This is a genomic window from Zongyangia hominis (assembly GCF_014385095.1).
Lineage (GTDB): Bacteria > Bacillota > Clostridia > Oscillospirales > Ruminococcaceae > Zongyangia > Zongyangia hominis.
This window is the reverse complement of sequence record NZ_JACRTC010000005.1, coordinates 56,064-222,074: the sequence shown is the minus strand read 5'-3', so window position 1 is coordinate 222,074 and position 166,011 is coordinate 56,064. Positions and strand designations below refer to the sequence as shown.

Here is a 166,011-nt window from a genome sequence, read left to right as displayed (position 1 = left end):
TTCCAGACAACGTCTACGTCTCTCTGGATGCCGTCTTCCTGCTCCACCGTGACTTTTGCCGGGAGTTTGGCCAGCACTTCGTCCGCCGGTGCACCCACCATCACGTTGATGTCCTCGATCTGAGTAACCACCGTCTTGATGGGGGATTCCGTGGTGACATAGAAGTTCTGTGCACGAACCGTCGCGTTATAACCCATAAATCCGATACGGCCTTCCGTATAGACCTGGGTATCGTTGGTATCCACTACATCTTTGAAGATTTCCTTACCGTCAAAGGTAAAGCTAATCTTGCCATCCTTGACCGTCAGCTCCACCGGATAAGTCTTGCCACGTTCAGGTGTAAATCCAGCATCCGCAAAGGTCTTGACAGCAACATTGCTGGTAGCATCCCCTCTGAACGGGAATTCAAAGATTCTAAACCGCTGTCCATTCGCCTGATCGGATAAGTCAAAGTTGAGTACGTAAGAACCCTCATTCGCATGCTCGTTCTTGGCATGGAAAATCAGTCCAAACGCGTCGCCGGCTTCCAGGGTGATATCGGCATTCAGGGTGAAGTTTTTAGCGGACTCTTTGGCCACAGTGAACATGTCGCCGCCGCCAGTGCCCAGGTAACCCTTTTCGTCGATGCTCCAAGAGCCGCCGACCGTCTCCCAGCCGGTCAAATTGGTGTAAAAGACACTCTCAATGACCTGGAGGATACCCTCAGCAGAAATCTCTGTTCCGGGTACGGTGGCCTTGACATGTACGCCGCCCTTTTTGACACCCCGCAGAGTGATGGTATTGTCTGTCGAAGAGACGATCTCTGCGCTGCCGTCCACATCGGAGACCTTCCACTCCACCTTTTGTGTGGAAGCAACAGGCAGTACTCTGGCACTAATCGTGATGGTATCTCCGACATCTACCTTGGAGCCATCCGCATTGATAGCTACATCGGTCGCCTCAACAGGCACGTCAGAATATTCTCTCCAAATGCTCTTGAGCGGATAAATGGTACCTTTGACATCCGCATCGCCGCCCAGCGTATAAACTTCCGCGCCGGTGCTGGCGAAATCAGGATAAATCAAGGCCGTGCCCACTGTCTCGCCGTAGTTGCCGAAGGCTTCTACAGAGGACCAGTCGACATAAATGTGCATCTGGATTTTGCCGTCCGCCGTCATGGCAGTGCTCTGGCTGTATACGCCGGGGAAGTTGCCGCCAGGAGATTTTCCAGATTTGGTCCGGTCGATATACATCTTGTGGTCATTCAGGTTATAGTAGACCAGGGTTTCCTGATTGGCGCCGGTGCGCAGCTTAAAGCCCACCTGGGTCGCGCCGTCTTTAGGCGTAAACTCTGCCACGATCTCATACTGGTCGCCGCTAAAGCTTGCCAGCGGATTCTCACCGCCCGGCGTTAAGGTGGTGTTGAGCTCGGTGGCCTTGTCGGTCAGCCGCAGGGAATTATACTGCTCAATCGGGTTCTGATAGAGCCGGATTTTGCCGTCCGCGTTTTTCTGCAGGGTCATCTCATGCTGGAGAGTAAACGCGCCATTGTTGGGATCGGTAATATTGGCGATATTGCCCGCATAACCCCAGTTGCTCATCCAGTTAATCATGATCCGACGCCCGTCGGGAGTACCGTTGGTCGTGCCATTTTCGTCCCAGCCGAAATAAGTCTGCGCGGCATAGGAGTCGGGGGCGTAGTTCATCGAGAACTGTTCATTTGTATCGGGAACAAAGTACCACTTTTCGCCGATCTTGTCAAAGTCGCCGACCATATAGTACCGTCCGCCCAGGCTCAGCACCCATTTATAAGTGCCAGTTTTGTCTACTTCAAGGCGATAGAAGTCAGGGCACTCGGTCCAAATGCCATTGACGGATTTACCGTTCAGGTTCTGTGTTTGGTTATAGCCGCTTTCAAAGGTCCAAGTTTTAAGATCTTTGGAGGAGAAGAAGCGAAGCGGACCGCCCGCTACGACCATCATCCACTGGTTACTTTCTTTATGCCAGAAAACCTTCGGGTCGCGGAAAGCACCATCCTTGAGCGGGTCATCCGCGCTGGAAATGACAGGATTGCCTTCATATTTCGTCCATGTACGGCCCTTATCGGTGGAGTACGCGATGCTCTGTTTCTGACCGCCGCCGTCGTGGGTAAAGATAGCGACTAAGCCCTTCTTTTCGGGCGTGTCGGTAAAGAAGCCAGAAGTGTTGTACTCATCCACTACCGCGGAACCGGAGAAGATGGTTCCCAATTCGTCAGGATAGAGTGCGATGGGCAGCTCCGTCCAGTTGATTAAGTCGGTGGAAACCGCGTGGCCCCAGTGCATGCTGGTCCAGGTCTTCTGTTCATTGTACTGATAGAACAGATGCCATTCACCCTCGTAATATACCATGCCGTTGGGGTCGTTGCACCAGCCCGATTCCTGAGAATAATGGAACTGGGGCCGATAGCTCTCCGTGTAAGCAAAGTTGGGGTCCTGCTGCCGTTTGATGCTCACCGTGGTAATAGCCGTGAGTTTGGTGTCCCGATCGGTGGCTTTGACTAAAATGTCATTGTTGCCCACCATTAGACCAACTTCCATATACTGATCCTTGGGCACCGGTGTATCGTTGATAGTCAGATCGAAGTCATCGGTGGTGTTGGCCTTGATCTGCACACTCTCGGTCTCAAAGGGGACCGTTCCGCTATATTTATAGACGGTATCGTCAAAGGTGGGGGTGATTTCCACATCTTTGACATCCAGCCCCGTCAATTTGGGGGTGGGAGCTTCGTAGAACATGACATTATTGAAGGTGGCGTCGGACTGGAAGGTCATAATGCCGATATAACCGCCGGCAAAAGAATTTTCCTGCTGATAACCAACCAGTTTATCGTCCAGATAGAAATTCATCCGGCCGCCTTCCAGATACTCGATGCGAACTTTAAAGTCCTTCTTTTTCAACTCGGTATCGGTGAGCGGGCGGTTGACATTCCAGACTTCACCGCCAGTGTTCTTAAAGAGCTTGGTAATTTTCATCACCTTGTCCACATTGACACAGTACCAAGTCTGTTTGGGTACATCGGGGTTCTTAACACCAAAGGTGAGGCCGGCTGCCTGTCCGCTTTCCAAATGCATATCGGCTTCCAGTACAAATGCCTTGGAAGGCTCCATGTATTTGGAGGAAGTATAGAAGGTATCCCCTTTGGCGGCGTTGTTGCCCCGCATACCGCTTTCGGTAACGGTCCAATCACCAGGGCCGCTTTCACCAGCATTGGTCCAATCGCCCACAATGTTGGTATTGAAATTGGGGTCCCCCGCCTGGGTGTCGTTGGTGGTGGCTGTAAGATTTTTAAACTTTGCGCTGGCATTCCAAGTCATCAGGCCCAACTGGCCAGGATAGTAAGGAATACCCTCTTTGCCCTCTTTCTGGTTAAAGTCGTAAGTAGTCACCTGTTTGCCGCCGACATAAACTGTCAGGAGCTTATTTTCATCCATGGTAAGCCGCACCTTGACAAAATCAGCGGTGACGCTCGTGTCGGCAACCTCAATCCCCTGAAATGCATAATTATTAGGGTATGCGTGATCAGGGTCTTTGTCGATAAACGAGGTCACTTTGACACTTGTGCCGTCTTGTTTGAGTTCCAAACCGTTAAAACGGCCGCCATTGTAGCCAAACACCAGGGTGGCCGCGCCGTCAGCATCAATGAGCTGGACATCCGCGGAATAATCAAAGGTATTGGCCGAAGCATCTGACGGGACAATATTATTGCCGTTATCATTTGCCTTATTCAGGGTGTAGACGCCGTTTAATTCGCTATAATCCCCGTTTCGGAAGGTGACGTCCAGGGTGGTGGGATCTGTTGCAGCGATGGCTGGCAACACGCTACTCAGCGCCACAATCAGCGTTAAGGCAAATACCGCCAACCGCTTGGTGGCCCGTTTTGCCTTACTGCAAAATGTGTTCATTTTTTGTTCCTCCTTCTTTGATCTTCTCTTCTTTACTTACCCCATAAAAAGTAAGTAATTTATCATTATCATAACACCGAGGCACATAGTTTCGCAATAACTTTCCACTAAACTTTTCCTGTTTGTTTACTTCTCACAATAAACCTCCCGCTTGTCTGTCGATTTGTCCGACTTATTTCCTGTTTTTTCTACTCTTTTTTCAAATTTGGACCTTATGTTTTCAGGATTCTTACAAATCATCCGTCTTTGACGGTTCTTTCCCCCGTCAATAGAAGAAAGTTGTCTGTTTCTTTGCCCAAGACTATGCGTACCAAATTGGGAATTTTGCCGCAATAAAAGCCAAAAAAGAAGGCCCCGCGCCATGGCGCGGGGCCAGTAACCTAGTTATTTACTTTTAAGCAATGCAGCGTGATAGTGGAAACTGCACTTCTCTGCCTTGCGGCGAGGAATATGCAGTCCGTGAGGACGAGTGCCGTGGGTTTGGGACCTTACCAACAGGCGGAAAAAATAATCCTTTCCATTGTTTCGAACGTACCTTCCCTACTTCCGATTACAGTCTATAGTTAACATCGCTGCCGTTTTTCTCTCTGTGTTTCACCAAAATTTCTATGCGGCCATAATACTGTGCAGAATCCTGGATTGCCAGATCGTCAAGCAAATATTCCCCATAGGCGTTCCCCGCCACCTCCAGCCCCTGCTCCCGGATATAATCCAACAGCCGTAAATAGATATCCTGCGTGTCTTGCAAATTGCTTTTCCCATAAACGACAACATAGAGCCCGCCCGGTTTCCAGGCGTTCCCCCGCCTGTCCGCCTTAAGATAGTACTGATATTCAGGAGACTCCGTGTAAGTTAAGAGCGAATCCTCTGTAACCATCACGCCCATCGGATACCCCAGGTTGACACCGTGACTGCCAGCATACTCATAAGCGAGGACTTCCGCCTCATCTTCATCTCGTGCAGTAGGAAAAGGCGGGCAGAGGAAAATCCGCTCACGCCTACGCTCCTCTAACAAGATTTCTCCATCACTGTGGCAAAGGGCTTCCCTCGCCATGTCGGCATACAGCTTCATGATGCCGCTGGTTTCTTGCAACTTTTCAATCTCCTTCTGGATGCGGGACTCCTGTTCGGCAAACAGATTCAGCATTTCTTCCGGTGTTCGGCTGGCTGAGTACCGACGGATATCCTCGATTCCTACACCCAACAGCCGTAGACTGCCAACGAGATAGGCCGAACCCAACTGGCGCCGAGTGTAGTAGCGATACCCGTTTTCTCCTCGTATTTCAGGCTTTAAAAGACCAATCCGGTCATAGAATCGGAGATTATCCCGATTGATTCCTGTCAGTCTGGAGAATTCAAGAATGGAAAGCTGTTTTTTCTGACTCATAAATGCCTCACAAAATGTTCACAATTTTTTCGTTGACATTGGAGTGACTTCAAGGATTATGATACCCTTTGTCGAGAGAATATGCAAGACCGGCAAAGGAGGTTTTTATGAAATATTTGAAACAGTTTCTTATGCGACACAAGGGGAAAACGGCACTTGCCATCCTGCTCCTGCTAGGTCAGGTAGTGGGCACTCTGCTCATCCCGGCCCTGGTCGCCGACATTGTGGATCACGGTATCCTTCAGGGCAGCATGAACGACGTCCTCCGGATCGGGATGTGGATGTTGACCGTCACCATTGTATCCACGGGCATTGCGGCCTTTGGGAGCTGGATCACTAGCGACCTCTCCTCCCTCTTCGGGTTTGAGATGCGCTCCCTGCTCTTACAAAAGAGTCAGGCCCTCTCCCTCCAGCAGTTTGAGGCGGTGGGTATCTCCTCTATGATCACCCGCACCACCTCGGACATCATCAATCTCCAGCGGACCATGGGCATGGTGCTCCAGATGGTGGTCCCCGCGCCTATCCTGGTGTTGGTCTCCATCATTATGACTACCATAGTCAGTCCCGTCATGGCATTGATCCAACTGGTATTTATGGCGGTGGTGCTAGTCCTGGCCGCTATAATCCTCAAAAAGTCCAATGCTCTCTCCAGCAGCATCCAGACCAAGCTGGATCGTATCAATCAAGTGGTGCGGGAGACGGTCACCGGGGTGCGGGTCATCCGGGCCTTCGGCAATGAGAAGTATGAGGAGTCGCGGTCGGGTGCGGCCTATAAGGAGTATGCTGACAACATGATCCGCCTCAACCGGCTCTTTGCCGTCATCACCCCTGTGGTATGGCTGTTGATGGGGGCGTTGATGGCGGTTATTCTGGGCGTGGGCGGGGCTCTTTCCCTGGGCGGTGGGATGGCCGTGGGACAAATCACCGCTGTGGCAGAGTACTCCATCCTGACCATGGCCTATCTCATCATGGCGGCCTCGGTGCTCACCACCCTGCCCAAGGCCCGGGCCAGCCTGGAGCGCCTGCGGGTCCTGTTGGACACCAAGCCCACTGTCTCCGACCCAAGCCACACTCCCATGACGCCACTCCCCGCACCCTACGAAACGGTGAAGTTTGACCATGTGAGTTTCGCCTATGAGGGGGCCGAGGAGCCGGTCATCCACGACCTGACTTTCACCCTCCGCTCGGGGCAGACCACCGCCGTCATCGGCAGCACTGGTTCGGGAAAGAGTACACTGGCCGACCTGCTGCTCCGCCTCCACGACATCCAGTCCGGCCATATTCTGCTGAGGGGCGTAGACGTGCGGAATCTCTCCCAGCAGGAATTGCGGGAACAGATTGGCTTCGTACCGCAGAAGGCGTTTTTGTTCAGCGGCACCATCGCGGAAAATCTGCGCATGGGCCGGGCGGACGCCACCGATGGCGAGTTGTGGGAGGCCCTTCGCATCGCTCAAGCCGAAGACTTCGTCAAAAAGCTGCCCAAAGGTCTGGGGTCTCCCGTTGCCCAGGGTGGCACCAACTTCTCCGGCGGACAGCGCCAACGCCTGGCCATCGCCCGAGCGCTGGTGAAAAAGGTTGACGTCTTGATCTTTGACGACAGCTTCTCCGCCCTAGACGTGCGGACGGACGCCGCCCTGCGTAGGGCCCTCACCCAGAGCGTGACGGCGCCCGCCAAACTCATCATCGCCCAGCGGGTGAGCACCATCCTGAACGCCGACCAAATCCTGGTGCTAGACCAGGGGAGACCCGTGGGCAGCGGAACCCACCACGAGTTGCTGGAGACCTGTCCCACTTACCGGGAGATTGCCGAAAGCCAAATGCAGAAAAAGGAGGCTTGACCCATGGCTAAAGATAAGAAAAAGCAAAATATTACGCATGAGGATATTCCCCAAAACACCAAAGCGACGGCCAAGCGGCTATTGAACCGGCTGGGCCGCCAAAAACGGAATTTAATCATCATCGTCGTAGCCACGCTGCTTAGTTCCGCCGCTTTTACCGCTCTGCCCCTGGCCGTGGGTAAGGGCATTGATGCCCTGGTAGCGGCTATCCGCTCCTATGATGGCTCTGTTGGAATTGTGGAGACGGCCCTGCAGGTGCTCTGGTTACCCGTGGTTCTCATCCTGGCCTCGGCGCTGATAAGTGGTCTGCTTGCCTATCTCCAGCAGTACTTAATCGCCAGCGTGGGGGAGGAGTTGACCCTCTCCTTCCGCAGGGATATCAGCGCCAAGCTGCACCGGTTACCGCTGCGCTACTTTGATATCCATAAAACTGGCGAGGTCATGAGCCGGGTTACTAATGACCTGGAGAAGGTGTCCGCCGCAATGCAGGAGGGTCTACCCCAGTTCATTTCTTCGGTATTCACAGTCTTATTTGCTGCAATTACTATGTTGGTGCTGAGTCCAGTCCTCTTTGCCGTAGTTGTAGTCTCTCTGCTCGTCAGCATGGTGGCCACCGGTTTTGTCTCCACATTGGCCCAGCGGGCTTATGGGGAAAACCTGGCGTCCATGGGCGCGCTGACCGGCAAGATTGAGGAGATCTATGCGGGCAACCGGGTGGTGAAAGTGTTCAACCAACAACAGGCGATGCTGGCGGCGGCGGAGGAACTCAACGAGCGGCAATATCGCGCCCAGCGCAATGCCCAGTTCTCCGACTTCACCATCTACCCCACCATCCGGGCGCTGGGGCAATTAGGCTTCATCGCCACCGCTGTCCTTGGAGGTGGTATGGCATTGGGCGGGGCCATTACCCTGGGCACCGTTCAGGCTTTTTTACAGTACGTCAACCAGATTTCTGAGCCGGTCACCGAAACTGCCTATGTTGTCACTTCTCTCCAGGCCGCCATTGCGGGAGCGGAACGGGTCTTCGCCCTGCTGGACGAGGAGGAGGAGCGGCCCGACAAGCGTGGCAACGCAGGGAGCATCTCCCAGGGGCACGTAATGTTCCGAGATGTGCGCTTTGGCTATACTTCCGAAAAAACACTCATTAAGGATCTGAATCTGGAGGTGCACCCCAATGAGATGGTGGCCATCGTGGGCCCCACCGGGGGCGGCAAGACCACGCTGGTGAACCTTCTCATGCGCTTTTACGAGCTCAATGGCGGCTCTATTACCATCGACGGGCAAAACATCACCGACCTGCCCCGGAGTAATATGCGGCGGCACATTGGTATGGTGCTCCAGGACACCTGGCTCTTCGAGGGCACCATCGCAGAAAACATCGCCTATGGCAAACGGGATGCCGCCCGAGAGGAGATCGTGGCTGCCGCTAAGGCCGCCTGCTGCGACCACTTTATCCGCACCCTGCCCCAGGGGTACGACACTGTCCTTTCCGGCGAAGCCGCCGGGGTCTCTCAGGGGCAGATGCAGCTTCTGACCATCGCCCGTGCTATGCTCACCGACCCCGCCATCCTGGTGCTGGACGAGGCTACCTCTAGCGTGGATACCCGTACGGAGGTGGAGATTCAAAAGGCTATGGCCCGGCTAATGAAGGGTAAGACCAGCTTCGTCATCGCTCACCGCCTTTCCACCATTCAAAACGCTGACCTCATTCTGGTGGTCCGGGACGGCGACATCGTGGAGCGGGGCACCCACGCAGAGTTGCTCTCCATGAACGGTTTCTATGCGGATTTGTATAACAGCCAGTTCGAGGCAAGGGTTTCTTAAAAGAAACATACTCGATGAAAATTGAACTTATACTGACACCTACCTATTATAAATCAACGGCGTTGCCACTCGCCGGCCCAGATCGCCATTACCACCGACGAGCCTAGCTATACCCTGGCGAGTGGGCGTGACCTTGTCATGAATTTCTTGACCTGGCGGGGCTTCCAGCAGCCGTTTTCCATACTGCGAAAAGCTAGGACAGTATAAAAGAAGGACACCCATCGGTAAGATGGTGTCCTTCTTTCGCTTTTATTTTTCCCCCGTCATTTATTCGCTGCCTAAAGGGGTTTTACCGTAACTTGTGCGAGAATCTCTCCCACCTTTTCGGTGCTGGGAGGGTTAGTCCCTTCGGTGGTGACCGCAGCGGTGCCACAGGCGGCCGCATATTTGACGGCATCAGCAAAGTCATCGTCCCGGGACACGGCGGCGATGAAGCCGGAGAGGGTCGTATCCCCTGCGCCTACATTGGAACGCACCACGACGTCGGGCACATCCACTTTGACGGCGGTATCCGCGCACACGCCGATGAGCCCGTCTCCTCCCAAGCTGACGATCACATTCTCAATGCCCTTGGCGATGATTTCCCTGGCAATGGCGACAATGTCCGCATAGGAGGAGGCTTTCTTTCCGGTCATGGCCTCCAGTTCCTCTTGGTTGGGCTTGATGGTCCAGGGCCTCAGCTCAACGATCTGCGCGGCGGAAAGAGCGTTACTGTCCAGCGCCACCACAGCGCCGGCATCCCGGACATAGGCCACCATGCGCATAAAGTCCTCTTTGGACATGCCCACCGGCAAACTGCCGGCAAAGACGACGATGGCGCCCTTTAGGCCAAAGGCGTCCAATTTGGCGATTGCTTCATCAAAGTTCTCCTGTGTAAAGCGGGAACCTTGGCGGTTGAGCTTATACAGGTTGCCGTCGTCGGTGATGATGCTCAGATTCTCCCGAATCTTTCCCTCGTTATAGACCACCATACACTGGATATTCTCCTCAGCCAAACGGTCAAAGTACTGCTTGGCGTTGTCCTTGCCGGTGACGAGCAGGGCCGTATTGCCAATGCCCCATTTGGTCAGTGCACGGGATACGTTGGTGCCCTTACCTGCCGCATCAAAGTGCTCGTCATAGGAAAAATTGACCCGTTCCTTGTCCAGCATATCCACATAGACGTTGACGTCGATGGCCGGATTGAGGGTCACTGTCAGAATCTTTTCGGTCTTCATCGTTTTGTCTCCATTCCGCTGGCCACGCCAGCCTAATTTATCGGGTCCGTATTCCCGCTAATTGCCCAGATAATCGTCGTCATCCAGATCGTGATCACATCCGTCGTCGTCCAGGATTTCTCCCACCCGCATCCGGCGCCGGACCTTCATGTCCTCTACCTGCTTGTGGATGAGTTCTTTGACTTCCCGGGGATGCTTGATATTTTTGAGCATCAACTTGGGCATGCTTTTGTCCGATGACTGCACCAGGATGGACCCCACGCCAAAAATGCGCTGGCCCAAGGAGATACGAAGGCTGATGTCCCGCACTCGGTAGAGGATCACTTCCTCCTGATTGGTACTGAGCAGTCCCGTTTCCAAGAAAATTCGGTCCTCACTCATGGCGTATTTGGTAAAGGTGATCGGCATTCCCAGAATGCGTTTGCGATCCTTCCATAGATATTGCAGCTGATCCACGTGCGCTCCCTCCCTGACTTTTCTTGCTTCTATTGTAGCAATTGCCCGAGCCAAATGCAATAAGAAATAGAACCGGAATGCGTTTTCATCTTGTTCCCCGCCGCCTAACCTGTCATAACACGGTGGTCCAATAGGATACAAAACGTATTACGCAGTCGTCTGCGTTTTCTGCTCCGACTACAAAAAAGAGAGATGCGTTTGCATCTCTCTTTTTCTTATCGCATCGAACTGTTATTTCGACAGATTATTTTTTCAGAGCAACGAAGCCAGCTGCCATCGCAACGACTGCGCCTGCTACTGCCAGGCCAACGACATCGTTTGCGCCGGTGGTCGGGTTTTTCTTGGTCTCGGTCTCTGCTTTCGCATCGGTCAGAGGCTCAGCGGAGATCACCAGGGTACCAAGTTTGTTGGTCTTGAAGGAAACGGTCTCTCTGGCTGCATCATAGGTCGCTTTATCGGTGACCAGAACCAGTTTGTCGCCTTCCACTCTGTAAACATAAGCAACGTTGGTCTTATGAGTGGAAGAGTACTCGGTGCACTCCATGTCAACGCCGATTTCGACAGGCAGGTCGTTCTTGTCTTTGAAATCGATGACGCCCAGGACTTTGTCTGCGCCGTATTTCTCAACGATAGCGTCGATCTTCTCAACAGAAGCGCGGAAGTTGAGCGCATTTTTGATGCCGGAACCGACGGTCAGGGTGTAGCCGTCATACGGGAATTTGAAGGTCTCGCCGGATTTGATCGCTTTGAAAGCGTCGGCGGAGACAACATATCTGTAGCCGCCGTTCTCGGCGCCAGTGGTGATAACGTCAGCGTCGTCGATGCGGGCTTTATTGATGTCGTTCTCATCGATCATGTCAGTGTCTTTGACAACCAGACGCAGGTCGCCGGATACCTTGTACTCCACATTGTTGCGATCAAACCATTTGCCTTCGATATGCAAAATGGTGTCATACTCTTTGACAGCGGCGATATCCTTGGTCTTCATCTGGATGACCCAGCCCAGTTGGGGAGCGCCCTCATCGTCAAAAAAGAAAGCGGGCTCATAAACGGTGGTGGAACCCTGTTTCACTTCCGCTTTGGTGATCTCAAAATTGTCGTAATTACCGTGCTCCTCTTCCCCAGGGAGGTAGCAGTCGGGAATGATATAAAACTCACTACCGGCCACATAACAGATGGTTCCGTCTGCCTCATCCAAATAGGCGTCAATCACTGCATTGCCGTTGTTATCGACAATCACACAACCGGAGAGGGGCAGGGTGACATCAATACCAAATGCCACAGAAGCCATGCCAATGCACATGACAACCGCCAGAATAAGCGCTAGTGCTTTTTTCATTTGTTTCTCCTCCTAAAATTCTCTTATCTTTTGGCAAGGATTTCCTTGTCTCTACTTATTATAAGCGTATTTTCCACCATTGGCAATGAGTTTTGATGATATTCTACAGGCAAATGTACATAAAAAAGAGAGATGCGTTTGCATCTCTCTTTTTCTTATCGCATCGAACTGTTATTTCGACAGATTATTTTTTCAGAGCAACGAAGCCAGCTGCCATCGCAACGACTGCGCCTGCTACTGCCAGGCCAACGACATCGTTTGCGCCGGTGGTCGGGTTTTTCTTGGTCTCGGTCTCTGCTTTCGCATCAGTCAGAGGCTCAGCGGAGATCACCAGGGTGCCCAGTTTGTTGGTCTTGAAGGAAACGGTCTCTCTGGCTGCGTCATAGGTCGCTTTGTCGGTGACCAGAACCAGTTTGTCGCCTTCGACTCTGTAAACATAAGCAACGTTGGTCTTATGGGTGTTGGAATACTCGGTGCACTCCATGTCAACGCCGATTTCGACAGGCAGATCGTTCTTGTCTTTGAAATCGATAACGCCCAGGACTTTGTCTTCGCCGTATTTCTCAACGATCGCGTCGATCTTCTCAACGGAAGCGCGGAAGTTCAGAGCATTTTTGATGCCGGAACCAACAGTCAGGGTGTAGCCGTCATACGGGAATTTGAAGGTCTCGCCGGATTTGATCGCTTTGAAAGCGTCAGCGGAGACAACATATCTGCCGTTGGTAGCAACATCAGCGTCGTCGATGCGGGCTTTGTTGATGTCGTTCTCGGTGATCATATCAGTGTCTTTGACAGTCAGAGTCACATCGCCTTTGACAACAGTACCGTCTTCCAGCTTGCCTTCGACATGCAGGATGGTGTCATACTCTTTGACAGCAGCGATATCTTTGGTCTTCATCTGCACGAGCCAGCAACCAGTGACAAAGTTACCCTCATCATCCAGGAAGAAAGCAGGCTCATAAACGGTGGTGGAACCCTGTTTCACTTCCGCTTTGGTGATCTCAAAAGTCATCGCATCGCCATCAGCGATGATATAAGGCGCTACATAGAAAGTTTCACCCGCCACATAAGCATATGCGCCATTGGTGATATCCTGAACGTCATCCTGTGTTCTAAAAGCGACGAATCCATCGATGGATTTTGTTACATTGATACCAAATGCCACAGAAGCCATGCCAATGCACATGACAACCGCCAGAATCAGAGCTAATGCCTTTTTCATTTGTTTCTCCTCCTAAAATTCTCATCTTTACTTTTGGCAAGGATTTCCTTGTCTGATTTTATTATAGCGGGTCTTTTCCCATTTGCCAATAGGTTTTTTCATTTTTCTGTTACTTTTCTGTAATAACTAAAAAAGGCTGTCCCAATTCCAGCACATTGCACAACCAACTTTCTCCGGTGATGCAAAAAAGCAGCCGCTTGCAGCGGCTGCTTCGTTTCGTTTGCTCTTTATGCGCGGCTCCATTTGACGCCTTGGGGGGTATCCTCCAAGACAATGCCCTTGTCTTTGAGCTCATCGCGGATGGCGTCGGCGGTTTTAAAGTCTTTGTTCTTCCTGGCCTGCTGCCGCTTTTCGATGAGGGCCTCGATCTCGCTGTCCAGGTCCTCCTTTTTGCGGTTGTAGACAAGGCCCAGCACCCCGGTCAGTTCGTCGAAGAGGCCGGCCGCATAGCGGATATAGTCCCGGGACTGGGGTTCATTCAGGGCGGTGTTGATGTCCTTGACCAAGTCGAAGACGGCGGCGATGCCGTCGGCGGTGTTGAGGTCGTCGTCCATGGCGGCGACAAACTGGTCCCGGCGAGTCGCCAACGCTGCTTTGCGCTCGGCGTCGCCCTCGCGGGTTTCCTCCGCGGCGTTTTGGAGCATAAAGTCCAGATTGTCCCGGCAGTTATAAAGCCGCTCCAGCGCCGCCTTGCACTGCTCGATAACCTCCACGCTGTAATTGATGGGGCTGCGGTAGTGGGCCTGAAGCATCATGAACTTGATGGGCTCATAGCCGTACTGCTCCGCCACGTCCCGGACGGTGAAGAAATTATTTAAGCTCTTGGACATCTTTTTGTTGTCCACATTGATGTAGCCGTTGTGCATCCAGTACCGGGCGTATTCCTTGCCGGTGCAGCACTCGGCCTGGGCGATCTCGTTTTCATGGTGGGGGAAGATCAGGTCCTGGCCGCCGCAGTGGATGTCGATGGTGTCGCCCAGCAGGTTATTGATCATGGCCGTGCACTCGATGTGCCAGCCGGGACGTCCTTTGCCCCAGGGGGAATCCCAGGCGGGCTCTCCCTCCTTGGCGGCTTTCCAGAGGGCGAAGTCCATGGCATCCTCTTTGACTTCCCCCACGGCGATGCGGGCGCCGGATTCCAAATCCTCCAGCGGCATGTGGGAGAGCTTGCCGTACTCATCGAATTTCTTGGTGCGGAAATAGACGTCGCCGCCCACGGCATAAGCATAGCCCTTATCCACCAGGGTCTTGACGATCTCGATGATCTTCTCCATGTTCTCGGTGGCGCGGGGATGGAAGGTGGCCGGGCGGATGCCTAAGCCCTCGGCGTCGGTCAGGTATTCCTTAATGTAGCGCTCGGCCACCTCTTTAACGGTGATGCCCTCTTCGTTGGCCTTTTTGATGAGCTTGTCGTCCACGTCGGTGAAGTTCTGCACAAAGGTCACGTCATAGCCCCGGTATTCCAGGTAGCGGCGGAGGGTGTCGAAGACGCAGATGGGCCGGGCGTTGCCGATGTGGATGTAATTATACACCGTGGGCCCGCAGGCGTACATCTTCACTTTGCCGGGGGTGAGGGGGACAAATTCTTCCTTGCACTTATGGAGGGTATTGAATACTTTCATGCTCTTTCGTTCCTTTCTATGGGCTTTCTGCCGGTCGTATCGTTCAATGCTCTTTCGCTCTGCCCGGGCGTCGTTCTCCGCCTCTACCTGTTTGAGCCTCATTTCCAGCCGTTCAATGGTCAGCTGGAGCCGGCAGAGCTCCTGGGCCACCGGGTCGGGAATCCGCACCTGGTCGAGCTCTTGGAGGGGGGGCTTGACGCCTTTTCTCCGCACCACCCGGGCGGGCACGCCCACGGCCGTGCAGTTTTCCGGGACCTCTTCCAGCACCACCGCGCCCGCGGCGATCTTGGCGTTGTCCCCGATTTTGAAGGGACCCAGCACCTTGGCGCCGGCTCCCACCATCACGTTTTTTCCCAGCGTCGGATGGCGCTTTCCTTTATCTTTGCCCGTTCCTCCCAGGGTTACACCCTGATAGAGGGCGCAGCCGTCCCCCACCTCCGCCGTCTCGCCGATGACGATGCCGCAGCCGTGGTCGATCATGACCCCCCGGCCGATTTTGGCGCCGGGATGGATTTCAATGCCGGTAAAAAACCGGGACAGCTGGGAATTGAGGCGCGCCAAAAAGTAGAGCTTATGGCGGTAGAAAAAATGGGAGAAACGGTGGGCGATAATGGCGTGGACACCGGAATAAAGCAGCAGGATTTCCAAACTGCTCCGGGAAGCCGGGTCCCGCTGTTTTACCGCGTCGATGTCCGCACGCAGTCTGTCAAAAAGCATTTGCCACGCTCCTTCCCCGCCGCGCCTGCAATTAGGCCGGCATGAAACAAAAAAAGCCTTCGTTTGGGAAATATCCCAAACGAAGGCGGCAGTCTTGTCGCGGTTCCACTTCGATTTCTCACTCAAAGGCCCTTAACGCGGGCAAGACGCATGGGGATACGCAGGCCCAAAAGGCCCTTCCCCCGCATGTGCTGACGGGTGCATTTCGCGCCTCTCGAAAGCGTAAGGACACTCTCAGCGTATCATGTCCTCTCTCTGTCGCTTCGCTCACGGCGTTACTTCTCCCGCTTAAACGCATCGTTCTTTTGTACCATACTCTACCACAATCCTATGCTTTTTGCAAGAGGCTACTTAGCGGAAGCGATGCAGCTGCGGTTTTTCCACAGATAGTTAAAGCCGGACAGGACGGTAAAGACGACCACAATCCACATGGATACGGCGTTGACCGCGCCCACCGGAAAATTCTGAGGAAGAACGCCCGCATAGAGCAGCTCCTGGAGGAGCATGATCAGGCACACGGCGATGATCTGGCAGACGGTTTTAACCTTGCCCCAGATGTCGGCCGCGATGACCGTGCCCTTCCCCGCCGCGATCAGGCGCAGGGAGGTGACTAAAAATTCCCGGGCGATGATGATGAAGACGAGGACCGCCATCACCAGTCCCTTTTCGATGAAGCAGATGAGGGCCGCGTTGACCAGTAGCTTGTCGGCCAGCGGGTCCATAAACTTGCCGAAGTCGGTGACCAGGCCGTGCTTGCGGGCGATCTTCCCGTCGAGCATGTCGGTCAGCGACGCCAAAATAAAGACGATGAGGGCCCACAGGTAGTTGTGGGGAATGGCGTCAAGGAGCAGAAACACCAAGAACACAGGGATCATCAGCACCCGAAGAACGGTCAACTTGTTGGGAAGATTCATTGCTTTCCCACCTTTCTCATCTGCATGTATGACCGGTCAGGTCATAGTTTTCCGCGCTGTCAATGACCACGGAGTAAAATTCCCCCTCTTCGCAGGGGAAGCCGCTCACAAAGTAGATGCGGGAGTCGATGTCCGGAGCGTCCATATAGCTGCGGCCCTCGTAAAGGCCGGACTGCGGGTCATAACCCTCGCAGAGCACCTCCAGGGTGCGGCCGATCTGAGCGGCGTTTTTCTCCTCCATGATGGCGTACTGCCGCTCCATGATGATCTCGGCCCGCCGCCTGCGGACTTCCTCCTCCACCTGGTCTTCCCGTCCGGCGGCGGGGGTCCCCTCCTCCTCGGAGTAGGCAAAGCACCCCAGCCGGTCGAATCGGACATCCTCCACAAAGGCGCACAGCTCCTCGAAATCCGCCTCGCTCTCCCCGGGGAAGCCGGTGATGAAGGTGGTGCGCAGCACCATGTCGGGAATGTTCGCCCGGAGCTTTTCCATGAGGGCCGTCAGGCTCTCCCGGTCCCCCCTGCGGTTCATCTCCTTTAAGACCTTGCCGCTGGCGTGCTGCAAGGGCACGTCGATATATTTGACGATCTTGGGTTCATTGGCAAAGACCTGGATGAGCTCGTCGTTGATTCGGTCCGGATAGCCGTAGAGCACCCGGATCCAGTGCAGCCCCTCGATCTTGCAAAGCTCCTGGAGCAGCCGGGCCAGCATGGGCTGCCCATAGAGGTCCAGACCATAGCGGGTGGTGTCCTGCGCCACCACGTTGAGCTCCTTAACCCCGCTTTGGGCAAGGTTCCGGGCCTCCGCCACCACGTCCTCCATCCTCCGGCTGCGGAAACCGCCCCGGATGAGGGGGATAGCGCAGTAGGTGCACCGGTTGTCGCACCCCTCCGCGATTTTGATGTAGGCGGTGTAGGGCTTGGTAGTCAGTTTCCTGGCCCCTTCCAGCGGCAGCGCCTTTTTGTCCGGGAAGCGGGTTACCCGCTCACCCGACAGCGCCGCGCGGATGGCCGCCACAATGTCGCTGTTGGCGCCAATGCCCAGCACCACATCGGCTTCGGGGATCTCCGCCGCCACCTCGTCCCGGTAACGCTCGGCCAAGCATCCCGTCACCACCACGACCTTGAGCTTTCCCGCGCCCTTTTGCTGGCAAAACTCCAATATATTTTCAATGGACTCCCGTTTGGCGTCCTCAATAAAGCCACATGTATTGACGATGACCACGTCGCACTCCGCCGGGTCGGCGCTGATGACAAAGCCCCCTTGTTCCAAAAGGGAGAGCATGATCTCCGCGTCCACCTGGTTTTTGGTGCAGCCAAGCGACACCATCCCTACCGTCGTGTTATCCATTCTTCACCTTGCCTTTGTTCTTTTCTCCTTGAAGACCGCGATTCGGTCTTCCCCGTCCGCGCTCCATTTCCTGGAAAGCGCGCTTTCGACTTATTGATCCAATCCAATAAAAGGATAGGGTTCGTCAATTCCGTTCCACACGGCGCTGTCTTCCTCATCCTATCGCAAGAAGCGATGCGGTCCGTTCCCGCATTGACCAGCGGTGCTATTTTTCTATCCTATCGCAAGAAGCGATGCGGTCCGTCCCCGCGTTGATGAGCGGCGCTGTCTTCCTCATCCTGTGCGTTAAAAGGACTCTGATTCGTCTTCCTCGTCCGCGTCAAACTCACGCAGGGCCCGCCGGATTTCGTCGTAGGGGTAGCCCATCCGCGCGAGGGCCGCTGTGACCCGGGCGGTTCCGTTTTCCCCCCGCAGCTTCCCCAGGTATTTGGCCTCGATGAGGGAAACGAGCCGTTCCTCCCGGTCGTCCTGCTTGAGCTCGGAGAGCACCTCGTCGATGATGTCGCTTGCGATGCCCCGGATTTTCAGCTCCTGGCGCACCCGCTTTTCGCCGTAGCGCTTGCGCTCAATGAGGTCCCTGGCCCTGCCTCTGGCATAGGCCGCGTCGTCGAGGAGCCCCGCGCCCTCCAGGCGCTCCACCACTTCGCTGACGATGTCCTCATCATAGTTTTTGCGCAGCTTGTCGGAGAGCTCCTTTTTTGAGTGGTCCCGAAAGGAGAGCAGGTAGAGCGCCCGCTCCCTGGCCCGCCGGGTGTCGCACCGGACCCGGATTTCTTCCAGGTCCTCGGGGGTGACCGCCTGGCCCGCCCGCAGACGCAATTCCAAAATGATCTCGATGTCGGCGGTCAGGGCGTATTCGCCCTCCACGAAGATATTGTATTTGCTGCCCTTAAAGGGCTCAATAGCTGTAATGAGCATAGGGTTCTGCTTCCATTTCTATGACGCGCCCGTCTTTTCTATTCGTCGTCCACCTCGATGTCGATGTCCGGCGTCTTCCGCTTGGCGGCGGCCGGAGCCGGAGCAGCGGCGGGGGCGGGTTCCGGTGTCGCGGGAGCGGCCACGGCCGGCTCCACCTTAGCGTCGGACTTTTTGCCCTTGCGCACCGGCGCGCCCAGCTTGTCGGCGTTGGCGCGGATTTCCTTGTCGAGCTCGGCGGCAAAAGCGGGGTTCTCCCTAATATAGGTTTTCACATTGTCCCGGCCCTGGCCCAGACGCTCGCCGTTATAGCTAAACCACGCGCCGCTTTTGTTGATGACGTCCAGCCGCACGGCCAAATCCAGCAGCTCCCCTTCCCGGGAGATGCCCTGGCCGTACATGATGTCAAATTCCGCCTCTTTGAAGGGAGGGGCCACCTTGTTCTTGACCACCTTGCAGCGGGTGCGGTTGCCGATGACCTCGGAACCGGACTTGAGCTGCTCAATGCGGCGCACTTCCAGGCGCACGGAGGAGTAGAACTTGAGCGCCCGGCCGCCGGGGGTGACCTCCGGGTTGCCGTAGACAATGCCCACCTTTTCACGCAATTGGTTAATAAAGATGGCGACGCAGTTGGACTTGGAGATAACGCCGGTCAATTTGCGCAGGGCCTGGGACATCAGTCTCGCCTGAAGTCCCACATGGGCGTCGCCCATCTCGCCGTCGATCTCCGCCCGGGGGACCATGGCGGCCACCGAGTCGAGGACAATGACGTCGATGGCGCCCGAGCGCACCAGCGCTTCGGTGATCTCCAGCGCCTGTTCGCCGGTGTCCGGCTGGGAGACCAGGAGGGCGTCGATGTCCACCCCCAGCGCCGCGGCGTACACCGGGTCCAGGGCGTGCTCGACGTCGATGAAAGCGGCGATGCCGCCCTCTTTCTGCGCCTGGGCCACCACGTGCAGGGCCACCGTGGTTTTACCGGAGCTCTCCGGCCCATAAATCTCCACGATTCTGCCCCGCGGAACGCCGCCGATGCCCAGCGCCACGTCCAGCGCGATGGAGCCGGTGGAGATGGCCTCCACGTTGAGGTGGCTATTCTGTCCCAGGCGCATGACCGCGCCCTTGCCAAACTGCTTTTCGATCTGGCCCAGCGCGGTGTCCAGCGCTTTTTGTTTATCCAGTGCCATAGTTTACCTCCCAGTTTATCTGTCCAACCCGCCTTAAGCGAGCATATGTTCCCGTATTGTCCTATTATACCTTGTTTTGGGTAGGAGCGCAACCGAATTTGACCCATTCCCGCCATCTTTTTGCCCGGCAGATTCTGGGGTCTCCACACACTCTATGGGCCGGATGCGCGCAGGCGGCGGGCGGTGGTTGCGTCCTATTTCTCTCCCCAATGCCCCCAGACGGCCCGGTCGTTGCCGCCGTAGTCCTTGGCTGAGCGCACCCCGGTAAAGCCCGCCGCCCGGAGGATGCCGGCGACTTCTTTTGCCTCGTCGAAACCCACCTCGAAGAGGAGGATCCCGCCCGGCGTGAGCCGCTCCCGCCACCGGGCCGCGATCTCCCGGTAGAAGTAGAGGCCCCGCTCCGGGGCTTCCAGCGCCATCCGGGGCTCATAGCCCACCTCCCGCTGGAGGGAATCCATGGCCTCGGGTCGGATATAGGGGGGATTGGAGACGATGAGGGCAAAGTCCCCCCCGACGATGCCGGTATCCAGGGCGTCGCCCCACACCGGGCGCACCGCACCGCCATGGCGCTCCACATTCCTTTTTAAATAGCCGAAGGCCGCCTCGGAGAGTTCCACCGCCGTGACCCGGCTGTCCGGGCGCTCCTGGGCGATGGCCACGGCGATACACCCGCTGCCGCTGCACAGGTCCAGCACCCGGGGGGCGCTTTTCCCCCGCAGGAGGAAAAGCGCCCGCTCCACCACGACCTCGGTGTCGGGCCGGGGGATGAGCACCCCCTCCCCCACATAAAAGGGAAGGCCGAAAAACTCCCACTCCCCCAGCAGGTATTGGAGGGGATAGCCCCCGGCCCGACGCTCCACGAGTTTCTCCATGACGGCCATCCGCTCCCGGACAGCGGGGTCCCCTTCGTCAAGCGGGGCATCGAGGTCGTGGAGCTGATCACGGGGCACGGAAAAGACCCGTTCAAAAAGCAAAGCAACCGCAAACGCCGGGGCATCCACCCCCGCGTTTTTCAGTTGCTTTTGTAAGTGAGAAAGATAAGCGATTCTCTTCAAAGATAGATCAGCCTTTCCCCGCCGCAAAATTACCAGCGGTCGTCTTCGCTTTCGTCCTTGGGCAGGACCGGCAGGAAGGAGGCCAGCGCCACCTCCACCTGGGAGGCGTCGGGTTCCGCGGTGGTGAGCCGCTGCAGCCACATGCCCGGCGCGGAGATGGCCCGGGTAAAGGGGTTGTCGTGGCGTCCGGCGAATTTGATGATCTCATAGGCGACGCCCACCACGAGAGGCAAAAACGCGAATTTGAGGACCACCCGCAGCACTAAGCTGTCCCAGGTGACCACGGAAAAGACCAGGATGGAGAGGACCAGCACAATGAGCAGGAAGCTGGTGCCGCAGCGGGGGTGAAACCGCTTCTCCTTGAGGATGTTCTCCACCGTCATCTCGTTGCCGTGCTCATAGCAGAAGATGGTCTTGTGCTCGGCGCCGTGGTACTCAAAGACCCGGTGGATATCCTCCATCCGGGAGACTAAGGCCAGATATCCCACAAAAATGGCGATTTTAATGACGCCCTCAATGGCCGACAGTGCGATCTGGGAGCCGATCATCGGGCGCAGGAATTTGGTGAGGAAGGCGGGAATGACCATAAAGAGCAGCAGCGCCAGCGCCACGCCCAGGATGAGCGCCACCACCGAGATGACCCCCATCAGCTTCTCCCCAAAGACCTTGGAAAGCCACTGGTCGAATTTGCTCTCACTTTCGGCTTCGTCAAAACCCGCTTTTTCCGCGGATTTCATCAGTGTCCGATAGCCTTCGATAAGCATCACCACAAAATTGATAACGCCCCGTATAATAGGAACTTTTTTATACCATTTGGCCTTTGGATTATCCCAGGTTTCCACGTCGATTTCCCCGCTTGGCGTGCGCACCGCCATGCAGCTTTGGCTGACTCCCTTCATCATGACGCCCTCGATGAGGGCCTGTCCGCCGATGGAAGTCTTGAAGTTCTTTTTATTATGCAAATGTAACGCTCCTTTTCGCCCCCGGTATCCCCGAGGCGGTACAATTGTATCTGTAAGCCCTCTGAGGGCCATCATGATCAAAATAAGGACAACGGAACGCCGCTTCCCGCATCCGGATACCCTAGCCTAGCTCTTGGCGTTTTCCTCCCCCATCTTGTCGATGGCGGCCTGTACCTTCTTGGTCATCAGCGGCAGGCTGATGGTCACGCAGGTGCCCTCCCCCTCCCGGCTGGTGATGCCCAGGGATCCGCCGTGCATGGAGACAATCTCATCGGCCACCGCCAGCCCGATCCCCGAGCCGCGGCGGGTGGAATTGCCCTTATAAAATTTCTGCTTGATTTTCGGCAGGTCTTCAGCGCTGATGCCACACCCGGTGTCCTGCACCGAGATATGGACGTATTGCTCGAATTCCGTCGCAGCAATTGTAATCTTATCACCGTTGTCCGAATATTTCAACGCATTGTCCACAATGTTTACAAAAACTTGACGAAGGCGGTTTTTGTCCCCATAAATGACCCAAAATTCCTCCGGTTCCTCGTAACTGAGCTCCACGCCCTCCCGTTTGGCCCGCTCGGTAAACATGAGCACCGCGTCAGAAAGCTCCGCCACCAGGTCCAGCCGGTTCATATTGAGCTTCAGGCGGCCCGACTGCATGCGGGAGAAGTCCAATAGCTCCTCCACCATCCCCGAGAGGCGGTCGGTCTCCTTGAGGATAACCCCCATCCCCTTTTGAATGGTCTGCGGGTCCACATTTTCGTCCTTACTTTCGGCCAGCAGCGTCTCGCCCCAGCCCTTGATGGCCGTCAAGGGTGTGCGCAGCTCGTGGGACACCGAGGAGATAAAGTCGTTCTTCATGGTTTCGGCGGCGGAAAGCTCCCCGGCCATGTAGTTGATGACGTCCACCAGCTCCCCGATCTCGTCGTCGTTTTTCTTATGGAGCCGGTAGGCGAAATCTCCGTGGGCGATTTTCCGTGCCGCCTGGCCCACCTCGCCCACCGGGATGACGATGGAGTTGATAAAGTAGGAGCTGGAAAGCACCACAAAGAAGATGATAGCGGCGGCGATGGCCGTCACTAAACAGATGAGCATGACGATCTGCTGGTCCACCTGTTCCAAAGAGACCACAAAGCGCATGGCGGTGAATTCCTGGTTGCTCACCGGGCTCATGACGGTGACCGCCATGACGTTTTCCCCCTCCACCGTGCCCTGGAACTGTCCGATGGCGTTGGAGGAACCCAAGGCCTGCTCATAGTCGGGCATATAGTAGAGGTTATTGGGCTCAAAGCCGGAGGAAGTCAGCGCGATGTCGCCGGCGGCGTTGATGGCCATCAGCTCGATGCGCTCTTTGTCCGCGTAATTTTCCACATAGCTGCGCACCTCGGTGGCAAAATCGGTGGCACTGTCCTGGGCATAGGTTTGGAGCAGGTTGCCCATGGCGGCCGCCCGGGTGCGGAGAATCTGCTCCACGCCGTTATAATAGTAGCCTTTGATGCCCACGGCAAAGACGATCTCGATGGCCAGAAGGATGACGAGGATGACCGCCATGCTGTTAAACAGCCAGCGCTTGGTGATCTTTTTGACTGCCATCTTGCCTGCTCCCTCCCGTCCTCATTTGTCTTCCAGCGGCCCGCATCATCATTGCCCGCAAAAGCGGTCTCTCCCGCTTTTGAAAGGCGTTATCCCCAAACCTGCGGGTCCGCGTTTGTCCCAGCGGCCCCACCTATGAGACTGCTCCACTCTGGAATTTGCCTATCGCTGGGGCCCCGCTTTGGCTTTACAACCATTCCCAGCCTGCGACCCGGGCCGCCCCGGGACCCGGGATGACTGCGCGCCCTAGGGGAAGCTTCGCGTCTTTATCCCGGGCCAAACGCCAAACTACTCCTGCCACTTGTAGCCGAACCCCCACACTGTCACCAGGTGCTTGGGGCTCGACGGCTCGTCTTCAATTTTCATCCGCAGACGGCGGATGTTGACGTCCACGATCTTTATGTCGCCATAGTAGTTTTCCCCCCAAACCTTGGAGAGGATTTCACTGCGGTCCAGCGCCACGTCGGGGTTGCGCATGAACAGCTCCATGATCTGAAACTCCACCTGGGTCAAATCCACATTCTCTTTGTTTTTCTTGAGGGTGCGGCTCTTGAGGTTGAGTTCAAAGTCCCCCGATACGATGAGGGAATCCTCGTCGGTTTTGTTGGCCATGGTCACCCGGCGGTGGATGGCGTCCACCCGGGCCACCAGCTCGGAGGGGCTAAACGGCTTGGTCACATAGTCGTCGGCTCCCAGCATCAGGCCGTTGACCTTGTCCATCTCCTGGGTCTTGGCCGAAAGCATGATGATGCCGATGGTGCTTGAGCGCTTACGGATTTCCTTGCAGACGGTGAAGCCGTCAATGCCCGGCATCATAATATCGAGAAGGGCCACGTCGAACTTGCCGTCGTTTTCGTCAAACACCCGGAGGGCATCCTCCCCGTTGGAGACATCGGTGACATCATAGCCGGAGCGCCGGAGATTGATGACGACAAAATCACGGATGGCGTCCTCATCCTCTACTACTAAAATACGTTTCATTGCTTCTGCCTCCTTAGCATACATCTTATTCCCGCCGCGCTACACTAAGAGCGCAAACAGCTCCCTGGCCTGTTCCAGGGGAATGGCGAGCTGGGGATCGGCGCTCTCCGGAACATACAGGTAGTATTCAAAAATCCCCTTGGTGTCAATTAAGGTGCGCTGGCTGATGGTGTTTTTGTCCTTATATTCGTCCTCCGCATACACATTGATATAGAGCAGCGCGTCACTGTCGTTTTCCAGCGTCTCGTTAAATCGAATGAACTTCCATTCATTGGGGACAAATGTGGTTACCACCGTGACTTTGCCGATCCACTCAGGCGGCATGGTGAACATGTAGCCGTTTTCGTGGTTGACCACCGCCGAAAGCACGGCCACGGGCTTACCATCCTCCCAACGGTTGTAGCTCGTCAGATACAGCGCCTGATCCTCCACCTCGCTGCTGTACCCGGGGAGGGGGGTGTTGACGGGCACCTCGATGCGCCCGTCGTTATCCACATCCCGGCTGGGCAGGTTGGAGGCCCGCTGTGTCTGGGCGAAGACCTCCGTCTTCTCGGTGAGATAGGTGATTTCGCTATTTGTTACCCGGAGGATCTCGGTCCCCATCATGCTTTCCCCCAGGTAGACGTCGGCATAGAGCTCCACCCCGTGTTCCACCGCCGCCTGCTGCACCTTGGAGTAACCCATGATGCCGTCGCGCAGCTGCTGGTCAATGAGGGTGAGCACCTTTCCCTGGCGATATCCCACCAGCCGCACGCTGCTGCGCAGAGTGGAGCTGGAATTTTTGAGCAAAATGATTTCCTGTCTGAGGTCGCCGTTTAAATCCGCCACCACCATCTCGGAGTAGGTATCCATCTCTTCATGCTCGTTCTCGTCAGGGTAGAGGGAAACCAGCTTCTGTTCCTCGTAAGCATAGATACCCACGCCCTTTTCGGAGCGGTTCATTAAATTCCAGCCGATAATCATGTCCTTGTGCTCGGTGCTGGAGATATTTTCAAACATGACCCGGTCCACATCTACGCCGCCGCTACTGTTTGCCTTGTCATAGATGGAGGCCCACTCCCCATTTTGCCGGTCCAGAATGCTGATGCGCACGCTGGGATCCTCTTGCTGTGGGTCATAGAAGGCGATGGCCTCCTCCTCCCCGTCCCCGTCGATGTCGTACATAACAAAGGCGGAACGATACTCGCCCGCCTTGGGATATTTGAGCTTGATGGAGGAGCTGGCCGCGCTGGAAACCAGAGCGTCATAAATTTCCCGTTGTTCCTGGGTGAGCTTGGGCGGGCTGAGGAGGGACTCCACATCGGGCTGAATTTTGTCGCAGGAAGTCAACAGCAACATGACCGCGCACAGAAAGAATCCCAAGATGGCTTTTCTCTTCATGGCGCTCCCCCTTCCTCCCCTTTGTCGAAAAGACACGAAGACAGTTTCATGTTTCTATTTTACCACAACCTGCCAATTTGCGCCACCAGAAAATTCAGGCAAAAGCTTTTCCATTGTGTGAACGTAAGCTGTGCTATCCTCCGCCTCTCAACGCAAGAACAGCCGCCATAAAGGCGGCTGTTCTTTAAATCTGGTTTTGCGGCCGGCTTACCTTTTTATCGCCTTGGCGCGGCGGAGGCGGCCTCGGTCAAAATGGTGCCATAGCGCGACATGGGAGCGGGCACTGCCCGCCTACCACTGATTGCGATGGACGGCGCTTTCGTCGTAACGCTCGGGCGCCGGCTTTTCCTCGTCGGGGAAGCCCACCGCAATGGCGCTGTATACCTTGACGTGCTCCGGTAGATCGAAAAGCTTTCCAAACTCGTCCATCCTCTGCTCGTTGGGCTCGATGCCGCACCAGCAGGTACCCAGCCCCAGGTCGTAGGCCTGCAGCAGGATATTCTGGGTGGCAGCCGCGCAGTCGGCCGTCCACAGGTCGGGGGAAAGGCTGGTATCCCCGCAGACGATGATGGCCATGGGCGCGGTTTTGAGCATGCCCATATAGGGGTGGATCTTCATCATGGTTTGCAGCTTCTGCGGCTCATTTACCACGATGAAGTGCCAGGGTTTGGCCCTCCTCCCTGTAGGTGCATAGAACCCGGCGGTCAGCAGCTCCTTGACCAGATCGTCGGGAACGGGCTTATTCTGATATTGGCGGATACTTCTGCGGTTACGAATGACATCGAGCATTATACTCTCCCCTTTCTTACATTTCGGGCGTCTTTGTTTTCCTTGTAAGTCTATCTTATCGCGGTAAGCACGGGACGTCAAAGGTATTTTTACTCTTCGTGATATGTACTAGATTTTTTGGGCTTTTTTCATCATATACGCTAAAAATCTTTGCCGCTTTTTATTAATTATTGATATACGCACTTTTTTCCTCTATAATTTAGATGAAAAATTGCGGGGGTGTATGGTCCGGCTGCGGCACTTGTTCCCCCTCTTATTTCCGCATGAGACAGGAGGCGGCAGGCATGGAGGAAAAGCTCAAAAAAATCTGTTGTATCGGCGGTATCGACGCCGATATTATTTGCAGCCCCGTGCCCGCCTTTCCGCCCATGGGCAAGGGTATCACCCTGGATTCAATGCGTTTCACCATCGGCGGCTGCGCGGGGAATACGGCCCTGGATCTGGCGCGGCTGGGGGTGGGCTCGATCCTCTTTTGCAAGCTGGGGGAAGACCAAATGGGGCGCTCCGTCCTCAAAGAACTGATGGATGTGGGGGTAGACGTCCGCGGTATCCATCTGGATACGGAGGTGGAAACCGGCGTTTCCATCGTCATGGTGGACCCGGTGAGCGGTGAGCGCACCTTTTTTTACACCCCTTTCTCCTCCACTTACTTTGAAAGCAGGGACATCGACCTAGAAATCGCCGACGAAAGCGATATTGTCTTTGTGGGCGGTGCCTTGCAGCTGGAAAGATTCGACGGCTTCCCCTGTGCCGCTTTTCTGCGGCGGGCGAGGGAGCGCGGGCAGATCACCGCCATGGACACCGGCTGGGACACCACCGGAAGGTGGTTGCCCTCCATCCAAGCCGCTTTGCCCTTTGTGGACTTCTTTATGCCCAGCTTTGACGAGGCGGTGGAACTTGCCGGCGGGGAGCGTGACCCCGAAGCGATGGCCCGTTTTTTCCAGTCCCTGGGGGTGGCAAACGTGGTCATTAAGATGGGAAAGAAAGGCGCTTTTGTCCGGGACGCTTTGGGGAGCATGTTCATCGCCCCCGCTTATTCCGGTGTCAAGGCGGTGGACACCACCGGCGCGGGGGACTCTTTCTGCGCGGGTTTCCTCACCGGTCTGGAACTGGGTTACGATCTCAAAGGCTGCGCGGTGCTCGCCAACGCCGTGGCTAGCTTCTGCGTCCAGGCCCACAGTGCCTACGGCGGCATCCCGCCGCTTTCGGACGTTCTCGCTTTTAAAGAAAGACAGGAGCACGACTATTATATAGAATTACTATAAATCGCTTGCGAGGAGGCTTTGTCCTATGAAAAAGATCGCCTGTATCGGCATGGTGGCCGTGGATATCATCACCAGTCCCGCCCCTGCGCTGCCCCCCATCGGCCAGTGCAAACGGGTGGAAACCACCAAAATGTATGTCGGCGGCAACGCGGCCAACTCCGCGCTGGATTTGGCCAAGTTGGGCGTCCCTGTGCGGCTTTCCTGCCGCATTGGCGGGGACAGCCTCGGCCGTTTTGTCCACAGTGAGTTCGACCGCTACGGCGTCAACACCCAGAGCGTCACCATCGACGAGAACGCGGAAACTTCCACCTCCATCGTCTGTCTGGACCCGGTGGAAAAAAACCGGCGGTGCCTGCTCTCCACCCAGTCCAACGACTTTTTTACCACAGAGGACATCTCCGACGAACTGATCGCCGCCTCGGACATCATCTTCCTCACCGGCGTCTGCCAGCTCAAAGCCTTTGACGGCGATCAACTGGCCCAGTTTGCCAAGCGTGTCCACGACCTGGGCAAATTCGTGGCCATGGACGTGCTCTGGGATCTCGACGATGTGTGGCTTCCCAAGATCCAGGAATCCCTCCCCTATGTGGATCTGTTTATGCCAAGCTTTGACGAGGTGGAAAAGATGATCCACAAAACTGATCCCTATGAGATGATCAAGATGCTGCGCACCCTTGGCCCGCAAAACGTCATCATCAAGCTGGGCCGCCACGGCATCATCGTCATGGAAGGGGACGAGGAGCCCTACCGCATGCCCGCCTGGGATGTCCCGAATATCATCGACACCACCGGGGCCGGAGACGCCTTCTGCGCGGGAACCCTGACGGGGCTTGCCAAGGGCATGAAGCTTTCCGACGCCACCAGCCTGGGACAGGCGGTTTCCGCCTTCTGTATCCAGGATTACGGCACCTACGCCGGCGTACAGTCCCTGGAACAGGTGTTTTACGCCATGAATTCCGGAGACATGCGCCCGTACAGCGCCTATATGGATTAACCCCTACAGCAACACTGAAAAGGAGTCGAATCGAATGAAAAAAATTGCTTGTGTCGGCATGACTGCCATCGACGTCATCACCACCCCGGTTACCGGATTGCCGCCCCTCAACACCGTCTACCACGTGGATAAAATCCGGATGTTCGTCGGTGGATGCGCGGCCAACGCGGCGCTGGACCTGGCTAAATTGGGCCTTCCCGCCCGTCTCTCCTGCCGGCTGGGGGACGACATCTTCGGCCAGTTTGTCATGGGCGAGCTCACAAAGCACGGCGTCAACACCCAAAGCGTCACCCTGGACCCACAAGTGGACAGCGCCGTCACCATCGTCTGTCTCGACCCGGTGGAAAAGGAGCGCCGGTGCCTGACCACCTCCGAATCCAACGACAACTTTGACACCGAAGACATCTCCGACGAGATTCTCGCTGAGAGCGACATCATCTTTATGGCGGGCATGTGCCAGCTCAAAAAATTCGACGGTAAACACTGCGGCGAATTTGTCAAAAAGGCCCACGACCTGGGCAAATTTGTGGCCATGGACGTCATGTGGGACTTTGAGGGCGTCTGGATGCCCAAGGTGGCCGACGCTTTGCCCTACTTGGACCTCTTTATGCCCAGCTACGACGAGGTGGTCCAGATCATCGGGGAGACCGAGCCCGAAAAGATGGTGGAAAAGCTCCACGCGCTGGGGCCCAAAAACGTGGTGGTCAAACTGGGCAAACAGGGCGCCATTGTCAAAGAGGGGGACGATGGCCCCTACTATGTGCCCATCTTCCCCTGTGACCCCGAGGACATCGTGGACGTCATCGGCGCGGGCGACTCCTCCTGCGCGGGGACCCTGGCGGGTCTCGCCACCGGCATGAACCTCCATGACGCCGTGGCCTTCGGCCAGGCGGTGGCCTCCTACTGCATTCGGGCCCAGGGCACCTACAACGGCATCCGGCCCATGGAGGAAATCCTGGACGCCATGAAAAAGGTAAAATAAGCGCCTGGTCTGAAAAAGACGGCGTCCGGCCGTCTCACGGCCTTGCGCCGGCTGCGGCTGTGTGCGCTGGAAAATGCCCGCGTGTAAAAAGGAAGGCCGCGTCGCGCTCTGCGTGCGGCACAATCTGATAGAAAGAAGGTTCTTCCCCATGAAAAAAATTGCCGTCATCGGTCTTGCCTGTGTCGATATTGTGGCTTCCCCCGTCAACGATTATCCCGAGATGGGGTCCATCTTCCCCACCGATTCCATCAAGCAGTTCGTGGGCGGCAACGCCGCCAACAGCTCCATCGACTTCTGCCGCCTGGGCGTGGGAAAGGACATCTCCCTTTGCTGTCATCTGGGGGACGACCCGCTGGGGCATTTTGTCATCCAGGAGCTAAAAAATCACGGCGTGGACACCCAGTACGCCGCCATGGACCCGTCGGTGGACACCACCGTTTCCATCGTCTACATCAACACCCAGGTCAACGACCGCTACGCCGTCCTCTGCCCGAGCTCCGCCTACGCCTTCCGCAGCGCGGACATCCCGGCCCAGATGATCGACGAAAGCGACATCGTCTTTGTCACCGGCCACATGATGCTGGGCAAATTCGACTACGAGTGCAATGAATTCCTCAAAGCGTGCCAGGAAAAGGGCAAGTTCACCGTCCTGGACGTCATGTGGGATTTGCAGGGCAAATGGATGGAGAAGATTGAAAAGGCCCTGCCCTATATCGACCTGTTCATGCCCAGCTACGACGAGTGCCGCTACATGACCGGCACCGAGGACATCCGGGAAATGCTGCGCGTCTTCCGGGAGAAGGGCTCGAAAGACATCGTCATCAAGTGGGGCAAGCGGGGCGTGGTCATCGCCAAATACGGCGAGGAGCCCTACATCATCACCCCCTGTGAAAACGTGGAAGTCTTAGACACCGTAGGCGCGGGCGACGCCTTCTGCACCGGCACCCTGACGGGTCTTGCCATGGGCAAGGACCTGGAAGAGGCCGCCAAACTTGGCAGCGCCGTTTCCGCCTACTGCATCCAAGGCGCCGGCACCTACTCGGGCGTGCGCTCGCTGGAAGAGACGGTGGCCTTCCTCAAGGACCATCCCACCCAGAAGCTGCCGCTCGAATAACATGCCTAACAAAAACAGCAAAAGAGCCGCTCGTAGTGAGCGGCTCTTTTTTTGTTATGGACCTGGCGGCTCCTGATCTGTCTCTTCGTACAGTTTCTCCCTTTTTTGGAGAATAGCCCGGCCGCGAAAATATACGGCAAACATGACCCGCGACGGCAGGGTCAGCACACACAGGAGAAGCCCCACCGCCATATAGCGGTATAAATAGAGCCACAAGGGGTGAAGCAGCAGTGCCTCTGGCAGCATCTCTTTAAAATCCCACCATACAAATGGAGAAAACAGGACGGCCAAAAGCAGGTATCCCATGGGCAGCACAAGCCCAATGCGCCAGCTTTTCCTTTTGGATAAAAATATTTCAATCACGACAAGCCCGAGAAAGAAAAATAACGGTTCGAGAGCGGCCAGCGGCGTCGCGTCCAGTACCACCTCTTTATTTCTTCTCCCCGAAGATTTCCAGCACCTTTTTATAAACAGCTTCTCCCAAACGGCGGTGGCTGTCGGCGTAGAGATGCAGCCCATCCTCCTTGGACGGCTCGCAGTAGAGGGCCGCGTCCAGGAAATGGACGCCGTTTGCTTCGGCGATTTCCCGGTAGTAGGGGGCGAAGAGCTTACTCTTCTCCACCGCTTCCATGCCAAACTCCAATCCCGCATGGGTGCCCGGATGATCGGGCGGGACAAAACCCACGAGGGGCGGCGCGATGAGCAAGATTTGGGGGATGCCGCCGTCCGGCCCGCACTCCGCCTTCTTGACGTGCTTGATCAGGGTTTCCATGCCCTTGGCGATGTCCCAGGCGTTACAGCTAAAACGCCCCTTGGCCGCGTTGGTGCCCAGCATCAAAATCACCAGGTCCAGCGGGTAGTGGCTCGCCAAACAAGGGTCCAGATAGGCAAGGCCGTCCTTGCCCTCCATGACCGGGTCTTCCCACACCGGGGTGCGGCCGTTGTTGCCTTCCTCCACCACGTGGTATTCGGCCCCCAGCAGGTCCCGCAGCACGCCCGGCCAGCGTGTATGAACGTCATAGCGCTGCTTGTCCATGGGACGGTAGCCCCAGGTGTTGGAATCGCCGTAACAAAGGATATCTTTCATAGGATGAACCTCCCCTTTTTTCTTACCTACCACTTTAGCACAGTTTTCCTCCCGGCTCAACGCCCGGCGAAAAAAGGGAAAGAGAAGATGCCTCCCGATTTTTGTACAATGTGATAAAAGTTAACCCTTTTGCTGCAAAAGGTCGTGCTTGATGTCCCACAGCTTTTGGGAGAGATCCACATAGTAGTTGTGAGGATTTTCAAACCGCTTGACCTCGTCCCAGAGCCGCTCCACCTGTTCGGCGCAGTAGGCCCGGATTTCCTCCACGGGCGGGCAGTCATAGACCCGTCTGCCCCCTTGGAAGATGGGGACCAGCAGCTCCTTGGCCGTGAAGTTATGCAGGGTCTTTTTCTTCCAGGTATAGTCCGGGTCAAAGATGGTCAAAGGTTTTGTGTCATCCACCGTTTCGTCGTGGACACAGATGAGGTCGGCCTCGGCCTTCCCCGTCTCCCGGTCAAAGAGACGGTACACCTTTTTGAAGTGGGGGTTGGTGATCTTGGCCGCATTTTCGCTGATCTTGATCTTGGGAATGATGTTCCCGTCCCGATCCTCCACGGCGGAGAGCTTGTAGACACCGCCGAAGACCGGATCGCTCTTGGAGGTGATGAGGCGCTCCCCCACGCCGAAGGAGTCCACCCTGGCCCCTTGGAGGAGGATGTCCCGGATGATGGTCTCGTCTAAGGAGTTGGAGGCCACAATCTTGCAGTCGGTGAGCCCCGCGTCGTCGAGCATCCTGCGCGCCTTTTTGCTCAGATAGGTGATATCCCCCGAGTCGATGCGGATGGCGCACTGGGTGATGCCCTGGGGTAAGAGCACCTCCTTAAAGGCGCGGATGGCGTTGGGAACCCCCGAGGAGAGGACGTTGTAGGTGTCCACCAGCAGCGTGGCGCTGTGGGGATAAATTTCGCAGTAGGTCCGAAAGGCCGTGTACTCGTCGTCGAACATCTGGACCCAGGAGTGGGCCATGGTGCCCCCGGCGGGCACGCCGTACCTTTGGTCGGAGAGGGTGCACGCGCTCCCCGCGCACCCGGCGATATAGGCGGCCCGAGCGCCCTCCACCGCGCCATCGGCCCCCTGGGCCCGGCGGGAGCCGAACTCGCTGACCGCCCGTCCCTGGGCGGCCCGGACAATCCGGTTGGCCTTGGTGGCAATCAGGGACTGGTGGTTGAGGCTGAGTAAAAGGAAGGTCTCCACAAACTGGGCCTCGATGGCCGGGGCCCGCACCGTCAAAATCGGCTCCCGGGGGAAGATGGGCGTCCCCTCGGGCACGGCGTAGATGTCGCCGGTAAAATGGAACGTGCGCAGATAGTCGAGAAATTCCTCGGAAAAGACGCCCTTGGAGCGGAGAAACGCGATGTCCTCCTCGTCGAAATGAAGGTGCTCGATGTAGTCGATGACCTGGGCGAGCCCGGCGGCGATGGCAAAGCCGCCCCCGTCGGGAACCGTGCGGAAAAAGACGTCAAAGTAGCTCACCCGGTCCCCCATCCCCGAAAGCAGGTAGCCGTTTCCCATGGTCAGCTCATAGAAGTCGCAAAGCAGCGTGTAGTTTTGTTCCCTGTTCATTTTGTTTCCTCCTGCCGCCCCAGGACGGTGACCTGGACGCCTTCCAGCACATCCAGGGTCTTTTGATGGAGCTCCCCATTCCCGGAAGCCGTGCAGCGGGCGTCCACCACAATGTCCGCCTCGGGCAGCGCGGCCTTGCACAGGACGGCGTTGGAGAGGACGCAGATGTTGGAGACAAGCCCGCACAGCTCGATCCGGTCGTAGCCTTTTCCCCTGACATATTCCGCCAGTTCGAGGGAGCCGAAAGTCGCCTTATCAAAGGAGCGGTCCCCCGCCTCCCGGCACGCGGCCACCCTTCCAAAAAGCTCCCAGCCGTCGCTTCCTTTAAGACAGTGGGGCACCGGCAGCTTCCTCCCCTCCTGGGTGACGCTGTAATCCTCCCCGTGGGTGTCAAAGGTGAAGATTACGTCCCCGCCCTCTCCCCGGTACTGCTCTATCTTTTCACAGATGGGCCCTTCCAACTTTTCGGCGCCCGAAAAGCCCAGGCTCCCTGTGACAAAGTCGTTTTGATAGTCCACCACAATCAGCGCTTTTTTCATCGTATCCCCTCCCGGTTTCTTTGTCTTGTAGCGCCCTGCCGGGCGCTTTTTCGCGGGGTCTTCCTCCCCTTTGATTATCATCATCATACACTTATTCTGTCCCGAAGACAAGTGAGTTACCACGGGGAAACCTCCTTTTTCCGCGCATCAAAAAAGAAGGGCGGAGCCCCTGGCTCCGCCCTTCTTTTGTCTTAGATATTTTCCATTTTGAGAGAGTCGATGATGTTTTCCTTTTTGACCTTGCGCCCCGAATAGAGCATGGTCATACCCACCACCAGGAAGACGCCCACCACAACGATGAGGACGCTCGACCAGGGGATGATCAAATCCAGGCGGAAGCCGCTGGTCAAAGCGGCGTTCATGGCGAGGATGGCCGCACCGCTGATGGGCAGGCCATAGAGGAGGGCTTTGAGGCCGTAGAAGATGCTCTCAAAGCGGATCATCCTGTTAAAGCCCTTGGGCGTCATGCCCACCGATTGGAGCATGGCGAACTCCCGGCGGCGCAGGGAAATGCTGGTGGAAATGGTGTTAAAGATGTTGGCCACGCAGATGGCCACGATGAGCACCACGAAACCGTAGGCAAACACCGAGATGATGAGCTGGAGGTTCTCGCCCTGCTGGCGCCGCTCAAAGAGGTTTGTGATATTGGCGGCCGTACTCGTCTTCTCCGAAAGCTCCTCCACGTCCTCCTGGAGGCCCATGGGGTCGGAGCTATTCATGAAGGCGATAGTCACCCGGTCCGGCCGAACCGGTTCGGGCACCATATCCCGGACGGCGTCGAAGACAGACTCGGACACGATGACCTGCAAATAGGTGGTCCGGCCGGTATTGTAAGCGCCGATGGGCAGCTGATTGGTCAGTCCCGCGATGGTGATTTCCCCAATCTGCTGCATCTGGGGCTCGACGGATTCTTCCCCCGTCATCTGGCTGTAATCGGCCACATCAAAGCTGAGTCCCAGCGTTTCCCCGGGGTTTGCCACCAGGATGCGTTCCTCCACCTTTTTCCCCTGCTCCTGATCGGTGTACTGAATCGTCCCCACCACGATGGCTGCGGGATGGTTGGGATCGGTCAGTTCCTCCAGGGGGACGCCGCAGTCCTTGGCGTAGGCGGCCAGGCTCGCGTCGTCCAAGGAAATCATGTGGACATCATAGGCGTAGCTCCCGTCATCCTCCGCTTCCATGGTGTTTTTGACATAAGGGGCCGCCTGTTTTTCATCCAGATAAGTCACATAGTCCTGGAGATCCGACTGGGAGTAGGAAGCAATCTTCTCCTGTTTGGAAAGCTGGTCTAAAAACACGGACACGTCGCTCTTGTCCCCGTAGTAGCAGGAGACCTGCATATCGTAGTTAGGGCCGTCCTGGGTGAAGGAGTAGACCTTTTGCAGGATGCCGGTAAAGGTGGCCACCGTCAAAAACAGCACCACGCTGATGATAAGGGAAAAGATGGTGGCCTTGTAGCGGCGGCGGTTGCGCTTGAGGTTTTTCAGTCCCAGTTCCGCCTCAAAGCCAAAGATTTTCCGGGTCACCTTGGAGGTTTTGACATCCTTCCCCCTCACGTCGATATCGTAGGTCTGGCGGATGGCCTCCACCGGGGTGATTTTGGAGGCCCGGCGCGCGGGAATCCAGGTGGAAATGAAGATGGTGATCACCGAGAAGAGGACCGCCGCCAGGATGGACGCCCAAGAGACCCGCACCAGCAGTTTCTGGCTGCCGCTAAAGAGGTTCTGGAGCATGGGATTGATGCAGAAGAAGGTGACCGCCATGCCCGCCAGTCCCGAAAGAATGCCCAGTGGGATACTGATGGCGCCGATAACCGCGCCCTCGAAGAAGACGGAACCCCGCTTCTGCTTCTTGGTGGCGCCCACACTTGCCAGCATCCCTAACTGGCGGGAGCGCTCGGACACCGAGATTGCGAAGGCGTTATAGATGAGGGAGATGGAGCCCACCATGATGATGACGATGACGATGCCCGCCACCGTGTAAAGGCTGTCCTGGATACCGTCGTTGCCGAAGACACCGTAGTAGCCCAACAGTGCGTTGTGAAATTCGGCGTCTAAATCCACCGCCTTACCGATGGCCATCCCTCTGTCGTAGATGGAGCTATCGATCTTTGAAAAGCGCACCGCCGCGTTGAGCGTCTCCCCGGCGGCCAGGGAATCGGGGTTTAAATCGGTGAACGCCAGATAGGCCGCGGAATTCGAATAAATCCAGTCCGGCTCCTTGACCACGCCGACGATGGTGTAGTCTTTGTGGACGCCGATGGGCTCCAAACGCTCCCTCTGGCCGCCTGGGTCGCTGTTTTGATAATAGGGCTCATAGATGCCCGGGTCGTCGTATTCGATGGGGTCTCCGTTCTCGTCGGTCTGGGACGATTGGATGACCCGGCGGGCGAGATCGGCGGAGAGGGTGTTGCCCACCCCGAAGAGAGGGCTTGCCCTTTTTAAGTCCTCGGTGATGACAATTTCATTGTCGTTTTGGGGCATGCGCCCTTCGATCAGCTCAATTTTATAGTTTTCAAAGCCCTGGGCGTTGTAGCTGCGGACCATGAGATAGGGCTTGTGCTGTGGGTCGGGGGAATGGGTGAGAGCCGCCCAGCCGACGTCCTTGGAAAGAAGCAGTTGGTCCTTAGGCTCCAGCTTTTCCTCCATCTTCCCCAGTTCCTCCTGAGGCAGGTCCCGGACCAGCAGATGCCAGTCGCCGTCGGTGGCGATGACCGAGCGCTGCATCAGGTCCATGAAGGAGATGGCGAAGGTGGAAACGGCGGTGATCATGGCCGCCGAAATGATGACGCCGATGATGGTGACCAGCGTCCGCTTGCGGTTGAGGCGCAGGTTGCGCAAAGTCAGCTTATTGACGATATTCATCTGCGAATCACCTCGTCCTTGGCGATTTTTCCATCCTCGATGGAGATAATCCGGTCGGCCTGCAGGGCGATGCGCTCATCGTGGGTGATGATCATCAGGGTCTGGTTGAAGCGCTTATTGAACATCTTGAGCAAGGAGATGATCTCGGCGCTGTTTTTACTGTCCAGGTTGCCGGTGGGCTCGTCGGCCAGGATGATGGCGGGGTTATTGATGAGCGCCCGGCCGATGCTCACCCGCTGCTGCTGGCCGCCGGAAAGCTGGTTGGGCAGGTGCTTGAGCCGCCCCTGGAGACCCAAGGATTGCAGGAGGCTGTGCATATGTTGCTTATCCACCTTCCGCTCATCCAAAAGAAGGGGGAGGGTGATGTTCTCCTCCACGTTGAGCACCGGAATGAGGTTATAAAACTGATAAATGAGGCCGATCTGACGGCGGCGGAACACCGCCAGCCCCGTCTCGTTCATCTGATAGATGTCGGTGCCGTCCACATAGACCTTGCCGCTGGTGGGCCGGTCCACGCCGCCCAGGATGTGCAGGAGGGTGGATTTGCCCGAACCCGAGGGTCCAATGATGGCGACAAACTCCCCCTTTTCCACTGAAAAAGACACATCGTCCAATGCACGCACCGCGGTTTCACCCGTGCCGTAGATTTTGGATAGGTTTTGAATCTTGAGTATTTCCATTCTAAAATTCCTCCTGTGGTGGATGATGAGTCTATCATAAAAGGGGCGGATGACACTCCGGTGACTTTCCCGTGACAATTTTGTCACAAAGAAATAGGAAATAATAGCCTGCGCGCCTTTCGCGCGTCGGGGCGGGGCGCATTACGCGAATGCGCATGAGCGGCTACAGGCTGTTTACGCATTGGCCGCCCCGCTCTCAAATGAGCTCTGCCGGACCGAGGGCTTCTCCGGTCCGGCAGCAGTTAGATCACCTGTTTATACATGCGGATGGTAAAGCAGGTCCCCAGCCCCGGCTGGCTTTTTACCTGCACATTGCCATGCTGGGAGACGAAGATGCTCCTGGCCATGGCGAGTCCGATTCCCACGCTCTCGTCGCTGGCGTTTTTACCCCGGTAAAACCGTTCAAAGATATGGGGCAGATCCTCCTTGTCGATGCCCTCCCCGTCATCCCAGATGCGGATTTGGGTGTAGATGGGGTTTTCCACCGCGTCCACGCCGATGTGGCCGCCGGGTCGGCTGTGCTCCACACAGTTTTTGAAGATGTTGATGAGGGCCTCCGCCGTCCAGTGCAGGTCGCAGACAAGATAAACGTCCTCCGGTACGTTGGTTTTGAGCTCAATTTCCCGCAATTCCACCGGAATACTCATGGTGAAAATCATCCGGTTGATGAGGTCCTTGACCTGGACGTGCTGCTCCTTAAACTCGATGGCGCCCGCGTCGATCTTGGATAGTTTGAGCAGGGAGGTGACCAGCCATTCAATCCGCTCCAGCTGAGTGCGGATATTGTCGGTAAACTCCATCCGCTTTTCCGGTGTCAGGGTCCGCTCGCTGAGCAGGTCGGTCATCACCATCATGGAGGTCAGGGGCGTTTTGAGCTGGTGGGAGATATCCGATAGCGCCTCGGCCAGGTACCGTTTGTCCTTGGTGAGCAGCTGGGTCTTCTCGGTAAGCATCAGCGCCATCTTGTAGATGTCGCTTTTGAGGATGCTCAGTTCCCCCTCGGCGCTGTCCCGAATGTCCAAGGAGTCTTGGCCGGCGCAGATACCTTGGAGATACTCGCTCAGGCGGGAAATTTCCCGGTACCGCCACCGGGTGAAGAGCAGCGCCGTCAGTAAGAGGACCGCCGCCATCCCACCGGCTACGGCGCCGGCGGCGGGACTGATCGTGCACACGATGGCCGTCCCGGCGGTGGCAAGGAACACAAACAGCAGGACAAACCGGCCAATTTCTCGATTTCTCAGCATCACGTCTTTTCCCCCTCCAACTTATAACCCAGGCCCCGGACGGTCTTGATAAGCGCCGGCTCCTGCGGGTTGTCTTCCAGCTTGTCCCGCAGCCGTTTGATGTAGACGGTGAGGGTATTGTCGTTGACAAAGTCCCCGGCCACGTCCCAAATGCCCTCCAACAGCTGCCCCCGGGAGAGCACCTGCCCTTCATTGGCGGCAAAGGTGAGCAGCAGCCGGTATTCCAGCGCGGTGAGTGGGATCTCCCGGTCGTCTTTGTAAACCTTCGCCTCCAAGGTGTTCAACCGGACAGGACCGAAGGCAAACACCGATTTGGCCGACTCCGACTTCCCGTACCGGCGCAGCACCGACTTGATGCGGGACATCAGCTCCCGGATGCGGAAGGGCTTGGTCACATAGTCGTCGGCGCCCATGTCCAGCCCCATGACCACATTGACTTCGTCGTCGCAGGCGGTAAGAAAGACCACCGGAATGTCGCCCTGCTCTTTGACCAGCCGGCACACCTCATAGCCGCTGCCGTCGGGCAACGTCAGATCCAACAGGCACAGATCAAATCGCTCATTTTCTATTTTCTCTTTGGCCGAGCGGACATTGCCGCAGACCACGGTTTCATAGCCTTCCTCCGTCAGCGAATATTCTAAACCGGACGCAATGATCCGGTCGTCTTCCACAAGCAGAATACGCATGGCGTTTGCCTTCCTTCCCCGAAAATACTGTCCTTATTATACTGTATCCCGGCGGTGTTTGCATGACTAATTTGTCATAATCGAGAGAGTTCCCTTCCGTTATCCGGGACGCTTGTGTCTTTTCTCCCCCTCCCTTAGAAAAAAGGGGTGGACAACCATCCCAAAATCTGCTATAATATTTTTTGCATTCGGAGGCATAGCTCAGCTGGTTAGAGTGCTTGCTTCACACGCAAGAAGTCGAGGGTTCGAGTCCCCCTGTCTCCACCAAATAAAAAAACAACCCGTTCAAATGGACGGGTTGTTTTTTTATTTAACGGCGTCTACGAGTGGTCGTATCCTGCATGCCTTCTCTTGGCGCTTTTCCTTGATCGAAAGCTGCGCGCCCGCGGCTGACAAAGTGATCCCATCAGCCGATCGGCAGCGATATGCCGGCGCATCTGTTTTCGCTATCACACACAAAAACAGCCGCTTCGTTTGAAGCGGCTTGTTTGATTTAACCGTGGTATCAATAGGTGTCCGGCGCGCTCTCCTCCTGCTTGACGATCTTGACCACCCGGCTGGTCCCCAGGCGGCTGGCTCCCAACTCGACGAAGTCCTGGGCGTCTTGGAGGCTGGCGATGCCGCCGGCCGCCTTGATCTTCACCTCCGGCCCCACATGAGCCTTAAAGAGAGCCACATCCTCCCGGGTAGCGCCGCCGGTGGAAAATCCGGTGGAGGTCTTGATATAATCGGCCCCCGCAGCGGTGACGATCTCGCACATCTTGATCTTTTCCTCCTCAGTGAGCAGGCAGGTCTCGATGATGACCTTGAGGAGCCTTCCGCCGCAGGCTTCCTTGATGGCCCGGATTTCAGCCAGAACCTCATCATAGCGGCGGTCCCGGAGCATACCGATATTGATGACCATGTCAATCTCATCGGCGCCGTTTTGCACCGCGTCCTTAGTCTCCGCAACCTTGGCGGCTGTCGTCATATAGCCGTTGGGGAACCCAATGACGGTACAGATGGCGAGTTTGCCCGCCACATATTCCTTGGCGTCCTTGACATAACAAGGCGGGATGCAAACGCTTGCCGTGTGATAGCGGATGCCGTCGTCGCACAGCGCGAATATTTCCTGGCGGGTGGCCGTCTGCGAAAGCAGGGTGTGGTCCACCATCGATAAGATTTTTTGAATGTCCATCTTCTATCTCCTTTTCTGTGGGGCTAATGCTCCCGGAACTGATCTCCCCACTGTTCCATGGGGAGAGCGCCTTCTATGTTATTTTATCATGTCAAATCCCCATTGTCGATAAGCGAAACAAGGCTTATCTTGCCGAAACAGTCCCGTTTTGCCGATGTATGTCAGTCAAACAGGCTCATCTGCTTTGCTTCCTGCGCTTTTCTGACATGGGTCATGGATGCTTGCAGATGCTCCCGGGGCAGCGCGGCAAGGAACGGGGAGGGCTCGGAAGAGGTCATTATAATTAACTCCTCCTTGGCCCGGGTGAGGCCCACGTAAAAGAGTCGCCGCTCCTCCGCGGGGTCGGTGGGGTGGCGGGAGGAAACGAGAGGCAGAGAGCCTTTATTCACCCCCCAAAGGAATACCACCGGAAATTCCAGGCCCTTGGCCCCATGGAGGGTCATTAGCCGCACCGCGCCGCTTTGGTAGGATTTTTGCGCCGCCCGTCTGAGATCCCCCTCCGTCCCCAGGGCCAAATTGTCCAAAAACTCCGTCATCTTTTTATCAAAAACCGCCATGTGCGTGAGCTTTTCCAGTGGCGGATGATCGTTGAGACCACAGGCCAAACGGAAATCCTCCAGGAGCTTGTAGGGGCTTTCCTTGGCGCACCGGGGGAAAAATTCCCGGGTGAGAGCCCCCCACTGCCGCAGATGTCCAGCGTTTTCAAAAGCCGCCAGCAGGGCGTCGATGCCTTCCTCCATCCCCTGGCCATGCTCTTTCCACCACGCCCCCGCGCTCTGGGCCAAGTCCGCGGGACAGTTCCAAAGGAGGCTGAGGCTTTGTTGGAGGGAGAGGCCGTCGCCGGGCCGCAAAAGCGCGCGGAAAAACGCCGCCGTCCCCCGCACCTTCTCGTCGGTGAGAAAGTCCTCCCGGCCGTGGACGACATAGGGGATGCTCTCTTGGCGCAGGCACTTTTCCAGGAGCCTCGCCTCGTGGTGGGTGCGGTAGAGCACCGCGATGTCGTCAAAGGAGCGCACCGGCCCGCCCTCTCCCCGCCCGGATGATGCCTGGGCTTCCAGCATGTCCACGCCGCCCACCATCCTCCCGATTTCCTTGGCCACAAAGATGCCCTCGGCTAGGGCGCTCTCCGCCGTGACGAGGCGCACCGGTGCGCCGTCCGTCCGGTGGGGCGTGAGGGGGCGCTCCTTCCCGTCCTCCCCGGCGATGGCCGCCAGGGCGCAGGAGATGATGGGCGGCGTGGAGCGGTAGTTTGTTTTGAGATGGATGGTGCGAAGCCCCGGCATGTCATCCGCCAGCCGCGCAAAGCAGCGGGCGTCCGCCCCCCGGAAGCCGTAGATGGACTGGTCCGGGTCGCCGATGACAAAGAGGCTCTTTCCCCCCGCGTTCCAGGCGCGCACCAGCTCATACTGCAAAGGGCTCACGTCCTGAAATTCATCCACCAGCAGATAGGAAAAGGCCTTCGCCTTCTTTTGGGGGAGCTTCTGTTCCAGCGCTTGGATGAGTAGGTCGTCAAAGTCCAGCGCCCCCGCCTGGGCCGTCAGCTCCCGATAGCGTTCCAGCGCCCCTGCCGGGAGACTGTCCTCCACCCCCGCTTTGCGGCGGGACACCTCCTCAAGGAATTTGCGCGGAGAGAGGCGCAGCCCTTCCTCCCGGAGGACCTGGGCGGCCAGGTCCTCCGCCGCGCTCTCGTCGAGCAGCGCCACGGGCGCGCCGTCCCCGTCAAGCAGGTGCAGACAGAGGGAGTGGAAAGTGCCGATTTGCATGCGGCCCACCTTCCGCTTGTCTCCAAACTGGATTTCCAGCCGTTCGAGCATCTCGGCGGCCGCTTTATTGGTAAAAGTGACGGCGGTGATCTCGGAGGGTTTCACCCCCCGCTCCTGCACGAGGTAAGCGATGCGGGAGACCAGCGTTTTGGTCTTGCCCGTACCAGGCCCCGCGATGACCGCCACTGCGGGGTCGGAGGCTGTCACGGCCGCCAATTGTTCTTCGTTGAGCCCTTCCAGGAGCCCGGCGGGCGGCTGGGAGGTTTCTTCTCCCTTTGTTTTCCCGCTTTTCCCCGCGTCGTTTCGGCCCGCCCGCTTCCGCTTCCCACCCGGGGCCGCCGGGCCGGAAGCGCCGAAGAGGGAGATTTGTCCGCTGTAAATGTCCCGTTCCTCGGGGCTTAACAGGGCGATGGTGCCGTACTCCCCGTCAAAGCCGGGGCTGCGGCTAACTTTGCCCGCCCGAAGACGGCGAATGCCCTCGGCGATGGCCGGTCCCGCCGCCCTCTCGATGTCTGTGACGGAGATCTCCCGCAGGATGGCAAATTCGTTCCCTAAGTCCCGGAGCATGGCTTCATACCGGTCCCGGACCTTGACGCTTGTTGCCGAGAACCCGCAGCAGGCCGCGATGACTTCGGGCAGCGGCACCAGGCTTTCATAGTCCTTGGCGCCTTTGGGCCGGTACCCCGCCTCCCGGTCGGAGAGCTGGTCCACCCGGTGCTGGACCCCCACCGTGATCTTCCTGCCGCACACCGGGCATTTTCCCTCCAGCCGGTCGGTTTCGGCGGGCTCTAAACAGACCCCGCATCCACGGTGGCCGTCGTAGTGATATTTCCCCTCCTCCGGGAAAAACTCGATGGTGCCCGCAAAGCCCTCCCCCGTCTCCACGGCCCTTTTGAGGTCGGGATAGGTGAGGGGGATGTCGAGCAGATTGGCCTCCCTCCCCAGCTTGGCCGGGGAATGGGCGTCGGAGTTGGAGACGAGGGTATAGCCGTCCAGGGCGGAAATCTGCCAGTTCATGGCGGGGTCGGAGGAGAGCCCCGTTTCCAGCGCCCGGATATAGGGCGTCAGGTCCTCGAAACACTCCTCGATGCTGTCAAAGCCGGAGAAGGCCCCAAAGAGGGAAAAGTGGGGCGTCCAGATGTGGGCGGGAATGAAGAGGGCCTCGGGACAGGCTTCCAGCGTAATTTCCAGCAGGTCCCGGCAGTCGAGCCCCAGGATGGGTCGTCCGTCCGAATGGATGTTGCCGATGGCCTCCAGCCGGTGGGAGAGGGCGTCCGCCGCCTCCAGGCTGGGGAGCAATATCAGGCTGTGGACCTTGCGGGTCCGCCCGTTTTTCTTATAGATGGAGCTGATTTCCCCGGTGATGACAAACTGAGGGCCTCCCTTTTCCCCAGCGGGCGCGTCGGGGAGAACCGCTTCCTCCTTGAGCCGGTAGAGCCCCTCCCCGGCGGGGACGAGCTTCTCCCGCAGTTCCTCCCGCCAGGCAGGATGGGTGAAATCCCCTGTACCCAGAAGATCGATGCCCTTGCGCCGGGCCCAAAAATCCAGCTGCTCGGGAACGCAATCCCGGCTGGTGGCCCGGGAGTAGCGGGAATGGATATGCAAATCGGCAATGGTCATAATCTGTCACCTGCTCCCCTCAAGATAGTCCCATTATACCGGTTTCTTTTCCCCTGCGCAATGTACTCCGACCGCTTTCCTCCCCCGTTTTCCCAGGAAAAGCCATAGAGAGCGGGGAAACATTCCCGGCTTTGGGCACGAGTTGGGGCCATAGAATAAGAAAAACATCCGGTGAAACAGCTTTTAGCCATTCATCGGATGTTTAGGTGGCTGCCCGACTAGGATTTGAACCCAGACAAACAGAGTCAGAGTCTGTCGTGCTACCCTTACACAATCGGGCAATATCGCATCAGCAACATTTAATATTATAGAGATTCACATCTCAAATGTCAAGGGGGAAAATAAAAAAATTTTCCTGGTTCTTCCCCTGCATTTACCTGCCCCCCGCCGGCCGGATTTTTTTGTCGAGAGTCCTTGTATTCTCCCTTATTCCTTGCTAAAATAAGAAGAAATGCCGTAAGGGGTCATTTTGTCCACAGGAGGTCATCGAACTTATGTTGTCCAGACATCTTATCGATCTTGACGATCTTTCCCTCAGTGATCTGCACAGTATCCTACAACTTGCTCATGAAATCAGAGAGCGGCCGGGTGATTATTTTGGCGCATGTCAGAATAAGATTCTTGCCACTCTTTTTTATGAGCCTTCCACCCGCACCCAGATGTCTTTTCAAACGGCCATGCTCCGTTTGGGCGGCCAGACCATCGGTTTTGACAATCCCCTCAACTCCTCGGTGGCCAAAGGGGAAAACCTGAAGGACACCATCAAAATCGTCAGCGGCTACGCCGACATCATCGCCGTGCGCAACCCCCAGGAGGGCTTTGCCAAGGCCGCGTCCCTCTATTCCAATTGCCCCATCATTAACGCGGGGGACGGCGGACATCTCCACCCCACCCAGACGCTGACCGACTTGACGACACTGATGGAAGTCAAGGGGGATCTCCACGGGCTGACCATTGGGATGTGCGGGGACCTCAAAAACGGACGAACCGTCCATTCTCTGATCAAAACAATGTGTCATTTCCGATCCAAGTTTGTGCTCATTTCCACGCCGGAACTGACCGTGCCCCAGTACATCAAAGATATTATGGACGCTTCGGGCTGTCCTTATACAGAGCTCACCACATTAGAGGAGGCCATGCCGCTGTTGGACGTGCTCTACATGACCCGCATCCAGCGGGAGAGATTTTCTTCCCCCGAGGAATATGAGCGGCAGAAAAACGTCTATGTCCTGGACAAGCGAAAGATGGCCCTCGGGCGCAAGGAGCTCAAAGTCCTCCATCCCCTGCCCCGGGTGGACGAAATCGAACCGGAGGTGGACGACGACCGCCGGGCCATCTACTTCGACCAGGCCATCTACGGCATGTACGCCCGGATGTCCCTCATCATCCATATGCTTGACGAAAAAAACCACTACCCCGTCCAGTTCGGGAAATCCTATCGGGCCAAATGCCAGAACCCCCGCTGTGTCACCCAGCAGGAGCGCTACCTGCCCAGCACCTTTACAGATTGCGGCGACATGCTCATCTGCGACTACTGCGACGGCCGTACCCTGATCTGACCCGTTACCTTCTCGGGTTTAGGGGTACGAATTGAATAGAAATGGAAAGCGGCCGGTTGACGGTCGCTTTTTTCGTAGAATCCGGGCATTTTTCGGCGGATGAGAAAGTAAACTGCATGAAATATTGCAAAAATGGCGGATGTTGATGTATAATAGATACTGTTGCGATGGTTCTTTACTTACAAGGAGGTTTTCACTGTGAGTGTCATGCATTTTGATAAAGACAATTTTGAAAAGGAAGTCCTGCTCAGCTCCCATCCGGTGATCGTGGACTTTTGGGCGCCCTGGTGCGCGCCCTGCCGGATGCTGGCCCCCATTCTGGAGGAAGCGGCGGCGGAAGCTGGTCCCAACGTCATTGTGGGCAAAGTCAACATCGACGAAGAGATGGATTTGGCCTCCCGCTACTCGGTTATGAGTATCCCCACCATTGTCCTGTTCCGCAGCGGCAAGGAAGCGGCCCGGCTCGTGGGCGTTCAGACCAAAGAGGACATCCTCCACATGCTGGAAGATTAACGGCACCCATGCAAAAGGCTTCACGCATTTTCGCGTGAAGCCTTTTTTCTGTCTATAGGTCTTTTCCCCACCAGTCGGTCTTTAGCCACCGCCTGCGGGACAATATCATTTCGCTTTGATCATACACCCGGAAAATGGCTGCATCATCAGGTCTACGCCGCACTGGATGGGACCCCGCTCCTTGGTGCGGAGGACCTTTTCCATGCTGCCCTTTCCGCCGTACTGAGGCTCCGCCGTGTCGAGGAGCACTTCGTATTCCCCCGGACGCCCCACACCCAGCATATAGTTGTGGGCTGGCCGGTCGGAGAGGTTGAGGACCACGTAAATTTTTTCGTCCAAGGTGCTGCGCTCATAGGCAAAGAGGGCGGGATACCGCTCCCCTTGGTCCACCCAGCGAAACCCCATGGCGTTATAGTCCTCCTGGAAGAGGGTCTTTTCCTCCCGGTACAGGTGCTGCAGACGCCTGAAATAGCGCCAGAACGCGTCATGGGCGGGGTAGGTCAGCAGGTTCCATCCCAGCTCCTGATCCTCGTCCCACTCCTTAAATTCCGCCAGCTCGTTGCCCATGAAGTTGAGCTTTTTCCCTGGGTGGGTCATCATGTAGAGGTAGAGGCACCGCAGCTGATCGAACTTCTGGCCGTAATCGCCGTAGAGCTTGTCGATGATGGTCCGCTTGCCGTGGACCACCTCGTCGTGGGAGAAGGGCAGGATAAAGATGTCCTGATAAAAGTAACTCATGGAGTGGACAAACTTGCCCCGGTGCCGCTCCCTATCCAAGGGCGGCAGGGCGAAGTAATCCAGGGTGTCGTGCATCCAGCCCAGGCTCCATTTGTAGTCAAAGCCCATGCCGCCGTAGACCACCGGCGCCGTCACCTTCAGACACTCGGAGGAGTCCTCGGCGATGAGCATGGCGGTGGGATGGCGCTGGCTGATGGCGAAGTTGCAGCTGCGCAGGAACCAGACCCCCGCCTCGTTGACGCCTCTGCCCGGGTCGCCGTCGTGGTAGAGGAGGTTGGACACCGCGTCGTAGCGCACCCCATCAAAGTGGTAGCGGGAGAGCCAGAAGTCGATGGACGACATGAGAAAGCTGAGGACGTGGGGCTTGGTAAAATCAAAGAGGGCCGTCCCCCACTGGCTGTACCGCCTGTCCTCAAAATCGCTCTCGTAGAGGAAGCCGCCGTCAAACAGGTGCAGGGCGAAAAAGTCCCGCACAAAGTGAAGCGGCACAAAGTCTAAGATGACGCCGATACCCGCCTGGTGGCAGGCGTCGATGAGGCGCATGAGCTGTTCCGGGGTCCCGTAGCGGCTGGTGGGCGCAAAGTAGCCAGTGACCTGATAGCCCCAGGATCCGTCGAAGGGATATTCGGTGAGGGGCATAAGCTCGATGTGGGTGTATCCCATCTCCCGCACATAGGGGATGAGCTCTGCCGCCAGTTCCTCATAGTTTAGGAACCGCCCGTCCTCCAAAGCGTTTTTTTGCTTCCAGGACCCGGCGTGGACTTCGTAGATGTTCAGAGGCGCGTTGTAGTTTTTCTCCCGCTTTTCCATCCACGCCCCGTCGCCCCAGGAAAAGCCCTCCATCCCGCAGACGATGGAGGCCGTATTGGGCCGGCGCTCGCAGGAAAAGGCGAAGGGGTCCGCCCGGTCGTAGACTTCTCCGTCGGCCGTGGTGATGCGGTATTTATAGAGGTCTCCCGCCTTGGCCCCACCGACGAACGCGCTCCAAACGCCGCTCCCTTCCCGTTTCATCCCCCAGCCGTTCCAGTCGTTGAAGGCGCCGATGAGCTCCACCCGGGCCGCGTTTGGCGCGTAGACGGTAAAACGCGCGCCCTCCTGCCCATCCTCCCGGCAGAGATGGGCGCCGAATATTTCATAGCCGGTCTGGGACGCGCCGTGTAAGTAGGTCGACAAGGCGAAAGAATCGAGTGCCATGATGATGCCCCCTTTTATGTCCGCTATTTGAGATTGGCGATGGTGACGCCGCTCTCCCCTTCCCCATAGACCCCCAGACGGAAGTCCTTGACGCTCGGATGCTTTTTGAGATGGGTCTGCACCGCGCTGCGCAACGCCCCCGTCCCCTTGCCGTGGATAATGGTGATGGTGCCCAGATCCGCCATGACGGAGCTGTCAATGAAGAGGTCCAGCTCCATGAGCGCTTCCTCCACCATCATGCCCCGCAGGTCGATCTCCGTTTTGACCGACATATTCATTTTCTTCGTATTGGTCCTCACATTGCGGGTGGAGGAGAAAACGGGCTTCTTGGGCTGGTTTTCGATGAGCCGCAGGTTTTTCAGATGGACTTTGGTCTTGACAATGCCCGCCTGTACCTGGACAAACTCGCCGTCCGGCGGCGCGATGACCGTGCCCCGCTTGTCGATGTCCACAATGAGGACCTCGTCCCCCTGTTTGAGCTTGCGCGGCAGGCGGTAGCCCTCGTTGGACTTTGCCACCACCGGATTGGAGGCGTCCTCCAGCCGTTCCAGCTTGGCCTTGAGCTCGCTTTTGGCACGGGCCGCCATGGCCGCGTAGTTTTCGTTTTCCTTCTGCTTGCGAATTTCTTCAATTTCATCCAAGAGCTTCTGGGAGTCGTATTTGACCTGCTCGACCAGGCGCTTGGCCTGGGAGCGGGCCCGCTCGATCTCTAAATCCTTTTGTTTTTCCAGATTCGCCTTCTCTTTTTCCATGTCCCGCCGGCGCATTTCCAGCTCCATGCGCAGACGTCTGGCCTCGTCCCGCTCCCCTTCCAGCTCCTGGCGGGATTTTTCCAGATCGGACACCACGTCCTCAAACCGGATGTGCTCCCCGCTCATCAGCTCCTTGGCCCGGTCCACGATGTCCTGGCCGAGGCCCAGGCGCTGGGAGATGGCAAAGGCGTTGGAGCGCCCCGGCATGCCAATGAGCAGCCGGTAGGTGGGGCTGAGCGTCGCCACGTCGAACTCACAGCAGGCGTTTTCCACGCCGGGGGTGTTGAGGGCGTACATTTTCAGTTCCGCATAGTGGGTGGTGGCGGCGATTTTACAGCCCCGTTCCCGCAGCCGCTCCAGGATGGCCGCGGCCAACGCCGCGCCCTCCACCGGGTCGGTGCCCGCGCCCAGCTCGTCTAAGAGCACCAGGGTGTTTTCGTCTGCGGTGTCCAGAATCTTCACGATGTTGGTCATGTGGGCGGAGAAGGTGGACAGGCTCTGTTCGATGCTCTGCTCGTCGCCAATGTCCGCCAGCACATGGTCGAAGACGCTGACCTCGCTGCCGTCAAAGGCGGGCAGGAGGAGGCCGCACATGGCCATGGCACAGAAAAGGCCCAGGGTTTTTAAGGACACCGTCTTGCCGCCAGTGTTGGGGCCGGTGATGACCAAGGTGTCAAAGTCCCGGCCCAGGGAAATATCGGTGGGAACCACGTGCTTGGGGTCAATGAGGGGATGGCGGGCCTTGATGAGGTTGACGACCCCGTCATTTCGCACCACCGGGACGCTGGCCTTCATCTTGTAGGCGAGCCGGGCCTTGGCGAAGATGATGTCCAGCTCGATGAGGGCGTCGTAGCTTTCAATGATTTCGTCGGCAAACTCCCCCGCCTGGGCGGAGAGGGCGGCGATAATCCGGTCGATCTCGGTCTGCTCCTTGGCGCGGAGGACCTTGATTTCGTTGTTGGCCTCCACCACGCTCATGGGCTCGATAAAGAGGGTGGCGCCGGAGCCGGAGGTGTCGTGGACCAGGCCCTTGACCTCGTTTCTAAACTCGCTTTTGACCGGCACCACAAACCGGCCGTCCCGGATGGTGACGATCTGCTCCTGCAAAAATTTGGCGTAGGTGGACGAATGGATAATTTTATCCAATACATGCCGGGCGTGGAGCCCCGCGTTCACAATTTTCCTGCGGATGTCCTGTAAATCCCGGCTGGCGGTGTCGGCGAGGGTTTCCTCGCTGAGAATGGCGGAAGTGATGGCGTCCTCCAACTCCCTGTTCTGCACAAGGCAGGAGAAAAGCTGAGAGAGCTCGCTTCCCATATTTTCGCACTGGCGCCGCCACTGGCAAAGCCCTCGGATGGTGCGCAGCACCTCCGCGATATGTAGCAGCTCCCCAAGCCCGATGGAGGCCCCCACCTGGGCGCGGCGCAAAGGGCCCGCCACATTCTGGATGTGCAGGATGGTGGGGGAGCCGTAGCGTGCGGTCAGGCTGTGGGCATCGGAGGTGCGGCGGATGAGCAGCTGTACCCGCTCGAAGTCAAAGGATGGTTCGATGGCAAGGGCCCTCTCCCTGGCGTCGTCGAAGCTCGTCTCCTCGGCCAGCATGGAGAGGACCTTGTCAAGCTCCAGCACTTTGAAATGTCTCGCTAAGTTCATAGATGGTTACTCCTTTATCTGTAAGGGCGCGCCTGCTGGGCGCGCCGGAAACGTTGGTTAAGCATGCAAAGAATGATAAAAGTCCAGGGTGGGAATGCCGGCGTCCACCTGGGACAGGGTATAATTTTCCGCCGCCCGGCCCAGCAAAAACAAGGATTCCTCCGAAAGGCTGAAGGCGAAGAGCTTGGAAAAATCGCTGTAAATGATGTGGCGCATGGCTTGCAGCACCGAGCGGGACAGTTCTAAGAGGGGGCCGGAGGACTTCTCCCGGCAGTTCCCACAGTAAATTTCACCGCTGCGGGCGACAAAAAACATCCGCTCCCCCTCGTAGGTCCCGCAGTTCGCGCAGCCCACGAGATCGGGCATGAAGCCGCACAGCGTCATCAGCCGCAACTCGAAGACGGCCTTGAGTTGGGCCATGGGGAGCTTGTCCTTTTCCAAGAGATGCATACAATTTAAAAACAGCCGCAGCGCTTCCTCTTCCGGCTCCTCCACGGGGAGGACGAGGCCGGAGAGCTGGGCAAAATATGTAGCCAGGGACAGCTTTTCGATGTCCTCCCGGACACCGAAAAAGACCTGGTTTAAGTCGGCGCTGTTGACGCTGTAGCGGTCCCTGTTTTGAAAGAGGACAAAATGGGAGTAGCACAGCAGTTCGGTGGAGGGAAGCAGGGTGCTTTTGAGGCGCCGGGCGCCCTTGGCGTAGGCGTAGATGACCCCCCGCTCCTTGGTCAGGATGGTGAGCAGGCTGTCGTGCTCGTCAATAGATTTTTGTTTGATCACCAGTCCATCGGTCGTAATCAGCATTGGGCCCGTCTTCGCCTCCTAAGGGGTCGTACCCGGCCGCGCCGGTGTCCCTATTGTTAATGAGCTGCCGGTAACGCATATAGTCCGCGACGCTGCCGGTCTGCTCAAAATGCTTCCATGCGTTCATCGCCTTTTGATCCATGGTCAAAACCGCCTTTCCGCCTTACGAAGGATCGAATTTCTTTATTAAAATTCTATCCATGGCGGCGGGCGTTATCAGCGGGAAAGTCGTCCAGTATTGGCAAAACTTTAGCCTTGACAAACGGCGAAAAACGTTTACTGGTAGCCCAGCTCCTTGATGACGCGCTCCTTGTTGCGCCAGTCATCCCGCACCTTGACCCAGCACTGGAGGTTGACCTTGCAGTCAAGAAAGCTCTCGATTTCCGCTCTAGCCTCGGACGCAACGGTTTTGAGCATGGCCCCGTTTTTGCCGATGACCATGCCCTTGTGGCTCTGCTTTTCGCACAGGATGGTGGCATGGATGTCCATCAGTTTTCCGCCCGGGCGCTCCTTCATGGACTCGATGGCCACGGCGGTGCCGTGGGGAATCTCCTCATACATGTGGTTGAGAATCTTTTCCCGGATGATTTCCGCCACGATGACCCGCTCTGGCTGGTCGGTCAGGGCGTCGTCTGGGAAAAAGTGGGGGCCTTCCTCGGCCGCCTCCCTAAGAATTTGGAGCAGCTCGTCCACCCCTTCGCCCGTCTGGGCTGAAAGGGGCAGGATGTGGGCGAAGTCATAGCACTGGGAAAAGGCTTGCATCCGCGCCATGAGCGCGTCCTTTTTGTCCAAAAGGTCGATTTTGTTGAGGACCAATATGGCGGGCAGATGCAAAGCGGCAAAGCTTTCCATCAGCTCCCGCTCGGCCTTATAAATTTCCTTGGCTGTGGCGTCGGCCACCAGCACCGCCAAATCCACGTCGGCCACCGAGTCCTTGACCTGCTCGACCATGTATTCGCTCAGCTTATTTTTGGCCTTGTGGAGCCCCGGGGTGTCGATGAACACCAGCTGTACTTCTCCTTCGGTGAGCACGCCGGTAATCCGGGTGCGGGTGGTCTGGGGCTTGCCCGAAACAATGGCCACCTTCTCCCCCACCAGCGCGTTTAAGAGGGACGATTTGCCCACGTTGGGCTTGCCCACAATGGCGATAAAGCCGGATTTTGTCTTTGTATCCATATTTTATAATTTCCTTTTCTTTATTGAATTCCCCGGGGCTCCCATGGCCCAGACGAGTCCCGCCGTCAGCGTCGCCGCCGGTACTAAGAGCGCCCAGGGATACCGGGCAAAAAAGCCGGCCATCCGACCGAAAGCCGCCAGATTCCAAAACAGGAGGACGCCCACCACCGCCGCAAAGAAGGCGCAGACGAGGACCGCCCCGGCGGCGATGTCCTTGGCGAGCCCGGCCGTAGGGTCCCGGCGGGGACAAAATCCATCGGCAAGGACTTCCACGGCGGTGTTGACCGCCTCGCATCCCATGACCAGGGCGCAGGTGATGAGAAGCAGCCCGTACTCCGCCTTGGAGAAGCGGTAAAACCCGCTCAGGGCGAGGACGTGAAACGCCGCCACCAGATGGATGCGCATATTGCGCTGGGTTTTCACACAGTGACAAAAGCCCCGCAGCGCGGCGGTAAAGCTGCGCCCCAGGGCCGAAAAGCCATATTTACTCATCGACAAACACATAGCTGGCGTCCCGCTGGAGTCCCAGACGGGCCATGACGGTCTCTTCTTTTTCCCGCATATGCACCGCCTGTATGCCGCCGCCCTCGTGGTCGTAGCCCAGCAGGTGGAGCATGGAATGGACGGTGAGGAAGCCCACCTCCCGTTGGAGGGAGTGGCCGTAGAGATTTGCTTGTTCCACCGCTTTTTCCATGGAGATGACCACGTCGCCCAGCTGCTGGGCGCCGGTCTCCTGGTTGATATCGTAGACCCCGTTTTCGCCCAGCGGGAAGCTGAGCACATCGGTGGGTGCATCCTTGTGGCGGTATTCCCGGTTGAGCTGGCGGATCTGCTCGTTATTGACAAAACTTACCGACACCTCCGCAATGCCCTCGAACTTTTCGAGCACCAAAACCGCATTGCAGCAGCGCCGGATCAGAAGCCGCATTCCCGTGGGAATTTTGACCTCCTTTTGTTTATTCGAGATCATTACCTTTAAACTTTCCATGTCCTTTCCCCCGTTTCTACTTCCGGCGTTTTCCGTCTTCGTAGTATTTTTCATAGGCCTTGATGATCTCCTGGACGAGGCGGTGTCTCACCACGTCCTTTTCACTGAAATAGACAATGCCGATATCCTCCACCCGTTTGAGGACCCGGGAAGCCTCCACCAAGCCGGATTTCCGCTCGTCGGGCAGGTCGATCTGGGTGATGTCGCCGGTGATAACCGCCTTGGAGTTAAATCCCAAACGGGTCAAAAACATTTTCATCTGCTCCGGGGTAGTATTCTGGGCTTCATCCAGGATGATGAAGCTGTCGTCCAGCGTCCGCCCCCGCATGTAGGCAAGCGGCGCCACCTCGATGTTGCCCCGCTCCAGGTATTTCTGGTAATTGTCCGGCCCCAGCATGTCAAAGAGGGCATCGTAGAGGGGTCTCAGATAGGGGTCCACCTTGTTTTGCAGGTCGCCGGGCAGAAAGCCCAGCTTCTCCCCCGCCTCCACCGCCGGACGGGTCAGGATGATGCGGTTGATGTCCCCCTTGCGGAAGGCTCTGACCGCCATGGCCACCGCTAGATAGGTCTTGCCGGTGCCCGCCGGTCCAATGCCGAGGACGATGGTATTATTCTGGATGGCGTCCACATAGCGCTTTTGGCCCAGGGTTTTCGGGCGCAGGGGCTTCCCCTTGGCGGTGATGCAGATGCAGTCCCCCGCCAGCGACGCCAGCTTTTCCTCGGTACCCTCGGCCACCATGGTGATGACATAGCGGACATTCTGATCGGTGAGGACTTCCCCCTTTTCCAACACGGATAAGAGTCCTTCCACGGCCCGGCGCGCTTTGTCCACCTGTTCCTCGTCGCCGGAAATTTTGACCTCCGTGCCCCGGCACAGAATGGTGACGCCGTATTCCTTTTCCAAGATTTTTATATTTTCATCAAAGTTTCCGAAGAGAGCCACCGCGTGCTCCATCCGTTCCACATCGACAATTCTTTCGATCATTCATTCACCTTTTCCCGGTCCCTTTTTTCTTCCGCCAATGCCCAAGAGGACGCCCTTTCCCGCGGATTGGGACGATATTTTCACAATTCTGGAGCAATTGCTCAGTATGTACAGTTTATTATAACAAATACTATTGAATTTTACTAGTGGCTAACGAAAATTTACTGCAAATTTTCCCCCTCCTTCGCCCGATCCGTGAGAATTTTCTCGGTGACGCCGATGTCCTTTTCCACCACGAAGCGGGCCGTCAGGATGTAGTATTCGCCGTCTATCTCCCCCGAGAGGGTCCGGTCCTTCTTTTCGCAGTCGCCGACGCCCTTTTCCTCCAGTTCCTCAAGCCTCGCGAGCGCCTGGGCTTTGGCCTGGGACTGGGAGAGGGTCACCTCCTCATAAGAAAAATCCTGGTAGACCCTTTGGCCGTGGTGGATGGGCAGGGCGAAGCCAAAGAGGGAAAGCTGCCGCTCCTCGATCCGCACCTGGGCGTTCTCTCCTGGGGAGGAACCGAGGGAGAGGGGAATTTCCACCGGGCCCACCCGCAGGAAGCCCCGCTCCTTTTTTTCATTGGAGAGGACCTTCTGGCGCTGCTTGAGGGGCACCCGGATGGTCATGGTCTCGTCGTAGAGGGCGATGACCTTGCCCCAGGCGTGCTTGACGATATTCTTGCCGCTTTTGGACTCGATGATGCCACTGATGAGCAGCTCCCCCTTTTGGACCGCGTCCCCCTTCTCGACCATGGCCTTGCCGTCGTGGGCCTCCACCCGCACGATCATTCCCTCATGACCAGCCACCACGTTGCACGGGTCATCCAGCGGCAGCATCTCCGGCGGTTTGACCCGCTCCTCAATCTCGATGTTGGCCGTGCTGCCCTGGATATTGATGGCGATCCAGGAGAGGGTATCCAGCTTGATCATCACCCGGTTTTCGATCTCCCGGGCGTCCACGCTGCCCCGGAACACCCCTTCCTTGAGTCCGTATTCCTGCACCGCGTCCAGGATGGTCTGGGGGTCCACCGTCTCACAGCCGTTGACGTTGATCTGCCAGATGAACTGGGAAAGGACGAACAGGGCGACAAAGAAGGCCACCACGCCCAGCAGCAGTCCCACCCGTTTGCGATACTTTTTCCCCACGAAAGGCAGGCCCGCCACGCCGGTGTGGCGCACTCTGACCCCGGTCTTTCGGGTGAAAAGGCGAAAACGCTTATAGTCGCGCAGCAGCACGCAGCCGGTGACTCGATTTTCCTCCCGGTGCAGCTCCCAGATATTGACGCCGCCCCGCATGGCCAGATTGAGAAAGCGCTCGATAAAATCACCGGTGACCGTGAAGCGGACATAGCCGCAAAACCACCGGAATAGTCTGATGATAAACATGGTGTTCTCCTTTGCCTCGACTTTTTGCCCGTTGGGTGCCGTTTGGAGGGGAACTGAGTAGTACCAGGGGATGCTGTCCTTTGTGGCGGGGAGATTCGGCCTCCCTCCCCGCCGGAGAAAAGTTGGCAGATTTTCCCTTCCAGCCCTCTCCGGGCGGTACGTCGGGATGCCCCGTCCCGGAGACATTCGTTTGGCCCCGTCGGGATACCCCTTTCCCTCGCCACCGACCGGCCCTTCTAGACCTTGATGCGCCGTCCGTCGGGTCCAGCTCCTCCGGACGCTAGAAACGGCCCTTGCGTCCCGGGCGCTAGGTCAAAAACTCCATGGACATGATGTAACCCTCCACCACCACGCTCTCGGCCGCCATGCAGCGAAGCTGAAGGTTGCGCCCGCAAAAGCGCAGCATCATCCGGCCTAGGCTCAGACGGATGACGTTTTCGTCGTATTCCAATATGCCCTGGCACCCCTCCACCACCGCCTCCCGATTGCCGGAAAGCTCGATCTGGGGCAGGGCGCTGAAGGCGTCCTCGGGCACGCCGATGACCTTCGCCACCTTGGTTGTCACCTTGGGCTTAATTTCCTTCTCCGGCGGCAGGGGCCTGCGATTGCGCTGCTTTTCCCTTCTCAACATAACCACACCGTATCCTTTCAAAGCGCCGCCGGTTTTTCCTGGGGTCAATACGGCCAAAATCCGGCGGCTGCAAGCTCATAACTTCATGCTCTTTTCATATATATTGAAAAAAGGGCGCTTTCATACCCATTCCTGACGCCGCCAAAGAGAGGATGCCACAATGACTGAAAAACTCCGATTGTCCAAACCCATGAAGACCCTGTTTCTGCTCTCAGCCGCCGGCGCGCTGTGCCTGGGGATTTTGTGCTACCCCCAGTCCAGCGCTCAGGGTGCCCGGGACGGGCTGACCCTCTGCGCGGGGGTGGTCATCCCGTCCCTCTTCCCCTTTGTGGTGCTGGCCTGTTTCCTTTTAAATTCTGGGCTGGGGGAAATAATCTCCCGCCCCTTCTCCCCCCTGACCCGCCATGTCTTCAAACTCCCCTCCTCCTGCGGCTGCGTCATCCTCATGAGCCTGCTGGGCGGCTACCCGGTGGGCGCCAAGATGATCGCGGGGCTCCTGGAACAGGAAAAGATCGACCGGAAAGAGGCCGCCCGGATGCTCTGCTTCTGTGTCAACGCGGGCCCCGCCTTCCTCATCGGTACCGTGGGACTCTCCATGCTCCACTCCACCGCCCTGGGCGTCATCCTCCTCATCTCCCAAATTCTTTCCTCCCTGCTCATCGGCGCTTTCCTGGGCCTCTTTCACAAAACGCCCCCCAAGACCAAGGCCCCGCAAAACGGCAGCCAGAGCCTGCCGGTGGCCTTCGTCAATTCCGTGTGCGCCGGGGCCTCCTCCATGTTCACCGTCAGCGCCTTCATCGTCTTTTTAAGCGCCGTGACCTCCCTCCTCACCGCCTCCGGCTTCATGGACTTTCTCTGCCAGAAGCTCTCGGCCCTCGCCGGCAGTCAGGTGGTCACCCCTCTGGTCTACGGCTTCTTGGAGGTGACCCGGGGCTGTCTGCAAAGCGCCCAGAACGACGTCCTCACCGGCTTTACCCTGTGCAGCATCCTCGTCTCCTTTTCCAGCGTCTCCATCGTCTGCCAGGTCGTCGCCCTCATCAAGGACCACCGCCTAAACCTGGTCCCCTTCCTCCTCTCCCGCCTGGCCCATGCCGCCATCACCGGCGTCATCGCCCACCTGATCCTTCGGGCGGTGCCGCTGGCCCTCATCAGCGCCGTCTTCAAAGCTCCGCCTAGGCTGGAAATCTCCTATGGCAGCATCCCCGCCGCCGTCTGCATCCTCATCCTCTGTGCCATCCTGCTCCTTTCCGCTTCCCCGGGCGGCGGAATCCGCAAAAGAAAAGAGCGTGGAAAACCGGCGGCAAATGTGGTAAAATAAAACCGTACGCGGAGTCCTGCGCATCGGATAAGACACCGCTTCGCTCATCCGCGCTGTGGCAGCCGTGGAATGAACGCGGGCGAAGCGTCTCCGCGGGCACAGGAAAATACGGCAAAAAGGGGGAAATATCCATGGGAAAACTCTTCGGCGGTCGCATCGAACCGGAGTGCCTCTACTGCGCTTTCGGGCGACCGGGCAGGGACGGCATTATGATTCTCTGCCAAAAGCACGGCGTGGTGGCCCCCCATTACAGCTGTTGGAAATTTAGCTACGACCCCCTCAAGCGGGTGCCCAAAAAGGCCCGCCGGCTCCCTCAATTTTCCCCCGAGGATTTTAAACTGTAAGAGAAGCGGCAAGTTGTTAGAACAACTTGCCGCTTTTTGCTCGATTTTCCCCCAATGGGGCCGATCTTCTAAAGATTTACGGGATTTTTCTGACAAAGTTCCCATATTGTTTTCTGGAGAAATTAGTGTTATTATCTATAGTAAGAAATACCAGGGATGTAATCAGAAGGAGGACTTTTTATGGAATATTTGATAGGCATTGACATTGGTACCAGCGGCACCAAAACAGTCCTGTTTGATACCGACGGCAACACCGTGGTTTCAAGCACGGTGGAATATCCCCTTTATCAGCCCCACAACGGCTGGGCGGAGCAGGACCCGGCCGACTGGTGGAACGCCACCGTCCAGACCCTCAGTGACTGCGTTTCCAAAAGCGGCGTCAACCCCGCCGACATCAAGGGCATCGGCCTCTCGGGCCAGATGCACGGCCTTGTCATGCTCGACGAGCACAACGAGGTCATCCGCAAGTCCATCATCTGGTGCGACCAGCGCACGGGCAAAGAGGTGGAGGAGATCACCGCCAAAGTCGGCCGCGAAAAGATGATTGAGATCACGGCCAATCCCGCCATCACCGGCTTCACCGCCGCCAAAATTTTGTGGGTGCGCAACAACGAGCCGGAAAACTATGCCAAATGCCGCCATATCCTGCTTCCCAAAGACTACATCCGCTTCATGCTCACCGGCGAGTACGCCACCGAGGTGTCCGACGCCTCCGGCATGCAGCTGCTCGATGTGCCGGGCCGCTGCTGGTCCGACGAGCTGCTGGGTCTTTTAGACATCGATAAATCCCTGCTGGCGAAGGTCTACGAGTCCCCCGAAGTCACCGGCAAGGTCACCGCTCAGGTGGCGGCCATGACCGGACTTAGGGAGGGTACCATCGTCGTCGGCGGCGCCGGGGACAACGCGGCCGCCGCCGTGGGCACCGGCATCGTGGAGGACGGCAAGGCCTTCACCACCATCGGCACCAGCGGCGTCGTCTTCGCCCACACCTCCGACATCTCCATCGACCCGAAGGGTCGCGTCCACACCTTCTGCTGCGCCGTTCCCGGCTGCTGGCACATCATGGGCGTCACCCAGGGCGCGGGGCTGTCCTTAAAATGGTTCAGGGACAACTTCTGTCAGGAGGAAATCGCCCAAGCGGAAAAGGAGGGCGTGGACCCCTACTACATCATGGACAACATGGCCGCCAAGGTCCCGGTGGGCTCCAACCGCCTGCTTTACCTGCCCTATCTGATGGGTGAGCGCACCCCCCATCTGGACACCGACTGCCGCGGCGTCTTCTTCGGCCTCTCCGCCATCCACCAAAAAGCGGATCTTATCCGCGCGGTGCTGGAGGGCGTCTCCTACTCCCTGCGCGACTGCATCGAGATCATCCGCGAGATGGGCACCGAGATCGACGACATGATGGCCTGCGGCGGCGGCGGAACCAGCCCGCTGTGGCGCTCCATGCTGGCCGACCTGTTTAACTGCAACGTATCCACCGTCAATTCCAAGGAAGGCCCGGCCCTGGGCGTCGCCATTCTGGCGGGCGTCGGCGCCGGCATCTATCCGTCGGTGGAGGAGGGCTGCCGCCGGGTCATCAAGAAGAACAAGACCCAGGCGCCCACGGCGGAAAACATCGATAAATACGAGGCCTTCTACCGGCTGTACGTCAAGCTCTACCCCGCCCTCAAGGATGAGTTTAAAGAGCTTGCCGCACTGTAAAACCAGATCTTTCCAAACGGCGGTCCCAAAAATGGGACCGCCGTTTTCTTTGGTTCTTCCCCCGGTTTTCACAGAGATTTCCAAGAATATTCACCCATTTTTTCTCGTAAACGGCGGAGGACTATGGTAAGATAGGAACAGAGGTGATGCGTCTTGAAGAAAAAATACGTCCTGACCCTGGTGGTCATTTTGCTCGTCGCGGGTCTGGGCACCGGCGCTTTCTTTTTGCTGCGGGATTACCTGCCCCGCTCCCTACAATTTGAAAAGGACACGGTGGAACTGGAAACCCCGGCGGAAATCAGAGCCTTTACAGTGTCCGCTTATGGGGAAAACAGTCTCATCCCCCAGGAAAACATGACGAGAAGCGAGGCGCAAAAGAACATCGCCGCCATCGTGGAGCACGCCGCCACCTATGGCTACAACACCATCTTTGTGGACGCGGTGGCGGGCGGCGAGGCCTATTACGATTCCGATCTTTTGCCCTCCTCCGTCCACATCGACGGCAAACAGGACAACCGTCAGAAATACGACCCGCTACGCCTGCTCATCAAGGAGGCCCACCGCAACGAAATCCGAGTCTACGCGGTGATTCATCCCTTTGATCTGGGAGGCATCACCGACACCGATTCCCTCTATCAGAAACATCCGGCCAAACTCCACCCCGAATGGCTAACCACAGCGTCGGGTGGAGCCCTCGCCTTTGACCCGGCCCATATCGAGGTGCAGAAATATATCGGCAAGCTGGCCGCCGAAATCGCCGAACATTATAATGTGGACGGCATCCATCTCTCCGGGGTTTCCTACGCCGCCGGCATGACCAGCGAAACGGCACACCAGGCGTCGAGCGGCGCCCTTTCCCTCGAGGACTTTGAGCGAAACGCCATCATCGCCTGTCTTTCCTCGGTGCGCGCCGCCGTTTCCGACGCCGGCATCTCCTTGGGCATCACCGCCCCCGGCGTCAACGTCCATCTCTCCGAGGAAGAGCGCGGCGGCGCCCTGCCCGCGGAAGACAACGGCCTTGACGTCACCGCCGTGCTGGAGGCGGGACTTGTCGACTACATCACGCCCGAGCTCTTTTATGACGTGGGCGGCGCGGACGGCGATTACCAAAGAATTGTCCAGTGGTGGGGAGAGACTTCCCAGACCTACCATATCCCCGTCATCACCTTAAACGCCGTCAGCGCCGCCCAGCGGGGCGATCTCTTCGCCCTGGCCGACCAAATTTATCTCAACCGGCAGCAGAATTTTAAAGGGCACATCCTCTCCACTTACGCCGACCTCGCTTCCGACACCCAGGGTGTGGACGTCTATACCGCCTCCATGTACGCCCTGCCCGCTTCGGAGCAGCCCACCCAGGTCAATCTCAGCTTTGCCCAGACCCTGGCCGTCACCCGGCCGGCCACCGACGCCTTCACCACCACCTATGACCGGTTTTATCTCATGGGCACCTCCGACCCCAGCCTGCCCCTGACGCTGAATGGGGAAAACGTGGAAGCCAGAGGTAGTGGCGGCACCTTCGGGGTGCTCAAGGAGCTGGAAGTGGGGGAAAACATCTTCACCTTCCGCCAGGGGGACGGCGTGGAAACGGTGATTACCATCACCCGCCAGAAAAAGGGCGAGGGAGAGGCGGCCACCATCAGCGCCATCAAGGAAAATTCCGTCTTCCCCACCGCCTCCTACGGCGCCTATGCCGGGGAAGAGATCACCTTTTCCTGCATCGCGCCCGCGGGCGGGGAGGTGAGCGCCACCTTCGACGGGATGCACATTCCCCTCGAGCAGGCGGCTGTGGCCGAGGACGGCGTGCCCGCCCTCTATAAAGGCGCCGCCACCCTGCGCGACGACTATCCGGCGGGGGTCACCACCCGGGTGAGCACCGTCTCCTATACCCTGATCTACGAGGGCAAGACCAGCACCACTTCCTCCTTAGGAGAAATCTACGTGGTGGGCGAGGGCGGAAAGCTGACCATGACCGCCGCCGAATACATCGGCACCGTGTTCAGCGAGCCGGACACCAACAGCGACATTATCGCCAGCCTCAAGCAGGGCTCGGTGGATTTGGTCACCGACCAGACCGACACCATGTGCGAGCTTTCCAGCGGCGGCTGGATTCTCAAGAGCACCGTCGACTTTGTGGAGGGGGCGGCCTCCTATCAGAACAATGTCTCCGAGGTGCTCCTCAAGGAAAAGGAGGACGGAGGCCAGACCTATACCATCAAGGGCACCCACAAGCCTGTTTTCCACTCCTCCCTGGACGACGACGCCTTCACCATCACCCTCTATCATACCGTCAACGTCCAGGAAGGGCTCTTTGAAAATGGAAAGCTCTTCTCCGACATCTCCCAGCGGGTCAACGACGACGAAAGCGTCACCCTGCGCTTCACTCTCAAAGAGGGCGTCAAGCTGTGGGGCTACAATGTGGAATACGACTTGGAGGGCAACACGGTCCTCGACTTTCTGACCCCGCCCAAGCTCTCGGACAATCCCGCCAAGCCCCTGGAAGGGGTGGTCATCGCCCTGGACGCCGGTCACGGCGGGGATGACCCGGGCTCACTGGGGCCGGGGGGCAGCAACGGGGCCACCGAGAAGGACATCAACCTGGCCATCACCTACGAGACCCAGAAGCAGTTGGAGGCCCTGGGGGCCACCGTCTCCCTCACCCGCTCCGACGACTCCCGCCTCTCCTTTGAGGAGCGGTGTATGCCGCCGGAAAACATGAAGGTGGACTTCTATATTTCCTTCCACCAAAACTCGGTGGCCGAAATCACCGACGCCTCCGACATCCACGGCACCGAGATCTATTACCACTACGACACCTCCGCCGCCTTTGCCCAGATTCTTCACGACACCATGACCACGGCCCTGGGCCGCCAGGCGCGGGGCGCTATCCAGTCCACCTACCGGGTGACCCGGATGACCTTCTGCCCCAGTGTGCTGGTGGAAAACGGCTTTATGCCCAATCCCGCCGAATATGAGACGCTGTGCGACTCCTTTACCATCTTCCGCACTGCCAACGCGGTCACCTTAGCCATCATCGACACCATCCAGGCGGCCAACTGACATTTGCCCGTCTCACCTGCCATCAAAATGCCCCGGAAGTGTTCTTCCGGGGCATTTTTGCGCTTATTTCCCCCTATTCCCTCCCCTGGGGTTGACAGGGGGAGAATGGAAGGCTATACTGAGTTTAGTAAATTAGTAATTTAGTAGAAATAAAAAGGGGCGAAATGCATGGATATTCCCGTCACCCTCAAACACAAACCGGTGATTATCTCGGACAATTACGAGCATATCGACGGACACAACGCCTACCACAGCGACGCCAAGGGCCTGTCCCTGGGGCTTGCCCAGTGGAACGACCGGGGTAAGGTGGACATCTCCGCCAAGGTCTGGCGGTACACCGGGGAAAAGTGGTCCCGTCAGTCGGAGGAGCTGCCGCTGCACCGGGTCATCGACCTTGCCATCCTCACCTGCCGGTCCTTGCAGCACTTCCGGGAGGCCTACCGCTATGAGAAGCTCTACGACCCGGCCCATCCCCAGATCGACCGGATCGGGGTGCAGGGGGACGCCATGACCGTGTCGGTGTGCACCCAAAACCCCATGATCGACGAGGACATCCGGCTTTTCTCCCAGGCGCTGAGCGAAAACGACGAGTTCCTCTCGGAACGTCTCCACGTGCTGGCCAATCTTTTGCAGGAAATGGGGTATGGACGTGGACAAAGATAAGCGGGAGAAAATCCGCGCCTACAAGGAGCGCCGGCTGGAAGGCGGCGTCTTCGCCATCCGCAACAAAGAAAACGGCAGGCTCCTCCTCTCCTGGACCACCGAGCTTAAGGGGAGCGAAAACCGCTTCCAGTTTGCCCAGATGACCGGCTCCTGCATCGACCGGAAGATCGCCGGGGACTGGAAAAACATGGGCAGGGAGGTCTTCGTTTTCGAGGTGCTCGACACCCTCCAGCAAAAGGAGGGCCAGACCCCGGAAGAATTTAAAGAGGACGTGGAAGCGCTCTATGAGCTGTGGCTCGAAAAGACGGATTCCGCCCTTCTCTACTGAGCCCGACTTAAAAAAAGCGGACGCTTCGGCGTCCGCTTTTTTTCTTATCTCTTTATAGGGCAAAGCAGTGGTCCACCGGACCGTTTCCCTTCCCCAAGTCGAGGCCGGAGGCCAGGGCGCCGGTGATGTACTCTTTGGCCCTCTCCACAGCCTCCTCCATGGGCAGCCCCTTGGCCAGCCCCGCCGTGATGGCGGAAGAGAGGGTGCAGCCGGTGCCGTGGGTGTTATGGGTCTCCACCCGGCGGGTGGGATACCACCGCACCCGGCCGTCCTTATAGAGCATGTCGTCCCCGCCGTCGAAGTGGCCGCCCTTGATGAGGATATAGCCGCCGTAGCCTTCCGCGATTTTTTCGGCGGCCCGCTGCTGGGATGCCTTGTCGGTGATGGCAAAGCCGCACAGGGCCTCCGCCTCGGGCAGGTTGGGGGTAATGATGTCGGAAAGGGGCATCAGCTTTTGGGTGAGGGCACTCTGGGCGTCCTCGTCGATGAGCCGGTGGCCGCTGGTGGACACCATCACCGTGTCGAGGACCACGTTTTTGGCCCCGTATTGCCGCAGCTTTCCGGCGATGGCCTCGATAATGGGGATGCTGGACACCATGCCGATCTTGACCGCGTCGGGGAAGATGTCCTCGAAGACGCAGTCGAGCTGGGCCTCCACCATGGGGATACTGACATTTTCAATCAGCCGCACCCCGCAGGTGTTCTGGGCCAGCACCGCCGTGATGGCGCACATGCCGTAGACCTTCATCGCCGTGAAGGTCTTTAAGTCCGCCTGCATCCCCGCTCCGCCGCTGGGGTCGGTCCCCGCAATGGTAAGCGCTGTATTCATGGATGATTCTCCTTATTCTGCAATTTGGTCCGCCAGGGCGCGCATCCTTTCGGCGGCGGCCCGGGCGTCTGGCCGGTCCAGGATGGCGGAGACGACCGCGATGCCGGAGAGCTTCCGGCCCCGGAGCTCCAAAGCGTTGTCCTCGTCGATGCCGCCGATGGCCACCACCGGGATGGACACGCTCCGAGCGACCCGGCCCAGGGTATCGAGGGAAATTTTCCCCGCGTCTCCCTTGGTGGAGGAGCCAAACGCCGCGCCGGAGCCCAAATAATCGGCCCCCTCGGCGTAGGCGGCGATGGCCTCGTCCTCGTTGTGGGCGGAAACGCCGATGATCTTACTGTCCCCCAGCCTCTCCCGGGCCAGCCGGATATCCCCATCCTCCTGGCCCAAATGAACCCCCGCCGCGTCCACAGCCAGCGCGATCTCCACGCTGTCGTTGATGATGAGCGGCACCCCATAGCGGTCGGTGACCTCCTTGACCTGGCGGGCGAGGGCGAGAAACTCCGCCTCCGACGCGTGCTTTTCCCGCAATTGAACGAGGGTCACCCCGCCCCGGATGGCCTCCTCCACCTGAAATTCCAGCGTCCGCCCGGCGAGCCAGGTGCGGTCGGTGACCAGATAAAGCCGCATGGTTTCTCTAGCAATTCTCAATGCGAATCCCTCCCATGGAGTCCTCCCGCAGGAGGCTCAGTTCGTCGAGGAGGGCCAGATGATAGCTGCCCGTCCCCCGCCCGGCTTGGGCGGCTTTTTCATAGGCCCTCTCCCCGCAGACGCCGAAGGCGCCCACGGCGGCGGCCACAGCCTCCACCGGACGGACGGCGTCCACCGTCAAAAACGCGCCGATGAGGGCGGAGAGGATGCAGCCGGTGCCGGTAACCCGGCTCATCATGGCGTGGCCATTGCGGATGCAGAAGATCTTCTCCCCGTCGGAGACCACATCGGTCTCTCCCGTGATGACCACCACGGCCCTTATCGTCCGGGCAAAGGAGGCGGCCAGCCGCCGTCTCCCCGCCAAATCCGCCGCGGCGTCCTTCTCCCCCGCGTCCACGCCGCCAAAGCCTGCGGGATGGCCCGCCAAAAACGAGATCTCCGAGATATTGCCCCGGACGGCGGAAAATCGGACGCCCTCCATGAGCTTTCGGGCCCCCTCCCGCCGGAAGGCGGACGCGCTCACTCCCACCGGGTCGAAGACCACCGGCCTGCCAGCCTCGTTAACCCGCTTTCCCGCCAGTTCCATGGCGGTCAGGCGGCCGGCGCTCGGGGTGCCCAGATTGAGCACCAGGGCGTCACAGCGCCCGGCGATCTCCGCAGCCTCCTCGGGGGCGTCGGCCATGATGGGGGAGGCCCCCACCGCCAGCAGGGCGTTGGCGCAGTCGTTGGCCGTGACGAAATTGGTGATACAGTGGACGAGCGGCCGGTTTTGGCGCACCGCTTCGATGATTCCTTCCAGCATGGTCTTCTCCTATCAGATGACGTCGACGTTTTTGCCGCCCAGGATCTTATTCATGTTGCGTACCGCGCACATCTTGCCGCACATGGTACAGGTGTCGGAGTGCTCGGGGGTGGATTCCTCCCGGTATCTTCTGGCCTTCTCCGGGTCAATGGCGAGATCGAACATCCCCTCCCAGTCCAGGTTCTTCCGGGCGGTGGACATATTGTAGTCCCACTCCTTGGCGCCGGGCAGACCCTTGGCGATGTCGGCGGCGTGGGCCGCGATCTTGGAGGCGATGATGCCCTCCTTCATGTCGTCGAGGGTGGGCAGGCGCAGATGCTCCGCCGGGGTGACATAGCACAGGAAGGAGGCGCCGTAGGTGGCGGCGATGGCGCCGCCAATGGCCGCGGTGATGTGGTCATAACCGGGGGCCACGTCGGTGACCAGGGGCCCCAGGACATAGAAGGGCGCGCCCTTGCAGATGGTCTGCTGGATGCGCATATTGGCTTCAATCTGGTCCAGCGGCATGTGGCCCGGGCCCTCGATGATAATCTGCACATCCTTGTCCCAGGCCCGCTGGGTCAGTTCCCCCAGGGTGACCAGCTCTTCAATCTGGGAGATGTCCCCGGAATCCTCGATGCAGCCGGGGCGGCAGGCGTCGCCCAGGCTCAAGGTCACGTCGTACTGCTGGCAGATGTCCAGGATGTCGTCGAAGTGCTCATAGAAGGGGTTCTCGTTGCCGGTCATCTCCATCCAGGAGAAGATGAGGGAACCGCCCCGGGAGACGATGTTGGTGTGGCGGTGGGCCTGCTTGAAGCGCTCGGCGGTGGCTTTGTTGATGCCGCAGTGGATGGTCATGAAGTCCACCCCGTCCTCGGCGTGCATCCGGACGATGTCCAGCCACTCCTGGGTGGTGATCTTGTCCAGATCTTTGTTATAGTAAACGATGGCGTCATAGATGGGCACGGTGCCGATGATGGCCGGGCACTGGGCGGTCAAAGCCCGGCGGAATTTCTGGGTGTCCCCGAAGGAGCTTAAGTCCATAATGGACTCGGCTCCCATGGCCACGGCGGAGTTCACTTTCTCCATCTCCACTTCCATGTTCAGGCAATCTCGGCTGGTCCCCAAATTGACGTTGATTTTCGTCGTCAAGTCCTTGCCGATCCCGTGGGGATCGAGGCAGGTATGGTTTTTGTTGGCCGGGATTGCAACCGTACCCTTTGCAACCATTTCTCTGAGGGCTTCCTCGCTGATCTTTTCCTTGGCCGCGACAACGCGCATCTCTTTGGTGATGATGCCCTTTTTCGCGGCGTTCTTTTGGGTGGTGTAGCTCATGATGAACCTTCCTTTCTTTGTCTCCCGCGCGGTGTTGGTGCGCTTCCTTGCGCGGGTCTATCAAAAGTCTCCGCGGCAAAATAAACCGTGGAGAAGCCTTTGGCCATCCTTTTGGGAAAGCCCAACCGAGCAACGAAAAAGGACGCCAGCGAAAAGCCGGCGCCCTGATAAACAGATGTCGATTTGCTTCCCTACGCCAGTATTAACTAACAGGTTCAAAGGGTCAGGTTTTAACCTTCTCAACCACAGTGGTTCCCCCGCAAACGCTTTATTCTTTTGTGCAGTCACATTATAACACTCCCTTCGCCAAATGTAAACGAAAAATTCTCTTCTTCGCTCTGGACTTTTCTCGCTTGTGGTATAAAATAGAACTATTACATACACGAAGGAAGGCCCTCTCATGAAAATTACCGTCCTTTACGGCAACAATCGCAAGGGCAGCACCTACCACAGCGTCCAGGCCGTGCTTTCCCGCATCCAGGGGGAAAAGCAGGTGGAGGAATTTTTCCTGCCCCGGGATATGCCCCACTTCTGCCTGGGGTGCTTTAACTGCATCAAAAAGGGGGAGGAATTTTGCCCCCACGCCGAGGATGCAGGCCCCATCATCCGCTCACTGGAGGAGGCGGACCTCATCGTCCTCTCCTCCCCGGTCTACGTCTACGACGTGTCCGGCTCCCTCAAAGCCATGCTCGACCATGTGGCCTACCACTGGCTCATCCACCGCCCCCACCCGCCCATGTTCCAAAAGGTGGCGCTGTGCGTCTCCACCACCGCCGGCGGAGGACTAAAAAGCACGCTGGGCACCATGAAGCACAGCCTGCGCTTTTGGGGCGTGCCGAAGATCTACACCCTGGGCACCGTCGTCCACGCGTCCCGCTGGGAGGACGTCTCGGAGAAGACGAAGGCAAAAATCGAGAAAAGAGCCGAGGGCCTGGCGCGCTCCATCGGGCGCAGCGTGGAAAGCGGGCGCAATCCCAGCCCCTCCCCTTACAAGCGCGGCATGCTGTTTCTGGCCAAAAAGCTTCAGCAGGCCGAGCGCCCCATGAGTCAGCGGGACGCCGCCTACTGGAAGGCAAACGGCTGGCTGGACGGCCAAAAGCCGTGGAAGACGGCCAAATAGCATCTAAAACCGGAAAGGAAAAGAACATGGATACACTGGAAAAACAGCTTGCATTCATCCGGCAGGCGGAAGGATTAAAATCCGTTTTGCGCGAGGCGTGGACTTCCACCGGGCGCAGGGAAAGCACGGCGGAACATTCCTGGCGTCTGGCCTTATTGGCGGGGCTGCTGGCGCCCTCTTTTGCGGTTGATCCGGGCAAAACGCTGATGATGTGCCTGGTGCACGATCTGGGGGAACTATATATCGGCGATGTTTCAGCCGCTACCCATCCCAACGAGGCCGACAAACACGCGGCGGAAGAACGAGACGTTCAGCGGGTCCTTTCGCTTTTGCCGGAGGAGCAGAAAGACGAGCTCCTGGCGTTGTGGCGGGAATATAACGAGAACCTGACGGCGGAGGCAAAGCTGGTCAAAGCCCTGGACAAAGCGGAAACGATCCTCCAGCATAATCAGGGGGAGAACCCGGCCGATTTTGACTATCGGTTCAATTTAGACTATGGCAAGGCCTATTTTTCCAGCGATCCCCTCCTCCTGCGGCTGCGTCAATTATTGGACGAAGAAACAGCCGCCCATATCCGGGAGCCGGACGAATGCCATCAGGAAAGCGGCAAGTAGCCTCGATGTCGGACAGAGTCGTTGCAGGCCGGTTCCAGGCTGAAAAATAAAGTCCCAAAGGAACGGTCCTGACAAGGCTTGGTATTAAAGAATTCATACAAAAAAGCGGAAAGCCGTTGGCTTTCCGCTTTTTGTTTTACTGAACTTTGACGCCCAAGAACTTTTCCAGGCAGCCGGTAATGAACATGTGGTCGTCTACATGGGGCAGCCCCGAAACGCAGATGGAGCCGATGACGCCGGTGCCGTTTAGATACAGCGGGAAACCGCCGCCGCACAGCGCGTACTCCATCGGGTCAAGTAGCCAATCCTTTTCCAGTGTCTTACCCTCTAATTCCGCCACGGTAAACAGGTGCAGGCTGCTTTCCTGGCGGGTGAAGACGGTGTTGTGCTTGCGGCCCAGCCACTGTTCATTGTGGGCGTTGGCCCCCTCCAGCACATGGCTGAACACCACCAGGTTGTTGACGGTGATGCGGATGGCGATGGGGAGCTTTCGCTCTCTGGCTTCGTTTACCATCAGCACGCCCAGCTCCCAGGCATCCTTATAGGAAAAATGCTGAAACCGCAGCACTGTCTCCTGTTTTTCCACCAGCTCCTGCAGCGCCTTGGTGTCCTTCTTGAATATTTCCATGGGAATGACCTCCTCTTTTGCCGGGGAATTTTCCCCGCAGTCGCACCTTTTTGCTTACTTTTACCATATCACAAATGGAAGTCGAATCCAATGGAAATTCTCGCCGCGCCCGCAGAAAATGAAGGCCTATTTTTAGTCAATATTTTCTGGAATACCGAGCAGACGGCAGGCGTTGCCGAAAAAGATGAGGTCCTGCTCCTCTTTTGTCAGGCCGGAAGCGCGGATATACTCCGCCGCCGCTTCCCCGTTGGACCAGGGGCAGTCGGTGCCGTAGAGGATGTGATCGGCGCCGTGGTTGCGCACCATCCTCACAAACTGCTCCACCGGTACGCTGCCCATGGCGAGGGAAGTGTCCAGATAGACGTTTTTACGCCCCACGATGTGCCGTTCCACCTCGTCCCACAGATTAAAGCCCCCCATGTGGGCCAGAATCACCCGCAGCCTGGGGAAATGGTCCAGTACCGCCGCAGCTCCCTGGGGGGTGGTGTGGATGAGATCGGGAGACAGCGGGTCCCACCCGGCGTGAAAGGCCACGATGAGCCCCAGCTCCTGGCACTTTTCGTAAATGGGGAAAACACGCTCCTCCTCCACGAAAAACTCCTGGTAATCCGGGTGGAGCTTGATGCCCTTGAGCCCCAGCGTTCGGATGCGCTCGAGCTCCTCCAAGGCGTTTTCCGCCTCGGGGTGGACCGAGCCGAAGGCCCGGGTGGGACCCTCGTTGTGGGCGGCGGCGAAATTGTTGACCGAGGTCTGCTGGCGGGGGTTGGTGGCGATGTTAAAAAGCACCGCGATGTCCGTGCCCCATTCCTTCATGGCCCGGCAGGTGTCGTCGTAGGTGCCGTCTGTCTCGGGGGTGATGCCGCAAATGCTTTGCAGCTTTGCCACAGCGCCCGCCGCTATTCTATCAGGAAAACAATGGGTGTGAAAATCAATGCGCATGAATTACGCCTCCAGTCTGGTATCCAGTTCCTGGCACCCATTATAGCACAATTTTTTCCCGGTGGTAAATAGCCGGCTTCCCACCTTTGGGACGCCGCTGCTTCAATATCACCAAAAATAGGGGCATTTCTTTGGCATCCACTATTTATCACATTCTGTTGAAACCGGCTGCCAAACTATGTAAAATGGACATAACGGCTCAAAGTTCTCAGAGCGTTCCCAAAATTTGATCAAAGAGGTGGCTGCAATGAAAGAATACGGCGTTGGCGTCATCGGCTATGGCTTTATGGGCAAAACCCATTCCTATGGCTATCAGACCCTTCCCTTCTATTATCCGGACATGCCCTTCAAAGTGAAGCTGGTGGGCATCTGCAACACGACCCTCTCCAAGGCGGAGAAGGCCAAGGAGCTGCTGGGATTTTCCTATGCGACCTCCAACGCGGACGATATTTTTAACGATCCCAACATTCAGATCGTCAACATCTGCACCCCCAACGCCTACCACAAGGACATGGTGATCAAGGCCATCAAGGCGGGCAAGCACGTCTACTGCGACAAGCCCTTTGTCATGAACTACGCGGAGGCGGAGGAGGTCATCGCTCTGGCCAAGCAGTATCATGTTACGGCGCAGATCGCCCTGCAAAACCGCTTCTATCCCATGATCATGAACGCCAAGCGCCTCATCGACGAGGGCAAACTGGGCCGCATCACCTCCTTCCGCGGTATCTTCCTCCACGCCAGCAACATCGACCCCAACAAGAAGATCGGCTGGCGGCATAAGAATTCCCTGGGCGGGGGCGGCGTCCTGTTTGATTTGGGCTCCCACATCCTGGACCTGGGCTATTATCTTATGGGCGACTATGAGAAGATCCTTTGTCAGACCGACAAGCTCTACGACAAACGCCCCGACGCCGAGGGCAACATGGTCCCGGTGGACAACGACGACCTGGCGCTGATGATGTGCCAGATGAAAAACGGCGCTTACGGCACCATCGAGGCGTCCAAGGTGGGCACCGGCTTCGACGACTCCCTCCGGTTTGAGATTCACGGGGTCAAGGGCGCCATCACCTTTGACATCGCCGACCCCAACCACCTGTATTTCTTTGACAACACCATCCCCGACGGCCCGTTAGGCGGCGAGCGGGGCTTCAAATGCATCTCCTGCACCCAGCGCTACGCGCCTCCGGCGGCTGCGTTCCCCGGCGCCATGTGTTCGGTGGGCTGGATTCGCGCCCATGTCCACTGCCTGGCCACCTTCCTTTACCACGTCCATGAGGGTACGCCGGCCACCCCGTCCTTGGAGGAAGGCGCTTACATCCAGAAGGTGATGGAGCGCGCCTACGAGTCCGACGCACAGGGCGGCACCTGGGTCAGCATCGACTGATTCTTCCCCCAAGCGTTTCACGGCCTGTGACTTTCAGTGAGTTGCAGGCCGTTTTTCGGCCGTTTCCTCGTTTGAATCCGGACGAACCGGTCCATACTTTTGACAAAAACCTATCTCCCAACATATTCCATCTATTACGAAGCGAAGAAAGGCGGCAGCTTATGAAAGTAGACAAGGAACTCAAAACCCAAATTCTCGACTGGATCGACGCCCATCGGGACCAGATGGTCCGGGACATCGGCGCCTTGGTCAACATCGAAAGCGTGTCGGTGGCCACCGAAGGCGCCCACCCCTTTGGGGAGGGCCCCGCCAAGGCGCTGGACGCGGCGCTGGAGATGGGCCGCTCCTACGGCTTTCGCACCCAGAATCACCGCTACTACGCCGGTTCCATCCTCATGGGCAACGGCCAGAGGGAGCTGGGCATCCTGACCCATCTGGACGTGGTGCCCGCCGGTCCCGACTGGCTCCACGAGCCCTACCACTGCACCGTCAAAGACGGAAAGCTCATCGGACGGGGCGTGGCCGACGACAAGGGCCCGGCGGTGGCCGCCCTCTACGCCATGCGCTGTCTTTATGAACTGGCGGTGCCCATGGTCCACTCGGTGCGTCTCATCATGGGGTGCAGCGAGGAGACGGGCAGCGCGGACATGCAGTACTATGTGGACCACTGCCCCATCCCCGACTTCTCCATTGTCCCCGACGCGGAATTTCCCGTCTGCAATGGGGAGAAGGGCATCCTCGCCGCCAATTTGGTGGGCCCCGTCCTCTCTGAGCGCGTCGCGGCGCTCTCGGGGGGCGAGGTGACCAACGCCGTGGCCGCCCACGCCAAGATCGTCCTGCGGGACATGACGGTGGATGGAGTGCTCCAAAAACTGGGGGACCAAAAGGGGGACCTGGTGGTGGCGGAGTCCGAAGAAGGGGTGTCCATTTCCGCCAAGGGCGTCTCCACCCACGCGGCCTTCCCGGAAGGCTCGGTCAACGCCATCCACAAGCTGTGCAAGGCGCTGGTGGACTGCGGCCTTATGGAGGGCAGCGATAGGGACGCCCTCTCCTTTGTGGTACAGGTGCTGCAAACCAACGACGGCGCGGGCCTGCAAATCCAGGGCCGGGACGACGTTTCGGGGGAAACCACCTGCATCGGCGGCCTCATCGGCGTGGAAGAGGGCCGGGTGGTCCTCAACGTAAACATCCGCGCCTGCATCAGCGCCGACCTTGCCGCCCTGCGGGAGCATATCGCCGCCACCTGTGAGGAAAACGGCTTTACCCTGGGCGAGTGTATGGAGAGTAAACCGCTCTATATCCCCGCCGACAGCGAGGCGGTCACCTTCCTCACCGAGACCTACAACGAGCTCACTGGGCAAAACCTCGCCCCCTACGCCATCGGCGGTGGCACCTACGCCCGGGAGATGCCCCGGTCGGCTGCCTTCGGCGCGGCCCGTCCGGGCGGCCTGCTCCCCGATGAGAGCGGCCACGGCGGCATGCATCAGCCCGACGAGGCCATCGCCATCGAGGACCTCCTGGACGCAGCCAAAATCTATGCCATATCCCTCTTGCGCCTGGACGGCATCGACTTCGATGTCCAGTGAACCCAGGCGGGAAAGGAGAGTCCATGAAAAAAATCTGTGTGCTGGGAAGCATCAACATCGATAAAACCTATCAGGTCCCCAAGCTCCCCGATGTGGGGGAGAGCGTGGTGCCCACCGGGCGCTTTGCCTCCACCGGCGGCAAGGGCTTTAATCAAGCCGTCGCCGCCCGGCGGGCCGGGTGCCAGGTCTCCTTCATCGGCAAGCTGGGCCCGGACGGGGATTACCTCTATGAGCTGCTCACACGGGAGGGCATCGACCACAGCTGCACCTTCCAGTCCAAAGACATCCCCACCGGCTCCGCCGTCATCATCATCGCCCCCGACGGCAAGAATATGATCGTGGTGGATGTGGCGGCCAACAAGGCCATCACCGCTGAAGAGATGGCCCGGACGGCCCCTCTCGTTGAAGAGTGTGACATCGCGGTGACCCAATTGGAAACCAACATGGAGGCCGCCACCCTCTTTTTTGCCCGGGCCAAGGCGTGCGGCAAGCCCACCGTCCTCAACCCAGCGCCGGTGGACGACCTGCCCCCGGCGCTGTTACGCTCCACCGACATTCTCGTCCCCAACGAGACGGAACTGGCCTACTTGATCGGCGTCCCCGTCACCGACGATTACGCCCTGCTTTACAGCAAAATGGGCCCCTTCTTCCAAGCCGGGGTCAAGATCGTCATCGTCACCCTGGGGGAACACGGGGTGCTTTTGTGCGACGCCAAGGGGTTTGACCACCTCCCCGCCAGCAAAGTGAACGCGGTGGACTCCACCGCCGCGGGGGACTCCTTCATCGGCGCTCTCGTCTCCCGGATGGACCCTTCCCATCTGGACGACCGGGCCGCCCTTCTGCCCGCCGTGGCCTACGCCCAGAACTTTGCGGGCTATGTGGTCAGCCACATCGGCGCCTATGACTCCATGCCGCCCCGGTCCCTCTCCGATACCTTCGCGTCTACATAATCTCTCCTCTCCGAAAAGCGCCGAAATCAATCAGCGGCTTTCGAGAAATCTGTGCGGCAAAAACCATAACAAAGCGCCGGAAGCGTACGCTTCCGGCGCTTTTGTATGAGAGGGTTTCTTCGCCATCGGGGCGGGATGCTCCGCCGCCTGTGGCCGGGGGGAGGGATATGCCATCACCGGTGGGGGCTGGATCACTCATCGAGGCCCTTGTCCGCCCGGTACTGGGCCAGCAGCAGGTCCACCACCCTTCCGTAGCTCTGGACGCCGTCGGCCTGGTGCTGGCTTTTGAGATAGGCGTCGTTGACATTGTCCGCCACCTGGGCCACCGGCCCCTCAAACTGGGACCAATAGGCGCTGTTGGCGGCAAAGTCCCGCCGCACGCCGTCGTCTAGAGCGCTCATGAGCTGGGTGTGAAGCTCCGGGTCGATGCGAAAAAGGGCGTTGCCCGCATAGATCATGGCCATCACCTTGCCCGAATACCGCACGCTCACATCGCCGGAACTCACACAGCACAGGTAAGAGATGAAATTGGCCTCGTCCTCCCGCATAAAGCCCGCCAGGTGGGAGAGCTCATGGGCGGCGTTAAAGGGGATGCTGTAGTGGGAGACATCCCCGTTGATGTTCGCTTCAAAAGTGAAGGGGAAGAAAAATCCCACCAGCTTCGTGTAGGACATGGGCCGGGAGCAGAGCAGCACCTTGGGACGGGCCGACACCTCGTTGACAAAGTCTGTCCCGGAGGAAAAGCGGGCGTATTCCCCTTTCATTTGTTTGGTCAAGTCCCCCAGAGATCCCGAAAAGGTCATGACCCCGTTTTCGTCCTCGGGGACCTGGGTCCTGAGGTCGTTTACCTCCCCGATGAGTTCCTCCACCAGTGCCGCCAGCTCCTCCTTGGAGGAGTCACGGACGGTGAGACCCATGAGGTCCGCCGCCGGATAGCGGTGGTAATTCATGGAACAAAACAGCGTCAGCGCCAGAAAGATGCAGGAGCCGATGACGCACAGGTTGACCCCCGCTTTGTAGAGGATAAGCCCCCTTCCCTCCCGGCGGCGGACGGCCCGGACGATGACGGCGATCAGGTAAATAAGCACCGCCAGCACGGCCAGCGGCACCACCCATTCCACCAGCGCAAAGGGGAAAAGGGAGGTGACAAAGGAGATAGCGCGCATGAAGACGGGGTAAACGGTGCGGACATAGCCCTCCGCAAAGGCGGAATTTGCGGAGGCAATGGCGATTAAGAGGAGGGAGAGGGGCACTCCCAAGAGCCACCACAGCCGTTTGAGGGCGAAGGGGCTATGAAAGAACCGGCGGAGTTTGTCCATCTTAAAACAGCACGATGGTCACGCCATCGTTTCTCCGTCCGTAGTCGCTGTCCTGCTGAAGCCACGGGAGCTTCGCCACCGCTTCCCGGGCCGCCACCGCGTAGCTGGAAAAATCCTCTCCCGCGATGACCGCCTTCAGCCGTCCCATCCGCCGCTTATTTTGCAACTCCGCCCGGGCTCTGGGCCGGATGCCGCCGCCCACCCCGCTAGAGCCGTAGCCGTGGATGATCTTGGCCGCCTTGGCCCCCCGGCCCCGGGCGGTGGCAAGACCCATATTCATCCGGCGGATGGCCTCCTCCACGGTGGGACGCCCCGCCTCAATATTGATAATTTCCATTTTGCTCATGTCTTCGCGCTCCTCGCCACTTAAATTTCGTCTGTCTCCTATTTTAGCAGTTACCCCTTCCCCGCGCAACGAAAGATTGTGAATCCCCTGCAAGAAAAGCGCAAATATTCCATGAACTTCGTTTCTTCGCTCTGGCCAAAGCGGCCACCGCGTGGTATAGTAAAGAGGAAACTGAGAAGGAAGGTGAAACCCATGGGTAAATCAAAAATATTTGTGCGGGTCATGTGCCTGGTGTTGGCGGCCGTCTTCGTCATCTCCATGCTCAGCGCCGCCTTCCTCTCCCTATTCTAGCGCAGACGCCCTGCGCGTCGATTTTTTATAGCAAGACAAAACAGCTCGGACACTCCGAGCTGTTTTTTTGCCCTTTTCTCTCTCTCCCTGTTGACAAATCTACTCAATGAGTCTACAATAAAGATACCCCCCGGGGGTATGGTATTGCGAGGTGACTATAATGAAACAAAAATTCGATGTGACGGGCATGACTTGTTCAGCCTGCTCGGCCCATGTGGAAAAGAGCGTACGGAAGCTGGAAGGCGTCCAGGATGTCAGCGTGAACCTGCTGCAAAACAGCATGCAGGTGGAATATGACGAAACGGTGCTAAACCCTGCCGCCATTGTTTCCGCGGTGGAGCAGGGCGGCTATGGGGCCTCCCTCCACGACAAAGTTGTCGGGACGAAAACAACGTCGGCAGCGGCGCCCACCGACGCCGCTCGGGAGCAGACCGCCTCTATGAAGCGGCGGCTGATCCTCTCCTTCTGCTTTTTGATTCCGCTGATGTATATCTCCATGGGGCATATGCTGGGGCTTCCCACCCCCGCCTTCTTCCACGGGCCCCAAAACGCCCTCATTTTCTCCTTCACCCAGTTTCTCTTGACCCTGCCGGTCATCTATATCAACCGCAAATATTATGAAGTGGGCTTCCCCGCCCTCTTCCGGGGCGCGCCCAATATGGATTCCCTCATCGCCATCGGGTCTTCCGCCTCCCTGATCTACGGCGTCTTCGCCATCTATCAGATCGGCTGGGGACTGGGCCACGGGGCCATGGATGTCGTAAACGCTTACAGCATGGACCTCTACTTTGAGTCGGCCTCCATGATCTTGACCCTCATCACCGTGGGCAAGTTTTTGGAGACCCGCTCCAAGGGCAAAACCTCCGAGGCCATCGAAAAGCTGATGAACCTAACCCCCAAAACCGCCACGGTCATTCGGGACGGCAAGGAGGTTCAAATTCCGGTGGACGACGTGCTGGTGGGCGACGTACTGGCGGTCCGTCCGGGCCAGAGTGTGCCGGTGGACGGCGTCATTTTAGAGGGCGCTTCCGCGGTGGACGAATCGGCCCTCACCGGCGAGAGCATCCCGGTGGAAAAGGCGCCGGGGGACCCGGTCATCGCCGCCACCATCAACAAATCCGGCTACTTCACCTTCCGCGCCACCAAAGTGGGGGAGAACACCACCCTTTCCCAGATCATCCAGCTGGTGGAGGACGCCAACGCCACCAAGGCCCCCATCGCCAAGCTGGCCGACAAGGTCAGCGGCGTGTTTGTGCCGGTGGTCATCTCCATCGCGGTACTTTCCTGCCTCGTCTGGCTGCTCTTGGGCAAGCCCTTTGACTTCGCCCTCTCCATCGGCATCGCCGTGCTGGTCATCTCCTGCCCCTGCGCCCTGGGCCTGGCCACGCCGGTGGCCATCATGGTGGGCACCGGCAAGGGCGCTCAAAACGGCATCCTCTTTAAATCCGCCGAGGCCTTGGAGGTGCTCCACCACGTGGACGCCGTAGTTTTGGATAAGACCGGCACCATCACCCAGGGCACCCCCTCGGTCACCGACCTGCTCCCTGCCCCCGGCATTTCAGCCAAAGAGCTCATGGAGGTGGCGGCGGCCTTGGAGCGTCCCTCCGAGCATCCGCTGGCCCAGGCCGTCACCCGATATGCCGATGAACAGGCGGCCGCCGTCCTCCCCGCCGGGCAGTTTGCCGCCGTCACCGGCTTCGGCGTGGAGGCCGTCGTCGACGGCTCGCCCTGCCTTGGCGGCAACAAAAAGCTGATGGCGGAACGGGGCGTCGAGTTAAACGCCTTGGCGGACGCCGCCGAGAGACTTGCAAACGACGGCAAGACGCCCCTCTTCTTCGCGCGGGACGGCCGTGCGCTGGGGCTCATCGCCGTGGCCGACGTGGTCAAACCCACCAGCAAGGAGGCTATCGACGCCCTGCGCGCCATGGGCGTGGAGGTGACCATGCTCACCGGGGACAACGAGCGCACCGCCCGGGCCATCCAGCGCGAGCTCGGCCTTACCAGCGTCATCGCAGAGGTCCTGCCCGCCGACAAAGAGCGCCAAGTGCGCCGCCTCCAGGAGGAGGGCAAACGGGTAGCCATGGTGGGCGACGGCATCAACGACGCCCCGGCGCTGGCCCGGGCCGACGTGGGCGTGGCCATCGGCGCGGGCACCGACGTGGCCATCGAGTCGGCGGACGTGGTGCTCATGAAGAGCGACCTTCTCGACGCGGTCACCGCCATCGAGTTAAGCCGCTCGGTCATCCGCAACATCAAGCAGAACCTGTTCTGGGCCTTCTTCTATAATGCCATCGGCATTCCCCTGGCGGCCGGCGTCTTCTTTAGCCTCTTGGGCTGGAAGCTCAGTCCCATGTTCGGCGCGGCCGCCATGAGTCTCAGCTCGGTGTGCGTAGTGTCCAATGCCCTGCGCCTCAAATTCTTCAAACCCCGGCGTCGTATGACCGCGGCCGCCGGAGACCCTATCATTTCATCAAAGACTAAAGGAGAAACTGCTATGAAAAAGACCATGATCATTGAAGGCATGATGTGCGCCCATTGTTCCGGACGGGTGGAGAGCGCCCTCAACGCCATCGACGGCGTCAGCGCCACCGTCAATCTGGAAGAGAAAAGCGCCACGGTGACCCTCTCCCAAGAGGTCGGCGACGACGTCCTCACCAAAGCGGTGACCGACGCGGGCTACACCGTCACATCCATCGCGTAAAAGGAGGGAACGCCGTGAAAGCGGACCACAAAAAAGTGACTCGCCTCCTCAAAACCGCCCGGGGCCAGATCGACGGCATCCTGGGCATGATCGAGGAGGACCGGTACTGCATCGACATTTCCAACCAGCTCATGGCCACCGAGGCCATCCTCCACAAGGTCAACCGGGAGATCATCAAAGCCCACCTCTCCGGCTGTGTCCGGGAGGCCTTTGCCCAGGAGGACGAAGGGCTCAAAAATGAAAAAATCGAGGAGATCATGGCGGTCTTCGACAAGCTGGAACGATAGGAGGATGAGGATGGATTACGAAAACATGGAAGCGCTCCCCCGGGAAAAGCTATTGGAGCTTGTCTCCATCTACGCCAAGAATTGGCTTGCCATGGACGGGCTCTGGTTTCAGGCGGCGGAGCGGCAGTTTGGCATGGACGTGGCCATGGACCACGACGAGGAGGTCTGGCGGCGCTTTACCCAGATTGAGGCCAACCGCATCAAAGCCTTTTTAGGTCTCCCCGACCGGGCGGGCCTGGAAGGGCTTGAAAAAGCCCTCTCCTTTCGCCTCTATGCCTGCCTCAATAAAGACAGCATCGAGATCGAGGGCAACACCCTCCTCTACCGGGTTCATTCCTGCCGGGTGCAGGACGCCCGGTCCCGGAAGAGGATGCTCTTTCACCCCTGCAAGCGGGTGGGCGTGGTGGAGTACGACGGCTTTGCCAGGGTCATCGACGACCGCATCACCGCCGAAGCGGTGAGCTGCTACCCCGACATCACCGACGAAAGCTGCGCTTGTGTCTGGAAATTCACTCTTAAGCCCTGACGCAAAGAAAAGCGGCGGAAATTTCCGCCGCTCTTCTTTTGCACGAGCTTCCGCATGATATAATCGCGGGAAGCAAAAGCGCCCTGGAAATATTCCAGGGCGCTTTTGCTCTTTATTTAGTCCACATCCTGCATCATATTTTCCACGCCGGCCACCAGGAGCCGGTGTTCGGGCGCGGTGAGGTCCGGGTCCTTTGTGAGGATCTGCCGGGCGGCCTCCTGGGCCCGGCTCAAAGTGGCCGTATCGGTGAGCAGGTCCGCCAGCTTTAAGGTGGGCAGGCCGTGCTGGCGCAGCCCAAAGAAGTCGCCGGGGCCCCGGAGATTTAAGTCCTCCTTGGCGATGGCGAAGCCGTCGGTGGTCCGGCACATGACCTGCAGCCGCTTTCTCGTCTGCTCCCCCTTGGCGTCGCTTAAAAGGATACAGTAAGCCTGGTCCCGGCCCCGGCCCACCCGGCCCCGGAGCTGATGGAGCTGGGACAATCCGAAGCGCTCGGCGTTTTCGATCATCATGATGACGGCGTTGGGGACGTCCACTCCCACTTCCACCACCGTGGTGGAGACAAGGAGCTGGATTTCCCCGTTTTTAAAGCGGGTGATGGCCGCCTCCTTGTCCTTCGGCTTCATCTTGCCGTGGAGCAGTCCCACCGTGTAGCCGGAGAAATACCGGTCGGCCAAGAGTTTGGCGTACTCGGTGGCGGGCTTTAGGTCGCTTGCTTCCCCCGCCTCCACCAGCGGACAGACGATGTATGCCTGTTTTCCCGCGTCCAGGTGCTTTTGGATGAAGCCGAAGGCTCGCATCCGCTTGTCCGAGCCGATGCAGTAGGTCTCGATCTTCTGCCGTCCCGGCGGCAGCTCGTCGATGACCGACAGGTCCAGGTCACAGTAGATGGTCTGGGCCAGGGTCCGGGGAATTGGAGTGGCCGACATGACCAGCACGTGGGGATTCTCCCCCTTGCTCAACAGCCGCACCCGCTGGGCCACGCCGAACCGGTGCTGCTCGTCGGTGACCACCAGGCCCAGCCGGTCAAAGGTCACCGTCTCTTCGATGATGGCGTGGGTGCCGATGAGAAGCTGAATCTCCCCTGCCTGGAGCGACTTCAGCAGCTCCCGGCGTTTAGCGGCCCGGGTGGAGCCGGTGAGGAGGGCCGCTTTGACCCCCAGCGGTTCCAACACCGGGGCGAGGGTCTCAAAGTGCTGGAGGGCCAGAATTTCAGTGGGCGCCATCAGCGCCGACTGGGCCCCGTTCCTGGCCGCGAAATAGACGGCCGCCGCCGCCACCATGGTTTTGCCCGAGCCCACGTCCCCCTGCACCAGCCGGTTCATTGGGGTGCCGGCGGTCATGTCCCGGCAGGCCTCCTCGATGCTTCGGCGCTGGGCCCCGGTCAGGGTGAAGGGCAGGCTCTCATAAAAGGGGGCCAGGTCATAGGGCTCCATGGGCCGGGTCTTGAGACGCTTACTGCGGTTTCGCATCCGCAGAAACGCCAGCTGGCACAAAAGCAGCTCCTCGAAGATGAGCCGGTCCCGGGCGATCTCCATGGCCGCCCGGTCGGGGGGCAGATGGATATTCTGAACCGCGTAGGATTTGTGGCACAGATGAAACGCCTCCCGCATCTCTTTGGGCAGCGGGTCCTCGATGTGGCCCTCCATCTCCGCGAGGGCCTGGCGCACATTCTCCCGGATGAGCTTGGAGGAAAGGCCCTCGGTCAGCGGATAAACGGGGATGAGGCCCGCCCGCTCTCCCGACCGGAAGACCAGGGGGGAAGCCATGGTCTTCCGGGTGAAGGTGCCCTCCACCTTGCCGTAGAAGATGTACTCCTGCTCCACTTCCAAAGCGTCCACCGTAAACTTGGTGTTAAAGAAGGTGATGACCATATCGGAGGAATGGTCGGTCACCACCACCTTGAAGAGGGAGAGGCCCTTGCGGATGCGCTGCTCCCCCGTCTTGGAGACGACGGCGGCCCGGATGGGCACCGCCCCGTCCGGCGGGGCCCCGGCGATGGATACGGGCCGGGTCAAGTCGATATAGGTGCGGGGGTAGTGGCCCAACAGGGAGCATAAGTCGGTGATCCCCAGTTTTTCATAGAGCTTGGCCCGCTTTTCCCCCACGCCCTTGAGATAGCGGATGTCCTTATTGCCGTCAGCCATGTTCCTCCCCCCTTCGATGAAAAAAGGAGGGGGCCTTCCCCCTCCTTAGAAAATCTCATTACTCCACGGAAATCATGTAATAATACACCGGCTGTCCGCCGTTAATCAGCGTGATCTCGATGTCGTCGGGCAGCTTTGTTTTGAGCACGCCCAGGGTCTCCTCCGCCTGCTCGTCGGCGACATCCTCGCCGTAGAACAAGGTGACAAAGCTGGAATCCCGATGGATGAGCGCCCGGGTCAGCTTGGTCACCGCCCGGGTCAAGTCCCGGTCGGTAAAGGTGAGCTTGCCGTTTTCCATGGCCAGCAGGTCGCCCTTATGGATGTTGTGGCCGTCGTAATCGGAGTCCCGCGCGGCAAAGGTGATGAGTCCCGTCCCCACCTTCTCATAGGCCTTCATCATGGAAAGCTGGTTTTCCTGGGCCGTCAAATCCGGGTCAAAAGCCAGCATGGCCGCCACGCCCTGGGGGATGCTCCGGGTCTGGAGGACGATGACCTTCCGGTCGGCCAGCTTGATGGTCTGCTCCGCCGCCATGATGATGTTCTTGTTGTTGGGCAACACAAAGACGCACTGGGCCGGCACCGCGTGGATGGCGTGGAGGATGTCGTCGGTGGAGGGGTTCATGGTCTGGCCGCCGCTGACCACCTTGTTTACACCCAGATCGGTGAAGAGCTGGCTGACGCCCTCTCCGGCCGCCACCGCCACGAATCCGTAGGGGGTGTCCGGGTCCACAGGGAGATAGGTGTCCTCCTGCTGTTCCTTCTGGGCTGCCGCCTTCTTGCCCTCAAACTGCAAGCGCATGTTGTCGATCTTAATGTTGGCGAGCATGCCGAATCCCAGCGCGTGCTGAAGCGCCTTGCCGGGGTTGTCGGTGTGGACATGGACCTTGATGATATCGTCGTCGTCCACCACCACGACGCAGTCGCCGATGCTCTCAAGATAAGCGCGCAGGGCCAGCGGGTCGTTGCCATTTGCCTTGTGAACGATAAACTCGGTGCAGTAGGTGTGGGTAATTTCCCCCTCGTAGTCCCCGATGGCGCTGGACGTGCCGCTCTTGGCGGACGCCGCTTCCTTTTCCTCCTGGGAAGGGATGATGACGCCGTCCTGGAACACGCTCTTCATGCCTTCAAAGATGACCACCAGGCCCCGGCCGCCCGCGTCCACGACGCCCGCCTTTTTGAGCACCGGCAGCATCTCCGGAGTCTGGGCCAGGGCGTCCTCGGCGGATGTACAGATTTCATTCCACACGAATACGGGATCGTCGTTCTCCGCGGCCACCTTGTCGGCGTGCTCCGCCGCCATCCGGGCCACGGTGAGGATGGTGCCCTCGGTGGGCTTCATCACCGCTTTGTAGGCGGCCTGGACACCTTTAGCGAGCGCCGCCGCTAGGTCCTTGCCGTCCGCTTCCTTTTTGCCGGTGAGCCCCTTGGAGATACCCCGAAACAGAAGGGACAAAATGACGCCCGAGTTGCCTCTGGCGCCGCGCAGCAGGGCGCTGGACGCCACCGCCGCCACCTCTCCCACCCCGCCGGGGTGCTCCATGACACTCAGCTCTCGGGCCGCGGCGGAGATGGTCATGGACATATTGGTTCCCGTGTCGCCGTCGGGCACCGGGAAAACGTTGAGTTCATCCACTTGCTGTTTTTGATTGACAATATGATTGGACGCCGAGATGAAAGCATCCCGCAATATCTGGCCTGTTATCACCGTGATCAGCACTCCCTTTACTTTCAGTCTGCTTATATTCCCCCGCAGATGTCTATTCCGACTTCATACCGTCAACATACACGTTGACCTTGAGCACATCGAGTCCCGTGGCGTCCTCAACGGTATATCTGACTTTATTGACGATACTTTTTACGATGGCGGCAATATTCAGGCCGTAAGTTACGATGATGTGCATGTCGATGGTCAGTTTGCCGGCGGTGCTGCGAATACGGATGCCCTTGTCCGGCACATCCTTGCGGCTGAGCAGGGCGCGAAAGCCCTGGGACGGTGTAGAGTTGACCATCCCCACCACGCCAAAGCATTCCGATGCCGCTTTACCAGCCAGATTGGCTACAAATTCCTGGGAGATTTCAATGGTGCCCAGGGGGTTTTCAATCTTGATCATTAGAACCCCTCCTTACTTCATCTTATTCCAGACGGGGAAAAATTATCAGTTTACCCTTTCGGGATGGATACAAACATTATTCTATATTGTACCAATTATTCAGGAATAAATCAATTGTCCCGACGGGGAATTCTTCCCATTCTTCCGATTTTTTCACACCTTGCTTCCTTCTCCCATAGGGCCTATAATGAAGATAACCATTCCCGCCCCCGAGGAGCGGGTCAACCGCCATTTTCATGACCGAAGGAGGCCAATTCCATGCGGCTCAAATATGATGTGGACACCAAGATTCTTTTTCAGATCGGCGACCCCTTGGACCAGTGCTGCGCCACCTATTTGCACAACGCGCTCTATGAGTTTTGCAATGTAAACGCCGTCAACCTGTCCGTCCCGGTACCCAAAGGCGGGCTTGGGGACTTTGTAAAGGCGGCCAAAGTTATCGGCGCGGCCGGGTTTGACCTGACGATGCCCCACAAGAGCGCCATCATCCCCTTTTTGGATGAGTGCGACCCGGCCAGCCGGGCCTTCAAATGCGTCAACCACGTCAAAATCCGGGAGGGGAAGCTCATCGGCGTGGGCCTCGACGGCGCGGGCATGGGGCTCTCCCTCCAATATGAACAGGGGGACATCGGCGGACGCCACGCCCTCATGATCGGCGCGGGCGCCGTGGCCGGCCCCATCGCCGCCGACCTGTGCGCACGTGGCGTCAAGAAATTCACCATTGTCAACCGGACGGTGGAAAAAGCGAAATATATCGCCGATACCCTCCGGGAAATCTACGGCGCGGACACCACCTACGGTCCTTTCACCGAGGAATATCTCTCCCAAACGGCGCCGGACATCACGCTGGCGGTGCAGTGCACCTGTCTGGGCGGCGGCAGCCACTGGCAGGAATTCCCCCACCTGGGCTTTGTGGACCTTTTGCCCAAAGAGTGCATCGCGGCGGATGTCCTCTACCCCACCACCACCTTCTTAGAGGCCGCCAAGAGCCGGGGACTCCCCACCGTCAGCGGAAAGGGGATGCTCTATCAGCAGCAGCTTGCCATGATGGAGTTTTACTTCGGTGTGAAGCTTGGCCCCGACGCGCTGGCGGAAGCCATCGAAGCGCTGGAGGTAGCCATTGCGCTGCGCGGTGTGCGCAACGAGCGGCGTGCGGAACTCGCCTCCATGTCCCGCTGAGACGCGTGTGAAACGCCAATGTTACAATTAAAACCTGGGGCGCGATGCCCCCCGGCGGCAGCCGGCGAAAACAGGGCAGGGATGAATCATCCCTGCCCTGTTACTGTTCGTTCTTATCTTGGTTCTACAATGAGCTTGATAGCTGTCCGCTCCTCGCCGTCGATCTCCACGTTGGCGAATGCCGGAATACAAATGAGATCGACTCCGGCTGGAGCTAAATAGCCTCTGGCAATGGCCACTGCTTTTACGGCTTGGTTGGATGCTCCGGCTCCCACAGCCTGGACCTCCACCGCGCCCTTCTCACGAATTACGCCCGCTATCGCACCTGCAACTGAATTTGGTATGGATCTTGCTGAAACTTTAAGTATTTCCATAATAATCCCCCCTTGCTGCAATTATAGCTGTTACACAAATCCGTAATTAAATAATAGCGCAATTTCGTGCATTTCGCAAGGGCGTCGAGGAAATATTGTTAATTATTTGATGTTTAGTCGAATAATTTTAGTTGTTTTGCCGGATTTTTCGTCGATCTCAAAAATTGCTCCGCACAGTTTGCATGGGTCGGTCCCATTTTCAAAGCGCACCGGCAGATGGGTCCGCATTTTGTAGAGGGCAATTTCCGGTTTGACCCCCAAAACCGAGTCAATAGGGCCGGTCATCCCTAGATCGGTGATATAGCCGGTGCCGCCGGAAAAGATGCGCTCGTCGGCCGTCTGGACGTGGGTGTGGGTTCCAAATACGGCGCTGACCCGGCCGTCTAAATGATAGGCCATGGCGATTTTCTCCGCCGTAGCCTCCGCATGAAAGTCCACCAGGACGATGGGCGTGTCGATCTGCTCCAGCAGACGGTCCACACAGTCGAAGGGGCTCTCCACCGGGTCCAGATACACCTGTCCCAGGAGGTTGATGACCGCCACTGGCCGGGGAAAGGCGTCGAAGAGGAACCAGCCTGCACCCGGCGCGTCGGGGTGGAGGTTGGCCGGGCGGATGACCCCGTCCCGGCGCTCATAGATATCATAGCATTCCCGCCGGCGCAGGGCGTGGTTGCCGGTGGTGATCACATCGGCGCCCGAAGCAAAAAGGAATTTGGCCGAAGGGGTGGTGATGCCGTTGCCCTCCGCCGAGTTTTCCCCGTTGACTATGACCATATCGATCTGATATTCCTCCCGGATGCCGCCGATTTTGGCGCGGAAAAACTCGCTGCCGGGCTTTCCCACCACATCCCCAATGGCTAAGATTCTCATACTGCTCCCTCTACCTCTCTGTCGTTTTCCCGGGTCTTCTCCCCAAAAATTCTGCCCCGGCTGCGCCCAAAAAATGCGGATGCACTCCAAATGGGTTTCCGCTATCTTCTGATGCCATCCTACCACAATCGGGAAAAAATAAAAAGGGGCCGGGATGTTTTCCCCGGCCCGCATTTCTTATAGGTTTCCCGCCACAGTGCAACATGGCATCCTTATTTGGCGTATTCGATGGCTCTGTTTTCCCGGATGACATTGACCTTGATCTGTCCGGGGTACTCCAGCTCCGCCTCAATCTTCTTGACGATCTCCCGGGCCATGAGGACCATCTGGTCGTCGTTGACATGCTCGGGCTTGACCATGATGCGGACCTCTCGGCCCGCCTGGATGGCGAAGGACTTTTCTACGCCGTTAAAGGAGCTGGCGATCTCTTCCAACTTCTCCAGACGCTTGATGTAATTTTCCAGGTTCTCCCGTCTGGCGCCGGGCCGGGCCGCGCTGATGGCGTCGGCCGCCTGGACAAGGCAAGCAACGATGGTCTTGGCTTCCACGTCGCCGTGATGGGCGGCGATGGCATGGATGACCTCATGGTTTTCTTTATATTTCTTGGCCACATCCACGCCGATGTCCACATGGGAGCCCTCCATCTCGTGGTTGAGCGCCTTGCCGATGTCGTGCAGCAATCCTGCCCGGCGGGCGGTGTTCACGTCGGCGCCCAGTTCCGCGGCCATCATGCCCGCGATATAGGCCACCTCGATGGAGTGGTCAAGCACATTCTGGCCATAGCTGGTGCGGTAGCGCATCCGGCCCAGCAGCCGGACAAGCTCGGGATGGATACCGTGTACGCCGGTCTCCATGACGGCGCGCTCGCCGTCCCGTTTGATCTTGGCTTCCACTTCCTTGCGGGACTTCTCCACCATCTCCTCGATGCGGGTGGGGTGAATCCGTCCATCGGTGATGAGTTTTTCCAAAGAAAGCCGGGCGATCTCACGCCGCACCGGGTCGAAGCTGGACAGGGTGATGGCCTCGGGGGTGTCGTCGATGATGAGATCGACGCCGGTGAGGGTTTCCAGCGCCCGGATATTGCGTCCCTCGCGGCCGATGATCCGGCCCTTCATCTCGTCGTTGGGCAGCGGTACCACCGAGACAGTGGCTTCGGAGACATGCTCCGCCGCGCAGCGCTGAATGGCCAAAGAGACAATCTCTCTCGCCTTTTGGTCGGCCTCGTCTTTGAGCTGGGTTTCCATATTGTCGATCCGGACCGCTTTTTCGTGGACCAGTTCGTCCTCCAGATTCTTTAACAGGTAATCCTTGGCCTGGTCGATAGTGAAACCGGAGATCTTTTCCAGCATATCAAACTGGCGTTTTTTGACCTCTTCCGCTTCTTCCAGGCGCTGGGCCGCGTCCTGAATCTTTCTTTGGAGGGCGTCTTCCTTCTTTTCGAAGTTCTCCAGCTTCCGGTCTAAGTTCTCTTCTTTCTGGTTGATCCGGCGCTCCTGGCGCTGGACCTCTGAACGCCGGTCTTTGATCTCTTTTTCGGCGTCGGAGCGCATTTTGTAGATTTCGTCTTTGGCTTCCACCAGAGCTTCTTTTTTCTTGCTCTCTGCTGTCTTGATTGCATCAGAGATGAGCCGTTTGGCTTCATCTTCCGCGGACATAATCTCCGCCTCTGCAACTTTGCGTCTATAAGTAACGCCCAGGAAAAAGGCGATAACACCAACCACAACAGCGACAACAATGCATATGACAATTGCTATCCAATTCATGAAAATCCATTGAACCTCCTTTTCTTAGTTTTGTCTTTGATTTTAGTTAGGAATGTAATGTATAAGGTTTGCAAATCCCCGGGTGGGGGCCGGAATTGCAGGTATTTTCCTTCTCTTGGTCGTCTTTTCCCTCCCGGCTGTTCAGCCGCAGGGCAAAAACGCTTCTCCAGGCGCATAGGAGCGCCAGTCCATGGACCTTGCCTTTTTCCACAAAAAACTGTGAAAAAAGACGCCGGCTTTCTCCTGAGGATTCCTCTATTTTTTGTGTAAGTCTACACAAAGAAACGATCGGCACAACTTTTTGTTATTCAAAAAATACCAAAAAGTATAATCGTACAAATTTATACATTATATATTTATATTATATCCGCTGGAAACGGTATGTCAAGAAAATTGTGGTGTTGACATCCCTGTTTGATCGTGCTAAGATGTTTTTAATTTCAGTGAACAGGCAATAGAACAAGCAAAACATGATGATGAGGAAGGTTTGTCCGCAAGCACCCTCCGACAGAGAGAAAACGCCACCGGCTGCAAGCGTTTTTCGGCAGAGTCAGGACAAATTACCACCCTTGGAGTGCGCATGAGGAAAGTTCCGAAATGTGCCGTACCAGCTTCGTTACAGCTGATTTGAGGTGGCGCGTCAAACGCGCAATCTGGGTGGAACCGTGGAGCCACGCACAAACTTGTACGTCAGACTTCATCCCTGCTTTCGGAAGTATTCCGAAGATGGGATGGGGTTTTTTCTTTTGTCTTTTTATCTGTCACCGAATAGAAAGCCGCCAAAGGCGGCCCATAGAAAAGGAGTGGAGCATTATGATCAAAGTTACGCTCAAAGGCGATGTCGTCAAGGAATTTGAAAACGGCATCACACCGATGGAAATTGCCAAGGGCCTGGGCGCCGGGCTTTATAAGGCCTGCTGCGCGGCCCATGTGGACGGTGTCCTCACCGATCTGCGCACCCCGCTTGACCACGACTGCAAACTGGAGCTTCTCACCTTCGAGGACAAAGACGGCGCGTGGACCTTCCGCCACACCGCTTCCCACATCCTGGCCCAGGCGGTCAAACGCCTCTATCCCAATGCGAAGCTGGCCATCGGACCCGCCATCGACAACGGCTTTTATTACGATTTCGACGTAGAAAAGCCCTTCTCCCAGGAGGATTTGACCCGCATCGAGGGCGAAATGAAGAAGATCGTCAAGGAAGGCCTGCCGCTCGAGCGCTTCGAGCTCTCCCCCGAGGAAGCCAAAAAGATGATGGAGGAAAAAAATGAGCCCTACAAGGTGGAGCTCATCGAAAAGCACGCCGCCAGCGGAGAGCCCATCAGCTTCTTTAAGCAGGGCGACTTTGTGGACCTGTGTGCCGGCCCCCATCTTCCCGACACCTCCCGGGTCAAGGCCTTCAAGCTGACCTCCTCCACCGGCGCTTACTGGCACGGCGACTCCAACCTGCCCATGCTCTGCCGGGTCTACGGCACCGCCTTCCCCAAGGCAAGCCAGTTGGAAGAATACCTGACCGCCCTGGAAGAGGCCAAAAAGCGGGACCACAACATCATTGGCAGGCAGCTCAAATACTTCACCACCTCCGACATCATCGGCCAGGGCCTGCCCCTGCTCATGCCCAAGGGCGCCAAGCTCTTCCAGATCCTCAACCGGTATGTCCAGGACAAGGAGGAAAACGAGTACGGCTATATCATGACCAAGACCCCCTACATGGCCAAATCCGACCTGTATAAGCTCTCAGGCCACTGGGGCCATTATAAGGAGAGCATGTTCGTGCTGGGCGACGAGGAGAAGGACAAGGAAGTCTTTGCCCTGCGCCCCATGACCTGTCCGTTCCAATACCAGATCTATCTGAGTGAGAAGCACTCCTACCGCGACCTGCCCCTGCGCTACGGCGAGACTTCCACCCTCTTCCGCAATGAGGCCTCCGGCGAGATGCACGGCCTCATCCGGGTGCGTCAGTTCACCATCTCCGAGGGCCATCTCATCGTCCGCCCCGACCAGCTGGAGGAGGAGTTCAAAAACTGCCTGAAGCTGACCAAGGAGATCATGACCGATTTGGGGCTCATTGACGAGCTGACCTACCGCTTCTCCAAATGGGATCCCAACGACCGGGACAAATACGAGGGCACGCCCGAGATGTGGGAGGAAGCCCAGTCGACCATGCGCACCATCCTGGATCATCTGGAAGTGGACTACACCGAGGCCGAAGGCGAAGCCGCCTTCTACGGACCCAAGCTGGATATCCAGACCAAGAACGTCCACGGCAAGGAGGACACCCTCATCACCATCCAGATCGACCTGATGTTGGCCCATCAGTTCGAGATGACCTACACCGACAAGGATAACACCCAGAAGTATCCCTATATCATCCACCGCACCTCCCTGGGCTGCTATGAGCGCACCATCGCCATGCTGCTGGAAAAATACGCGGGCGCGCTGCCCCTGTGGCTCTCCCCGGTCCAAGCCAAAATTCTGCCCATCAGCGAGAAGCAGCTCGACCGCTGCCGCGAAATTCAAAAAGAGCTGCGGGCCGCGGGACTGCGGGTGGAACTGGACGACCGCAATGAGAAGATCGGCTACAAAATCCGAGAGGCACAGCTGGAAAAAATCCCCTATATGCTGATTGTGGGTGAAAAAGAGGCTGCGTCCGGCATGGTGTCCGTCCGCTCCCGTAAGGAGGGGGATATGGGCTCCATTCCCGCCGATATCTTCATCAAAATCGCCCAGCGCGAAGTGGAGACCAAAGCGAAATAAACAATTTTATGCAAACGCATGCGACGGAATTAACCGGCGGGAAATTTTTCCCGCCGGTTATATTTTCGCTTTTTCCGCACATCCTAAGGAGGATCTTTCTCATCTCGGCGTCCTTTAGAGAAATTTCGAAAAAAATAAATTTTTGTGTTGACTTTTGGAATTTTAATTGGTATAATAATCAAGCGTTCTACGAGAAAAGAATTAGCGGTGAGATGAGCCATTAGCTCAGCTGGCAGAGCATTTGACTTTTAATCAAAGGGTCCGGAGTTCGAATCTCCGATGGCTCACCAAAAATCCGAACAGTACGTTTTACGGACTGTTCGGATTTTTTTATACCCAGACGTGCCCTAAATTTCCCTATTGACAAGCAGCTCTTTTTCCTATATACTAAGCAAGTATTCTTCTTGTATGTGATCTCACATTTTTTGTAAGTCATTGCTCGTTGATGGTTTACAAAAAATGTGAGTTCTTTTATTTTGGAGGTATAATTATTAATTTGGGAGGTACTGCTTCATGAATAACGGTACTGTAAAATGGTTTAATTCGGAGAAGGGCTTCGGCTTTATTTCCAACGATAATGGCGGCGAGGATGTCTTCGTTCACTTTTCCGCCATCGTTTCCGAAGGTTTCAAATCCCTGACAGAGGGACAGAAAGTCACGTTTGACACCGAGATCGATTCCAGAAATCACAAGGTCCGGGCTGTCAACGTCTGCCTTGCCTAAAACCTTATATGCGTAAAAAAGCCGCCCCTCTGGGGGCGGCTTTTTTCATGTCCGGTTATTTTGCCTTCGGTTCGTACTGCTGGGTAAAAAATGGTTGCATTTTCCTTTCCCCTGCTTTATGCTTACGGTAATAGATTCGACAAAATTTCCCTTCGGCCGGCTCCGCTTTGCGTGGGCATCGGGCGGCCGCAGAAAGGAGCGGTGCGGCGTGGCTATCACACACTTTACTTCCAGCAACAGTTTTCAGGGGTATCATATCACCCAACAGTTCGATTTCTGTAGCGGCTTCGGCCAGTTCATCGATGAGGATGGGAACCCGGCCAGTTTTTCTATGGCCAAGGAAAGGGCTATGCAACAGATGCTGCGCGCTGTGCCGACGGAAGCCAACGCCATCATTGGCTTCCGGGTGGAACACAGCATTGGGAGCTACGTCCATTCCGATTATAACAACTGCATTTTAACCAATCTGATCACCTGTGTCCTTGTCTCCGGCACCCCCGTCCGCATGGAAAAGGATATGGAGCAAAAGATGGAAAAGGTGCTGCTGGTCATGGACTATCCTCCCGCTTTGCCGATTCGTCCCTATCTCGTCACCTTAATACCGGGCCAAAATGAAAGCACCCTGGTCCAGCTACGCTTTTTTAGCTATACCTCAGAGCCTATCAGCGCCTTACAAGCGGACATCGTTCTCCGCACTGTCTTCGGGGAGGACATCGTCCTTCCGGACATCGGGTTTGCCCGTATCCGCGCGCAGGATGGGGAACACCAGACCGGATTTTTCAGGGTCAATCTGTCCGATTCTCTCTTTTCCGCCCAGTCTGCCTCTGTCAGAATTAAAAAGTACGTCTGCGGCTCTGCCTTGCGGGAGGGCGACGTCCACAATCAGCGCATCGACATGCGCCTGGAAGATCTTTTCGATCTCAAACGTCTCTATGGCAACGATGCGGTAGCCCCGCATGTCGTCTACGAAGGGGGCTGGCAATGCCTGTGCGGCGCCCAGAATCCCACCGATGAGAAGACCTGCCCCTATTGCCAGCGGGGCGGCGAGTCGCGTCAGGTCGCCCACGCTTCCCTGCTCCGTCAGGCGGAAGAACTGCACTCGGCCTGCGAAATTCTCGCATGTTTGCAGGCCTATGAAGCGGAGCACAAAGGCAGCCTACCCCTGACCTTCATGGAGGGACTGGAAAAGATGGCCAGCACAGAGAGAATGTTTGGCAACATGAAAAAGGAATGCATGAAATTTCTCCATGAGCATTTGGAAGCGGAGGAAGCCGCCGCCCCTGCCGACGTGCCGGACTTATCAGAGGAGGACCAAGCGGCGATGGGCTCTGACGCGGAAATCCCCATCCTGACACCGAACCCCACCGGCGATGGAGATACCGCCGCGCCCGAAACGGAGGAGGACCGGTTCACCATCAAGAGCCCATTCGATGATCCCTATTGGAAATAGCGGCATCCATCATATTGCCCAAAGATTGTCCCGATTTTTTGAACCCCCCTTTGGGGGAAGGTGTGCTATAATGTAAACACAAATGAATGGATAAGGAGTGAAGAACCGTGGCCAAAACGCCTGCCTATTTTGGCAAATTCCCGTGCTTACCGGGAGAGAAGAAGCCTACCATGGTAACTCAGGCCAACTGCCCCAAATTTATTTATACACCCGAAATGCCTCACGCCAGCGATCTCAACTGGGTCTTCGCCAGCACCGATCATCTGACTTGCGGCAAATATCAGCTGGCCCCCGGCAGCACCTTTGATCCGGTGGACGTCCATTCCGGGGACGAAGTCTATTATGTACTGGAAGGCACTGTCACCATGTTTAATCCGAAGCTGGGCCAGGTGGAGGACGTCTCTGCCGGAGAAGTGATTCTCCTGCCCAAGGAAGCGCCTCACAAGGCCTATAACTTCACCAACGAAAAAGCGGTGATCATGTTTGTAATCGCTCCGAAGATGTGGGAAGAAGACGGCCCGCCCGACGGCTATTATGAGACTATGAAACTGCTCAAATATCAGCAAGAGGAGGGGAAATAATGAACATTCAGGATGTGGGGAAATTCCCTGTGGACGGCCCTTCCGCCCGCGCCACCGGTGAACTGTTTAAGGTAACCTCTCAAAACTGCCTGCACACCATCTACGGCAAAACCTATCCCATTAAAATCAACCTGTTTATCAGCAACGACTTCGTCCATCTGGGCGAAATGATCATTCCTTCCGGCGGCACCGGTTCCCGGGCCAGCGAAGTCATCGAGTCCGACGGCGATACCGTGCTCTATGTCAAGGAAGGCCCCATCACCTTCTTTATTCCCGCGACGCAGGAAGTCTTCCATGTGCAGGAAGGCGATACCATGTTCATCCCGGAACATACCCCCTATCAGCTGATCAACTATTCGGACAAGGTGCTCACCGCCGTGTTCACCACCGCCCCCAATTTATAAGTAGAAAATCTCACGAAATAAAGCCTAGCCGTCCAATACCGGTTAGGCTTTTTTCTTTGGCCGCATCTCGGCACCCTCTTGATTCCGCGGCTTTCTGCGCAGGATTTTGCCCCCTGATTACCCAGCGTGGGGGAAAAGATAGAAGGCGCCTTCCTTCGCCGTCCGTCATCTCTTTTTTACAAATTCTTTTTATTTGTTTTTACATTTATCCTCGGACCTTTTTTGAAAAGTATATAGTTTATTAACAATTGTGTTGTATAATAACAATGTCAAATCGAAAAGTATTAGTGATATTGCATTAAAATTTTCATCTTTTCCATCACCAACAGACCAATCCTACCGCTTGTGCGGGTTCTATGGGGGTTCTTTCCATTGATGTTTCATAATCTACCCAGCGGCACCGATGATCTGGAGCTCAGGCGCAAACAGCAGACGCTGGTCTGCGTTACCAACCAGTTTCGATGCGAGCGTCTCATCCGGGCTGGACGTGTGGTCGCGGATTTATCCAACACCGACCTCAACGCCCTCCATATTGCCAAACCCACCGTCCCTTCCGACGGCGACGCTATGGAGCACCTGTTCGATGTCTCCAAGCAAAACAGCGCCATTATGACCGTCTGTTACGACGAGGACGCTCTCAAATGCCTGATCAATTATATCCGGGAAAACCGGGTGGTCAATGTTGTCACCGGTATGCCCCAGCAGGAAAACAGCATACTGCAAAAGCTGTGGCGAAAATTTAAAGGAAAAAACGTAGGCTTTTATACCGTGGATGCGGATGGCGAGCTCCATCCGGTGGAGCCTAAGGACATTTCGTAAATACATACGTTACAGCCTTCCTTCTCCTGGAAGGCTGTCCTTCCCTTTCTCTCACCGGGCGCACAGTGCACTGGCGTCTGTTGCAATCTTTCTCTGGAATGGAGGATTTTCCCATGGCTTCTACTATACAAAAAGCAGAATATCTGAGCGTCAACCAAAAAAACAAGATTTCCTATTATATATGGTCTCCCCAGGAGGGCCCCATCAAGGGGATCGTACAAATTTCCCACGGCATGTGCGAGTATGTCTTCCGTTACAACGATTTTGCCAACTTCCTGTGCGACAACGGCTTCATCGTGTGCGGAAACGATCACTTGGGCCACGGCGCGTCGGTGCTCCCCGGCGATCCCATGGGCTTCTTCGATTATGAGGGCGGCCACAACCTACTCTCCCAGGACTTAAAAATCCTGACCGACCTGGTCAAATCCCGGTATGGGGGGTTGCCCTATTTCCTTCTCGGACACAGTATGGGTTCCTTTGTGGCCCGGGACTATATGTCCAAATTCGCCTATGAACTCGACGGCGTCCTTCTCAGCGGCACCGCCGGGCCCAACCTGCTAGCGGACATCGGCATCAGCATTGCGGAAAACCAAATTTCCACCAAGGGTCCCAAGGCTAAGAGCCCCAAGCTGGACCATCTCTTCTTCGGGGGCTACAACAAGAAAATACGCTCCCCCCGCACCAAGTTCGACTGGCTTTCCAGGGATGAAAGTGTAGTGGAGAAATACATCCAGGATCCTTGGTGCGGCTACCTGTTCACCACCACCGGCTATCGGGACGAGGCGCTGTTGCTCAAAAAGGTTAACCACAGCATGTGGGCCAAAACCGTTCCGTCCCATCTCCCCGTCTTTCTCTTTTCGGGGAACCAGGACCCGGTGGGCGGCTACGGCAAGGGCGTCACCAAGGTCTACCACCAGCTGAAAAGAGCTGGCGTCGCCGATATAACCCTGAAGCTTTACGAGGGCGGGCGCCACGAAATGCTCAACGAAACAAACCGCCAGGACGTCTATCTGGACGTCCTCGACTGGCTGACGAACCATCTTCCCTCCCCTGCCGCGCCGGCGGATATTCCCGCCTCTTTTTAAAAGAAACAGGCAAAGGACATGGCAATTTTGCCATGTCCTTTTTCATTTGCCAAAGTTCAGGGGGCTCCCGTTTTTCCCTTCTAGGTGCTTGTCCAGTTTACAATAGAGCGGTCCCGTGCTATGATGGGCGTAGCAAAAGAGAAGGAGGAAAGCACCATATGCTCAGAAAAGTATCCAAATTTTTGTCCAGCCGGCTCTTTCTCTTCGCCCTTCTCATCGTCGTGCAGTTTCTCTTTCTCGTCTTTTCCGTCTTCTATCTCAGCCGGGGCCAGGTCTTTCTTTACACCGCCCTGGAGCTATGTAGCGTCATCGCCGTCATCTGGATTGTGGGGAAGGCGGACAACCCCTCCTATAAGCTGGCCTGGGCCATCCCCATCCTCCTGTTCCCCTTGTTCGGGGGGCTGTTCTACCTTTTCCTGGGCAACCACCGGGTGGGCAAAAAGCTCTCCGACCGCCTGGAATTCTTCGAACGGGCGGGTTACCAGCAGGTGGAGAAAAACGAAGCGGTTTTTTCAAAGCTCAAATCCACCAGCAAGCATCTCTCCCGGCAGGCCGAGTACATCGGCTCCATCGCCGCTTACCCAGTCTGGCAGGGCACCACTTCCACCTATTTTTCCATCGGGGAGGAGATGTTCGAGGCCCTGAAAACCCAGCTGGAAAGGGCGGAAAAATTCATCTTTATGGAATATTTCATCGTGGAAAGCGGCGTCATGTTTGACAGCATCCTGGCTATCCTGCGCCGGAAGGCATCCGAGGGTGTGGAGGTCCGCTTTATCTACGACGACCTGGGGAGCATCAGCACCCTGCCCTCCCATTACTACCGGCAATTGAAGGGCTATGGGATCAAGGCCTGCGTCTTCAACCCCTTCACCCCGGTCCTGAGCCCCGCCATCAACTACCGCGACCACCGGAAAATCTGCGTGGTGGACGGCAACGTGGGCTTCACCGGCGGCATCAATCTGGCCGACGAGTACATCAACGCCATCGTCAAACATGGGCATTGGAAGGACTCCGGGGTGATGATCGAGGGGCAGGCGGTCTGGAACCTGACCATGATGTTCTTGCAGATCTGGAACTTCACCACCGGGGAATCCGACGACTACGAGCAATACCGTCCCGTCAAAGTCAAGGAGGACGACGGCTTCATCCAGCCCTTCGGCGACGTCCCGCTGGACCGCAACAACATTTCCGAATACGCCTACATGCAGATCATCAACGGTTCCTACCGCTATGTCTACATCATGACCCCCTATCTCATCATCGACAATGAAATGTCCACCGCCCTCATCATGGCGGCGCAGAGCGGGGTGGATGTGCGGATTATCACGCCTCACATCGCGGACAAGTGGTATGTCCATCTGGTGACCCAGGCCAACTATCCGAGGCTCATCAAAAACGGCATCAAAATTTATGAGTATACCCCGGGCTTTGTTCACGCCAAAAACTTTGTGGCCGACGACGAGGTGGCCATCGTGGGCACCGCCAACATGGATTTCCGCAGCTTCTATCTCCACTTTGAATGCGGCTGCGCTTTCTTCCGCAATTCCGCTGTGCAGGATGTCAAAAGGGACTTTCTGGAGACCCTCCGCCTGTGCCAGCCCATCACTCTCGAGGAGTGCAAAAAGCAAAACCCTTTCAAAACCCTCTTGCAAGCCCTCCTCAAAATGTTCGCCCCCTTGATGTAAAACAGGACCTGCTGCTCAAAGCCGGTCCTGTTCTCATTTTACAAAGAATCTTGTTCATTTCTCCATATCTTTTAGATTTCTGCATAAATCTCGGCTTTCATTCATAGTAAATCCGACAAAAGTACATCAATTGTTCACAGATCAATTGCGGGAAGCACTTTGATATGGTATCATAAGACTTAAGTAAAAAATGGATTTTTTCCATGGAAAGTTTGGAGGAAAATGAGATGGAATTTGGATGGTTGACAATCTTGCCACCCATTATCGCAATTGTTCTGGCACTTCTTACCAAAGAGGTCATCTCGTCGCTGCTCATCGGTATTCTCTCCGGCACCTTGATTTATACCCATTTTGATGTGGTAAAAACCATTGATGTCACCTTTGGCATCATGTCGGACAAACTGGGCGGCAACGCCAGTATCATTCTGTTCCTTGCCCTGCTGGGTGCGCTGGTATGCGTCATCACCAAGGCGGGCGGCTCCGCCGCTTACGGCGACTGGGCAGTCAAAAAACTCAAGACCCGTGCCGGCGCGCAGTTTGCCACCGGAGTGCTGGGCGCTCTGATCTTCATCGACGATTATTTTAATTGCCTGACCGTGGGCACTGTCATGCGCCCCGTCACCGACAAGCACCACGTATCCCGTGCAAAACTCGCTTACATCATCGACGCCACCGCGGCCCCGGTGTGCATCATCGCCCCCATTTCCAGCTGGGCGGTGGCGGTCGGCTCCACCATGGAGTCCTCCGGCGTGGCCGACGGCATGGCCACCTTTATCCAGACCATCCCCTTTAACCTGTACGCCTTCCTGACCATTATCATGGTGGTCTTCATCTGCTGGACCAACCTGGACTACGGCCCCATGGCCAAATTCGAGCACAACGCGGTCTTTAAAAACGATCTGCATTCCAACCCGGACCATCCCGAGGACATTGAGGAATCCGGTACCCAGTCTGCCAAAAAGGGCAAGGTGTACGATCTGATCATCCCCATCGTGGCGCTGATCGTCTTTTCCATTTTGGCCATGCTCTATGTGGGCGGCCTGTTCACCGGGGAAGCGTCCTCCATCGGCGAGGCCTTCGGCAATACCGACGCCTCCAAATCCCTGTGCATGGGCGGATTGGGCGCCTTGGTCGTGGCGTTCATCCTCTTCCTGCCCCGCAAAATTCTCGGCTTTAGAGACTTCATGGACGGCATCACCGAAGGCGTCAAGTCCATGGTGCCGGCGTTTATCATTCTAACCCTGGCCTGGACCATCAGCGGCGTCTGCAGCGCGGACTACCTCAACACCGGCGGCTTTGTGGGCCATCTGGTGGAGACCAGCAACATGCCGCTGCAGATTCTCCCCGCCGTCGTCTTCGTCGTTGCGAGCCTCTTGGCCTTTGCCACCGGAACTTCCTGGGGCACCTTCGGTATCCTTATCCCCATCGTGGTTCCCATCATCGGCGCCACCGGCTCCAACCTGCTGATTCCCGCCCTGGCGGCCACTCTGGCAGGCGCTGTCTATGGCGACCACATCTCTCCCATCTCGGACACCACCATCCTCTCCTCCACCGGTGCCCGCTGCAACCACATCGACCATGTCACCACCCAGATTCCTTACGCAACTACGGTTTCCGCCGTCTGCTTCGTGGGCTTCCTGATCGCTGGTTTCACCAACAACGTCTACATCACCTTGGCCGCTTCCATCGTCATGATGCTGGCCGTCCTCGTGGTGCTCAAGCTCATCCAGAAGAAAAAAGAGGCCGTAAACGCATAAAATTTTTCGCTCAATAAAAGCGCCGCCCAATGGGCGGCGCTTATTTATTTTCTTATACTCCGATAACTGTCCCTTGGAACCAACGGGCCTTCGTGGCCTTGATCACCAGACTGGGAAATCAGCCGCCATCTGGCGGTCGATTTTCTTATACCGAGGCTTCTTCGCACAGGGCCTGTATCTGCCGGTCCAGCGCCTCATAGAAACGGGCGTGCAGCCCGTCTACGAGGGCGTGGTGGCACAAAACGGAGACCGGCATCATGATCTCCCCCCTCTCTTTAAAAAACTTACCCCAAGTGATTCTGGGGTTCGTGTCGGCGGGCAGGGGGACCGGCTGCACTAACGACGTGTAGGTGAGCCATGGCAGAGAGGAGATAAAAAAGAGGCTCCTGACATCCTCATCATCCTCCACCCGCTTTGCGCGCTTAGCGTCCTCCTGGGCCCGCACGGCATAGGTCAGGTATTCGTGAAAGGGCAGGCTGCTGTCCAGGGTGCAGTAGCAGTAAGTGCCGTCGTCCAGGGCCACGGTATGGGAGGTCTTACACCGGTCGTATTCGATGATGCGGTCGCCCTCAATTCTCTGGCGAAATTCCGGGACCTCGTTGGCCGCATTGGCCGCACAATAGCAGAAGGTGAGGAAGAAGGGCCATCCCTTCTCCTTGGCACCCGCTTTTAAGGCGGTGATCTTCACATTGGCGGTCACCCCCACGTAAGGGTAAGCGAGGCTATGAAAATACGCAAAGTGCTGTTTTCTCGGATAGGCATCCATATCCAGGTAGCGGAAGTTTGTCATGGTCTTTCCCTCCTTTTACGTCGATTGATGTCTCAATTATAGCACACCCAGGACAAGCCAACAACCGCGCGTAAAAAGCAAGCCTCCGCAGTATCGCGGAGGCTTGCTTTTTTGAGGCTCAGGGCGGGAAGCGTCCCGTGCCTTTGTCATTCCCGGATGGTTTGTGCGGTGATGGGAGGCGTTTTCACCGTGTCGGCCGGGGTCCCCTCATAATAGGAACTGGTCACATCCACCTCATAGTTGTCGAGCGCTTTCTTGAGAAATTCGGGCGCCTTTTCATAGGGGATCAAGAGCATCTGCGCCTCGGTGGCGCCCTCCACGACATAGGCCACCACATAGCCCTGCTCGTTCGTGTACTGCTGATAGGAGCACGACAAGAGCGCCTGGATTTCCTCGGGGTTTAAAATAGACGACGGCTCCTTGCCCCAAGCGCCCTCTTCCAGCATGCCGATGGAGGTGCGGTATCCATTGTCCCCATTGGGCTCGCTTAAAAAGAGAGGCGTTTCCTGCCCGAACATTGTGCCGCTGTAATCCACATAGGCCACTTTGACTTGGCCGGACGGCAGATCCAAATTCTGATCGAAGCCCCACTTTTTTAAGAGGGCCAGGGTGTTTTCATAATGTGTGCCGATGACCACCACCCCGTGATAGGAATTGAGCCCGTTTTTCTGTAAAAGCGCCAGGTTTTCCCCCAAGGCGGAGGGGGTAGCGGTGATGACAATACTGCCGAGGGAGGGGCTTTGCGGCCGGGCAAACTGCTGGGGCGTTTCCGAAGCCCGGTCCTTGGCGATGGCGTCGAGGAGTTCAGCCTGCTTTTCTAAGTCCAGGTTCATCAGCGCGGCCTTCTGCCCCACAGCGTTATAGAGCTGGAAGGAATTAAAGCGGTTGGGCTCCACCATAGCGGAAAGATCGGTCTTCTGCCGGAATTCCGGCACCACACAGAGCGCCTCAAAATAGGGGAAGTCCGCCCTCATCACCTTCTCATACCGCCGTTGTAGGGTCAATCCATTCTTAAGATGGTAGGACACCGTCACCGTCTTGGCGATTTCGGTGCCGCCAAAATAATAATCCGCCTCTCTGCCGCCCATGGGCACCAGGCTCTCGACGAGGCCGGTGTGGAGATTGCGCACCGCTTCGATGGCCTCAGGGGTTTCCAGGGTGAGGCGGGGATTGCCTTCCCCATGGCTCACATGGGTGTCGGATACGCCGAAATAGTCGATGGAGACGCTGGCGATCTGCTGGGTGGACGGCACCCGATTTTGGTACCCCATGAGGTCAAAGCGCGCCACCGAAAAGAGGGCCAGCAGGCAGACGGCCGTCACGGCGTACCCCTTCATGCTCCGTCCGAAGGTGCGAAAGCTGCGCATGGAGACGGCCTCGATGATGGTGTAGGCGATGAAGGAGCCCAAGAGCAGTCCCACGATCATAACGCCCGGGGAGAGATCCGTCATCCCCCCCAGCGCCAGGCTCAGCAGTAGGCCGCCGACGTAGGCGCCCACATACTTACAGATTTCTTTGACCAGGGTCCGTCCTCCCACACGGCCCGCCCGCTCACAGCCGTGGCGGCAGAAGCCGAAGACGGAGAGCAGGAGGCATACAACTGCCAGGGCAAGGAAGGAAAGGAGCAGCGGCCAGCGGTACCGGTCGTTGTCGATGAAAATCCGGTAGCTAAGCAGGAAGGGGTTGCACCAGAGGGACCCGAAGTTCCTCAACAGCAGCGCTCCGCCCGAAAACCCCACCAGCATCTGAGAGAGCGCCTGCACGGTGTAGCCGATGCCCAGGGAAATGGCCGCGCCGATGCCGCCGGTATAGAGCACATGGTCTAGGACGGTGGGGGTAAACACACCGATAAAGCAAACCAGGGTGTAGCTGATGAATAGGGTCAGACACAATGTCAAGAACTCAGTGAGTAAGGAAACGAGGGTGATGCCAAAGGGATTTTTAATGAGCACCATCACGGCGCTGGGGAGATAGATGACGAGCAGCGGCAGGATGGACACCGTCAGTCCCGCCAGGAAGTGGGTAAAAAACAGGGTGGGACGCCGCACCGGCAGGCTGTAATAGAGGTCGGCCCGGTCGGCCTGGTGCATGAACTGGAAGCTCATGACCCCGGTAAAGAGGGGCATCACTACCGGCAGGATGAACAGTAGTGCGCCGGTGAAGCCGTAGATTTTGCCCACTTCGCTGGCAAAATACTCCTCTTGGGCCTGGACGGAGCGGATGATAAAGGGGATGGTGAAGACCGCCAGATACACAATACAGGAAATGAACCCCACCCCTTTGAGCCGCTTGACGGCATGGCGGAACAAAAAACCGGTTCGCTGCTGGTTAGAAAGTGATATTTTTGTAGTCATAGCCGACCGCCTCCATTTCCTTTATAAAGATTTCTTCCAGCGTCAGCGGCAGGTTCTCCAAAAAGAGGGGGCCATACGGTTCGAGCCGCTCTTTGAGTTCGGAAAATCCCGCTTTGACAATGAGGGTGAGGAGGCTGCCCCGGCTTTCCCGACTGATAACCTCTATACCGGCGAGGGCGTCGTCGGGCAGAGGCTCCCGAAAAGCGGTCTGCACCCGGACAAATTCCTCCTTGAGGGCGTCGAGGTCCCGCTCCAAAATCAACCTCCCTTTGTGAATGATGGCCACGTGGTCGCACAGCTCCTCAATTTCATAGAGGTTGTGGGAGGTGGCGACCACCGTCATCTCCTGCCGGGCCACCCGGTCGATGAGCAGCTTTTTCACCGCCGCCCGCACCACCATGTCCAGCCCGTCGAAGGATTCGTCCATGAGCAGCACCTGAGGATTACAGGACAGGGCGATGATGATCATGGCCAGCTTTCGAATGCCCTTGGAAAAGGTATTGATGGGCTTCTTCCGCTCCATGTCGAAGACCTGGCAGAGCTCCTCATAGTCATCCCAGGAGAAGCCCGGGTAGATATGGCTATAAAAATGGGCCAGGTCCTCCAAATTTTCTCCCGCCTGGATAAAGGGCTGGTCGCAGATGATGAATATTTGTTCCTTGGCCCGCTCATGATCAAAAACAGGGGCGTCTGAAAGTGTCACCTGTCCCCTGTCCGGCGCGTAGATGCCGGCGATCATCCGGAGCGCCGTGGATTTACCCGAGCCGTTGGAGCCGATGAGCCCAAAGATGGAACCTTCCTTGACGGTGAGGGTCAAATCGTCCACCGCCCGTTCCCTGCCAAAGGTCTTTGTCAAATGATCCAGCGCAATCATACTCATTCTCCCTCCTGTGCAAAAGTTTGTTCCAAGATAGCCGCCAAGGCACTGGACTGAATCCCCACTTTTTTGCACGCCTGGCAGATACCGCCGTATTCTTCTAGCAGCTTCTTTTGCAAAACGATAGAAACCTCCTGGGCCGTGGAGACGAAGCTCCCCTTCCCCGCCACCGAACAGATGACGCCCTTGCGCTCCAATTCCTGGTAAGCCTTATTGACGGTGTTGGGGTTGACTCCCAGGTCCCGGGCCAGCAGCCGCACCGACGGCAGCTGGTCCCCCGGCTCCAGAGCGCCCGCCGCCACCAGCTCCGTCACCCTCTGGCAGAGCTGCTCATAAATCGGCACCCGGCTGTGCATATCCAGTGTGATCACCATGTTCACCTCACTGTTCTAACTGTACTATGTCTCTTAATACAGTTTGAGTATAACAGTCCCGGATATTCCTGTCAATGCTTGGCAGAAAAAAATTTTTGCCGGCCGGGGCGTTCCCTTTCCAGAGGGGGAAGAAAAGTTCTTTCAAAGTGATTACATACACGGCAAAAGGATAGAAAAATCGCCGTAAATCTGCTAAAATAGTGAGAACTGAGAGTTGTGTGGCTCGGGGGTTCTGATGGAATGTTCACCCCATCCTCGCGGCTCTCGCCAAAAGGGAGGTCTTTGTATGCGCAAAACAAAAATTATCTGCACACTCGGCCCGGCAACCGACGACAAAGAAACGGTGAGGCAGCTCATCCTTTCCGGGATGAACGTCGCCCGCTTTAATTTTTCCCACGGCACTTACGACGAGCACCGCAAGCGCCTGGATATATTGGAAGAGCTGCGGGAAGAGCTCCAGCTCCCCATCGCCGCGCTCCTCGACACCAAAGGGCCGGAGATCCGCATCGGCACCTTCAAGGAAGGCCGTGTCACCCTCAAACCAGGCGACCAATTCACCCTGACTTCCCGCCAGGTGGAAGGCGACGCTTCCATCGTCTCCATCACCTTCGCGGGGCTTGTCAGCGACGTGGAAGTGGGCAGCCGCATCCTGCTTGACGACGGCCTCATCGAGCTGAAAGTCCGGGAGATCACCGCCACCGACATCATCTGCAAGGTCATCAACGGCGGCACCATCTCCGACCGCAAAGGCGTCAACGTCCCCGGGGTGAGCATCTCCATGGATTACATCAGTCCCAAGGACCGGGAGGACATTCTTTTCGGCATCGACAACGGCTTTGATTTTATCGCCGCATCCTTCACCCGCAGCGCCGCCGACATCCTTGAGATCCGCAGGATTTTGGACGAGCGTCATTGCAGCTCCATCCGCATCATCGCCAAGATTGAAAACGGCGAGGGCGTGGCCAACATCGACGAAATTCTCCGGGTATCCGACGGCATTATGATCGCCCGAGGCGACATGGGCGTGGAAATCCCCCTGGAGGAAGTGCCCATCATCCAAAAGGAACTGATCAAAAAGGGATACAGCGCCGGGCGGCAGGTCATCACCGCCACCCAGATGCTCGACAGCATGATGAAGAACCCCCGTCCCACTCGCGCCGAGGCCACCGACGTGGCCAACGCCATCTACGACGGCACCAGCGCCATCATGCTCTCCGGCGAAACCGCCGCCGGGCTCTACCCGGTGGAAGCGGTGCGGACCATGGCGCGGATTGCCGAGCGGGCCGAGCGGGATATCGACTATAAAAAGCGGTTCTACACCCGGGATTTGGACCCCATTTCCGATGTGACCAACGCCATCTCCCACGCCACCTGCACCACCGCCTACGACCTGGGCGCTTCCGCCATCATCACTGTAACCAAGACCGGCACCACCGCCCGGATGATCTCCAAATTCCGCCCGTCGGTTCCCATCATCGGCGGCACCATGGAACCCCATGTCTACCGGCAGCTGGCCCTGTCCTGGGGCGTCCTGCCCCTGCTCATCGAGGAGAAGAAGAACACCGACGTTCTCTTCGACCACTCGGTGGAACAGGCTAAAAAGGTGGGTTATGTCAAGGACGGCGATCTGGTGGTCATCACCGCCGGCGTGCCGCTGGGCATCTCCGGCACCACCAACATGCTCAAAGTGCATGTGGTGGGGGACATCCTGGTCACCGGTGTGGGCATCGGCTCGGCTTCGGTCTGCGCCAACCTGTGCGTGGTGGAGAATGAGGAGGAGGCGCTCAAAAAATTCCGGGACGGCGACATCTTAGTCATCCCCAGCACCTCCAACAATATTTTGAGCCTGATGAAGAAGGCCGCTGGCATTGTCACCGAGATTGACGGCAGCAACTCTCACGCCGCCATTGTGGGGCTGGCGCTGGACATCCCCGTCATCGTGGGCGCCAAAAACGCCGTTTCCATCCTCACCAACGGAACCTCCGTCACGGTGGATGCGCGCCGCGGTATTGTCTGCAATTCCGCCAGCGCGCAGGTACTCTAAAACCAAAGGAGATAAAATCATGAGGTGCACCCGCTCCCAATTCCCACTTGCCGGAAAGGTCATGGCCCTGTTGCTGGCCTTTTGCATCCTTTTCACCTTCGTATCCTGCCAAAAAAAGGAGGAGGAATCCTCCTCCACTCCCCCTGTCACCCAGACGCCGCCCACCACCACCGAGACGCCCGTGTCCAGCGAGGACGACGGCAAGCTGGACGTGGTACCCCCTGACGCCGGCACGCTGGAAAAGCTCGAGAACATGAAGGCTTCCAACAGCGACACCGTGGCGTGGCTGTCCATCCCCGACACCACCATTGACGACGCGGTGCTCCAGGCGGCGGATAACGACTATTATCTGCGCAAGGATGAAACCAAGCAGTACAATTTCTTCGGCTGCTACTACGCCGACTATGAGAACACCTTTGGCGAGCGGAACCTCTTTTCCCGCAATACGGTGATCTATGGACACAACATGGATGACAACAAGGTCCACGGCAAAAAATTCGGCCAGCTGCTCAAATACCTTAACGAGGATTTTGCGGAAAACCATCCCTATATCTATCTAACCACCGAAGACGACCAGCTGACCTTCAAAATTTTTGCCGTCTACTATTCCGACATCCACTTTTCCTACATCAGCACCGATCCTGAGGATCTGACCTTTATGGACATTCTCAACGAAGCCCGGGAACGCAGCGAATATAACTATGACGTAGACGTCAATGCCACCGACAAGATCATCACCCTCTCCACCTGTACCTATAAATACGGCATGCGGGAGGACCAGCGCTTCGTGGTGCAGGCCCGCCTGCTGCGAAACGACGAGGACGCCCCTGCCACCGTCTCCATCGAAAAAAATCCCAATCCCAAGGCGCCCCAGTTCTAGGATTGCTCGCATCCCGGCCACACTGCCGTATGCGATTACAACAGCCAGTCTCCTTTTAGGGGACTGGCTGTTTCTACCTTTCGAGTGTGGTAAAATCAGATATCCAAAGCCCGCGCCGCCACGCAAAAAAGCCCGCTCGAAAGAGCGGGCTTTTCATTTGCATCTTACACAGCCGCTGTGGGCTCATAGGCGTTATAGATATAAAACGCGCGATCCATGGCCTCCAGTGCGCGGGAAACCAGCTTTTCCTCAGGCGTCGCGTATTCATCGTCGCCCTCCTGGTCCCCGGTATCGATGACGGGCAGCTCCTCCAACGGCTTGGAGGACACAATAAAGGAGCCCAGTTTGTCCGTCGTAAAGCTCACTTCGTCCATGTCGTCGGAATACGCCGCCTTGTCGGTGTAGAGCGCCATCCTGCCGTTTTCATACCGGTAGACATAGGCGTAAGCCTCCCGGTGGTCGGAAAACTCATCCATCTCCACCGTGATGGTGGCAGGCGAAGCGAGCTCCTGGGTATCCCAGAACATGATGGTGGCGAGAATCCCGTCGGTGTTATAGTGCTTGCTCACCGGTGTGATCATCTTTTTGACAGCGAAAAGGTTGATAGCGTCCTGTATCTGGCTATTTTGGAACCCCACTTCGTAACCCTCAAAATCAAACGTGATGTCCTTACCCAGGGCGGCCTTCATTCCCTCTTTTGTCACGTTGGAGCACTCCGGGTCCTCCAATACGCCTTCGTTATTTTGAAGCGCGTACAAAACCTGTCCATTGGTGATGCCGCTTGCTTTGTTGAGCTCCGTCATCTTGATATCGTCAAACTTATATTTGAGCCTCTTGACCCCCTTCTCCGTCTCTACAATCCGGGAGGCGCTGACTTGAATTTCAAATTTGGGAATGCTTTCAAGGGCAGTGGGATTGGTGGTCGTCAGCCGGACCACCCAGTAACCTCGGTCGCCGTCAAAGAAGGCTTTGGCCTCACAGGCGCTGCGGCCAAAGATGACGTCGGCACTGACAATGTCCCCGGGTTTACTGCTGTTGGCGGGCTCTTTGCGGTTAAAGGTGGTCAGCTTTACGCTGTTGCCTGTTTCATCCACATAGCAAAAGATCAAATCCACAAAACGATTGCCGTTTTCGTCCATCTTTTCATCACTTTTATAGAGCAGATACATGTCCTGCTCCACCGAAATTGCACTGGCTGGCAGGACACAAAGCATGAGCAGTATCGCCGCCATAAGGAGTGCCACCGTCTTTTTTACCATGATGCACCATCCTTTCTCCTGATCTTTCCATTCCCATTATAACATCGCGTGTGCCCAATACAATGACGTAATTCTGAATTTTTTAAAAGAAGCTCGGTAAAAATGGAGCATCCTGCAGCATTCTTCCTTGTCCACCATAAATCTAAAAAAGGCAGCCGCTAAATGCGGCTGCCTTTTTTATGGTTCATTGCGATTTCTTATTTTTTCAGGGCTACTGCGCCAGCTGCTGCTGCAACGATAGCGCCAGCAACTGCCAGGCCGACAACGTCGTTAGCGCCGGTGCCCGGGTTATTTTTGGTAGTGGTGGGTTTTTTCACAGTCGAAGTGGTGGAAGCATTGGTAGCGTTGCTCAGAGGCTCGGCAGAGATAACCAGGCTGCCCAGTTTGTTGGTTTTGAAGGAAACCATCTCTCTGGCTGCGTCATAGGTCGCTTTATCGGTGACCAGGACCAGTTTGTCGCCCTCAAGTCTGTATACATAAGCTTTGTTGGTCTTATGGGTGTTGGAAAACTCGGTGCATTCCATCTCAACACCGATCTCGACAGGCAGATCGTTTTTGTCTTTGAAATCCAGGAAGCCGAGGATCTTGTCGGCACCGTATTTCTCAACCAGTTTGTCGATCTTCTCGAGAGAAGCGCGGAAATTGAGGGAATTTTTGATGCCAGAACCGACGGTCAGGGTGTAGCCGTCATACGGGAATTTGAAGCTTTCGCCGGATTTGATGGCTTTAAAAGCGTCGGCGGAGACAACGTATCTGCCGTTGGTAGCTACATCTGCATCGTCGATACGGGCTTTGTTGATGTCGTTTTCATCGATCATGCCGGTATCTTTGACAACCAGCTTTAAATCGCCCTTATAGACATTACCATCAGCATCTTTGCCTTCAATGTGAAGTATCATATCGTAGTCTTTAACGGCGGCAATATCTTTGGTCTTCATTTGAATCATCCAGACATTGGTTGGCTGATTGCCTTCATCATCGAAGAAAAAGGCTGGAGAATAAACGGTAGTAGACCCCTGTTTGACTTCTGCTTTTGTAATTTCAAAATTAGAGTCCGCCGCATCACTAGCATAAGGGATAACATAGAATGCGTCACCCGCTACATAAGCGTAATTACCATCTGCAGCTACATCGATTGGCTGACCATCTGATCCCAGAATGGTAAAGTGATGAATGGGAGAGGTAACATTGATACCGAATGCGACAGAAGCCATGCCAATGCACATGACGACCGCCAGTACCAGAGCTAATACTTTTTTCATTGGTATTTCCTCCTGATTTTCTCAATATTTTTGGAAGGGGTTTCCCTTTCCATCTCTTATTATAACCATTCATTTTCCAAAGGTTTAACTAGACTTGATACAGTTTGTTACCTTTTTGTAAACAATGATTTAAAAAGAGTGGTCATAATTTGTTCACAATGTCTAAAAAGAAAGAAACATCACAAATTCTCTAATTCTGATTGATCAAATATTATTCGTACTTTGGGAGCATATTACCAGTATGAAACCAAGGAAAGCGACGCAGCTACTTTGGTTGAAGGGCTTTTGAATACATCATTGGTAATCGCTTATAAAACAACAAAAAAGAGAGATGCGTTTGCATCTCTCTTTTTCTTATCACATCGAAATGTTATTTCGACAGATTATTTTTTCAGAGCAACGAAGCCAGCTGCCATTGCAACGACTGCGCCTGCTACTGCCAGGCCGACAACATCGTTAGCGCCGGTGCCCGGGTTTGCTTTGTTGGAAGTAGTCTCAGCTTTCGCATCGGTCAGAGGCTCAGCGGAGATAACCAGGGTGCCAAGTTTGTTGGTCTTGAAGGAAACGGTCTCTCTGGCTGCATCATAGGTCGCTTTGTCGGTGACCAGAACCAGTTTGTCGCCTTCGACTCTGTAAACATAAGCAACGTTGGTCTTATGGGTGTTGGAATACTCGGTGCACTCCATGTCAACGCCGATTTCGACAGGCAGATCGTTCTTGTCTTTGAAATCGATGACGCCCAGGACTTTGTCTTCGCCGTATTTCTCAACGATCGCGTCGATCTTCTCAACGGAAGCGCGGAAGTTCAGAGCATTTTTGATGCCAGCGCCGACGGTCAGGGTGTAACCAGCATACGGGAATTTGAAGGTCTCGCCGGATTTGATCGCTTTGAAAGCGTCAGCGGAGACAACATATCTACCGTTGGTAGCAACATCAGCGTCGTCGATGCGAGCTCTGTTGATGTCGTTCTCGGTGATCATATCAGTGTCTTTGACAACCAGAGTCAGGTCGCCTTTGATGACAGTGCCATCTTCCAGTTTGCCTTCAACATGCAGAACAGTGTCATACTCTTTGACAGCAGCGATGTCTTTGGTCTTCATCTGAACCATCCAGACATTGTTTGCCTGATTGCCTTCATCATCAAAGAAGAAAGCCGGGGTGTAAACAGTGGTGGAACCCTGTTTAACTTCTGCTTTGGTGATTTCAAAGTTGGAATCGCCGTCTGCAGTGGCATAAGGAATGACATAGAAAGTGTCGCCAGCGACATACTGGACAGTACCCTCTGCGTCTACAGCGCTGATCTCACCGTTTGCGTCCATAACGGTAAAGTGGTTAACTTTCTCGGTAGTGGTGATACCGAATGCTACAGAAGCCATGCCAATGCACATGACAACTGCCAGTACCAGTGCAAGTACTTTTTTCATTGGTGTTTCCTCCTAAAAATTTTTCTTCTAACAAGGATTTCCTTGTCTGTAACCTATTATAGCCATCTCCTCCTAAATTTGCAATAGTTTTTTTGATATTTCTCTATTCTTTTGTAACTTTTCTGTAATAACTAACATTTCTCCTCCTTATTTCAGCAAGATGTACAAAAAACCGCAAAAAAAGAGAGATGCTTACGCATCTCTCTTTTTTGTGATCTTAACGAAGTTCTTTCGTCAGATTATTTTTTCAGAGCAACGAAGCCAGCGGCTGCTGCGACGACCGCACCTGCGATGGCCAGGCCGACAACGTCGTTAGCGCCAGTGCTGGGGTTCGTTTTGTCGGTGGTGGAACCAGAGCCGGAACCGTTGGAAGCGCCTTTGATCTCTTTGGCAGAGATAACGAATGCGCCCAGGCGGTCAGTCTCGAAGGAGATATACTCTCTCGCAGAGTCGTAGGTGGCATTCTCAGTCACGAGGACCAGCTTGTCGCCTTCGATTCTGTAGACATAGGCTTTGTTGGTTTTGTGGGTGGAGCTGAACTCGGTGGCCTCGACATCGATCTTCAGGGTGGCGGGCTGTTTGTTGGAGTCAGCGAAAGCCAGCAGGGACAGGATGCTGTCCGCGCCGTATTTCTCGGCAACTTTGTCGATGGACTGCTGCTGGGCACGGAAGTTCAGGGTCTCTTTGATGCCGGAGCCGACAGTGACTTTGTAGCCGTCATACGGGAAGGTGAACTTCTCACCGGACTTGATGGCCTGGAAGGCTTTGTAGGAGACGACATATCTGTTGTCAGTGTCAACAACATTGTTGTTGTTGAGTCTGGCATAATCAATGTCGGTCTTCTCGATCATGTCCTTATCCTGGACGGTAAAGGAGAAGGTATCCTCATACTTGGTGGTCTTGGTCACATCCTCGCTGTTCTCATCGGCAGCGGGAGTGAAGGAAGTGCTCTCAGCAGAAACTTTTACCTTGACAACATAGCCTTTGACAGCGGCCAGGTCCTCAGGGCGAATCTGGATGAGCCAGTTGTTTTTGGGGTTGGTGCCGCTGTTATCATAGTAGAAAGCAGCTTTGATGGTGGTGGAACCGCTGACAATGTCGACGTTGGTGATTTTGGTCTCGGTCCAAGCGCCGGTCTTGTCCTCAGCTTTTGCGGGGAAAGAGAAAACGTTGACATCCCCGGCAGATTTAGGAACCACATAGAAATCGTCGCCATTGACGAAGACAGGGTCGGGAGGGGTGTCTTTCTCGGTAGCGTAGTTGTCGCCGTTCTCGTTGGTCAGGTATTTAAAGTCGATTCCCTCTTTGATGTCGATGGCAAAAGAAGTTGCTGCCAGGCTGAAGCACAGCACAACGGCCAGCACAAGAGATAAAGCTCTTTTCATTCTTTTTCCTCCTGAATTTTTATTTTCGAGCCATCGTTTTGCCCGATGACGTTATTATAAATGACCGGCTATTATCTTGCAATATTTCGTTCTTCTGTTTGTCATTTATTTGTTACTTTTATGCGAATATCCTCATTTTTTGGCGGATAACACAAAGAAACTTTTAAGATCTGGCAGTATTTCCGAAATGATGTAGATAAAAAGAGAAATTTAGGAATTTTTTTGGACTTCAGTTCCATTTTATTTCCATGCTATGGCAAGTCGTGCTGCTTTTCCCAGTAGAAAAGGGGGATTTGTTATAAAAACGCCGAATTTTTCTCTGTCAAGTTAATTTCTTGCCGCGTATGCTTGTTGCTGATGTGGGAACATGGTAAAATAAGGACTATTCCTTTACACCCCTCCCCCGCTATCCAAGGGGCGGACGGGGTATTCTATCAAGTAGCGGTCTTTATATAGGAAGTGCCTTCTTTATAATAGAGGAGAATCAGTCATGACGGATTTTATCATCGAAAAATTTATAAAAAATAGCGCTGATACCGCCAATCCCACGGTGCGGGAGAGCTATGGCAAACTGGCCGGAGCGGTGGGCATTGTCTCGAACCTGCTGCTCTTTGCCATGAAGATCGTGGTGGGGCTCCTTTTTTCCAGCATCGCCGTAGTGGCCGACGCCGTCAATAACCTCTCCGACGCCGGCAGCTCGGTGATCACCCTGGTGGGCTTTAAGCTCTCGGGCAAACCCGCGGACAAAAAGCACCCCTACGGCCACGCCCGGATGGAGTACATCACCGGCATGATCGTCTCCTTCGTCATTATCTTTTTAGGGCTGCAGCTCCTCTCCACCTCCTTTACGAAAGTCCTGCACCCCGAGGCGGAGACCTTCAGCCTCCTGACCGTGGCGGTCCTCCTTGTCTCCATTGCCGTCAAGCTCTGGCAGGGGCTCTTTAACCGGCGGGTGGGATGGCGTATCAAGTCCGAAGCCCTCCAGGCCACCGCCGCCGACAGCTTAAACGACGTCTATGCCACCGCCGCCGTCCTCGTCGGCGCCCTCATCGCCCACTTCACCGGCTGGCAGTTGGACGGCTATCTTGGTGTTCTCGTGGCCGCCTTTATCATCGTCTCCGGCATCCGGCTGGTCATCGACACCGCCAACCCCCTCTTGGGGCTCGCTCCCGACGACGCACTGGTGGAAACCATCCATCACACCATTCTCGCCTATGACGGCGTCATCGGTATGCATGACCTAGTCATCCACAACTACGGCCCCGACCGCTGTTTCGCCTCCGTTCACGTGGAAGTCCCCGCCAGCCAGGACATCCTCATCAGCCACGACGTCATCGACAATATCGAGCACGACTTTAACCACAATTTCCATATTCACCTGGTCATCCATCTGGACCCGGTGGTCACCGACGACGAGCAGATTAACCACCTCCGGGACCAAGTCCAGACCATCGTGGCAAATATCTCCGACGGCATTTCCATGCACGATTTCCGGGTGGTGGTGGGAACAACCCACACCAATCTCATTTTCGACGTATCGGTGCCGGTGGATTTCCCCCTACCCGATAAGGAGCTGTGCCACCTCATCTCCCAGGACATCAAGCGCATCGACCCCCACTATTTCACGGTGATTACCGTGGACCGGGATTACATGTCCACCACCACAAAGGAGCAAAACGCATGAAAACGTTATGGGATGAACAGACCGTTTTTGAACAGGAGGACCTGCGGGACATCGATTTCTCCGATGAAGAACTCCACCGCCTGACCTTTACCCGCTGCAATTTCAAAGGGGCCAACATGGTGGGGCTTCTTACCCAAGGGTGCACCTTCACCGCCTGCGACTTCTCCTTTGCCCAGATGGGGGAGTCCCGGCACGTCCACACCACCTTTGCCGGGTGTACCTTCTCCGAGTGCAGCCTCTTCGGCGCGGAGCTGGAGCAGTGCAAATGCATCGGCTCCTCCTTCTCCGGGGCCTCCCTGACGGGGCTCACCCTCCGGGGCGGCAACTTTGCGGGCTGTTTCCTATCGGGACAGAATCTTAAATCCATGGTCCTCGACGGCATCAATTTCAGCGGCGCCAATCTGCAAAACTGCAACTTAGAAAAATCCAGCCTCCAAAATTGCGACCTGACCCGCGCCATCCTCTCCGGGGCCAACCTCAAAAACGCAGATATCCAGGGGGCGTGCATCGACGGGGTGGATATGCGCCAGGTTCTGATGAAGAACACCCGCATCGACGTGCCCCAGGCCATTGTGATCGCCGGATGCCTGGGCTGCCGGTTGGGATAGGGCGTCCATTTCCGCAAAAAAATGTTGACAGCAAAAAAATGCGCGCTATACTAAAAGACAGTGGCCCTTGGAAAACTGAATAGCTGCAGAAGAACTGGGGAGCCAATGAAATTGGCTGAGAGTGAGGTGTTGTCCTCTTACTCATTGAACCTGTACGGTTAAGACCGGCGTAGGGAGTTTCGCGTATTTGATATATTGAGAAAAAGCAAAGACCAAACGCACCCATCCGGTGTGTTTGGTCTTTTTTATTTTTCGCTTCTCCCGACTCCTCCTCTGTGGCTGTACTCCAAGACGCCTGTTTTTGAGGAAAAGGAGATGAAAGTCAAATGAAAATCAATGGAAATGCCGTTACCCTCTCAACCCCCACCCCCCTGCTCGATTTTCTGCGGGAGCGGGGCTATCGCCCGGAACTTGTCGCCGTGGAGCGAAACGGCCAAATTGTCCCCAAGGCCCAGTTTGCCGCCACCACCCTGATGGATGAGGACGAAGTGGAAATCGTCAGCTTTGTGGGCGGCGGCTGAGAGGGGAGCAAGCAATGAATATTTCTCTCAACGGCGCTCCCCTCACCGTACCGGAGGGCCTCACCCTCTTTTCTCTGCGGGAGCGCTGCCGGCCCGCCGCCGACGTGATCATCGCCGGCGGCTTTCAGACAAGCGCGGACCGGCCGCTTCGGGAGGGCGATCAGGTGGTTTTCATCCGCAAAGGGGAGATGCCCTCCCGGCAGGAGCTGGAAAGCATGATGGCCGCCCGCCACACCCCCTTTGTCCACGAGCGGGTCAAAAAGGCCCGGGTGGGGGTGGCGGGGCTGGGGGGCCTCGGTTCCCACATCGCCGTCATGCTGGCCCGCACCGGCGTCGGACACCTCATACTCGCCGACTTTGACGTGGTGGAGCCCAGCAATCTCAACCGCCAGCACTATTTTATCAGCCATCTGGGGATGCCCAAAACCGACGCCCTCGCCTCCCAACTACATGAAATCAACCCCTTTATCGAGGTGGAAACCCACAACGTCCGGGTCACCGTCGAAAACGCCGCGTCTCTCTTCGCCGGGTGCAAGGTGGTCTGCGAGGCCTTCGACCAGCCCCAGAGCAAGGCGGAACTGGTGAGTGTCCTCTTACAGGACTTACCCGGCGTCCAAGTGGTGGCGGCCTCCGGCATGGCGGGGTACGAAAGCGCTAACGGGATCATCACCCGGCGACAGTTTTCGAGGCTCTACTTATGCGGCGACGGCGCCAGCGAAGCCAAGGAGGGCCAGGGCTTGATGGCGCCCCGGGTCTCAGTCTGTGCCGGGCACCAGGCCAACATGGTATTGCGCCTGCTGTTGGGCCTCGACGAGCCCTGATGGCCGCCTATCTTCTGTCCGACGCCTCACCCATCCTTAAAATGCCCCGCGTATTCTCCCCGCCTGGGGCCCTGCGTAGGTAAAACCCACCAGACCCGATGGCATTCCTTGCGGCGTCTGCGTCTCACCGCCGGGAGCAAATGAAACCACCGCAGACTATCAACCGGCCCGACAGCGCCCGCGATGAAGTCGGCGGGACGCCCCGGGCTCCTCTCCGCTATACCAGCGCGACAAGGCCCCACAAAGCATTCGCCCGTTACTTACCACACAAAGCGCCCCTTTTGGTCGCTTTCCATCATAAGGAGGATCTCATGAAAGACGTTTTAAAAATCGGACCCAAAGAATTTTCCTCCCGCTTTTTTCTGGGCACCGGAAAATTCTCGTTAGATAAAACCGCCGCCGCTATTGAGAAAAGCGGTACTGAAATGGTCACCCTGGCCCTGCGCCGGGCAAACCTGGGCGGGGAGGGCAATATCCTCGACTACATCCCCAAGACCGTGACCCTGCTGCCCAACACCTCCGGCGCACGCACCGCCGAGGAGGCGGTGCGCATCGCTCGGCTGGCCCGGGAACTCGGGTGCGGTGACTTTATCAAAATCGAAGTTATTCACGACAGCAAATACTTAATGCCGGACAATTACGAGACCGCCAAGGCCACCGAAACTCTTGCCAAGGAGGGCTTTGTGGTGCTGCCCTACATCAGCCCCGACCTGATCGCGGCCCGGGACTTGGTGAACGCCGGGGCCGCCGCCGTCATGCCCCTGGCCGCTCCCATCGGCTCCAACAAGGGGCTTTTGACCCGAGACTTTATCAAGATGCTTATCGACGAAATTGACCTGCCCATCGTGGTGGACGCGGGCATCGGCAAGCCCTCCCACGCCTGCGAGGCCATGGAGTTGGGCGCCGACGCGGTGCTGGCCAACACCGCCGTGGCCACCGCCCGGGATGTGGTCGCCATGGCCCACGCGTTCAAGCTGGCAGTGGAGTCCGGGCGGGAGGCCTATCTGGCGGGCCCCGGCCGGGTGCTGGAATTTGCCGGGGAGGCCTCTTCCCCCCTCACTGGCTTTTTGCAGGATTAGGGGGCGATGAACATGCAAACCATGGATGTGACAAAACTGCGGGTGGACAATACCCGGCCGCTGATGGACGAGGTCCTCTCCCACTATGACGACTACGACTTTTCGTCCTTTACCGACGCCGATGTCCTGCGGGCGCTGGAAAAGGAGGCCCTTTCCCCGGAGGACTATGCGGCCCTTCTCTCCCCCGCCGCCGAAAGGCATCTGGAGGAGATGGCGCAAAAGGCCCGCCGGGAGACGGCCTGCCACTTCGGCAACACGGCCAGCCTCTATACGCCGCTTTATATCGCCAACTACTGCGTCAATCACTGTACCTACTGCGGCTTCAACTGCACGAATAAAATTCATCGTGCCAAGCTCACCTATGAGGAGATTGACCGAGAGCTGCACAGCATCGCCGAGAGCGGCCTGCGGGAAATCCTCATCCTCACCGGGGAATCACGCTACCACTCGGATGTGGAGTACATCGGCCGGGCCTGTGAGATTGCCAAACACTACTTCACCACCATCGGCATCGAGGTCTATCCCATGGAAACGGAGGAATACGCCCAGATCCAGCGGTACGGCGCCGACTTTGTCAGCGTCTATCAGGAGACCTATGACCGGGCGCGTTACAAGGAGGTCCACCTCTCGGGACCCAAGGCGGACTTCGCCTACCGCTTTAACGCCCAGGAACGGGCACTGCTAGGCGGTATGCGGGGGGTGGGCGTGGGGGCGCTTTTGGGCCTCGGGGACTTTCGCCGGGACGCCTTTGCCGCCGGGCTCCACGCCCAGGCGCTCCAGCGCCGGTATCCCCACGCGGAGGTATCCTTCTCGGTGCCCCGGCTGCGCCCCTACATCAACAATGCAGAAAATAACCCCAACGACGTCCACGAAACCCAGCTTCTCCAGGTAATGCTCAGCTACCGTCTTCTCATGCCCTTTGCTGGCATCAGCATCTCCACCCGGGAGCGGGCTGGCTTCCGGGACCACGTCGTCGGCATGTGCGCCACCAAGATTTCCGCCGGAAGCAAGGTGGGGGTGGGCGGCCACGACGAGGACGCCAAGGGGGACGAGCAGTTTGAAATCTCCGACCCGCGGGGGGTGCACGAGGTGGAGCGGATGCTCTATGCCAGAGGCCTCCAACCGGTCTACCGGGACTACATTCGGATGTAGGAGGCGGCCATGGTCATCGTCGTCACCAATCGCAAGCTCTGCGCCGGGGACTTCCTCGCCCGCCTCGATTCCCTCTGCCGGGCGAAGCCGGGGGCCGTCCTCCTGAGAGAAAAGGACCTGCCCGAATCCGATTACGCCGCCCTGGCCCGGTCGTGTCAGGAAATCTGCGTCCGACAGGAAGTCCCCCTCATCCTCCACGGCCATCCGCAGATCGCGCGGGAGCTGGGGCTTTCCCAGGTGCATCTTCCCCTCCCCGCTCTGGAAGCGCAAGCAGCAGCGCTTTGCGGCCTACGGGCGGGCACTTCGGTCCACAGCGTGGAGGATGTCCGTCGGGCCCAGGCGCTGGGGGCGTCCTACCTCATCGCCGGGCACATCTTCTCCACCGCCTGCAAGCCCGGCCTCCCCGCCCGGGGGCTTCGCTTCCTAGGGGAAGTCTGCCGGGCGGCCAAGGTTCCGGTCTACGCCATCGGCGGCGTCCAGGCTGGACGGGTGCCAGACGTCCTCGCCCAGGGAGCGGCGGGCTTTTGCATCATGTCGGAACTCATGGAGTGCCCCGACCCCTATGAGCGGCTCTCTTCTTATATAGATATAGAAACCGCCGCGTCCCTGGGCTGATTTCTTTTTCTCCGCCCGCGCTTTCCAATTTCTGCGGCTGGCGCCTCCCGATTCCCCCGGTGAGCGCATAGCGGGTGGGCGGCTGGCGTATATCGAAGGCCCGCTCGGCGGATGCCGGGAAGCCTTAACCGGGGCGCTCGATTTCACGCCCAACACCGAAGGGGCCCCGCAGGCCCTCATTCTCCATAAGAAAGCGCCCGGCGGCTCATCGAGAGCCGTCGGGCGCTTCTATCTTTCTTATATAAATGAGTTTAGCCCTGCAAGCCTCTGGCCTGCCGGTCCATGTCCTCGATGACGATGTCAAAGATTTCTCCCAGGCCGGCGCAGTACTGAAGGACCTCCCAGGGCTCGTTGGTGTGAAAGTGGATTTTGATGAGGTCCTCATCCCCCACGGCCAGCAGACAGTCCCCTTTGAAATGCGCGGTAAAATAGTCGTTGATGGCGTCCTCGTCCAGGTTTTTCCCTTCGATGAGGAGCTGCGTGTCGTATTTATATTCCAGCATCCGCGTTTTCCTCCTCTGTTTTCTTTAGCTTTTTGAGATACCACACGTCACAGCCGAAGTGTCCGGTGCCGGGCAGCGGGGCCGAGAGCTTCTCAAAGCCGTTTTTCTCATAAAACCGCTGGGCCGGTATCATATTGCCGAAGGTTTCCAGGTAACAGGACGTATAACGCCCCTCGGCGTAACGAAGGCACCGCTTGAGAAGCTCCGCCGCGATGCCGGTGCCTCTGGCCTTAGGCAGACAGTACATCTTTTGCAGCTCGCAGACCCCGGGATTGCCGGGCAGGGGCCCGACGCCGCAGCCGCCCACGACCCTGCCGTCCTCTTCGGCCACCCAGTACCGGGCCCCTTCCTCCCCGTAGAGCTCGGAGAAGCGGCCCAGGTTGGGGTCGTACCAGGCGGTGCCGGGGCGCGCGCCGTCATATTCCAACAGGCACGCCCGGATGATCTTTTCGATCTGGGCATTGTCCCGCGCCTCGATCTCTCTGATCAGCACATCTCATCCCTCCTCTTCCAGGGATTGGAGCTGGGAAAGCCAGAGCGCCGCCGAGGCGTCGCTGGGCATCCGCCAGTCGCCCCGGGGGGAGAGGGACACCGAGCCCACTTTGGGCCCGTCGGGGAGACAGGAGCGTTTGAACTGCTGGGCAAAGAAGCGGCGGTAGAAGTTTTTGAGCCAGTGGAGGATGGTGGCCCGGTCGTACTCCTCCCCGAAGGCGTACTGTGCCAGACGCAGCACCTTTTTCGGCGGACAACCCCAACGGATGCCGTGGTAGAGGAAGAAGTCGTGGAGCTCATAGGGCCCGACGATGTCCTCGGTCTTCTGTTGGATTTCCCCCTCCTTGGCCGGGAGAAGTTCGGGGCTCACCGGGGTGTCCAGGATGTCGAGGAGCACCTTCTTTAGCTGCGCGTCCCCGGTCTTCCCCGCCTCGTGGGCCACCAGATGCCGCACCAGGGTTTTGGGGATGGAAGCGTTAACGCCGTACATGGACATGTGGTCGCCGTTATAGGTGGCCCAGCCCAAGGCAAGCTCGGAGAGATCCCCTGTACCCACCACCAGGCCCCCGGTCAGGTTGGAGATATCCATAAGCACCTGGGTCCGCTCCCTGGCCTGGGCGTTTTCATAGGTGACGTCCTGGTTCTCCGGGTCTTTGCCGATATCGGAGAAGTGAACCTCCACGGCCCGGGCGATGTCCACCACCCGCACCTGGACCCCCAGGCGCTCACAGAGGATTTCCGCGTTGCTCTTGGTACGCTGTGTTGTGCCAAAACAGGGCATGATGACCGCCACAATATCGGTCCGGGGCCTGCCGGCACGCTCCATGGCCCGCACGGTTGCAAGAAGCGCCAGGGCCGAGTCGAGTCCCCCCGATACGCCCACCACCGCCGTCTTGGCATGCGAGTGGGTCAGGCGCTTGGCCAGCCCCGCCGCCTGGATGGTCAAAATATCCTCGCAGTTGCGCGCGAGGGCGCGAGGATCCGACGGGATAAAGGGGCTGCTGCTCACCGGCCGGGTGAGGGTTGTCTCCCGCATCCGCTGGGAGAAGGGAATGACCAAAAAGCCCTCTCCCTCCACATGGGGGAAGGAGGTCAGACGCCGCCGTTCAAAGCTCAGACGGTGGGTGTCGATTTCACTGACCGTGAGGCCGGTGGTGAACTTCCCGCTCTCGCCGAGCAACACGCCGTTTTCCGCGATGAGATCGTGTCCGGCGAAGACCATGTCGGTGGTGGACTCCCCCTCCCCAGCGTCGGCGTAGAGGTAGCCGCAAACAAGCCTCGCCGACTGTCCGGTGACGAGTCTGCGGCGGTACTCGTCCTTGCCCACCGTCTCGTTGCTGGCCGAAAGGTTGGCGATAACGGTGGCTCCCGCCGCCGCCAGGGAGATGGAGGGGGGGCTCATGGCCCACAAATCCTCGCAGATTTCCACGCCCAGCACAAATTCGGGCAGCTCCTCGCAGGAGAAGAGGAGCTTCTTACCAAAAGGCACCGTACGTCCCCAAAGGGAAATTTCGGCGATGCCGTCAAAGGCGGGGGTAAATTGCCGCCGCTCATAAAATTCGCCGTAGTTAGGAAGATTGGTCTTGGGAACAAGGCCCAAGACCTCCCCCTTCTGGCAGACGGCGGCGCAGTTATAGAGCTTGCCGCGATGGTTCACCGGCAGTCCCGCCACCACCACCATGTCGGTGTCCTTTGTGCGCTCCAATAGCTTTGCCAAAGCGTCGAGGGCGCCGTTTAGCAGCGTCGGCTGCAAAAACAAATCCCCGCAGGTGTAGCCGGTCAGCTGCAATTCCGGCAGCACCAGCAGCTGCGCCCCTAAGGCGTCGGCTTCTTGCGCGAGCTGTGCCGCCTGCTCCCCATTATATACGCAGTCGGCCACCCGGACTTCGGGCGTCCCCACCGCGACTTTAATTATTCCATCTTTCATTGTGTCATCCTCGATTTCTATCGGTTTACTTCCCCACTTTGGGGGATGTGCGTTCACGCATTCTTTGCCGTCGCCACGCCTGTCCTTTTTCTGAGACAGCGCACGCATTTTGCCTTTTTTCCTAAGTGAGGCTGCCGCACTGATTCCGCAGAACATCCACCCGCTCCCGGATGTCCGCCTCGTGCTGCTCCTTGGTGGTGCTGGGGTCCCGGGTGTCGTAGAAAAGGGAACAGGGAAGTTTGGGGCAATCCCCGCAGCTTGTAAGCCCCCGCCGGTTGACACAACAGTCATAAAGCGGGCAGACTTCCAGCCCCAGATAGGGCGCCCAGGAGACCCTGCCCTTGAGCTTTTCGCACCCCGGGCATTCCTTCCCAAAATCCACACAGTCGCTGCAGATGCAGCCGCACACACTAACGATCTTTTCCATCCACTCAGCCTCCCCTGTCGTCCCAACCCATGTTTCCCACCCTGTTGGAAGGATGGGCCTGTATAAGGAATATTATACCATGAAAATTCCGCGCCGCCTACCCTGGCTCCGCCTTTCTCTTTACCGCCCATTCACAAGTCGTTCAAAATTCCGCTATCTCTGTGTTCATAGAAATGGTATAATATGTCATACTAAAGATAAAGCGCAGGATTCACCGGAATCTGCGCAAAAACCTAGGAGGTAACTGTGTTGTCACTTTATAGCGCAGGCATCGAAGAAGTTCTGGCAAAGTACTCGGTCAGCGCGTCGGCGGGACTCCCTTCCGGGGAGGCCCGGGCCCGACTGGAACGGCAGGGGCCCAATGAACTCAAGGCAAAGAAAAAGAAGACCTTATTCCAGCGCTTCCTCGATCAGTTTAAGGACGTCATGATTCTGATCCTGATCGCGGCGGCCGTCGTCTCCTTTGTGGTGGCCCTGGGCGGCCACGACGCCAAGGAGTTTTTCGAGCCCGCTCTCATCCTGGTGATTGTCGTCCTCAACGCCATTCTGGGCGTCGCTCAGGAGAGCAAGGCGGAGAAAGCCCTGGATGCCCTCCAGGGCCTCTCCGCCCCCCACGCCCGGGTGGTCCGGGACGGGGCTGAGCAGATCATCGACGCCGTCCAGGTGGTCCCCGGCGACATCATCCTGGTGGAGGCGGGGGACTTTATCCCGGCCGACGCGAGACTCCTCGAATCGGCCAGCCTCAAGTCGGAGGAATCGGCCCTCACCGGCGAATCGGTGCCCTCGGAGAAGGACGCGGCGGAGCCGGTGGAGGACGGCGCGCCTTTGGGCGACCGGCACAATATGCTGTATTCGGGCTGCTCGGTCACCTACGGCCGGGGCCGGGCGGTGGTCACCGCCACCGGCATGGACACCGAAATGGGCAAGATCGCGGGGCTTCTCGACAACGAGCAGGACACCCAGACCCCCCTCCAGCAAAAGCTGGCGAAATTGGGCAAATATCTGGGCATCCTGGCTCTCATCGTCTGCGCCGTCATCTTTGCGGTGGGGATGATCGACGGCATCCCCCTCTTGGAAATCTTCATGACCTCGGTCTCCCTGGCTGTTTCCGCCATCCCCGAGGGATTGCCCGCCATCGTCACCATCGTCCTCTCCATCGGCGTCCAGCGGATGGTCAAGAAAAACGCCATCATCCGCCGCCTCCCCGCGGTGGAGACCCTGGGCAGCGCCTCGGTCATCTGCTCGGACAAGACCGGCACCCTGACCCAAAACCGGATGACGCTCGTCAAAGCCTTCGACGGAGATTCGGGCGTTATGGAGGACATTTCGGAGCAAAACTCCCCCGTCATCCGCACCCTGCTGCGGGACGCGGCGCTGTGCTGCGACGGCTCGGTGGTTTTTGAGGACGGTAGGGAGAAGCACATCGGCGACCCCACCGAGACTTCCATCGTGCTGGCGGCCTACAAAAACGGCATGCCCAAGGAAAAACTAAACGCCGACTTCCCCCGTCTGAGCGAGCTTCCCTTTGACTCGGACCGCAAGCTGATGACCACCGTCAACCGCATCGACGGGGACAACGTGGTCATCGTCAAAGGCGCCTTTGACATGCTGGCCACACGGTGCGTTTCCGGGGACCTGGAAAAGGCGCGGGAAGTGGTGGACACCCTTTCCAGCCAGGCGCTGCGGGTGCTCGCCGTGGCGGTCAAGGTGATCGACACGGCGCCCCAAGTCCCCACCAGCGAGGAGCTGGAAAACGGCCTCCATTTTCTGGGCTTAGTGGGCATGATCGACCCGCCCCGCCCCGAAGCCAGAGAGGCGGTCAAAATCTGCCGGAAGGCGGGCATCCAGCCGGTGATGATCACCGGCGACCACGTGGTCACCGCCTCCGCCATCGCCAAGGATTTGGGCATCCAGCTCGACGGGGACGACGCCATCACCGGCGCGGAGCTCTCCGCTATGAGCGAGGAGGAGCTGCAAAGCCGGGTGCGGACCATCTCGGTCTACGCCAGGGTCTCCCCCGAGGATAAAATCCGCATCGTCAAGGCCTGGCAGAGCCAGGGCGAGGTGGTTTCCATGACCGGCGACGGCGTCAACGACGCCCCCGCCCTCAAGGCCGCCGACATCGGCTGCGCCATGGGCATCACCGGCACGGATGTGGCCAAGGGAGCCGCCGACATGACGCTGACCGACGACAACTTCGCCACCATCGTCGACGCGGTCAAAGAGGGCCGCGGCATCTACGAGAACATCAAAAAAGTGGTCGCCTTCCTGCTCGGCACCAACATCGGCGAGGTGCTCACCGTCTTTATTGCCATGCTCATCTGGCGGCAATCGCCGCTACTCTCCATGCAGCTACTCTGGATTAACCTGATCACCGACAGCCTCCCCGCCATCGCGTTGGGGATGGAGGCGGTGGAATCGGATGTGATGGACCATCGCCCCAAGCCCAAAAGCGAGGGGATCTTCGCCCACGGCCTGGGGGTGCGCATCGTCTTGCAGGGCGCGCTCTTCGGACTTCTCTCCCTCATCGCCTTCTGGATCGGCAAGAGTGCCACCGGCGTCATCGAGGGCGGGCGCACCATGGCTTTCATCGTGCTGGCCCTCTCCCAGGTGGTCCATTCCTTCAATATGCGCTCCCACCACTCCCTGTTTAAAACCGGCTTCTTTTCAAACAAGTATTTAAACGGCGCCGCGGCCATCTCCGTCGTTCTCATGGCCTTGGTCGTCTTTATCCCGCCGGTGGCCACCGTCTTCGGACTCATCCAGCTTTCCGCACCCCTCTATCTGGAAGCGCTGGGCTTGGCCCTCGTCCCCCTGGTGGTCCTGGAACTGAGCAAGGCCCTAGGCCTCATCAAACACCACAAATAAGAGAAAGAAAGCCGCCTATTGAGGCGGCTTTCTTCTTGCGGTGGGCTGCGGACTTCGGCTGGCGGCCCCCACGGCGGCCTCCCCCGCCGTGCCCTGCCCGCAGGCCCTGGGCGTGCCGGCTCGGACTATCCCATCGCGCTGGGGTCCCCATAGGCCGGCCCATCGGATGCTTCCAAAACCACAGAGCTTGCCTGGAGTGAATCAAACCCTCCCGCAAAAATGTCCTGTGCTCCCCGCCTGCTTCTCCGCAGCGGCTTTTTCGGTGCGTTCACAGCACCGGCTAGTTCCGTATAGCGGCCCGCACCACAGCAGCAAAAAAGCGGTCTCCCTCAGGAGACCGCTTTTTATTTACTTTCCCTTACGGGCGCAGGCCGCTGCCACCCTGGAGGGTGATGGTTTCACCGGTGACATAACTGGCGTCGTCGGAAGCCAAGAAGACGCACACTTTACCGATGTCCTTTTCCGGATCAGCAAAACGTCCAAGGGGGATGCCCTGGATGGTCTGCTGGTAGAGCTTGGGATATTCGTCCTTCCATTTTTCCAGACCCGGGGTCATAGCCAGCGGGCAGACCACGTTGACGTTGATGCCGAAGGGGCCCCATTCCGCCGCCGCCACACGGGACATGCCGCGGATGCCCTCCTTGGCTGCCGCATAGGAGGATTGTCCCAGCTTGCCGAAGAGCCCGGCGCCCGACGCAAAGTTGATGACGCTGCCTTTGGTCTCTTTGAGGTAGGGGAAGGCCTCCCGCATATAAAAGAAAGTCGCATACAGACCGGAATAGATTGCTAAGTCAAAGTCCTCTTTGGTGTGGTCCACCAGCATGGTGCCGGATTTGGACACCTGGGCGTTATTGATCAGGCAGTGGATTTTGCCAAAGCGGTTGACGGCCTGATCGACCACGTTCTTGACCGCCTTCTCGTCGCCGCCGTCGGCCACGACAAACAAAGCCTCGATGCCGTAATCAGCCTCCAAGTTTTCCTGTGCCTCCACCAAGGTGCTGGCCGTGCGGCCCGTGATCACGATGTTGGCGCCCTCTTCCGCAAAAGCTCTGGCGATGCCGTAGCCGATGCCCCGCGCGCCACCTGTAATCAGGACTGTTTTGCCTTCCATGCGTTTCATAACGTTACCTCCAAGTCGGATGAAATGATATTGTTAAGTTGTTAACATTCTTTCCATCTGTACTATACCCCTTTTCCTCCTGGGAGTCAATGGATATTGCGAAAAATTTAACAAAGTTTTCGTACTTAACCGGCGCAATCAAAAGCAGCCGCTGTTGCGGCTGCTTTCTCCCATGAAGGGCGGATACCCCAAGAGAAAAAGGCGGCATGGAATACTCCATGCCGCCTTGCGCCATCGCGCTCTCTTTCTTCATTGCTTTAAGCAAACAGGTCGGACAGCTCATGCTGGCAGTAAATCCGCACCCCGTTTTTGCTCAGGACGTCGGCAGCCTTCTCGGTGTCGGCCACCCGTAAAATCATATAGGCCAGATCCTTTCTCCGGGTGATAAAGGCATAGGTATATTCCAAATTGACGTCGTTATCCCCCAGGATATCCAGCACCTTGACGAGACTTCCGGGTTTGTCGGGAATTTCCACCGCCAGCACCGGCGTGATGGAACAGACATAGCCCGCCTCTTTGAGGACACAGGCGGTTTTATAGGAATCGTCCACAATAATTCTCAAAATACCGAAGTCCTCCGCGTCGGCTAAGGACATGGCGCGCATATCAATGTCGTTTTTCTCCAGCAGCTTGGTAAACTCCGCGAGCTGACCGGGTTTGTTCTCTAAAAAGACAGAGATCTGTTTGACAGTCATTTATTTCGCCCCTTTCGATTCATACAGTTTCCGCTTGTCGATGATGCGCACGGCCTTGCCCTCGCTGCGGGCAATGGACTTGGGCGCCACCAGCTTGACGACGGCATAGATGCCGAGCATCGCTTTGAGGGCTTCGATGAGCTCTTTCTCCCGGGCGGACACTTCGCTCAGCGCGTCGGAGAACATCTCCGGGGTCATCTCCACCTGGACTTCCAGACGGTCGCTGTTGTTCTCGCGGCTGACGATGATCTGGTAGTTGGCCGGATAGCCCTTGTTGAGGAGCACCGTCTCGATCTGGGACGGGAAGACGTTGACGCCCTTGACAATGAGCATGTCGTCGCTGCGGCCCATGGGCTTGCTCATCTTGACGAAGGTTCTGCCGCAGGAGCATTTCTCCCGGGTCAGGACACAGATATCCCGGGTGCGGTAGCGCAACAGCGGGAAGGCCTCCTTGGTGATGCTGGTGAAGACAAGCTCCCCCTTCTCTCCCTCGGGCAGGACCTCGCCGGTGATGGGGTCGATGATCTCGGCAATAAAGTGGTCCTCGTTGATGTGCATGCCGGTCTGTTCGCTGCACTCGAAGGAGACGCCGGGTCCGGAAATCTCGGTGAGGCCGTAGATGTCATAAGCCTTGATGCCCAGCTTTTCTTCGATGTCGCGGCGCATTTCCTCGCTCCACGCCTCGGCGCCGAAGATACCGGCTTTCAGCTTGATCTGGTCCTTGAGCCCCCGCTCCTGGATGCTCTCGCCCAGATAGGCGGCGTAGGAGGGGGTGCAGCAGAGGATGGTGGAACCCAAATCGCACATAAACTGAATCTGACGCTCGGTGTTGCCGGAGGACATGGGCAGGGTCAGGGAGCCCACCTTATGGGAGCCGCCGTTGAGGCCGGGTCCGCCGGTGAATAATCCGTAGCCGTAGCAGACGTGGACCACGTCGTCCTTGGTGCCGCCGGCCGCCACAATGGCACGGGCGCAGCACTCATCCCACAGGTCGATATCGTTTTGGGTGTAAAAGGCCACCACCCGGCGCCCGGTGGTGCCGCTGGTAGACTGGATGCGCACGCAGTCGTGGAGGGGGGCCGCCATCAGTCCGTAGGGATAGGCGTCCCGCAAATCGTCTTTGGTCAAAAAGGGCAGCTTGTGCAGATCGTCCACCGACTGGATGTCGTCGGGGGTCACACCCTTTTTTTCCATCAGGTTGCGGTAATAGGGCACATTCTGATAGACGCGCCGCACGGTTTTGACCAGGCGTTCATCCTGCCAGGCCCTGATTTGTTCCTGAGAGGCACACTCGATCTCAGGCTGGTAATAATTCTGCATGGTAAACGTTCCTTTCTTTGGGTGACTTCCTCATCCAGACGCAAGCAACCGATACGCTGCCCATTGGCTCCGGACTTTTCTTTTCCATCCCTCACCCGGATTCTCGGCCGGGTGTTTTGAGTGTATTATACCATTTTCTCCCGGCCAGGACAATGCATTGTTGCGTTTGTGCGCCTATTTCCAGTTTTTTTTGTCTTTCGTCCAAGGGACCTCCGGATATAATCCGGAGGTCCCTTCTCCCCTGTTTCCGTATTAAAAACAGGGACACTCATTTTGTGCGCCGTCAAAAACCGCCTGGTTTTTCCCTAACTTTTTGGCCTGGTAGAGGGCCTTGTCGGCCTTGTTGATCATCTCTTTCCATTGGTCGGGGCGCTCCGGCACCGCTGTAAAGACCCCAATGCTGACCGTCACATACCGGTGGGGCTCGGCGGTATCCAACTTGAGCGCCTCCACCGCTTCGCAAAGGCTCCGCCCCTCCTCTAAGGCCTCGGAAGGGCTCAGCCCCATGACAATGCCACAAAACTCCTCCCCGCCGTAGCGCAGAAAATAGCCCTGGGACATCTGCACATTCATGGCCTGTGCCACCAGTCTGAGACAGGTATCCCCCCGCTGATGTCCGAAGCTGTCGTTATAGGTTTTAAAGTCGTCGATGTCCACCATAAACACCGTCAGCGGCTGGCGTAGGCTCTGCGCCTGGGCGCATAGGACAGGCAGGTAGGCTTTGAGGAAACGACGGTTGTAAATCCCCGTCAGATCGTCCCGGTGGACCAACAGTTCCAAGAGTTTATTTTTGTCCTGAATCTGCTGGTTCTGGCGGAGAATTGTCTGATGCTCAGCGAAGGTATAGCGGCCGGCATAATACCGGTAACAGGCGATAAAAAAGGACATGGCCGCCACGGCGGTGGTGCTGATCAGCTGGCCGTAGACGCTGCCGTCGAAAAGGTACTGGCGCCACCAAAGGATGACCAGAATGAGCTGGGGAACGCCGAAAGTGAGCAGCGCTTGGAGGGGTTTGAAATAGATGAGTAGGGAAAGAAAGATGGCCAAGCTTAAATAGGTGGTCACGTTGTCAGAAACCCGCTGATCGTACAGGGTGATGGCCAGGGCCCAGAGCATGGAAAAGGCGGCATAAGCCGTTTGGAGGCGGAGGGTCCGCTCGGGCGGGTAAGAGTGCCGTAGCGCCGCGAAGCGATAGAGCACCAAGGCGCCGGTGACCGACAGCATAATTATATAGAGGCAAAGATAAACTTTGCTGGACGTAGTGGAAAGCGTTCCATGGGTATAGATCAGCGTATAGCAAATATTATAAAGCTGGAAAAGGATTGTCACCAGCATGGCTGTCCAGGTATAGCGCAGCTGGGTTCCTACCTGCATGACGTGGTAGCGCTCCTCATCTTCCGGAGAAAGAGCCACGTCCTGCATCAGTTCTCTGAATTTTCTCATGCTTTTTTCTCCTATCGAATTGAGTGGTGGGATGTAATCGCTTTATCCTCAGTATAGCATAGATCTCTCTGAGATGTCGACGGATTTCTTTGGCGCGGCGTTTTGGACAAGCAAATTTCGCTTTCTCCTCCCGCCGGTCATTCTAAACCATGCCGCAACCCAATATGATAGGTACTAATAGCTGTGAAAGGAGAGAAGCGAATGCCTTCACAAGGATATTTATTTGCCCGCGTCTTTACTTCCGACGCCATGATTCCCGTCGAAGATGCCACTGTAACAGTGACCCAAATATCGCCGGAAGGCCTGGTGGAGCTCCTTGCCGTCTGGCTGACCGACGAAAGCGGCAAAACCGATATGTTGATGGTCCCCACCCCTGACCTGGCCGCAAGTCAGGCCCCATCGGAAGAACAGCCCTTTGCGTCGGTGAACATAACGGCGGAACATCCGTTATATGAACGGATTATCGTGCGCGATGTGCAGGTCTTTCCCAATACGGTATCTGAACAGGAATTACAACTCATCCCATTAAACGAATTCCCCGAGGTCTGGGACCAGACCGAATCCTTTGATGTCCCGCCGCAAAACTTGTAAGGAGGTGTGATCTTTGCCAACCGTAATCCCTTATGTTCCAGAGAATATCACCGTACACCTGGGTACGCCGGCCAGTAATGCCTCCAATGTCACCGTCTCATTTTCCGATTATATTAAAAACGTCGCTTCCAGCGAAATTTATCCCACTTGGAACGAAAGCGCCATTCGGGCCAATATCCTGGCACAGGTTTCCTATGCGTTAAACCGCGTATACACGGAATTTTACCGCAGCCGAGGCTACAATTTTGATATTACCAACACCACCGCCTATGACCAGGCGTATGTCCACGGGCGGAATATCTTCGACGACATCAGCACCCTGGTGGACGAATTGTTTAACGACTACATCCGCCGCCAAGGCTTTGTTGAACCGCTCTTTGCCTCTTTCTGCAACGGCACCACGGTCACCTGTGAAGGGCTCAGTCAATGGGGATCCCAAAGCCTGGCACAGCAAAGCTATAATTCCATTCAAATTTTACGGAATTATTATGGCAACGACATCGAGCTTGTGATCAACGCTCCCATCCGGAACATTACCAACTCTTACCCGGGCACGCCTCTGCGCCAAGGCGACATTGGCCCGAATGTGACCGTCATTCAGACGTCCCTCAACCGCATATCCCAAAATTATCCCGCGATTCCCAAAATCAACCCCGTTGACGGCATCTTCGGTCCGGCCACTGAAACGGCGGTCCGCCGGTTTCAAAGTATATTTGGGCTGGCCGTTGACGGCATTGTGGGCAGAGCCACCTGGTATCAGCTAGTCAAGCTCTATGTCGGCGTCAAACGCTTGGCGGAGCTCAACTCCTTGGGGCAAACCTTTACCGGCATCTCCTGGGCTTATCCCGATGCCATCGTGGAGGGGAACAGCGGGCAAAAGGTCTCCCATTTGCAATATATGCTGTCGGTGCTCTCCCAGTTTAACCCCCAAATTCCGCCCCTTGAAGTCAGCGGCGATTTTGACGCGGCTACGAAAAACTCCGTGATCTCATTCCAGCGCTGGGCCGGGCTGCCGGAGACGGGCGCCGTGGGGGCGACCACCTGGGACGCCATTTATAACGCTTATGCCGGGGTCGCGTCCACCACCCTCAGCCGGGGGGAACTCTTCCCCTTCCAAAACGGCCCTATCCCGGCGGCTACCATCCGGGATTTGCAGCAGCAGCTCAACCTGGTGGCCGACGCGACTCCAGGAATGGCCCGCCCACAGATTTCCGGCCAATGTGGAACTATGACGCGCCGGTCCCTCACCCAGTTCCAAAGCTTCAGCGGACTTCCCGCCAACGGGCAGATCGACGACGCCACCAAACAGGCGTTGGCCGATGACGTGGGGAGTTTGCGCTTTGCCCAGACTTCACGTTTCGCTCAGTTTCCGGGGCAAACTCTTGTCTATGGTATGACGGATAACAGTCAGGAGGTGCAATAATGGCTACCACCATCAATGAATCCATCGGTCAGCCCATCCGGAGCCTGCAAACCATGTTGAGAATCATTTCCCAATATGACAGCGCCGTCAGCGCCGTCATTCCGGACGGCATCTATGCCAATGATACCGTGACATCCGTGTCCTCCTTTCAAAAGCGGCACGGCTTACCCGTGACCGGCGAGGCTGACCACGACACTTGGTACTCCATTGCCGAAGAGCACCGGCGGGCCCTGGTGGAAGTCGGCCCGGCGGAACCGGTCAACCCCATCTTTCAAAAAAGCCAGGTCATCCGCCCCTTGGAGGTCAACGATCACCTCTACATGATCCACGGGATGCTGCTGGCCATAGGAGAGCACTATCCCACCTTGCCCCGAGTTTCCTGCAACAATGTCCACGACGAGGCTTCCATCGCCGCCGCCCGTTGGCTGCAGGTGCGGGCGGGCATCGAGCCCGTGGGGGATATTAACCGCTCCACCTGGCGGTATCTGGCCCGGCTCTACCGCATCACCATCGGCGACGGCACCAGGCGGGTGTAGGCTTCCATCCGTTTTGCGGCATTGTTTATGATAGGCTCAACTCCTAAAAGAAAAGACAGCCGGCAAATGCCGGCTGTCTTTTTCTCTCAACTTCTCGGACTATTTTTGTCCCATCGGCTGCAACATTCCCGTTGTGTTATCCTTTGCTGCACCGCACTAAGATCCGCTTGCTGCGGTCAAAATTACAGGTGATGAGCGTGACGTCCCATTGCCCATCCAAAAGCCCCTGGGTATCGTCGGCATCGATCTGATTTTGCCGAAAATGGAAGGTTTTTGCACTTTTTCTTTGTCACATGCATTTTTTTGTATCATCCTGAAAGATCATCGGCTGTTGAGCGTCAGGACACAAAAAAGCCAGCCCCAAAGGGGCTGGCTTTCTCTTTTGGTGCCGCAGAACAGACTTGAACTGTCACGCTGTTGCCAGCGAGGGATTTTAAGTCCCTTGCGTCTGCCGATTCCGCCACTGCGGCAAAAACTCTTGCGGGCTGTCCGCTCCATTATTATACCCACCGCGGGTGCAATTGTCAACAGCGCCGCCCCGGCACAGCCTTTCTTTTCTAGCTGTGCCGGCGCGCTGTCTGCACCATACGCTCCTGCTTTTGGCCTGATTCTTATAACATCCGGTCGATCTCTTCCCGGCGGGGCATGGACGGCGCGGTCCCCTTCTTGGTTACCGAAAGGGCGCCCACCACGTTGCCGAACTCCACGGCCGCAAAGATGTCCTTTTCTTCCGAAAGGGCCGTGACAAAGCCCCCGTTGAAGGCGTCCCCCGCGCCGGTGGTGTCCACCGCTTTGACGCTGCGGGATTTGACAAACCGGGCCTCTTCCCCCTGCATGACAAAGACGCCCGCTTTGCCCATGGTGATGACCACCGCGCCCACGCCCTTCTGGAAGAAGACCCGGGCGGCCCGGGTGGCGGACTCCATATCCACCACCTCCTTTATGCCGGTCAGGATGGCGGCCTCCACCTCGTTGGGGGTGACCACATCCACCTTGCAAAGAATGCTTTCGTCGATTTCCATGGCGGGTGCGGGGTTAAGCACCACCCGCACACCGGCCGCGTGGGCGATGTCGATAATCTTATAAAGGGCGTCCAGGTTGATTTCAAATTGGAGCAGCAGGATTTCCGCCTGCTCTATGTAGGGCCGCGCCTTCTCGATGTCGCTGTCGGTGATGTTGCCGCAGGCGCCGCTTGTCACCAAAATAGAGTTTTGCCCGGTGATCTCGTCCACCATGATGAGCGCTGAACCCGTCTCCTTCTCCTTGTCGATGAACACCATATCGGTGTCCATACCTTCCTTCATGTAGAAGTCGATGGCCTCCCGGCCAAAGACGTCGTCCCCCACCTTGGTGATGATTTTCATGTCCGCGCCGGCCCGATGGGCGGCGACCGCCTGGTTGGAGCCCTTGCCGCCCGGTCCCATTTTGAAGGAGGAGCCGATGACCGTCTCCCCCGGAACGGGCAGATGCCCCGCCCATCCGGTCAAGTCGGTGACATAACTGCCAAATACCACAATTTTTCCCATGATCTTCTTCCTTTCTTTATTGCATCAATTTCCTTTCGTGATCGGAAAATCAGAAAGTCGGTGTTGGGATGTTCCATTTGAGAGGCAGTCTTTCCATGATCGACGCACAGACACGTCAACTTAGGCTCCCCAAATCAAAGGGCTGATAGGTGTGGGTAAAGGTGTCCACATCAAAAATGAGGACAATTTTGTCATATTCATCGAGGGCTAGATCCTCAGGCAATTCCATGATGCGCGCCGTGTTGACAATAGTGATGTCCTGATAGTGGAGCTGGAGAAATTCGCCCAACTTATAGGCGTTGTCGTCCCCCAGGATGAGGAGCTTTTCTTTATAGGGACTCTCCTCCATGTGAATTTTGGTCATGATCTGCCCCGCGCCCAGATAGACCATATCCGGGTTGTCGGTATCGAGCCACTGGGTCAGATAGGGCGTATCGCTCTGCGCCACCCCGTCGGCGCCGTAGACCTTGATCTGATACTCCCGCCCGTACCGGGTATAGTGATAGAGGCTGATGCGGTCGGGCTGGATATTGCGGAAGTCTGTCAGCGGATAGAGGGGGCCGAAGTAGTCCGAGCGCACATGCTCCACATCGAAGGACTCGATATTGCGACGGTAGTGGCCCATCTTTTCGATCATGGCCCCATACACCACATAGGCCCCGCCGATGGTGAGCCGGTCGTCGGTGCGGTAGTAGAGATACTCCTCCCTCCGGGCAAAGAGGGCCGAGTAGGCGTCGATGGTCCGGATATTCTCCCCCACCTGGTTATAGACGTTGTCGATGATGTTTTTTTGGTTGACGCTGACGGCGTACTTGGGGATTTCCTCCTGGTTGATGGCGGCGGAGGTGGGGAGCAGCACCAGGAAAGCGTCCGCCCTTTTGCCGGAAACAAACTGGTTGAGGGCGCTGATATTGGCGTTTAATTTCTCCTCGTTGGGTTCCTCCATATCCTTAATGAGCCGGTTTTTGCCGATATAGACGCCGTTTTCCTCCCGGACGCCGGTGTAGTATTTCAGGGTGGTCTTGGTCTGGGAGAGCAGCTCATTTTTGGCAAACTGCCCGCTGACGTAATTGCCAAGCTCAGTCATGTAGCTGTGGTCGGCGAGGGTTTCCCAGGTAGGCAGGGGCATATCCCGCCAGAAGCGGTTGGTGCCCATGACCACATAGGTGGGCAGTACGAACATCATAATGAGCAGGATAATCGCCGCGATTCTCTTCGGTTTCATGAAGCACACCGCCCTTTCTTGGAAGTAAAATAGATTATCGGATGAGGTAGGCCGTCGTGACGACCAGAATCAGCACGTTGACCACGATGATGATGAGGTTAACCAGGTAGCTTTTGGAGCGGGAAAATTTGGAGGCCAGGCGGCTGAAGAGATCGGAGCAGAAGATAACGCCCACAATCAGCGCCGCGTAGTTGGTGGTCAGGATATAGATGATCTGTTGGTTATAAAGCTCCATGCCGCCGCCAAGCCCCACAAGATACCCCAGCATCTTCCTAGCTTCCAGCGGGGAGCCGGTCATGGCGAGCAGCATAAAGACGCCGATGGCCGCCATGACGCCCAGGTGAGCCAGCACCGACGGAGGCTTTAGCTGCCGCTTGGCCGAGGCTGCATTCCAGCGCTCGTAACACAGCAGCCCTGTGAGCAACACGGCTCCCAGCGCCAGGTTGACGCTTGCCTTATAAAAGGCGCAGATGATGCACAGCGCCAAAAAAAGGGCCGCCGCTTTCAGCCAGGGGGAGCGAAGGCGCGATTGAAGCGGATCGAAGACATAGTGCTCCACATACTCCTGGAGGCTGTTGTTAAAGCGGTTTAAAAAGCTGGTGACGGTCTTGGCCATGTAAGGGTGGTGAAACCCCGACCGGACATTGAAGCCGAACACCATACAAAGCCCCGCCCCCATTTCCAGATAGCCGCAGTAGAAAAAGTAAATCCACATGATCTTGGAAAGGAAGTAAATCCAGCAGGAGAGGGTGCTCTGGTTGTAGACGGGCAGTTGGGCGATCATCTCCAAGACCCGGGTGATGCCGTCGGCGATGAGCACCTTTTTGGCGAGGCCCTGGATGAAGAGGATGAGCCCGTCGCACATCAGGCTCAGCGAAGCCTTGCGGTGACCCAAGTCATATTCCATCTGCCCGTACCGGGTCAGCGGCCCGTAGTAGAGGCGGGGAAACATCATGGCGTAGGCGAGCATGTTGACGGGGTTTTTCTGCGCCTTGGCCCGCTCCCGGTAGATGTCGTAGACATAGCTGAGTGACAACAGGCTCACTACCACCGAGCCCAGCGGCAGAATGAAGTGAAACATATCCCGGTAGACGATCATGACGATCACCGTGGTCAGATCCTTGGCCGCCGCCACGCAGAGGATAAACCGGCAAAGGATGTTTTTATCCCGGTTTTTCTCGATGACCCGGCCAGCCATATAGTCAATCAGACAGGAGGCGATGAGCAGCGGCGTAAACAGGATGTCCAGCGACAAAAACACCACCAGGGACAATAAAAGCAGCACCGTATTTCTGCCCTTTGCCGGCACCAGATAGTACACGATGAGCGAGACGGGCAAAAAGAGATAGATAAACAGTAGGCTGTCCGGCTGCATGCTCTCCCCCCTTCCGATTTTCTTTCTTCTTTAAAAAAGCTCTTCGATGAGCGTACGGTAGCCCTCGTAATCCATCAGGGCGTTGAGCACCTGCAAAAGCCCGTTGGCCGACAGATGCTCCGGCAGCCCCAGCCTCTCGATGAGGCGCTTTCTCCTGACCCCGGCGTCGGGAGCGCCGGTTAAACCGTCCGCAAAAAAGTCGGTCTTGGTGATGGGCCGTCCCTTTTCCCGGGGGCTTCCCTCTTCGCAGAGGACCCCGGCCCGAGTGAGGGCTCTGAGAATCTCCGCCTGGGAGACCCCCTCCACCCCCAGCTTGCCCTCTTTGGAGGGCTTTTCCTTCCGGCTTTCTTTGCCGAAGATGTCGGAAATGTAGGCGTGGCGGACCTTATTGGGATTGACGGCGCCCGCGATATAGTGGCGTATTTTAAAGCCCGCCGCGTCCGAGTCGGTGAGGATCACCAGCCCCGTCTTGTCCGCCAGGGCCCGCAGCAGGGCCAGCGTTTCCTTGTCGGTGAAGATGCGAAAGCCGTCCACGGCGATGATGGTGGCATTCAAAAGGGAGGCGAGCTTGATTTTATCGTACTTTCCCTCCACGACCACCGTTTCCTTGAGACTGATCAAACTTTTCTCTCCCTCTGCCGGCACAAAAAGATCTCCATGACCGCCTGTTCCAGCATGATATTGCGGTCCCCCTTGGCGCTTTTGAGCTTTTCGTCGGTGCGGCTGAGGACCTCGAGAATCTCAAAGAGGGTCGTCTTTGTAAAGCGGGAGCTGTCCCGCACCGCGTTTCGCACCCGGAAATCCCGGCCCTTGTAGTCAAAGTGTTCCAAAATGTCCTTCTGCTCCTTGCGGCTCACCGCAGCCACCTTGGCCCGGTAGAGGTCCACAAAGGCCATGGAAAGCGCCCCGCACACGCTCACCGGTTCCTCCCGCTGGTCCTGCAGCTCCCTCAAAACCTCCACCGCCTTGACCACGTCCCCGGCCACAATAGCCCGGGACAAATCGAAGACCGAGGCTTCCAGCTGCTTGGCCGTCAGCTTTTCGATGACCTGCCGGGTGATTTCCCCCGACTTCTGATAGGCGGTGAGCTTTCGCATCTCGGTGGACAGGGTGGTCATGTCTTCCCCCACCCGGCTGATGAGGAGGCTTGCGTTTTGGGAGGAGAGCTCGCACCCGCGGGCGGTAGCTTTCTCCCTGACAAAACGGACAAGGTCCGCGGTGCGGCGCTTCTCGAAGGAACAGACACAGCCCACCTTCCCCGCGAGCTCGATGAGCGCCTTGTGCTTGGCGGACTTTTTGGGGGAGCCCTCCACGTTCATCATGGAAATGATGAGCACCGTGTCGGGCGGCAGCTCGGAGAGGATGGCTTTGAGGCGGTCAAAGTCGGTTTTCACCATCTTTTCGAGCTCCAAATCCTCGATGAGCACACAGTTTTTCTCGCTGAGGAACGGGAGGGTGGACGCCGCCTGTTCCAATTCGTCCAGACTGAGCCCCTTGCCGGAAAACCGGTGGAAGTTAAAGGTCTCCTGCCCCTTGGTCACCGCCCGGCTGATTAACCGCCGCACGCACAGGGCCTTGAGATAGGCTTCCTCCCCGTAAATATAGTAAATCCCGCACAGCGGCTCCTTTTTGATGTGGGCCGCGATGTCGTTTTCTCTGGTCAGCGTCATGCCTCTCCCCCCTTTCCACAGGTTTCTTTGTTATAAGATGGCGCCCCGCTCGTTTACCATCAGATCCCAACCGCCCCGGGTCAGCACGTCGACGCGGTCGCAACCGTCGAAGGTAACGACCTTCGCGCCCTGGGAGAGCATGGCGTTCATGGCGCTCCTCTGGAAGGCGCTCTCCATGACGATGCCATAGCGGGCCGCGATCATCTGCGGGTTTTCGCTCTTTCCCTCACACAGCCACACGTCGGGCGCCGTCCGCTGAATGGGAAGGGTCGCCATGTCCACTTCCCCCTCGGTCATAAGCAGGGAGAAGCCGCCAATCTGGAAGGTGGTGGCGGTGCCGGTGGAAAAATGGAGCGTTTCTATCGAAGCGCCGTCAAGGCCCGCCCGCATGCTCCCCTTCCGGTAGACCTTACAACCGGTGGGCAGCATGGGCTCCAGCTTGTCCATCGGGGTTTCTTCGTCCACCATCACGGCGCCGATGTCATATTCCTGGAAGACCTCCGCATAGCACTGGTAGTCGCCTTGCACAAAGAGAAGGTCAATTTTTCCGGTGACCGGCAGGGAGATCTGTCCCTTCCAGGGCTCCCCGATGGGACAGACCACGACGCCCTCCTCCATCCTGGCAACCAGACAGGGGGATCTCTCTCCGCCGTAGACTTGGATGCCCGTGACGCCCCGCATGAGGACCGCGTTGGAAATGGCGCCCACCAGAAAGAGCCCGGCGCACAGGAGCACGCCCACCCGCAGCCGCAGCCGGTCCCGTTTCAGATAGCAAAATCCCATCACCGCCATGGCGAAGAGCATCCAGATGACCACATAGGGCGCGTCCGCCGTGATAGACAAAAAGTCAAAGTGGGCGGACAGACGCACAATGCCGATGGTGAGCTTGGCGGCCAGCCCCGCGAAAAAGGCAAAGGGCGCCGCCGCGGCCAAAGAGGCCATCCCGATGAGGGCCGTCAAAAAGCCGCCGATGACAATGACCGGCATGAGCGGGGTGAGAAGCAAGCTGACGATGGGGGCCATCAGGCCCACCATGCCGAAGTAAAGGAGCAGCAGCGGCAGGAGGAAGAGATTCACCCCCACCGACAGTCCGATGCCGTCGGCCGCCCAGCGCAGGACCCGGTATTTGCGCAGCGCCGGGTGAAGCCCCAGCATCCACTCCCGCACCTTGGGACAGACGGTCAAAATCGCGAGGGTCGCAAACGCCGACAACTGGAGGGAAACGCTGGCCGCCCCGAAGGGATTGGGCGCTAAAATTAGGAGGACGGCCAGACCCAGGGCGTTGAGTGCGTCCGACTTTCTGCCGATGGCCCGGGCCAGATAGTAGACGAGGAGCATGATGCCCGCCCGGGTGGCGGTGACGGAAAAGCCCAGCACCGCCAGGTAGAGCAGCACGAAGACGCCGGCCATGAGATAGGGCATCCAGTAGGGCAGAAAGCGCAGCTTGCGCAGAAAATAGAGGGCCATCGCGCCCAAAATGGCCATATGCAGCCCGGAGATGGCGAGGAAATGGGTGACGCCGCTGCGGCGAAAGAGATCATAGAGCCCGTTTTCGCTGACGCCCATTCGCTCGCCGGTGACCATGGCGCTCACCAGCGTCCCCTCCTCCCCCGGCAGCGCCCGGGTGATGTTCTCGTCCATCTTCTGGCGGAACTTGAGGAAGTAGTAGGGCAGCGGCTTTTTCTCCAGCGGCGTGTAAATTACATCCGATTCCACATAGCCCCGCAGATAGATTCCCTCCGCCCGGTAGGAGGGACGGTCCGCCAGCCCAAAGGTGGTGCGAAACTCAAGCGGGTCATAGGCGTCCACATCCAGCATCTTCCGGCTGACGATCTCCACCCGCAGCTTTTGGGGCGCGCCCTCCACCTCCACGGCGGAGGTTTCCATCAAATAGCGGTAGGAACCGCTGGAAAGTCGCGCCGGCGTATCCACAATCCGGGCGGTAATCTCAGCCTGCATGCCGTCGAGGGCGGCGGCCGGCGCGTAGACCAATCGCTGCTGCAAAAAGAGGGCGCCGGTGGAGAGGGCCGCTGTGAAAAGAACAAGCAGCACCGTCCGTTTGGCGTCAAAGAGTTTCGTCAGCCAGAGCGCCGCGCCCAGAATGAAGCAGGTCAAACTCACCATCAAATTGACCGACATGCTCAAATAGCAAGCGACCGCCTGCGTGATCAGATAAGTAAATCCCAGCACGGCAAGCGGTCGTTTCATTTTCGTATCCTCCAGCGGTCAATTGTAAAAAGTCGGTCCGGCGGACGGCTCATCAGCCGGGAGGCCAGGCCAGTTGTCTGCCCGCCAAAACGTGAAAGTGCAGGTGGCCCACGGTCTGTCCGCCGTCCACTCCGCAGTTATTGACGATGCGGTAGCCCCCCTTCAGGTCCAGCTCCTTGGCAATCTTGGCGATCACCGCGAAGACGTGGGCCACAATGGAACTGTTTTCCGGCGTGATTTCATCGGCGCACGCGATGTGCTCCTTGGGTATCACCAGAAAATGCACCGGCGCCTTGGGGTCGATGTCGTGAAAGGCAAGCACCCGGTCATCTTCATAGATTTTGTTGGAGGGGATTTCTCCCGCCGCGATTTTGCAAAACAGGCAATCCATGGGACAAGCCTCCTTTCGGTACTCTCAGTATAGCATAAATCCGAAAAATTTTCGATTATTTCCCGAGCATTTTTTCCAGAATGGCGGGCACAGCCGCGATGGCTTCGTCCATCTTGAAGATGTCTTTGACCCCCGCCATGGCGCTGTCGGGACGTCCGCCGCCGTTGCCGCCGGCGATCTGGGCCACCTCTTTGATGAGCTTGCCCGCGTGGACGCCCATCTTCACCGCTTCCTTGCCGCAGGCGGCGCAGATGTTGCCCTTGCCATCGCTACTGGTGGCCAGCACCGCCACGATATTGGGGAATTTTTCCTTGATGGTGTCGCACATGGCTCTCACCGTCTCCGCCTTCATGTTGGAGAAGGTGGCCCCCACCACCCGCACGCCGCAGACCTCTTTGGCGTTCTTCATTAATTCCTCCGCCTTGCCGTAAGCCATCTTCTGACTGAGCGCCTCGAGCTCTTTTTCCTTTTCCTTGAGCTCCGCCGCCACCGCGTGGGTCCGGCCCACCAGATCGGAGGGATTGGCGAGCTTCAGATTCTCGGCGGACTTGACGATCACTTGATTGGCGTCATCAAGCAGATGGAGGACGCCAAGGCCGGTGGTCGCCTCGATGCGACGCACGCCTGCGGCCACGGAGGACTCGGAGATGATCTTAAACAGTCCCGCCTTGGCGGTGTTGTCCAGATGGGTGCCGCCGCAGAACTCGATGGAATAGCCGTCCATGTTGACCACCCGGACCGTGTCGCCGTATTTCTCTCCAAAAAGGGCCATGGCCCCCATCTTCTTGGCTTCTTCGATGGGCATCTCCTTGACGCAGATGGGGAGGCCCGCCAGAATTTTCTCGTTGACTTCCTTTTCCACCGCGGCGATCTCCTCGGGCGTCATGGCCGCGAAGTGGGAGAAGTCGAAGCGCAGGCGCTCGTCGTCCACATAGGAGCCCGCCTGGTGGACATGGTCGCCCAGCACGTCCCGCAGCGCCGCTTGCAGCAGATGGCAGCAACTGTGGTTTCTCATGATGGCCTGACGCCGTTTCTCGTCGATGGCGGCGTTCACCTTGTCGTTTACCGCTAAGCAGCCCGACTCCATCTTTCCGATGTGCATAAACTGCCCCGACGGGCTCTTCTTGCAGTCGGTGACTTTAAAGACCGACGTGCCGTCGACAATGGCGCCGGTGTCCCCCACCTGGCCGCCGCTCTCGGCATAGAACGGGGTCTTATCCAGTACGATGACCGCCTCGTCCCCCTCGGTGATGCTGTCCGCGGTCTCGCCGTCCTTGACGATGGCCACAATCTTCGCTTGCGCCTTGGGCTGGACATAGCCCACAAACTCGTCCTCCACGTCCACGTCCTTGAGGCTGTCGTCCTTCCAGCCCACCGTGTCCTTGGAGAAATGGGCCTCTCTGGCCTTTCTCTTTTGCTCCTCCATCAGTTTGACAAATCCCTCTTCGTCCAGGCCGATGGCCTTCTCCGCGATGATCTCACGGGTCAGGTCGATGGGGAAGCCGAAGGTGTCGTAGAGCTTAAACGCCTGCTCGCCGGAGAGGATGGCTCCCTCCATGTTGCTTTCGAGCTTGTCGATCATTTCGGAAAGCAGCTCCATGCCCTGGTCGATGGTCTTGGAGAAGCGCTCTTCCTCCACCCGGACCACCTTTTTGATGTATTCGCTGTTCTGTTTGAGTTCCGGATAGGCCGTCTCATTTTCCTGGATGACGGTGTCCACCACCTGATAGAGGAAGGGCCCCTTGATGCCCAGCAGCTTGCCGTGGCGGGCGGCCCGGCGCAGCAGGCGGCGCAGGACATAGCCCCGGCCCTCGTTTTGAGGAACGACGCCGTCGCCGATCATGAAGGTGGTGGAGCGGATGTGGTCGGTGATGACCCGCAGAGAAACGTCGGTCTTCTCGTCCACGCCGTATTCCACTCCTGCGATCTGGCGGATGTGCTTCATGATGTTCTGGACGGTGTCTACCTCAAAGAGGTTGTCCACCCCCTGCATGATGCAGGCCAGACGCTCGAGCCCCATGCCGGTGTCGATGTTGGGGTGTTCCAGGGGGGTGTAGTGGTCGTTGCCGTCGCCGTTAAACTGGGAGAAGACCAGGTTCCAGAACTCCACGAACCGGTCGCAGTCGCAGCCCACGCCGCAGGTGGGGCTGCCGCAGCCGAACTCCTCGCCTCTATCGAAGTAGATTTCGGAGCAGGGGCCGCAGGGGCCGGAGCCGATCTCCCAGAAGTTGTCCTCTTTGCCCAGGCGCACGATGCGCCCGGGGTCCACGCCTACCTCATTGACCCAGATATCCTTGGTTTCCTCATCGTTTTCGTAGATGGAAACCCAAATCCGGTCCACCGGCAGCTCCAGGACCTCGGTGATAAACTCCCAGGCCCATTTGGTGGCTTCGTGCTTAAAGTAGTCGCCGAAGGAGAAGTTTCCCAACATCTCAAAATAGGTGCCGTGGCGGCTGGTCTTGCCCACCCGCTCGATGTCGGGGGTGCGGATGCACTTCTGGCAGGTAGTGACCCGTTTGCTGGGCGGGGTGGCCTGGCCCAAAAACCACTTCTTCATGGGCGCCATGCCGGAGTTGATGAGCAATAAGCTCTTGTCGTCGATGGGCACCAGCGGGAAGCTGGGCAGACGGGTATGGCCCTTGCTCTCGAAAAATGTCAGGAATTTCTCTCTGAGTTCATTGAGTCCTGTCCACTGCATAATCAGTTCAACCTCTTTCTATGTTTTCACTGGGCTAAGAAGGCGTGCTGTCCTCCTGCCAAATTTCCCTTGCGGATAGAAGGATGGCGGAAAAATAAAAAAGCCTTCCTCCCATGAAGCATCTGCTTCTCTGGGACGAAAGCCTCTGGTTTCCGTGGTACCACCCAAATTGCGGAACATGTCCGCCACTCGTCTTCCCTTAACGCGGGGGACGGCGCGGCTTTTGACTGCCGCGCAGCTCGGGGACGGCGTCCTATCTCCCCTTGGGCGGAACCTTCCAGCAAAGCGGCGGACCGCTCTGGTTCCTTCTCTGGTGCCGGGATCAGACAGGTGATTCCCTTCGGTGCTTTTTCGCTCGACACTTTCGGCCGTATTCCTGCGATTTCTTATCAATTATACTGTCTTTGCGCCCTGTTGTCAACGAAAAACCGAAGGGAATGCCCTTTAGCCGCGAAACCACTGCCCGATGTCCTCGAACACCTCGAGAATTTTAAATTTAAACTCGTATTTGGGCTTGTTGGAGATGATTTCGGCGCCGTCTTCCCCGATGACCGATTCCACCTTCTTCTCGCTCTCCGCCGCTGGGATGCAAAGGGGCGGGAACATGACGCACCACCAGTTTTTACCGGCGGCCTCTCCGATTTTCACCCGCACCGCGTCGTAGTGACCCGCCGGGAGGGTGAAATTTTCATACTCCCGGGTGGTGAAGTACTCGTTTTGAAAGGTAACGTTCACATCGTAGTCGTAGCCGTTTTCATCGATGACCTGGCGGGCGGCGGTCTCGATGGCGGGCAGACTCTCCTGCACCCGTTTCGCGGCGTCCTGCTTGTCGCCGGCGTTTAGGAAAATCTGCTCGGTTTCCTCCAGTACCCGGTCCCGGACCCGGAGCTTGAGGGCCTGGTCGGCGTCGGTGTCCGAATTTGCCAGCACATGCAGGCGGATGACGTCCTGTCTGATCTGTCCGCAAGCCCCGGCAAAGGAGCAAAAAGAGGTCAGGAGTATCGTAAGTATCAGACCAATGGCCAAGGATAATTCCACTCTGTTTGTTTTCATCGCTATTTCCGTCCTTCGCTTCTCGAAAGTCAAACGTTTGCAAGGAGAATATGGGCCAAATGGATTTTTCCTATACAGCAGGGAGGAACTTTTTTCCATCTACGCGGAATGGACCGCGGTCCCAAGGATTACGCGGATGCGCTACCGGTCCGCGCAGCGCCACCGGGCCGCGCATTGCTCCGGTGCCACGCGACACGGTCCCACACATCACTCCGGTTTACGCATCACCACAGCCCACGTGTGCCACCGGTCCCACGGCGAATGACTCCGCCCGAGCGTGCCTGCGGCATGGGCACCGGCGCGTCAAAAAAAGAGCGGCCCAAAAGGCCGCTCTTTTTATTTCATGGTCCGTGCCCAGAAAACCGAGTCGTCCGCTCTCCGCCATGGAAGGCGATGTGCCGGGTCCCGCATCCCGTGCCGGCAACTTTATTTCTTCAAGTATTTCTGCCGGGCCTTGTCCAGCTTCTCGGGGGACGCCTCGGTGATCTCATACCAACCCCGCTTTTTCATGTCGTCGAAGATTTCCTGTTCAATCTGGTGTTCCTCGTTGAGGATGCCCAGTACGTCCGACTTGTAGTTCATGTGTTCGCACTCGTTGGCCCCGGCATTGTAGAGCGTGGTGATATATTTCTGGGAGGAGAGCGCGTCGCTCATCCTGTCCCGGTCGCTCATGCCCGTCTGATCTGATCGGTTCATGCCCATCGCCTCCTAATTCTGCAAATTCTTTGCCAGCTTTTCATAGTGGTTGAGGTGGGCCGCGGCGATCTGTTCGCATTTGGCCTTGATCTGCGGGTCGCTGGTAGCCTGAGCATAAGCCTTATATTTTTTTGCCAATACCTCTTCGTAGCCGAGCTGGTCCTCCAGCATGTTGAGTTCCTTTTCGCTGAGCTGTGCCATAAACTCCACTCCTTCTGGTAAAAATGATGTTCTTATTGTGTCCGGATTTTTTCCCGTTAGCCGCGAAAAGAAAAAGCAGCCGTCTGACGCGGCTGCTTTTTATATGCGTGCGTTTATTTCATTTTGATGCCGGTGTCCACAAAGCCGTCGTAGAGCTTGTCCAGATAGTCGAAGGCCATACTGGTGCCCCGGGCCACGCAATGGATGGGGTCGTCGGCGATCCGCGCCTGGATGCGGGTCTTCTCGGTGAGCAGGGTGTCCAGCCCGTGGAGCAGAGAGCCGCCGCCGGTGAGCACCATGCCGTTTTCGAAGACGTCGCCCACCAGCTCGGGCGGCGTGCGCTCGATGACCTGCTGGGCGGCGTGGACGATCTCGTCGATGGGGTCCTTGATCGCGCCGTAAATCTCCTTCCAGCCCACGGTGATCTGCTGGGGCAGTCCGGTGAGTAAGTTGCGCCCCCTGACGAGCACCTCTTTGTCGTCCTCCCTGGGATAAGCGCAGCCCACCTCGGTCTTGATCTGCCGGGCGGTCTGCTCCCCAATGAGGAGGCTGTGGAAGTCCTTCATGTGCTTGATGATCATGTCGTCTAGCTTGTTCCCCGCCACCTTGATGGAGTGCTTGGTGACGATGCCGTTGAGAGAGAGCACCGCGATGTCGGTGGTGCCGCCGCCCACGTCCACGATCATAGTGCCGTTGGGATGGGTGATGTCGAGCCCCGCGCCCAGCGCCGCCGCCACCGGCTCCTCAATCAGATAGACCTTTCTGGCCCCGGCGGAAACGGCGGAATCCACCACCGCCCGAGACTCCACGCCGGTGATCTGGGAGGGGACGCACAGACAGACCCGGGGCTTCAAAATGCTGCCGCCAAAGACCTTTTGCAGGAAAAACTTGATCATCACCTCGGTGGCCGAATAGTCGGAGATGACCCCGTCGCTCATGGGCTTGATCACTTCCAGCCGGTCGGGCGCTTTGCCCAGCATCTTGTAGGCTTCCTCGCCCACCGCCACGACTTCCTCCGTCTTGCGTTTAACCGCCACCACCGACGGCTCGCTGAGCACCGCGCCCTCGTCTTTGCAGTAGATGATGACGGTGGTGGTGCCCAGATCAATTCCAATATCCATTGACGACATAGTAGCTCCCCCTATTCCATGGCCAAACTGGCCCTCATTTCAAAAATATATCTATCATAGCAAGGGCTGTAGTCCCCCGCTTTAGTTTTTGCATTCAGCGTTTCGTCCCGCTCGGCCGTTGATGACGCCCAGGGCCTAGAGCGCGTCCGGTACCCGTCGTTTTTTGGCACGGCCGCCAATGAAAGCCTCACGCTATTTTCGCGCATTGGCCATAGCGCCCAGGGCGGTTTTCCCCACATGGTTTAGTGGAGATGCCATAAAACACAATTATAAGTAGTTTCCCCCAAGATTGCAAGTCTATGGCAGTTGACCGGCAAACAACGCCCTTTTATTTTTCGCGTTCCCAGAGGGTGGCGCAGGCCGTCACGCAATAGACGCCTTTGGCCCCCGCGCTTTTTAATGCCTTGGCGCACTCCTCCGCCGTGGAGCCGGTGGTGAGGACGTCGTCGATGAGGAGCACCGTCTTGCCGGCGAGAGTCACGCCCTTCCCAGGAGTGAAAGCGTCCCGCAGATTCTGACGCCGCTCGGCGCCCGTCAGTCCCCGCTGGCGTCTGGTTTCCCTGACTTTTGAAAGCGCTTTTTCCCGACAGGGCACGCCCAGACGCCGGGAAAGCTCCCGGGCCAGCAGGGCGCTGTGGTTATACTCCCGCTCCCGGCGCTCCAAGCGGTGCATGGGCACGGGAACCAAAAGGTCAAAGCGCTCCCCCGGGAAGGCCTCTCTGACCCGTCCGGCCATAAGCTGCGCCAAGGGGGCGGCCAGGTGCCGCTGGCCGTAGTATTTGAACTGATGAATGAGGTGCCGGGCTTGTCCGGTGTAGTAAAGGGGCGCCGCCGCTCCGTCAAAAGCAAAATGTTCCAGCCCACAATGGCAGTTTTGCCGGTCCCGTCCGCAAAAGGGGCAGATGTTGGATCCGATGCGTGGAAGCTTCACCCGGCAAAGCTCGCAGAGCTCCTCTTCTTGGGCGATGACCTTGTCACATAGGGCGCACCTCTTGCAAAACAAAACCGTGAGCAGCCGCTCGAGCATGGCAAACCCTCCTTACCCCTCCTGCTGCTCCATCTCCCAAAGGATAAACTCCTTGAGCCCCGAGTAGCGGAGCGTTTTTTTGTTGTTGTCCACCATATACTGGACGGCGCGGCGGGGTCCCACGATGATGAGCAGCTTTTTGGCCCGGGTCACCGCGGTATAGAAGAGGTTGCGGTAGTAAAGCCGCCGGGAGGGGTGCATCAGCGGCAGAATCACCGCCTCGAACTCGCTGCCCTGGCTCTTGTGGACCGTCACTGCGTAGGCGAGCTCCAATTCGTTGGCCCCGTCGAAGGAGTAGGCGCACTGCCTGTCCTCAAATCGCACCTGCATCATCCGGGCCGGGCGGTCGATGGACAGGATTTCGCCGATGTCGCCGTTATAGACGCCGCTGCCGTGCTCGCCGTTATCCCGGGTCCAGGTCATGTCGTAGTTATTGCGAATCTGCATCACCTTGTCCCCTTGGCGGTAGGTGACGCCGTTAAAAACAAACTCCGCCTTCTCCGGGTGGGGCGGGTTGAGGGCCTCCTGCAAACGGCGGTTGAGCTCCATGGTGCCAAGCTCTCCCTTGCGGGAGGGGGTGAGCACCTGGATGTCCCAAAGCGGCGAAAAGCCGTAGGTGCCCGGGAGCCGCCGGGCGCATAAGTCGGCCACCATCTGGGCGGTCTTGGGGTAGCTATAGCTTTCCATAAAGAAAAAGTCGTTGTCCCTGGTCTGGATGTCGGGCTGTTCCCCGCCCACGATGGCGTGGGCATTGGTGACGATGAGGCTCTCGGCCGCCTGGCGGAAGATTTCGTCCAGGCGCACCATGGGCACGCAGTCGCTATCGATGAGGCTTTTGAGGACATTGCCCGCCCCCACCGAGGGGAGCTGGTCGCTGTCCCCCACCAAAATGAGCCGGGCGGAGAGCTTCATGGCCCGCAAGAGGGACTCAAAGAGCAGGGTGTCCACCATGGACATCTCGTCGATGATGACCACGTCGGCTTTGAGGGGATTGCGCTCCCCCCGCTTAAACTTGACCGAGCTCCGGGCGGCGGAGGGGTCGGTAAAATCCACCTCCAAGAGCCGGTGGATGGTCTTGGCCTCCCGGCCGGTGAGCTCGGTCAGCCGCTTGGCCGCCCGTCCGGTGGGCGCGGCCAAAGCCACCGTGTCCCCCTGCTCTTCAAACAGGTCGATGATGGCGTTGAGGGTGGTGGTCTTGCCGGTGCCCGGTCCGCCGGTCAGGATGAAGACGCCGCTCACCAGGGCCTGGGCGATGGCCTTTTTCTGCCGGGCGGCGTATTGGATGCCCTTTTGCAGTTCCAGTTTGGCGATGGGGGCGTCCATCTTCTTTTCCGGCGTTGTGAGTAAGCGCATATTCATGACAATCCGCCCGGCGATGTACCGCTCCGCTCCATAGAGCTCGGGCAGATAGAGAAAGCTTTTGCCCTCGATGACTTCCTCGATGAGCTCGTTTTCCTCCAAGGAGAGCGCCAGAGCGCTGTCCACTTCCTCGCTACCCACGTCCAAGAGCGCCGCCGCCGCGGGGAGGAGCTTATCCTTGGGCAAACAGGTGTGGCCGTTTTGCAGGTTGTGGGAGAGGACATACTGAATCCCCGCCCGGATGCGGAGGGTGTCGTCGGAGTGAAAGTCTAAACTCCGGGCGATCTCGTCAGCGTCGGCAAATTCGAGGCCGATGTCGTAGGCGCACAGCAGATAGGGGTTTTCCTTGATGACGTCCACCCCGGCCCCGCCCCACTTCTTCCAGATTTTCACCGCCACCATGGGAGCGATGCCGTAGCGGCTGAGGAACATCATGACGCTGCGCACTCCGAAGACCCGGCTCAGCTCCTGGCGGATGACCGCGATCTTTTTGGGGGTGAGGCCCCGGATCTCCTCCATCCGCTGGGGCTCGGACTCCATGATGTCCAGGGTCTCATCGCCGAAGGCGTCCACCAAGCGCTTGGCAATCACCGGGCCGATGCCCTTGATGGCCCCGGAGCTGAGATATTTATAGATGGCGTTGGCGGTGGCCGGGAGGCTGCGCTCGCACAGGGAAACTTTAAACTGAAGGCCGTAGGTGGGGTGGGAGGCGTACTCCCCCACCAGCCGCAGTTCCTCCCCCTCGCTGACCTCCACCATCTCGCCGACCACGGTGACAAGCTCCTCGCCGGTATTCAGTTCCAGCACCGTGAAGCCCGTCTCCTCGCTGGAAAAGACGATGTGCTCCACCGAGCCCTGCAAGGTCACCATTTCCCGCTGCTGCATCCTCTTCCCCCGCTTTCCTCTTAGCTCTCTAGGCCGCCTTTATAAAGGCAAAGGCCGGCGTCCCAGAAGCCTGTGCCTCCGTGCTCCGGCCTTTGATTCTGTTGGCATTATAAACTATTTTCCGCCTCTTTGCAAACGAACCCTGACTCCAACAACGCCAGCAGCTCCCCCTTTGCGCACAGGGAAAGCTGCTGATACTGCTCCTGCATCCTTTGGCAGATTTCCCAGCCCGCCGGGTCGAGTCCCATATCCACTAGGTATACCGGCTCCCCCGCCGCAAAGGCGCTGTCCTCCACCCGCTGCATCAGACTACGGATGTTATATTCCAGCGCCTCCTCCCCGCCGGAGACCGGCATACACAAAAAGCAGGGCGCCTTTCCCTTTCCCCGGAGCATCCAGCGCCGGATGTTTTCAATCACCTCAATGAGCCCCATCAGCGCCAGCAGCCCGATGACGATCATCCAGACAACGTTCATTTTCATCACCTCAACCCATGGTATGTCAAAGGCCGGGGGAAGGTGAAAAATGAGCCAAAAGGCGGGGAAAACCTTCCGGTTTTCCCCGCCTTTAATAAACAACCGCCTCTTTTTAAGCAAAACAGGCTTTGAGTGCCTCGACCTTGTCGGTCATTTCAAAGCGGACCCCCAAGTCCTCCCTGCCCAAGTGGCCGTAGGCCGCCAGCTTCCGATAGATGGGCTTTCTCAGCTCCAAGTCGCGGATGATGGCCGCCGGGCGCAGATCGAAGACCTTCCGGACCGCCTGGGCCAGCTGCTCGTCGGAGACTTTGCCGGTGCCGAAGGTGTCCACCATCACCGAGACGGGCTGAGCCACGCCGATGGCGTAAGCCAGCTGAATCTCGCACTTTTTGGCAAGACCCGCGGCCACCACGTTCTTGGCCACATACCGCGCCGCGTAGGCCGCGCTCCGGTCCACCTTGGTCGGGTCTTTGCCCGAGAAGGCGCCGCCGCCATGGCGCGCCGCGCCGCCGTAGGTGTCCACGATAATCTTACGCCCGGTGAGGCCCGAGTCGCCCTGAGGCCCGCCCACCACAAAGCGTCCGGTGGGGTTGATGAGATATTTGGTCTTTTCATCCAAGAGCCGCACCGGCACCACCGGGCGCACCACCTGCTCGATCATGTCTTTGCGGATGGTCTCCAGGGAGACGTTGGGGCTGTGCTGGGTGGAGATGACGATGGTGTCCACCCGCTTGGGCGCGCCGTCCTCGTACTCCACGGTGACCTGGGTCTTTCCGTCGGGGCGCAGATAGTGGACGATGCCCTCCTTGCGCACCTGGGTCAGACGCTTGGCCAGCTTGTGGGCCAAGGAGATGGGCAGCGGCATGAGTTCCGGGGTCTCGTCGCAGGCGTAGCCGAACATCATGCCCTGATCCCCCGCGCCCGTCTCGTCGGCGTCGGCGTCGCTGCCCGTCTTCGCTTCCAATGCCTTGTCCACGCCCAGGGCGATGTCCCCCGACTGCTCGTCGATGGAGGTGATCACCGCGCAGGTGTCCGCGTCAAAGCCGTATTTGGCCCGGTCGTAGCCAATCTCCCCAATGACCTGCCGGACCACCTTGGGGATGTCCACATAGCAAGAGGTGGAAATTTCCCCCATCACCATGACCATGCCGGTGGTCACGGCCGTCTCACAGGCCACCCGGCCGTCGGGGTCCTGCTCCAAAATGGCGTCGAGGACCGCGTCGGAAATCTGGTCGCAGATTTTATCGGGATGCCCCTCGGTGACGGATTCGGATGTAAAGAGATAGTTTGCCATAGATTTCTTCCTTTCTGACTGCTTGGCCTTATCCGCCGCCATGCGCCAGGCTCTTCCCGCGCCGAAAAGCGGCACAAAAGAAGCGCCCGGCCAGAAGACCGGGCGCATGGTGGACGATTATTTCCTCATCTCCGGTCAAAGCCGCAGGAATTGGCACCTTACGCACATGTGCAGGTTGCCGGGCATCATCGGGCCTGTTCCCTCCGCCACTCTTGATAAGGCTATGTAATTGTTAGGTTTCAGTGGCTTTATTTTAGCTTTTTTTCGCCACCGTGTCAATAGGTTCGACGTCCTTCTTGCCCAATTTGGGTGTTTTTTCCTTGAGGAAACGGCTGACCGCCTTATAGAGAACGAGGGTCACCACCGCGTTGATGCCCGCTTTCATCAGGTTAAAGGGGATGATGATGGGCAGCAGCATCTTGGCCACCGCCTCGATAGGCGTGTTCATGAAGATGGGAGTGAAGACAAGGTTCATGAGGACCATCATCACCGTCATGGTCAGCGCCCCCAGGGAGAGCCCCAAAACGGCCGACTTGCGGGTCTTTTTCCTGCTGTAGATGCTCCCCGCCACCAAGACGAAGCTGCCGGTGGCCAAAATGTGCATGACGACGCCGATGATACCGCTGCCCGAACTGAGGGTAAATCCTTGGACCACCGACACCACCACCGTGATGAGCAGTCCCGCCGTGGGACCGAAGGCGAAAGCGCCGATGAGGATGGGGATGTCCGCCGGGTCGTATTCCAAAAAGGGCGCGGGGGGGAAGGGGACGTGGATGATCACCAGCACCACGGAGATGGCGGCGAGCATGGCCATCATGGCCATTTTTCTTGTGTTGATTTTCATAAAAACTTTCCTCCAAATCAGTTTTGGGAGGTCTGTTTTTGGGGAGAGACTCGGCAGAAGACATAAAAAAGCCCATGAGGCATGGAATACCATGCGCCACGGGCGAAATGCAGCACTTCTGCCGCCGTTTCTTTCATCCGGACTTTAACCGTCGGTTTTGGAATTGCACCAAATCGGCTCCCTTGCGGGAGTTCGCGGACTTTGGGGACCTTTCGGGCCCGTTCACCGCCGGTGGGGACTTGCACCCCGCCCTGAAACAGACGATTTCCTTTGTATCTTTATTATATGCCCGCCGCCTGTCTTTGTCAATCCTTTGTCAAAGCTTTCCCCACTGGCGGGCCTGTCCTTTTTGCGACAAAAAGGGCGGGACCTGCGTCCCGCCCTCGCGCTTACTGTTCGATGATCTCCTTGGTGTCCCGGGCGATGAGCAGCTCCTCGTTGGTGGGGATGACCCACACTTCGGTCTTGCCGGTGGAAATGAGCTTTTCCTCGCCGTGGATGGAATCGTTGAGCTCTTTATCGAGCTCGATGCCCATGAATTCCAGGCCCTCGCAAACCTCTTCTCTCAGCTCGCCGGAGTTTTCCCCGATGCCGCCGGTGAAGATGACCGCGTCCAAACCGCCCATGGCGGCCGCGTAGGAGCCGATGTATTTCTTGATCTGATAGCGGACGATGTCGCAGGCGAGTTTCGCCCGGTGATGCCCCTCATGAGCGGCGTTAACCAAGTCTCTCGCGTCGGAGGAGAGGCCGGAAATGCCCAAGAAGCCGGACTTTTTGTTGAGCAGGTCGCTCATCTCGGAAGGGCTGATGTTCTCCTTCTCCGCGATGAAGGTCAGCACCGAGGGGTCCACGCCGCCGGAGCGGGTGCCCATGATGATGCCGTCCAAGGGGGTAAAGCCCATGGAGGTGTCCATGCACTTACCGTCCTTGATGGCGGTGATGGAGGAGCCGTTGCCCAGGTGGCAGGTGACGATCTTGGTGCCCTCCACCTTGCCTTTGAGCTGTCCGTAACGCATGCTCACATACCGGTGGCTGGTGCCGTGGAAACCATAGCGGCGAATGTGGTATTTCTCATAGTACTCATAGGGGATACCAAAGATGTAGGCCTTTTCCGGCATGGTCTGATGGAAGGAGGTGTCGAAGACGGCGACCATGGGAGTGTCCTTGCCGAAGACTTCCTGGCAGGCTTTCATGGCCACGGCCTGGGGCGGGTTGTGAAGCGGTCCCAAATCTTTGAAGGCCGCGATGTCCTCGATGACCTTGTCGGTGATCTTGGTGGAAACCTTGTAAACTTCACTGCCGTGGAGGACCCGGTGTCCGATGGCGGAAATCTCCTTCATATCGTTGATGACCTTGCCTTCGCCGGTGGTCAGCATCTCGATGACCGCTAAAAATGCCTCTTTGTGGGAGGGAAACTCGCGCTCAATTTTAATCTTCTTGCCGTCCGCGGTGGAGTGGGTAATGAGTCCGCCCACACCGATTCTTTCGCAATTGCCTTTGGCCAGCACATGCTCGCCGTCCATATCAATAAGCTGATACTTTAACGAGGAGCTGCCTGCATTGATGACCAGAATCTTCATAACTTAAACATAACCTCCATATTTTGCACCGGCTGCGCGTCCGGTTTTTTCCAAAACTCTCGTCTGTCCGCTGTTCCGGGACACTTCGCGCCAAATGAAGAAACGGCGGCAAAATCGCCGCCATCCTTGACACAGGCTGACACAGTTATATATTATTACAATAGGAACAAAAATACAAGAATAAATATGCACTTTTTCCCGATTTTTTCGGGATTTATCCGTTTCATTTACATGTTTCTCCAAAAAAATGATCCAGGAGGCCTCTTCTATGAAAATTGCGGGCATCATCGCCGAATACCACCCCTTTCACAGCGGCCATGCCCATCTCTGCGGCGAACTGCGGGCACGGGGCTATACCCACATCGCCGCCGTCATGAGCGGCAACTTCGTCCAGCGGGGGGAGTGCGCCGTCCTGGATAAGTGGACCCGCGCCCGTGCGGCCCTCTCCGGCGGGGTGGACTTGGTACTGGAACTGCCGCTTCCCTACGCCCTGGCCACGGCGGAAACCTTCGCCCGCGGCGGGGTAGTTTCCCTTTCCGCCCTCGGATGCGTGGATGCCCTCGCCTTCGGCAGCGAGTGCGGCGACGCCTCCGCTCTTCTTTCCTGTGCCCGGGTGCTCCTTTCCCCCCGGCTGGGCGAGGCCCTCGCCGTCCATCTGGCAGGGGGCGTCACCTTCGCCCAGGCCCGGCAGCGGGCGGTGGCGGATATGGGAAACGAGGAACTGGCCGCTCTCCTCTGTGAGCCCAACAACACCCTGGGGGTGGAATACTGCAAGCAGCTCCTCTTGCAAAAGTGCGCCATGGAGCCGGTGGCCGTTCTCCGGGCGGGGGCCGGCCACGACAGCCCCGCCCCCGCGGCGGGCTTTGCCAGCGGGACCTACCTGCGCGGGTTCCTGGAAGCCGGGGAGACGGCGCCCCTCGTCCCCTTTGTCCCCGCAAGCGCCCTCAGCCTCTACCGGGACGCCCTGGAAGAAAGCCGGGGCCCGGTCAATAGGGACGCAGTGGAGCTTCTTACCCTGGCCCGTCTGCGGGGTATGGCCCTCCCCGACATCGCGGCCCTCCCCGATATCTCCGAGGGATTGGAGCACCGGATATTTTCAGCCGCCCGCCGGGCCCGCTCCCTGGAGGAATTTTACAGCCTCGTCAAAACCAAGCGGTACACCCTGGCCCGCATCCGGCGCATCGCCTGCGCGGCGCTCGCGGGACTGCGGGCGCAGGACCAGCGCACCCCGCCGCCCTACCTGCGGGTGCTGGGGATGAACGGCCGGGGCCGGGAGATCTTGGCGGAGGCTAAGGAGACGGCCTCCCTGCCCGTCTCCACCTCGCTCGCCCGGCTTCGGGAATACTCGCCAGAGGCCGCCCGCTTCGCGGCACTGGAGGCGTCGGCGGACGACCTCTACCACCTGTGCCTGCCCGTCCGCCGGTCCTGCGGCGCGGACTTCACCGAGAACGCGGTCATCCTCTGACCGCCGGGCCTTTAAAAGTCGCGCCGCAGGCCCCCACCGCTCCCCCAATTCCAGACATTGAGGCAGCTTATGGATTTTTTGCATATAACCGCGCACACACCATTTCTATATCATAAACATGAAGTGTTGATTATGAAAAGAAAATTTTTTGATGAATATATGAAACTAGGTCTGAACATCACATATTACCGTAAAATGCGCGGCTACACACAGGAACAATTAGCAGAGGCGATTGACATTACACCAGAGCACATGAATCGAGTTGAAAACGCCTATACAGGCGCTTCTTTGGACACGATGTTTAGTATTGCAAAGGTGCTGGACATACCCGTGCATAAGTTTTTTGAGTTCCGCGATTAGCTTTAACCTATGAAGAGGTGATTTTATGTTTCCCCATATTCGTTCCCTCAGAGAAGATCGAGACTTGACACAGCAACAGCTAGCTGATTATCTTCATATCAGTCAAGCAACTTATTCACGGTATGAAAACGGCGAAATGAACATTCCAAACCTCACTTTAAAAAGACTAGCCCTTTTCTACAACGTTTCCATCGACTACCTGCTGGAAGAAGAGGAAGACAAGACCTAAGCGGGGCGGGGAAAATTCCCCGCCCCGCTTTTTCTATTCCTCTTCCATGCTTTCAAAGCCCTTGCCCCTTACCTCGGTGGTCTCGCTGACGATGACGAAGGCCTCCTCGTCCACCGAGCGCACCAGGCGTCTGAGCTCCACCAACTGGTGGCTCTTGACGCAGGTGAGCAGCACGCCCTTGGGGGTGCCGGAATACATCCCCTTCCCGCTGAGATTGGTGACGCCCCGGGGGCTGTTTTCCAAGAGGGTCCGGGACACCTCATCGGGGCGCTCGGTGATGATATAGCACAGCTTCGCCCGATTGAGGCCGGTGATGACCGTATCGCTGACCTTGGTGGCGATAAAGATGAGGATCAGGGCATAGAGCACGTTTTCCGGGTTTTTCATCACAACGGCACCGGTGAGAACGATGATGCCGTCCAGGATGGCAATCCAGGTGGGGATGCCGATGTGGGGCAGTCCGTGGTGGATGACCCGGCCGAGCAGCTCGGTGCCGCCGCTGGACACGGCAAACCGAACAAACAATCCGATGGCTACGCCTTGGGCCAAGCCGCCGTACATGGCGGCCAGCAGGGGGTTCTGGGTGATGGAGGGCAGGAAGGCGAATAGGTCGGTGAAGATGCCCAGCACCATATTGGTGATAAAGCAGCGTACGATGAAGACCCATCCCTGGGTTTTAAGCCCCAGCAGCAGGATGGGGATATTGAGCAGGATGGCCACCGTACCCACGTTCCAGTGGAAAAGGATGTTGCCCAGGGTGGCAAGTCCGGTGACGCCGCCGCCTACGATGTGGTTGGGCACCAAGAATAAGTCCAGGCACAGCGCGTAGAAAAAGCACCCGATGAGCATAAACAGATACCTTAAGATTTCTTGTTTCCATTTTTCTTTCGTCATGGCCATAGAATGAGCCTCCCTCTCCTTGATGCCGCGCGGATGCCGGGGGCCGTCACGCCGGACCCGTCCGCGGTGGGCAGACAAAATGATCTAGCATTATCATACTCCGGAAGGTGCCGTTCTACAATCGGGGGCAAAGAAAAATTTTCTTTGCCCCCGAGGCGCTTGCAAGGCGGCGCGTCTTCCATGGAAGACTTGGGGGCGGGATGGACCGCGGCGGAGGGTCCGGACGGTTTGACCTGGTGGGCCGCCTCAGAGGCGGGAACGAGGCGCAGGTGCAAAAAAGCCGTCCGGCCGCAGGACAATTCTGTCCCACGGAGCCCGAGGCACAAAAGGCCATTTCTGCCCCGGGACATTTCCGAACCCCAATACGCCGGGCGCAGAAGACCATTTTCTACCACATCACATCGCCGCCCCACGGGGCGCGGGGCATAAAAAAGCGGTTTCGGCCGTGGACAATTCCGTCCCACGGAGCCCGAGGCACAAAAGGCCATTCTCGGTCCCTGGACATTTCAGGCCCACGGGCCAAAGACACAAAAAAGCCGCTGTCACAAAGACAGCGGCTTTTTCCTTCATTTTATTTGGTGCCGAAGATGCGGTCGCCCGCGTCGCCGAGACCCGGGACGATGTATTTGTTCTCGTTGAGGTGGTCGTCCAGCGCGCCGCAGTACACCTGCACGTCGGGGTGCGCCTCGGTCAGGGCGTTTAAGCCCTCGGGGGCGGCGATGATGCACATGAACTTGATGTTCTTGGCACCCCGGCGCTTAATCATCTTGATGGCGTCGATGGCGGAGCCGCCGGTGGCCAGCATCGGGTCAATGACGATGACCTCCCGCTCACCGATGTCGGCGGGCAGCTTGCAGTAATATTCCACCGGCTTGTGGGTCACCGGGTCGCGGTAGAGGCCGATATGCCCCACCTTGGCCGCCGGAACCAGTTCCAGCGCGCCGTCCACCATGCCGATACCCGCCCGCAGGATGGGCACAAAGGCCAGTTTCCGGCCGGCCAGGACCTTGGTCTTGGCAATAGTGATGGGGGTCTCGATTTCCACTTCCTTCATAGGCAGGTCCCGGGTCGCCTCGTAGCACATGAGCATGGTTACTTCGGCGATCAGCTCCCGAAACTCCTTGGAGCCGGTATTTTTATCTCTGAGCAGTGCGATTTTGTGCTGAATCAGTGGATGGTCCATAATAAACGGTGTTGCGCTCATAGCTTGTTCCTCCCGATTTTCTTTTCACTTCCGATTTTCTCTTTTGTCCCGCTGTCAGGGAAGTCTATCCCTGCTCAGCTTCTTTTTAAGCTCCCGCTCGGCCTGAGGAAGCCGCAGGTAGCTGACGGAAAGCTCCTGGGCGGAGACGGCGCCCCCCTGCTTCCAAAGCTCACAGGCGCACATTCCCACCCCGGCGGCCCGCTGGAAGCGGCTCTGGGGGGCGGCGAGGGCGACATGGGGTAGCTCTTTGACTTCATTATAGCACAGCTCTGCCCCGTCTCCAACCAAAACTACGCTTTTTTCGACCCCTTTGAGCCGCTCCCTCAGCGCGTCCAGGGAGATGGCCTCGTCGGGGGTAAGGCGCTGGATTTTCTGCCCCTCGGCGGAAAAAAGCGCCGTGTAGACCTGCTTGCACCGGGCGTCCATCACCCCGCAAATCAACCCGTCCCAGAGCGGCTCGCCCCAGGCCATGGCCTCCAGTGTGGAAACCGGGAGGCAGGGCTTATCCTGGGCGCGGGCCAAACCCTTGACAGCGGCCACGCCGATGCGCAGGCCGGTAAAGGAGCCGGGGCCCGCCGCCACGGCGAATGCGTCGATGCCGGCAAGGGGGATGGCCGTACACTGGAGCAGGGCCTCCACCATGGGCAGCAGGGTCTGGGAGTGGGTGAGTCGAGTGTTGCCGAAAAACTCGCCCCACACCTTGCCCTCCTCCACAATGGCCGCCGAGGCGCAGCAGGCCGAGGACTCGATGGCTAATATCTTCAAAAGCGGTCGTCTCCTTTGATGGTAATTTCCCGGCAGTCCTCCCCCTTGGGCTCAATCTGCACGGTGATGACCCCGTCGGGCAGGGCACCGAAAATATTCTCGCTCCACTCGATGGCGAGGATGCTCTCCCCGTCCAAGTAATCGAAAAAACCGGTGGAGTAGAGATCCTCAAAGCTCTCCACCCGGTACATATCGAAGTGGTAGAGAGTTCGCTCCTCCCCCCGGTACTCGTTGACCAGGGCGAAGGTGGGGCTGGAAACATCCGCCGGGATTTGAAGGCCCCGGACGAGGCCCCGGGTGAAGGCGGTCTTCCCCGCGCCCAGGCCCCCCTCGAAGGCTATCACATCCCCCGGACGGAGCTTCCGGGCCATGGCTTCGGCGATCTGCTCGGTCTCTTTAGGGGAGTGGGAAATAAAGTGTTTCATGGGTGTACTGCCTTTCTTTTAGAACAGGCCGGAGATGTGCCCGTCGTCGGAAATATCAATTTTGCAGGCCGCCGGTGCTTTGGGAAGGCCCGGCATGGTCATAATATCCCCTGTAAGGACCACAATAAACCCGGCGCCCGCCGAAACTCTGGCTTCCTTGACGGTGATGGTAAAGCCGGTGGGCCGCCCCAGCTTGGCCGGGTCGTCGGAGAGGGAATACTGGGTCTTGGCCACGCAGATGGGAAGGTTTCCAAAGCCCAGGTCCTCGATTTCCTTGATGTTCTTTTCGCTCTGGGGTGTATAGACGACGCCGTCGGCGCCGTAGATGTTCTTGGCGATCTTTTCGATCTTCTCTTTGACGGGGAGAGCGGTGTCATAGAGGAAGTGGAAATGATTTTCCTTCTCGCAGGCGGCCACCACTTTTTCGGCCAGGGCCACACCGCCCTCGCCGCCCTTGGCAAAGACCTCGGACAGGGCGAACTCCACCCCGTTTTTCTCGCAGAAATCGGAGAGGACGGCGATCTCCTCGTCAGAGTCGGTAAGGAAGCGGTTGATGGCCACCACCACCGGCACGCCGTAGCTCTTCATGTTGGCCACATGGGCCTCCAAATTGACCATGCCCTTCTGGAGGGCCTCCGGATTGGGGATGCCGGTGTCGGCCTTGGGGACTCCGGCGTTATATTTGAGGGCCCGCATGGTGGCCACAATGACGATGCAGGAGGGAGTCAGTCCGCCGTAGCGGCACTTGATGTCTAAAAATTTTTCCGCGCCCAGGTCGGACCCGAAGCCCGCCTCGGTGATGCAGTAGTCTCCCAATTTAAGCGCCAGCTTGGTGGCTTTGATGGAGTTGCAGCCGTGGGCGATGTTGGCAAAGGGGCCGCCGTGCATCAGCGCCGGGGTGTTTTCCAGCGTCTGGACCAGGTTGGGCTTGAGGGCGTCCTTTAAAAGCGCCGCCATGGAACCGGCCACCCGCAAGTCCCTGGCATAGACCGGCTGATTGTCGTAGGTGTAGGCCACCAGGATATTACCCAGCCGCTTTTTGAGGTCGGCGAGATCGGTGGAGAGGCAGAGGATGGCCATAATTTCGCTTGCCACCGTGATCTGGAAGTGATCCTCCCGCGGCACGCCGTTGACCTTTCCGCCCAACCCCACGATGCAGTTGCGCAGCGCCCGGTCGTTCATGTCCATGCAGCGCTTAAAGAGGATACGCCGCGGGTCGATGCCGAGGACGTTGCCCTGCTGCATGTGGTTGTCGATGATGGCGCACAATAGGTTGTTGGCCGCCGTGATGGCGTGCATGTCGCCGGTGAAGTGGAGATTGATGTCCTCCATGGGCACCACCTGTGCATAACCGCCGCCGGCCGCGCCGCCCTTGATGCCGAACACCGGGCCCAAAGAAGGCTCTCGCAGGGCGATGACCGCCTTCTTTCCGATCTTCTCCATGGCCTGCCCGAGACCCACGGTGGTGGTGGTCTTCCCCTCCCCCGCCGGGGTCGGGTTGATGGCCGTCACCAGGACGAGCTTCCCGTCGGGTTCATTGGCAAAGCGCTCGATGACTTCGTCGGGAATTTTAGCCTTATAGCGCCCATAGGGCTCCAATTCTTCCTCCCGGATGCCCAGCTTCTGGGCAATTTGGTCGATGGTCTGCATTTGGCAGCCCTGGGCGATCTCAATATCTGTCAGCATGGTGCTATTCCACCTCTTCTTTCCATTTTTTCCTGTACGGAATGCCCCCTCTCCACCGGCGGCTTTCCTTTCCCATGACCGCGCCGAGGGGTAAAGACGATAATTAATGGTATTATATCATAAGATACTGCCGCCGAAAAGCGTGAATCTGCCGAAAATGGGGGCCGCTCCTTGTTGCATTGGGTCCCATTTGCGTCTATAATAAGGTCTGCCACTTTCCAGCATCGGGGTGGACGAGCCTCACGGCGGCCCCGTTTCCCGCCGTTGTCCCCGACGCCTCGGCGCGGGCGACGCACGCCCTAAACGGTCCATCCATGGGCGCGAATCGCCGGCCGCCCGCCAAATTCATAACTTGTCCATGAAATTTTCCGCGGGATGCGTTACAATGAAAAAAGAAAAGGAGGTGAAGCGAATGAAAAAAATCTTCGGCGCTGTGGTGGACTATCTGAAAAGTACGGACAAACTGCTCCTTTTTTTCTGTATGGCCGCCTCCGCTCTGGGGCTTTTGGTGCTCGCTTCCTTCCATAACGCCTTTTACGGCACCCTGCGCGGCATGCTGGTGCAGACAGCCGCCACCGGTCTCGGACTCATCGCCGCCATCATCATCTCCAAAATCGACTACCACTTTATGGCCAAGATGTGGAAAATTCACGCACCGGCGGCCATTCTTTTGGTATTGCTTGTCTTCTTTATCGGCACCGGGCGGGAGGGCGCCGACGACATCGCCTGGATTCAGCTTCCCTTCGGCATGAGCTTTCAGCCCTCGGAGCTTCTAAAGCTCTCCTTTATTTTGACGTTCTCCTACCACCTGTCCCTGGTGCGCCCCCACATCAACAGCCTGCGCAACGTTGCCCTTTTATGCGTTCACGGCGCGATTCCCGCGCTGCTCATCCACTTCCAGGGGGACGACGGCACCGCGCTCATCTTCATCTTCATTTTTGTCTCCATGATGTTTGCGGCGGGGCTCTCCTGGAAATACATCGCGGCCGCCTTCGGGGCGGTGCTCATCGCCGCGCCGCTGGCCTGGTTTTATGTGATGAACAATGATCAGAAGCTGCGCATCCTCTACCTCTTCCATCCCGATAACCCCGACTACATCAAAAATATCGGCTGGCAGCAGTATCTGGGGCGCATTTCCATCGGCTCGGGGCAGCTCACCGGCAAGGGGCTCTTCGCCGACGAGTACCGCAAAATTCCCGAGATGCACAACGACTTTATCTTCGCCTTCATCGGGGAGGTGCTGGGCTTCCTCGGCTGCATCGCCGTCATTCTCATCTTCACCGGCATCTGCGTGCGGCTGCTGCGGATTTCCCGCTACTCCAAAGACGACCTGGGCTCCTTTATCTGCGTGGGCGTCTTCGCCATGATCGTCTTCCAGTGCGTTCTCAACATCGGCATGTGCCTCAATGTACTGCCGGTCATCGGCGTCACCCTCCCCTTCCTCTCCAACGGCGGCACCTCGGTGCTCATCACCTATATGGCCATCGGCATGGCGCTGAGCGTGCGGGTCCACAATAAGCCCATGCTCTTCGACTGATTCCCGCGCTCCCCTGTGCTTGTGGCCGGGGGAGCGTTTTCTATTTCCCGGCGCGCCCGGCTGCCCGTGAGAGGATGCTTTCCCCGCGCCGATCTTTATTGTCAGGAGGTGGTCTTATGAAAATCGAAACCCAGCCCTTTTCCCGGCGTCTTCTCTTTCTCATCTTACTCATTCTCGGGGTGGGACTTCTTTTCTGGCTGCTTCCCCACTTCTACCGCTGTCCCCTCTACGCCGTCACCGGCGTCCCCTGCCCGGGGTGCGGCATCACCCGGGGTGCCGCCGCTCTGCTGCGTCTCGATTTTGCGGGCGCCTGGCAGGCAAACCCCAGTGTCTATCTGGCGGCTGTCTACGCCGGCGTCTTCGTCCTCTGCGTCCTGCGGGGGAACACCCGCTTCTTTCGGAACAAGCGGGTGTGGTGGTGTTTTGTGGGCGTCATTCTCGCCGTCTACGCCGTGCGGATGGTTCTCTATTTCCCCCATACCACCCCCATGAACTTCGACGCCTCGGCCCTTCTTCCCCGAATCTTTGCCAATTTTTCGGCCTGATTGTCCGGTTCTCTGTTGAATTTGCGGAAAATCCATACTATAATGAAACAAGACTGTCAACCCCAAGAATGAGAGGAGAACTGAGCATGTATAATAGTATGATCGATACCATCGGTTTTGTATCCAATTGTGACCCGGAAGTGGGCAAGGCCATGTCCAACGAGCTGATGCGCCAGCGCCGCAACCTGGAGCTCATCGCGTCGGAAAACCTGGTTTCCCCGGCGGTGATGGCCGCCATGGGCAGCGTTTTGACCAACAAATACGCCGAAGGTTACCCCGGCAAGCGCTACTACGGCGGGTGCGAGTATGTCGACGACGTGGAGCGCATCGCCATCGACCGGGCCTGCAAGCTCTTTGGCGCCAACTTCGCCAACGTCCAGCCCCATTCCGGCGCCCAGGCCAACGAGGCGGTTTACTTCGCTCTCTTAAACCCCGGCGACACCGTTCTCGGCATGAGTTTAGCCGACGGCGGACACCTGACCCACGGTTCTCCTGTCAACATTTCGGGTAAATATTATAAATTCGTCTCCTACGGCGTCTCCGGCGAGACCCAGATGATCGATTACGACGAGGTCCGCCGCCTGGCCATGGAGCACAAGCCCAAACTCATCGTGGCCGGCGCTTCCGCCTATCCCCGGTTTATCGACTTCGAGCGCTTTGCCCAGATCGCCAAGGAGTGCGGCGCTTATCTGATGGTGGACATGGCCCACATCGCGGGCCTGGTGGCCGCCGGGCTTCACCAGTCCCCGGTGCCCTACGCGGACGTAGTCACCACCACCACCCACAAGACCCTGCGGGGCCCCCGCGGCGGCCTCATCCTGACCAACGACGAGGACCTGGCCAAAAAGATTAACAAAGCCATCTTCCCGGGACTCCAGGGCGGACCGCTCATGCACACCATCGCCGCCAAGGCCGTCTGCTTCGGCGAGGCGCTCAAACCCGAGTTTAAAGCCTACCAGCAGCAGATTGTCAAAAACGCCCGCGCCCTGGCCGACGGCCTCAAAGCGAAGGGCTTTACCCTGGTGTCCGGCGACACCGACAACCATCTGATGCTGGTGGATTTGCAGAACATGAATATCACCGGCAAGGAGCTGGAGCACCGGCTGGACGAAGTGTACATCACCGTCAACAAAAACGCGGTGCCCAACGACCCCCAGAGCCCCTTCGTCACCAGCGGCGTGCGCATCGGCACCCCTGCCGTCACCAGCCGCGGCCTCAAAGAGGACGACATGGCGGTCATCGCCGAGATGATCTATCTGGCGGCCACCGACTTTGACGCCAAGGCGGACTTCATCCGCCAGACCGTCGAAGCGCTTTGCGCCAAATATCCCCTCTACGAATAATAAAAAGGAAGTTTTTGCCTCATGAAATTTCGCATTCCCGCGCTGGTGCTGGTTCTCGCCCTGCTGTTATCCGGGTGCGGCCAGGCAAAGGAAAGCTCTTCCTCCAGCGATTCCACCGCCCCTCCCGTGACAACCACGTCGACCGCTGTGACGACCACCACGCCCCCGGTTACCACCACGACCACACCGCCGGTGACAACTACCACACCGCCGCCCGCCACCACGACGACGGCCCCGGCCGCCGCGCCGGCCTCCAGCGATTCGGACATCGTCTCCCAGCTGTTTACCCTCGTCAACAACGAGCGGGCCAGTCTGGGACTGCCGGGCTATAATTACAGCGGCGCGCTCTGCCAGAGCGCCTACACCCGGTGCGTGGAACTTGTGAGCACCTTCTCCCACACCCGCCCCGACGGCACCACCGGTGAAACGGCGGCCCTGGCGGCGGGCTACCGCTTCCTCTACTTTGGGGAGAACATCGCCGAGACGGACACCATGACCGCCCAGCAGCTCTTCGACATGTGGAAGTCCAGCGCCGGACACTACGCCTCCATGACCGCCAGCTATTTCAGCGACATGGGCGCGGCCGTCTACGAGCATAACGGCATCCTGTATGGGGTGCTCCACTTCGCCCAGCCCGGAGGCTCGGGAGAGATGGAATATCACGTGGAATACGAAGGCGAAATTATCGACTACAACGGATAAACACGAATCAAAGCTACATAAGGAGGTCTTTGCATGGCACTGCTCAAAGGCTGTATCAAATCCGAAGTCCTGCATATGGACACCGATCTGTGCGTCATCCTGCCCCACGACCGCATCCGCAAGCGCCCCGGCAAACCCGTCCGGGTGCTCTATCTCCTCCACGGCCTCTCCGGCAACTTCCTGGAGTGGTCCAGGTACACCGCCCTGGAGCGGTATACCAGGGAGTATGAGCTTTGCGTGGTCATGCCCTCGGTCCAGCGCAGCTTCTACACCGACATGAAATACGGTCTTCCCTACTACACCTTCATTTCCGACGAGCTGCCCCGGCTGATGAAAGCCATGTTCGGCATCTCCGCCGACCCGAAGGACACCTTCATCGCCGGCTGCTCCATGGGCGGATACGGCGCGCTCAAGATGCTCATGCGCAACCCCGAAAACTACGGCGGCGCCGCCGTCTTCTCGGCGGCGGTGGACATCAAGCGCTCTTTGCTCAGTGAAGAAATCGCCAAGATCTTCCCCTACCCCGACGTCAAAGGCGTCTACGGCGAGAACATCGAAATCGGCCCCGACGACGATCTCTACGCCATCGCGGAACAGTACGCGAAACTCCCCCAGGCCAAAACAACGCCCATCTACGCTTCTTGCGGCACCGAGGACTTCCTCTATCCCTACAACGTGGAATTTAGGAAGAAGATGGAGGAATTGGGCATCAACTACCACTATGAGGAGTGGCCCGG

Annotated in this window: 144 protein-coding genes, 4 tRNA genes, 1 pseudogene and 4 riboswitches (1 of these 153 cut by a window edge); of the genes and pseudogenes, 55 read left to right on the top strand and 94 right to left on the bottom strand. The window is 57.6% G+C overall.

The window, feature by feature from the left end; genetic code table 11:
* Both H8709_RS08750 and H8709_RS08745 read right to left on the bottom strand, forming a co-directional pair.
* On the bottom strand, positions 1-3,923 hold a 3,923-nt coding region (locus H8709_RS08750; RefSeq protein ID WP_262397996.1), incomplete at its 3' end, for a GH32 C-terminal domain-containing protein.
* A 550-nt stretch (positions 3,924-4,473) separates the two neighbouring features.
* Positions 4,474-5,310 carry a MerR family transcriptional regulator gene (locus H8709_RS08745; protein ID WP_262397995.1) on the bottom strand — a complete coding sequence of 279 codons (837 nt, stop codon included), beginning with the start codon at positions 5,308-5,310 and terminating at the stop codon, positions 4,474-4,476.
* A gap of 107 nt (positions 5,311-5,417) precedes the next feature.
* On the opposite strand from H8709_RS08745, the gene H8709_RS08740 reads away from it, so the two are divergent.
* Together H8709_RS08740 and H8709_RS08735 are read left to right on the top strand one after the other, a co-directional pair.
* Positions 5,418-7,148, top strand: a complete 1,731-nt coding sequence (locus H8709_RS08740) for an ABC transporter ATP-binding protein (RefSeq protein ID WP_262397994.1) — start codon at positions 5,418-5,420, stop codon at positions 7,146-7,148.
* Positions 7,149-7,151: 3 nt separating this feature from the next.
* The gene (locus H8709_RS08735; protein WP_262397993.1) at positions 7,152-8,972 is read left to right on the top strand and encodes an ABC transporter ATP-binding protein; all 1,821 of its coding nucleotides are present in this window, start codon (positions 7,152-7,154) and stop codon (positions 8,970-8,972) included.
* Positions 8,973-9,250: 278 nt separating this feature from the next.
* Here H8709_RS08735 and H8709_RS08730 read toward each other — a convergent pair whose 3' ends face one another.
* From H8709_RS08730 to H8709_RS08655, 16 genes and pseudogenes are all read right to left on the bottom strand, one after another.
* Entirely contained in the window at positions 9,251-10,189 is a 939-nt protein-coding gene (locus tag H8709_RS08730) for a 1-phosphofructokinase family hexose kinase (protein ID WP_262397992.1), read from the bottom strand.
* A gap of 57 nt (positions 10,190-10,246) precedes the next feature.
* Positions 10,247-10,645, bottom strand: coding sequence for a PH domain-containing protein (locus H8709_RS08725; RefSeq protein WP_262397991.1), 399 nt, complete (start codon positions 10,643-10,645; stop codon positions 10,247-10,249).
* A gap of 244 nt (positions 10,646-10,889) precedes the next feature.
* Positions 10,890-11,984: a hypothetical protein gene (locus tag H8709_RS08720; RefSeq protein WP_262397990.1), complete on the bottom strand. Its 1,095-nt coding sequence runs from the start codon at positions 11,982-11,984 to the stop codon at positions 10,890-10,892.
* A 184-nt stretch (positions 11,985-12,168) separates the two neighbouring features.
* On the bottom strand, positions 12,169-13,206 hold the full coding sequence (locus H8709_RS08715) for a hypothetical protein (protein ID WP_262397989.1): 1,038 nt from the start codon (positions 13,204-13,206) through the stop codon (positions 12,169-12,171).
* 227 nt (positions 13,207-13,433) lie between these two features.
* Positions 13,434-14,828 (bottom strand): cysteine--tRNA ligase, encoded by a 1,395-nt coding sequence (cysS, locus tag H8709_RS08710; RefSeq protein WP_262398001.1) that lies wholly within the window; start codon positions 14,826-14,828, stop codon positions 13,434-13,436.
* Between the two features lie 213 nt (positions 14,829-15,041).
* A pseudogene (gene cysE / locus H8709_RS08705) lies at positions 15,042-15,545 on the bottom strand (serine O-acetyltransferase); the annotation flags it as partial.
* A gap of 347 nt (positions 15,546-15,892) precedes the next feature.
* Positions 15,893-16,459, bottom strand: coding sequence for a CDP-diacylglycerol--glycerol-3-phosphate 3-phosphatidyltransferase (gene pgsA / locus H8709_RS08700; protein ID WP_262397988.1), 567 nt, complete (start codon positions 16,457-16,459; stop codon positions 15,893-15,895).
* Positions 16,460-16,475: 16 nt separating this feature from the next.
* A complete protein-coding gene (gene rimO, locus H8709_RS08695) occupies positions 16,476-17,807 on the bottom strand; it encodes a 30S ribosomal protein S12 methylthiotransferase RimO (protein ID WP_262397987.1) in 1,332 nt (443 codons plus the stop codon).
* 285 nt (positions 17,808-18,092) lie between these two features.
* Positions 18,093-18,725, bottom strand: a complete 633-nt coding sequence (locus tag H8709_RS08690) for a regulatory protein RecX (RefSeq protein WP_262397986.1) — start codon at positions 18,723-18,725, stop codon at positions 18,093-18,095.
* A 38-nt stretch (positions 18,726-18,763) separates the two neighbouring features.
* Positions 18,764-19,906, bottom strand: coding sequence for a recombinase RecA (gene recA, locus H8709_RS08685; protein WP_262397985.1), 1,143 nt, complete (start codon positions 19,904-19,906; stop codon positions 18,764-18,766).
* A gap of 194 nt (positions 19,907-20,100) precedes the next feature.
* Positions 20,101-21,102 (bottom strand): peptide chain release factor N(5)-glutamine methyltransferase, encoded by a 1,002-nt coding sequence (gene prmC, locus H8709_RS08680; RefSeq protein ID WP_262397984.1) that lies wholly within the window; start codon positions 21,100-21,102, stop codon positions 20,101-20,103.
* Positions 20,991-21,923 carry a DUF1385 domain-containing protein gene (locus tag H8709_RS08675; RefSeq protein ID WP_262397983.1) on the bottom strand — a complete coding sequence of 311 codons (933 nt, stop codon included), beginning with the start codon at positions 21,921-21,923 and terminating at the stop codon, positions 20,991-20,993. Before H8709_RS08675 ends, prmC begins: the two co-directional genes overlap by 112 nt.
* Before the next feature lie 126 nt (positions 21,924-22,049).
* Complete coding sequence (locus H8709_RS08670; RefSeq protein ID WP_262397982.1) at positions 22,050-23,510, bottom strand: sensor histidine kinase; 1,461 nt, start codon at positions 23,508-23,510, stop codon at positions 22,050-22,052.
* A 288-nt stretch (positions 23,511-23,798) separates the two neighbouring features.
* A complete protein-coding gene (locus H8709_RS08665) occupies positions 23,799-24,491 on the bottom strand; it encodes a response regulator transcription factor (protein ID WP_262397981.1) in 693 nt (230 codons plus the stop codon).
* Positions 24,492-24,530: 39 nt separating this feature from the next.
* Positions 24,531-25,871, bottom strand: a complete 1,341-nt coding sequence (locus H8709_RS08660; RefSeq protein WP_262397980.1) for a hypothetical protein — start codon at positions 25,869-25,871, stop codon at positions 24,531-24,533.
* A gap of 291 nt (positions 25,872-26,162) precedes the next feature.
* Positions 26,163-26,660, bottom strand: a complete 498-nt coding sequence (locus H8709_RS08655; protein ID WP_262397979.1) for a nitroreductase family protein — start codon at positions 26,658-26,660, stop codon at positions 26,163-26,165.
* A 284-nt stretch (positions 26,661-26,944) separates the two neighbouring features.
* Between H8709_RS08655 and H8709_RS08650 the strand changes: the two genes are divergently transcribed.
* The 4 genes from H8709_RS08650 (at position 26,945) to H8709_RS08635 (ending at position 31,015) form a co-directional block, all read left to right on the top strand.
* Positions 26,945-27,925, top strand: coding sequence for a carbohydrate kinase family protein (locus H8709_RS08650; RefSeq protein ID WP_262397978.1), 981 nt, complete (start codon positions 26,945-26,947; stop codon positions 27,923-27,925).
* Positions 27,926-27,950: 25 nt separating this feature from the next.
* The gene (locus tag H8709_RS08645) at positions 27,951-28,919 is read left to right on the top strand and encodes a carbohydrate kinase family protein (protein ID WP_262397977.1); all 969 of its coding nucleotides are present in this window, start codon (positions 27,951-27,953) and stop codon (positions 28,917-28,919) included.
* Between the two features lie 34 nt (positions 28,920-28,953).
* Complete coding sequence (locus tag H8709_RS08640; RefSeq protein WP_262397976.1) at positions 28,954-29,901, top strand: carbohydrate kinase family protein; 948 nt, start codon at positions 28,954-28,956, stop codon at positions 29,899-29,901.
* A 148-nt stretch (positions 29,902-30,049) separates the two neighbouring features.
* On the top strand, positions 30,050-31,015 hold the full coding sequence (locus tag H8709_RS08635; protein WP_262397975.1) for a carbohydrate kinase family protein: 966 nt from the start codon (positions 30,050-30,052) through the stop codon (positions 31,013-31,015).
* A 54-nt stretch (positions 31,016-31,069) separates the two neighbouring features.
* Here H8709_RS08635 and H8709_RS08630 read toward each other — a convergent pair whose 3' ends face one another.
* The 8 genes from H8709_RS08630 to H8709_RS08595 all read right to left on the bottom strand — a co-directional run bounded on the left by H8709_RS08630 (position 31,070) and on the right by H8709_RS08595 (position 39,678).
* Entirely contained in the window at positions 31,070-31,441 is a 372-nt protein-coding gene (locus H8709_RS08630; protein ID WP_262397974.1) for a hypothetical protein, read from the bottom strand.
* A 4-nt stretch (positions 31,442-31,445) separates the two neighbouring features.
* Complete coding sequence (locus tag H8709_RS08625; protein WP_262397973.1) at positions 31,446-32,102, bottom strand: SGNH/GDSL hydrolase family protein; 657 nt, start codon at positions 32,100-32,102, stop codon at positions 31,446-31,448.
* Positions 32,103-32,222: 120 nt separating this feature from the next.
* On the bottom strand, positions 32,223-33,665 hold the full coding sequence (locus H8709_RS08620) for a nicotinate phosphoribosyltransferase (RefSeq protein ID WP_262397972.1): 1,443 nt from the start codon (positions 33,663-33,665) through the stop codon (positions 32,223-32,225).
* On the bottom strand, positions 33,662-34,204 hold the full coding sequence (locus H8709_RS08615; protein WP_262397971.1) for a cysteine hydrolase family protein: 543 nt from the start codon (positions 34,202-34,204) through the stop codon (positions 33,662-33,664). The genes H8709_RS08620 and H8709_RS08615 overlap by 4 nt, the downstream gene beginning before the upstream one ends.
* 191 nt (positions 34,205-34,395) lie before the next feature.
* Positions 34,396-37,068, bottom strand: coding sequence for an FtsX-like permease family protein (locus tag H8709_RS08610; protein ID WP_262397970.1), 2,673 nt, complete (start codon positions 37,066-37,068; stop codon positions 34,396-34,398).
* Positions 37,065-37,748: an ABC transporter ATP-binding protein gene (locus tag H8709_RS08605; protein WP_262397969.1), complete on the bottom strand. Its 684-nt coding sequence runs from the start codon at positions 37,746-37,748 to the stop codon at positions 37,065-37,067. The genes H8709_RS08610 and H8709_RS08605 overlap by 4 nt, the downstream gene beginning before the upstream one ends.
* A 242-nt stretch (positions 37,749-37,990) precedes the next feature.
* Positions 37,991-38,992 (bottom strand): sensor histidine kinase, encoded by a 1,002-nt coding sequence (locus H8709_RS08600; RefSeq protein ID WP_262397968.1) that lies wholly within the window; start codon positions 38,990-38,992, stop codon positions 37,991-37,993.
* Positions 38,992-39,678, bottom strand: a complete 687-nt coding sequence (locus H8709_RS08595) for a response regulator transcription factor (RefSeq protein ID WP_262397967.1) — start codon at positions 39,676-39,678, stop codon at positions 38,992-38,994. The genes H8709_RS08600 and H8709_RS08595 overlap by 1 nt, the downstream gene beginning before the upstream one ends.
* 190 nt (positions 39,679-39,868) lie before the next feature.
* Between H8709_RS08595 and H8709_RS08590 the strand changes: the two genes are divergently transcribed.
* Positions 39,869-39,945: transfer RNA gene (locus tag H8709_RS08590), tRNA-Val, on the top strand.
* A 238-nt stretch (positions 39,946-40,183) separates the two neighbouring features.
* On the opposite strand, the gene deoC is transcribed toward H8709_RS08590, so the two are convergent.
* The 3 genes from deoC to H8709_RS08575 all read right to left on the bottom strand — a co-directional run bounded on the left by deoC (position 40,184) and on the right by H8709_RS08575 (position 44,519).
* Positions 40,184-40,855: a deoxyribose-phosphate aldolase gene (gene deoC / locus H8709_RS08585; protein ID WP_262397966.1), complete on the bottom strand. Its 672-nt coding sequence runs from the start codon at positions 40,853-40,855 to the stop codon at positions 40,184-40,186.
* A 161-nt stretch (positions 40,856-41,016) separates the two neighbouring features.
* On the bottom strand, positions 41,017-44,238 hold the full coding sequence (locus H8709_RS08580; RefSeq protein WP_262397965.1) for a UvrD-helicase domain-containing protein: 3,222 nt from the start codon (positions 44,236-44,238) through the stop codon (positions 41,017-41,019).
* 207 nt (positions 44,239-44,445) lie between these two features.
* Positions 44,446-44,519 (bottom strand) — tRNA-Gln (locus H8709_RS08575).
* 213 nt (positions 44,520-44,732) lie between these two features.
* On the opposite strand from H8709_RS08575, the gene pyrB reads away from it, so the two are divergent.
* Both pyrB and trxA read left to right on the top strand, forming a co-directional pair.
* Complete coding sequence (gene pyrB, locus H8709_RS08570) at positions 44,733-45,797, top strand: aspartate carbamoyltransferase (protein ID WP_262397964.1); 1,065 nt, start codon at positions 44,733-44,735, stop codon at positions 45,795-45,797.
* Between the two features lie 207 nt (positions 45,798-46,004).
* The gene (gene trxA / locus H8709_RS08565; RefSeq protein ID WP_316248754.1) at positions 46,005-46,310 is read left to right on the top strand and encodes a thioredoxin; all 306 of its coding nucleotides are present in this window, start codon (positions 46,005-46,007) and stop codon (positions 46,308-46,310) included.
* Positions 46,311-46,415: 105 nt separating this feature from the next.
* On the opposite strand, the gene glgB is transcribed toward trxA, so the two are convergent.
* The 10 genes from glgB to H8709_RS08515 all read right to left on the bottom strand — a co-directional run bounded on the left by glgB (position 46,416) and on the right by H8709_RS08515 (position 56,595).
* Positions 46,416-48,242, bottom strand: a complete 1,827-nt coding sequence (gene glgB / locus H8709_RS08560) for a 1,4-alpha-glucan branching protein GlgB (RefSeq protein WP_262397962.1) — start codon at positions 48,240-48,242, stop codon at positions 46,416-46,418.
* A gap of 23 nt (positions 48,243-48,265) precedes the next feature.
* Positions 48,266-50,647, bottom strand: coding sequence for an endonuclease MutS2 (locus tag H8709_RS08555; RefSeq protein ID WP_262397961.1), 2,382 nt, complete (start codon positions 50,645-50,647; stop codon positions 48,266-48,268).
* A 57-nt stretch (positions 50,648-50,704) separates the two neighbouring features.
* Entirely contained in the window at positions 50,705-51,451 is a 747-nt protein-coding gene (gene recO, locus H8709_RS08550; protein WP_262397960.1) for a DNA repair protein RecO, read from the bottom strand.
* On the bottom strand, positions 51,405-51,593 hold the full coding sequence (locus H8709_RS08545) for a hypothetical protein (protein ID WP_262397959.1): 189 nt from the start codon (positions 51,591-51,593) through the stop codon (positions 51,405-51,407). Before H8709_RS08545 ends, recO begins: the two co-directional genes overlap by 47 nt.
* A gap of 134 nt (positions 51,594-51,727) precedes the next feature.
* Positions 51,728-52,627: a GTPase Era gene (gene era / locus H8709_RS08540; protein ID WP_262397958.1), complete on the bottom strand. Its 900-nt coding sequence runs from the start codon at positions 52,625-52,627 to the stop codon at positions 51,728-51,730.
* A gap of 3 nt (positions 52,628-52,630) precedes the next feature.
* Positions 52,631-53,119 (bottom strand): diacylglycerol kinase family protein, encoded by a 489-nt coding sequence (locus tag H8709_RS08535; protein WP_262398000.1) that lies wholly within the window; start codon positions 53,117-53,119, stop codon positions 52,631-52,633.
* A complete protein-coding gene (gene ybeY / locus H8709_RS08530; RefSeq protein ID WP_262397957.1) occupies positions 53,112-53,615 on the bottom strand; it encodes an rRNA maturation RNase YbeY in 504 nt (167 codons plus the stop codon). The genes H8709_RS08535 and ybeY overlap by 8 nt, the downstream gene beginning before the upstream one ends.
* Positions 53,616-53,631: 16 nt before the next feature.
* Entirely contained in the window at positions 53,632-54,600 is a 969-nt protein-coding gene (locus H8709_RS08525; protein WP_262397956.1) for a PhoH family protein, read from the bottom strand.
* Positions 54,601-54,761: 161 nt separating this feature from the next.
* Positions 54,762-55,967: a sporulation protein YqfD gene (gene yqfD, locus H8709_RS08520; protein ID WP_262397955.1), complete on the bottom strand. Its 1,206-nt coding sequence runs from the start codon at positions 55,965-55,967 to the stop codon at positions 54,762-54,764.
* A 307-nt stretch (positions 55,968-56,274) separates the two neighbouring features.
* Positions 56,275-56,595 carry a YabP/YqfC family sporulation protein gene (locus tag H8709_RS08515; RefSeq protein ID WP_262397954.1) on the bottom strand — a complete coding sequence of 107 codons (321 nt, stop codon included), beginning with the start codon at positions 56,593-56,595 and terminating at the stop codon, positions 56,275-56,277.
* Positions 56,596-56,758: 163 nt separating this feature from the next.
* On the opposite strand from H8709_RS08515, the gene H8709_RS08510 reads away from it, so the two are divergent.
* From H8709_RS08510 to H8709_RS08485, 6 genes are all read left to right on the top strand, one after another.
* Positions 56,759-57,916 carry a hypothetical protein gene (locus H8709_RS08510; RefSeq protein ID WP_262397953.1) on the top strand — a complete coding sequence of 386 codons (1,158 nt, stop codon included), beginning with the start codon at positions 56,759-56,761 and terminating at the stop codon, positions 57,914-57,916.
* Between the two features lie 131 nt (positions 57,917-58,047).
* Positions 58,048-58,260 carry a hypothetical protein gene (locus tag H8709_RS08505; RefSeq protein WP_262397952.1) on the top strand — a complete coding sequence of 71 codons (213 nt, stop codon included), beginning with the start codon at positions 58,048-58,050 and terminating at the stop codon, positions 58,258-58,260.
* 180 nt (positions 58,261-58,440) lie between these two features.
* On the top strand, positions 58,441-59,964 hold the full coding sequence (gene xylB, locus H8709_RS08500; RefSeq protein ID WP_262397951.1) for a xylulokinase: 1,524 nt from the start codon (positions 58,441-58,443) through the stop codon (positions 59,962-59,964).
* 153 nt (positions 59,965-60,117) lie between these two features.
* Positions 60,118-63,021, top strand: coding sequence for an N-acetylmuramoyl-L-alanine amidase (locus H8709_RS08495; protein ID WP_262397950.1), 2,904 nt, complete (start codon positions 60,118-60,120; stop codon positions 63,019-63,021).
* Positions 63,022-63,189: 168 nt separating this feature from the next.
* Positions 63,190-63,684 (top strand): DUF6530 family protein, encoded by a 495-nt coding sequence (locus tag H8709_RS08490; RefSeq protein ID WP_262397949.1) that lies wholly within the window; start codon positions 63,190-63,192, stop codon positions 63,682-63,684.
* Positions 63,665-64,012 (top strand): GIY-YIG nuclease family protein, encoded by a 348-nt coding sequence (locus H8709_RS08485; protein ID WP_262397948.1) that lies wholly within the window; start codon positions 63,665-63,667, stop codon positions 64,010-64,012. Before H8709_RS08490 ends, H8709_RS08485 begins: the two co-directional genes overlap by 20 nt.
* A 52-nt stretch (positions 64,013-64,064) precedes the next feature.
* Here the strand turns inward: H8709_RS08485 and thiD are convergent, their stop codons facing one another.
* Genes thiD through thiC form a run of 4 tightly spaced genes read right to left on the bottom strand, consistent with a single transcriptional unit; the run spans position 64,065 to position 67,608 of the window.
* Entirely contained in the window at positions 64,065-64,841 is a 777-nt protein-coding gene (gene thiD / locus H8709_RS08480; RefSeq protein ID WP_262397947.1) for a bifunctional hydroxymethylpyrimidine kinase/phosphomethylpyrimidine kinase, read from the bottom strand.
* A 12-nt stretch (positions 64,842-64,853) separates the two neighbouring features.
* Positions 64,854-65,492, bottom strand: coding sequence for a thiamine phosphate synthase (gene thiE / locus H8709_RS08475; RefSeq protein ID WP_262397946.1), 639 nt, complete (start codon positions 65,490-65,492; stop codon positions 64,854-64,856).
* A complete protein-coding gene (gene thiM, locus H8709_RS08470) occupies positions 65,479-66,294 on the bottom strand; it encodes a hydroxyethylthiazole kinase (protein WP_262397945.1) in 816 nt (271 codons plus the stop codon). Before thiM ends, thiE begins: the two co-directional genes overlap by 14 nt.
* Positions 66,295-66,306: 12 nt before the next feature.
* On the bottom strand, positions 66,307-67,608 hold the full coding sequence (gene thiC, locus H8709_RS08465) for a phosphomethylpyrimidine synthase ThiC (protein ID WP_262397944.1): 1,302 nt from the start codon (positions 67,606-67,608) through the stop codon (positions 66,307-66,309).
* A gap of 170 nt (positions 67,609-67,778) precedes the next feature.
* A riboswitch (TPP riboswitch) is annotated at positions 67,779-67,877 on the bottom strand.
* Between the two features lie 131 nt (positions 67,878-68,008).
* Between thiC and H8709_RS08460 the strand changes: the two genes are divergently transcribed.
* Together H8709_RS08460 and H8709_RS08455 are read left to right on the top strand one after the other, a co-directional pair.
* Positions 68,009-68,728, top strand: a complete 720-nt coding sequence (locus H8709_RS08460; protein ID WP_262397943.1) for a flavodoxin family protein — start codon at positions 68,009-68,011, stop codon at positions 68,726-68,728.
* Between the two features lie 26 nt (positions 68,729-68,754).
* A complete protein-coding gene (locus H8709_RS08455; protein ID WP_262397942.1) occupies positions 68,755-69,342 on the top strand; it encodes an HD domain-containing protein in 588 nt (195 codons plus the stop codon).
* Between the two features lie 136 nt (positions 69,343-69,478).
* On the opposite strand, the gene H8709_RS08450 is transcribed toward H8709_RS08455, so the two are convergent.
* Together H8709_RS08450 and H8709_RS08445 are read right to left on the bottom strand one after the other, a co-directional pair.
* Positions 69,479-69,970 (bottom strand): heme-degrading domain-containing protein, encoded by a 492-nt coding sequence (locus H8709_RS08450; protein ID WP_262397941.1) that lies wholly within the window; start codon positions 69,968-69,970, stop codon positions 69,479-69,481.
* A 132-nt stretch (positions 69,971-70,102) separates the two neighbouring features.
* A complete protein-coding gene (locus tag H8709_RS08445; RefSeq protein ID WP_262397940.1) occupies positions 70,103-70,909 on the bottom strand; it encodes an amidohydrolase family protein in 807 nt (268 codons plus the stop codon).
* Between the two features lie 247 nt (positions 70,910-71,156).
* Here H8709_RS08445 and H8709_RS08440 point away from each other — a divergent pair, with 247 nt between their 5' ends.
* The 3 genes from H8709_RS08440 to H8709_RS08430 all read left to right on the top strand — a co-directional run bounded on the left by H8709_RS08440 (position 71,157) and on the right by H8709_RS08430 (position 74,829).
* Positions 71,157-72,293 carry a Gfo/Idh/MocA family protein gene (locus tag H8709_RS08440; protein WP_262397939.1) on the top strand — a complete coding sequence of 379 codons (1,137 nt, stop codon included), beginning with the start codon at positions 71,157-71,159 and terminating at the stop codon, positions 72,291-72,293.
* A gap of 161 nt (positions 72,294-72,454) precedes the next feature.
* Complete coding sequence (locus tag H8709_RS08435; RefSeq protein WP_262397938.1) at positions 72,455-73,879, top strand: Sapep family Mn(2+)-dependent dipeptidase; 1,425 nt, start codon at positions 72,455-72,457, stop codon at positions 73,877-73,879.
* 23 nt (positions 73,880-73,902) lie between these two features.
* Positions 73,903-74,829: a ribokinase gene (locus H8709_RS08430; RefSeq protein WP_262397937.1), complete on the top strand. Its 927-nt coding sequence runs from the start codon at positions 73,903-73,905 to the stop codon at positions 74,827-74,829.
* Between the two features lie 191 nt (positions 74,830-75,020).
* On the opposite strand, the gene H8709_RS08425 is transcribed toward H8709_RS08430, so the two are convergent.
* Entirely contained in the window at positions 75,021-76,148 is a 1,128-nt protein-coding gene (locus tag H8709_RS08425) for a DUF3810 domain-containing protein (protein WP_262397936.1), read from the bottom strand.
* 1 nt (position 76,149) lies between these two features.
* Positions 76,150-76,494 carry a hypothetical protein gene (locus tag H8709_RS08420; RefSeq protein ID WP_262397935.1) on the bottom strand — a complete coding sequence of 115 codons (345 nt, stop codon included), beginning with the start codon at positions 76,492-76,494 and terminating at the stop codon, positions 76,150-76,152.
* 451 nt (positions 76,495-76,945) lie between these two features.
* Here H8709_RS08420 and H8709_RS08415 point away from each other — a divergent pair, with 451 nt between their 5' ends.
* From H8709_RS08415 to H8709_RS08405, 3 genes are read left to right on the top strand one after another with little or no spacing between them, the layout of a single operon-like run.
* On the top strand, positions 76,946-79,486 hold the full coding sequence (locus H8709_RS08415) for a heavy metal translocating P-type ATPase (RefSeq protein ID WP_262397934.1): 2,541 nt from the start codon (positions 76,946-76,948) through the stop codon (positions 79,484-79,486).
* Between the two features lie 14 nt (positions 79,487-79,500).
* Complete coding sequence (locus tag H8709_RS08410; protein WP_262397933.1) at positions 79,501-79,773, top strand: metal-sensing transcriptional repressor; 273 nt, start codon at positions 79,501-79,503, stop codon at positions 79,771-79,773.
* 10 nt (positions 79,774-79,783) lie between these two features.
* Complete coding sequence (locus H8709_RS08405; protein WP_262397932.1) at positions 79,784-80,299, top strand: DUF6125 family protein; 516 nt, start codon at positions 79,784-79,786, stop codon at positions 80,297-80,299.
* Positions 80,300-80,415: 116 nt separating this feature from the next.
* Here the strand turns inward: H8709_RS08405 and recG are convergent, their stop codons facing one another.
* From recG to H8709_RS08390, 3 genes are read right to left on the bottom strand one after another with little or no spacing between them, the layout of a single operon-like run.
* A complete protein-coding gene (recG, locus tag H8709_RS08400; RefSeq protein WP_262397931.1) occupies positions 80,416-82,443 on the bottom strand; it encodes an ATP-dependent DNA helicase RecG in 2,028 nt (675 codons plus the stop codon).
* Between the two features lie 58 nt (positions 82,444-82,501).
* Positions 82,502-84,148, bottom strand: coding sequence for a DAK2 domain-containing protein (locus tag H8709_RS08395; RefSeq protein WP_262397999.1), 1,647 nt, complete (start codon positions 84,146-84,148; stop codon positions 82,502-82,504).
* Positions 84,149-84,200: 52 nt separating this feature from the next.
* On the bottom strand, positions 84,201-84,554 hold the full coding sequence (locus H8709_RS08390) for an Asp23/Gls24 family envelope stress response protein (protein ID WP_262397930.1): 354 nt from the start codon (positions 84,552-84,554) through the stop codon (positions 84,201-84,203).
* 258 nt (positions 84,555-84,812) lie between these two features.
* Here H8709_RS08390 and H8709_RS08385 point away from each other — a divergent pair, with 258 nt between their 5' ends.
* Positions 84,813-85,733 carry a shikimate dehydrogenase family protein gene (locus tag H8709_RS08385; RefSeq protein WP_262397929.1) on the top strand — a complete coding sequence of 307 codons (921 nt, stop codon included), beginning with the start codon at positions 84,813-84,815 and terminating at the stop codon, positions 85,731-85,733.
* Positions 85,734-85,846: 113 nt separating this feature from the next.
* Here H8709_RS08385 and H8709_RS08380 read toward each other — a convergent pair whose 3' ends face one another.
* The 3 genes from H8709_RS08380 to rny form a co-directional block, all read right to left on the bottom strand.
* A complete protein-coding gene (locus H8709_RS08380) occupies positions 85,847-86,107 on the bottom strand; it encodes a stage V sporulation protein S (RefSeq protein WP_262397928.1) in 261 nt (86 codons plus the stop codon).
* Positions 86,108-86,209: 102 nt separating this feature from the next.
* Positions 86,210-86,977, bottom strand: coding sequence for a TIGR00282 family metallophosphoesterase (locus H8709_RS08375; protein ID WP_262397927.1), 768 nt, complete (start codon positions 86,975-86,977; stop codon positions 86,210-86,212).
* 212 nt (positions 86,978-87,189) lie between these two features.
* Entirely contained in the window at positions 87,190-88,740 is a 1,551-nt protein-coding gene (gene rny, locus H8709_RS08370; RefSeq protein WP_262397926.1) for a ribonuclease Y, read from the bottom strand.
* A gap of 813 nt (positions 88,741-89,553) precedes the next feature.
* Between rny and thrS the strand changes: the two genes are divergently transcribed.
* From thrS to H8709_RS08320, 10 genes are all read left to right on the top strand, one after another.
* Positions 89,554-91,497, top strand: coding sequence for a threonine--tRNA ligase (thrS, locus tag H8709_RS08365; protein WP_262397925.1), 1,944 nt, complete (start codon positions 89,554-89,556; stop codon positions 91,495-91,497).
* Positions 91,498-91,711: 214 nt separating this feature from the next.
* Positions 91,712-91,787, top strand: a tRNA-Lys gene (locus H8709_RS08360).
* 223 nt (positions 91,788-92,010) lie between these two features.
* Positions 92,011-92,220: a cold-shock protein gene (locus H8709_RS08355; protein WP_262397924.1), complete on the top strand. Its 210-nt coding sequence runs from the start codon at positions 92,011-92,013 to the stop codon at positions 92,218-92,220.
* A gap of 208 nt (positions 92,221-92,428) precedes the next feature.
* Positions 92,429-93,670 carry a hypothetical protein gene (locus H8709_RS08350; protein ID WP_262397923.1) on the top strand — a complete coding sequence of 414 codons (1,242 nt, stop codon included), beginning with the start codon at positions 92,429-92,431 and terminating at the stop codon, positions 93,668-93,670.
* A 170-nt stretch (positions 93,671-93,840) separates the two neighbouring features.
* Positions 93,841-94,251 (top strand): cupin domain-containing protein, encoded by a 411-nt coding sequence (locus H8709_RS08345; RefSeq protein WP_262397922.1) that lies wholly within the window; start codon positions 93,841-93,843, stop codon positions 94,249-94,251.
* On the top strand, positions 94,251-94,655 hold the full coding sequence (locus tag H8709_RS08340) for a hypothetical protein (protein WP_262397921.1): 405 nt from the start codon (positions 94,251-94,253) through the stop codon (positions 94,653-94,655). The genes H8709_RS08345 and H8709_RS08340 overlap by 1 nt, the downstream gene beginning before the upstream one ends.
* Before the next feature lie 372 nt (positions 94,656-95,027).
* Positions 95,028-95,474: a hypothetical protein gene (locus H8709_RS08335; protein WP_262397920.1), complete on the top strand. Its 447-nt coding sequence runs from the start codon at positions 95,028-95,030 to the stop codon at positions 95,472-95,474.
* A gap of 113 nt (positions 95,475-95,587) precedes the next feature.
* Complete coding sequence (locus H8709_RS08330; protein ID WP_262397919.1) at positions 95,588-96,559, top strand: alpha/beta fold hydrolase; 972 nt, start codon at positions 95,588-95,590, stop codon at positions 96,557-96,559.
* A 158-nt stretch (positions 96,560-96,717) separates the two neighbouring features.
* Positions 96,718-98,244, top strand: a complete 1,527-nt coding sequence (gene cls / locus H8709_RS08325) for a cardiolipin synthase (RefSeq protein ID WP_262397918.1) — start codon at positions 96,718-96,720, stop codon at positions 98,242-98,244.
* A 251-nt stretch (positions 98,245-98,495) separates the two neighbouring features.
* Positions 98,496-100,001: a Na+/H+ antiporter NhaC family protein gene (locus tag H8709_RS08320; RefSeq protein WP_392391673.1), complete on the top strand. Its 1,506-nt coding sequence runs from the start codon at positions 98,496-98,498 to the stop codon at positions 99,999-100,001.
* 145 nt (positions 100,002-100,146) lie between these two features.
* On the opposite strand, the gene H8709_RS08315 is transcribed toward H8709_RS08320, so the two are convergent.
* The 4 genes from H8709_RS08315 to H8709_RS08300 form a co-directional block, all read right to left on the bottom strand.
* Entirely contained in the window at positions 100,147-100,791 is a 645-nt protein-coding gene (locus tag H8709_RS08315) for a CatA-like O-acetyltransferase (protein ID WP_262397916.1), read from the bottom strand.
* A 146-nt stretch (positions 100,792-100,937) separates the two neighbouring features.
* Positions 100,938-103,145: a hypothetical protein gene (locus H8709_RS08310; protein ID WP_262397915.1), complete on the bottom strand. Its 2,208-nt coding sequence runs from the start codon at positions 103,143-103,145 to the stop codon at positions 100,938-100,940.
* A complete protein-coding gene (locus H8709_RS08305; protein WP_262397914.1) occupies positions 103,120-104,025 on the bottom strand; it encodes an ABC transporter ATP-binding protein in 906 nt (301 codons plus the stop codon). Before H8709_RS08305 ends, H8709_RS08310 begins: the two co-directional genes overlap by 26 nt.
* Entirely contained in the window at positions 104,022-104,396 is a 375-nt protein-coding gene (locus H8709_RS08300; RefSeq protein ID WP_262397913.1) for a GntR family transcriptional regulator, read from the bottom strand. The genes H8709_RS08305 and H8709_RS08300 overlap by 4 nt, the downstream gene beginning before the upstream one ends.
* A gap of 286 nt (positions 104,397-104,682) precedes the next feature.
* Here H8709_RS08300 and pyk point away from each other — a divergent pair, with 286 nt between their 5' ends.
* Positions 104,683-106,440 carry a pyruvate kinase gene (gene pyk, locus H8709_RS08295; protein ID WP_262397912.1) on the top strand — a complete coding sequence of 586 codons (1,758 nt, stop codon included), beginning with the start codon at positions 104,683-104,685 and terminating at the stop codon, positions 106,438-106,440.
* 19 nt (positions 106,441-106,459) lie between these two features.
* Positions 106,460-107,320: a class B sortase gene (srtB, locus tag H8709_RS08290; protein ID WP_262397911.1), complete on the top strand. Its 861-nt coding sequence runs from the start codon at positions 106,460-106,462 to the stop codon at positions 107,318-107,320.
* A gap of 164 nt (positions 107,321-107,484) precedes the next feature.
* On the opposite strand, the gene H8709_RS08285 is transcribed toward srtB, so the two are convergent.
* The 4 genes from H8709_RS08285 to H8709_RS08270 all read right to left on the bottom strand — a co-directional run bounded on the left by H8709_RS08285 (position 107,485) and on the right by H8709_RS08270 (position 112,650).
* Entirely contained in the window at positions 107,485-108,579 is a 1,095-nt protein-coding gene (locus tag H8709_RS08285) for a hypothetical protein (RefSeq protein WP_262397910.1), read from the bottom strand.
* Positions 108,580-108,776: 197 nt separating this feature from the next.
* Entirely contained in the window at positions 108,777-109,841 is a 1,065-nt protein-coding gene (locus H8709_RS08280; RefSeq protein ID WP_262397909.1) for a hypothetical protein, read from the bottom strand.
* Between the two features lie 383 nt (positions 109,842-110,224).
* On the bottom strand, positions 110,225-111,265 hold the full coding sequence (locus H8709_RS08275; RefSeq protein WP_262397908.1) for a hypothetical protein: 1,041 nt from the start codon (positions 111,263-111,265) through the stop codon (positions 110,225-110,227).
* A 239-nt stretch (positions 111,266-111,504) separates the two neighbouring features.
* The gene (locus H8709_RS08270; protein WP_262397907.1) at positions 111,505-112,650 is read right to left on the bottom strand and encodes an LPXTG cell wall anchor domain-containing protein; all 1,146 of its coding nucleotides are present in this window, start codon (positions 112,648-112,650) and stop codon (positions 111,505-111,507) included.
* Between the two features lie 490 nt (positions 112,651-113,140).
* Between H8709_RS08270 and H8709_RS08265 the strand changes: the two genes are divergently transcribed.
* The 7 genes from H8709_RS08265 (at position 113,141) to H8709_RS08235 (ending at position 119,130) form a co-directional block, all read left to right on the top strand.
* Positions 113,141-114,334, top strand: coding sequence for a cation diffusion facilitator family transporter (locus H8709_RS08265; RefSeq protein ID WP_262397906.1), 1,194 nt, complete (start codon positions 113,141-113,143; stop codon positions 114,332-114,334).
* The gene (locus H8709_RS08260) at positions 114,331-114,942 is read left to right on the top strand and encodes a pentapeptide repeat-containing protein (protein ID WP_262397905.1); all 612 of its coding nucleotides are present in this window, start codon (positions 114,331-114,333) and stop codon (positions 114,940-114,942) included. Before H8709_RS08265 ends, H8709_RS08260 begins: the two co-directional genes overlap by 4 nt.
* Before the next feature lie 85 nt (positions 114,943-115,027).
* Positions 115,028-115,135, top strand: a riboswitch (TPP riboswitch).
* Positions 115,136-115,268: 133 nt separating this feature from the next.
* On the top strand, positions 115,269-115,463 hold the full coding sequence (gene thiS, locus H8709_RS08255) for a sulfur carrier protein ThiS (RefSeq protein WP_262397904.1): 195 nt from the start codon (positions 115,269-115,271) through the stop codon (positions 115,461-115,463).
* Between the two features lie 14 nt (positions 115,464-115,477).
* Positions 115,478-116,284, top strand: coding sequence for a sulfur carrier protein ThiS adenylyltransferase ThiF (thiF, locus tag H8709_RS08250; protein ID WP_262397903.1), 807 nt, complete (start codon positions 115,478-115,480; stop codon positions 116,282-116,284).
* Positions 116,285-116,595: 311 nt separating this feature from the next.
* Positions 116,596-117,363, top strand: coding sequence for a thiazole synthase (locus H8709_RS08245; RefSeq protein WP_262397902.1), 768 nt, complete (start codon positions 116,596-116,598; stop codon positions 117,361-117,363).
* Between the two features lie 12 nt (positions 117,364-117,375).
* Positions 117,376-118,515 (top strand): 2-iminoacetate synthase ThiH, encoded by a 1,140-nt coding sequence (gene thiH / locus H8709_RS08240; RefSeq protein WP_262397901.1) that lies wholly within the window; start codon positions 117,376-117,378, stop codon positions 118,513-118,515.
* 9 nt (positions 118,516-118,524) lie between these two features.
* The gene (locus H8709_RS08235; RefSeq protein ID WP_262397900.1) at positions 118,525-119,130 is read left to right on the top strand and encodes a thiamine phosphate synthase; all 606 of its coding nucleotides are present in this window, start codon (positions 118,525-118,527) and stop codon (positions 119,128-119,130) included.
* Between the two features lie 251 nt (positions 119,131-119,381).
* On the opposite strand, the gene H8709_RS08230 is transcribed toward H8709_RS08235, so the two are convergent.
* The 4 genes from H8709_RS08230 to H8709_RS08215 all read right to left on the bottom strand — a co-directional run bounded on the left by H8709_RS08230 (position 119,382) and on the right by H8709_RS08215 (position 122,479).
* The gene (locus tag H8709_RS08230) at positions 119,382-119,633 is read right to left on the bottom strand and encodes a kinase to dihydroxyacetone kinase (RefSeq protein WP_262397899.1); all 252 of its coding nucleotides are present in this window, start codon (positions 119,631-119,633) and stop codon (positions 119,382-119,384) included.
* Positions 119,620-120,126, bottom strand: coding sequence for a GNAT family N-acetyltransferase (locus H8709_RS08225; RefSeq protein ID WP_262397898.1), 507 nt, complete (start codon positions 120,124-120,126; stop codon positions 119,620-119,622). Before H8709_RS08225 ends, H8709_RS08230 begins: the two co-directional genes overlap by 14 nt.
* 3 nt (positions 120,127-120,129) lie before the next feature.
* A complete protein-coding gene (locus H8709_RS08220; RefSeq protein WP_262397897.1) occupies positions 120,130-122,052 on the bottom strand; it encodes an NAD(+) synthase in 1,923 nt (640 codons plus the stop codon).
* Positions 122,053-122,173: 121 nt separating this feature from the next.
* Entirely contained in the window at positions 122,174-122,479 is a 306-nt protein-coding gene (locus H8709_RS08215) for a DUF3795 domain-containing protein (RefSeq protein ID WP_262397896.1), read from the bottom strand.
* Between the two features lie 246 nt (positions 122,480-122,725).
* Between H8709_RS08215 and H8709_RS08210 the strand changes: the two genes are divergently transcribed.
* A complete protein-coding gene (locus tag H8709_RS08210; RefSeq protein WP_392391672.1) occupies positions 122,726-125,347 on the top strand; it encodes a calcium-translocating P-type ATPase, PMCA-type in 2,622 nt (873 codons plus the stop codon).
* Positions 125,348-125,705: 358 nt separating this feature from the next.
* Here H8709_RS08210 and H8709_RS08205 read toward each other — a convergent pair whose 3' ends face one another.
* The 5 genes from H8709_RS08205 to H8709_RS08185 all read right to left on the bottom strand — a co-directional run bounded on the left by H8709_RS08205 (position 125,706) and on the right by H8709_RS08185 (position 129,925).
* The gene (locus H8709_RS08205; protein ID WP_262397894.1) at positions 125,706-126,467 is read right to left on the bottom strand and encodes an SDR family NAD(P)-dependent oxidoreductase; all 762 of its coding nucleotides are present in this window, start codon (positions 126,465-126,467) and stop codon (positions 125,706-125,708) included.
* 4 nt (positions 126,468-126,471) lie between these two features.
* Complete coding sequence (locus H8709_RS08200; protein WP_262397893.1) at positions 126,472-126,750, bottom strand: hypothetical protein; 279 nt, start codon at positions 126,748-126,750, stop codon at positions 126,472-126,474.
* Positions 126,725-127,162, bottom strand: coding sequence for an ACT domain-containing protein (locus H8709_RS08195; protein WP_262397892.1), 438 nt, complete (start codon positions 127,160-127,162; stop codon positions 126,725-126,727). The genes H8709_RS08200 and H8709_RS08195 overlap by 26 nt, the downstream gene beginning before the upstream one ends.
* The gene (locus H8709_RS08190) at positions 127,163-128,482 is read right to left on the bottom strand and encodes a phenylacetate--CoA ligase family protein (RefSeq protein WP_262397891.1); all 1,320 of its coding nucleotides are present in this window, start codon (positions 128,480-128,482) and stop codon (positions 127,163-127,165) included.
* A 252-nt stretch (positions 128,483-128,734) separates the two neighbouring features.
* Positions 128,735-129,925: a GGDEF domain-containing protein gene (locus H8709_RS08185; RefSeq protein WP_262397890.1), complete on the bottom strand. Its 1,191-nt coding sequence runs from the start codon at positions 129,923-129,925 to the stop codon at positions 128,735-128,737.
* A 201-nt stretch (positions 129,926-130,126) separates the two neighbouring features.
* On the opposite strand from H8709_RS08185, the gene H8709_RS08180 reads away from it, so the two are divergent.
* The 3 genes from H8709_RS08180 to H8709_RS08170 are packed head-to-tail and all read left to right on the top strand — an operon-like array spanning position 130,127 to position 132,475.
* Positions 130,127-130,516 (top strand): spore cortex-lytic protein, encoded by a 390-nt coding sequence (locus tag H8709_RS08180; protein ID WP_262397889.1) that lies wholly within the window; start codon positions 130,127-130,129, stop codon positions 130,514-130,516.
* A 13-nt stretch (positions 130,517-130,529) separates the two neighbouring features.
* Positions 130,530-131,939, top strand: coding sequence for a peptidoglycan-binding protein (locus tag H8709_RS08175; protein WP_262397888.1), 1,410 nt, complete (start codon positions 130,530-130,532; stop codon positions 131,937-131,939).
* Positions 131,939-132,475: a peptidoglycan-binding domain-containing protein gene (locus tag H8709_RS08170; protein ID WP_262397887.1), complete on the top strand. Its 537-nt coding sequence runs from the start codon at positions 131,939-131,941 to the stop codon at positions 132,473-132,475. Before H8709_RS08175 ends, H8709_RS08170 begins: the two co-directional genes overlap by 1 nt.
* A 383-nt stretch (positions 132,476-132,858) precedes the next feature.
* Here the strand turns inward: H8709_RS08170 and H8709_RS08165 are convergent.
* The 19 genes from H8709_RS08165 to H8709_RS08075 form a co-directional block, all read right to left on the bottom strand.
* Positions 132,859-132,945: transfer RNA gene (locus H8709_RS08165), tRNA-Leu, on the bottom strand.
* A 141-nt stretch (positions 132,946-133,086) separates the two neighbouring features.
* Positions 133,087-134,001: a ribokinase gene (rbsK, locus tag H8709_RS08160; protein WP_262397886.1), complete on the bottom strand. Its 915-nt coding sequence runs from the start codon at positions 133,999-134,001 to the stop codon at positions 133,087-133,089.
* Between the two features lie 115 nt (positions 134,002-134,116).
* Positions 134,117-135,226 (bottom strand): DHHW family protein, encoded by a 1,110-nt coding sequence (locus tag H8709_RS08155; protein WP_262397885.1) that lies wholly within the window; start codon positions 135,224-135,226, stop codon positions 134,117-134,119.
* A 34-nt stretch (positions 135,227-135,260) separates the two neighbouring features.
* Entirely contained in the window at positions 135,261-136,601 is a 1,341-nt protein-coding gene (locus tag H8709_RS08150; protein WP_262397884.1) for a hypothetical protein, read from the bottom strand.
* Positions 136,602-136,631: 30 nt separating this feature from the next.
* Positions 136,632-137,222, bottom strand: a complete 591-nt coding sequence (locus H8709_RS08145) for a toprim domain-containing protein (protein ID WP_262397883.1) — start codon at positions 137,220-137,222, stop codon at positions 136,632-136,634.
* Positions 137,219-138,271: a DNA polymerase III subunit delta gene (gene holA, locus H8709_RS08140; protein WP_262397882.1), complete on the bottom strand. Its 1,053-nt coding sequence runs from the start codon at positions 138,269-138,271 to the stop codon at positions 137,219-137,221. Before holA ends, H8709_RS08145 begins: the two co-directional genes overlap by 4 nt.
* A gap of 30 nt (positions 138,272-138,301) precedes the next feature.
* The gene (locus H8709_RS08135) at positions 138,302-140,479 is read right to left on the bottom strand and encodes a ComEC/Rec2 family competence protein (protein WP_262397881.1); all 2,178 of its coding nucleotides are present in this window, start codon (positions 140,477-140,479) and stop codon (positions 138,302-138,304) included.
* Positions 140,480-140,531: 52 nt separating this feature from the next.
* Positions 140,532-140,870 carry a histidine triad nucleotide-binding protein gene (locus tag H8709_RS08130; RefSeq protein ID WP_262397880.1) on the bottom strand — a complete coding sequence of 113 codons (339 nt, stop codon included), beginning with the start codon at positions 140,868-140,870 and terminating at the stop codon, positions 140,532-140,534.
* 55 nt (positions 140,871-140,925) lie between these two features.
* A complete protein-coding gene (gene alaS / locus H8709_RS08125) occupies positions 140,926-143,568 on the bottom strand; it encodes an alanine--tRNA ligase (protein WP_262397879.1) in 2,643 nt (880 codons plus the stop codon).
* Positions 143,569-144,012: 444 nt separating this feature from the next.
* Complete coding sequence (spoIIR, locus tag H8709_RS08120; protein WP_262397878.1) at positions 144,013-144,621, bottom strand: stage II sporulation protein R; 609 nt, start codon at positions 144,619-144,621, stop codon at positions 144,013-144,015.
* A 426-nt stretch (positions 144,622-145,047) separates the two neighbouring features.
* Complete coding sequence (locus tag H8709_RS08115) at positions 145,048-145,317, bottom strand: spore coat protein (RefSeq protein ID WP_262397877.1); 270 nt, start codon at positions 145,315-145,317, stop codon at positions 145,048-145,050.
* Positions 145,318-145,329: 12 nt separating this feature from the next.
* Positions 145,330-145,518 (bottom strand): spore coat protein, encoded by a 189-nt coding sequence (locus tag H8709_RS08110; protein ID WP_262397876.1) that lies wholly within the window; start codon positions 145,516-145,518, stop codon positions 145,330-145,332.
* A 113-nt stretch (positions 145,519-145,631) separates the two neighbouring features.
* The gene (gene mreB, locus H8709_RS08105) at positions 145,632-146,639 is read right to left on the bottom strand and encodes a rod shape-determining protein (protein ID WP_316248753.1); all 1,008 of its coding nucleotides are present in this window, start codon (positions 146,637-146,639) and stop codon (positions 145,632-145,634) included.
* Positions 146,640-146,976: 337 nt separating this feature from the next.
* A complete protein-coding gene (locus H8709_RS08100; protein ID WP_262397874.1) occupies positions 146,977-147,675 on the bottom strand; it encodes a ComF family protein in 699 nt (232 codons plus the stop codon).
* Positions 147,676-147,687: 12 nt separating this feature from the next.
* Positions 147,688-149,919: an SF1B family DNA helicase RecD2 gene (gene recD2 / locus H8709_RS08095; RefSeq protein WP_262397873.1), complete on the bottom strand. Its 2,232-nt coding sequence runs from the start codon at positions 149,917-149,919 to the stop codon at positions 147,688-147,690.
* A gap of 107 nt (positions 149,920-150,026) precedes the next feature.
* Positions 150,027-150,401: a hypothetical protein gene (locus H8709_RS08090; RefSeq protein WP_262397872.1), complete on the bottom strand. Its 375-nt coding sequence runs from the start codon at positions 150,399-150,401 to the stop codon at positions 150,027-150,029.
* Positions 150,402-150,507: 106 nt separating this feature from the next.
* The gene (metK, locus tag H8709_RS08085) at positions 150,508-151,689 is read right to left on the bottom strand and encodes a methionine adenosyltransferase (protein WP_262397871.1); all 1,182 of its coding nucleotides are present in this window, start codon (positions 151,687-151,689) and stop codon (positions 150,508-150,510) included.
* Between the two features lie 122 nt (positions 151,690-151,811).
* Positions 151,812-151,911: riboswitch (SAM riboswitch) on the bottom strand.
* 31 nt (positions 151,912-151,942) lie between these two features.
* On the bottom strand, positions 151,943-152,533 hold the full coding sequence (locus H8709_RS08080) for an ECF transporter S component (protein ID WP_262397870.1): 591 nt from the start codon (positions 152,531-152,533) through the stop codon (positions 151,943-151,945).
* A 121-nt stretch (positions 152,534-152,654) separates the two neighbouring features.
* A riboswitch (FMN riboswitch) is annotated at positions 152,655-152,796 on the bottom strand.
* A gap of 126 nt (positions 152,797-152,922) precedes the next feature.
* Complete coding sequence (locus H8709_RS08075) at positions 152,923-154,113, bottom strand: acetate/propionate family kinase (protein ID WP_262397869.1); 1,191 nt, start codon at positions 154,111-154,113, stop codon at positions 152,923-152,925.
* A gap of 268 nt (positions 154,114-154,381) precedes the next feature.
* On the opposite strand from H8709_RS08075, the gene H8709_RS08070 reads away from it, so the two are divergent.
* From H8709_RS08070 to H8709_RS08060, 3 genes are all read left to right on the top strand, one after another.
* On the top strand, positions 154,382-155,578 hold the full coding sequence (locus H8709_RS08070) for a tRNA(Met) cytidine acetate ligase (protein ID WP_262397868.1): 1,197 nt from the start codon (positions 154,382-154,384) through the stop codon (positions 155,576-155,578).
* A 132-nt stretch (positions 155,579-155,710) separates the two neighbouring features.
* Positions 155,711-155,938 carry a helix-turn-helix transcriptional regulator gene (locus H8709_RS08065; RefSeq protein WP_262397867.1) on the top strand — a complete coding sequence of 76 codons (228 nt, stop codon included), beginning with the start codon at positions 155,711-155,713 and terminating at the stop codon, positions 155,936-155,938.
* 25 nt (positions 155,939-155,963) lie between these two features.
* Positions 155,964-156,167: a helix-turn-helix domain-containing protein gene (locus H8709_RS08060; RefSeq protein ID WP_262397866.1), complete on the top strand. Its 204-nt coding sequence runs from the start codon at positions 155,964-155,966 to the stop codon at positions 156,165-156,167.
* Between the two features lie 33 nt (positions 156,168-156,200).
* On the opposite strand, the gene H8709_RS08055 is transcribed toward H8709_RS08060, so the two are convergent.
* The 5 genes from H8709_RS08055 to H8709_RS08035 all read right to left on the bottom strand — a co-directional run bounded on the left by H8709_RS08055 (position 156,201) and on the right by H8709_RS08035 (position 161,147).
* Positions 156,201-157,067, bottom strand: coding sequence for a YitT family protein (locus H8709_RS08055; RefSeq protein WP_262397865.1), 867 nt, complete (start codon positions 157,065-157,067; stop codon positions 156,201-156,203).
* A 571-nt stretch (positions 157,068-157,638) separates the two neighbouring features.
* Complete coding sequence (gene upp / locus H8709_RS08050; RefSeq protein WP_262397864.1) at positions 157,639-158,271, bottom strand: uracil phosphoribosyltransferase; 633 nt, start codon at positions 158,269-158,271, stop codon at positions 157,639-157,641.
* A gap of 54 nt (positions 158,272-158,325) precedes the next feature.
* Positions 158,326-159,036 (bottom strand): tRNA (adenosine(37)-N6)-threonylcarbamoyltransferase complex dimerization subunit type 1 TsaB, encoded by a 711-nt coding sequence (gene tsaB, locus H8709_RS08045; protein ID WP_262397863.1) that lies wholly within the window; start codon positions 159,034-159,036, stop codon positions 158,326-158,328.
* Complete coding sequence (tsaE, locus tag H8709_RS08040; protein ID WP_262397862.1) at positions 159,033-159,461, bottom strand: tRNA (adenosine(37)-N6)-threonylcarbamoyltransferase complex ATPase subunit type 1 TsaE; 429 nt, start codon at positions 159,459-159,461, stop codon at positions 159,033-159,035. Before tsaE ends, tsaB begins: the two co-directional genes overlap by 4 nt.
* Positions 159,462-159,479: 18 nt before the next feature.
* Positions 159,480-161,147, bottom strand: a complete 1,668-nt coding sequence (locus H8709_RS08035) for a formate--tetrahydrofolate ligase (protein WP_262397861.1) — start codon at positions 161,145-161,147, stop codon at positions 159,480-159,482.
* Positions 161,148-161,559: 412 nt separating this feature from the next.
* Between H8709_RS08035 and H8709_RS08030 the strand changes: the two genes are divergently transcribed.
* From H8709_RS08030 to H8709_RS08010, 5 genes are all read left to right on the top strand, one after another.
* Entirely contained in the window at positions 161,560-162,684 is a 1,125-nt protein-coding gene (locus H8709_RS08030; RefSeq protein ID WP_262397860.1) for an FtsW/RodA/SpoVE family cell cycle protein, read from the top strand.
* A 116-nt stretch (positions 162,685-162,800) separates the two neighbouring features.
* Positions 162,801-163,229 (top strand): DUF2752 domain-containing protein, encoded by a 429-nt coding sequence (locus tag H8709_RS08025; RefSeq protein WP_262397859.1) that lies wholly within the window; start codon positions 162,801-162,803, stop codon positions 163,227-163,229.
* A gap of 86 nt (positions 163,230-163,315) precedes the next feature.
* Entirely contained in the window at positions 163,316-164,572 is a 1,257-nt protein-coding gene (glyA, locus tag H8709_RS08020) for a serine hydroxymethyltransferase (RefSeq protein ID WP_262397858.1), read from the top strand.
* A gap of 21 nt (positions 164,573-164,593) precedes the next feature.
* Complete coding sequence (locus H8709_RS08015) at positions 164,594-165,274, top strand: CAP domain-containing protein (protein ID WP_262397857.1); 681 nt, start codon at positions 164,594-164,596, stop codon at positions 165,272-165,274.
* A gap of 33 nt (positions 165,275-165,307) precedes the next feature.
* Positions 165,308-166,011, top strand: partial view of an alpha/beta hydrolase gene (locus H8709_RS08010; protein ID WP_262397856.1) — the 5' portion only. It continues 70 nt past the right edge of the window; 704 of the gene's 774 nt are visible here — the first part of the coding sequence; it begins with the start codon at positions 165,308-165,310; its stop codon lies beyond the right edge, outside the window.

Coding starts and splice junctions, on each gene's coding strand:
- H8709_RS08745 (WP_262397995.1), bottom strand. CDS start 5,310: ATGAGTCAGAAAAAACAGCTTTCCATTCTTGAATTCTCCAGACTGACA.
- H8709_RS08740 (WP_262397994.1), top strand. CDS start 5,418: ATGAAATATTTGAAACAGTTTCTTATGCGACACAAGGGGAAAACGGCA.
- H8709_RS08735 (WP_262397993.1), top strand. CDS start 7,152: ATGGCTAAAGATAAGAAAAAGCAAAATATTACGCATGAGGATATTCCC.
- H8709_RS08730 (WP_262397992.1), bottom strand. CDS start 10,189: ATGAAGACCGAAAAGATTCTGACAGTGACCCTCAATCCGGCCATCGAC.
- H8709_RS08720 (WP_262397990.1), bottom strand. CDS start 11,984: ATGAAAAAAGCACTAGCGCTTATTCTGGCGGTTGTCATGTGCATTGGC.
- H8709_RS08715 (WP_262397989.1), bottom strand. CDS start 13,206: ATGAAAAAGGCATTAGCTCTGATTCTGGCGGTTGTCATGTGCATTGGC.
- cysS (WP_262398001.1), bottom strand. CDS start 14,828: ATGAAAGTATTCAATACCCTCCATAAGTGCAAGGAAGAATTTGTCCCC.
- pgsA (WP_262397988.1), bottom strand. CDS start 16,459: ATGAATCTTCCCAACAAGTTGACCGTTCTTCGGGTGCTGATGATCCCT.
- rimO (WP_262397987.1), bottom strand. CDS start 17,807: ATGGATAACACGACGGTAGGGATGGTGTCGCTTGGCTGCACCAAAAAC.
- H8709_RS08690 (WP_262397986.1), bottom strand. CDS start 18,725: ATGCTCATTACAGCTATTGAGCCCTTTAAGGGCAGCAAATACAATATC.
- recA (WP_262397985.1), bottom strand. CDS start 19,906: ATGGCACTGGATAAACAAAAAGCGCTGGACACCGCGCTGGGCCAGATC.
- H8709_RS08670 (WP_262397982.1), bottom strand. CDS start 23,510: ATGGCAGTCAAAAAGATCACCAAGCGCTGGCTGTTTAACAGCATGGCG.
- H8709_RS08665 (WP_262397981.1), bottom strand. CDS start 24,491: ATGAAACGTATTTTAGTAGTAGAGGATGAGGACGCCATCCGTGATTTT.
- H8709_RS08660 (WP_262397980.1), bottom strand. CDS start 25,871: ATGAAGAGAAAAGCCATCTTGGGATTCTTTCTGTGCGCGGTCATGTTG.
- H8709_RS08655 (WP_262397979.1), bottom strand. CDS start 26,660: ATGCTCGATGTCATTCGTAACCGCAGAAGTATCCGCCAATATCAGAAT.
- H8709_RS08650 (WP_262397978.1), top strand. CDS start 26,945: ATGGAGGAAAAGCTCAAAAAAATCTGTTGTATCGGCGGTATCGACGCC.
- H8709_RS08645 (WP_262397977.1), top strand. CDS start 27,951: ATGAAAAAGATCGCCTGTATCGGCATGGTGGCCGTGGATATCATCACC.
- H8709_RS08640 (WP_262397976.1), top strand. CDS start 28,954: ATGAAAAAAATTGCTTGTGTCGGCATGACTGCCATCGACGTCATCACC.
- H8709_RS08635 (WP_262397975.1), top strand. CDS start 30,050: ATGAAAAAAATTGCCGTCATCGGTCTTGCCTGTGTCGATATTGTGGCT.
- H8709_RS08625 (WP_262397973.1), bottom strand. CDS start 32,102: ATGAAAGATATCCTTTGTTACGGCGATTCCAACACCTGGGGCTACCGT.
- H8709_RS08620 (WP_262397972.1), bottom strand. CDS start 33,665: ATGAACAGGGAACAAAACTACACGCTGCTTTGCGACTTCTATGAGCTG.
- H8709_RS08615 (WP_262397971.1), bottom strand. CDS start 34,204: ATGAAAAAAGCGCTGATTGTGGTGGACTATCAAAACGACTTTGTCACA.
- H8709_RS08610 (WP_262397970.1), bottom strand. CDS start 37,068: ATGAATATCGTCAATAAGCTGACTTTGCGCAACCTGCGCCTCAACCGC.
- H8709_RS08605 (WP_262397969.1), bottom strand. CDS start 37,748: ATGGAAATACTCAAGATTCAAAACCTATCCAAAATCTACGGCACGGGT.
- H8709_RS08600 (WP_262397968.1), bottom strand. CDS start 38,992: ATGCTGAGAAATCGAGAAATTGGCCGGTTTGTCCTGCTGTTTGTGTTC.
- H8709_RS08595 (WP_262397967.1), bottom strand. CDS start 39,678: ATGCGTATTCTGCTTGTGGAAGACGACCGGATCATTGCGTCCGGTTTA.
- deoC (WP_262397966.1), bottom strand. CDS start 40,855: ATGGACATTCAAAAAATCTTATCGATGGTGGACCACACCCTGCTTTCG.
- H8709_RS08580 (WP_262397965.1), bottom strand. CDS start 44,238: ATGACCATTGCCGATTTGCATATCCATTCCCGCTACTCCCGGGCCACC.
- pyrB (WP_262397964.1), top strand. CDS start 44,733: ATGTTGTCCAGACATCTTATCGATCTTGACGATCTTTCCCTCAGTGAT.
- trxA (WP_316248754.1), top strand. CDS start 46,005: ATGCATTTTGATAAAGACAATTTTGAAAAGGAAGTCCTGCTCAGCTCC.
- glgB (WP_262397962.1), bottom strand. CDS start 48,242: ATGGCACTCGATTCTTTCGCCTTGTCGACCTACTTACACGGCGCGTCC.
- H8709_RS08555 (WP_262397961.1), bottom strand. CDS start 50,647: ATGAACTTAGCGAGACATTTCAAAGTGCTGGAGCTTGACAAGGTCCTC.
- recO (WP_262397960.1), bottom strand. CDS start 51,451: ATGCTGATTACGACCGATGGACTGGTGATCAAACAAAAATCTATTGAC.
- H8709_RS08545 (WP_262397959.1), bottom strand. CDS start 51,593: ATGGATCAAAAGGCGATGAACGCATGGAAGCATTTTGAGCAGACCGGC.
- era (WP_262397958.1), bottom strand. CDS start 52,627: ATGGATACAAAGACAAAATCCGGCTTTATCGCCATTGTGGGCAAGCCC.
- H8709_RS08535 (WP_262398000.1), bottom strand. CDS start 53,119: ATGAGTAAATATGGCTTTTCGGCCCTGGGGCGCAGCTTTACCGCCGCG.
- ybeY (WP_262397957.1), bottom strand. CDS start 53,615: ATGGAAAGTTTAAAGGTAATGATCTCGAATAAACAAAAGGAGGTCAAA.
- H8709_RS08525 (WP_262397956.1), bottom strand. CDS start 54,600: ATGATCGAAAGAATTGTCGATGTGGAACGGATGGAGCACGCGGTGGCT.
- yqfD (WP_262397955.1), bottom strand. CDS start 55,967: ATGTTTATCATCAGACTATTCCGGTGGTTTTGCGGCTATGTCCGCTTC.
- H8709_RS08510 (WP_262397953.1), top strand. CDS start 56,759: ATGACTGAAAAACTCCGATTGTCCAAACCCATGAAGACCCTGTTTCTG.
- H8709_RS08505 (WP_262397952.1), top strand. CDS start 58,048: ATGGGAAAACTCTTCGGCGGTCGCATCGAACCGGAGTGCCTCTACTGC.
- xylB (WP_262397951.1), top strand. CDS start 58,441: ATGGAATATTTGATAGGCATTGACATTGGTACCAGCGGCACCAAAACA.
- H8709_RS08490 (WP_262397949.1), top strand. CDS start 63,190: ATGGATATTCCCGTCACCCTCAAACACAAACCGGTGATTATCTCGGAC.
- H8709_RS08485 (WP_262397948.1), top strand. CDS start 63,665: ATGGACGTGGACAAAGATAAGCGGGAGAAAATCCGCGCCTACAAGGAG.
- thiD (WP_262397947.1), bottom strand. CDS start 64,841: ATGAATACAGCGCTTACCATTGCGGGGACCGACCCCAGCGGCGGAGCG.
- thiM (WP_262397945.1), bottom strand. CDS start 66,294: ATGCTGGAAGGAATCATCGAAGCGGTGCGCCAAAACCGGCCGCTCGTC.
- thiC (WP_262397944.1), bottom strand. CDS start 67,608: ATGAGCTACACCACCCAAAAGAACGCCGCGAAAAAGGGCATCATCACC.
- H8709_RS08460 (WP_262397943.1), top strand. CDS start 68,009: ATGAAAATTACCGTCCTTTACGGCAACAATCGCAAGGGCAGCACCTAC.
- H8709_RS08455 (WP_262397942.1), top strand. CDS start 68,755: ATGGATACACTGGAAAAACAGCTTGCATTCATCCGGCAGGCGGAAGGA.
- H8709_RS08450 (WP_262397941.1), bottom strand. CDS start 69,970: ATGGAAATATTCAAGAAGGACACCAAGGCGCTGCAGGAGCTGGTGGAA.
- H8709_RS08445 (WP_262397940.1), bottom strand. CDS start 70,909: ATGCGCATTGATTTTCACACCCATTGTTTTCCTGATAGAATAGCGGCG.
- H8709_RS08440 (WP_262397939.1), top strand. CDS start 71,157: ATGAAAGAATACGGCGTTGGCGTCATCGGCTATGGCTTTATGGGCAAA.
- H8709_RS08435 (WP_262397938.1), top strand. CDS start 72,455: ATGAAAGTAGACAAGGAACTCAAAACCCAAATTCTCGACTGGATCGAC.
- H8709_RS08430 (WP_262397937.1), top strand. CDS start 73,903: ATGAAAAAAATCTGTGTGCTGGGAAGCATCAACATCGATAAAACCTAT.
- H8709_RS08425 (WP_262397936.1), bottom strand. CDS start 76,148: ATGGACAAACTCCGCCGGTTCTTTCATAGCCCCTTCGCCCTCAAACGG.
- H8709_RS08420 (WP_262397935.1), bottom strand. CDS start 76,494: ATGAGCAAAATGGAAATTATCAATATTGAGGCGGGGCGTCCCACCGTG.
- H8709_RS08415 (WP_262397934.1), top strand. CDS start 76,946: ATGAAACAAAAATTCGATGTGACGGGCATGACTTGTTCAGCCTGCTCG.
- H8709_RS08405 (WP_262397932.1), top strand. CDS start 79,784: ATGGATTACGAAAACATGGAAGCGCTCCCCCGGGAAAAGCTATTGGAG.
- recG (WP_262397931.1), bottom strand. CDS start 82,443: ATGGCTGACGGCAATAAGGACATCCGCTATCTCAAGGGCGTGGGGGAA.
- H8709_RS08390 (WP_262397930.1), bottom strand. CDS start 84,554: ATGATCAAGATTGAAAACCCCCTGGGCACCATTGAAATCTCCCAGGAA.
- H8709_RS08385 (WP_262397929.1), top strand. CDS start 84,813: ATGCGGCTCAAATATGATGTGGACACCAAGATTCTTTTTCAGATCGGC.
- H8709_RS08380 (WP_262397928.1), bottom strand. CDS start 86,107: ATGGAAATACTTAAAGTTTCAGCAAGATCCATACCAAATTCAGTTGCA.
- H8709_RS08375 (WP_262397927.1), bottom strand. CDS start 86,977: ATGAGAATCTTAGCCATTGGGGATGTGGTGGGAAAGCCCGGCAGCGAG.
- rny (WP_262397926.1), bottom strand. CDS start 88,740: ATGAATTGGATAGCAATTGTCATATGCATTGTTGTCGCTGTTGTGGTT.
- thrS (WP_262397925.1), top strand. CDS start 89,554: ATGATCAAAGTTACGCTCAAAGGCGATGTCGTCAAGGAATTTGAAAAC.
- H8709_RS08355 (WP_262397924.1), top strand. CDS start 92,011: ATGAATAACGGTACTGTAAAATGGTTTAATTCGGAGAAGGGCTTCGGC.
- H8709_RS08345 (WP_262397922.1), top strand. CDS start 93,841: ATGGTAACTCAGGCCAACTGCCCCAAATTTATTTATACACCCGAAATG.
- H8709_RS08340 (WP_262397921.1), top strand. CDS start 94,251: ATGAACATTCAGGATGTGGGGAAATTCCCTGTGGACGGCCCTTCCGCC.
- H8709_RS08330 (WP_262397919.1), top strand. CDS start 95,588: ATGGCTTCTACTATACAAAAAGCAGAATATCTGAGCGTCAACCAAAAA.
- cls (WP_262397918.1), top strand. CDS start 96,718: ATGCTCAGAAAAGTATCCAAATTTTTGTCCAGCCGGCTCTTTCTCTTC.
- H8709_RS08315 (WP_262397916.1), bottom strand. CDS start 100,791: ATGACAAACTTCCGCTACCTGGATATGGATGCCTATCCGAGAAAACAG.
- H8709_RS08310 (WP_262397915.1), bottom strand. CDS start 103,145: ATGACTACAAAAATATCACTTTCTAACCAGCAGCGAACCGGTTTTTTG.
- H8709_RS08305 (WP_262397914.1), bottom strand. CDS start 104,025: ATGAGTATGATTGCGCTGGATCATTTGACAAAGACCTTTGGCAGGGAA.
- H8709_RS08300 (WP_262397913.1), bottom strand. CDS start 104,396: ATGGTGATCACACTGGATATGCACAGCCGGGTGCCGATTTATGAGCAG.
- pyk (WP_262397912.1), top strand. CDS start 104,683: ATGCGCAAAACAAAAATTATCTGCACACTCGGCCCGGCAACCGACGAC.
- srtB (WP_262397911.1), top strand. CDS start 106,460: ATGAGGTGCACCCGCTCCCAATTCCCACTTGCCGGAAAGGTCATGGCC.
- H8709_RS08285 (WP_262397910.1), bottom strand. CDS start 108,579: ATGGTAAAAAAGACGGTGGCACTCCTTATGGCGGCGATACTGCTCATG.
- H8709_RS08280 (WP_262397909.1), bottom strand. CDS start 109,841: ATGAAAAAAGTATTAGCTCTGGTACTGGCGGTCGTCATGTGCATTGGC.
- H8709_RS08275 (WP_262397908.1), bottom strand. CDS start 111,265: ATGAAAAAAGTACTTGCACTGGTACTGGCAGTTGTCATGTGCATTGGC.
- H8709_RS08270 (WP_262397907.1), bottom strand. CDS start 112,650: ATGAAAAGAGCTTTATCTCTTGTGCTGGCCGTTGTGCTGTGCTTCAGC.
- H8709_RS08265 (WP_262397906.1), top strand. CDS start 113,141: ATGACGGATTTTATCATCGAAAAATTTATAAAAAATAGCGCTGATACC.
- H8709_RS08260 (WP_262397905.1), top strand. CDS start 114,331: ATGAAAACGTTATGGGATGAACAGACCGTTTTTGAACAGGAGGACCTG.
- thiS (WP_262397904.1), top strand. CDS start 115,269: ATGAAAATCAATGGAAATGCCGTTACCCTCTCAACCCCCACCCCCCTG.
- thiF (WP_262397903.1), top strand. CDS start 115,478: ATGAATATTTCTCTCAACGGCGCTCCCCTCACCGTACCGGAGGGCCTC.
- H8709_RS08245 (WP_262397902.1), top strand. CDS start 116,596: ATGAAAGACGTTTTAAAAATCGGACCCAAAGAATTTTCCTCCCGCTTT.
- thiH (WP_262397901.1), top strand. CDS start 117,376: ATGCAAACCATGGATGTGACAAAACTGCGGGTGGACAATACCCGGCCG.
- H8709_RS08235 (WP_262397900.1), top strand. CDS start 118,525: ATGGTCATCGTCGTCACCAATCGCAAGCTCTGCGCCGGGGACTTCCTC.
- H8709_RS08230 (WP_262397899.1), bottom strand. CDS start 119,633: ATGCTGGAATATAAATACGACACGCAGCTCCTCATCGAAGGGAAAAAC.
- H8709_RS08220 (WP_262397897.1), bottom strand. CDS start 122,052: ATGAAAGATGGAATAATTAAAGTCGCGGTGGGGACGCCCGAAGTCCGG.
- H8709_RS08215 (WP_262397896.1), bottom strand. CDS start 122,479: ATGGAAAAGATCGTTAGTGTGTGCGGCTGCATCTGCAGCGACTGTGTG.
- H8709_RS08205 (WP_262397894.1), bottom strand. CDS start 126,467: ATGAAACGCATGGAAGGCAAAACAGTCCTGATTACAGGTGGCGCGCGG.
- H8709_RS08200 (WP_262397893.1), bottom strand. CDS start 126,750: ATGAGCTGTCCGACCTGTTTGCTTAAAGCAATGAAGAAAGAGAGCGCG.
- H8709_RS08195 (WP_262397892.1), bottom strand. CDS start 127,162: ATGACTGTCAAACAGATCTCTGTCTTTTTAGAGAACAAACCCGGTCAG.
- H8709_RS08190 (WP_262397891.1), bottom strand. CDS start 128,482: ATGCAGAATTATTACCAGCCTGAGATCGAGTGTGCCTCTCAGGAACAA.
- H8709_RS08185 (WP_262397890.1), bottom strand. CDS start 129,925: ATGAGAAAATTCAGAGAACTGATGCAGGACGTGGCTCTTTCTCCGGAA.
- H8709_RS08180 (WP_262397889.1), top strand. CDS start 130,127: ATGCCTTCACAAGGATATTTATTTGCCCGCGTCTTTACTTCCGACGCC.
- H8709_RS08170 (WP_262397887.1), top strand. CDS start 131,939: ATGGCTACCACCATCAATGAATCCATCGGTCAGCCCATCCGGAGCCTG.
- rbsK (WP_262397886.1), bottom strand. CDS start 134,001: ATGGGAAAAATTGTGGTATTTGGCAGTTATGTCACCGACTTGACCGGA.
- H8709_RS08155 (WP_262397885.1), bottom strand. CDS start 135,226: ATGAAACCGAAGAGAATCGCGGCGATTATCCTGCTCATTATGATGTTC.
- H8709_RS08150 (WP_262397884.1), bottom strand. CDS start 136,601: ATGCAGCCGGACAGCCTACTGTTTATCTATCTCTTTTTGCCCGTCTCG.
- holA (WP_262397882.1), bottom strand. CDS start 138,271: ATGACGCTGACCAGAGAAAACGACATCGCGGCCCACATCAAAAAGGAG.
- H8709_RS08135 (WP_262397881.1), bottom strand. CDS start 140,479: ATGAAACGACCGCTTGCCGTGCTGGGATTTACTTATCTGATCACGCAG.
- H8709_RS08130 (WP_262397880.1), bottom strand. CDS start 140,870: ATGGATTGCCTGTTTTGCAAAATCGCGGCGGGAGAAATCCCCTCCAAC.
- alaS (WP_262397879.1), bottom strand. CDS start 143,568: ATGCAGTGGACAGGACTCAATGAACTCAGAGAGAAATTCCTGACATTT.
- spoIIR (WP_262397878.1), bottom strand. CDS start 144,621: ATGAAAACAAACAGAGTGGAATTATCCTTGGCCATTGGTCTGATACTT.
- H8709_RS08115 (WP_262397877.1), bottom strand. CDS start 145,317: ATGAACCGATCAGATCAGACGGGCATGAGCGACCGGGACAGGATGAGC.
- H8709_RS08110 (WP_262397876.1), bottom strand. CDS start 145,518: ATGGCACAGCTCAGCGAAAAGGAACTCAACATGCTGGAGGACCAGCTC.
- mreB (WP_316248753.1), bottom strand. CDS start 146,639: ATGGATATTGGAATTGATCTGGGCACCACCACCGTCATCATCTACTGC.
- H8709_RS08100 (WP_262397874.1), bottom strand. CDS start 147,675: ATGCTCGAGCGGCTGCTCACGGTTTTGTTTTGCAAGAGGTGCGCCCTA.
- recD2 (WP_262397873.1), bottom strand. CDS start 149,919: ATGCAGCAGCGGGAAATGGTGACCTTGCAGGGCTCGGTGGAGCACATC.
- H8709_RS08090 (WP_262397872.1), bottom strand. CDS start 150,401: ATGAAAATGAACGTTGTCTGGATGATCGTCATCGGGCTGCTGGCGCTG.
- metK (WP_262397871.1), bottom strand. CDS start 151,689: ATGGCAAACTATCTCTTTACATCCGAATCCGTCACCGAGGGGCATCCC.
- H8709_RS08080 (WP_262397870.1), bottom strand. CDS start 152,533: ATGAAAATCAACACAAGAAAAATGGCCATGATGGCCATGCTCGCCGCC.
- H8709_RS08075 (WP_262397869.1), bottom strand. CDS start 154,113: ATGAAGATTCTGGTCATCAATGCAGGCAGCTCCTCGTTAAAGTATCAG.
- H8709_RS08070 (WP_262397868.1), top strand. CDS start 154,382: ATGAAAATTGCGGGCATCATCGCCGAATACCACCCCTTTCACAGCGGC.
- H8709_RS08065 (WP_262397867.1), top strand. CDS start 155,711: ATGAAAAGAAAATTTTTTGATGAATATATGAAACTAGGTCTGAACATC.
- H8709_RS08060 (WP_262397866.1), top strand. CDS start 155,964: ATGTTTCCCCATATTCGTTCCCTCAGAGAAGATCGAGACTTGACACAG.
- H8709_RS08055 (WP_262397865.1), bottom strand. CDS start 157,067: ATGGCCATGACGAAAGAAAAATGGAAACAAGAAATCTTAAGGTATCTG.
- upp (WP_262397864.1), bottom strand. CDS start 158,271: ATGAGCGCAACACCGTTTATTATGGACCATCCACTGATTCAGCACAAA.
- tsaE (WP_262397862.1), bottom strand. CDS start 159,461: ATGAAACACTTTATTTCCCACTCCCCTAAAGAGACCGAGCAGATCGCC.
- H8709_RS08035 (WP_262397861.1), bottom strand. CDS start 161,147: ATGCTGACAGATATTGAGATCGCCCAGGGCTGCCAAATGCAGACCATC.
- H8709_RS08030 (WP_262397860.1), top strand. CDS start 161,560: ATGAAAAAAATCTTCGGCGCTGTGGTGGACTATCTGAAAAGTACGGAC.
- H8709_RS08025 (WP_262397859.1), top strand. CDS start 162,801: ATGAAAATCGAAACCCAGCCCTTTTCCCGGCGTCTTCTCTTTCTCATC.
- glyA (WP_262397858.1), top strand. CDS start 163,316: ATGTATAATAGTATGATCGATACCATCGGTTTTGTATCCAATTGTGAC.
- H8709_RS08015 (WP_262397857.1), top strand. CDS start 164,594: ATGAAATTTCGCATTCCCGCGCTGGTGCTGGTTCTCGCCCTGCTGTTA.